This is a genomic window from Paucibacter sp. DJ2R-2 (genome assembly GCF_025717675.1).
Taxonomy (GTDB): Bacteria; Pseudomonadota; Gammaproteobacteria; order Burkholderiales; family Burkholderiaceae_C; genus Paucibacter_A.
Genome location: NZ_JAJIRT010000001.1, coordinates 1 through 229016 on the forward strand (window position 1 = coordinate 1; position 229016 = coordinate 229016).

General features: G+C 66.3%; 189 protein-coding genes, 2 tRNA genes and 2 pseudogenes (1 of these 193 running past the window's edge). 68 read left to right on the forward strand and 125 right to left on the reverse strand.

Annotation, left to right across the window (positions count from 1 at the left end):
* Window positions 1-143: 143 nt before the first annotated feature.
* The 6 genes from LNV28_RS00005 to LNV28_RS00030 all read right to left on the reverse strand — a co-directional run bounded on the left by LNV28_RS00005 (window position 144) and on the right by LNV28_RS00030 (window position 6406).
* Window positions 144-938, reverse strand: coding sequence for an enoyl-CoA hydratase (locus LNV28_RS00005; RefSeq protein ID WP_263517090.1), 795 nt, complete (start codon window positions 936-938; stop codon window positions 144-146).
* A 7-nt stretch (window positions 939-945) separates the two neighbouring features.
* Entirely contained in the window at window positions 946-2181 is a 1236-nt protein-coding gene (locus tag LNV28_RS00010) for a DUF3108 domain-containing protein (RefSeq protein WP_263517089.1), read from the reverse strand.
* Window positions 2166-3968, reverse strand: a complete 1803-nt coding sequence (locus LNV28_RS00015; RefSeq protein ID WP_263517088.1) for a M61 family metallopeptidase — start codon at window positions 3966-3968, stop codon at window positions 2166-2168. Before LNV28_RS00015 ends, LNV28_RS00010 begins: the two co-directional genes overlap by 16 nt.
* 4 nt (window positions 3969-3972) lie before the next feature.
* Complete coding sequence (locus LNV28_RS00020; RefSeq protein ID WP_263517087.1) at window positions 3973-4440, reverse strand: DUF3429 domain-containing protein; 468 nt, start codon at window positions 4438-4440, stop codon at window positions 3973-3975.
* A gap of 96 nt (window positions 4441-4536) precedes the next feature.
* Window positions 4537-5262: a DsbC family protein gene (locus tag LNV28_RS00025; RefSeq protein ID WP_263517086.1), complete on the reverse strand. Its 726-nt coding sequence runs from the start codon at window positions 5260-5262 to the stop codon at window positions 4537-4539.
* A 31-nt stretch (window positions 5263-5293) separates the two neighbouring features.
* Window positions 5294-6406, reverse strand: coding sequence for an FAD-dependent monooxygenase (locus LNV28_RS00030; RefSeq protein ID WP_263517085.1), 1113 nt, complete (start codon window positions 6404-6406; stop codon window positions 5294-5296).
* Window positions 6407-6613: 207 nt separating this feature from the next.
* Here LNV28_RS00030 and ychF point away from each other — a divergent pair, with 207 nt between their 5' ends.
* The 3 genes from ychF to rpoH all read left to right on the forward strand — a co-directional run bounded on the left by ychF (window position 6614) and on the right by rpoH (window position 9531).
* Window positions 6614-7705 carry a redox-regulated ATPase YchF gene (ychF, locus tag LNV28_RS00035; protein WP_263517084.1) on the forward strand — a complete coding sequence of 364 codons (1092 nt, stop codon included), beginning with the start codon at window positions 6614-6616 and terminating at the stop codon, window positions 7703-7705.
* Between the two features lie 238 nt (window positions 7706-7943).
* Window positions 7944-8450 carry a chemotaxis protein CheW gene (locus LNV28_RS00040; RefSeq protein ID WP_263517083.1) on the forward strand — a complete coding sequence of 169 codons (507 nt, stop codon included), beginning with the start codon at window positions 7944-7946 and terminating at the stop codon, window positions 8448-8450.
* Between the two features lie 160 nt (window positions 8451-8610).
* Window positions 8611-9531, forward strand: coding sequence for an RNA polymerase sigma factor RpoH (gene rpoH, locus LNV28_RS00045; RefSeq protein ID WP_263517082.1), 921 nt, complete (start codon window positions 8611-8613; stop codon window positions 9529-9531).
* A gap of 72 nt (window positions 9532-9603) precedes the next feature.
* Here the strand turns inward: rpoH and LNV28_RS00050 are convergent, their stop codons facing one another.
* The 5 genes from LNV28_RS00050 to LNV28_RS00070 are packed head-to-tail and all read right to left on the reverse strand — an operon-like array spanning window position 9604 to window position 13789.
* A complete protein-coding gene (locus LNV28_RS00050; protein WP_263517081.1) occupies window positions 9604-10224 on the reverse strand; it encodes an SCO family protein in 621 nt (206 codons plus the stop codon).
* Window positions 10225-10246: 22 nt separating this feature from the next.
* On the reverse strand, window positions 10247-11158 hold the full coding sequence (cyoE, locus tag LNV28_RS00055; RefSeq protein ID WP_263517080.1) for a heme o synthase: 912 nt from the start codon (window positions 11156-11158) through the stop codon (window positions 10247-10249).
* Window positions 11159-11164: 6 nt separating this feature from the next.
* Window positions 11165-12346, reverse strand: coding sequence for a COX15/CtaA family protein (locus LNV28_RS00060; RefSeq protein WP_263517079.1), 1182 nt, complete (start codon window positions 12344-12346; stop codon window positions 11165-11167).
* A 14-nt stretch (window positions 12347-12360) separates the two neighbouring features.
* Window positions 12361-13002 carry an SCO family protein gene (locus LNV28_RS00065; RefSeq protein WP_318013829.1) on the reverse strand — a complete coding sequence of 214 codons (642 nt, stop codon included), beginning with the start codon at window positions 13000-13002 and terminating at the stop codon, window positions 12361-12363.
* 22 nt (window positions 13003-13024) lie between these two features.
* Window positions 13025-13789, reverse strand: coding sequence for an SURF1 family protein (locus tag LNV28_RS00070; RefSeq protein WP_263517077.1), 765 nt, complete (start codon window positions 13787-13789; stop codon window positions 13025-13027).
* A 33-nt stretch (window positions 13790-13822) separates the two neighbouring features.
* Here LNV28_RS00070 and LNV28_RS00075 point away from each other — a divergent pair, with 33 nt between their 5' ends.
* Window positions 13823-14041 (forward strand): DUF2909 domain-containing protein, encoded by a 219-nt coding sequence (locus tag LNV28_RS00075; protein ID WP_263517076.1) that lies wholly within the window; start codon window positions 13823-13825, stop codon window positions 14039-14041.
* Window positions 14042-14139: 98 nt separating this feature from the next.
* On the opposite strand, the gene LNV28_RS00080 is transcribed toward LNV28_RS00075, so the two are convergent.
* The 7 genes from LNV28_RS00080 to LNV28_RS00110 form a co-directional block, all read right to left on the reverse strand.
* Window positions 14140-15024, reverse strand: a complete 885-nt coding sequence (locus tag LNV28_RS00080) for a cytochrome c oxidase subunit 3 (RefSeq protein WP_263517075.1) — start codon at window positions 15022-15024, stop codon at window positions 14140-14142.
* 58 nt (window positions 15025-15082) lie between these two features.
* On the reverse strand, window positions 15083-15325 hold the full coding sequence (locus LNV28_RS00085; protein WP_263517074.1) for a DUF2970 domain-containing protein: 243 nt from the start codon (window positions 15323-15325) through the stop codon (window positions 15083-15085).
* Window positions 15322-15945: a cytochrome c oxidase assembly protein gene (locus LNV28_RS00090; RefSeq protein ID WP_263517073.1), complete on the reverse strand. Its 624-nt coding sequence runs from the start codon at window positions 15943-15945 to the stop codon at window positions 15322-15324. Before LNV28_RS00090 ends, LNV28_RS00085 begins: the two co-directional genes overlap by 4 nt.
* Window positions 15946-15952: 7 nt before the next feature.
* Window positions 15953-16069, reverse strand: a complete 117-nt coding sequence (locus tag LNV28_RS00095) for a cytochrome oxidase small assembly protein (protein ID WP_263517072.1) — start codon at window positions 16067-16069, stop codon at window positions 15953-15955.
* A gap of 4 nt (window positions 16070-16073) precedes the next feature.
* The gene (ctaD, locus tag LNV28_RS00100) at window positions 16074-17702 is read right to left on the reverse strand and encodes a cytochrome c oxidase subunit I (protein WP_263517071.1); all 1629 of its coding nucleotides are present in this window, start codon (window positions 17700-17702) and stop codon (window positions 16074-16076) included.
* Window positions 17703-17740: 38 nt separating this feature from the next.
* The gene (coxB, locus tag LNV28_RS00105) at window positions 17741-18934 is read right to left on the reverse strand and encodes a cytochrome c oxidase subunit II (RefSeq protein WP_411969879.1); all 1194 of its coding nucleotides are present in this window, start codon (window positions 18932-18934) and stop codon (window positions 17741-17743) included.
* A gap of 215 nt (window positions 18935-19149) precedes the next feature.
* Window positions 19150-20082, reverse strand: a complete 933-nt coding sequence (locus LNV28_RS00110; protein WP_263568687.1) for a class I SAM-dependent methyltransferase — start codon at window positions 20080-20082, stop codon at window positions 19150-19152.
* Between the two features lie 35 nt (window positions 20083-20117).
* Between LNV28_RS00110 and LNV28_RS00115 the strand changes: the two genes are divergently transcribed.
* Together LNV28_RS00115 and LNV28_RS00120 are read left to right on the forward strand one after the other, a co-directional pair.
* Complete coding sequence (locus tag LNV28_RS00115) at window positions 20118-20873, forward strand: ComF family protein (protein WP_263517069.1); 756 nt, start codon at window positions 20118-20120, stop codon at window positions 20871-20873.
* A 51-nt stretch (window positions 20874-20924) separates the two neighbouring features.
* Window positions 20925-21398 (forward strand): tRNA (cytidine(34)-2'-O)-methyltransferase, encoded by a 474-nt coding sequence (locus LNV28_RS00120; protein WP_263517068.1) that lies wholly within the window; start codon window positions 20925-20927, stop codon window positions 21396-21398.
* Window positions 21399-21401: 3 nt separating this feature from the next.
* Here LNV28_RS00120 and LNV28_RS00125 read toward each other — a convergent pair whose 3' ends face one another.
* The 8 genes from LNV28_RS00125 to LNV28_RS00160 form a co-directional block, all read right to left on the reverse strand.
* Window positions 21402-22397, reverse strand: coding sequence for a Bug family tripartite tricarboxylate transporter substrate binding protein (locus tag LNV28_RS00125; RefSeq protein ID WP_263517067.1), 996 nt, complete (start codon window positions 22395-22397; stop codon window positions 21402-21404).
* 3 nt (window positions 22398-22400) lie between these two features.
* Window positions 22401-23429, reverse strand: coding sequence for an NAD(P)H-dependent glycerol-3-phosphate dehydrogenase (locus tag LNV28_RS00130; RefSeq protein ID WP_263517066.1), 1029 nt, complete (start codon window positions 23427-23429; stop codon window positions 22401-22403).
* A gap of 164 nt (window positions 23430-23593) precedes the next feature.
* Window positions 23594-24070 (reverse strand): protein-export chaperone SecB, encoded by a 477-nt coding sequence (gene secB, locus LNV28_RS00135; protein WP_263517065.1) that lies wholly within the window; start codon window positions 24068-24070, stop codon window positions 23594-23596.
* A 154-nt stretch (window positions 24071-24224) separates the two neighbouring features.
* Window positions 24225-24485 (reverse strand): glutaredoxin 3, encoded by a 261-nt coding sequence (gene grxC, locus LNV28_RS00140; protein ID WP_263517064.1) that lies wholly within the window; start codon window positions 24483-24485, stop codon window positions 24225-24227.
* 71 nt (window positions 24486-24556) lie between these two features.
* Window positions 24557-24967 (reverse strand): rhodanese-like domain-containing protein, encoded by a 411-nt coding sequence (locus LNV28_RS00145; protein ID WP_263517063.1) that lies wholly within the window; start codon window positions 24965-24967, stop codon window positions 24557-24559.
* Between the two features lie 128 nt (window positions 24968-25095).
* Window positions 25096-26610 (reverse strand): methyl-accepting chemotaxis protein, encoded by a 1515-nt coding sequence (locus LNV28_RS25035; protein ID WP_318013812.1) that lies wholly within the window; start codon window positions 26608-26610, stop codon window positions 25096-25098.
* 57 nt (window positions 26611-26667) lie between these two features.
* Window positions 26668-27099 (reverse strand): type 2 periplasmic-binding domain-containing protein, encoded by a 432-nt coding sequence (locus tag LNV28_RS00155; protein WP_263517062.1) that lies wholly within the window; start codon window positions 27097-27099, stop codon window positions 26668-26670.
* 11 nt (window positions 27100-27110) lie between these two features.
* Window positions 27111-28343: a porin gene (locus LNV28_RS00160; RefSeq protein ID WP_263517061.1), complete on the reverse strand. Its 1233-nt coding sequence runs from the start codon at window positions 28341-28343 to the stop codon at window positions 27111-27113.
* Window positions 28344-28539: 196 nt separating this feature from the next.
* On the opposite strand from LNV28_RS00160, the pseudogene LNV28_RS00165 reads away from it, so the two are divergent.
* A pseudogene (locus tag LNV28_RS00165) lies at window positions 28540-28964 on the forward strand (2,3-bisphosphoglycerate-dependent phosphoglycerate mutase); the annotation flags it as partial.
* A gap of 91 nt (window positions 28965-29055) precedes the next feature.
* Here the strand turns inward: LNV28_RS00165 and LNV28_RS00170 are convergent.
* The 10 genes from LNV28_RS00170 to LNV28_RS00215 all read right to left on the reverse strand — a co-directional run bounded on the left by LNV28_RS00170 (window position 29056) and on the right by LNV28_RS00215 (window position 38638).
* On the reverse strand, window positions 29056-30171 hold the full coding sequence (locus LNV28_RS00170) for an HD-GYP domain-containing protein (RefSeq protein WP_263517060.1): 1116 nt from the start codon (window positions 30169-30171) through the stop codon (window positions 29056-29058).
* A gap of 147 nt (window positions 30172-30318) precedes the next feature.
* Entirely contained in the window at window positions 30319-31470 is a 1152-nt protein-coding gene (locus LNV28_RS00175; protein WP_263517059.1) for an HD-GYP domain-containing protein, read from the reverse strand.
* A 75-nt stretch (window positions 31471-31545) separates the two neighbouring features.
* Window positions 31546-32445, reverse strand: a complete 900-nt coding sequence (locus LNV28_RS00180) for a ribose-phosphate diphosphokinase (protein ID WP_263517058.1) — start codon at window positions 32443-32445, stop codon at window positions 31546-31548.
* A gap of 20 nt (window positions 32446-32465) precedes the next feature.
* Window positions 32466-34070: a thymidine phosphorylase family protein gene (locus LNV28_RS00185; RefSeq protein WP_263517057.1), complete on the reverse strand. Its 1605-nt coding sequence runs from the start codon at window positions 34068-34070 to the stop codon at window positions 32466-32468.
* A 47-nt stretch (window positions 34071-34117) separates the two neighbouring features.
* Window positions 34118-34855 (reverse strand): lysophospholipid acyltransferase family protein, encoded by a 738-nt coding sequence (locus tag LNV28_RS00190; protein ID WP_263517056.1) that lies wholly within the window; start codon window positions 34853-34855, stop codon window positions 34118-34120.
* Window position 34856: 1 nt separating this feature from the next.
* Entirely contained in the window at window positions 34857-36170 is a 1314-nt protein-coding gene (locus LNV28_RS00195) for a dihydroorotase (protein WP_263517055.1), read from the reverse strand.
* The gene (locus tag LNV28_RS00200; protein ID WP_102767744.1) at window positions 36167-37129 is read right to left on the reverse strand and encodes an aspartate carbamoyltransferase catalytic subunit; all 963 of its coding nucleotides are present in this window, start codon (window positions 37127-37129) and stop codon (window positions 36167-36169) included. The genes LNV28_RS00195 and LNV28_RS00200 overlap by 4 nt, the downstream gene beginning before the upstream one ends.
* A 5-nt stretch (window positions 37130-37134) precedes the next feature.
* Window positions 37135-37635: a bifunctional pyr operon transcriptional regulator/uracil phosphoribosyltransferase PyrR gene (gene pyrR, locus LNV28_RS00205; protein WP_102767745.1), complete on the reverse strand. Its 501-nt coding sequence runs from the start codon at window positions 37633-37635 to the stop codon at window positions 37135-37137.
* Entirely contained in the window at window positions 37632-38063 is a 432-nt protein-coding gene (ruvX, locus tag LNV28_RS00210; RefSeq protein ID WP_263517054.1) for a Holliday junction resolvase RuvX, read from the reverse strand. The genes pyrR and ruvX overlap by 4 nt, the downstream gene beginning before the upstream one ends.
* Window positions 38060-38638, reverse strand: coding sequence for a YqgE/AlgH family protein (locus LNV28_RS00215; protein WP_263517053.1), 579 nt, complete (start codon window positions 38636-38638; stop codon window positions 38060-38062). Before LNV28_RS00215 ends, ruvX begins: the two co-directional genes overlap by 4 nt.
* 84 nt (window positions 38639-38722) lie before the next feature.
* Between LNV28_RS00215 and LNV28_RS00220 the strand changes: the two genes are divergently transcribed.
* The 4 genes from LNV28_RS00220 to LNV28_RS00235 all read left to right on the forward strand — a co-directional run bounded on the left by LNV28_RS00220 (window position 38723) and on the right by LNV28_RS00235 (window position 42011).
* Window positions 38723-40177: a cryptochrome/photolyase family protein gene (locus LNV28_RS00220; RefSeq protein WP_263517052.1), complete on the forward strand. Its 1455-nt coding sequence runs from the start codon at window positions 38723-38725 to the stop codon at window positions 40175-40177.
* 147 nt (window positions 40178-40324) lie between these two features.
* Complete coding sequence (locus LNV28_RS00225; protein WP_263517051.1) at window positions 40325-41371, forward strand: hypothetical protein; 1047 nt, start codon at window positions 40325-40327, stop codon at window positions 41369-41371.
* Between the two features lie 71 nt (window positions 41372-41442).
* On the forward strand, window positions 41443-41727 hold the full coding sequence (locus LNV28_RS00230; protein ID WP_263517050.1) for a DUF2164 domain-containing protein: 285 nt from the start codon (window positions 41443-41445) through the stop codon (window positions 41725-41727).
* Window positions 41724-42011, forward strand: a complete 288-nt coding sequence (locus LNV28_RS00235) for a hypothetical protein (protein WP_263517049.1) — start codon at window positions 41724-41726, stop codon at window positions 42009-42011. Before LNV28_RS00230 ends, LNV28_RS00235 begins: the two co-directional genes overlap by 4 nt.
* Window positions 42012-42022: 11 nt before the next feature.
* On the opposite strand, the gene LNV28_RS00240 is transcribed toward LNV28_RS00235, so the two are convergent.
* The 13 genes from LNV28_RS00240 to LNV28_RS00300 form a co-directional block, all read right to left on the reverse strand.
* The gene (locus tag LNV28_RS00240) at window positions 42023-43153 is read right to left on the reverse strand and encodes an alpha/beta hydrolase family protein (protein ID WP_263517048.1); all 1131 of its coding nucleotides are present in this window, start codon (window positions 43151-43153) and stop codon (window positions 42023-42025) included.
* Between the two features lie 40 nt (window positions 43154-43193).
* Complete coding sequence (locus tag LNV28_RS00245) at window positions 43194-46298, reverse strand: efflux RND transporter permease subunit (RefSeq protein ID WP_263517047.1); 3105 nt, start codon at window positions 46296-46298, stop codon at window positions 43194-43196.
* A 33-nt stretch (window positions 46299-46331) separates the two neighbouring features.
* The gene (locus LNV28_RS00250; RefSeq protein ID WP_263517046.1) at window positions 46332-47534 is read right to left on the reverse strand and encodes an efflux RND transporter periplasmic adaptor subunit; all 1203 of its coding nucleotides are present in this window, start codon (window positions 47532-47534) and stop codon (window positions 46332-46334) included.
* Window positions 47531-49003: an efflux transporter outer membrane subunit gene (locus tag LNV28_RS00255; RefSeq protein ID WP_263517045.1), complete on the reverse strand. Its 1473-nt coding sequence runs from the start codon at window positions 49001-49003 to the stop codon at window positions 47531-47533. Before LNV28_RS00255 ends, LNV28_RS00250 begins: the two co-directional genes overlap by 4 nt.
* A gap of 17 nt (window positions 49004-49020) precedes the next feature.
* The gene (locus LNV28_RS00260; protein WP_263517044.1) at window positions 49021-49740 is read right to left on the reverse strand and encodes a CerR family C-terminal domain-containing protein; all 720 of its coding nucleotides are present in this window, start codon (window positions 49738-49740) and stop codon (window positions 49021-49023) included.
* A gap of 397 nt (window positions 49741-50137) precedes the next feature.
* Window positions 50138-50719, reverse strand: a complete 582-nt coding sequence (locus LNV28_RS00265; protein WP_263517043.1) for a porin family protein — start codon at window positions 50717-50719, stop codon at window positions 50138-50140.
* Between the two features lie 241 nt (window positions 50720-50960).
* Window positions 50961-52058 (reverse strand): GGDEF domain-containing protein, encoded by a 1098-nt coding sequence (locus tag LNV28_RS00270; RefSeq protein ID WP_263517042.1) that lies wholly within the window; start codon window positions 52056-52058, stop codon window positions 50961-50963.
* A gap of 110 nt (window positions 52059-52168) precedes the next feature.
* Window positions 52169-58948: a hybrid sensor histidine kinase/response regulator gene (locus LNV28_RS00275; RefSeq protein ID WP_263517041.1), complete on the reverse strand. Its 6780-nt coding sequence runs from the start codon at window positions 58946-58948 to the stop codon at window positions 52169-52171.
* 15 nt (window positions 58949-58963) lie between these two features.
* Window positions 58964-61267 (reverse strand): methyl-accepting chemotaxis protein, encoded by a 2304-nt coding sequence (locus LNV28_RS00280; protein WP_263517040.1) that lies wholly within the window; start codon window positions 61265-61267, stop codon window positions 58964-58966.
* Between the two features lie 102 nt (window positions 61268-61369).
* Window positions 61370-61930, reverse strand: coding sequence for a chemotaxis protein CheW (locus LNV28_RS00285; protein WP_263517039.1), 561 nt, complete (start codon window positions 61928-61930; stop codon window positions 61370-61372).
* Between the two features lie 16 nt (window positions 61931-61946).
* Window positions 61947-62312, reverse strand: a complete 366-nt coding sequence (locus LNV28_RS00290; RefSeq protein ID WP_263517038.1) for a response regulator — start codon at window positions 62310-62312, stop codon at window positions 61947-61949.
* A 128-nt stretch (window positions 62313-62440) separates the two neighbouring features.
* Complete coding sequence (locus LNV28_RS00295) at window positions 62441-62854, reverse strand: response regulator (protein WP_318013813.1); 414 nt, start codon at window positions 62852-62854, stop codon at window positions 62441-62443.
* Between the two features lie 85 nt (window positions 62855-62939).
* On the reverse strand, window positions 62940-63092 hold the full coding sequence (locus LNV28_RS00300; RefSeq protein ID WP_263517171.1) for a rubredoxin: 153 nt from the start codon (window positions 63090-63092) through the stop codon (window positions 62940-62942).
* Between the two features lie 263 nt (window positions 63093-63355).
* Here LNV28_RS00300 and thiD point away from each other — a divergent pair, with 263 nt between their 5' ends.
* From thiD to LNV28_RS00325, 5 genes are all read left to right on the forward strand, one after another.
* Window positions 63356-64333 (forward strand): bifunctional hydroxymethylpyrimidine kinase/phosphomethylpyrimidine kinase, encoded by a 978-nt coding sequence (gene thiD, locus LNV28_RS00305; protein WP_263517037.1) that lies wholly within the window; start codon window positions 63356-63358, stop codon window positions 64331-64333.
* Between the two features lie 93 nt (window positions 64334-64426).
* Entirely contained in the window at window positions 64427-65713 is a 1287-nt protein-coding gene (gene hemL, locus LNV28_RS00310; protein ID WP_263517036.1) for a glutamate-1-semialdehyde 2,1-aminomutase, read from the forward strand.
* Between the two features lie 17 nt (window positions 65714-65730).
* Complete coding sequence (locus LNV28_RS00315; protein ID WP_263517035.1) at window positions 65731-66405, forward strand: HAD family hydrolase; 675 nt, start codon at window positions 65731-65733, stop codon at window positions 66403-66405.
* 47 nt (window positions 66406-66452) lie between these two features.
* Window positions 66453-67829: a UDP-N-acetylmuramate:L-alanyl-gamma-D-glutamyl-meso-diaminopimelate ligase gene (gene mpl / locus LNV28_RS00320; RefSeq protein ID WP_263517034.1), complete on the forward strand. Its 1377-nt coding sequence runs from the start codon at window positions 66453-66455 to the stop codon at window positions 67827-67829.
* Window positions 67830-67836: 7 nt separating this feature from the next.
* Window positions 67837-68286: a GNAT family N-acetyltransferase gene (locus LNV28_RS00325; RefSeq protein WP_263517033.1), complete on the forward strand. Its 450-nt coding sequence runs from the start codon at window positions 67837-67839 to the stop codon at window positions 68284-68286.
* Between the two features lie 2 nt (window positions 68287-68288).
* Here the strand turns inward: LNV28_RS00325 and LNV28_RS00330 are convergent, their stop codons facing one another.
* The 6 genes from LNV28_RS00330 to LNV28_RS00355 all read right to left on the reverse strand — a co-directional run bounded on the left by LNV28_RS00330 (window position 68289) and on the right by LNV28_RS00355 (window position 78805).
* Window positions 68289-69299 carry a transporter gene (locus LNV28_RS00330; RefSeq protein WP_263517032.1) on the reverse strand — a complete coding sequence of 337 codons (1011 nt, stop codon included), beginning with the start codon at window positions 69297-69299 and terminating at the stop codon, window positions 68289-68291.
* 439 nt (window positions 69300-69738) lie between these two features.
* On the reverse strand, window positions 69739-71781 hold the full coding sequence (locus LNV28_RS00335; protein WP_263517031.1) for a glycosyl hydrolase family 18 protein: 2043 nt from the start codon (window positions 71779-71781) through the stop codon (window positions 69739-69741).
* Window positions 71782-71815: 34 nt separating this feature from the next.
* Window positions 71816-74947 (reverse strand): chitinase C-terminal domain-containing protein, encoded by a 3132-nt coding sequence (locus tag LNV28_RS00340; protein WP_263517030.1) that lies wholly within the window; start codon window positions 74945-74947, stop codon window positions 71816-71818.
* Window positions 74948-75112: 165 nt separating this feature from the next.
* Complete coding sequence (locus LNV28_RS00345; RefSeq protein WP_263517029.1) at window positions 75113-76861, reverse strand: glycoside hydrolase family 19 protein; 1749 nt, start codon at window positions 76859-76861, stop codon at window positions 75113-75115.
* A gap of 476 nt (window positions 76862-77337) precedes the next feature.
* A complete protein-coding gene (locus LNV28_RS00350; protein ID WP_263568688.1) occupies window positions 77338-78300 on the reverse strand; it encodes a DUF2145 domain-containing protein in 963 nt (320 codons plus the stop codon).
* A gap of 7 nt (window positions 78301-78307) precedes the next feature.
* On the reverse strand, window positions 78308-78805 hold the full coding sequence (locus LNV28_RS00355) for a hypothetical protein (protein WP_263517027.1): 498 nt from the start codon (window positions 78803-78805) through the stop codon (window positions 78308-78310).
* A gap of 105 nt (window positions 78806-78910) precedes the next feature.
* Here LNV28_RS00355 and fabG point away from each other — a divergent pair, with 105 nt between their 5' ends.
* From fabG to LNV28_RS00370, 3 genes are all read left to right on the forward strand, one after another.
* Window positions 78911-79651 (forward strand): 3-oxoacyl-ACP reductase FabG, encoded by a 741-nt coding sequence (fabG, locus tag LNV28_RS00360; RefSeq protein WP_263517026.1) that lies wholly within the window; start codon window positions 78911-78913, stop codon window positions 79649-79651.
* Window positions 79648-80445, forward strand: a complete 798-nt coding sequence (locus LNV28_RS00365) for a hypothetical protein (RefSeq protein ID WP_263517025.1) — start codon at window positions 79648-79650, stop codon at window positions 80443-80445. The genes fabG and LNV28_RS00365 overlap by 4 nt, the downstream gene beginning before the upstream one ends.
* A 276-nt stretch (window positions 80446-80721) precedes the next feature.
* Window positions 80722-81111 carry a hypothetical protein gene (locus LNV28_RS00370; RefSeq protein WP_263517024.1) on the forward strand — a complete coding sequence of 130 codons (390 nt, stop codon included), beginning with the start codon at window positions 80722-80724 and terminating at the stop codon, window positions 81109-81111.
* 305 nt (window positions 81112-81416) lie between these two features.
* On the opposite strand, the gene LNV28_RS00375 is transcribed toward LNV28_RS00370, so the two are convergent.
* Window positions 81417-82031, reverse strand: a complete 615-nt coding sequence (locus LNV28_RS00375) for a hypothetical protein (RefSeq protein WP_263517023.1) — start codon at window positions 82029-82031, stop codon at window positions 81417-81419.
* A gap of 583 nt (window positions 82032-82614) precedes the next feature.
* Window positions 82615-84813, reverse strand: a complete 2199-nt coding sequence (locus LNV28_RS00380; RefSeq protein WP_263517022.1) for a prolyl oligopeptidase family serine peptidase — start codon at window positions 84811-84813, stop codon at window positions 82615-82617.
* Between the two features lie 205 nt (window positions 84814-85018).
* Between LNV28_RS00380 and LNV28_RS00385 the strand changes: the two genes are divergently transcribed.
* From LNV28_RS00385 to LNV28_RS00435, 11 genes are all read left to right on the forward strand, one after another.
* Window positions 85019-87091, forward strand: a complete 2073-nt coding sequence (locus LNV28_RS00385; RefSeq protein WP_263517170.1) for a ribonuclease catalytic domain-containing protein — start codon at window positions 85019-85021, stop codon at window positions 87089-87091.
* A 2-nt stretch (window positions 87092-87093) separates the two neighbouring features.
* Window positions 87094-87951, forward strand: a complete 858-nt coding sequence (locus LNV28_RS00390) for a TonB family protein (protein ID WP_263517021.1) — start codon at window positions 87094-87096, stop codon at window positions 87949-87951.
* Window positions 87948-88814 (forward strand): shikimate dehydrogenase, encoded by an 867-nt coding sequence (gene aroE, locus LNV28_RS00395; protein ID WP_263517020.1) that lies wholly within the window; start codon window positions 87948-87950, stop codon window positions 88812-88814. The genes LNV28_RS00390 and aroE overlap by 4 nt, the downstream gene beginning before the upstream one ends.
* On the forward strand, window positions 88811-89560 hold the full coding sequence (gene mtgA, locus LNV28_RS00400) for a monofunctional biosynthetic peptidoglycan transglycosylase (protein ID WP_263517019.1): 750 nt from the start codon (window positions 88811-88813) through the stop codon (window positions 89558-89560). The genes aroE and mtgA overlap by 4 nt, the downstream gene beginning before the upstream one ends.
* A gap of 6 nt (window positions 89561-89566) precedes the next feature.
* Complete coding sequence (locus LNV28_RS00405; protein ID WP_263517018.1) at window positions 89567-90196, forward strand: hypothetical protein; 630 nt, start codon at window positions 89567-89569, stop codon at window positions 90194-90196.
* The gene (locus LNV28_RS00410) at window positions 90193-90789 is read left to right on the forward strand and encodes a TlpA disulfide reductase family protein (RefSeq protein WP_263517017.1); all 597 of its coding nucleotides are present in this window, start codon (window positions 90193-90195) and stop codon (window positions 90787-90789) included. The genes LNV28_RS00405 and LNV28_RS00410 overlap by 4 nt, the downstream gene beginning before the upstream one ends.
* A 188-nt stretch (window positions 90790-90977) precedes the next feature.
* The gene (gene aroQ / locus LNV28_RS00415) at window positions 90978-91433 is read left to right on the forward strand and encodes a type II 3-dehydroquinate dehydratase (protein WP_263517016.1); all 456 of its coding nucleotides are present in this window, start codon (window positions 90978-90980) and stop codon (window positions 91431-91433) included.
* A 69-nt stretch (window positions 91434-91502) separates the two neighbouring features.
* A complete protein-coding gene (accB, locus tag LNV28_RS00420; protein WP_263517015.1) occupies window positions 91503-91964 on the forward strand; it encodes an acetyl-CoA carboxylase biotin carboxyl carrier protein in 462 nt (153 codons plus the stop codon).
* Between the two features lie 9 nt (window positions 91965-91973).
* Complete coding sequence (gene accC, locus LNV28_RS00425; protein ID WP_263517014.1) at window positions 91974-93323, forward strand: acetyl-CoA carboxylase biotin carboxylase subunit; 1350 nt, start codon at window positions 91974-91976, stop codon at window positions 93321-93323.
* Window positions 93324-93370: 47 nt separating this feature from the next.
* Window positions 93371-94270 (forward strand): 50S ribosomal protein L11 methyltransferase, encoded by a 900-nt coding sequence (gene prmA, locus LNV28_RS00430; protein WP_263517169.1) that lies wholly within the window; start codon window positions 93371-93373, stop codon window positions 94268-94270.
* A gap of 87 nt (window positions 94271-94357) precedes the next feature.
* Window positions 94358-95728, forward strand: a complete 1371-nt coding sequence (locus tag LNV28_RS00435; protein ID WP_263517013.1) for a zinc-ribbon and DUF3426 domain-containing protein — start codon at window positions 94358-94360, stop codon at window positions 95726-95728.
* A gap of 136 nt (window positions 95729-95864) precedes the next feature.
* Here the strand turns inward: LNV28_RS00435 and LNV28_RS00440 are convergent, their stop codons facing one another.
* The 7 genes from LNV28_RS00440 to LNV28_RS00470 all read right to left on the reverse strand — a co-directional run bounded on the left by LNV28_RS00440 (window position 95865) and on the right by LNV28_RS00470 (window position 106573).
* The gene (locus tag LNV28_RS00440; protein ID WP_263517012.1) at window positions 95865-96539 is read right to left on the reverse strand and encodes a histone H1; all 675 of its coding nucleotides are present in this window, start codon (window positions 96537-96539) and stop codon (window positions 95865-95867) included.
* A 233-nt stretch (window positions 96540-96772) separates the two neighbouring features.
* Window positions 96773-97984 carry a ribonucleotide-diphosphate reductase subunit beta gene (locus LNV28_RS00445; RefSeq protein WP_263517011.1) on the reverse strand — a complete coding sequence of 404 codons (1212 nt, stop codon included), beginning with the start codon at window positions 97982-97984 and terminating at the stop codon, window positions 96773-96775.
* 239 nt (window positions 97985-98223) lie between these two features.
* Window positions 98224-101130: a ribonucleoside-diphosphate reductase subunit alpha gene (locus LNV28_RS00450; protein ID WP_263517010.1), complete on the reverse strand. Its 2907-nt coding sequence runs from the start codon at window positions 101128-101130 to the stop codon at window positions 98224-98226.
* Window positions 101131-101923: 793 nt separating this feature from the next.
* Entirely contained in the window at window positions 101924-103504 is a 1581-nt protein-coding gene (locus tag LNV28_RS00455) for a sigma-54-dependent transcriptional regulator (protein WP_263517009.1), read from the reverse strand.
* Window positions 103505-103511: 7 nt separating this feature from the next.
* Window positions 103512-105440, reverse strand: coding sequence for a sensor histidine kinase (locus LNV28_RS00460; RefSeq protein ID WP_263517008.1), 1929 nt, complete (start codon window positions 105438-105440; stop codon window positions 103512-103514).
* On the reverse strand, window positions 105437-105682 hold the full coding sequence (locus LNV28_RS00465) for a PP0621 family protein (RefSeq protein WP_263517007.1): 246 nt from the start codon (window positions 105680-105682) through the stop codon (window positions 105437-105439). Before LNV28_RS00465 ends, LNV28_RS00460 begins: the two co-directional genes overlap by 4 nt.
* A gap of 18 nt (window positions 105683-105700) precedes the next feature.
* On the reverse strand, window positions 105701-106573 hold the full coding sequence (locus LNV28_RS00470) for a cytochrome C assembly family protein (RefSeq protein WP_263517006.1): 873 nt from the start codon (window positions 106571-106573) through the stop codon (window positions 105701-105703).
* Between the two features lie 50 nt (window positions 106574-106623).
* Between LNV28_RS00470 and ffh the strand changes: the two genes are divergently transcribed.
* On the forward strand, window positions 106624-108030 hold the full coding sequence (gene ffh, locus LNV28_RS00475) for a signal recognition particle protein (RefSeq protein WP_263517005.1): 1407 nt from the start codon (window positions 106624-106626) through the stop codon (window positions 108028-108030).
* A gap of 109 nt (window positions 108031-108139) precedes the next feature.
* Here ffh and ftsY read toward each other — a convergent pair whose 3' ends face one another.
* A complete protein-coding gene (gene ftsY / locus LNV28_RS00480; protein WP_263517004.1) occupies window positions 108140-109285 on the reverse strand; it encodes a signal recognition particle-docking protein FtsY in 1146 nt (381 codons plus the stop codon).
* Between the two features lie 280 nt (window positions 109286-109565).
* Between ftsY and LNV28_RS00485 the strand changes: the two genes are divergently transcribed.
* From LNV28_RS00485 to LNV28_RS00500, 3 genes are all read left to right on the forward strand, one after another.
* Window positions 109566-110471: a delta(1)-pyrroline-2-carboxylate reductase family protein gene (locus LNV28_RS00485; RefSeq protein ID WP_263517003.1), complete on the forward strand. Its 906-nt coding sequence runs from the start codon at window positions 109566-109568 to the stop codon at window positions 110469-110471.
* Between the two features lie 137 nt (window positions 110472-110608).
* A tRNA-Met gene (locus tag LNV28_RS00490) sits at window positions 110609-110685 on the forward strand.
* Between the two features lie 729 nt (window positions 110686-111414).
* The gene (locus LNV28_RS00500; protein ID WP_263517002.1) at window positions 111415-112314 is read left to right on the forward strand and encodes a plasmid recombination protein; all 900 of its coding nucleotides are present in this window, start codon (window positions 111415-111417) and stop codon (window positions 112312-112314) included.
* A gap of 3 nt (window positions 112315-112317) precedes the next feature.
* Here the strand turns inward: LNV28_RS00500 and LNV28_RS00505 are convergent, their stop codons facing one another.
* On the reverse strand, window positions 112318-112920 hold the full coding sequence (locus tag LNV28_RS00505; protein WP_263517001.1) for a hypothetical protein: 603 nt from the start codon (window positions 112918-112920) through the stop codon (window positions 112318-112320).
* 119 nt (window positions 112921-113039) lie between these two features.
* On the opposite strand from LNV28_RS00505, the gene LNV28_RS00510 reads away from it, so the two are divergent.
* Window positions 113040-113357 (forward strand): helix-turn-helix domain-containing protein, encoded by a 318-nt coding sequence (locus LNV28_RS00510; RefSeq protein ID WP_263517000.1) that lies wholly within the window; start codon window positions 113040-113042, stop codon window positions 113355-113357.
* Between the two features lie 637 nt (window positions 113358-113994).
* On the opposite strand, the gene LNV28_RS00515 is transcribed toward LNV28_RS00510, so the two are convergent.
* The 3 genes from LNV28_RS00515 to LNV28_RS00525 are packed head-to-tail and all read right to left on the reverse strand — an operon-like array spanning window position 113995 to window position 115080.
* Window positions 113995-114429: a hypothetical protein gene (locus LNV28_RS00515; protein WP_263516999.1), complete on the reverse strand. Its 435-nt coding sequence runs from the start codon at window positions 114427-114429 to the stop codon at window positions 113995-113997.
* A gap of 7 nt (window positions 114430-114436) precedes the next feature.
* Window positions 114437-114883 carry a DUF3293 domain-containing protein gene (locus LNV28_RS00520; RefSeq protein ID WP_263516998.1) on the reverse strand — a complete coding sequence of 149 codons (447 nt, stop codon included), beginning with the start codon at window positions 114881-114883 and terminating at the stop codon, window positions 114437-114439.
* Window positions 114880-115080, reverse strand: a complete 201-nt coding sequence (locus LNV28_RS00525) for a hypothetical protein (protein ID WP_263516997.1) — start codon at window positions 115078-115080, stop codon at window positions 114880-114882. The genes LNV28_RS00520 and LNV28_RS00525 overlap by 4 nt, the downstream gene beginning before the upstream one ends.
* A 607-nt stretch (window positions 115081-115687) precedes the next feature.
* Here LNV28_RS00525 and LNV28_RS00530 point away from each other — a divergent pair.
* The 6 genes from LNV28_RS00530 (at window position 115688) to LNV28_RS00555 (ending at window position 124638) form a co-directional block, all read left to right on the forward strand.
* Window positions 115688-117658: an ATP-dependent nuclease gene (locus LNV28_RS00530; RefSeq protein WP_263516996.1), complete on the forward strand. Its 1971-nt coding sequence runs from the start codon at window positions 115688-115690 to the stop codon at window positions 117656-117658.
* A 2-nt stretch (window positions 117659-117660) separates the two neighbouring features.
* A complete protein-coding gene (locus LNV28_RS00535; protein ID WP_263516995.1) occupies window positions 117661-119562 on the forward strand; it encodes a UvrD-helicase domain-containing protein in 1902 nt (633 codons plus the stop codon).
* Between the two features lie 27 nt (window positions 119563-119589).
* Window positions 119590-120804 (forward strand): ABC-three component system protein, encoded by a 1215-nt coding sequence (locus LNV28_RS00540; protein WP_263516994.1) that lies wholly within the window; start codon window positions 119590-119592, stop codon window positions 120802-120804.
* Window positions 120801-121316 carry a three component ABC system middle component gene (locus LNV28_RS00545; protein ID WP_263516993.1) on the forward strand — a complete coding sequence of 172 codons (516 nt, stop codon included), beginning with the start codon at window positions 120801-120803 and terminating at the stop codon, window positions 121314-121316. The genes LNV28_RS00540 and LNV28_RS00545 overlap by 4 nt, the downstream gene beginning before the upstream one ends.
* Window positions 121313-123259, forward strand: coding sequence for a DUF3732 domain-containing protein (locus LNV28_RS00550; protein WP_263516992.1), 1947 nt, complete (start codon window positions 121313-121315; stop codon window positions 123257-123259). Before LNV28_RS00545 ends, LNV28_RS00550 begins: the two co-directional genes overlap by 4 nt.
* Window positions 123260-124407: 1148 nt before the next feature.
* Entirely contained in the window at window positions 124408-124638 is a 231-nt protein-coding gene (locus tag LNV28_RS00555; protein ID WP_263516991.1) for a hypothetical protein, read from the forward strand.
* Between the two features lie 503 nt (window positions 124639-125141).
* Here LNV28_RS00555 and LNV28_RS00560 read toward each other — a convergent pair.
* The 7 genes from LNV28_RS00560 to LNV28_RS00590 all read right to left on the reverse strand — a co-directional run bounded on the left by LNV28_RS00560 (window position 125142) and on the right by LNV28_RS00590 (window position 136772).
* Window positions 125142-126587 (reverse strand): tyrosine-type recombinase/integrase, encoded by a 1446-nt coding sequence (locus LNV28_RS00560; protein WP_263516990.1) that lies wholly within the window; start codon window positions 126585-126587, stop codon window positions 125142-125144.
* Window positions 126588-126910: 323 nt separating this feature from the next.
* Window positions 126911-127753, reverse strand: a complete 843-nt coding sequence (locus tag LNV28_RS00565; protein ID WP_263516989.1) for a hypothetical protein — start codon at window positions 127751-127753, stop codon at window positions 126911-126913.
* A gap of 199 nt (window positions 127754-127952) precedes the next feature.
* On the reverse strand, window positions 127953-131186 hold the full coding sequence (locus tag LNV28_RS00570) for an efflux RND transporter permease subunit (protein WP_263516988.1): 3234 nt from the start codon (window positions 131184-131186) through the stop codon (window positions 127953-127955).
* A 32-nt stretch (window positions 131187-131218) separates the two neighbouring features.
* On the reverse strand, window positions 131219-132541 hold the full coding sequence (locus LNV28_RS00575; RefSeq protein WP_263516987.1) for an efflux RND transporter periplasmic adaptor subunit: 1323 nt from the start codon (window positions 132539-132541) through the stop codon (window positions 131219-131221).
* A complete protein-coding gene (locus LNV28_RS00580) occupies window positions 132538-133857 on the reverse strand; it encodes a TolC family protein (protein WP_263516986.1) in 1320 nt (439 codons plus the stop codon). Before LNV28_RS00580 ends, LNV28_RS00575 begins: the two co-directional genes overlap by 4 nt.
* Window positions 133858-134012: 155 nt before the next feature.
* A complete protein-coding gene (locus LNV28_RS00585) occupies window positions 134013-134387 on the reverse strand; it encodes a hypothetical protein (protein ID WP_263516985.1) in 375 nt (124 codons plus the stop codon).
* 72 nt (window positions 134388-134459) lie between these two features.
* A complete protein-coding gene (locus tag LNV28_RS00590; RefSeq protein ID WP_263516984.1) occupies window positions 134460-136772 on the reverse strand; it encodes a heavy metal translocating P-type ATPase in 2313 nt (770 codons plus the stop codon).
* A 94-nt stretch (window positions 136773-136866) separates the two neighbouring features.
* On the opposite strand from LNV28_RS00590, the gene LNV28_RS00595 reads away from it, so the two are divergent.
* The 4 genes from LNV28_RS00595 to arsH all read left to right on the forward strand — a co-directional run bounded on the left by LNV28_RS00595 (window position 136867) and on the right by arsH (window position 139285).
* The gene (locus LNV28_RS00595) at window positions 136867-137190 is read left to right on the forward strand and encodes an ArsR/SmtB family transcription factor (RefSeq protein ID WP_263516983.1); all 324 of its coding nucleotides are present in this window, start codon (window positions 136867-136869) and stop codon (window positions 137188-137190) included.
* Window positions 137191-137361: 171 nt separating this feature from the next.
* Entirely contained in the window at window positions 137362-137868 is a 507-nt protein-coding gene (locus LNV28_RS00600; RefSeq protein ID WP_263516982.1) for an arsenate reductase ArsC, read from the forward strand.
* 21 nt (window positions 137869-137889) lie between these two features.
* Entirely contained in the window at window positions 137890-138558 is a 669-nt protein-coding gene (locus LNV28_RS00605) for an aquaporin (RefSeq protein ID WP_263516981.1), read from the forward strand.
* Entirely contained in the window at window positions 138551-139285 is a 735-nt protein-coding gene (gene arsH, locus LNV28_RS00610) for an arsenical resistance protein ArsH (protein WP_263516980.1), read from the forward strand. The genes LNV28_RS00605 and arsH overlap by 8 nt, the downstream gene beginning before the upstream one ends.
* A gap of 34 nt (window positions 139286-139319) precedes the next feature.
* Here the strand turns inward: arsH and LNV28_RS00615 are convergent, their stop codons facing one another.
* Entirely contained in the window at window positions 139320-140207 is an 888-nt protein-coding gene (locus LNV28_RS00615) for a hypothetical protein (RefSeq protein WP_263516979.1), read from the reverse strand.
* Between the two features lie 222 nt (window positions 140208-140429).
* On the opposite strand from LNV28_RS00615, the gene LNV28_RS00620 reads away from it, so the two are divergent.
* From LNV28_RS00620 to miaB, 4 genes are all read left to right on the forward strand, one after another.
* Complete coding sequence (locus LNV28_RS00620) at window positions 140430-141623, forward strand: YybH family protein (RefSeq protein WP_263516978.1); 1194 nt, start codon at window positions 140430-140432, stop codon at window positions 141621-141623.
* Window positions 141624-141697: 74 nt separating this feature from the next.
* Window positions 141698-143053: a L,D-transpeptidase family protein gene (locus tag LNV28_RS00625; protein ID WP_263516977.1), complete on the forward strand. Its 1356-nt coding sequence runs from the start codon at window positions 141698-141700 to the stop codon at window positions 143051-143053.
* Window positions 143054-143179: 126 nt separating this feature from the next.
* The gene (locus LNV28_RS00630; RefSeq protein ID WP_263516976.1) at window positions 143180-143581 is read left to right on the forward strand and encodes a hypothetical protein; all 402 of its coding nucleotides are present in this window, start codon (window positions 143180-143182) and stop codon (window positions 143579-143581) included.
* Window positions 143582-143651: 70 nt separating this feature from the next.
* Window positions 143652-145016 carry a tRNA (N6-isopentenyl adenosine(37)-C2)-methylthiotransferase MiaB gene (gene miaB / locus LNV28_RS00635; protein WP_263516975.1) on the forward strand — a complete coding sequence of 455 codons (1365 nt, stop codon included), beginning with the start codon at window positions 143652-143654 and terminating at the stop codon, window positions 145014-145016.
* On the opposite strand, the gene LNV28_RS00640 is transcribed toward miaB, so the two are convergent.
* A complete protein-coding gene (locus LNV28_RS00640) occupies window positions 145000-145278 on the reverse strand; it encodes a hypothetical protein (protein ID WP_263516974.1) in 279 nt (92 codons plus the stop codon). The genes miaB and LNV28_RS00640 overlap by 17 nt on opposite strands.
* Window positions 145279-145403: 125 nt before the next feature.
* Here LNV28_RS00640 and hemA point away from each other — a divergent pair, with 125 nt between their 5' ends.
* The 6 genes from hemA to LNV28_RS00670 all read left to right on the forward strand — a co-directional run bounded on the left by hemA (window position 145404) and on the right by LNV28_RS00670 (window position 150379).
* Window positions 145404-146714 (forward strand): glutamyl-tRNA reductase, encoded by a 1311-nt coding sequence (gene hemA, locus LNV28_RS00645; RefSeq protein ID WP_263516973.1) that lies wholly within the window; start codon window positions 145404-145406, stop codon window positions 146712-146714.
* A gap of 79 nt (window positions 146715-146793) precedes the next feature.
* The gene (gene prfA / locus LNV28_RS00650; RefSeq protein ID WP_263516972.1) at window positions 146794-147879 is read left to right on the forward strand and encodes a peptide chain release factor 1; all 1086 of its coding nucleotides are present in this window, start codon (window positions 146794-146796) and stop codon (window positions 147877-147879) included.
* The gene (prmC, locus tag LNV28_RS00655; protein WP_263516971.1) at window positions 147876-148712 is read left to right on the forward strand and encodes a peptide chain release factor N(5)-glutamine methyltransferase; all 837 of its coding nucleotides are present in this window, start codon (window positions 147876-147878) and stop codon (window positions 148710-148712) included. The genes prfA and prmC overlap by 4 nt, the downstream gene beginning before the upstream one ends.
* 109 nt (window positions 148713-148821) lie before the next feature.
* Window positions 148822-149418 (forward strand): hypothetical protein, encoded by a 597-nt coding sequence (locus LNV28_RS00660; RefSeq protein WP_263516970.1) that lies wholly within the window; start codon window positions 148822-148824, stop codon window positions 149416-149418.
* Window positions 149419-149479: 61 nt separating this feature from the next.
* Complete coding sequence (gene grxD, locus LNV28_RS00665; protein ID WP_263516969.1) at window positions 149480-149791, forward strand: Grx4 family monothiol glutaredoxin; 312 nt, start codon at window positions 149480-149482, stop codon at window positions 149789-149791.
* An 18-nt stretch (window positions 149792-149809) separates the two neighbouring features.
* The gene (locus tag LNV28_RS00670; RefSeq protein ID WP_263516968.1) at window positions 149810-150379 is read left to right on the forward strand and encodes a UbiX family flavin prenyltransferase; all 570 of its coding nucleotides are present in this window, start codon (window positions 149810-149812) and stop codon (window positions 150377-150379) included.
* Window positions 150380-150390: 11 nt separating this feature from the next.
* Here LNV28_RS00670 and LNV28_RS00675 read toward each other — a convergent pair whose 3' ends face one another.
* Genes LNV28_RS00675 through LNV28_RS00685 form a run of 3 tightly spaced genes read right to left on the reverse strand, consistent with a single transcriptional unit; the run spans window position 150391 to window position 153972 of the window.
* A complete protein-coding gene (locus tag LNV28_RS00675; protein WP_263516967.1) occupies window positions 150391-151029 on the reverse strand; it encodes a lytic transglycosylase domain-containing protein in 639 nt (212 codons plus the stop codon).
* Window positions 151030-151063: 34 nt separating this feature from the next.
* Window positions 151064-152233: a DUF418 domain-containing protein gene (locus tag LNV28_RS00680; RefSeq protein ID WP_263516966.1), complete on the reverse strand. Its 1170-nt coding sequence runs from the start codon at window positions 152231-152233 to the stop codon at window positions 151064-151066.
* The gene (locus tag LNV28_RS00685; protein WP_263516965.1) at window positions 152230-153972 is read right to left on the reverse strand and encodes a proline--tRNA ligase; all 1743 of its coding nucleotides are present in this window, start codon (window positions 153970-153972) and stop codon (window positions 152230-152232) included. The genes LNV28_RS00680 and LNV28_RS00685 overlap by 4 nt, the downstream gene beginning before the upstream one ends.
* Before the next feature lie 164 nt (window positions 153973-154136).
* Between LNV28_RS00685 and LNV28_RS00690 the strand changes: the two genes are divergently transcribed.
* On the forward strand, window positions 154137-154736 hold the full coding sequence (locus LNV28_RS00690) for an RNA pyrophosphohydrolase (RefSeq protein ID WP_263516964.1): 600 nt from the start codon (window positions 154137-154139) through the stop codon (window positions 154734-154736).
* Between the two features lie 94 nt (window positions 154737-154830).
* On the opposite strand, the gene proB is transcribed toward LNV28_RS00690, so the two are convergent.
* The 4 genes from proB to rplU all read right to left on the reverse strand — a co-directional run bounded on the left by proB (window position 154831) and on the right by rplU (window position 157843).
* Window positions 154831-155949, reverse strand: coding sequence for a glutamate 5-kinase (gene proB, locus LNV28_RS00695; protein WP_263516963.1), 1119 nt, complete (start codon window positions 155947-155949; stop codon window positions 154831-154833).
* Window positions 155946-157046, reverse strand: a complete 1101-nt coding sequence (obgE, locus tag LNV28_RS00700; RefSeq protein ID WP_263516962.1) for a GTPase ObgE — start codon at window positions 157044-157046, stop codon at window positions 155946-155948. The genes proB and obgE overlap by 4 nt, the downstream gene beginning before the upstream one ends.
* A 178-nt stretch (window positions 157047-157224) precedes the next feature.
* Window positions 157225-157482, reverse strand: a complete 258-nt coding sequence (rpmA, locus tag LNV28_RS00705; protein WP_263516961.1) for a 50S ribosomal protein L27 — start codon at window positions 157480-157482, stop codon at window positions 157225-157227.
* A gap of 49 nt (window positions 157483-157531) precedes the next feature.
* The gene (rplU, locus tag LNV28_RS00710; RefSeq protein ID WP_263516960.1) at window positions 157532-157843 is read right to left on the reverse strand and encodes a 50S ribosomal protein L21; all 312 of its coding nucleotides are present in this window, start codon (window positions 157841-157843) and stop codon (window positions 157532-157534) included.
* Window positions 157844-158194: 351 nt separating this feature from the next.
* Here rplU and ispB point away from each other — a divergent pair, with 351 nt between their 5' ends.
* Both ispB and LNV28_RS00720 read left to right on the forward strand, forming a co-directional pair.
* A complete protein-coding gene (gene ispB, locus LNV28_RS00715) occupies window positions 158195-159124 on the forward strand; it encodes an octaprenyl diphosphate synthase (RefSeq protein ID WP_263517167.1) in 930 nt (309 codons plus the stop codon).
* 58 nt (window positions 159125-159182) lie between these two features.
* A tRNA-Pro gene (locus tag LNV28_RS00720) sits at window positions 159183-159259 on the forward strand.
* 178 nt (window positions 159260-159437) lie between these two features.
* Here LNV28_RS00720 and LNV28_RS00725 read toward each other — a convergent pair.
* The 6 genes from LNV28_RS00725 to LNV28_RS00750 all read right to left on the reverse strand — a co-directional run bounded on the left by LNV28_RS00725 (window position 159438) and on the right by LNV28_RS00750 (window position 173545).
* Entirely contained in the window at window positions 159438-162110 is a 2673-nt protein-coding gene (locus LNV28_RS00725; RefSeq protein WP_263516959.1) for an AAA family ATPase, read from the reverse strand.
* Complete coding sequence (locus LNV28_RS00730; RefSeq protein ID WP_263516958.1) at window positions 162107-163258, reverse strand: metallophosphoesterase family protein; 1152 nt, start codon at window positions 163256-163258, stop codon at window positions 162107-162109. The genes LNV28_RS00725 and LNV28_RS00730 overlap by 4 nt, the downstream gene beginning before the upstream one ends.
* A 36-nt stretch (window positions 163259-163294) precedes the next feature.
* Window positions 163295-165274 (reverse strand): exodeoxyribonuclease V subunit alpha, encoded by a 1980-nt coding sequence (gene recD / locus LNV28_RS00735; protein WP_411969882.1) that lies wholly within the window; start codon window positions 165272-165274, stop codon window positions 163295-163297.
* Entirely contained in the window at window positions 165271-169062 is a 3792-nt protein-coding gene (recB, locus tag LNV28_RS00740; protein ID WP_263516957.1) for an exodeoxyribonuclease V subunit beta, read from the reverse strand. The genes recD and recB overlap by 4 nt, the downstream gene beginning before the upstream one ends.
* On the reverse strand, window positions 169059-172697 hold the full coding sequence (recC, locus tag LNV28_RS00745) for an exodeoxyribonuclease V subunit gamma (protein ID WP_263516956.1): 3639 nt from the start codon (window positions 172695-172697) through the stop codon (window positions 169059-169061). Before recC ends, recB begins: the two co-directional genes overlap by 4 nt.
* Before the next feature lie 179 nt (window positions 172698-172876).
* Window positions 172877-173545, reverse strand: a complete 669-nt coding sequence (locus tag LNV28_RS00750) for an MlaC/ttg2D family ABC transporter substrate-binding protein (RefSeq protein WP_263516955.1) — start codon at window positions 173543-173545, stop codon at window positions 172877-172879.
* A 423-nt stretch (window positions 173546-173968) separates the two neighbouring features.
* On the opposite strand from LNV28_RS00750, the gene LNV28_RS00755 reads away from it, so the two are divergent.
* The gene (locus tag LNV28_RS00755; RefSeq protein WP_263516954.1) at window positions 173969-174583 is read left to right on the forward strand and encodes a PEP-CTERM sorting domain-containing protein; all 615 of its coding nucleotides are present in this window, start codon (window positions 173969-173971) and stop codon (window positions 174581-174583) included.
* A 21-nt stretch (window positions 174584-174604) separates the two neighbouring features.
* On the opposite strand, the gene LNV28_RS00760 is transcribed toward LNV28_RS00755, so the two are convergent.
* Window positions 174605-175246, reverse strand: coding sequence for an MBL fold metallo-hydrolase (locus LNV28_RS00760; RefSeq protein WP_263516953.1), 642 nt, complete (start codon window positions 175244-175246; stop codon window positions 174605-174607).
* Window positions 175247-175387: 141 nt separating this feature from the next.
* On the opposite strand from LNV28_RS00760, the gene LNV28_RS00765 reads away from it, so the two are divergent.
* The 3 genes from LNV28_RS00765 to LNV28_RS00775 all read left to right on the forward strand — a co-directional run bounded on the left by LNV28_RS00765 (window position 175388) and on the right by LNV28_RS00775 (window position 178178).
* Complete coding sequence (locus tag LNV28_RS00765) at window positions 175388-176257, forward strand: hypothetical protein (RefSeq protein ID WP_263516952.1); 870 nt, start codon at window positions 175388-175390, stop codon at window positions 176255-176257.
* Complete coding sequence (locus LNV28_RS00770; RefSeq protein WP_263516951.1) at window positions 176254-177222, forward strand: phosphotransferase family protein; 969 nt, start codon at window positions 176254-176256, stop codon at window positions 177220-177222. Before LNV28_RS00765 ends, LNV28_RS00770 begins: the two co-directional genes overlap by 4 nt.
* A 116-nt stretch (window positions 177223-177338) precedes the next feature.
* On the forward strand, window positions 177339-178178 hold the full coding sequence (locus tag LNV28_RS00775) for a hypothetical protein (protein ID WP_263516950.1): 840 nt from the start codon (window positions 177339-177341) through the stop codon (window positions 178176-178178).
* Between the two features lie 109 nt (window positions 178179-178287).
* Here LNV28_RS00775 and LNV28_RS00780 read toward each other — a convergent pair whose 3' ends face one another.
* Window positions 178288-178437: a hypothetical protein gene (locus LNV28_RS00780; RefSeq protein ID WP_263568763.1), complete on the reverse strand. Its 150-nt coding sequence runs from the start codon at window positions 178435-178437 to the stop codon at window positions 178288-178290.
* Window positions 178438-178459: 22 nt separating this feature from the next.
* On the opposite strand from LNV28_RS00780, the pseudogene LNV28_RS25130 reads away from it, so the two are divergent.
* A pseudogene (locus LNV28_RS25130) lies at window positions 178460-178663 on the forward strand (methyl-accepting chemotaxis protein); the annotation flags it as partial.
* 111 nt (window positions 178664-178774) lie between these two features.
* Here the strand turns inward: LNV28_RS25130 and LNV28_RS25040 are convergent.
* The 19 genes from LNV28_RS25040 to LNV28_RS00880 form a co-directional block, all read right to left on the reverse strand.
* Window positions 178775-181885 (reverse strand): DUF6519 domain-containing protein, encoded by a 3111-nt coding sequence (locus LNV28_RS25040; protein ID WP_263516948.1) that lies wholly within the window; start codon window positions 181883-181885, stop codon window positions 178775-178777.
* A 29-nt stretch (window positions 181886-181914) separates the two neighbouring features.
* Entirely contained in the window at window positions 181915-184017 is a 2103-nt protein-coding gene (locus LNV28_RS00795) for a hypothetical protein (protein WP_263516947.1), read from the reverse strand.
* Window positions 184014-186653, reverse strand: a complete 2640-nt coding sequence (locus LNV28_RS00800) for a putative baseplate assembly protein (RefSeq protein WP_263568689.1) — start codon at window positions 186651-186653, stop codon at window positions 184014-184016. The genes LNV28_RS00795 and LNV28_RS00800 overlap by 4 nt, the downstream gene beginning before the upstream one ends.
* A gap of 62 nt (window positions 186654-186715) precedes the next feature.
* The gene (locus tag LNV28_RS00805; RefSeq protein WP_263516945.1) at window positions 186716-189178 is read right to left on the reverse strand and encodes a putative baseplate assembly protein; all 2463 of its coding nucleotides are present in this window, start codon (window positions 189176-189178) and stop codon (window positions 186716-186718) included.
* Window positions 189175-189534: a GPW/gp25 family protein gene (locus LNV28_RS00810; RefSeq protein WP_263516944.1), complete on the reverse strand. Its 360-nt coding sequence runs from the start codon at window positions 189532-189534 to the stop codon at window positions 189175-189177. The genes LNV28_RS00805 and LNV28_RS00810 overlap by 4 nt, the downstream gene beginning before the upstream one ends.
* A 16-nt stretch (window positions 189535-189550) precedes the next feature.
* Entirely contained in the window at window positions 189551-189874 is a 324-nt protein-coding gene (locus LNV28_RS00815) for a PAAR-like protein (protein WP_102767924.1), read from the reverse strand.
* A 22-nt stretch (window positions 189875-189896) separates the two neighbouring features.
* The gene (locus tag LNV28_RS00820; RefSeq protein WP_263516943.1) at window positions 189897-190412 is read right to left on the reverse strand and encodes a phage baseplate assembly protein V; all 516 of its coding nucleotides are present in this window, start codon (window positions 190410-190412) and stop codon (window positions 189897-189899) included.
* Window positions 190409-191521, reverse strand: coding sequence for a hypothetical protein (locus LNV28_RS00825; protein ID WP_263516942.1), 1113 nt, complete (start codon window positions 191519-191521; stop codon window positions 190409-190411). The genes LNV28_RS00820 and LNV28_RS00825 overlap by 4 nt, the downstream gene beginning before the upstream one ends.
* A gap of 4 nt (window positions 191522-191525) precedes the next feature.
* On the reverse strand, window positions 191526-191870 hold the full coding sequence (locus tag LNV28_RS00830; RefSeq protein ID WP_263516941.1) for a LysM domain-containing protein: 345 nt from the start codon (window positions 191868-191870) through the stop codon (window positions 191526-191528).
* A 28-nt stretch (window positions 191871-191898) separates the two neighbouring features.
* On the reverse strand, window positions 191899-192555 hold the full coding sequence (locus LNV28_RS00835) for a hypothetical protein (RefSeq protein ID WP_263516940.1): 657 nt from the start codon (window positions 192553-192555) through the stop codon (window positions 191899-191901).
* Entirely contained in the window at window positions 192552-195965 is a 3414-nt protein-coding gene (locus LNV28_RS00840) for an eCIS core domain-containing protein (RefSeq protein ID WP_263516939.1), read from the reverse strand. The genes LNV28_RS00835 and LNV28_RS00840 overlap by 4 nt, the downstream gene beginning before the upstream one ends.
* On the reverse strand, window positions 195962-196279 hold the full coding sequence (locus LNV28_RS00845) for a hypothetical protein (RefSeq protein ID WP_263516938.1): 318 nt from the start codon (window positions 196277-196279) through the stop codon (window positions 195962-195964). Before LNV28_RS00845 ends, LNV28_RS00840 begins: the two co-directional genes overlap by 4 nt.
* Complete coding sequence (locus LNV28_RS00850; protein WP_263516937.1) at window positions 196276-198312, reverse strand: ATP-binding protein; 2037 nt, start codon at window positions 198310-198312, stop codon at window positions 196276-196278. Before LNV28_RS00850 ends, LNV28_RS00845 begins: the two co-directional genes overlap by 4 nt.
* 17 nt (window positions 198313-198329) lie before the next feature.
* Window positions 198330-199637 (reverse strand): Pvc16 family protein, encoded by a 1308-nt coding sequence (locus tag LNV28_RS00855; protein ID WP_263516936.1) that lies wholly within the window; start codon window positions 199635-199637, stop codon window positions 198330-198332.
* Window positions 199634-200527, reverse strand: coding sequence for a hypothetical protein (locus LNV28_RS00860; RefSeq protein WP_263516935.1), 894 nt, complete (start codon window positions 200525-200527; stop codon window positions 199634-199636). The genes LNV28_RS00855 and LNV28_RS00860 overlap by 4 nt, the downstream gene beginning before the upstream one ends.
* Window positions 200524-201270: a T4 family baseplate hub assembly chaperone gene (locus LNV28_RS00865; protein WP_263516934.1), complete on the reverse strand. Its 747-nt coding sequence runs from the start codon at window positions 201268-201270 to the stop codon at window positions 200524-200526. Before LNV28_RS00865 ends, LNV28_RS00860 begins: the two co-directional genes overlap by 4 nt.
* A 32-nt stretch (window positions 201271-201302) precedes the next feature.
* Window positions 201303-201827, reverse strand: coding sequence for a phage tail protein (locus tag LNV28_RS00870; protein WP_263516933.1), 525 nt, complete (start codon window positions 201825-201827; stop codon window positions 201303-201305).
* Window positions 201828-201843: 16 nt separating this feature from the next.
* On the reverse strand, window positions 201844-204129 hold the full coding sequence (locus LNV28_RS00875) for a phage tail sheath family protein (RefSeq protein ID WP_263516932.1): 2286 nt from the start codon (window positions 204127-204129) through the stop codon (window positions 201844-201846).
* A gap of 327 nt (window positions 204130-204456) precedes the next feature.
* Window positions 204457-205623: an acyltransferase family protein gene (locus LNV28_RS00880; RefSeq protein WP_263516931.1), complete on the reverse strand. Its 1167-nt coding sequence runs from the start codon at window positions 205621-205623 to the stop codon at window positions 204457-204459.
* 165 nt (window positions 205624-205788) lie between these two features.
* On the opposite strand from LNV28_RS00880, the gene LNV28_RS00885 reads away from it, so the two are divergent.
* Genes LNV28_RS00885 through LNV28_RS00895 form a run of 3 tightly spaced genes read left to right on the forward strand, consistent with a single transcriptional unit; the run spans window position 205789 to window position 207284 of the window.
* The gene (locus LNV28_RS00885; protein ID WP_171829091.1) at window positions 205789-206007 is read left to right on the forward strand and encodes a TOBE domain-containing protein; all 219 of its coding nucleotides are present in this window, start codon (window positions 205789-205791) and stop codon (window positions 206005-206007) included.
* Between the two features lie 25 nt (window positions 206008-206032).
* Window positions 206033-206626, forward strand: coding sequence for an RBBP9/YdeN family alpha/beta hydrolase (locus LNV28_RS00890; RefSeq protein ID WP_263516930.1), 594 nt, complete (start codon window positions 206033-206035; stop codon window positions 206624-206626).
* Window positions 206627-206675: 49 nt separating this feature from the next.
* Entirely contained in the window at window positions 206676-207284 is a 609-nt protein-coding gene (locus LNV28_RS00895) for a hypothetical protein (protein ID WP_263516929.1), read from the forward strand.
* A gap of 12 nt (window positions 207285-207296) precedes the next feature.
* Here the strand turns inward: LNV28_RS00895 and LNV28_RS00900 are convergent, their stop codons facing one another.
* Window positions 207297-208829 (reverse strand): methyl-accepting chemotaxis protein, encoded by a 1533-nt coding sequence (locus tag LNV28_RS00900; RefSeq protein ID WP_263516928.1) that lies wholly within the window; start codon window positions 208827-208829, stop codon window positions 207297-207299.
* A 476-nt stretch (window positions 208830-209305) separates the two neighbouring features.
* On the opposite strand from LNV28_RS00900, the gene LNV28_RS00905 reads away from it, so the two are divergent.
* Window positions 209306-211966: a diguanylate cyclase domain-containing protein gene (locus LNV28_RS00905; protein ID WP_263516927.1), complete on the forward strand. Its 2661-nt coding sequence runs from the start codon at window positions 209306-209308 to the stop codon at window positions 211964-211966.
* Window positions 211967-211985: 19 nt separating this feature from the next.
* Here LNV28_RS00905 and LNV28_RS00910 read toward each other — a convergent pair whose 3' ends face one another.
* From LNV28_RS00910 to LNV28_RS00925, 4 genes are all read right to left on the reverse strand, one after another.
* Window positions 211986-212516 (reverse strand): 3'-5' exonuclease, encoded by a 531-nt coding sequence (locus LNV28_RS00910; protein ID WP_263516926.1) that lies wholly within the window; start codon window positions 212514-212516, stop codon window positions 211986-211988.
* Window positions 212517-212545: 29 nt separating this feature from the next.
* Window positions 212546-213184, reverse strand: coding sequence for a hypothetical protein (locus LNV28_RS00915; RefSeq protein ID WP_263516925.1), 639 nt, complete (start codon window positions 213182-213184; stop codon window positions 212546-212548).
* A 117-nt stretch (window positions 213185-213301) separates the two neighbouring features.
* Complete coding sequence (locus LNV28_RS00920; protein ID WP_263516924.1) at window positions 213302-214015, reverse strand: response regulator; 714 nt, start codon at window positions 214013-214015, stop codon at window positions 213302-213304.
* Window positions 214015-215583 carry an ATP-binding protein gene (locus LNV28_RS00925; protein WP_263516923.1) on the reverse strand — a complete coding sequence of 523 codons (1569 nt, stop codon included), beginning with the start codon at window positions 215581-215583 and terminating at the stop codon, window positions 214015-214017. The genes LNV28_RS00920 and LNV28_RS00925 overlap by 1 nt, the downstream gene beginning before the upstream one ends.
* A 268-nt stretch (window positions 215584-215851) precedes the next feature.
* On the opposite strand from LNV28_RS00925, the gene LNV28_RS00930 reads away from it, so the two are divergent.
* Window positions 215852-217159, forward strand: a complete 1308-nt coding sequence (locus LNV28_RS00930) for a di-heme oxidoredictase family protein (RefSeq protein WP_263516922.1) — start codon at window positions 215852-215854, stop codon at window positions 217157-217159.
* Window positions 217160-217187: 28 nt separating this feature from the next.
* Here the strand turns inward: LNV28_RS00930 and LNV28_RS00935 are convergent, their stop codons facing one another.
* The 8 genes from LNV28_RS00935 to LNV28_RS00970 form a co-directional block, all read right to left on the reverse strand.
* Window positions 217188-219164 carry a hypothetical protein gene (locus tag LNV28_RS00935; RefSeq protein ID WP_263516921.1) on the reverse strand — a complete coding sequence of 659 codons (1977 nt, stop codon included), beginning with the start codon at window positions 219162-219164 and terminating at the stop codon, window positions 217188-217190.
* A 217-nt stretch (window positions 219165-219381) separates the two neighbouring features.
* On the reverse strand, window positions 219382-220617 hold the full coding sequence (locus LNV28_RS00940) for an ABC transporter permease (protein ID WP_263516920.1): 1236 nt from the start codon (window positions 220615-220617) through the stop codon (window positions 219382-219384).
* Window positions 220617-221375 (reverse strand): ABC transporter ATP-binding protein, encoded by a 759-nt coding sequence (locus tag LNV28_RS00945; RefSeq protein ID WP_263516919.1) that lies wholly within the window; start codon window positions 221373-221375, stop codon window positions 220617-220619. The genes LNV28_RS00940 and LNV28_RS00945 overlap by 1 nt, the downstream gene beginning before the upstream one ends.
* Window positions 221372-222754 (reverse strand): efflux RND transporter periplasmic adaptor subunit, encoded by a 1383-nt coding sequence (locus tag LNV28_RS00950; protein WP_263516918.1) that lies wholly within the window; start codon window positions 222752-222754, stop codon window positions 221372-221374. Before LNV28_RS00950 ends, LNV28_RS00945 begins: the two co-directional genes overlap by 4 nt.
* Entirely contained in the window at window positions 222751-224241 is a 1491-nt protein-coding gene (locus LNV28_RS00955) for an efflux transporter outer membrane subunit (protein WP_318013814.1), read from the reverse strand. Before LNV28_RS00955 ends, LNV28_RS00950 begins: the two co-directional genes overlap by 4 nt.
* 189 nt (window positions 224242-224430) lie before the next feature.
* On the reverse strand, window positions 224431-226641 hold the full coding sequence (locus tag LNV28_RS00960) for a xanthine dehydrogenase family protein molybdopterin-binding subunit (RefSeq protein ID WP_263516917.1): 2211 nt from the start codon (window positions 226639-226641) through the stop codon (window positions 224431-224433).
* Window positions 226642-226651: 10 nt separating this feature from the next.
* Window positions 226652-227092, reverse strand: a complete 441-nt coding sequence (locus LNV28_RS00965; protein WP_263516916.1) for a (2Fe-2S)-binding protein — start codon at window positions 227090-227092, stop codon at window positions 226652-226654.
* Window positions 227093-227243: 151 nt separating this feature from the next.
* On the reverse strand, window positions 227244-229016 hold the 3' portion of the coding sequence (locus LNV28_RS00970; RefSeq protein WP_263516915.1) for an adenosylcobalamin-dependent ribonucleoside-diphosphate reductase. The gene runs 1212 nt beyond the window's last position; the window shows 1773 of its 2985 coding nt (coding positions 1213-2985); its start codon lies beyond the right edge, outside the window; its stop codon occupies window positions 227244-227246.

Genomic DNA, 229016 nt, shown 5'->3' on the forward strand with positions numbered 1-229016 from the left:
CTCAGCCATCCCGCTTGTATCGCTGTCTGGCCTTCGCCAGCCACGGACTCCTTCCGGAGTCCGTGTGCGGGCTCAGCCATCCCGCTTGTATCGCTGTCTGGCCTTCGCCAGCCACGGACTCCTTCCGGAGTCCGTGTGCGGGCTCAGCGTTTGCCGTGGCGGAACTGGGGGGGGCGTTTGTTCAGGAATGCGTCCATGCCTTCGCGCTGATCGTCGGTGCCGAAAACCGCATGGAAGACGCGGCGCTCGGATGTGACGCCCTCCTTCAGGCCGCTCTCGAAACTGCGATTGACCAGCTCCTTGATCAGCTGAAGAGCCGGCGCGCTGAAGCCGTTGATGGTTTCCGCGGCAGCAAGCGTTTCCTCCATCAACTTGTCAGCCGGAACCACGCGCGAGACCAAGCCGCTGCGCTCGGCTTCGGCCGCGTCCATCATGCGGGCGGTCAAGAGTAGATCCATGGCCTTGGCCTTGCCGACAGCGCGCGGCAAGCGCTGGGTACCGCCGGCACCGGGCGTGACACCGAGCTTCACTTCTGGCTGGCCGAACTTGGCGGTGTCGGCGGCGATGATGAAATCGCACATCATGGCCAGCTCGCAACCGCCGCCCAATGCGAAGCCTGCCACGGCCGCGATCACCGGCTTCTTGACGCGCAGGATGTGCTCCCAATTGCGCGTGATCATGTCGGTACGCACGGCGCTCTGGAAGTCGTGCTGGGCCAAAGTCGGGATGTCGGCACCGGCGGCAAAAGCACGCTCGGAGCCCGTCAGCACGATGCAACCGATGCTGTCGTCAGCGTCGAAGGCCAGCAATGCCTCGCCGAGTTCATCGAACAAGGGGTCGCTCAGGGCGTTCAAGGCCTTGGGGCGGTTGAGGGTGATCAGGGCGGTCTTGCGCGGGCCCTCGCCGTGGACGGCGGTGATGATGCATTCGTAGCTCATGGCTGGGTCACTCCTTCAGGGAAGTTTGGGGGTTCGGGGCTTCGATCCTGGGCTTCACTATAGGCGGCACACCTGCAGGCGGTGCGGCCTGGGCTGGCGGCGCCTTGAGCATCAGGTCAATGAAGGTCTGCTCGTCCTGCCGGATGCGCAGGCGAACGGGGAGGTATTGCAGAGTCGGTGCAAGCCAGACCTCGGCCGTCAGGTCGCCACCGCCCGCCGTCACCGTCGGCTTCAGATGCCAGGTCTCCAAATCACCCATGGGCGTGGCCAGCGTTTCACGCCCCAGCACCTCGTAGCGCCAGCGGTACTGGCGGCGCGGCAAGGCCAGGGGCAGCTCCAGGATCAAACCTTCACGCAAAGTCTCGCGGCCGGTCAGGAACAGCCAGGTCAGCTGCACAAACTGGCTGGCCGCGTCCTGCATGCCCGGTGCGGACGCCTCGACCCGGCCATTGGCCAGGGTCAGCTGCTCGCCCTGGAACAGCACGCTGACACGCCGCCGGCTGCTGAACAACACGCGGGTGTCTTCGTCGTAACGTTGCGGCTCGATGCCCTGGGTCGTCAGGCGGCCGTCGCTGCTCATGCGGCGCGAAATCAGCGGTGCAAAGCTCGGACCCACCGAAACATCGAGGTGAACCTGGTAACGGCTGCCTTCACGGATCCACTCGACCTGGGCCTCGCCGGTGACGGCTCCGCGGTAATTGCCAGTCAGCTCGTAGCGCAGACGGGTCGAGGGCGGCCACTCGGGGCCGGGCGCAGCTGCCGTGTCTGAGTCCGGGACCGGGTCGGCAGAGGAGCTGGCCGCAGGCTGGCTCGGCATGACAGCTTCAGGCACGGTGGGCTCCGGCACGCGTTCCTGCACCGCTGGGGCTGGCGCGGGCGCACTGGCAGCAGGCTCGGCCGCCTCGGGCGCTTGCGGTGATTCGACAGCCGACGCCGAGCGGGCCGGACCGGGCGGACTGAGCGGCGGGGCCGCCGGCTCGCTACCACGCTGTCGTAGCGGCGCGGTCGGTGACGCAGGCGCCGGCCGGCTCTGCTGCAGCTCACGCACATAGCTGACGCTGAGCCGTGGCGGCATCTCGGCCAGCTCGCTCCAGCCCTGCCTCAGCTCGGACACCGCATCGCCGATGCAGGCATGCAAAACCAGCACCGGCAAGGCCAGGGCCAGCAGCAGCCAGGCACGGCGCCGCGCCTTGGCAGGCGCAGCTGGCGTGGTGGTGCCGAGGGGGCTCAGCCGGCCAACCATGCCCGGCGCAGGCTGAGTGCGCGCGCCGGCGCCTTGTCGGCCAGACAGAGTTGAACCGGCGTGCTGCTCGCCCCCACGGCCGCGCCGCCGGGGGCGGACGTCGCGGGCAAATCGGCCTGCAGCTCGACGATGCGCTGATCGCGCGCCACCAGCAGACGCAGCTGAAACTCGCCCGGTGCCAGGGTCAGCACCGCCTCATCGAGACGACGCAGGCGCCAACCATTGCAGGCCAGGACCTCATCGCCCGCGCACAAGCCGGCGGCCGACGCGGGCGAACCGGCAAGCACTTGCTTGATCAACAGGCTGCCGGCGCTGTCATTCAGGCGCAGGCCCAAGCGCTGCGCCAGCGACGCTTTGTCGGCGCGCAGCTGCACGCCCATGCGCTCGAACAAGGGCGGCAGCGGCAGGTCCTCGATCCCGTGGACCCACTCGCCCAGCTGCTGGGCCAAAGCCGGGCCACCGATCTCGGCCAGCAGGCCGAAGATATCAGCCTCGCTGATGCCGCCGCTGGCGCCCTCGCCCACAGCATGGCGCTGCCAAAGCCCACGCATCAGCTCGTCCAGGCTCGTCGCGGCCTCACCATCGGCATGGCGCAGGCGCAAGCTGAGGTCGAGCGCCAGCGCCAGCAAAGCGCCCTTGCCGTAGTAGCTGATGCTGCTGTTGGGTGAGTTCTCGTCCTGGCGGTAGTACTTGATCCAGGCGTCAAAGCTGGCCTGCGCCAGGCTTTGCACCTTGCGCCCGGGCGTCGCCAGCACACCGCTGAGCGTGCTCGAGAGCAGCTTCAGGTAGCGGGCCTCGTCGATCAGGCCGGCGCGAACCAGGATCAGCTCGTCGTAATAAGACGTGAAGCCTTCGAAAAACCACAGCAGCTCGGTGTAGTTTTCCTGGGCGTAATCCAGGCGAACATAGTTGGAGGGCTTCAGTCGCTTGACATTCCAGGTGTGGAAGTACTCGTGGCTGATCAAGCCCAGCAGGCGCACATAGCCATCGCTGCTTTCGCTCTGGCCCTGGCGCGGCAGATCGCGGCGCGGCGAGAGCAGGGCCGTGCTGGCTCGATGCTCCAGCCCGCCATAGCCCTCGTCCACGGTATTCAGAAAGAACACATAACGCTGGAAAGGAACGGGACTGCGCCGCTTGGCCGCTGCGCCATGCCAGAACTGGATTTGCGCCTCGCAGATGCGCTGTGTGTCGGCCAGCAAACGCTCGCCGTCAAAAGACGGCATGGCACCGCTGACCACCAGTTGGTGCTCGACACCGCCCGCCAGGAACTGGCCTTGCCAGAAATGGCCGAGCTCGAAGGGGTGGTCGAGAAGTTCGTCGTAATCGGCCGCCCGGTAGCTGCCGTCGGCCTGCTGCGGCATCGCCGTGGCCACCTGCCAGCCCTCGGGCAAACGTGCCAGCTCCAGCACATGAGGCTGGTCTTCGCGGCCATGAACACGCAGGCACAAGCTGCTGCCGTTGAAGAAGCCGCGTTGCGCGTCCAGGAAGGCGGCACGCACCGAGGGGTCAAACGCATAGACACGGTAGCGCAGCACCAGGGCACTGCGGCCGCTGCATGCGACGCGCCAGCTGGCCTTGTCCAACTGCTCCAACTCCAGCTGCCGGCTGCCCTGGCTGGCGCTCAAGCCACTCAGATGGCGGGCGAACTCGCGCAGCAGGTAACTGCCAGGAATCCAGGCCGGCAAGCTGATGTGCTGCTCGGCGGCAGGAGCGGCAATCGTCAGCGTCAGCTGGAAATGGTGATCGTGGGCCGAGTCGATCTCGACCCGGTAGCGAATATCGGCCACGCGCTCAGCTCCCCGCCGCAGCCAGGAAACAGCACAGGGCAGCGCCGGCGCTGAGCCGGAATCGCAGGGTCAGCCAGGCGGCCGCGCCGTAGAGCGGGTAGAGCCGGCGATCGACCAAGTAGCAAACAATCAGCATCACGCCCTGCAAGACCAGGCCGGCATAGGCCGGCATGACCACGGCCACCCAGGCGCCCAGCGAAGGCACGATGCCCCAGATGAAAGGCTGGGCTGTGGTCTCGGGCATGCGAAAGGCAAAGCCCCAGTAAATGCCGCCCAGAAATGAGATCACCAAGGCGGCATAGGCCGATGTGCCCAGGGTCACAAAGGCATGCGCCTCGAGATTGCGGTCACCGATCAACCAGATCAGCAGCGCGCCCAGGGCAAAAGGCAGCAAGCCAAGATGACCGAGCTTGAGCGCCATGGGATGGAGCGACAAGGGCGACGGCGGTGCGGCAGAAACGGCGGCGGACATGCGGTGATGCTCCGGTGCTGAACGGGACTGAGAAGGACAGAACAAGCCAACGGGCGCTCCGCCGGGGCCTTGTGCCCACGACCGTGCCCGCATCCATCAGGACTTGCTGGGCAGAGCTTGCAGGCGCTTTTCCAGCTGATCGGCACCCAGCGCACCCGGCACGCGGCTGCCATCTTCAAAGATGATGGCCGGTGTGCCGTTGATATGGTAGCGACGCATCATGGCGGCATTGCGTTCGACCGCGCTGTCATCGCAGGCGCCGGTCGGCTTGCTCGGTGCCTTGCCTTCCAGCATCCAGGCCTGCCAGCTGGCCGTGGCGTCCTTGGCGCACCAGATCGAGCGCGATTTCTCGGGAGAATCGCCGCCGAGAATCGGCACCAGGAAGGTGTAGACGGTGATGTCCTTGACTTCCTGCAGAGCGCGCTCGAAACGCTTGCAGTAGCCGCAATTGGGGTCGGCGAAGACCGCAATCTTGCGCTTGCCATTGCCGTTCTTCCAAACCACAGCGTCCTTCAGGGGCAGGCTGGCGAAGTCGATCTGGTTGATCTTGTTGACCCGCTCCTCGGTCAGGTTCTTGCGGGTGCGCAGGTCGATCAACTCGCCCTCGATCAGGTAGCTGCCGGTCGGATCGGTGTAGCGGATCTCATTGCCGATGCGCACTTCCCAAAGGCCGGCCATGGCGCTGGGGCGCACATCCTCGATCTTGGGCAAGCCGGCCAACTTCTCCGCCAGGCTCTTGCGGATGACGGCTTCATTGGCCTGAGCCAGCAGCGGCAGACTGAGGGCCAGACCGGCCAGGAACAAGGTCTTCGTGTTCAGCATGTGATTCAGACTCATAGGGAGGTTCGAGGTTTCAGGCGCCAAGCGCCCGTGCTGTCAACCAGCGCTTCAAGGGAGACACGGAATTCAAGGCATTCAAGCCACGGTTGCGCAGTTGACGCAGCGGCACGGCCTCGCTGGCGAAGACCCGCAGCAGGCCATCGGTCAACTCACCCATGGCCCAGGTGTCCAGCTGGCGTTCGCGCACATAGCGGCGCAGCAGCCGCTCGTCACCTAAAGGACGCCATGCTTCGCGCGCTGCCAGGACCCGGGTCAGTGCGGCCACATCAGCCAGGCCCAAGTTCAGACCCTGGCCGGCCAGGGGATGGACCAGGTGCGCCGCATCACCGAGCAGGACCCAGCCGGGGCCTTGCATGGGCTCGGCCCGCGCCAGGGCCAAGGGCCAGGCAGCGCGGCCACTGGCCAGGCTCAGGCGCCCGACGGAACCAGCGCAGACCTCGTTCAGGGCCGCTTCAAAAGCAAGAGCATCCAAGGCCAACATTTCGTCGGCCCGCACTTCAGGCAAGGACCACACCAGGCCATAGGAGGCCCCCGGCTCGGGCGCATCGATAGGCAGGAGGGCCAACACATCCGGTGACCGGAACCACTGCTGCGCTTGGCCCTGATGGGGCAGTGCGCTGCGCAGGCGCGCAGCAATGGCCCGCTGGCCGTAGCTCTTCACGTTGAAGCTCACACCGAGATCGGCACGTGCGGCCGAGGCACGACCTTCGCAGAGCGCCGTCAAGGCGGCCGGCACCGGTGCATCGACCACCTGCACATGGGGCGCGAAGCGCAAGGCGGTGGCCAGCTGTTGCTCCAGGGCCGCGGCGTCGACGATGAAGGCCAGCTCGGCGACTCCCTGGCTCCAAGCCGAAAATTCCAGGAGCGCGCCAGCGGCATCGCCGTGAATCTTCATGTCATAGACCGGGCTGATGGCCGCCGCTGGCAGCGAATCCCAGACCTTGAGCTTGCGCAACAAGGCCACCGACGCCGCGTTCAGCGCATAGCTGCGCAGGTCCTCACGCTGGCTTTCGCTGGCATCCACCGTACCCAGCAATGCCACGCGCAAGCCCTGGGCCCCGAGGGCCAGAGCCAGGCTGCGGCCGACACAGCCGCTGCCGCGCACCAGGACGTCATATGTTTGCATCGAGGCATTGTAGGCAGGCTCTGGGCCGCAGCGCGCCGGCCTCGGGCCGGCCCTGCGAGCCGTCGGGCCAAGGGCCGACGCCGTCATGGCCTAAAATCATGCCCAGCTTCGAGCCACCCGCCGCTGTCAGCCGACAGCCGGCTCCCAGACCGCCTTGTTCAGCGGCCGCTCTGCGGCCCTCCAACCCAGCTCCCCAGAAAGCCCTCCATGAGCCTCAAATGCGGCATCGTCGGCCTGCCCAATGTCGGCAAGTCCACCCTGTTCAATGCCTTGACCAAGGCCGGCATCGCCGCCGAGAACTACCCTTTCTGCACCATCGAGCCCAATGTCGGCGTGGTGGAACTGCCCGACCCGCGCTTGCAGGCTCTGGCCGAAATCGTCAAGCCGGAACGCGTGTTGCCGGCCGTGGTGGAGTTTGTGGACATCGCCGGCCTGGTCGCCGGCGCCTCCAAGGGCGAAGGCCTGGGCAACAAATTCCTCTCGCACATCCGCGAGACCGATGCCATCGTCAACGTGGTGCGCTGCTTTGAAGACGGCAATGTCGTTCACGTCAACGGCCGCGTGGACCCAATCTCTGACATCGAGGTGATCCAGACCGAACTCTGCCTGGCCGATATGGGCACGGTGGAAAAGAGCCTGCACCGCTACAACAAGGTGGCGCGTGCCGGTGACAAGGAGGCGATCGCCCTGGTCAAGGTGCTGGAGAAATGCGAAGCCGCGCTGAACGAAGCCAAGCCGGTGCGCACCATCGACTTCAGCAAGGAAGAGTTGGTGCTGCTCAAGCCCCTGTGCCTGATCACCGCCAAGCCGGCCATGTTCGTGGCCAATGTTTCGGAAGACGGCTTTGAGAACAACCCATTCCTGGATCGCCTGAAGGAATATGCCGCCGCCCAGAACGGCCCCGTGGTGGCCATCTGCGCCAAGACCGAGGCTGAACTGTCGGAAATGAGCGATGAAGACCGCGCCATGTTCTTGTCCGAGATGGGCCAGGACGAGCCGGGCCTGAACCGCCTGATCCGCGCGGGCTTCAGCCTGCTGGGCCTGCAGACCTACTTCACGGCTGGCGTCAAGGAAGTGCGCGCGTGGACCATCCATAAGGGCGACACCGGCCCGCAAGCCGCCGGCGTAATCCACACCGACTTCGAACGTGGCTACATCCGCGCCCAGACCATCGCCTATGAAGACTTCATCACCTACAAGGGTGAGCAAGGCGCCAAGGACGCCGGCAAGATGCGCGCCGAGGGCAAGGAATACGTGGTCAAAGACGGCGACGTGCTGAACTTCCTGTTCAACGTCTGATCGAACGGCAGCACACGCCGAACGCGGCCGATCTGGACCGCCCGCTCCGACAGGCCCCGCTATAGCGGGGCTTTTTTTCGTGCCTTCGCCGGCCGCTTTGGGCGACCATGGGGGAAATTACCCGGCCAGGCGGCGGCAGATCGATGGATGACGCGGCGCACAATGGCTGCAAAATGGCCTCACGAAGTTACCTTTGCCCGGCCCTCCCCGCCTCAACCGCAGACAAGCCCACCGATCCATGAGCTCTAACGAACTGGTTCCCGCCTCTGGCGCACAAGCCCTGCAGCCCACCGGCCAAACCCGGCATGACACCCAGCAATTCCTGACCTTCCGCATTGGCGGCGAGGAATACGGTATTGACATCCTGCGCGTGCAGGAAATCCGCTCCTATGAGCCACCCACGCGCGTCGCCCATTCGCCCAGCTTCATCAAGGGCGTGGTCAATCTGCGCGGCGTCATCGTGCCCATCGTCGACCTGCGCATGCGCCTGGGACAGACCGGCGAATACAACGCCTTCACCGTGGTGATCGTGCTCAATGTGGCGCAGCGCATCGTCGGCGTGGTGGTCGATTCAGTGTCGGATGTCTTGGAGCTGAAAGCCGAGGAGATCAAGCCCCGGCCCGAGGTGGCGGCCGCACTCGATGCCCGTTTCATCACAGGCCTGGGCAAGATCGGCGACCGCATGCTGATCCTGCTCGACATTGACACCATGGTCGTGAGCCCGGATTTCGGTCTGCTGGACTGAATTCCCCCCAAGCTTCTCGCATCAAGTTAGCGAGCACACTCGCTGAAAGCCTCGTGAATCGATAGTTTCTGGAATGGCCCCAGACGATTGGCACTCACTTCAAGGGAGTGCTAATATTGCCTCCAAGGAACCGAAGTGGTTCGGCTTGCGAAAGAAAGCGATGACTTTGTCTACACCCACTGCTTTGACGGTACGCGACCCTTGGGCGCTGGTGCCCTCTTTGGGCAATCTGGATGCATACATCTCCGCCGTCAACCGCCTGCCCCTGCTGACCCCGGAAGAGGAAAGCTCGGCTGCCCGCCGCCTGCGCGAAAGCGGAGACCTCGAGGCCGCAGGCCGCTTGGTGCTCTCGCACCTGCGCCTGGTGGTGTCGATCTCGCGCCAGTACATGGGCTATGGCCTGCCCCAGGGCGACCTGATCCAGGAAGGCAATGTCGGCCTGATGAAGGCCGTCAAGCGCTACGACCCTGACCAAGGCGTGCGTCTGGTCAGCTATGCCATGCACTGGATCAAGGCCGAGATTCACGAATACGTGCTGCGCAACTGGCGCATGGTCAAGGTCGCCACGACCAAGGCCCAGCGCAAGCTGTTCTTCAATCTGCGCTCGATGAAGCACAGCATGAAGGAAGACCAGGCCGACGACCAAACGCACCGCAACAGCCTCAGCGAAGCGCAGCTGGCCCATGTGGCCCGCGAGCTGAACGTCAAGCCGGAAGAAGTGCTGGAAATGGAAACCCGCATGTCCGGCGGCGATGTGGCGCTTGAGCCGCAAAGCGACGAGGACGGCGAGAGCTTTGCCCCCATCGCCTATCTGGCGGATGAAAGCCAGGAGCCGACCCGGGTGCTGGAAGCCCAGGCACGCGATGAGTTGGCTGGCGACGGCATCAGCCGTGCTCTGGAGGCGCTGGACGAGCGCAGCCGTCGCATCGTCGAGGAGCGCTGGCTCAAGGTCAATGACGACTCCTCGGGCGGCATGACCCTGCATGAGCTGGCGGCCGAATACGGCGTCAGCGCCGAACGGATTCGCCAGATTGAGGTGGCGGCCATGAAGAAGATGCGCAAGGCACTGACGCCGGCCTGATCGGGCATGGCACCTGCCAAAGCAAACGGCCCCTCGCGGGGCCGTTTTTCATGGTGAATCTGTCTGCGCGGATCAGCCCTTTTCAGCCAGCAGCATCTTGATGTCGTCGGTCAGAGCCTGTGCGCCCGAGCCATAGCGCGAGAACACCCGCACCCGTCCTTGGGTGTCAAAGATGAAGCTGGCGGCTGTGTGGTCCATGGTGTAAGTCTCGGCTGTCTTGCCTGGCACCTTGGCGAAGTAGACCTTGAACTCCTTGGCGGCAGCCTTGACCTGCTCCTCGCTGCCGCGCAAGGCCACGAAGCTGGGGTCGAAGCTGGCGAGATAAGCCTTCAACAAGGCGGCGGTGTCACGCTCGGGATCGACCGAGACGAAGATGCCCTGAACCCGATCGCCATCAGCGCCAAGTGAGCGTTTGACCTCAGCCAACTCGGCCATGGTGGTCGGGCAGACATCGGGGCATTGTGTGTAGCCGAAGAACACCACCAGCACCTTGCCCTTGAAGTCCGCCAGGCTGCGGTTGCGGCCATCCAGATCGGGCAGGTTCAGGCTGCGCGCATATTCGGCCCCAGTCAGGTCCACACCCTTGAACACCGGCTTGCTGCCGCCGCCCAAGCCCAGCTGATCGCAAGCCACCAGACTGCCCGCCAACAACGCGCCCGCAGACAGACGTAGCAAAGCGCGTTTGGAACACATCGGTTTCATCTCTCGGGTCCGTTCAAGGCAGCAGGTAGTGATCAAGCAAGAGCGCGGCGAACAACAGCGACAGATGCCAGATGGAAAAGCGGAAGGTGGCGCGCGCCAGTTCGTCGGAATACTCACGCCAGAGCTGCCAGGCGTAGGCGCAAAAACCCAGGCCCAGGGCCAGGGCGCTGATGAGATAGATCCAGCCGCTCATGCCGGTCAGGAAAGGCAAGAGCGTGGCCGCCAACAGGATCCAGGTGTAGAGAAAGATCTGCAGCCGCGTGTACTCACCGCCATGGGTGACAGGCAACATGGGCAGGCCGGACTTGCGGTAGTCCTCGACCCGGTAGAGCGCCAAGGCCCAGAAATGCGGTGGCGTCCAGAGGAAGATGATCAGGCACAGGATCAGGGCCTCGGGGCCCACTTCACCGCGCAGCGCGGCCCATCCCAGAACCGGCGGCATGGCGCCCGAAGCGCCACCAATGACGATGTTTTGCGGCGTCATCGGCTTGAGAATCACGGTATAGACCACCGCGTAGCCGACAAAGGTGGCAAAGGTCAGCCACATGGTCAGCGGATTGACCCAAAACCACAGAATGGCCGAGCCCAAGCCGCACAGCAGAGCAGAAAACGTCAAGGTCTGCACCCGACTCAATTGGCCCTTGGCCGTCGCACGCCAGGCGGTGCGCTTCATCTTGGCGTCGATCTGTTGCTCGATCAGGCAGTTGAAGGCGGCCGCTGCCCCGGCCACCAGCCAGATGCCGGCCGTGGCCGCAAGGATGCTGAGCCACTGGTCTGCGTTCGGCAGGCCGGGCACAGCCAGGGCCATGCCGATGACGGCACAGAACACGATCAGCTGAACCACCCGAGGCTTGGTCAGCTGGTAGAACTGTTGCCAACGCGAACTCGCGGGTCCGGGCACAGTGACGGAGGGAGTGGAAGACATAAGGGCTCAGGGTATCGAGATTCTTGAATCAAGGGCAGTTTGTTTGCTGGCGACCGCTGCAGAGCGCTCCGGCAGCCCTCGGCCCTGCTGCATCTGGGCCAGCAAAGAACCCAGCAGCAGCAAAAGCATGGCCGCGCCGCCGGTATGCGCCAGGGCGGCAACGATGGGCCAGTCCAGCACCACATTGGACATGCCGCTGATCAACTGCCAAGCCGCCACCAGCAGCAGCCGGCGCGGCCAGTGGCCGGCATCAGGGGAGGCGCGCAAACGCCAGACAAACAGCAGCAAAGCCGTGAAAACCACCAGGGCACCGAGGCGGTGGCTCATATGGATGGCGGTCAAAGCCTCGAACGGCAGCCAGCCACCGTCGGCACCGACACCCAGCTCGCGCCACAGGGTGAAGCCGTGGGTGAAATCCATGGCAGGCCACCATTGCCCGGCCTGGCAAGTCGGGAACTCGGAACAGGCGAGCACGGCGTAATTCGTGCTGACCCAGCCGCCCAGGCTGACCTGCATGACACTCAGCAGCAGCAAGCCCCAGCCCGCCCGGCGCAAGCCACGGCTCACGACCATGGGCTGCGGGCGGTAGCCCTGTGCCTGCCAGGCCAGCAAGACGAGCAGACCCAAGCCGCCCAGCAGGTGCAGGGTGACGATGGCCGGGAACAATTTCATGGTGACCGTCAGCTTGCCGAAGGCACCTTGCATGCAGACCCAGACCAAGGTCAGACTGGCCCAGCCCGGCGACACAGACACGCCCGCAGCCTGCCTGCGCTGCCGCCACCACTGACGCCAGCTCTGCACGCAGAGCACCAGAATCAGGAAGCCGACGCTGCTGGCCAGGTAGCGATGGATCATCTCGATCCAGGCCTTGCCATGGGTGACCGGGCCACTGGGCAAGGCGCTCTGGGCGGCATGGATCTCTTCGCGTGCACCCAGCGGACTGGCGCTGCCATAGCAGCCCGGCCAATCGGGGCAGCCCAGGCCCGAATCGGTCAGACGCGTGAAGGCCCCGAACAAGACCAAGTCAAAGGTCAGGAACAAGGTCAGCAGGGTCAGGGCACGCAGCCGTTCCTGCGGCGTGGCCGAACGCGAACGCAGATGCCACCAAAGCAGGGGTGCACAAGCCAGCAAGGCACCCAGGCCAGCCAGCTGCCACAAAGGGGAGAGATCAACCGATGCCGTCGTCATTGCGCGTCGCAGCCTCAGCGGCCCTCTTTGTCCCAACCCGCATTGGCCTTGAGCAGGCGATTCAAATCACCCTTGAGCTTGGACGGGTCGGGCTGAGGCGGCGCCCGCAGCATCCAGCGCCCCATCGGATCCACCAGGAAGACATGATCCTGCAAGGTCTGGCCCTCGGCCGGCTTGAGCCAGGCCTGCAACTCGGCGCGCGGCGCACGCAAGATGGTCACAGCCACACCCTGATTGAGCGCCTTCAGCAGCTCCGGTCGAGGGAGGGGCGAATCCTCAGGCAGCAGCCAGAGCTTGTCGACCTTGTCGCGCTCCTTGCCCAGCATCTCGCGCAACTGGCGCTGCAGGAAAAAACGGCGCTCGCAGGCTTCGTCGCAGCCGCCCTCCTGAACCAGGGTCAGCAGCCACTGGCCTTTCAGGCTGTCGGCGGCGACCGGCTTGCCCTGGAGATCCTGCAGATGCAGCGTGGCCGGCAAGTCGACCGTGGGCACGATCAGATCGGCATAGGCACGGCCACTCGGCTGCACCACATAGAAAGTGAAATAGGACGCCAGTACCGGCGCGGCACAGGCGGCCAGCACCATCAGCATGCGAAGCCGTCCGCCCCGCTTGTGCTGCGCCTCGGCCAGTCCCTGCGAGGTCGGCAGGCTGTGCACCGTCAAGGTCAAGCCTTCCGCCTCAGGAGCGAGCTTGGCTGCGGTGGGAGCGGATGCGGGGGCGGATTGTTTGGAACCAGACATAAAGACCCAGAAGCAGCGCGCAAAGCGCAAACCATTGAAAAGCGTAACCGTAGTGTTTCTGCAGACCGACATCTTGCGCGGGCCAGTCCCGCATCAAACCGTCAGCGGCCGGCCCGCTTGCGGCGGCATCGGGCAGTTGCAGCACGGTCAGGGGCAGCAATTCGCGGCCCAGGCTGCGCGCCAGCACTGCAGGGTCGAGATTCTGCCGGATCGACCCTTCGCTCGCCGCGCTGAACTCGTATGCACGCGAAGGCGCTGCGGTCAAACGCCCGAACAGCTCAATCTCGCCCTCAGGCGTTTGCACCAGCGGAAGCCGGCTGCGTTCGCGCGCGTCACGAGGGCCCCAGCCACGCTGGACCAGAATCAACTCGCTGCGGCCGCTGATCTGGAAAGGCGTCACGACAAAAAAGCCGACCCGCCCGTTCATCGGCCGGTTGTCCAGGAAGACGGTGTGCTCCGGCAGCCAATGTCCGCGCAGGCGCACGGTCCGGTGCAACTGCGCCTGCGCTTCCGGAGCCTTCATAGCCAAGTCCGCGCCCAGCAAGCTGGGCTGCTGGCCACGCGCCGCAACAGCCGCCTGCAAGGCCTTCTTCTCGGCCGCACGGTCCAGCTGCCACCAGCCCAGCCGGGCCGTCAGCGCCATGGCCAACAGAGTCAGCAGCGAGACAAGCAGACGCCGGTGGGCAGTGCTCAGGCGAGCCATCGCTTCCACCCTCCCGGCGCATAATCCCCGACCATGAAAACCATCGTCATCCTCGCCTTCATCGGCATCCTGGGCGCCCTGGCGGCGGCCGGCCTGTTCATGTTCAAGAACGGCAACCGCGAGCAGCGCGGACCGAATATGGCCCGAGCACTGGCACTGCGCGTGGGGCTTTCCGTGGCCCTGTTCCTCTTCATCCTGCTCAGCTATCTGATGGGCTGGATCGAGCCGACCGGTCTGCCGCTCCAGCGCTGACAGCGCCCCGCCCTGCCCTGCCCACAGTCTGAGCAGCACTGCTCAGAAAAAAAGCGCCGCGAATTGCGGCGCTTTTTTCTGGCCGGCTGGCAGGCCGATTACATCCAGTAGACGATGAAATACAGGCCCAACCAGACCACGTCCACGAAGTGCCAGTACCAGGCCGCGCCTTCGAAGCCGAAATGGCGGTCCTTGGTGAAGTGGCCCTTCTGCAGGCGCAGGGTGATGAAGAGCAACATCAACATGCCCACGAACACGTGGAAACCGTGGAAGCCGGTCAGCATGAAGAAGGTCGAGCCATAGACGCCGGAGCTGAGCTTGAGGTTCAGGTCACGGTAGGCGTGCATGTACTCGTAGCCTTGCACGCACAAGAAAACGATGCCCAGAATGACGGTCATCCACATGAAGGCGATGGTCTTGCCGCGATTGCCGGCGATCAGCGCATGGTGAGCGACGGTCAGTGTGACGCCCGAAGTCAGCAGCAGCGCGGTGTTGATGGTCGGCAGCGGCCAGGGGCCCATGGTCGAGAAGGGCTCCACCACACCGGCCGGCGATGCGGTCATGCCGGCGGCAACACTGGGCCACAGGGCCTTGAAATCGGGCCACAACAGTGCGTTCTCCAGGCTGCCCAGACTCGGCACGGCATGGACGCGAGCCCAGTACAGCGCACCGAAGAAGGCGGCGAAGAACATCACTTCCGAGAAGATGAACCAGCCCATGCTCCAGCGGAAGGACAGGTCGATGCGGTCGCTGTACAAGCCGCTTTCGCTTTCGCGGATGGCGTCGCCGAACCACTGCTTGAGCACCACGGCCCACCACAGCAAGCCGAAGATCAGCGAGTACTTGCCCCAGTCGTGATCGTTGATCCACTGGCCTGCGCCGAGGATCACGAAGAACAGGCCGATGGCCGCCATCACCGGATGGCGCGAGGGCCCTGGCACAAAGTAGTAAGGGGTCTTGCCCGTGGTAGTCGCTGCCGACATTTCTTTTCTCCTCGAACTAAATTCAGTCCTGCTGATGACGCTACAAAGCTTGCAAAACTCAAGCGCCGGCGACCCCGCTGCCGATGACCCATTGGACCAAGAGCACCAGCACCAGCACGAATAAAACGGCTCCGATCACCCCGGCAATGATCACATGCACGGGATTGAGCTGAGCCACATCTTTTTCATAATCGGCGCCGCGACGCACGCCGAAGAAGGACCAAGCGACCGCCCGCATCGTTTGCACAAACGACGCCGGGCGTGCGATGGCTTGCTTCAAATCTTCACCCGCCTGGCTCATGACCGGCCCTCTTTGCCCGGCACGCTGGACTGCAAGGCCTGCTGCTTACCTTTGCCCGCCACCTCGAAGAAGGTGTAGGACAGGGTGATGGTCTTGACGTCCTTGGGCAACTTGGGGTCGATCACAAAAGCCACCGGCCACTGCTTCTTTTCCCCTGGCTGCAGGGTGTACTCATTGAAGCAAAAGCACTCGAGCTTGTTGAAATGCGCTGTCGCCTGCTTGGGCGCATAACTCGGGATCGCCTGTGCAGACATGACGCGGTCCTGCACATTGCGGAACTCGTACATCACCGTGGTCAGTTCACCCGGGTGCACCACCGCATGAGTCACCGCGGGTTTGAACTCCCAGGGGCCACGCGCATTGGCATCGAACTCAATGGTGATCTTGCGGCTGTAGTCGATCTGGCCGTTCTTCACATCCTCGGCGCGCACCGCGTGCTGACGCTCACTGAGCGACAGCACATTGATGCCGAGGGCCGTGCAAATGGCGTTGTAGAGCGGCACCAGCGCATAGCCGAAGCCGAACATCATCGTCACCACCACCAGCAGCTTGCCGACCAGGTGCAGGTTGTCCCTGCGCAGGGCGGACGCCAAGGTCCAGGGCAGCTTGGGTTTGCTCATGAAAGGCTCAGAACCCCAGCAGGGCGATCTTGGTCACGAAGCCCAGTCCGAAGACCAGGGCAACCGTGAACAAGACCAGCGCCAGGCGCTTGTTGCTCTTGCGTTGCTCGGGTGTCTGACTCATGGCTTCAGGCAACGATCTTGGTGGCGCTGGCGTTCAGCTTGGGCGGCTCTTCGAAGGTGTGGAAGGGAGCCGGCGACGGCACTTCCCACTCCAGGCCTTCGGCAGCTTCCCAAGGACGCTGCGGAGCCTTTTCACCCTTGCCGCGCATCATCGGAATGACGACGAACAGGAAGAAATACACCTGCATCAGGCCGAAACCAAAGGCGCCGACCGAAGCGATGGCGTTGAAGTCGGTGAACTGCACCGGGTAGTCGGCGTAGCGACGCGGCATGCCGGCCAGACCCAAGAAGTGCATGGGGAAGAAAGTGATGTTGAAGGTGATCAGCGAGCCCCAGAAGTGGATCTTGCCGCGGGTTTCGCTGTACATCACGCCGGTCCACTTCGGGCCCCAGAAGTAAACACCAGCGAACAAAGCGTACAAGGAACCAGCCACCAGCACATAGTGGAAGTGAGCCACGACGTAGTAGGTGTCCTGCACCTGGATGTCGATCGGCGCCATGGCCAGGATCAGGCCCGTGAAGCCGCCCATGGTGAACACGAAGATGAAACCAACGGCCCACAACATGGGCACTTCAAAGGTCATCGAACCGCGCCACATCGTCGCCAGCCAGTTGAAGATCTTCACGCCCGTGGGCACAGCGATCAGCATGGTCGCGTACATGAAGAACAACTGGCCCGTCACCGGCATGCCGGTGGCGAACATATGGTGAGCCCAAACGATGAAGGACAGGATGGCAATCGAGGCGGTCGCATACACCATGGAGGCGTAGCCGAACAGCTTCTTGCGCGCGAAGGTCGGGACGATCTGGCTGACGATGCCGAAGGCCGGCAAGATCATGATGTAGACCTCGGGGTGGCCGAAGAACCAGAAGATGTGCTGGTACATCACCGGGTCGCCGCCGCCAGCGGGGTTGAAGAAGCTGGTACCGAAATGGCGGTCGGTCAGCGTCATGGTGATGGCGCCAGCCAGCACAGGCATGACGGCGATCAGCAGGTAGGCGGTGATCAGCCAAGTCCAGCAGAACATCGGCATCTTCATCAGCGTCATGCCAGGCGCGCGCATGTTCAAGATGGTGACGATGATGTTGATCGAACCCATGATGGACGAAGCGCCCAGGATGTGCATGGCGAAGATGCCAGCATCCATGGAGGGGCCCATCTGCAGGGTCAGAGGCGCATACAGCGTCCAGCCGGCTGCGGGTGCACCGCCGGGCATGAAGAAGGAAGCCACCAGCATGATGGCCGCAGGAATCATCAGCCAGAAGCTGAAGTTATTCATGCGCGCGAACGCCATGTCCGACGCACCAATCTGCAGCGGAATCATCCAGTTCGCGAAGCCCACAAAGGCCGGCATGATGGCGCCGAACACCATGATCAGGCCGTGCATGGTGGTGAACTGGTTGAACAGCTCCGGATTGAAGAACTGCAGACCCGGCTGGAACAACTCGGCGCGGATGCACAGCGCCAAGATGCCGCCGATCATCAGCATGGTGAACGAGAACAGCAGGTACAGGGTACCGATGTCCTTGTGATTGGTGGCGAAGACCCAACGACGCCAGCCCGTCGGGGCATGGTGATCGTGGTGGTCATGGTCATGAACGTCATGACCGTGGTGGTCAAGCACTGCACTCATCTTGTTTCCTTTATCAACGCTTGTCGACGTTCAGCCAATCACTTGCGCGCGGCCAGAACTTCAGCCGGTTGCACTGCCTGACCGGTCTTGTTGGACCAGCTGTTCTTGGTGTAGGTGATCACGGCAGCGATCTCGGTGTCGCTCAACTGCTTCCAAGCCGGCATGGTTCCGTTGTTCTGGCCATTCAGCAAAACCTTGACCTGAGCCAACTTGTCTTCCGACAGCACCACCGGCGAGCCGACCAAAGCCTTGATCGGGCCGGCGCCGGAACCGTCAGCCTTGTGGCAGGCCGCGCAGTTGGCGTTGTAGACCTTCTCGCCGCGCGCCACCAGGGCCGGCAATTCCCAAACCTTGCTCGGATCGTCAGCCTTGGCCGCCATTTCCTTCTTCTTGCCGTCCACCCACTTGGAGTAGTCCTCGGCCGACACCACCTTCACGTGGATGGGCATGTAGGCGTGTTCCTTGCCACACAACTCAGCGCACTGACCGTAGAAGTCACCGATCTTCTCTGCCTTGAACCAGGTGTCACGCACGAAACCGGGAATGGCATCTTGCTTGACGCCGAATGCCGGCACCATCCAGGCGTGGATCACGTCATTGGCGGTGGTGATGATGCGCACCTTCTTGTTGACGGGCACGACCAGCGGGTTGTCCACCTTGAGCAGGTAGTTGTCGCCTTCGGGCTTGCCTGCATCCGACATGGCGCGCTGCGCCGCATCCAGAGTGGCCAGGAAACCGATGCCCTCGCCTTCACCCTTCAGGTAGTCGTAACCCCATTTCCACTGGTAACCCGTGGCCTTGATGGTCAGGTCGGCATTGGTGGTGTCCTTCATGGCTACCACCACCTTGGTGGCCGGCAGAGCCATCAGGATGACGATGATGAAGGGCACGACGGTCCAGGCGATTTCAACTTTCACGCTCTCGTGGAAGTTGGCCGACACCGCACCCTTGGACTTGCGGTGCTTGAAGATGGAATAGAACATCACGCCGAACACAGCCACAAAAATGGCCAGGCAGATGATGAGCATGAAGTTATGCAGCCACATCTGGTCGGCCGCAATGCGGGTGACCGGAGGGTGCAGATTGAGCTGATTGACGGCGGGGCCACCCGGCAGATCTTGGACCGCCTGGGCCGCCAGGGCCGAATGGGCCGCCAGCGTCGCGCCGGCCGCCAGGGCCACCTGTGCCAAGCGGCGCGCGGCCTGATGCACTCGTGTGTTCATCATCATCATGGTCGTCACTCTTGTTTCAAATTCGTCTCATGAGAGCCCTGGCATGAACCCGCTTCACTGCCCGGCTTGCCCAACGATGCGACCACTACAGCGCTTGTTTTTGAGGCTTATCAAAGACGCTGGCAAGGCCTGACCCTAAAGTCACAGGGCATGCATTTTGGCTAAACGGCAATTTTAGCCTACGACTCCCCCCGCTCACTGTCTCTTTAGGCGCATCAAGCGCCGGATCGGCGCACCATCGCGCGCATCTGCTCCAAAGACAGGCTTGTTTCAGGGCTTACCCGCACCTTTGGCATTGCCTTGAAGGCATGGCCGTAGACAATTTCAAGGCTCAGATGCAGGCGGCCGTCAGGTCGGCGCAAGGTTTCCAAGGCCTCCAGCAGCTTGCGGTGCCAGGTCTTGCCTCGACAGCCCGCGAACCGATCCGGCGCGACATTGCCGCCAAGCAGGCGCAGATCCCTGAGTAAGTCCGCCGGCTGCGCCCAGGTCAGCTGAATGCGCTCCTGGTCCATGACTGGATCGGCAAAGCCGGCGGCGACCAGGAGATCACCGATATCGTGCATGTCCCACCAGTCCGGCCCCGGGCGACCCCAAGCCAGACGAGCGAACAAAGGCCGTAACTCGACCAGACTGTCGGGACCGAAGCAGGAAAACATCAGGAAGCCGTCGACCTGCAAAGCCGAATGCCAGGCCGCCAGCGTGGCCGGCGGATCCGGCATGGTGTGCAAGGCCAGATTGGCCCAGACCAACCCAAACTGACCGTGGCCGGCCAGTTCCTCTGGAGCCAGTACCTGCAAGGCGGGCGCACGGCCAAGCGCCGATTGCCACCATGAAGTCTTGTGCAGCGCGCGTGCGCGCAGCTGCAAGTCCAGCGTGGGCTCGACATCGGCATGTTCGGCCTGCGGATAAGCCAGACGCAAGGCCTCGCTGCCGCCACCGAGCAGACCCGACCATTGCAGAACTCGCGCCGGCTGCAGCTTGATGATGGCCAGCCGCTCGGCCATGCGCTTCGCCACCTCCAGGCTCAACCATGATGCCTGCCCATGCGCGGCCAAGCGCCGCGCATGCCGCTGCAGAGCGATGGGATCAAGTTGCTGGGGCCGCGGCAGCTGGGGCGCGGGGGACGCGTCGGTCCTAGGGGGAGACAAGGGTTCGGCCATGGGCCGGCAGTATATTGAGCGCCATGCTGACCCGGCGCCTCGCTCCCGTCAAACCCGCTTTTGTCGAGCGGGTGTTGATGCGCTGCCCGGGGCAATGCGCGGTCTGCCGGGCCTGGTCACGGCAGCAAGTCTGCAGCGAATGCTTACAGCGCTATGCCCGGCCGGTGCCACGTTGCTGGACCTGTGCGGCACGCTTGCCACCTGCCCTGGCCGGGCGCCGCGAGGCCAAATGTGGCAGTTGCTTGCGCGAAGCGCCACCCCTGGACCGCAGCATCGCCGCGCTCGACTACAGCTTCCCTTGGGACGGACTGCTCCAGCACTACAAGTTTCACCAGGCGATCGAACTGCGCGAAACTTTGCTGGATCGCCTGAACCAGGCCCTCAATATCGCCGAAGCGGAAGCACCGGACCTGCTGCTGCCCGTTCCATTGTCGCCACGCCGCCTGCGTGAGCGTGGCTATAACCAGAGCTTCGAACTGGCCCGGACCCTGGCTCGACGGCGCAAGCTGATCTGTGAACCCGAACTGCTGCTGCGCGTGCGCAGCACGGCACAGCAGGCCCAGCTACCTCTCAAGGAAAGGGGTCAGAATGTGAAGCAGGCCTTCGCCCTTGAGCCCGGGCGGATTGGCGAGCTGCGCGGCTGTCATGTCGTCGTGCTCGATGATGTCATGACCAGCGGCGCCACCCTGTTCGAAATCGCCCGGGTGCTGCGCCAAGCCGGCGCCCTCAATGTGCAGGCCTGGGTGGTCGCCCGCACGCCCGACACCGCGCTGGACTAAGCCCTGTCCTCCCCTCTTCTTTTTCGCTCGGCGCAAGCGCCGTACTCAGCCATGTTCCATATCGTTCTGGTCCAACCGGAAATCCCACCCAATACCGGCAACGTCATCCGTCTGGCCGCCAACACCGGCTGCAGCCTCCACCTGATCGAGCCCCTGGGCTTCTCCATGGAGGACCGCCTGCTGCAACGCGCCGGGCTCGACTATCACGAGTACACGGCCGTGCTGCGCCATCGCGACTGGGCCAGCTTCCTGGCCACTGCGCAACCAGCGCCGGAGCGCCTGTTCGCCTTCACCACCAAGGGCAGTCGCCCTTTGGCAGACATCCGCTGGCAAGCGGGTGACTTCCTGGTCTTCGGCTCGGAAACCGCGGGCCTGGCGCCCGAGCTGCGCGAACAGTTCCCCGAGCCACAACGGGTGCGACTGCCCATGCGCCCCGGGCAGCGCAGCCTCAACCTGAGCAATAGCGTGGCCGTGGCCGTGTTCGAGGCCTGGCGACAGAACGGCTACGAGGGCAGCGCTCCCTGAGGCTCAATCGCCGCGTACGCCTGCGGCCTTGATCACCTGAGCCCAGTGCTGGCGGTCGGAGCGCATCAGATTGAGCGCGCCTTCGGGCGCCGTACCCTGGGCACTGAAGTACAGGCCCAGAAGTTTGTTGCGGAAGGACTCGCTGCGACAGATGCGCAGCAACTCGGCCGACAGGCGCTCGACAACGGCATTCGGCGTGCGCGCCGGCGCCATCAAGGCCTGCCAGGAAATGGCCTCAAAGCCGGGGTAGCCCAGTTCGACCAAGGTCGGCAGCTCCGGCAATGACGCCACCCGCCCCAGGCTGCTGACGGCCAGCGCCTGCAGCTTGCCGGCACGCACCTGCGCCATGGCAAGACCTGGCACCATGAAGGCCGCCTGCAACTCGCCGCTGAGCAAGGCATTGAGCACCTGCGGAAAGCCAGCATAGGGCACATGGGTCATGGCCAAACCGCTGCGCGCCTTGAACGACTCCATGGCCAAGTGCGAGGCACTGCCATTGCCGACGCTGCCGTAATTCCAGGCGCCGCGCTGGGCTCGGGCCTGACGAACAAAATCAGCGCAATCGCGTGCGGCCACGCCGGCACCCAGCACCAGCATATTGGGTGAGCTGGCAACCAGGCCGATGGGCCGCAGATCGCGCAGCGGGTCGTACGGCAGCTTGGGGTTGAGCAGGGGCGCCGTGACCAGAGGCCCCTGGATGGTCAGCAGCAAGGTGTAGCCATCGGCTGCGGCCTGGGCGGCCAAGCCGGTACCGATATTGCCGCCGGCACCGGGTCGGTTGTCGATGAGCACGACTTGCCCAAGGGCCGCCGCCAGCGGCTCGGCCAGCCAGCGGGCCACCAGGTCGGGCGAGCTGCCGGCGGGAAAGGGCACGATGAGCTTGATCGGCCGGGCCGCTGGCCAGACCGGGTCAGCCGCCGAGGCGGCCTTTGAACCAAACAAGCTGGCTAAGGCCAGCAGCAAGCGTCGGCGCGAGTTGAGATTCAGGCTGGCGGCCATCGCTCAGTGCTCGGCCCTGGCCTCGCGGCCCATCAGCAGGTCCACCGCATCGACGGGACTCAGACGCCCTTCCAGAACCGCCACCACCGCCTCGGTGATGGGCATGTCCACACCCTTGGCGCGGGCGCGAGCCAGCACCGTTGGCGCGCTGTAAACACCCTCAGCCACATGCCCGAGATCACGCAGGATCTGCGCCAGCGGCAGGCCATCGGCCAACAGCAGGCCGACCCGGCGGTTGCGCGACAGATCGCCGGTGGCGGTGAGCACCAGATCACCCATGCCCGACAAGCCCATGAAGGTCTCGCCGCGCGCCCCCAGCGCCAAGCCCAGACGCAGCATTTCGGCCAGGCCACGGGTGATCAGGGCCGCGCGGGCATTGAGCCCGGGGGCATCGAGCAATTGGCCGCTCGCCTCGGCGCGCAAGCGCAGGCCATCAGCCGCACCGACGGCAATCGCCATCACGTTCTTGACCGCGCCGCCGACCTCGACGCCGACCGGATCGACCGAGGTGTAGACGCGCAGGCGCTCGCTGTGGAAGGCCGCGACAGCCGCCTGGGCCAGAGCCTCGTCCTCGCTGGCGGCCACCAGCGCGGTCGGCTGACCCGCCGCCACTTCCTGGGCAAAGCTGGGCCCGGACAGAATGCCGACGCGCAGGCGCGGCTGTACGGCGCGGGCAATCTCATGGCCGAGCAAACCGGTGCCGGCCTCAAACCCTTTGCACAGCCAGAGCACCTGAGCACCGTCGGGCAGCGAAGCCAGCATGGCGCGCAAGCCGGCCATGGGCGTGGCGACCACGACCAGCCCCGGCGCTTCGCCGTCGCAGGCGTGGGCCACGGCGCGCGCCAGATCGGCCTCCAATTGCAAGGCGTCCGGCAACCGAGTGTCCGGCAGATAGGCCCGGTTGCGGCGCTCGGCCTGCATGGCGGCCACGGCCGCCGCATCGCGCGCCCACAACACCACCTCATGACGGGCGGCGGCCTGCACCGCCAAAGCCGTGCCCCAGGCACCGGCACCAAGAATACTGATCTTCATGGCTGCAGCTTAATCCTCAAACATGCGTTCCACACCTACTGGTGGGTTCTGCTTGAACCATGCAAAACGCCCCCGACCGTCGAACAGCGGGGGCGTCGTGAATCAAAGGCAGTCGCCGCGGGCCACGGCCCCTGCGGGCGCACGGCCGAGCACCGGCCAGACGCTCAGTTCAGCGTCGGAGCCACGGCGGCATCGCCACCGGCGGCAGCGTCGCGCGCAGCCTGCTGAGCTTCGAACATGGCCTGGAAGTTGACTTCGGTCAGCAGCACCGGCGGGAAGCCAGCGCGGGTGCAGACGTCCGACACGACAGCGCGCAGATAGGGGTAAATCATCTGGGGGCAGACGATGCCCAGGATGCCTTCGGTCTGTTCCTGAGGCACATTGCGGATCTCGAAGATGCCGGCTTGCTTGGCCTCGATCAGGAACAAGGTCTTGTCGCCAACCTTGGTCGTGACGGTGGCAGTAACCGCCACCTCGAAGATGCCTTCAGCCACCGGCTCGGCAGCCAGGGCCAGGTTGATATCAACCTGGGGCTGGGTCTGCTCCAGCAGGATCTGCGGCGCGTGGGGCTGTTCCAGCGACAGATCCTTCAGGTACATGCGCTGAATCTGGAAGACGGGGGTGTTGTTCTCTTCGGCCATGATGGGTTTCCAAAAAAAGTAAAGGCCCGCCAGCGTCGGTGCTGCGGGCAGCGGCGCCGATTATGGCGCAGCGAATATTTCAGTCTGTGGGGGTCTGCCCGCTCTTGAAAAGCAGCGGTCGGGCGCCAAGCCCAATCCGCCCAGTGCGGTCCGCTCAGGCCGCTTGCAGCAAAACCTGCAAACCACCACGTTGGTCGAGCGCGATCAGATCATCGCAACCGCCGACATGGGTGCTGCCGATGAAGATCTGCGGCACGGTACGGCGACCGGTCAGGGCCACCATGGCGTCTCGCTCGGCCGGGTTCTGATCGATACGAATTTCCTCGATCTGCTCAACACCGCGCTGCTTGAGCAAAGCCTTGGCCCGCACGCAGTAGGGACAGACCAGGGTGGTGTACATCTTGACGTGGCTCATGGCCCATTCCTCGAAAAACTAGGGAAGCTGACTCGGCTCAGATACTTTGACCCGACTGCCGCACGCCAAACTCAGGCGGCCTTCTCGACCGGCAGATTCGCTTCACGCCAGGCGCTCAAGCCGCCGGCCAAAGGCTGTGCCTTTTCGTAGCCGAGCTTGCGCAACTGTGCCGCGGCACGGGCAGCGCGAGCACCGCTCTGGCAGACCACGACCAGGGGCAAGGTCTTGTTGCTGGGCAGGCTTTTGTGACCCTCCAGCGCCGCCAGAGGAACGTTGCGAGCACCGGCGACATGGCCGGCGGCGAATTCGGCCGGCTCGCAGACGTCGATCACCACCGCCTTCTCGCGGTTCAGCAAACGCACCGCCTCAGCCGTGTTGACGGCCGCACCTTGCGCGCCCTGAGCCACCGTGGGCCAGAGCAAAAGGCCGCCAGACGTCAGCGCGGCCAAGACCAAAATCCAGTTGTCGAGCAAGAAGTTCAAAGGGCTGCGTCCGTGAGGCGTCCGTGAAAAGAAGACCCTGATTATAGAAAGCCCGCCGGTGCTCAGCAGCGGCGGGCTTGAAGACCCTCGTGGGCCCGGGTTGGCGGCGAGTGCGCCGCCGGGCTCAATCAGCGCAGTTTGAAGGTCGCGACTGCGGCCTGCAGAGCCTGGGCTTGTTGCTCCAGGCTGCTGGCCGCCGCTGCGGCTTCTTCCACGAGCGCCGCATTTTGCTGCGTCATCTGGTCGAGCTGCACCACCGACTGGTTGACCAAGCCGATGCCTTGGCTTTGCTCACCCGAGGCGGCTGTGACCTCACCGATGATGTCCGACACCCGCTGCACGCTGGCCACGATCTCGGTCATGGTGGCACCGGCATCGCGCACCAAGCGGCTGCCCGACTCAACCCGGTCGACACTGGCGCCGATCAAGGACTTGATCTCCTTGGCCGCTTCGGCCGAGCGCTGCGCCAGGGAGCGCACTTCGCTGGCCACCACGGCAAAGCCACGGCCTTGCTCGCCGGCACGCGCCGCTTCCACGGCCGCATTCAGCGCCAGGATATTGGTCTGAAAGGCGATGCCATCGATGACGCCGATGATGTCGTTGATCTTCTTGGAGCTGGTGTTGATCTCTTCCATGGTGGAGACCACTTGGCTGACCACCTCACCACCCTTGCGTGCCACCGTGGCAGCGGAACCCGCCAGCTGGTTGGCCTGGGCGGCCGCATCGGCGCTCTGCCGCACGGTATCGGTCAGGGTCTGCATATTGCCCGAGGTCTGTTCCAGCGACGTCGCCTGCTTCTCGGTGCGCACCGAGAGGTCATGGTTGCCGACCGCGATTTCACGCGAGGCCACCGACATCGAGTCCGTGCCCATGCGCACATCGCTGACGATGGCGGCCAAGCCTTGCGACATGGCGCGCACGGCGTCCAGCAAGCTGCCCTCAGCACCAGGCGCCACCTGGATGTCTTGCGAGAGATCGCCATCGGCCATCTGACGCATCACATCGCGGGCGTACTCGGGCTCGCCGCCGAGCTGTCTCCAGACGCTGCCGATCACCAGGAAAGAACCGACACCAAGCGACACCACCACCACCAGACCGCTGACGAAGATGGCCAGCAAGCTGGCGGACACGCCGCCCTCGGCCTTGAGCAGCCCGCTGTCGAAGCCCTCGCTGGCTTCCACGCGCGCGGCCTTGACCTCAGTTTCCAGCGCCTTCAAGGCCGATTGCATCTTGGGAATCGCACCGGCTTGATCGCCTTGCTTGATACCCAGGAACAACTCCGCCGTGTCGACCGAGGCAGCAAAGTAGGCATCAAAGCCCTTCTTCAGCTTGGCACCCGTTTCGGCCTTGCCCTCAATCTTGGCAATCGCCGTCAGGAGCTTTTGGATGCTGGCCGCGCGTTCCTTGGCCTCGTCCAGACGCTTTTTCTCGCCTTCAGCCACGGCACTTTGAATGGTGGCGCCCAAGGCTTCCAGCTGGGCGGCCAGTTGCGTCGTCGCGTCAACATACGGGTAGTGCACACTGCCGACCGCATTGATGGCTGACGAGGTCCGGGCCGAGAAGGCCCAGACCACGGCGATGCCGATGGCGAAAATCAGTGCAGCAAACACAGGCAAGAGCCAGATTCTGGTCTTTACATTCATTCGAACCTCCAGTGCATGTGCGCCCAGCCCATCGGCGCACCAGGGTTGAGCGCGAAATCAGTCTACGCTCAAGACCACCTTGACGCTGCCGTCGACGGCGGATTTCTCGATGTAGCCAATCGCATCCGGATTGGCGGCGACGAACTTCTTCACTTCGGCAGCCGAAGCCAGTTCCTTAGGCGGCGTGGCCTTGCCAGAGAACACCAGGCGCGACCAGGCAGCCTTGACCTGCGGGGCCTGCTTGCCCGTGACTTTGCTGTAGAACTGGTCGCGTGTGGCGGCACTTTCCGGCAGGTCCACGGCAGCAGCAGCAGCGCCACTGGGCAAGGTATTGGATTTGCCGAGGAAGATGTTGGAGACTTGGTCGGCCGTCATGCTGGCGGCCGCGTTCTTTGGGTTGACGATCACGGCCACCTGGGCCTGAGCCAAGGGCAAAGCGCACAAGAGCATGAGAGCTGCGCAAGCCTGGAATTGCTTGAGTTTTTTCATGGTCGGCTCCTTCAGAACACCGTGTCCACAGCGATGCTGTAAACACTGGTTTTGCCGACCATCGTGCCGTTGGTCGGCACCAGGAACAGGCCTTGAGTCTTGGGCGAGATGCGTTCGAATTGCGCCTTGAAGGCGATGTTTCGATACGCATCCCAACGCAAACCAAGCGCCCCGGTCTTCTGGCCGATGGCCTGACCGGCCAGCACCAGATTGACACCCGCTTTCAGACCGGCCAGCTGCGGCGTCGGCGCCGGGATGTTGTTGACCGCATTGGCGTCGGCAACCTTGAGCTCGGACACCGTCACATAAGGCGTGAACTTGCCGAAGCGATGGCCCACGGTCAGGTACCAGCCGTTGGTGTCTGACACATAGGAGTCGGTGCGGCGCTGGGTGTACTCAAAATTGGCCAGCCAATCGCCTTGGTCGTAGCTGGCACCGATACCGGTGAAGGTGGCCTTCTTGTCGGTGCCGTCCAGCTGATTGCCCAGGGCTGCGAAAGCCGGGCTCAAGCCAGCCAGTGCCGGGTTGCGCAGTGCGCCGACGATGCCCGCCAAGGTGCTGCTGTGGACTGTCAACTTGCTGTCGACGTGGCCGAAGCGCAAGGTCAGGCCACCGTCGAGTTCGACCGTGGCGTTGATGCCTATGACCTTGTCCAGTTCAACTTTGTTGTTGGTGACATAGTTCGAGGACTTGCCGCCGTACAACTGAGCAGTCACGGTGGCCGAGCCGAGGGTGGTCTGGTAGCTCAGATCGGCACCATCAAAGTGGCTGACCGGCACTTGGCCATAGACATCCTGCGGGGGGCGCAGCCAAGTGTTGGCGAAGCCAACATCTCGGAAGTCCGATACAGCGAAGAAGGGGCCGCCCATACGGCCGAGTCGCAAGGCCAGATTCGGCGAGACTTGAGCCTTGACGAAGGCCCATTCCAGGCCCGGTGTGAACTTGCCCTTGCCGTCCTGCTTGGTCAGCACCTGCACGGTGCCGGAGAACATAGCGTTGGCGCGAGCAGTGACCTGCAGGCCCAGTTTGCTGTCCACTTCCCCGGTGGCCGATTTGTCGGCACCGCGCGGTTGGCCGTACAGAGCGTACTTGCCCTTGTCATTGCTGGTCTGAACCAGCCCCAAGGTACCAAAACCTGAGAATGAAAATGCCGAGTCGCCGGAGGCTTGCGCCGTGGCAGAACCCGCCCAAGTGAACATGGCCAAGGCCATGGGTGTCAGGAACAAGCTCGTTCCAATTCTCATGAATGTCTCCTTTTTGAACTGCTAAAAAAGCGTGACCGCACAAATGTGCGCCCAACGCCCCGCTCTGTACAGACGTTGTCGGCCCCGACGCCACAGACTTGAGTGCGAAACGCAAGCAAGCGTGAAACACGGCTTGCGATAGCAGGCCCGTGAAATCCGCCCGGCCCAAATCGGGCGGCCCTATCAAGCAAGGTCCATGTACAAACTCGTGCTCATTCGCCGTGGCGAATCCACCTGGAATCTCAAAAACCACTTCACCGACTGGACCGATATTGACCTGACCCCCACCGGCGTAAAGCAGGCCAAACCAGCCAACCGATAGTCCAAGAATGCCGGCCTGGACTTTGATATGGCTTACACCTCGATGCGCAAGCGTGCGGTTTGGACGCTTTGGCATTGTTTGGATCAAATCGGTTGCATTGGGTTGCCTGTTGTCCACAGCTGGCGCCTGAACAAGCGCCATGGCGGCTCGCTGCAAGGCCTGAGTAAGGCGGACATCGGCAAGCAGTACGGCGACGAGCAATGGCTCGTCTGAAGCCGCAGCGCCGCCACGCCAAGATGAGCCCCGAGGACATTCCGCCGACCGAATGTCTGAAGGACACCGTCGCCCGCGTCCTGCCGCTATCCGCTCGGCGATACCGAAGCTGCTGCCAAGGTTGCGGCAGCCTTGGCCAGCCAGGGCAAGGCCTGAGCCCAGAAGGGTCGACAACCCTCAGCTGATCAAGCCGTAAAGCCGCTCCAGCGGCACGCGGCTGACCAAGGACTTGTCGGCCTCCACCGCCGCGATGGCGAACTCAGCTTGCGCGCAATCGCGCTTGGGCGTCTGGGTCACCGGAAAGCCTTTGCGGTCGGTCAAGGCGGCCACCAGCGGTGTCGACATGCTGGCACCGCGGCGGATCACCACCGCGCGCTCGCCGCTGGCCAAGCTGACCACCTCGCCCGGTGGATAGATGCCCACTTCCTTGATCAGCGCTGCCACCAGCGGGCTGCCCGGCATCAAAGCGTAAGCCTGGCGCTCCGCCTCCTTGGCGCCCAGCGCCGGGCGCGACTCGCGCCGGCTGATTTTGGCCATGAACACGTCCATCAGGCGCAGCAACTCGGCCAGCTCGCAGACCTCGCTCAGGCCACGGGGGTAGCCCTGGCCGTCGGCATGCTCGTGATGCTCGCGCACCGCCTGCAGCCATTCTTCGTCCGTGACCCCAGCCTCGCGCAGCTGCGCCTCGGCCGTGTCGGGGTGGGCGCGCAGCTGGGCGCGCTGTTCTTCGGTCATGCGGCCATGCACGGCAAAGCGGCCTTGCAGATCGACGATGCTGAGGTTCATGGTCAAGGCCGCCTGCACCGCCGTGAGTTGGCGCGCCTCGCTCCAGCCCAGGCGCTGCGCCAGCAACTGCACGCCAGCGGCCACAAACACGGCATGTGTCAGACCATAACTACGCAGCTGATGGGACTCCTGCCGCGTGGCCTGGAACAAAGCAAGGTCGGGGTCGCGCTGCACCAACTTGATCAGCTCATGGGCCAGCTCTTCGCCGGCCGCCAGAAAGCCGGCCTCGACGCTGACATGCTTCAGCAGTACGTCGAGCGACCAAGGCAGCTGATTCCAGCGCGCGAACACGGTCGGCGTGGCCACCGCAACCTTGCGTCCGGCCGCCAGGGCCTTGATTTCCTCGACATCGGCATACATGCCACGGCCCAGCAGCATCTCCAGCTGCGCCTCGCTGCGCAGCACCTGACCACAAGCGAGCAAGAGACTGCCCAGCTCATCGCGCACATTGAAGGGCAAGGGCTCACCGATGGCGAGCTGCTTGGCGACCAGCTTCAGCAACTGCATGATGCGGACTCCGACGCGGTCGAGCGGCCCTAGGTCGGCTCGGCCTCAAGCTCCCTGTACCGGCCTCGTGGGCGAGGCGGCTTTTGTCGCACCAGTCTACGCCGCTCATCGCGGAGCAGCTAGCGCACAAGCAAGGAGCGACGCCCCTCAGTGCAGGGGGTTCAGCGCATCAAGGCCGTGCAGGCCATACAGCCCGTACAGGCGTTCGCTCGGAACACGTGCGAGCAAGCTCTTGTCCGCCACCACGGCGGCCACCGCATGCTCAGGCCGCGCGGTGTCGCGGCAGATGGGCTCGCTGCAGGCCTTGCCCTGTGCATCGACCAGGCTCATGACCAGCGGGCATTGCAGGCTGGCGCCGCGCCTCACCACCACGGCCAGCTCGCCGCTGGCCAGGCGCAGCAGTTCGCCGGGCGGATACATACCGAACTCCTTGATCAGGGCCGCGACCATGACATCGCCAGGCGCCATCTCATAGGTCTGGCGCGCAGCCAGCTTGATGTCCATGGCCGGGCGCTGGGTGCGGGCGCTGATCTTGGCCATGAAGACGTCGACCAGGCGCAAAAGCCGCGCCAGTTCTTCCACCTCGCTCAGTCCGCGCGGATAGCCCCGCCCACCGGGCTGCTCATGGTGCTGGGCCACGGCGGCCAGCCATTCCTCGTCGGCCGTGCCGGCCGCGCGCAGGCGCTTGGTAGCGTCCTCGGGGTGCCGGCGGATCAGCTCGCGCTGACTCTCGGTCAGGCGACCGCCGGCCATGGCGTAGCGGCCCTGCAATTCGATGATGCTGGCGTTCATGGTCAACGCCGCCTTGACAGCGCAGCGCTGCCGCTCCTCGGGCCAGCCCAGGCGCTGTGCCACCATCAGGCAGAGCGTGGCCACGTGCAGGGAATGCGTGAGGCCGTAGAGACGCAGCTGCTGGTTTTCCTGGCGCACCGACTGGTAAAGCGCGACATCGCCGTCCTGCCGTGCCAGAGTGATCACCTCGGTGGTCACCTCGTCGCAGTTGCTCAAAAAATGCTCGGCATCCGGCAGGGTCTTGAGCATCACGTCGAGCGACCAGACCGCCTGCTGCCAACGCGAGGCCAGCGAAGGGGCTTCGGTAGGTATCTCTTGACCGGCCTGCAGGGCACGCAGTTCCTGCACATCGGCATACATGCCGCGCTCCAGCAAGGACAGCAACTGGCCCTGGCTGTGCAGCTTCTGGCCACAGGCCAGCAAGAGACCGCCCGAGGCATCGCGCACATTGAAGGGCAAGGGCACGGCCACCTGGACCTGCTCGGCCACCAACTTCAGCAATTGCATCGCGCTCAGCCACTCCTCATGAAGAAGAAAGACAGTCGGGCCCGATCCTGCGGGCCAGCAGGACTCAGCTTCAGCTCACAACCAGCGCCTCAACACACCGGCCAGCAAGGGCACGATGCTGACCGCATTGCTGCCATGCGGCACGCTGTTGCTGCTCCAGACATGGCGCACGCCCGCCGCCTGCAGGGCCGGCAAGGCATCGCCGTTGAACAAGGCATGGGTCACGGCCACATCGACCGAGGCCGCGCCCCGGGCCAGCAGGCCTTGGGCCGCGCCGATCAAGGTACGGCCGGTCGAGGCCATATCGTCCAGCAACACAACGGCCCGGCCGCTCACCTCCAGCTGCGGCAAAGCCAGCTCGACCTGATGGTCGCCGTGGCGCACCTTGCGGCCGATCGCATGGTCCAAGCCCCCGGCGGCGGCGGCCTCGCTGACCCATTGCGCCGACTCTTCATCGGGCCCGATCAGCAGCGCGCCCGGCACATGCGCGGCAATCCAGGCACCCAGCACCGGCGCCACCGAAAGCGCAAAGCCGGCACCGGCCGGCATCACCTCATCGAGGCTGGCAATGCGGTGCAGATGCGGGTCCAGGGTGATCACATGGTTGAACTGCTGGGCCAGCAAGCGGGCGATGTGGCGCTGGCTGACGGCTTCGCCGGGCGTGAACTCCATGTCCTGGCGCATATAGGCCAGATAGGGTGAGACCAGCACCAGGCGGTCGGCGCCCAGCTCGCGCGCGGTCGGCGCAGCGATCAAGAGTTCGACCAATTTTTCATTGGGCTGCTGCAGGCCGCGCAAGAGGAAGACCGTGGGCGGCAAAGGCTTGGGCAAGACCAGGCGCAGCTCGCCATCCGGGAAACGGTGACGGCTGATGAAGGCCAGAGGCAGGCCCAAGGACTCGGCCAGCTCCTGCGCCAGCGGGCCCTCGTCTTCGAAGGCCAGCAGCAGAGCCCGGGAATGCAGAAGATCGCTCATAGATGGCGAAACACTTTCATTCAGATGGAAAACAAAGAGCCGCTGGCAAATTCATGAGGCAGCTGGTCGAGCCGGCCGATCTGACAGCCCGACCCTTTTTCGGCCAGCTCACGGGCAAACTGCAGATCGGCCTCGAATTGGGCGTGGATGCGATAGAGCGGCTCGCCGGCTTTCACCGGCTCGCCCAGGCGTTTGAGCAGCAGCAGGCCGGCGCCCGCCACCTGCGGCGCACCGGCCAGGCGCGCGACCCGGGCAATGCGCAAATTGTCGATGGCGATGATGTGGCCCTCATGGGGCGCCAGCACCTCAAAGCTGAGCGCGCCAACCCCAGGAGCTGCCACGCGCCGACCTTGGGCATCGATGATGGCATTCATCTGCGCCAGGGCACGGCCACTGTCCAGGATGTCGCGGGCGATCGCGTCGCCCTCACCGCCGCGCACATCGGGGTCGAACTCGATCATGCGCCCGGCCAAGCGCAAGGCCTTCTGCCGCAGGTCCTGCGGCGCGGCCGGGTCGCATTGCAGCACCTGCATCACATCCAGCGCCTCCAGCACCGGGCCGATGCCGCGGCCGATCGGCTGGCGGCCATCGCTGAGCACCACATCGATCTGCAGGCGCAAATGGCCGGCCACGTATTCGAACAACTTCTTCAGCCGTTGCGCCTCGACCATGGAGCGCACCTTGGCGCTCGGGCCCACCGGGATGTCCAGCACCAGATGGGTGGAGCCGGCTGCAATCTTCTTGGAAAGAATGGAGGCCACCATCTGCCCCGGCGAGTCGATGGACAGGGGCCGCTCCACCGAAATCAGGATGTCATCGGCCGGCGAGAGATCGGCCGTGCCGCCCCAGGCCAGGCAGGCGCGGGTGGCGCGCACGATCTCAACCATGCGCTCGAAGCCGAGTTCCACATTCGCCAGCACCTCCATGGTGTCGGCCGTACCCGAGGGCGAGGTGATGGCGCGCGAGCTGGTCTTCGGACAGAGCATGCCGTGGGCGGCGACGATGGGCACGACCAACATCGAGGTGCGGTTGCCCGGGATGCCGCCGATGCAGTGCTTGTCCACCACCGGGCCGGCGCCGACCTGGCCCTTCCAGTCCAGACGTCGGCCGACGGCGATCATGGCCTCGGTCAGGTGCAAGACCTCTTCGCGGTCCAGCTCATACTGCTTGGTAGCCACGACAAAAGCGGCCAGCTCGATCTTGGAGTAACGCGCTTGTGCCACGTCACGGATGATGGCGGCCAGATCCTGGCGGCCCAGGCGTTCGCCATCGATCTTGCGGTGCAAGGCGGCGATGGAGCCGGGTGGCTCGGCATGGGCAATCGTTGCCGCATGGCCATCGGCCACGCCCAGGCGGGCAAAGGCTTCTTCGCTCAAGCCCAGATCACAGGCGCTGACGATGCGCTCGTCGTCCACCACATTGAGCACGGCCAGGATGCTGCGCGGGCCCTGACCGTTGTTGGTATGGATCTCGACCTTGGACAGGGCCTGAAAACCGGCGGCACGAACCACCGGACAGTCTCGGTGCAGATAGGCCACGTTCTCGCGCCAGGTGTCGATGCCGACACGGCGGATGGACAGCGAGCTCTTGGGCAGCGAGCTCTTGGGAACCGGGGTCGCGCTCATTCGGACACTGTAACGGACGCGACCGCCATGCCCGCCGGGCACTTGTTTCAATTCGCAGCCAGGGCCTCGGCGATCTGCTCGCGCACATGCTCGGCCAGGGCGCGGCGGTCGGCGTGCGCGCTCTCCAAGGCCGGCAGGATCTGGATCTCAATGCCCACGCCGCGTGCCTTGAGCACGGTCCAGAGGCTGGCGATCATGGTCGTGTCGCCGATGAATCGGGCCGAGCTGCTGAAGCGCTCGCCCGGCTCATACCAGCGCAGCGCCAAAGGCTGGATCACCGTCTCGGTGGCGATGGCGGCCTGCAAGAGGTTGCCGTGGAAAGGCAGCAGCTCGGGGCCGGCCCCGGTCGTGCCCTCGGGAAACACAGCCACGGTGTCGCCGGCCTTGAGCGCATCGGCCATCTGGTGCACCACACGCAGCGCGTCACGCTTGCTGGTGCGTTCGATGAACAAGGTGCCCACGCCCGCCGTCAGCGCGCCCACCACCGGCCAATGCTTGACATCGGCCTTGGAGACAAAGCGTGCCTCGGGCAGCACCGCATGGACCGCGGCGATGTCCAGCCAGGACACATGGTTGGCAACGATCAGCTTGGCACCCGGCCGGGCCTGGCCCTTGAACTCCAGGCGCACGCCCATCAGCGCCAGCATCTTGCCGGACCACCAACGGATGCGGTGGTGGCGCTGCCCCAAGCTCAGGCTCGGGAACAGCAGCTTGATCATCAAGAGCCCGTGCAGCACATGCAGGACAAAGCGCAGCAAGCGCCAAGCAGCGAGCAGATTTCGCATCTCAGCGGGCAGCCTCAGCTTCGAAGGCCATATGGCCGGCCACCACCGTGTAGCGCACCTGAGCCGGCAGCTCGAAGCCGCTGATCTCGTAGGCAAACGGCGTGTGCTTGCCCTGGCTGCTCAGGCGCTCAGGCGTGACCGCCCAGCTGGCTGCCGGGTCGAAGACGCAGACATCGGCGACGCCGCCCTCGACCAGACGGCCGGCGCTGGCGCCCAGCGAACCCAGGGCGCTGCCCAGCACGCGCACCGGCGCGGCCGTGACCACGCCCAGGCTTTGCGCCATCGACAGGCCACTGTCCTGACCCCAGCGCAGCGCCAGGCTCAAGAGCAGCTCCAAGCCGGTGGCGCCGGGCGTGGCTTCGGCGAAGGGCACGTTCTTCTCGTCAGGGGCGACCGGCATGTGGTCGGACACCAGCGCGTCCAGTGTGCCGTCGGCCAGACCAGCGCGCAGGGCGTCGCGGTCGCGGCCCTGGCGCAGCGGCGGGTTCAGGCGCATGGCCGGGTTGAAGTAGCCGATGTCCACATCGCTGAGGTGCAGGGAGTTGATGGACACATCGGCCGTGAGCTTGAGGCCTTCCTGCTTGGCCGCACGCACCAGGGCCACGCCGGCAGCGCTGGAGATGCGGCACAGGTGGACGCGCGCGCCGGTCGAGCGCATCAGCTCGAAGATGGTGTGCAGTGCGACGGTCTCGGCCGTCACCGGCTCGCCGGACAAGCCCAGGCGGGTCGCCACGGCGCCGCTGGCGGCCACGCCGCCGGACAGGTAGGCATCGAGCGGGCGCAGCCAGACGGTGTAGTCATAGGTGGCCGCATACAGCAGGGCGCGGGCCAGCACCAGGGTGTCGCGAACGGGGCGGTCGGCCTGCGAGAAGCCGATGCAACCGGCCTCGGTCAGCTCGGCCATCTCGGTCAGCGACTCACCGCTCAAATGAGTCGTCAGCGCGCCCAGGGGGAACAGCCGGCAGCGGCTCAGCTTGCGGGCGCGGAACTTGAGCATCTCGACCAAGCCGGGCTCGTCCAGCACCGGGTCGGTGTCGGGCGGGCAGACCAGGCTGGTCACGCCGCCGGCGGCGGCCGCGGCCAGCTCGCTCTCGAGCATGCCTTCGTGTTCATGGCCGGGCTCGCGCAGGCGCGCCGCCAGGTCCACCAGGCCCGGCGCCACCACCAGGCCGCCGGCCTCGATGACGCGCTCGGCCGAAAACTCACCGACATCGCCGAGGCCGACGATGCGGCCGTTGGCGATGGCCAGGTCGCCGATGCGGTCCAGGCCGCTGGCCGGGTCGATCAGTCGACCGCCTTTGATCAAGATCTTCATGCTTCGTTTCCAGCGAGGATGGACATGACCGCCATGCGCACGGCGATGCCGAAGGTCACCTGCGGCAGGATCACGCTTTGCGCGCCATCGGCCACGGTGGAGGCGATTTCCACGCCCCGATTGATCGGGCCCGGGTGCATGACGATGGCATCAGGCTTGGCCAGGGCCAGCTTCTCGGGCGTCAGGCCGAAGTTCTTGAAGAACTCGCCGGCGCTGGGCAGCATGGCGCCGCTCATGCGCTCGTTCTGCAGGCGCAGCATGATGATGACGTCAGCGTCGCGCACGCCCTCGGCCATGTCGTGGCAGACGCGCACGCCCATGTCCTTGAGGTCGCCCGGCACCAGGGTCTTGGGGCCGACCGCGCGGATCTCGGGCACGCCCAGGATGTTCAGCGCATGGATGTCGGAGCGGGCCACGCGCGAATGCACGATGTCGCCGACGATGGCCACGGTCAGGTTGCGGAAGTCCTTCTTGAAGTGCCGGATCGTGTACATGTCCAGCAAGCCTTGCGTCGGGTGCGCGTGGCGCCCGTCACCGGCGTTGACCACATGCACATGGGGCGCGCAATGCTGGGCGATCAGATAAGGCGCGCCCGATTCGCTGTGGCGCACCACGAACATATCGGCATGCATGGCCGAGAGATTGGCCACGGTATCGAGCAGGGTCTCGCCCTTGGCGGTGCTGGAGCGGGCGATGTCGAGGTTCAGCACATCGGCCGACAAGCGCTTGGCCGCGATCTCGAAGGTGGTGCGGGTGCGGGTGCTATTCTCGAAGAACAGATTGAACACCGACTTGCCGCGCAACAGGGGCACCTTCTTGACCTCGCGGTCGTTGACCGAGAGAAAGGTGCCGGCCGTGTCCAGGATCTGGTGGATGATGGCCTGGGGCAGGCCTTCGATGGACAAGAGGTGAACCAGCTCACCGTGCTTGTTCAGCTGGGGGTTGCGTTTGGAGAGCATGGCGTTCAGCCTTCCTTGACATCAAAACTGAATCGGCCGTCCTCGCTCTTGGCCAGGCGCAGGCGCTGTTCGGCCGGCAGGTGCACGCGCGCGGCCGAGAAGGCCGGCTCGATCGGCAGCTGGCGTCCGCCACGGTCCACCAACACCGCCAGGGTGACGCTGGCCGGACGGCCGAAATCGAAGAGCTCGTTGATCACGGCGCGCGTGGTGCGGCCGGTATAGAGCACATCGTCGATCAGGACGATGTGGCGGCCTTCCACCTCGAAGGGCAGCTTGGTGTGGTCGGCCTTGGCCGACATGCCTTTGGAGCCGAAGTCATCGCGGTGCAGGGAGCTGGAGATCACGCCAGCCTGGCCGGCCAGGCCCAGATCACGCTGCAGCCGCTCGGCCAGCCAGGCGCCGCCCGACCAGATGCCCACCAGCGCCGCCTCGGGCTGCCAGAGTTTTTGCACGCCGCGCAGCAGATCGGCATAGATCGCCTCGGCATCCAGTAGCAAAGTGCTCATGTGTTCTCTCTGAAAAACTGTTCAAGAATCAGGGCGGCCGCGGCCGAATCGACATCGCGCGCGCCCTGGCTCTCGGCTTCGACGCTGGTGTAGCGCTCGTCCACCTCGAAGACGGGCAGGCGCAGGCGGCTCTTGAGTTGGCGGCCAAATTTGCGCGCGCGGGCGGTGATCTCGTGTTCTGCACCGTCGGGGTGGAAGGGCACGCCGATGACCAGGGCCTGGGGCTGCCACTCGCGCACCAGCTTCTCGATCGCCTGCATGCGAGCCTCGCCTTCGACGGCGATGTGGCGCAGCGGCTCGGCCTGGCCGGTGAAGCGGCTGCCATAGGCCACGCCGACGCGGCGGCTGCCGTAGTCAAAGGCCAGGGCCGTCTGCACGGCGGCGACGGCCGGTGCGGGAATGGGGGTCGCTGGGGCCGGCGCGGTCATGCGTGGCCGGCCTCTTGGCTCAGCATGCGCGGGTCCACGCCCAGCAGGCCAAGCGCGCGCTCGTAGCGCTGCTCCACCGGGGTGTCGAAGATGATGTTGGGTTCGGCGTCCACGGTCAGCCAGCCGTTGCGACCGATTTCTTCTTCCAGCTGGCCGGCGGCCCAGCCGCTGTAGCCCAGGGTGACCAGCACGCGGCGCGGGCCGGCGCCGTTGGACAAGGCCTCCAGCACATCGCGGCTGGTGGTCATCTCCAGGCCACCGGGCACGGCCAGGGTGGCGTTGTAGTGCTTGCCCTCGGCGTCCAGCGGCTCGTGCAACACGAAACCGCGCTCGGTCTGTACCGGGCCACCGTAGTAGACGGTGGAGGCGGCCAGCGCCTCGCTGGGGGGGCTCAGCTCGACTTTCTCGAACAGATGCCCCAGGGTCAGGGAGATGGGCTTGTTGATGACCAGGCCCAGCGCCCCTTTTTCATTGTGTTCACAGAGGTAGATGACGCTGCCCGCGAAGGCCTCGTCGGCCATGCCCGGCATGGCGATCAGGAACTGGTTGGCGAGGACGATCCGATCTTGAGGCATGCAGGCATTTTATTCGCGGGCGACACTATCGGGATGACGCGCTCAATAATTGCCTCCGATCTATGCGCTGCCCCTGCCGGCAGCATGCCGCGCGCCCTGGTCTGGTTCCGCCGTGACCTGCGCCTGGACGACCAAGCCGCCCTGTACCGGGCATTGCGGGCCGCGGACCAGGTCTTCTGCGTCTTCGTGCTGGACCGCGACATCCTCGACGCCCTGCCCCGCAGCGACCGCCGGGTCGATTTCATCCTGCGCAGCCTGGTCGAGCTGGACGCCAACCTGCGCACGCTCTGCCCCGGCGGCGGCCTGATCGTGCGCCACGGCCGGGCGGCCGAGGAGATCCCGCGCCTGGCGGCCGAGCTGGAAGTGCAGGCCGTGTTCTGCAACCACGACGACGAGCCCGCCGCCCTGGCCCGCGATGCCCAGGTCGCCGAGGCCCTGGCCAGCTTCAGCTGCCAACTGCGCAGCTTCAAGGACCATGTGGTGTTCGAGCGCAGCGAGGTGCTGACCGGCGCCGGCAAGCCCTACGGCGTGTTCACGCCCTACAAAAACGCCTGGCTGCGCCAGATCAACGACTTCTATCTGAGCAGCTACCCGGTGGCCCGCCACGCGGCGGCCCTGGCACCCACGGCCCTGGCCCGCGGCGTGCCCAGCCTGGCCGAGATCGGTTTTGAGCCCACGGACCTGAGCGCGCATTTGGGCGCCGGCGCTTCGGGCGCCGAGGCCTTGTTCGCGGAGTTTCTGGACCGCATGGACCAGTACGAGGCCTCGCGCAACTTCCCCGCGGTCAAGGGCCCCAGCTACCTGAGTCTGCACCTGCGCTTCGGCACCATCTCCATCCGGCGCCTGGCCCGCGAGGCCTGGCAGCGCGCCCAGGGCGGCGACCGTGGCGCCGAGGTCTGGCTCTCCGAGCTGATCTGGCGCGATTTCTACCACCAGGTCATGCATCACCACCCGCATGCCATGGTGCGTGCCTTCAGGCCCGAATACGACGCCATCCGCTGGGACAGTGGCCCGGCGGCCGATCACCTGTTCAATGCTTGGTGCGAGGGCCGGACCGGCTACCCCCTGGTCGATGCCGCCATGCTGCAGCTGAACCAGAGCGGCTATATGCACAACCGCCTGCGCATGGTGACGGCCTGCTTCCTGATCAAGGACTTGGGGCTTGCCTGGCGGCGCGGCGAGGCCTACTTCGCCGAGAAGCTGCTGGACTTTGACCTCGCGGCCAACAACGGCGGTTGGCAATGGGCATCCTCCAGCGGCTGCGACGCCCAGCCCTACTTCCGCATCTTCAACCCGGTCACGCAGAGCGAGAAGTTCGACCCCGAAGGCAAGTTCATCAAGCGCTACCTGCCCCAGCTGGCCAAGCTGCCGCCCAAGCTGATCCACGCGCCCTGGCTGGCCAAGCCGCTGGAGCTGGAGGCCTGCCGCGTGGTGCTGGGCCGCGACTACCCGACGCCCATCGTGCGCCACGACGAGGCGCGCGCGGCCACGCTGGCGCGCTATGCGGTGGTCAAATCGCGAGCCCTTCCAGAGACCTGATCGAGGAAGAAAACTCAGGCGCCCGTCACAACCAAGACCCGGCGACTTCATTCAGGTCAGCGTAGCTACCAAGTTATATGAAGACCCGAATTCGTTAGGATCGTGGCCTGCTTTGCAAATCCAGTGCAAGGTCAAGAAGGGCCGACTATGACAACAAACCTGCTGCTGCATCTGGTGATGTGGTTCACAACCATTGTGGGCCTCGGCATAGGAGCTCGCCTGTACCTGCTTAACAAGAGCCTAAAAGCCGAACAGGACCGAATGGTCCGCGAGCTCGCTATTCAGCCCGGGATCAGCTGGTACCGGATCAACATCAGTCGGCCCGAACATTTCAAGAAGCGACTCAAGCTGAGCCCTTTTGAAGGCAAAGGAATCCTGATCCGCTCGCCTCAAGGCTTGAGGTTGAGCGCTAGCTTCCCAGAGGAGGGCAAGTTCCAGGCACAGTGCGAGTTAGCGCGCATGCGCGTTCGCTGGCTGGGCAACGTCGGCATGGCCAGCGGCAATCTGCATTGGATCGGGCTTGATCTGGACGGCCAGAAGCTCGCCGTCTGCGCAGATACCGGATTGAATGCAGTGAGTTCAAGAGAGGCCACAGCAGACCTGATGCTCAGCCTGGCGCCACAACACCAACTCCCCGAAAGCGCCCGTCAGGATTTTGCGCTGGAGAAGAACCTGGCCTCCTTGATGGTCGCGTGCGCCAGCTTGGCTTTGATCATGGTTGCCTTGTTCGATGGCGCCATGTTCAACCCCTATGAGCTTCAACTCGCAAGCACGCCCCTCTTGTACTGGATCCCGTTCGTCGCGGTGCTGGCCTCGGGTTTGTATCCCATCCTGAAGGCCGCCAAGGTTCCGGCGCGAGAGTCTGTGACGCTCACAGTCTTGGCCGGCGCTGCACTGTGTCTGTGCTTCATACCCATCTGCAAGCGCCTCGACCAAGGACTCTCTGGAACAGGTGCGCAGATGTACCCCTTTGTTGTGAAATCAGTTGGTCTGCTGGAAGCCCAAGTTCCAGGGCCGCCGACCATGCGCTTCGTCAAGATGCCCGAGTACTGGGCGCAAGTCCCAGTTGGCAGCCACTACTCCCTGAGATTCGTGAATGGCCCGCTGGGCATGTGGCAGTTGGACCCTCGCGAACTCTACAGCGCCTACGAGGCATTCGAAAACGAACAAGCCGCAGCGAAGAAGGCGCCGTGAGTCTTGACCGGTGCGCTGGAGGGCGAAGCTGGCGACAATGGGCCGCCCCCGAACTAGCGACTGAACCCACGATGAGCATCGAGATCCCCAAAGCCGCCCGCGAGCAAGCGATTCGCTCGATCGAGCGCTACTTCGAGCACAACATGGACGAGCCCATCGGCAATATCGCTGCCGGCGGCCTGCTGGGCTTTTTCCTCGAAGAAATCGGACCCGTGATCTACAACCAGGCGGTGGCCGATGTGCAAGAGCGCATGCAGCAACGCGTGGCCGAGCTGGACATCGAAGTCCATGAGGACGAGTTCCAGTACTGGCGCAAGTACGAGAGCAAGGCCGGCGCGCGGAGCAAGAAGGCATGAACGGCCCGAGCGCACCGGCTGACGAAGGCGCAGACTTCAGCCCCGCCCCGACCCGCCCATTCGATCTGGGTTTCAGCCACCGTGAACGCAAGGACGGCAGCCTGGAAGTGCTGCACGGCGGCCGCCAGGCGGCCCTGCTGCGCGGCAACCGCGCCCTCGCCCTGCTGCACATCCTGAACACCGGCAGCTTCGAGCAAGGCCAGCAGGCCATGGCCAAGATCACCGGCAACTACAAGCGCGGCAACGAGGGCCAGGCCCGCCGCCACCCGCGCAACCAGGGCTGAAGCGCCGCGCCTCAGTTCACACCAGCCAGAGCCTGGGCGGGCCCAGCCGGCGCTTCCCAGCGCTGCAACATGCGGCCATAACGCTGCCGCCAAGGCTGCAAGCCTTGCGCCACCCCGCCGGTCGCAGGCTCGATCAAGGTCTGGCGCAGAAAAGCCAGGGCCAGTTCGCGTGTGGCCACCTTGACCTGCGGGTTCAATGCCAGTCCGCCAGTGCCAGCTCGGTCAGTGAAGATGCTGTGCGAGCCGCCTTCGAACACAGCCAAAGCCTTGCTCGGACCACCCATGGCTTCGAAGACCTTGATGCGGTCTTCGGCGGCCGAGTAGTAACCGGGCACCTGGATCACGTCCTGGGTGGCCGTGATGTGCAGAGTCGGAATGCGGATGTCCTGCAGGATGGGGGCCAGGTCGTTCTCGCCATAGAAAGGTGGCGCCGAGATCAGGATGGCCGCCTTGATGCGCGGCTCCAGCAAAGGCAAGACCTGACCCTGGCGCTGCACCCGGGCTCCGGCCAGCAGCATGGTGGTGTTGGCGCCGTAGGAATGACCGGCGGCGGCGATGCGCTGCAGGTCGATGCCCGCGCCCTGCTCGCTGGCCAGCAGCTGGTCCAGGGCGAAGCGAACATCGGCGACGCGGTTCAAGGCCTCGCTCTCCTTGGCTGCATCTTGCAAGCGCCCGACCAGGCTGAAGATACTGCCGGTCCACAGGCCGCGATCGCTGCCCACATGCTGGACATGCAGGCTGGCCAGGCCTTGAGAGGCCAGATAGGCGCCGAGATAGCTGTAGCCGCGGCGTGAGCCTCCAAGACCGTGCGAGAACAGCAGCAGAGGCAGGCCGCCCGCTGCCGCGGGTTCGGCCGGCAGATACAGGCGCGCTGGCACCGCGCGCTGGCGGCTCGCGTCCTGCCAATCGAAATCCAGTGATCGGTAGCGGCTGGCGGGGACGGTCAGCTCGGCGAAGTCGGGGGCCGAGGCAGCCTGAGGGGCGCTCGACGAACCCGTCTCAACGGCGATCTCTCCGACGCCAAAGGACTCGGGCTTGCAGCCCGCAAGGGCCGAGAGCGCCAAGGCCGCGCCCAGCCCCAGGGCCAGCCGGCGGCGCTGTTCATCGGCGAAGATCGGAGAGGAAGACTGGGTGTCTGGCATGGTCGGCATGCTCCTGCAGTTGGCGTTCAATCGTGCGATTTCAAGTCGGATCGACCGGCACCGGTGCTGCTGCTGCGCTGGCTGAAGGCTTGCGCCGCAGCAAGCGCGCGAACAGCTGGATCAGGTCATCCACATAGCTGAACACCACCGGAATCACCAGCAAGCTCAGGAAGGTGGAGGTGATCAGGCCGCCGATCACGACGATGGCCATGGGCGCGCGGAAGCTCGGGTCCACGCCCATGCCGATGGCGATGGGCAACATGCCCGCGCCCATGGCGATGGTGGTCATGACGATGGGACGGGCGCGCTTGTGGCAGGCGTCGAGGATGGCCTCGAAGCGCGGCATGCCGTAGTCGCGCCGGGCGATCACCACATAGTCCACCAGCAGGATGGAGTTCTTGGTGGCGATGCCCATCAGCATGATCAGGCCGATCATGGACGGCATGGACAACGCCGTGTGCGTGACGTAGAGCGCCAGGAAAGCGCCCGGAATCGACAAGACGAGCGCAGCCAGAATCGTCACCGGCTGGACAAAGTCCTTGAACAGCAGCACCAACACCACATAGATGCAGAGCACGCCGGTCAGCATGGCCAGGCCGAAGCTGGCGAACAGTTCACCCATGGCCTCGGCGTCGCCGACCGAGGTTTGCAGCACGCCGGGCGGCAGGTTCTTCAGGCTGGGCAGGGCCAGGGCCTTCTGCTCGGCCTCGCCCAGGGGCACGCCGTTCAACTCGATTTCGAAGTTGATATTGCGCATGCGGTCGTAACGGTCGATCTGGGCGGGGCCGCTGGCGATCTCCAGCGTGGCCACATTGCCCAGAGGCACAGGCCCATGCTTGCCCGGCACCGGCAGGCGCGAGAGCAAGGCCAGGTCGCTGCGCGCCTCGGCCGGCAGCTTGACGACGATGGGCACCTGGCGCTGGGCCAGATTGAGCTTGGCCAGGGCCTGGTCGTAGTCACCGGCGGTGGCGACACGCAAGGTGTCGGCAATCGCCTCGGCGCTAACACCTTGGTCCGCCGCGCGGGCAAAGTCGGGCCGCACGATCAGCTCGGGTCGCACCAGGCTGGACGTCGAGTTGACGGCGCCGATGCCCGGGATGCTGCGCAGCTCGCGCTCGACCAGCTGGGCATGCTCGCCCAAGACCCGGCCGTCTTCGCCGGCCAGCACCAGCACATACTTCTCGGACGAGCCGCCGAAGCCGACCTTGACGCGTGCACCGGGCAGCACCTCGAGCGCCTCGCGCAGCTGGGCCTCGATGGCCTGCTTGCTGAGGCCGGGGCGGTCCTTGCGCGGCGTCATATTGAGGGTCAGGGTGGCCTTGCGCACCTCGGCCACGCCACTGCCGGCAAAGGGGTCGCTGCCAGCATTGCCGCCGCCGATGGCGGTGTAAATCAGCTTGACCTGCTTGTTGGCCGCGACGATCTGGCGCGCCTGCTCGGCCATGCGCGTGGTCTGGGCCAGGGTGCTGCCGGGCGGCAGGGTCACGGTGACCTGGGTCTGGCTCAGGTCATCGGGCGGCAGGAAGCCGGTGGGCAGCAGGGTCACCAGGAACAGCGAGGCGCCGGTGAACACGGCCGTGGCGCCCAAGGTGAGCAGGCGATGGCGCAAGCACCAAGCGGCCCAGCCGGTGTAGACGGCCAGCCAGCGCGGCTCCGCATGGAGCTTGGTGCTGGGCTTGAGGATGTAGGCCGCCATCATGGGGGTCAGCATGCGCGCCACCACCAGGGAGGCGAAGACAGCAATCGCCGCCGTCCAGCCGAATTGCACAAAGAACTTGCCGGCAATGCCACTCATGAAAGCGGTGGGCAGGAAAACGGCGATCAGGGTGAAGGTGGTGGCGATCACGGCCAGGCCGATTTCATCGGCCGCTTCCATGGCCGCCTGGTAGGGCGTCTTGCCCATGGCCAGGTGGCGCATGATGTTCTCGATCTCGACGATGGCATCGTCCACCAAGATCCCCACCACCAGGGACAGAGACAAGAGCGTCACCGTGTTGACCGTGAAGCCCAGCCAGTACATCACCGCAAAGGCCGGAATCACCGACAAGGGCAAAGCCGTGGCCGCCACCAGGGTGGCGCGCCAATCGCGCAAGAAGAACCAGACCACGACGATGGCCAGCAGCGCGCCCTCGTAGAGCAGCACCATGGAACCGTCGTAGTTCTCCTGCACCGGCTCCACGAAGTTGAAGGCTTCGGCGAACTGAATTTCGGGGTGGGCCGCACGCAGCTCCTCCACCGCCTTGACCACGCCGGCCGCCACTTCGACCTCACCGGCACCGCGGGTGCGCGTGATTTCAAAACCGACCACCGGCCGGCCATCGAGCTGGGCCGCCGAGCGGCGCTCGGCCACCGTGTCCTGCACCGTGGCCACTTGGTCCAGACGCACGCGCCGGCCGTCGCCCAGCGTGATGTCCATGGCCGCCAGCTCCTGGGCCGTCTGCACGGTGGCCAAGGTGCGCACCGACTGCTCGACACCGCCAATATCGCTGCGGCCGCCCGAGGCCTCTTGCTGCACTTGGCGGAGCTGGCGCGAAACCTCGCTGGCCGTGGCATTCAGGGCTAGCAGGCGGGCTGGGTCCAGCTCGACCCGCACCTCGCGGCTGACGCCGCCGACGCGCGACACTGCGCCGACGCCGCGCACCGCCAGCATGCGCTTGGCCACTTGGTTGTCGACGAACCAGGACAAAGCCTCGTCGTCCATGCGCTCGGCCGCCACGGTGTAGACCAGGATGGGCGATCCGGTCAGTTCCATCTTGGAAATCACCGGGTCGCGCAGATCGGCCGGCAAATCCGAGCGCACGCGCGAGACCGCGTCGCGCACATCGTCCACCGCCTGCTGGGTCGGCTTCTCGAGCCGGAACTCGGTGCTGACCATGACCACGCCGTCCTGGATCGTGGTGTAGATGTGTTTCACGCCTTGCAGCGTGGCCAGCTGGTTCTCCAGCTTGCGCGCCACCTGCGATTCCAGCTGCGCCGGCGAGGCACCGGGCAGGCTGGCCGTCACGGTAACGGTGGGCAGGTCGATGTCGGGGAAGTTCTGGATCTTCATCCAGCGGAAGCCCAGCAGACCGGCCAGGGTCAGCATGATGAAGAGCAGGATGGCCGGAATCGGGTTGCGTATGGACGCGGAAGAAACGTTCAACATGGTGCTTAGGGTCCTGATCCTGTTGATACGGGCTTAAGGCTTGGCGGCCGGCGCCGACGCAGCCACCACGCGCACGCTGTCGCCATCACTGAGGAAGCTGACCCCGCTCTGCACCACGGCCGCGCCAGACTCCAGGCCGCCAAGCAGCTCAAGCCGATCGCCGACGCGGCGGCCGGTGCTGACCTTGACCTGCTGCACCTTCTGGTCCTTGCCCACTCGGAACACATAGCTGTTGCCATCGCGCAGCTGCACGGCAGATTGCGGCAGGCTCAGCGCCTGACCGCGGCCCAGCTGGATCTCGCCGCGCGCAAAACTGCCGGCGCGCAGCAGGGCAGCACCGGGGCCGCTCAGATCCACATAGACCAGGCCCATGCGAGTTTGCGCATCGACCGTGGGCGCCACCACCCGCACCTTGCCCGGCACTTTGCTGCCGTCGCCAGCTGCCAACTGCACCGTTTGGCCGGCGCGCACACGCACCAGATCGGCTGCAGGCAGCTCGGCCCGCCATTCCAGGCGGCCCTGGCGGATCAGATGAAACAGCTCCTGGCCCGGCTGCGCCACGCCACCCACCGTGGCCAGGCGGGCCGAGATGATGCCCTCGTCGGGCGCGGTGATGCGGGTCTGCGCCAGGCGCAGCTCGTCGCTGGCCACCCGGGCCTGGGCGGAATCGAGCCGGGCCTTGGCCGTTTGTTCGGCGGTCAGGTACTGGGCCAGTTGTTGGGCACTCAAGGCACCGCTACCACCGGCCTGCAAGGCACGAGCGCGCTCGGCATCGCCCTGGGCGCTGTGCAGCAAGGCCTGGGCTTCGGCCGCAGCGGCGCGGCTCTGGGCCAGCTCGGCGCGCACGGTGGCATCCGAGAGCTGGGCCAACAACTGGCCGCGCTTGACCCGGTCGCCCACCTGCACCTTCACGTCAGCCAGGCGCAGACCGGCGATCTCGGCGCCGATGATGGCCTCTTGCCAGGCGGTGACGCTGCCGTGGGCGCTCAGCGTTTGCTCCCATTCGGCGCTGCTGGCCTGGGTCAGCTGCACGGTCAGGGCCGGACGGGACTTGGCCGGCGCGCTGGCCACAGCATCGGCCGCCGAGGCCGGCTGAGCTTGCATCAAGCCCAGGCTCAGGATCAGGGCCAGCAAGGGGGCGAGGGAATGGGTAGAAGTGCTGCGGTTCATGAACAGTGGACTCGCGGACAAATAGGGGATGTTGGTGTTCTTGGACTTCAGGCGCGTGGGCTTCATGCAGCGCGCCCTTCTTCTTTCGTCTTCGGGTCGAGCGGCGCGGCCTGCCCGTTCCAGCCTGCACCGGTGGCACGGCACAAGGCGACCCAGGCACTCAGGCCCTCGCGCTGCAGCTGCACCAGTGCCGAATCGGCACCCAAGCTCAGGCGCCGGGCATCCTCCAACTCGGCCGCACTGGCCAGGCCCGCGCGCCAGCGCCGTTCGGTCGCCTGCAAGCTCTGCCGGTAGCCGGCCGCAGCACGCTCGGCCAAGGCTTCGCGAGCGCGTGCAGCGTCAAGGCGCACCAGGCCCTCTTCCACCTCGCGCACCGCTTGCAACACGCTCTGGCGATGGCCGGCCAAGGCCTCCTCATAGCGGGCCAGAGCGCCTTGCGCCTGTGCCCGGCGTGCGCCGCCATCGAACAAAGGCACATTCAAGCTGGGCCCGAAGGACCAGCCGCGGCCTTCATCGCTGCTGCCGCCTATACGCAAGTTGGCCAGCGAGATGCTGCCGCTGAGCTGCAGCTGCGGGTAACGCGCCGCTTCAGCGGCACCACGCTCGGCCCAGGCGGCCATGATCTGCTGCTGACTGGCTGCCAAATCAGGGCGGCGGGCCAGGGCCTCGGCCGGCACTGAAGCCACGGCCAGGCCCAAGCTGGCGATGGCTGGCAACTGCGCAGCGCCGGGCTGGAGGGACTGGCGTAAAGCGCCCTCCTCCATGGCCGTCAGTGCCACCAAGCCCTTGATCGCCAGATCGCACTCGGCCCGCTGGGCCAGGGCCAGATTGGCGGCATTGGCCGCTGCGGCCTGCAAGAGCGCCTCGTTGGCCGCCGACTCAAAGCCGACGCGCAAGCGCTCGGCTGCGAAGCGCGCCAGCTGCTCGGTCGCCGCTGCATCGGCCTGGGCGATCTGCGCCAAACGTTCGCAGCTGCGCAGGTTCAGATAGGCCTGGGCCACCTCGGCGGCCAAACTCAGGCGTGCGGCCTGCGCATCGAGCTCGCTGGCGTTCAGCCGCGCCTGGGCGGCCGAGGCTTGCTGGCGCACGCGAGCAAAGAGATCGATCTCCCAACTGCTGTCCAGGCTCAGCGAGGACAAAGTCTGGCTCGGGCTGCCGCTGGGTTGGGCGGGCCGGCTGCGTTGCACCATGCCGTTGGCATTGAGCTGCGGCAGCTGCGCACTGCCGGCCTGCTGCGACAAGGCCCGGGCCTGCTGCACGCGGGCCAGCACCTGCTGCAAGCTGGGGTTGGCGCTTTCCGCCTGGGCTTGCAATTGCAGCAGCAGCGGGTCGTTGAGGCGCTGCCAGACGGGCTGCCCGGGCTCTGTCGCAGGAGCTTCAGCTTGAGGTGCATGCCAGCGCGTGGCCGCGGGCGCCAGTTGCTGCGGCAGCTCGGTCGGAGGCGCCATGCTGCCGCAGGCGCTCAAGACTGCCAAGGCGCTCGTTGAAAGAGCCAGGCGCAGGCCGGGCATGACGGGGCTGTTGTTGGCTCTCATCCTCACCTTCATGTTTTTCATGTTTTGGGTGCTTTCTGGGTTCTCTTTGGCTTCACTGCGACAGCGGTGGCGGTCTTGGCCGCCGACTGGCGCAGCGCCCGTTCATGTTCAATCAAGGCCTCGCCATAACCCACCAGGCGACCCAGCACACGCTCGTACGCGCCGGGCCCGCGCACCAAGCCCGGCACCAAGGCTTCCATATGGTCGGCCGACATCCAATAGTCATGGGCCAGCGCAACCAAGCCGAAGGCCAGCTGATGGAGCTCGGTGTCCACTTCCGCCACCCCGCAGCGCTGCGCCAACATCTGCACCAGTTCCAAATGGCGCGGTGCGATGTACTCGGCACAAATATCCTGGTAGACCGCCGAGGGCTCGATCATTTCGCGCCCACACAGCCGCAAGAGGCTGGCCAGGGCCTCCTCTTCCAACTGCAAGGGCTGCAAAAAGGCGCCGTAAAAGCTCTCCAGCCACGGGCGCAGCGGCACGTTGGCATCGGCCTCGGGCATGCGGCCGATCACATCGGCCACGGGCCGCATCATCACCTCGCGGTACAGGCCCAGCTTGTCCCCGAAGTAATAGGCGATCAGGCCGATATTCGCCCCGGCCGCCTGAGCAATCTCCCGCGTGCTGGCCTTGTCAAAACCCTTGAGCGCAAAGATGCGACTGGCCTCGGTCAAGAGCCGCTCACGGCGGCCCGGCGTCTCATCGCCCGGAATTGTTTTGTTTTGCTTCGACATGGCGCGCATGATAGTCAAATTAATCAATCGTTTGATTAAACATTTCCGAATAGCGCCTGTGCGGAAATGAAGGACTGGGCTCGAACGACGCACATTTGTGCGAATGAAGCGCATCGGGCGGCTATCGGCACTGAGCCGTCGTTCGCGGAGAAGTTTCAGCACGCAGAGTTCGCAGAGGACCGCAGAGGACGCTGAGAACACAATCCTCGCTCTTCTTCTCTCTCTGCGACCTCTGCGAACCTCCGCGCACTCTGCGTTCGTATTCAAATCTCAGCGAACGACGGTTCTGTGCCGATTCCAGCCGGCCGCCCGAAAACCTTCAGCACAAAAAAACAGGCCCTCGCTTTCGCGAGGGCCTGCCCGACTCAGATGGACCTTAGGTTTGGGGTAGCTGGAATCAGAAGCTGTACTTGACGCCTGCCGTCCAGGTGTTCAAGTGCTCGCCGTAGGTGCTGACGACTGGCGCCTTGTTGTAGCGGGTCAGCTCGGTACGCAGCGACCAGTTTTTGTCCAAGGCGTACTCGGCTCCCAAGCCCAGCTTGAAACCGACACGATGACTGTCCTGGGCCTGGATGCCGCTGAACTTGCGGTCCAGGTGGCTGGCACCGAGGCGGCCGTAGACCGAGAACTTGTCGTTGACCGGCAGGCGGCCAATGGCGTCAAGCGAATAAGCGGTGGTCTTGGCTTCGCTGCTACCGATGCCATGGGTACCCAGGCGCTGCACACTCAGTTCGGTGGCGAAATGCGGGTTGAATTGGTAGCCGCCGCTGATGCCGTAGACCGTGCCGCGCTTGTCGATGGCGACTGCCGGGCTGGTCGGGCTGCTCAGATTGTTGCGCGACTGACCCAGATCGCCGCTGAGGTAGAAGCCCGAGTTGCTGCCCGGTGCAGCCATGGCGGCGCCGGTCGCTGTTCCCAGTGCGAGGGCCAAGGCAGAGATGGAAGCCAGGGCGATCTTGGAGTTCTTGTTCTTGTTCATGGTGGGTTCCTTTCGTTCAAGGCGGCCACTGAGGGCGCGCCATCACAGGGTTTCAACACTCGCTGCGAGTGGCGTTTGCCTCTCTCGCTGCGATGATTTCATTGTGTCGAAGCACCCTCGTCGCGTCAGTGCAGGCACGGTGTGTGCTGTGTGACGGCGTGTGACGGGCGGAAAGGAAAGGCAGGCTGAACCGGCCGGAACCAAGAGGAACGAGCGCGCCGGAGCTGCGCCTGGACCGAAGCTAGAACAACTCCATGTCGCTGAGCTGAGTCACTTCCCGCATCTGACCGGCAGAGACCAGGTCGGCGTGGTTGTGCACCTGGTTGCGGCCATTGTCTTTGGCGTGATACACGGCCTTGTCAGCGCGCTCGAAGGCAGCCGCCGGCGAGTCGCCAACACGCACCTGGGTGAAACCGATGCTGACCGTGATGCGGCCCACCTGAGGAAAGGCGTATTGCTCGGTGTTGTGACGCAGTCGCTCGAAGGCATGAGCCGCATCCACGCCCTCGTCGCAGCGCATCAGCACGACGAACTCCTCGCCGCCGAAACGATAGAGCAGGTCGTGGAAGCGGAAGCTGCTGCGCATCAGGCGCGACAGCAGCAGCAGCACTTCGTCCCCGATCAAATGGCCGAAACCATCGTTGACGGCCTTGAAATGATCGATGTCGATGACACCCAGGAAATACTGCGGGTGGATGTTCTCGTGGCGACGGTCGTTCTCACCCGCCTGCGGATCGGCCGCCACCACCTGCGCCAGCGTCGACAGCTCGCTCAAAGCCTTGAGAAAGCTCTCCTCGAAGGTCTTGCGGTTGAGCAGACCAGTCAGGGTGTCGCGCTCGCTGTAGTCGAGCAGACCTTGGAAGTTGTGATAGATCCGCAGCACGCTGCTGACCATGCGCTGCGACTTGCTCTTGAGGCGGCTGGCCGAGTGGATCTCCAGCACACCGATGACATCGCGCTCGGTGGCAATGGGAAAGAGATTGATCCAGTCCAACGCTGACTTCGGCGCCGGGCCCGCCTCGGCCTCATCGGCAAGCGGCTGCTGCTGCCATTGCAGCACCGTCCGACTGCGCATGCATTCCAGGCGCTGCGGAAAAGCGGCGGCCAGAGGCAGCCGATCGGGTTCCAGCCAGAGCGGGTCCGCGGTGGCCACGGCATCGTCGCCGCGCAAATGGGCGCGCGTCAGCCAACGCTCAGCCCCGGGCTCGCCGATATAGCGATAGATCGCCACCGAGCGCGGCTCCAGCAGATCACGCAGGGCCGACACCAGGGTCACGTCCATGACATCCCGGTCGCGGAAGCCGGTCAACTCGGCAAGATGATCAACGACTTCAGACATGGGTCAGGAAAGAACGCCTCGTTGAGCCAGGGCCGGCTCAGTGAACACAATGAAAAACGGCGGAGGCGGCTGCGGCGTGGCTCGAAGGCCACGGCACAGCCGCATTCAACTCACAAGGCTGCCGCTTCAGTGGCCTGAGCTTGTGCCGCAGTGTAGCGAGCGATCAGCTCCAGCAGATGGGCTTCGTCATAGGGCTTGCCGAGATAGTGGTTGGCACCCAGTTGCTCTGCATAGTCGCGGTGCTTCTGCGCGATGCGCGAGGTGATCATCACCACCGGCAGTTCGCGCAGACGGGCATCGGCTCGGATATTGCGCAGCAGGTCGAAACCGTCCATGCGCGGCATCTCGATGTCCGACAGCACCAGCACTGGAAGCTCGTCGCCGCCGAGTGCCTCCATCGCATCCAGCCCGTCCTTGGCCAGCTGCACCCGGTAGCCCTCGCGCTCCAGCAGACGCTGGGTGACGCGACGCACTGTCAGGGAGTCATCAACCACCAGCACCAACGGAGGCAGGTCTTCGCTCGATTCGGCCACCGGCTTCGGCGCACTGCCCTGCTCGGCCACACGCTGAGCGGCCTCACGGGCCTCCAGCAAGCGCTGCTGCGCCAGCGGACCGTACCAGGCTGCCAGAGCCACCGGGTTGTAGATCAGAGCCACATCGCCCGAGGCGAGCAAGCTGACGCCCGCCAAGCCAGGCACCCGGCTGAGCTGTGCACCGAGGTTCTTGACCACCACTTCCTGGTTGCCCATGACCTCGTCCACGTGCAGGGCCAGCGACTGCTGGGCACTGCGCATCAGCACGACCGGCAGGTACTTGCCCTGGCCATGGCCGCGCCCGGCCTGACCCAGCAGACCGCCGAGCCAGTAGAACGGCAGGCTCTGCCCACCATGCTGCAGATTGCCGGTGGCATAGGCTTCCTCCACCGCGGCGGCCGGCACCCGCTGCAGCGAGGCCATCAAACTGGCCGGCACCGCCACCACCTGGTCGCCGCTGCGCAGCAGCACGACCTGGGTCAGGGCCGTGGTCAAAGGCAGGCGCAGCGCGAAACTGGTGCCCTGCCCCGGCTTGGACTCGGTGGTGATGGAACCGCCCAAGGTGCTGACCTCGGCGCGCACCACATCCATGCCGACGCCACGCCCGCTCAGCTCGGTCACTTGCGTGGCCGTGGAGAAACCGGAGGTGAAGATCAGCTGCATCAGGGCCGCTTCCGACAGCGTTTCGCCGGGCTGAATCAGACCCAGCTGCTCACCGCGTTCGCGGATGCGTTTCAGATCCAGGCCGGCACCGTCATCGCTGAAGGTCAGCAGGACTTCATTGCTCTCCTGGCGCAGCTCCAGCCGGACCGTGCCCTGAACGGGCTTGCCCAGAGCCTGGCGCTGCTCGGGCGCTTCGATGCCATGGCTGATGCTGTTGCGCAGCAAATGCTCGAAGGGCCCGGCCATGCGTTCCAGGACGCTGCGGTCCAATTCGGTCTGGCCGCCGATGATCTCCAGCTGGGCTTGCCGGCCGGCATCGCGCGCCGCCTGGCGCACCACCCGGTGCATACGCTCGCCCAAGCTTTCGAACTCGATCAAACGGGTGCGCAGCAAATCGTCCTGCAGCTCACGCGTCAGGCGCGACTGAGCCGCCAACTCGTCTTCACCAAGCTGCACATTGCGCTGCAAGGCGCGCTGCACCGTGGCCACGTCACCGACCGACTCGGTCAGCATCTTGGTCAGTTCCTGGAAGCGGGTGTAGCGGTCGAACTCCAGCGGGTCGAAATCGCGCCCGGCCTTCTGATGCAGCTCCTGCTGCGTGCCCATCTGGGCCTCGGCCTGCAGTTCCAACTCGCGCAGCTGATTGCGCAGGCGCGCCAAGTTGTCGTCCAGATCGAGCAAGGATCCCTTCATCTGGGCCAGCTCGGACTCCAGACGCGCACGTCGGATGCTGACCTCACCGGCCTGGGCGGCCATGCGTTCGAGCAGGCTGCCGCGCACGCGCACCATGGCTTGCGGGCCGGTGCCGGGCAGTTCGATGGTGATGTCGTCGGGGCTGGCCTCACGCTCGCTGAAGCGCGACCAGTCGATCTGGCGCGGCGGCGCTGCCGCGGCCTGTTCCTCAAGCTGCTCGGCTGCCACATCGGCGCCGGGTTCGGCTGTAGCCAGGACCTCGAGCTCTGCTTCGACAGCGGCGGCATCGGCAACGGGCGCATCGCCGGACTCCAGCTCGGGCGCCAGCTCAGCCACCGGCAGCACCTCGGGCACCGGCACGGCCGCAGCGGGCACCAGCAGCGAGGCCAGCAAACGGTCCAGGCTGGCTTCCAGCGCATCGCCGCCATCCTGCAGGGCTTGCAGGCTTGCGCTGTCCGGCGGATCCATGGCAAGCGCCGCCTCGACGGCCGACTCCAACTCATGGGCCTGCTCGCCCAAACGCATGGCACCGGTCAGGCGAGCGCCGCCCTTGAAGGTGTGCAGGGCGCGCATGCAGGCATCGGGGGCGCTGCGATCTTGCGGCCGCAGCAACCAGTCGCGCAACGCGGCATGCAGCTGAGGCAGGAGCTCACGCGCTTCTTCCTCGAAGATCGGCAGCAGCACGGCGTCGATTTCGTCCGGCAGGCCGGGCTCGACTTCGTCTTGATCTGCCGTCGGTCGGTTCGGCGCAGGCTCAAGCGCTGCCGCCGTATAGGCCGGCAGATGAAGGTCCAGGGTGTCGTCCACCACCGTCGGCGTGGGACCGAGGTCGCCAGCGTCCAGAGTTTCCAGATCATCCAGGGCGTCGAAGCTGCCCAGCAGACTGCTGTCCACCTCGGGTTCGTAGGAGTGCAGACGCTCGACCAGCGAGGCGTCATGCGGGCGCAGGAAGCCGGCCGCGAACTGATGCAAGAGCTGGCGGATGTCTTCAGCCGCCCGCTCGAACAGCTGAGCATCGGCTTCGCTGAAGCGCTGGGCGCGCTGGGCGCGGCCCAAGGCATGCTCCAGGGCACGCGCCAGGGTCGACAAATCCTCATAGCCCACGGTGGCCGAATTGCCGGCCAGGGCGTGCGCCAGGGCCTCGCACTGCGCGGGCAGTGGCGGGTTCAGCTCCATCGCCCATTCCGCCAGGCCGGTGGCCAGGCGACGCGAGAGCTCATCGGCCTCGTTCAGGAAGATGTTGAACAGGGTGATGCCGATGCGCAAGGAACCGATGCGCTTGACGCCTTCGTCGCCCTCTTCAGCGCTGTCTTCGGCGCCTTCTTCGGCGCCTTCTTCGGCAGCTTCGCCCTCGCCGGCATCCACATCGCCACCCTGGCTGTCGCCAGAACTGACCAGGCTGAGATGAGGCACAGCCGGTGCTGCGACCGGCGGCTCAATCGCGCTCGCCAGGTCGGCAAGTGCTTCGGCCTCCGTCTCGGCGCCGTCCTCGGCTTCGGCCACCACTTCAGGTTCAGCCGGGGCAACAGATTCACCCACCAACTCGCCCAGATCGAGGTTCAACTCGAACTCGGGCAATTCAAAATCAGGCACGGCCTGGCTGACCGTCTCGGGCGCCGCTTCGGCAGCGTCCAAAGGCAGGTCCAGGGTCAGGGGCAGGTCGAGTGCATCCAGGGATGCAAACTCGCTGGCCGCAGCGTCCTCGGCCTCACTCGGCAATTCGCTGAGCACGGTCTCGGCGGCGGCAGGCAGCACATCGGTCGGCGCCTGGGCTTGGGCGGCTTCCAGCGCGCTGTCCGCGGCGGCTTCGCCCTCGCCCAGCAGATCCAGTTCCAGCAAGTCGGTCAGCACAGGCGGCTGCGCATCGGCCGCTGCACCGGTTTCCAGTTCGAGCATCAGCCCGGCATCGCCGAGCAGAGGCTCAGCCTCCACCAACTCCGGCCCAAGATCAGGCAGCAGCTCGGTGGCCAGTTCGGTCAAGAGCTCGGTATCCGGGCCTTCAGACAGCACCGTGGGCGCAGGCTCGATGGCCGTGGCCTGCCAGCTCGGCAACTCGACCAGCTCCTCCATGAACTCAGTCGGCGTCGGCTGGACCGCGGGCAACTCGTCCGACAGAGCCGGGAGTTCGAGGTCGAGTCCCAGATCCAAGTCGGCCAGATCCGGCGCCAACGGAACAACGGGCACTGCTGCCTCGTCGGTCAACAAGGGCGGTTCAGCCAGAGGCAACTCTGGCAGCGTCAGCTCGGGCAGCGCCAGCTCAGGCAGTTCCAAGACCTCTTCGGACAACTCCGGCAGCTCGACCGGCAGCTCCAGGTCTGCGCGCGGCTCAAGCAGTTCGGCCAGCTCCAGCGCCTCAGCTTGCGAGTCGATGGGTTCGGGCGCGGCTTCGGACTCAGGCTGCGCCTCCATGATGAGCTCGCCGCCCGGCTGTTCCGCCGAGGCATCGATCAAGGCAGGCACGGGCTCCGCTTCGGCTGCGGCTTCGACCGGCGCGGGCTCGAACAGCTCCTGAGCCGGCGCTTCAGCCAGAGGCTCGGCCGGCATTTCATCCGAAGCCAGCTGGCGACCCGGCCAGTCCAGCGCCAGCGCCTCGCCCTGCAGACGCAAGGCATCGGCACTGCGACGCAGCGGGTCGGGAATGAAGGCGCCACTCTGGCGGCCGGCGATCTGCTCGCACCACTGGCCGAGGTAGTCCAAGGCCTCGGCACTGAAGGCCAGCAATGGCGCATCGGCTTGCGGCGTGGCATCGGCCAGACGCGCATTGAAAAGCTGCTCGCAGGCCCAGGCACCCTCGCCATAGGCATCAAAGCCCACCATGCGAGAGCTGCCCTTGAGAGTGTGGAAGGCACGGCGCAAGACCGTCAGTTGCTCGCGATCGCTGCCATCTTCTTGCAAGGCGGCCAGGGCGGCGCGGGCATTACCCAGCACTTCGCCGGCTTCCTCGAGGAAGATCTCCTGCATCTCGGGGTCGTGCGCAAAGGCGGCCGGGGCCGGCTCGGCCGACTCGACCGAAGTCAGGGGCGCCTCGGCAGGCACAGTCGCGGGGGCAGGCGTTGCGAGCTCGGGCGCGCTGTCGAGCGCGAAGCTCAGCTCGGGCAGGCCCAGGTCGCCCAGGGCGACGGGCGCCTGGCTGACCAGGGTCTGCAAGGGCGCGGGTGCCGAGGGGCTGTCCAGGTCCAGGTGCATCAGGCCGTCCAGCGGCGCCGGGGCCGAAGCCACCATGGGCGGCAGCGGGCTGGCGTCGGCGCGGCGACCCATCACCGGGTTGAGGCGACCACTGGACTCCTCGAACACAAACATGCGCTTGGCCAGCTGCGGCTGCACACTCAGCATGTCGATCAGGAAACCCAGAGCGCCGAGGTTGTTGGCCAGGCGCTCGAACAGCTCGCGCGGACCGCCGCGCTCGGTGTCGACTTCGGTGTTGGCCAGCTCATCGACCTCGTCGCGCATGCGCAGGCAAGCCAAGGCCGCCTGGTCCAGGCCCAACACCGTCAGCACACCGCGCATGGCGGAGAGCTGGGCCGGCACCGGAATCAGCTTCTGACGTTGAGCCGGGTCACGGAAATACTCATCAGCCTGGCGCTCGATGTCCGACAGGCTGGCACGCAGCTCATGAACCACGCTGCCCAGGGTCTGGCGGTCGGAGACCCGGCGATACAGGTCCTCCATCCAAGCTTCCAGCGGCTGCGGTGCATCGCCATGGGCGACCGCATCGATGCGCTGGGCCAGGGCGCGCACGCGCTCGGCTTGCTCGGGCTGGTCGAAGGCCGCGTCATCGAGCGCCGCCTCCACATACAACATGCTGGTGGCCACTTCCATGGCCAGGGCCGGGCGCGGCGGCTGACCCGAGCGCAGGGTGGCAACCACCGCACGCTGCAGGGTTTGGCCCAGCACCTCGCCACTCGGGAACAAGCGCTGCAGCGATTCCGCCACGGCTGCGAATTGCTCGTCGAGGCCGGCCAGACGATGGCTGTCGCCCTCGGCGGCGCTGCCCCAGGACTCCTTGGCCACGCCGACGCGGCGGCGCGCCTGCGCCACCCAGGCCGGATCGATATGTCCCAGGGTCTGGTCTTCGTAATCGCCCCGGAATTCAGGGTTCAGGCCGAAAGCCCGGCGTACCGCGCTCAGGCGTGGTGCCATGCGTTCGTTCGCAGGGTCACGCGCCTGGGCGCAGAAGAACAACAGGTCTTGCGCCAGGCGCTCCTGCACCGCCGGGTCAACCTGACGACCCAGCTTCAGCTGGGACAGCAGGCGCGAGCCCAGGCGTTTGACGAAGGCATCGCCATCCAGCAAGCCCAAGGCCTGGGCTTGGAACTGCGCGGCAGCCAGTTGCCAGAGGGTCTTGCTGTGCGATTCGATCAGGCCCGCGGCCAGGCCGGCGCACAGGTCGCTCAAGCGGCCAGCAAAAGCCGGGCTGGGCGTGCGCATGTGCTTGAGCAGGGCCGCTTCAAACGGCGCGCGGCCGGTCTCCGGGGCCAGAGCCGGGCAGCCGGTTTCATCCGGCACATCGCGCCAGTGCCATTCGTACTGCCAGAGGTCGGCCGGGTGCACCCGCTCGGCGCCGATGAAGGTCTGCAGCTCGCGGTAGGCCGGGAACAGGCTCAGCGTCGATGCCTTGTTGCCGGCCAGCAGGCGGGCGATATAGCTGAGCAGGGCGAAATTGGCGCGCTCGATGGTCTCGACGCGGAAGGGGTCAACCAGATCGGTGCGCTCGGCCAGAAACTGCACCGCCTGTTCGGCGGCGCGCAGCACCGTGGCGCCGGCCGGCAAGCCGACCAGGGACAGCACGCCGGCCACCTGGTGCAACTGGGCTGCGGCGCCCAGCAAAGACTGGGAGCTGGAGCCGACTTCGGCACCCAAAACGCTGAACTTGCTGTCGCCATCGCGCAGCATGCGCCGCAGCGCCTTATGGACCGATTCAAGGGATCGGCGCAACTCCTCCTGCACCCACGCCAGGGGGCTGAGGTCGGGAGGAAACTCGGACTCGCGGAACTGATCCATGCCGGGCTCCGCCTCTTAGGCGACCTTGAACCGCGCCACCGACTGCTTCAAAGCCTCGGCCGAACGGGACAACTCGTGCACCATCTGTGCGGTCGAGCGCGTGCCTTCGCTGGTCTGTTCGGTCACGGCAAAAATGTGCTGGATGTTGGAGGCCACTTCATTGGCAGAGGCGGCTTCGCTGAGGGCCTGGGTCGAAATCTGGGCGATCAAGTCATCAAGGCGACGCGACACGCTGTCGATCTCTTCCAGCGCCTTGCCGGCCGCATCGGACAGTCGCGTACCCTGCACCACGCCGAGCGTCGAGCGCTCCATGGCGGCCACGGCATCATGGGTGTCGGTTTGAATGGTCTTGACCAGGGCGGCAATCCGGCGCGTCGCATCGCCCGAGCGTTCCGCCAGGCGCTGCACTTCTTCCGCCACCACCGAGAAGCCGCGACCGGCTTCACCGGCCGAGGCGGCCTGAATGGCCGCGTTCAGCGCCAGCACGTTGGTTTGTTCGGTAATGTCAGAGATCAGCTCGGTGATCTCACCAATTTCCTGCGAGGACTCGCCCAGGCGCTTGATGCGCTTGGAGGTTTCCTGGATGTGCTCGCGGATGGCATTCATACCGCTGATGTTGTTCTGCATGGCCTGCAGACCCGACTCGGCGGCCTGACGCGACTGGCGCGCCACTTCGGCCGTGGACTGAGCCTGGTTGGACACCTCATTGATGCGCTCGGCCATCTGCAGCACGGCCTCACCGGTGGAGCGGATCTCGTGCAGCTGTTCCTTGGACGCGGCCAGCAGGTCGGTCGAGGTCTGGTCGACCTGACCGGTGGTGTCGGTCACCCGGGCGGCCGTAGCCTGCACCTGGCCGACCAGGCTGCGCAGCTCTTCAACGGTGTAGTTCACCGAGTCGGCGATGGCGCCGGTGATGTCCTCGGTCACCGTGGCTTGTTGCGTCAAGTCACCTTCAGCGACCGACTGCAGTTCGTTCATCAAACGCAAAATCGCGGCCTGGTTGGCGTCGTTGACGCGCTTGGCTTCGCGCTCTTGCGCCTTGGCCTCGCCCTCCTGGGCCTCGGCCAACATGGCGCGCTGCTTCTGATCCGCCACATAGAGGCGCAGGAAACCGAGCGAACCGGCCACCAGGGCGCCCAGCGAGGCGATCATCAGCAGAGCCAACCACCAGCTCACGCCACCGGCCGACTCCAGCTCCAAGGCCAGGTCTTCCAGGCCCTTGCGCAGGGTTTCGCTGTCGCCCAAGATGCTCTTCTGGGCTTCGCGCGAAGCCACCAGGCCTTGCAGATTGCCCAGAATGGCGGAAGCTTGGGTGCGGGTCTGTTCATATTGCTTGAGCAAAGCGCCCAGGCGCTCGCGCAGCTGCGGGTCCTTGGCACTGGCCAAACGCAGCTCGGAGTTGCCGTTCAGCAGCGCTTCAGCAATCAGCTTGAAGGAGTTCAAGTCTTTGCCCAGCAGGAACACGGCCTCGGGGCTGACGCCGTCCTGGGTCAGGAACTCGTTGGCGCTCTTGCCGATACGCTGGGTCAACATCACCAACTGGCCGGCGGCGGAGATTTCAGCGGCCGAACCATTGCGCTGCAGCGACTCCGAGGCCACGGCCTCGGCGCTTTCCAGCAGATCGCTGGACTGGCGGTTGATGGCGCGCAGGGCCTGGCCGACTTCGGTCAGCACCTTTTCCTGCGCCTGCACCACCTTGGCATTCTTCTCAGCACGCTCCACCAGGGGCTGAACAATGTCCAGCACCGGTTGCACGTTGCCCGGGGCTGCGGCCAAGGGGCCGTCGCCGGTGCGCAAGTTGCCGACCACGCCGACCAGCACGCTGCCGCTCTCACGCAGCTCGGCAAACGCGCCTTGGTTACCCACCAGGGCGGTGGACACCGACTTGGCCATGCGCTGCGAGTGCATCAAGGCCTGACCGGCCGCGCGCACCTGGGCCGCACTGCGGCTGCCGCCCACCAGGCTCAAGCTGACCGTGATAGCCGTGCCGAGCAAGCCCACCGCGACCAGGGCGATCAGCACGGTCTGGCGGCGGTTCTCCGGCGGCTTGCTGTCCGACTGCTGCTCCGTCATTGGGCCGTCCAAGGCCGCGCTGGTGGTGGCAAAGGTGGCCGTGGTTTCACCAAACTCGGTGCCGCCTTGCTGCTCGGTGGGCAGGGCCTCGGAGATGATGGATGAGTTCGACAACTGGCCCGGGCCGGTGTGCGTCTGCGTGGAGACCAGCACCGCACCGGAGGGCACGGAATCCGCATGTGCGGCTTCCGCTTGGCCTTCGGTCTCGGTCTTGCCCAGGTTCTTGATCTTGTCCAGGAAGCTCATCTCACCCTCGTGAATTCGTTGAAAACCGGTCCTTCATGAACCAGTGTTGGCCGCGCCGCTAACTCTTGAGCCTAGCTGAATGCGCTCGGCTTGCTTATCAGATCAAACCACGACACGGAGAAACTGGTCGTGCTTGGCCAAGGCCTCGAGATCGAGCGTCTGCCAGCTTCGGCCGTCGGCGTCGAGCAGGCGGGGGCCGGCAAATCGAGGTCGCTGGCCGACTGTTTCGCTGTCGGCCGGATCGGGCTGCAGCTGCTCGTCACCGCGCAAGCCCAGCAGACGGTCCACCAACAAGGCGCAGTTGGTGTTGAGCTCGGCATTGAGCGACACCATGCGCACCTGGGCCAGGTCCTGGCGCGCCTCAAGGCGAGCCGCACCGGCCTCGCGCAAGCCCAGAAAAACCGCCAGATCGACGACCGTGAACAGGCCGCCGCGCAGATTGGCCACCCCGGCCAGCCAGGGCTGGGCATAGGGCAAGGCACGCATCGGCACCGGCGTGAAGATTTCCGCCGCCTGACGCAGGGACAGCAGCAGGCCTACCCCGGCGCATTCCACCGCCAGCCAGCTGGCGGCTTGGATCTCTTGGTCACGCGCCGCCTGCATGCGTTGCGCGAGGCGGGTCTGCAGTTCGCGCAGGGCCTGTTTGCTGGAGCTGCTACTCATGTCAGCGCTCGCATGTTCAGCCCAGGGCCTTGATCTTGGCGAGCAGGTCCTCGGCCTTGACCGGCTTGACCACGTAATCGCGCGCGCCCTGGCGCATGCCCCAGACGCGATCGGTTTCCTGGTTCTTGCTCGTGCACATGATCACCGGCACATGGGCAAAACGCTCATCGCGGGTGATGGTTCGGGTCAGCTGAAAGCCGTTCTGACCCGGCATCACCACGTCCATCAGGATCAGGTCCGGCGTCTCCTCGGCCAAGCGCTTGAGTGCCTCCTCGCCGTTTTCGGCGGTGCGCACCTGATAGCCACGCTTGACGAGCATCTCGCTCAGCACATGGAGCTCGGTCTTGGAATCATCGACCAACAGAATTTTTTGTATCGGCATTTGGCGTCCTCACGTCACCGCAGCGAGGCGATAAGCCCCGGCGACCGGACCGACCACAGGGTCGGCAAACAGAACCATCATCAACAACAACGTCAACAGCAACAACTTCCGGTGCCGCGGCCTGAGTTTCAGGCGCCGCGCCGGTGCGAAAGCACGGCTTTCAACAACTGATCTTTGGTGAATGGCTTGGTCAGATAGTCCTGCGAACCCACCATGCGGCCACGCGCCTTGTCAAACAAGCCATCTTTGGAGGACAGCATGATGACCGGCACGCCCGCGAACTGCGGGTTGCGCTTGATGATGGCGCAGGTCTGATAGCCGTCGAGACGCGGCATCAGGATGTCGCAGAACACCAAGTCGGGCTCGTAATCGCTGAGCTTGGCCAGGGCATCGAAACCATCCTCGGCCAACACCACCTCGTGGCCACCTTGTTTGAGGAAAATCTCGGCACTGCGCCGGATGGTGTTGCTGTCATCGATGACCAACACCTTGGCAGCGGCCGCCACGATGCCGCTTGCGCCTTCGGGAACTTGTACGTCCAAGCCTTATCTCCTCACAGCAGCACGCTCATGGCCGGACAGCCACGACTCACTGCAGACGGGTGGGACAGCGCTACAGTGCGCAGCGTCAGATGCGAACCATCTCGAAGTCTTCTTTGCGGGCGCCACACTCGGGGCAGGTCCAGTTCATGTCGACATTGGCCCACAGGGTACCCGGTGCAATACCGTGCTCGGGGTCACCTGCGGCTTCGTCGTAAATCCAGCCGCAGATCAGGCACATCCAGGTACTTGCTTCGCTCACGATGGGTATGGGTTTGCTATCTACAATGCGAAGATTGTAGCCACGCCGGCTTGCCCTACCGGGCCAGTGAATCGGCAAGGATGCAACAGCTGGATTCCCCCTGTCGCGCATGCTTTCAAAGCAGGGTACACCCGAGCGTCAGGAGCCTGTTTTGCAGTGCTTGAGCACCCGCCCTCGCCGCCTGCGGCCCGCCTTTTTTGCATTTGCTTGCAATTTCTATCCCCGAACCCGCGCCGCACATCATGAACAAGACCGAACTCCCCAGCAGTACCGATCCGACGGCCGCCCTCGACGAGCAGGAAGCCCAGGCCCCCGCCTGCGTGCTGAGCTTCAATGCCAGCGACGCCAGCGGCGCCGGTGGCCTGGCCGGTGACATCGCCACCATCGCGGCCATGGGTGCGCACTGCCTGCCGGTGGTCAGCGCCATCGTGCTGCGTGACACGGCCGAAGTCTTCGAACACCACACCCTGGACCCGGACACCATCGCGGAACAGGCCCGCTTGATCCTGGAAGATGTCCAGATCAGTGCCTGGAAGGTCGGCTTCCTGGGCAGCGCCGAGGGCGTCAGCGCGGTCGCGGAAGTGCTTTCGGACTACCCCGACGTGCCCCTGGTCGCCTACCTGCCCAATGTCGCCTGGCTCGACGAGGAGCAACAAGCAAGCTATCTGGACGCCTTCCGTGAGCTGGTGCTGCCGCAAACCCATGTGCTGGTCGGCAACCACAAGACCTTGAGTGATTTCCTGCTGCCCGACTGGGACGCCGACCGCCCAGCCTCGCCGCGCGAGCTGGCCGTGGCCGCCGGCCAGCATGGCACGGCCCATGTGCTGGTCACCGGCATTGCCCTGCCCAACCAGTTCGTCGACAACGTGCTGGCCACACCGGCCGGCCCGGTGACGGGCGAAAAGTTCGAGCGCTTCGAAGTCAACTTCGTCGGCGCCGGCGACACGCTCTCGGCCGGCTTGGCCGCCCTGCTCTCGGTCGGCGCCGAAATCCACTCCGCCGTGGGTGAGGCCCTGTCCTTCCTGGACCAGGCCCTGGACGGCGGCTTCCGCCCCGGCATGGGCAATGTCATTCCCGACCGCTTCTTCTGGGCCTTGCCGCCCAGCGAAGAGGAAGAGGCCGAAATGGCTGCCGAAGCGGCGGCCGCAGCGCAAGCGGGCGGCGTCACGGTGAAGCTGGATGAAGCGGCTCCGGGCCGCCCGCCGCGCCGCATGCATTGAGGCGGCGTGACCTGAGACCCCATTTGGCCCTGTTTGGCCCTTTTTAGGGGCCGCCATTTTTATCGGCCCACTGTCCGGGCCCGTCAATTCATCATGTCGAAGAACCAAGAACTGTTCGAACGCGCCCAGCGCGTCATCCCTGGCGGCGTCAATTCTCCGGTGCGCGCCTTCCGCGCGGTCGGCGGCACACCGCGCTTCATCACCCGCGGCGACGGCGCCTACATCGTTGACGCCGACGGCCAGCGCTATATCGACTACATCGGCTCCTGGGGTCCAATGATTCTGGGCCACGGCCACCCGGCCGTGCTGGAAGCCGTCACCAAAGCCGCGCGCGAAGGTTTCTCCTTCGGCGCGCCGACCGAGCGTGAGATCGAGCTGGCCGAAGAGATCCTGAAACTGGTGCCCAGCATGGAGCAGGTGCGCCTGGTGTCCTCGGGCACCGAGGCGACCATGAGCGCCATCCGCCTGGCGCGCGGCGCCACCGGCCGCAGCAAGTTCATCAAGTTCGAAGGCTGCTACCACGGCCACACCGATGCCCTGCTGGTCAAGGCCGGCTCGGGCCTGGCCACTTTTGGCCACCCGACCAGCGCCGGTGTGCCGGCCGAGGTGGCACAGCACACCTTGGTGCTGGAGTTCAACCACCTGGCCCAGCTGGAAGAAGCCTTTGCCCTGCATGGCAAGGAACTGGCCTGCGTGATCATCGAGCCGATCGCCGGCAATATGAATTTCGTGCGCACCCAGACGGCCTACATGAAGCGTCTGCGCGAGCTCTGCACCGAGCACGGCGCCCTGCTGGTGCTGGATGAGGTGATGACCGGCTTCCGCGTCGGTCTGCACAGCGCGCAAGGCCATTACGCCAGCCTGATCCCCGGCTTCAAGCCCGACATCAGCGTCTTTGGCAAGGTCATCGGCGGCGGCATGCCCCTGGCCGCCTTCGGCGCCAGCCGCGAGATCATGAAGCACCTGGCTCCGCTGGGCGGCGTCTACCAGGCCGGCACCCTGAGCGGCAACCCGGTGGCCACCGCCTGCGGCCTGGCCACGCTGCGCGAGATCCAAAAGCCCGGCTTCTTCGAAGACCTGTCGGCCAAGACACGTCGCCTGGTCAACGGCCTCGCAGCGGTCGCCAAGGACAACGGCGTGCCCTTCAGTGTCGATTGCCAAGGCGGCATGTTCGGCTTCTTCCTGATGGACCAGCTGCCGCAGGAGTACCAGACCGTGATGACCACTGACAAGGAGCGCTTCAACCGCTTCTTCCACGCCATGCTGGACGCCGGCGTCTACCTGGCCCCGGCGCTGTACGAAGCCGGCTTTGTCTCCGCCGCCCACAGCGAGGCCGACATCCAGGCGACGCTGGATGCCGCTCGCCACGCCCTGCGCTGATCTCAGCGACCCCAGTCATGCCGCACACCGGCCGCCGCTTCACCGCGGCCATCTTCGATATGGACGGTCTGCTGCTCGACTCCGAGCGGCCCATCCGTGACGCCTGGCTGCGCCAGAGTGCGGCTGTCGGCACGCCGCTCAGCGAGGCCGACTACCTGCTGACCGTGGGCATCAAGCGCCGCGACAGCCTGCGGGTGCTGGCCGACAAGCTGGGCTCGCATGCCCAAGCCGAGGCCATGTACGACGAGGTGGATCGCGAGGTCGAAGCGCAGTTCCAAGGCCAGGGCTTTGCCTTGCGCCCCGGTGCCCTGGCCTTGCTGCAGTCACTGCAAGCGCGCGGCGTACCTTGCGCAGTCGCCTCCTCCACCCGCCACACCGAGGTGCTGCGGCGCCTGGGCCTCGCGGGCCTGCTGAGCTTTTTCGGCCCCATCCACGGCGGTGACCAGGTCACGCGTGGCAAGCCGCACCCCGACCTGTTCGAGCTGGCCGCCCGCAGCCTGGGCCTGGCGCCCGAGCAGACCTTGGTGTTTGAAGACTCCAGCTATGGCGCGCAAGGCGCACTGGCAGCCGGGGCCGGGGTGGTGCTGGTGCCCGACCTCAAAGCCCCCGACCCGGCGATCGCGCCGCGCTGCCTCGTGCTGAATTCGCTCGAAGCCGCGCCGCGCCTGGCCGAACAGTGGTTCGCGGCCTGAGCCTGACCCATCCTGTTCCGTTCCGTTTCAGACGATTGACGACGACCATGCACATCCACATCCTCGGCATCTGCGGCACTTTCATGGGCGGCCTGGCCGCCCTGGCGCGCGAGGCGGGCCACCGCGTCACCGGCTGCGATGCCAATGTCTACCCGCCGATGAGCGATCAGCTGCAAGCCCTGGGCATTGAGCTGACCCAGGGCTTTGGCGCGGAACAGATGGCACTGCAACCCGATGTATTCGTGATCGGCAATGTGGTCACACGCGGCGAGAAGTTCCCGCTGATGGAGGCCATCCTCGACGCCGGCGCCGCCTACACCAGCGGCCCGCAATGGCTGGCCGAGCAGGTGCTGCAAGGCCGCCATGTGCTGGCCGTCGCCGGCACCCATGGCAAGACCAGCACCACCTCGATGCTGGCCTGGATCCTGGAACACGCCGGCCTGCAGCCGGGCTTTCTGGTCGGCGGTGTGCCGCAGAACTTTGGCGTGTCCGCCAAGCTCGGCACTGGTCCAGCCTTCGTCATTGAAGCCGATGAATACGACACCGCCTTCTTCGACAAGCGCAGCAAGTTCGTGCACTACCGCCCGCGCACGGCCGTGCTGAACAACCTCGAGTACGACCACGCCGACATCTTCCCCGACCTGGCTGCCATCGAGACGCAGTTCCACCACCTGGTGCGCACCGTGCCGGCCAGCGGCCGCATCGTACTCAACGCCCGCGAAGAGGCGCTGCAGCGCGTGCTCAGCCGCGGCTGCTGGAGCGAGGTACAGCGCTTCGGCGGGCGCAAGGAAGAAAGCGGCGCCCTGCGTGCACGCGGCGAACCGCAGGCGTTTGATGTGCTGCGCGGCAGCCTCAAGGTGGCGCGGGTCGAGTGGTCGCTGATCGGCGAGCACAACCAGCTCAACGCCCTGGCCGCCATCGCCGCCGCCGAGCACCTGGGCGTGACGCCCGAGCAGAGTGCCGCGGCCCTGGCCGAATTCAAGAATGTGCGCCGCCGCATGGAGCTGCGCGGCGAGGTCGCCGTTGCCGGGGGCAGCATCAAGGTCTACGACGATTTCGCTCACCACCCCACGGCCATCCGCACCACCGTGGACGGCCTGCGCCGCCGCATCGCGCCGGCCGAGCGCATCCTGGCCATCTTCGAGCCGCGCTCCAACACCATGAAGCTGGGCGCCATGAAGGCGCAGCTGCCCTGGGCACTGGAGGCTGCCGATCTGAGCTTCTGCCACCAGGATGGCCTGGGCTGGGACGCCGCCGAAGCTCTGGCACCGATGGGCGCCCAGGCCGTCGTGACGGCGAATATCGACGCATTGGTCACCGCCGTACTCAAAGCCGCCCGCCCGGGCGACCATTTGCTGTGCATGAGCAACGGCGGTTTCGGCGGCATCCACGACAAGCTGCTGGCGGCCCTGGCGCAGCGTTGAACTGAATATGCGGCTGCGCGCGGCCTGCAGCGCCGATGTGGACGCGATGTTCCACATCCGAGCGCGCACGCGGGACAACGCGATCTCGCCGCAACGACTGGCCGAACTGGGCATCACGCCCTCCACGCTGCGCGCGGCCTTCGATGTCGGCGCGGTCTGCGGCTGGCTGGCCGTCGATGGCGACGATCAGGCAATCGGCTTTTGCAATGTAGAGCCGGCCAGCGGCGAAGTGCTGGTGTTGGCCGTGCTGGCGGGCTGCGAAGGTCAAGGCCTTGGCCGCGACTTGCTGGCCGCCGCCGTGTCACATCTGCAATCAGTCGGCAGCCCGAGGCCCTGGCTGATGGCCGGCGTCGACCCGGCGCTGCGTTCGCATGGCTTCTACCGCGCCCAGGGCTGGCAACCCAGCGGTCGGCGCGATGGCCATGGTGACGAGGAGTTGTGCCTCGGCGCGGGCTGAATTCAATCGCGCTTGCGGAAGGCCCACCAGCCAGCCACGGCGGTGAACAGCAGCACCAGCACCGCCAGGATGGCGAAGCCATGCGGATCGTCGGACAGCGGCACGCCGCCCACGTTCATGCCGAACATGCCGGCCATGATGTTGATGGGCAGGGCCAGCACAGTCACCACGGTCAAGGTGAAGACACTGCGGTTGGTCTGTTCACCGACCTGAGCGGCCATTTCTTCTTGCAGCAGCTTGATGCGTTCCTGCAGCGCGGCCATATCGCGGATGACCAGAGAGAACTCCTCGGTGGCTTGGCGCAGCTCATCCAGGTCTTGCGGCACCACCCAGGGCGGCGGCAGGCGCAGCAGACGGAACAAGGCTCCCGGCTCGGGCGCCAGCAGGCGCTGCAGGCGCACCAGCACCCGACGCAACTGGCCCAGTTCGCTGCGTTTGGCCTGCAGGCGGCCTGCCAGCAAACTGTCTTCGATGCGGTCCACTTGCACGGTGGCATCGCGCACGATACGCACCAACACATCGCCCTGGTCGCGGAACAGGTGATTGAGCAGGGACACCGTGGAGTCGAAATGCGCACCCATCTTGACCGCCTCGCGCAAACGGTCGATGGAGCGCAGCGGATGGCTGCGCGCACTCACGGCCACCTGCGGGCTGACATTGACCCAGAGCGTGGCAATCTCGGATGGGTCGAAAGCAAACTCGTAGGCCACATCGTTGACCACGGCGATCAAGTGGTCGTCGGCATCCTCAATGCGAGTGGAGCGCGAGCCTTGACGCAGGGTTTCGAAGAATTCGGGTGGCAGGCTCAGATGCGACTGCATCCAAGCCTGGGCCGACGCGTCGGTGAGATTAAAATGCAGCCAGATGAACTCGAGGCTGCTCGCCCGCGCGGGGGCGTCTGCCAACCAGGCCAAGGCCTCGGCCAAGCTGAGCGGCCGGGCTGCCTGACCTGGCGCCAAGACGAACCCGCAAATCAGGGCACTGTCCTGATGCGCACCAAAACTGAAATTCATACCGCCTGCCCTCCCCTGGCTCCGCTGCGGGCGCGATTGTGCGTCATGGAGATGTCAGGGCTGCAGTGGCGGGTGTCGGCACTGACCCGTCGTTCGCGGAGAAGTTTCAGCACGCAGAGTTCGCAGAGGACCGCAGAGGACGCTGAGAACACAATCCTCGCTCTTCTTCTCTCTCTGCGACCTCTGCGAGCCTCCGCGCACTCTGCGTTCGTATTCAAATCTCAGCGAACGACGGTTCTGTGCCGATTGCCGCACCATGCACAACGATGGAATCTGCAAGCAACAAAAAGGCCAGCGGAGACGCTGGCCTTTGTTTCGATTGGATCGGATACCTAGCCGGAAGCAGCTGAGGGCTTTGTGGGGGCAGTGACCGAGCAGTGAGAAGCCACTGCCCCCGGCCCTTCCTCCGCCTCCGGATTTCTGTTCCTGATCGCTGGCCTTACTTCACGCCGTCGCTGACGGCCTTGAGCAGGGTCGAGTTGGCGTCGTCGCCGCTGAACTCCCAGAAGAAAGCGCCGCCGAGGTTCTTGCTCTTCAGGTAGTTCATCTTCTCGGTGATTTGCACCGGGGTGTCAAAGCTCCAGAAGGTGGTGCCGTTGAAGATCCACTGGGCGCGGGTCACCGGGTCGACGTAGCTGGGGTAGTTCAAGGTCTTGAGCACCTTGTAGTCCTCATTGCCCTTTTCATAGGTGGCAGGCGCCGGGATCGCGCCGCTCTGGTAGAGCCCGTTGTTGGTGTTGGGCACATTGGTCCAGCCGCGGCCGTAGAAGCCGATCCCCAGATTCAACTTCTTGGGCTGCACGCCGCGGTCCAGATAGGCCTGGATGGCATCCGCGGTGTTGTAGACCCGCGCATCACCGGTGGACGGATCCTTGGGCGAGCCGTACAGCGGCGCGTGGAAGTTGGTGGTGCTCTCCCAGCCGCCGTGGAAGTCGTAGGTCATCACATTGATGAAGTCCAGCGAGTTCTGGGCCACTTCCGGCTGGTATTCACGGATCTTGTCAATGCCGGCCGGCGCGGCCATGGTCAGCAGAAGGCCCGGGCGAACCGCATCGAGCTGCTTGCGGAATTCCGCCACCAGACCGTTGAAATTCTCCTTGTCCTCAGGCTTGCCGCAGGACAGGCCACAAGCCACCGGGTATTCCCAGTCGATGTCAATGCCATCGAACACGCCGGCTGCTGCGCCCGGGCCGCCCGCGTTTTCGGTCACCGGCAGGTCGCCCTTGATGTAGGCGTCGATGCAGGACTTGACGAAGGCCACACGGTTCTCGGGGCGAGCCGCGCTGGAGAAGCCACGCGAGTAGGTCCAGCCGCCCAGAGAGATCAGCACCTTGAGCTTGGGGTATTTGGCCTTGAGCTTCTTCATCTGGTTCCAGCTGCCGCGCAGCTTCTGGTCCCAGGTGTCGCCCACGCCGTCCACGCTCTGGTAGCCCTGGAAGGATTTGGTGTAGTCGGCAAACGCATCGCCGCCCACGCCCGTGCTTTCATTCACCGGCACGGTCAGGCCGACCTCGCACTTGTTGTTGCGCACATTGCCGAAGGCGTAGTTGATGTGCGTCAGGCGGGCACCAGCGCCCCCCTTGTCAATGTCCTTGACCAGATAGTTGCGGCCGTAGATGCCCCACTGGGCGAAGTAGCCCACCACGTTCTTGGCACCGGTGTTGGTGTCGGGCTTGGCCGTGCGCACCGAGATGGCCGGCGAAGCAGCCGAGGCACCGGCTTGATTGAGCGCCACCACGCTGAAGCTGTAGGCCGTGTCGGCGGCCAGGCCGGTCACGCTGGCGTTGGTGTTGGCGACTTGCGCGGCATGCGCGCTGCCCTGCAGCACGCGGTACTGAACGGTGCAGTTAGGCGCGGCAGCCACCGCCGACCACGTCAGATTGACGCTGTTGCTGGTTTGGCTCGGCGAAGCCAGGCCGGACGGCACCGCCGGCGGCGCGGCGCAAGCGCCGCTGGCCGTGCTGGTCAGCAGAGCGGCGCTTTGGGCCGAGGCATTGCCGGCCTTGTCACGGGCCCGCACGGTGTAGCTGTAGGCGGTGCCCGCGGCCAGGCCGGTGTCGGTGTGGGTGGCGGCCGTGGGTGAGGCCACCAGATTGCCCGCACGGTAGACGTCGTAGCCGGCCACGCCGCTGCCGGCGTCGGTCGAGGCGCTCCAGTTCAGCACGATGCTGCTGGTGGTCTGGCCGCTGGCCGTCAGGCCTGAGGGCACGGTGGGCGGCGTGGAATCGGCCGGGCCGCCGTCGCAATCACCGAGCGGCTTCCAGACATCCCATTGGCCGGCGTTGGTCGCCGGGGTCTGGTTCTGCGTCCACCACTTGGCCGAATAAGCCTTGTTGGTCTGTTGCACGATCTTGCCGCTGGTGTAGGCAGTCTGGGCGTTCCATTCGGCCACGCCGGTGCAGTTGTAGGCCATGGCCAGGGGGCTGGCCAGCCCGAAGGCCAGGGCCAGGGCGGCCGGGATCATCGTTTGTTGCAGTCTCATGTTGTCTTGCTCCGTCAATAGAGGTTGAGTGCGTTCACTTGCCTGCGGCCTTGGCGGCAGCGGCCTTGGCCAGGGCGGCGGCGCTCAGGTCCGCGCGCCGTGCCTCTTGCTTGAGGCTGTAGGACTTGCCACCGAAGCTGACCACCCAGTTGCTCGGCATGGGCATGGGCAGGTAGTAGTTCAGGGCGATGGTCACGCTCTGACCCGGGGCCAGGGTCTGCCAGGTCGGCAGCTTGAAGGCAGCGCGGTGCATGTCGTTCTTCAGGCCGCCGATGTTGTTGCCGGCCGGGTTGGCACCGCTCTGCACGATCTTCAGTCCGAAGCCGCTCTGGTCAGCCAGCGTCGCAGGAATGGCGGTCGGGACATCGAAGCTGAAGTCGGTGCCGCCCGGCAGGGTCTGCGTGCTGTTGTTGGTCAGGGTCAGCTTGGGGTTGATCGGGTAGTTGGCGTCACCCAGGGCGAAGCCGGCGATGCTGTAGCGGATGTCCAGGCTCTCGGTCGGCAGGGCCGTGGCGCTCAGGCGGTTGCCGTAAGGCGTGGCCGTCTTGAACTTGTTGTACAGCGCCTGGGTCAGGGTGCTGCCCATGAAGTACTCGGCCTTGGCGTTGTCGTAGGCGTAGTCACCCGCCAGTTCCCAGAACATCACACCGCCGATGCCGCGGTCAGCCACGTACTGCGCCTTCACGCCGATGCTCTGCTCGTCCTCCGTGGACAGGAAGACCCGTTTCTGGGCATTCCACAACCAGGGCGCGACCAGGGTGCCGTCGTAGTAACGGGTGTAGCTGCCGGTCAGCTGATCGGCCGGGTTGGTGGCCGGGTTCAGGCCGTAGGCGGCCAGATAGCTGCCGGGCTTGCCGGCGGCCAGGTTCATGGTGTGCCACAGGGGGTTGGAACCGGCCGGCACTTCCTTGCTGGAAACATCCAGGTCATGCCAGAGGTTGTCGATGCCGATGGCACCCGCACCGCACTTCTGCACCGTGCCGCCACCCGTTCCCGGCGGGCACTTGGTCTGGTCGGTCTGCGCGGCCGTGCCCCAGAGGCCGTTGGTGCCGCCCGTCACGTCCTTCCAGCCTCGGGTGTAGTAAGGCACACCGATGTTGATGCGGCCGGCCGGCAAGGCGCCGCGGAAGTAGTGATACGCCCAATCGGTGTTCAGGTAGCCGATGCGGCCGTACTGCGGCGCGGTGTAGTAGCTCCAGGCCTCCAGCTCCTTGTCCTTGCCGTCGTCATAGAGCGCAGCATTGGGGCCGACGAACTGGTTCCAGGCTCCGTGCAGGTCATAACTCATGATGTTGACGTAGTCCAGGTATTGGGTGACCTGATAGTTCTCCATGCCGCGCAGCAGGTAACCGGAGGCCGGGGCGGCCACGGTCAGCATGTAGTGGCGCTTGTCGGCCTGGCCGCCGGCGTCCAACTTGGCGCGCAAGGTTTGCATCAGCAGCACATAGTTCTTCACCAGGCTGGCGCGGCGCGCATTGGAGATGGCGAAGTCGTCCGGGTTGCCGGCGTCCTTCATGCTGGTGGCGTACTCGTAGTCGATGTCCACACCGTCAAAGCCGTACTGGCGCAGGAAGGCCAGGGCCGAGTCGGCAAAGGCATTGATGCCGGCCGTGTTGGCGCTGCCGTCGGCATTGGTGGTCATGGTGTAGAAGCCACCGCTGGCCACACGCTTGCCGCTGTCGTCGAAGTAGCCGCCGGTCTCGGCCCAGCCGCCCACGGACACCAGGGTCTTGACCTGCGGGAACTGCTTCTTGTACTTGCTCAGCAGGTTGAAGTGGCCCTTGTAGCTCAGCGTCGGGTCCATCTCAGCACCGGCCACTCCGGGCCAGGTGATGCCGGTGGCCGGGTTGTTCGGGTCGTTGACATTGCCGACCGAGAGCTTGTTGGCGCCGTCCACATGCGCGAAGGCGTAGTTGATATGGGTCAGCTGCGCCCAGGGGATGTTGCTGGCCAGGTAGGCGGGCTGGCCGTTCTTGCCGGTGCGCCAGCTGGTGAAGTAGCCGATGATGCGGCGCGGCTTGTCAGCGCCCATCTTTTCGCGGCCCTGCTCGTCGTAGACCTTGCAGTAGGCGGGCGAGGTACCTGGGCTGGTCAGCAAGCCTTCGGGACGGCAGCGTTCGTCGCCGGTGGCGGTGCCACTGACGGTGATGCGCACAGCCGGGCTGTCGGTGCTGGCGCCCTTGTCATCGGTGGCGCGCGCGACGACGTCGGCCACGCCAGCGCGTGCGGTCCAGGCCACGCTGAAGGGCGCCGTGCTGTCCTCAGCCACCAGGGCGCCGTTGATGTAGAAGGCCACCTTGGCCACCGTGCCGTCGCTGTCGGCAGCATTGGCGCTCAGGGTGACGCTGTCACCGGCACCGGGGGTGGCGCCGGCGGTCGGTGCGGTCAAGGCCACCGTGGGCGGCTTGTTGACCGGGCCAGCCGTCACGGTGACGGACTGGGTCTTGGTGTTGGTGGCGCCCTTGTTGTCGGTCACCGTCAGGCTGACGTTGTAGCTGCCGGCGGCCGAATAAGTGCGGCTGGCGGTGGCGCCGGTGGCGCTGCCACCATCGCCGAAGTTCCAGGCATAGCTGGCAATCGTGCCGTCCGGGTCGCTGGAGCCGCTGCCGTTGACACTCAGAGTCAGGCCACTGGCGCTGCTGGTGTAGGCGGCCACGGGCGGCTGGTTGGCCACGGTACCCACAGTCACCTGGCTGCTCTTGCTGCTGGTGGCGCCCTTGTCGTCGGTCACCGTCAAGGTGATGGTGTAGGTGCCCGCTGCGGCATAGCTGCGGCTGGCGGTGGCGCCGGTGGCCGTGCCACCATCACCAAAGGTCCAGGCATAGCTGACCACACGGCCATCGGCATCGGTCGAGCCGCTGCCGTTGACGCTGACGGACTGGCCGCTGACGCTGCTGGTGAAGGCAGCGACTGGCGGCTGGTTGACCACACCGTCGCAATCACCGAGCGGCTTCCAGACATCCCATTGGCCCGAGTTGGTGGCCGGGCTGTTGCCCTGGGTCCACCACTTGGCTTGGTAAGCCTTGTTGCTTTGCTTGGCGAGGCCGCCAGAGGTGTAGACGGCGCTGGCCGACCATTCGGTAAGGGCGGTGCAGTTGTACGCCAGCGCCGGTGTGGCGGCCATGGCGGCCATCAGCACGGTCAGGCTCGGTAGTGCGTGTTTCATGAATGGATCCTTGCTTGTCTCGGGGCTTGGTTCTCAGGGCGTCAAAGTGCGTCGCGCAATGCAGCCGCCCCACCCCTCGCTCGAACGAGGGCTGCAGGAACGGTCTTCAGGAGAGCGGCGGGCGCGGAGCGACGCGACTTGCCCGCCGGGGTTTTCAGTGCCGGCTCATGGCTTGATCACCACGTCAAAGTACTTCTCGACACAGCGCTGGTAGTCGCCGGCCTTGAGGGCAAAGTGGGCGGTCTGGTAGCCGACCAGCTTGCAGGCGAAGGCCTTGCCTTCGGGCAGGTCGGGGTAGTAGGCCCAGTCCTGGTCCCAGTAGATGTCCAGGGCGCCGGCACCACCGACCACAAACGGTTTCTGCGTGGCACAGCCCAACTCTTCATTGGCCGAGATGGGCACGCCGAGAGAGGCCGCATGCTGGCGGTAATAGGCGATGCGGTTGACCGACTGCGGCTTCTCGGTGATCTGGCCGCATTCGATACCGCCGTTGATCACATTGGTGGTGGCGCCGAAGCCAGGCTTGATGCCTTGCGCGGCATCGGTCGCGTTGGGCTTCCAGCTGCCGTCCACCACATGCAGCATGCTTGGCTTGGGCGAGGCCGGATAAACAAAGAAGAACACCGCCGAGGCCAGGTTCAGCCAGGTGTCGGCCACCTGCTCGGGGTTGTTCAGCAGCACCTTCACATCACCAAACATGGCGTCCGAGAATGGGCCGTAATTGAAGCTGTAGGACAGCTGCTTGGCGCCGCGGCCGAAGTACTGCTTGTAGCGGCCCTGCGCGTCTTTGCCGCAAGGCCAGACCTGACCCTGCCAGGTGCTGGGCAGGCATTCGTTGTTGTAAGGGCAGCCGTAGCTGCTCTCGCTGCAGCCCGACTCGCGCACGAAGTACAGGGCCTGGCGCCACTCAGGAATGGCGTTGTTGCGGTCATGCGCGCCGGTCTCCTGCGTGAAGTGGGCGAACATGGTGGCCAGGGTCTTGCGGCAGATGGCATCGGCATCGCGGCCATCGCTGTAGCTGCTGCACACGCCCGAGAACTTGGCCACGGCCTGCAGCAGGCCGGTGTAGGTGTAGCTGGCATTGCGCAGCGGGAACAGGAATTCCCACTGGCTGGCCGGCAGCAGGCGCTCCACCCGCTTGACGTTCTCGGGGTTGCCGGCCGCACCGGGCTTGACCGCGGTGACCACGGCGTTGTCCCGTGTCGCGACCGAAGCCTTGACCGAGGCGAACAGCGGCGTGCCGGTCAGCCGCGCTTCATTGGCCAGCACATCGGCCTGGCGCAAGATGTATTTGCCCGTGACCGGGTCCTTGACGACGGAAACCAGACTCACACTCAAGGCCTTGCTGCCGGTGGCACCCTTGTCATCGGTCACCGTCAAGGTGACCGGGTAGGTGCCGGTCTTGGCATAGGCATGGCTGATCTTGGCGCCTGTGCCGCTCGTGCCATCGCCGAAATCCCAGCGCCAGCTGGCCACCGTGCCGTCGGCATCGCTGGAGCTGCTGCCGTCGAAGCTGACGGTCAGGCGGTCCGCCGCCGAGCTGAAGTTGGCCAGCGGTGCCTTGTTGCCGCCCGTGCCTCCGCCGCCACCGCCATCGCAGGCGCCCAAGGGTTTCCAGACCGCCCAGCTGCCCGAATTGCTCGCCGGTGCCTGACCTTGCGTCCACCAGTTGGCCGAATAAGCCTGGCCGGCGTCCTGCACCTGCTTGCCCGCCGAGTAGGCCGTGGCCGAGGCCCAGACCGGCAAGGCGCTGCAGTTCACCGCCCAGGCGGGCGCCGCCACAGCCAGCAGCAAGGCCAAAGCCGCCCAGCGCTGGCCGCGCAGATGACGACCTGTAAGGCCTGACAGTAGGCCGAACGGCCGATTCGTGGAAACCTCGCGCGCTCCGGTGAGGCGCTCTTGGCCGCATGCCATGTGGGTTGCGATTTCAGGACTTCGGTTCATGAACAACTCCCATCTCTCACGCGCCAAAAGGCTGCAGCGCCGGTGTGATTCAAGCCCCAGAGCCCATGGCATCCGAGGCAACCGCTTCAAGACCAGAACATTGCTTTGGCCCATCAGTGGTATTTACTTTAGATACCAGTTTGTCGCAAAACATAGATGAAAACACCTAGTTGGCACGAAACATAGCGTAAACAGCAATACCAAACGCAGTCCAGTCCGCTTAGAGATGCGGAGTGGCGGAGCCTTGCCAACAGCCCCTGCCCAGCGTGCTTGTAGCGACAGGCCTGGAGCCCGAATTGGGCGCGATACGGTCAAGCTCGGGCGGGTTTTTGATACAAAAAGACAGGCAATCTCACCGTTAGCAAGACCTCCCGGTCCTGCATCTGCGCATCATGGGCGGCGCCAGTGCTCCGCTTCGACACCTGCCTCAAAGGCAGGCAACAGCCTCAGGCGCCCAGATCGATCACTTGATCGTCTTCGGCCGCCGCGCAATCGGCGGACAAGGGCAGCCAGCCGCGGCGCAAGACCACCTGCTGGCCACGCAAGCACAACTCAACACGCCGCGCCTCGGGCCAACGCTGGCGCACAAACTGCTCGATGGAATCCGGCATGCTGACCCGGTAACGCAGCTGCGCCAGGTCCTCGGCCGGGTGGTCATCGCTGTGCACCCAGGGAATCAAGGCGCCCGCCCACATCAGCGGCCGCCAGCCCAGCTCCACAGCCGTGGGCTGGTAGCCCTGGGCTTGCAGCCAGGCCTGGGCCTGGGCGCGCAGACCCGCTTGGTACACGCCCGCTTGGGCCTCGGCCGAGGGCTGCAAGCCGGCCCAGCCGGCGGCCAGCAGCTCGAGCAGCCACTGGTTGCAGTTCTGGTAACTCAGGCCGAAGGCGTAGGCGTTGGCGCTGTAGCGCGGTGCCAGCAGCTGCAAGGCGCGGCCGTCATCGGCCGCCAAAGCCTGCACCGGCGCCGCGGCCTCGGGCGGCAGCAAGAGCAGGGAGATGACGCTCAAATCCGGAGTCAGCGTGCCCAGCAGAAAGCCAGCCAGACCCTGGTCGAACAGGCGCGGTCGGTTCTCGTCGCAGGCGAAATAGAGCTGGCGCACCGACCAGGGCGTGTTGGGACTGGCCTTCAGGCTGATGCCGGCATGGGAATAGCGCAGGCCAAAACGCTGCAGATCCAGGCCAGCGCGGGCGACGATGGCCAGCTCCTGGCCCGAGGCTTCGAGCTGCTGCTTGACCACAGCGCTGAAGCGCAGCAAGCGGTCCTGCTGCGCCACGCTCATGGCCTCGGTGGTCTGCGAGCAATAGCGAAGGATGTCGGCGCGGCAAGGGGCTGCAGCCAGAGCGAGCGCCAGAGCCGAAGCCGAAGTCGCCAGCAAAGCCAGTGCACGCGGCCCGACCGACACCTTCACCCGCATCTCAAAGCGTCACAGCGCGCGAGGGCAACTCGCGATAGAAGGCGTCGTCCAGCACCAGGAAGAAGGCCTGCTGCGTGGCCTGACGCGAAAACTCCAGGCCATAGGACGTCGGCCGGGCGCTGACCCACTGGCCGTTCTCCAGGCCGGCGGCTGCCAGGGTCGTCTGCGGCAAGAACAGGAAGAACTGCTCGGCGCTCTGCCCATCGGCGGTCGCGTCCTTGGCCTGCAAGCTCAGGCGCATCTGGCCCGGGCGACCCGGGGCCTCGGCCACCTCGATGATCTTGTAGTCGCCGGCTGCCACCTTTTTGTCGCCGCTCGAGCTTTCGCTGGACTTCTGCACCGAGGTCGACAGGCTGCCGATCGAGGTGCCGACACTCTCGGAGGCCGAAGACGCCGACAGGCCTCCCGCCGAGGCGGGCGCCGTCAGGGCCACTGAGCCCAGCGCCAACAAAGCAGCCGCAGTGGCTCGGGCCGAAAGACGCAAGGAATGGTTGTGCATGAGGGGTCCGTCCGATTTAGAACAAGGATGCGTGATGTTAGCGGCTGGCTGAACCCTGCCCGGGCCTAGACTGCGCACTCTTCGCCCCACTTTCATCCAACACTCATGAAGCTGAAGAACAAGGTTTGCATCATCACCGGCGCCGCCCAAGGCATCGGCCTGGCCACCGCCCTGCGCTTTGCCCAAGAAGGCGCCATCGTCATCTGCGGCGACATCAAGCCCGAAGCCGTGAACGCCGCCGCCGACCAATGCCGCGCGCTCGGCGCCGAGGCCCTGGGCCTGGTGCTCAATGTCACCGACCGAGCCCAGGTGGACGCGGTGGTGGCCGAGGTGCTGGCCCGCTACAGCCGCATCGATGTGCTGGTCAACAACGCCGGCATCACCCGCGACGCGCGGCTGCAGAAGATGAGCCTGGAGCAGTTCGACCAAGTCATCGATGTCAATCTGCGCGGCGTCTTCCACTGCGCGCAAGCCGTGGCCGACACCATGGTGGCGCAGGGCGCCGGCGTGATCCTGAACGCCAGCTCGGTGGTCGGCATCTACGGCAATTTCGGCCAGACCAACTACGCGGCGGCCAAGTTCGGCGTGATCGGCTTCACCAAGACCTGGTCACGCGAGCTGGGGCCCAAGGGCGTGCGCGTCAATGCCGTGGCACCAGGCTTCATCGAAACGCCCATCCTGGCCACCATCCCCGAGAAGGTCATTACCGAGATGCAAGCCCATGTGCCGCTCAAGCGCCTGGGCAAGCCCGAGGAGATTGCCAGCGTGTACGCCTTCCTGGCCAGCGAGGACGCCAGCTACATCAATGGCGCGGTGATCGAGGTCTCTGGCGGTATGACGGTATGAGCGGCCGCGCCCTGGGCTCAGCGGCCGGTGCGCTCTTGGCGCTGGCCCTGAGCAGCCCATGGACTGCGGCGTGGGCCAATGAAGCCTCTGCCTTCAACTGCCATGCCAGCAGCGAGCAACTGCGCGCCTGGGCCGGCACCTGGGTGGAGCAAGGCTTTTTCACCAAGGCCGTGCAAAGCCGGCAGTGGTTCCACGAGGGCGCCCAGGACTCGACTGCGCCCTACACCGAGCTGAGCATCAGCGCCGATGGCCGCAAAGTCCGCTTAGGGTGGAACTGGCACGAGGGCGCCGGCGCGCGCGACGACCATCCCGAAGCCGACCCCAGCGGCATGGTGCCCCTGCCCTGCTTTGGCGACACCCGCGAGCCAGGCCAAGGGCCTGCAGCCGCGCGCCTGCTCGAGCTGCGCGATCCCCAGAGTGGTCGCCAGGCTTGGTATCAATACCTTGCCGGCCCGGGACAGAGCCCGCAGCGGGCCTACTTCAAGGCCATCTTCCAGGGCTGCTTTGCCAACGCGCAAGGCCAGCGCTGGTGCTTCGAGCCGAATGGCCAGCTGCGAATCGGGAATCAGGTGCTGCGCGCCGAGCTGATGCTGGACGGCATCGAACAGCCCAGCGGCGTCAGCGTGCTCAAGGTCCAGGGCCAATGCCTGTTCTGGCTCTTCAAACCCAATGCCGATGGCGGCTGGTCGGTGGAGCGGCGCGGCTGGGCCAGCGAGCCGGGCTACCGCGAGCCCAACTGGCTCAAGCCCTGGCACACTCTGCGGCCCGAAGCGCTCACGAAGCCAGCAGGCTGACACGGCTGACAAAGGCAAGAAGGCGACAAAGCGCTGCAGCTACTCGCACACCAGTGCGTTGACGAAATCTGCCGGGTGCTGAACACCGGTGCCCACCGATTTCGGCGAACTGAGCCGCGCTCGGCGAACGCCAGCCCCTGCGCATGGCGCTGAGCCTGGCACAGGAGAAAAAAGGCCGTGGTGGCCGACCCCAAGCTGCTGCTGGTGGCGATCTGCTGCCTGAGCCAGTGGACGACCGAGCAGATGCACCAGCATTAGCACCTCAGCGAGGCCGAGGTGACCCTGCACCTGGCCGAGCTGGACCGGCTGGACATCATCGAGCTCAAGCCCCTGAACCGCTACAAGCTGCGCGTGGCCAAGACCTTTCGCTGGCGCCCGCATGGGCCGGTGATGAACTTCTTCCGCGAGGAAGTGGCCGGAGATTTTTTCTCAGGCGGCTTCGACGGCGAGGCCGAGCTGCTCAGCCTGGTGCACGGCCGCCTGAGCCAGGCCAAGGCCCGCGAACTGGTCGAGCGCCTGCAACGCCTGGCCCACGATTTCGCTCGTCAGCACCTGCTGGACCAGAAACTGCCCGAGGCCGAGAAGCGCCAGTACACCTTGGTGATGGGCATGCGCTCCTGGTTGTTTGAGCACTTCAAGCATTTGCAGAGGGCAGGGCGGGGATAGGACGCCAACAAACCAAGGTTAAAGCGCGTTCCAGTTCCGCTGCGGCGGGTCGGCAGTGGCAGCGATTCGCGGAGCGAGCAGGTGACTCGGTTTGGCGGACGGCTGGCAAGCGTGTCGAACACGAAATGGAGCGAAGTCGCTCTCAGCCACTAGACGACACACCCCTTACGCCTGCGCGGCGCGAGGTGGTTCAACGCGGTTCAGTGAGTCCGCTCTTACCACCAACCTTCGCACCGCTGTCCCCATGCCCGGAAAGCGGTGTTTCAACGTTTTAGGGGAATAGCAAAATGCAGTTCGTCCGACAGTTAGCCATTCCTGTCATGCGCGAGGCGTGCATCTACAAGGTACTTGAGAAAATCAGAACCGTGCTGAGTGATGTCGTAGCTATCCCCATCAATTCGCACCAAGTTGATGTTCAGTAGGTAGCCAATCCACTGTTCAAAGGATCTGGTTGCATAGATTTCGGGAAATGCTAACTTTGCATCTGTGTATCTTGACACTGCTACTTGCTTTGGAAGACCTTGTTGAGTCCCAGATAGCTGCACTAGAAAGCTGACCTGACTACCAAAAATCACATGGGCGACCTTATAGAAGTCACTATCAACTCCAACTGAGGCCAGAGCGCGCATAAGAACAGCAATCCGCTCTGCATCGGTTTTGAAAGCGATCTCCCTTAACTTGCCGGAAATGAACTTCTCTCTTTCCAGTACAGCATTCGAAATCGGTTGCTTCATGAGATCGTCGAACGAGAGAGTGTCTCCTTTCGGTTTGGACTCAACCTGAGGTTGTTCGAACGAGATCCCCTCTTTGGTCGCTCGAGTGATTCGATCAATCTTCCGAACCAAAGGACCTCGGAATGCGCCGATCGCGACCAGCCCCAGAATAAGGCTGACGCCCGGCCAAACTAAAGCTTCGATCATGGTTCTCCGTTGATCTTGGATAACGTTGAAGGGAAAGGAAAACGCCTCAGCTGAGCCGCGAGCCGCGAGCCGCGACCGGAAAAGATAGACCGAGAATGACGTTGGGATGTGAAGAGAGTAGCCGTCGGGAGTCAGCTCAAAAGTAAGGCTAGGCGCTACTCTTTATTCTTTTCAATCCGTCTGCAATGCAGCTCATTTTGATGCTCCGGCGCTAAGTCTCTCGCATCAATGGCTTTGCAGGCTTGAATGACAGCGATGCAGTCCGGGCAGGTAATTTGACCTTGGCTTTCGACTATTCCTTTAGCGTCTGGATGGATCACCGTGCTGCAAAACGCAAACCCCTCATACCCGTAGCCGTGAGCGCGGATCCAGGTTGAGCCGTGAGCATTTGAGACGCGTTCAAGGAGAGTGTGAGCCATATGGCGCCCTATCAGTTAAGTGCGGATCGACATCGAATTCTGCCCAAATTCTGAGCAGTCGATTTCCTCGTGTGGCATGGACTTTCAAAGCTACAGAGCAGACAGGAGCGCCTGTGGCTCAAGACCGGTCCGCGTAAGCCAGCCGCAGCTCCCGCGCCCACCCCTCACCGCTTCGGCGCAAACCCCGCATCCCCGAACTGCCAGAGGAAGAAGCTCCACACATCGGCCGTTTCGTCCAGGCGCTGCGACACGCTCGAGCCCATGCCGTGGCCGCCTTCGAAGTCCACACGCAGCAGCGCGGGCTTGCTGGCGTAACGCTCGGGCTGGGCGGCTTGCAGGCGGGCGGCGAACTTGGCGGGGATCCAGGCTTCGACGCGGGGGTCGTTGGCGCCGGTGGTGACGATGACGGCCGGGTAGTTCACGCCGTCGCGCACGCGGTGCACGGGGCTGAGCGCATACATGCTCTTGAAATGCGCGGGGTTGGTCACCGTGCCGAACTCGGCGATATTGGGCGCGCCGTTGAGCGTGGTTTCCATGCGCAGCATGTCGGACAGGCTGACCGCGCTCTGCGCCGCGGCAAACAAGTCAGGCCGCTGGGTGATGGCGCCGCCGATGGTGATGCCGCCGGCGCTGCCGCCGGTGCCGGCCAGGGTGGCGGGTGAGGCGTACTTGTTGGCGATCAGGTATTCGGCGCAGGCGATGAAGTCCGAGACCGTGTTCTGCTTGGTCAGGATGTAGCCACCGCGGTGCCAGTCTTCGCCCAGCTCACCGCCGCCGCGCACATGGCAGATGGCCGAAACGCCGCCGCGCTCCAGCCAGGCCAGGCGGGTGGCGCCGAAGCGCGGCTCCTGGGTGATGCCATAAGCGCCGTAGCCGCTGAGGATGGTGGGGCGCTTGCCGTCGCGCGGCGGGCTCTTGGACGACAGAATCGACAGCGGCACCATCACGCCGTCATGGCTCTTGACCATGACGCGCTCGGCCTGGACGCCCGAGGTGTCCACGGCCACCGGCTTTTGCAGGTCCACGCGGCGCGCCGATGCGTCAGCGGCGCCGGGCTTCATCAAAACCAGGCTTTGCGGCGGCTGGGTCCAGCCCTCGTGCAGCACCAGCAGCTCGCCGCCGGGCAAGGGGCTGATCTCGCGCAGCGTGCCTTCAAAGGGCAGGGCCACGGTCGAGACGGCGAGCTTGCCCTTGCCGGGCTTTTTCTTCTCCACCCGCCAGAGCTTGCTCACGCCCGCATCCAGGGCCTTCACGTACACGGCATCGCCAGCCAGCTTGATGTCCTGCAGCACGCTCTCGCCCGCCGGCAGCAGGGGGCGGAAGAGCGTGGTGCGCAGGCGCAGGTCCAGCTGCAGCAGCTCGCGGCGCGAGGCTTTTTTCTGGCTCAGGGCATAGATCTGGTCGCCCGAGATCGTGGCCTCGGTGACCTTGTCTTCCGGGCGGATGATGCGGCGCCAGGCGGTGGCCGCGCCCTTCTTGAGCAGATCCTCGGCCGGCGCCACCCAGTAGGAGCGCTCGACCGCATCGCCATGCAGCACCTCGGCCAGGGCCCAGCGCGAGTCCTTACTCAGATAGACGTAGGGCAAGTCGGCCAGGGCGTGCTTCTCCTGGGCGTTCACCTCCCAGCCGAACAGGGGCGCGTCTTGCGCCGGATCGGCGCCGAGCTTGTGCAGGAAGACGGCGCTCTTGTTGTAGCGCTCTTCCGCCGGGTGGCGGTTGTAGGCGAAGCCGCTGCCGTCCTTGAACCAGGCCACGCCGAATTGGTTGAGGCCGGTGTGGGCGATGGCCTCGCTCAAGAACTTGCCGCTGGCCACATCGAACACGCGCAGCACGCTGTTCTCCGAGCCCCCGCTGGACAGGCCGATGGCCAGGCGCTTGCCGTCCGGCGAGGGCGTGTACCAGTCGATCGCATGCTTGCTAGGCTCGCCGGGGATGTTGTTGGGGTCCAGCAGCTCGCGCTCGGCGCCTTCCACGCCCGCACGCAGCCACAGCCGCGACTGGTTCTGGCCCGGCGCGCGCTTCATATAGAAGAGCTGGCCGGCCACGAGCTTGTAGCCGCCGGTGCTTTCGCCCGCATCGGCGAGCTGGCCCAGGCGCTCGCGCAAGGCGGCGCGGCCGGGCAGCTGGGCCAGGCTGGCCTTGGCGTAATCGGCCTGGGCGCGCAGCCAGGTCTGGAACTCGGCGGACTTCTGGTCCTCCATCCAGCGGTAGGGGTCGACCACGGCGGTGCCGTGATAGACATCGGTGACGGGTTTGAGCGGGGTGGCGGGGTAGGGTGAACTGGGGGCGGTCTGTGCGAACAGCGGAGCGGACAGCAGGCTAACGCTCAAGGCCAGTGCCAGGCGAGACGGGTTCAGTTTCATGTGCGGCATGCTCCAGTGGTGAATGACATCGGCGGCGCGGTGGCGCCCCGAGTAGAAAGACCTGCCAGCCGATGGGCCGGCGCTGCGAGGGGGTGGCGGCTTGAACCCTGAACTGCATCAAGACGGCGGCTCATCTTAATGATCGGCAAGGCGAAGCGCCCAAGCGGGCGAGGCAGTCGCTTTGATCAGCGACAATGCCGCCCATATGTTTGCCCTGTTCGATGACGCCGGAAAATTCCTCGCCGGCCGCGTGATGTCCGAAGCCGACAGTTCGATGCAAATCGAACTGGAGTCGGGTAAGCGCGTCAAAGTGAAGTCAGCCAATGTGCTGCTCAAGTTCGACAAGCCCGCCCCGGCGGAGTTGATCGCGGAAGGCCAGCGCCTGGCCCAGGAGATCGACCTGGACCTGGCCTGGGAGTTCGCACCCGACAGCGAGTTCGGCTTTGCCGATCTGGCGCGCGATTACTTCGACGCCAAAGCGGGCGTGACCCACCAGGCCGCCGCCCTGTTCCGCCTCTTCGAAGCGCCGCATTACTTCCGGCGCGCCGGCAAGGGCCAGTTCAAGAAGGCGGCCGAAGAGGTGGTCAAGGCCGCGCTGCTGGGCATCGAGCGCAAGCGCCAGCAGGCGCTGCAGATCGAAGCCTGGGCCGAGGAGCTGGCCGCCGGCCGCTGCCCGGACGCGATCCGCGATCAGATTTACAAGATCCTGTTCAAGCCCGACAAGAACGGCCCCGAGTACAAGGCCGTGGTCGAGGCCACGCGCCGCTCGCACAAGGCGCCGCTGGATCTGCTCAAGAGCGCCGGCGCCATCGCCAGCCCGTATCAGTTCCACTGGAAGCGTTTCCTGTTCGAAACCTTCCCCAAGGGCACAGGTTTCCCGACCCTGCAGGCGCCCGAGATCAAGGACGAGTTGCCGCTGTCGCCGGTGCAGGCCTTCTCGATCGACGACTCGGCCACCACCGAAATCGACGACGCGCTGTCGGTCCAGGGTCTGGGCACGGGCACCATCGTTTTTGGCGTGCACATTGCCGCGCCGGGCCTGGCCTTCCAGCCCGACTCGGCCGTGGACAAGGTGGCACGCGAGCGCCTGTCCACCGTCTACATGCCCGGCTGGAAGCTGACCATGCTGCCGGACGAGGTGGTGCAGGCCTACACCTTGATCGAAGGGCGCGACTGCCCGGCCGTTTCGCTCTACGTCACCATGGACGAGGCCACGCTGGCCGTGACCGGCAGCGAGACGAAGCTGGAGCGCGTGCCCATCAAAGCCAATCTGCGCCACGACAAGCTGGACGGCATCATCACCGCCGACACCTTGACCGGCGCCGCCCCGGCCGACTACGCCTTTGCGCCCGAGCTGGCTTTCACCTTCCGCCTGGCCAACCATCTGAAGGCACAGCGCGAGGTCGTGCGCGGCAAGCCTGAGAACTTCAACCGGCCGGACTACAACTTCCGCCTCGATTCGAACGGCGAGCGCGAGCCCAATGGCAGCGAGACCGTCAGCATCAGCACCCGCTTGCGCGGCTCGCCGCTGGACTTGATCGTGGCCGAGGCCATGATCCTGGCCAACTCGACCTGGGGCGGCTGGCTCAACGACATGGGCCTGCCCGGCATCTACCGCAGCCAAGCCAGCATGGCGCCCGGCGTCAAGGTGCGCATGGGCACGCGCGCCCTGCCCCACGCGGGCATGGGCGTGGCCCAGTACACCTGGGCGACCTCGCCGCTGCGCCGCTACGTCGACTTGGTCAACCAGTGGCAGATCATTGCCTGCGCCAAGAACGGCCGCACGGCCGCCCTGGTGGCACCGTTCAAGCCCAAGGACGCGCAGCTCTTCTCCATCATCTCGGGCTTCGACGCCGCCTACAGCGCCTACAACGGCTTCCAGAACGGCATCGAACGCTTCTGGACCTTGCGCTATCTGGTGCAGAACGAGATCACCGAGCTGACCGCCACCGTCATGAAGGACGGCCTGGTGCGCGCCGACGAGCTGCCTCTGGTCTTCAAGGCCCTGGGCTGCGAGCCGCTGCCGCGCGGCGCCCATGTTCGGGTGCGCATCACCGGCACCGATGAGATGACGCTGGATGTGCACGCCAGCTTGATCGAACGCCTGGAGGCCGAGGACGCTGGCGCCGCCGGCAGCGAGGACGCCGCCGAGAGCGAAGACGACGGCGAGGACGACGAGGTGCTGGAAGGCGGCGGGCCCCTGACCCTGGCGCTGGACATGAGCGCCGAAGGCGACGATGCCGCCGCCGCCGCGCCAACCGAGGCGGCTGCGAACTGACGATGCGGCGCGGCCCGTTCTCCACCCTGCAGATCGCGCTGCTCGTTTCGGCCGCTGTGCACGCCGGTCTGCTGGCTTTCCGCTGGGTGGACCCGGAGCGCTTCAATCGCCTGTTTGAGGAAACGCCGCTCGAGGTCGTGCTGGTCAACAGCCGCAGCACCGAGCCGCCGACCAAGGCGCAGGCCCTGGCCCAGGCGAATCTGGCCGGTGGCGGCCAGGCCGAGTCTGGCCGCGCCACCTCGCCCCTGCCTCCGTCCAAACTGCTGGAAGTGGGCGAGGCCAATGAGGTGCAGCATGCTCAGATCGCCGAGCTGCAGCAGCAGCAACAGCAACTGCTGAGCCGGGTGCGCCGCGAGCTGTCCATGCTGCCCCCGCCTGACCCAGAGCGCGACCGCGGCACGACCGAGGCGCGCGAGCAGGCCGAACGCCGCCGCCAACTGGTGCAGCTGCTGGCCGAGATCGAACGGCGGGTCAACGAAGAGAACGCCCGGCCGCGCAAACGCTATGTCAGCCCAGCCACGCGCGAAGTCGTCTACGCCCAGTATTACGACCTCTTGCGCCGCAAGGTCGAGGCCCGCGGCACGCGCGACTTCCCCACCTCCAAAGGCCGCAAGCTCTACGGCGAGCTGACCATGAACATCCATGTGGACCACCTCGGCCGCGTGATCGAGACCGACATCGTCGCCTCCTCGGGCAACAAGACACTGGACCGCCGCGCCGTGGCCATCGTGCGCGCGGCCAGCCCCTTCGGCAACTTCACCCAGGCCATGCGCAAGGGTGCGGAAGTGCTGGTGATCAGCTCGCGCTTCCGCTTCACCCGCGAAGACGGGCTGGAAACCACCTTGAGCCCGCAGCCATGAGCAGCCCTGAACCGGATCGTTATGCCGTCGCGGGCAACCCGGTCGCCCACAGCCGCTCGCCGGCCATCCACGCCCAGTTCGCCGCCCAAACCGGCGAAGCCCTGAGCTATGAGCGCCTGCTCTGCCCGCTGGACGACTTTGCCGCCACCGTTCAGGCCTTCGCCGCCAGCGGCGCCCGCGGTTGCAACATCACCGTGCCCTTCAAGTTCGAGGCTCACGCCCTGGCCGCGCGGCTCAGCGAACGCGCCCGTCTGGCCGGCGCGGTCAACACTTTGCGCTTCGACCGCGACGCGGACGGCCGGCCCGCCTGGTTGGGCGACAACACCGACGGCGCCGGTCTGGTGCGCGACATCGAGCACAACGCCGCGCGCAGCCTGGCCGGACAAACGGTCTTGCTGCTGGGCGCCGGCGGCGCCTCGGCCGGCGTGCTGGGCAGCCTGATCAGCGCCCGACCGGCCGCCATCACCGTGGCCAACCGCAGCGTGGACAAAGCCGCCGCCCTGGTCGCCCAGCATGCCGACTGGGCCGAACAGCATGGCGTGGCCCTGCAGGCCCGCAGCTTGCAAGACTGTGGCCAGGGCTTCCAGATCCTGATCAACGGCACCAGTGCCAGCCTGGCCGGCGCCGCCGTGCCGGTGGCGGACGGTGTGCTGGCACACGGCGCCTTGGCCCTGGACATGATGTACGGATCGGCGGCCGCGCCCTTTCTGGCCTGGGCGGCCGCCCAAGGCGCCGAGGGTCGCGACGGCCTGGGCATGCTGGTCGAGCAGGCGGCCGAAGCCTTTGCCCTGTGGCGCGGCAAGCGGCCGGACACCGGCCCGGTGCTGCAAGCGCTGCGCCAGGAACTGGCTTCAAAGCCATGAAGCCTTTGCGCTTCTTGACCCGGCTGGCCGCCCTGCTGCTGCTGGGCGCCCTGGCCTTGCAGCTTTACTTTGCCGGGCGCATCGCGCTGATGACTGTGCTGGCGCCGCAGTCCACCACATTCCAGCGCGCCGAGGCCTGGCGCATCCTCAGCGAGCAAGGCCGCCTGCCCTGGAGCCAGCAATGGGTGGATGGTGAGGCGCTCTCGCCTCAGCTGCGTCGCGCCGTAATCGCCAGCGAAGACGCCAGCTTTGCCGAGCACGGCGGCGTGGACTGGGACGCGCTTGAAAAAGCCTGGGAGCGTAACCAGCGTGCCCAGGCCAAGCTGGAAAAGAAGCTGGCCCAGGTCGGCCCGGCCGCCAAGACCGTGAAGCCGGCCAAGGTGGTCGGCGGCTCCACCATCACCCAGCAGCTGGCCAAAAACCTGTTTCTCAGCGGCGAGCGCAACTTCGTGCGCAAGGGCCAGGAGATCGTTATCACTTATATGTTGGAGGGGCTGTTGAGCAAGCAGCGCATCCTGGACATCTATCTGAACAATGTCGAATGGGGCGAAGGCCTGTTCGGCGCCCAAGCCGCTGCCCGCAACTATTTCCGGCTCGATGCCAGCCGGCTCAGTGCCAACCAGGCCGCCCGCTTGGCCGTGATGCTGCCGGCGCCCAAACGCTTCGAGAAGCGCCCGGCTTCACCTTATGTGCTGTCGCGCGCCGCGACCATCGAAGCACGCATGCCGGCGGTTGAGCTACCCTGAGCGGCGATGAACAGCGAATCCACCCTCAGCCAAGAAATCGCCGCCACGGCCGCCCGCCTGGTGGTGGAGGAAGGCATGGAATACGGCCCGGCCAAGCAGCGCGCGTTGAAGGTGCTGGGCCTGAGCCGCCATGGCCGTGCCGCCTTGCCCAGCAACGAAGAGTTGGAAGACGAGGTCCGCGAGTACCTGGCCATCTTCTGCGCCGACACCCAGCCAGCCGAGCTGCGCGCCTTGCGCGAGCTGGCCGCGCAGTGGATGGCGCGCCTGGCTGAGTTCCGCCCGCATCTCTGCGGCGCCGTCTGGCGCGGCACGGCCACGCGCCTGAACAACATCCACCTCCAGCTCTATTGCGACGACAGCAAGGCTGCCGAAATCGGCCTGATCAATCTGGGCGTGGACTACGAAGTCGGCGCCACCCACGATGCCCGCGGCCGCCAGATCGATGTGCTCTCGCTCGCCGCGCCCTGCCGGGCGCTGCAGGAGCAGGTCACGGTGCACCTGAGCATCCTGGACTTCGACGATTTGCGTGGCGCCCTCAAGCTGGACAGCCGGGGCCGCAGCGAGCGCGGCGACCTGGCAGCCCTGCAGCGCCTGCTGAACGAACCCACCGAACCTGAAAGCGACCGCCTCCCATGAGCAGCCAGACTCCTTCGCCCGAGCACGACACGCCGCCCGTCTCCAGCGGGCGCCGCTGGGCCTTGCGTGCTCTGGCCGGCGCCGCCGGTCTGGGCGGTCTCTACCTCGGCGTGCGCACAGCGCCTCAGGCGCCGGCCCCCGCTGCGGCCGTGCCAGCCGCTGCCCTGCCGCCGGCCGAGACCGAGCTCTGGGCCGCCAGTTTTGAGCGACCGGAGGGCGGTGATCTGCGCCTGGCCGACTACCGGGGCCAGCTTGTGCTCCTGAACTTCTGGGCCACCTGGTGCCCGCCCTGCGTCAAGGAACTGCCCGAGCTGGCCGAGTTCCAGCACGAGTTCAAGCCCAAGGGCTGGCAGGTGCTGGGCCTCGCCGTCGACGCACCCACGCCGGTGCGCGAGTTCCTCAAGAAGCTGCCCCTGGACTTCCCCCAGGGCATGGCCGGATTGACCGGCACCCAACTGGCCCGCACACTGGGCAACAACAACGGCGGCCTGCCCTTCAGCATCGCCTTGGGCCGCGACGGCCGCATCATCTGGCGCAAGACCGGCGCCACCAGCCTCAGCGAACTGCGCGAGCTGGCCGCAAAAACGGTCTGATTCGAAGTGCCGCCAAGGCTTCTCGCGGACGGCGGGCAGGACTCGGGCAAGCGTATTTGCGCAAAAGGGTCAAGCGATTTATTTCCGGCGAGCCGCCTTGATCGCCCCCTAAAACGCGTAAAGTCCGGCCTTCTTCGCTTCTAGTGTCCGGGCTCTAAATCTGAGTACGGTCCTCCAAGACCTTGCCGATGCAAATTCTCGTCATTCATGGCCCCAACCTCAACCTCCTCGGAACCCGGGAGCCAGGGGTGTATGGATCACAGACTTTGGCGCAAATTGACGCTGATTTGGCTGAGATGGCGACCAATGCCGGAGCTGAACTAAAATCCTTCCAGAGCAACCACGAAGGTGCACTGGTGGACCGGATTCAGGCCGCCGCGCAAGAAGGCTGCCGCTTCATCATCATCAACCCGGCTGCCTACACGCACACCAGCGTGGCCATCCGGGACGCTTTGGCCGCCGTGGCCCTGCCTTTCATCGAAGTCCATCTGTCCAACGTCCACAAGCGCGAAGCCTTCCGCCAGCACAGCTATTTTTCCGAGCTCGCGGTGGGCGTGATCTGCGGCCTGGGCGCCCAAGGTTACCGGCTGGCACTGAATTACGCACTGACGCAGTTGCAGACACAAGCGCAACAAAAGCAGTAGTCGAGGGTGGCGGCCCATCCGGCCGCCCTGTTTCACCAACAATAAATATCAATTCGCTGGAGAAATTCTATGGATCTGCGCAAGCTCAAGACCCTGATCGATTTGGTGTCCGAGTCGAACATCTCGGAACTCGAGATCACCGAAGCCGACGGCAAGGTCCGCATCGTCAAGTCGGATGGCTCGGTGGCCGTGCCCATGATGATGGCAGCACCCGCCGCCGCACCGGTCGCAGCCGCCGCACCCGTGGCTGCCGCAGCACCGGTGGTCGCAGCGCCTGTCGCAGCTCCGGCCGAAACCGGCCACATCGTCAAGTCGCCCATGGTCGGCACCTTCTACCGCGCCTCCGGCCCGAACGCCAAGCCCTTCGCTGAAGTCGGCCAGCAGATCAAGGAAGGCGAGGCGATCTGCATCATCGAAGCGATGAAGATCATGAACGAGATCGATGCGGACTTCAGCGGCACCATCACCAAGGTGCTGTGCGAAAACGGCCAGCCCGTCGAATTCGGTCAACCCTTGTTCGTCATCGAATAAGGACCTGCGATGTTCAAGAAGATTCTGATTGCCAACCGAGGCGAGATCGCCTTGCGGATTCAGCGCGCCTGCCGCGAGCTGGGCGTCAAGTCGGTGGTCGTCTACTCGGAAGCTGACCGCGACGCTAAATACGTGAAGCTGGCCGACGAGGCCGTCTGCATCGGCCCGGCCGCGTCCGCGCAAAGCTACCTCAGCATGCCGGCCATCATCGCCACGGCCGAGGTCACCGACGCCGAGGCCATCCACCCCGGCTACGGTTTCCTGAGTGAGAACGCCGACTTTGCCGAGCGTGTCGAGCGCAGCGGATTCACCTTCATCGGCCCGACGCCTGAATCCATCCGCATGATGGGCGACAAGGTCTCGGCCAAGCAGGCCATGATCCGCGCCGGCGTGCCCTGCGTGCCGGGCTCCGAAGGCGCCCTGCCCGAGGACCCGAAGGAGATCATCAAGATCGCCCGCTCGATCGGCTACCCGGTCATCATCAAGGCCGCTGGTGGCGGCGGTGGCCGCGGCATGCGTGTCGTGCACACCGAAGCTGCGCTGGTCAATGCCGTGCAGATGACGCGCACCGAAGCCGGTGCCGCCTTCGGCAACCCCCAGGTCTATATGGAGAAGTTCCTCGAGAACCCTCGCCATATCGAGATCCAGGTGCTGGCCGACGAGCACAAGAGCGCGGTCTGGCTGGGCGAGCGCGACTGTTCCATGCAGCGCCGCCATCAGAAGATCCTCGAAGAAGCACCGGCACCGGGCATCCCGCGCCGCATCATCGAAAAGATCGGTGACCGCTGCGCCGCCGCCTGCCGCAGGATGAACTACCGCGGTGCCGGTACCTTCGAGTTCCTGTACGAAAACGGCGAGTTCTATTTCATCGAAATGAACACCCGCGTGCAGGTGGAGCACCCGGTGACGGAACTGGTGACCGGCATCGACATCGTGCAGATGCAGATCAAGGTGGCGGCCGGCGAGAAGCTGCCCTTCACCCAGCGCAATATCACGATGCGCGGCCACGCCATCGAGTGCCGCATCAATGCCGAAGACCCGTTCAAGTTCACGCCCTCGCCGGGCCGCATCACCATGTGGCACGCACCGGGCGGCCCGGGTGTGCGCGTCGACTCGCATGTCTACACCAACTACGTCGTGCCGCCGCACTACGACTCGATGATCGGCAAGATCATCGTTCACGGCGACACCCGCGAGCAGGCCTTGGCCCGCATGCGCATCGCCCTGAGCGAGACCGTGGTCGAAGGCATCCTGACCAACATCCCGCTGCACCGCGAGCTGATGGTGGACGCCAAGTTCGTTGAAGGCGGCACCAACATCCATTACCTCGAAGGCTGGATGAGCCAACACAAGCGATGAGCGACACCACTGCACAAGACACGGCCGACGAGCCGAACCCGGCCACGCTGCACGAGCTGCTGCTGATCTGCGGCGAGGATGATGTCGAGACCGTCAGCGATGCGCTGATGGAGCTGGACGCGCTGGCGGTGTCGGTGGAAGACGCCGATGCCGACACCGACGCCGAGAAAGCACTGTTCGGCGAACCCGGCATGCCGGCGCCGCGCGGCGGCTGGCAGCGCTCGGTGGTCAAGGCCTTGTTCCCGGACGAGAACGAAGCCACCGAATGCGCCACCCTGATCCTGAGCCAGGATTGGGCGGCCGATGTCCATGTGCAGGCGATCCAGGCGGTGGCCGAGCAGGACTGGGTGCGCTTGACGCAGTCGCAATTCGCGCCGGTCGAGATCACGCCCGAGTTCTGGATCGTGCCGTCCTGGCATGAGGCTCCGGCCCAAGCCCAGCGCATCATGCGCCTGGATCCGGGCCTGGCCTTCGGCACCGGCACCCACCCGACCACGCGCATGTGCCTGCGCTGGATCGCCCGCCACGCCGAGCTCAGCCCGAGCTGGAGCCGCGTGCTCGACTACGGTTGCGGCTCCGGCATTCTGGCCATCGGCGCGGCTCTGCATGGCGCGCAGAACATCGACGCGGTCGACATCGACCCGGCGGCCATCACCGCCAGCCGGGACAATGCCAAGGCCAATCAGGTCACGCTGACCGCAGCTCTGCCAGACGCCGCGCAAGGCGAGTACCCGCTGGTCATGGCCAATATCCTGGCCACGCCGCTCAAGCTGCTGGCTCCGCTGCTGGCCGCCCATCTGGCCCCAGGTGCTCACCTGATTCTGGCCGGCATCCTGGCTCGCCAGGCCGAGGAACTGAAGGAAGCTTACGCCCCTTGGCTGAAGCTGGACGTCAGCGACGAGGAAGAGGGCTGGATCCTGATGACGGCACAGCGCCCTGCGGCTTGATTCGGGCATGGTGCGGAGCCCGAATTCGCGATCGAGTTCGGGCTTGCCTAGCCCTGAGCCTGGGCGGACTCATGGCATGATCACGCCATGAGTCTTGCCACCCGTTGCACCGCCTGCGGAACCATTTTCCGCGTCGTGGAAGACCAGCTCCGGGTCTCGGAAGGCTGGGTGCGTTGCGGCCGCTGCGCCGAAGTTTTCGACGCCCGCGAGCAGTTGTTCGACATCGACCTGGAAGCGCCGCCGCCCTGGCCACCCGTTCCCGCGCCGGCCGCCCTGGCCACCCCGGCCATGGACCTGGCCATGCGCGACGAGCGCCAGCTCGCGCCAGCGCCCGCCAAGGCCGTGGTCAAGGCCGCGCCCGAACCCGACTCGAACATCCGCCGGCCGCCGCCCGCTCCGAGCGAAGTCGACTTCGCCGCCGAACCCGAACACCCGCGCCATGAGCTGAGCGACCCAGGCAACCCGCGCATGGATTTCGGCGCGCACGACTCCATCGTCGCCGCCGCCATGGACTCGCGCCATGAGCCGCGCTGGATCGATGAGCCAGCGCCTGACGCCCCCCCGGCCGCCTCACCGCAGGATGCAGCACCGCCTTGGACCGAGCCTGAGATCGAACAGCAGATCGAGCAGGAAGTTCAGGAGGAGATGGCGCGTCTGCTCGCTGAGCAAGCGCAGGCCAAGCAGCGCGCCGAGATCGCGGCCGAGATCGAATCGGCGATGTTGGCGGAAAGCGAGCGCCAAGCCCAGCTGAACCGGGGCGCTGCAGCAGCCCATGAGCCGAAAGCATCGAATACCGTCGAGGAAGACGATCACGGCTTTCAGGCGACCACGTTGGGCGCCGGCGGCGAGTTGCTGGCCGAAGCCGAAGCAGCCGCGCAAGCGAATTCAGCGTCAGCTTCCGCAGCTGCAGTCGCCACTGGAACCCAAACGACCGGCTCAGCCGAGCTGCCCGAATTCCTCAGACCCACTCGCAGTCACGCGCTCTGGGGGCGACTCTGGGTGCGGCTGAGCCTGGGACTGCTCTGCGGCCTGGCCCTGGTGGCCCTGGGTGCGCAGGCGACTTGGCAGTTCCGTGATGCCTTGGTGGCCCGCTATCCGCAGCTGCGCCCCGACCTCCAAGCCTTCTGTGAGCTGGCTCGCTGCGAACTCAAGCCCTGGCAAAGACTGGAAAGTTTCAGCGTCGACAGCAGCGCGCTGAGCCAAGCCGGCTCAGGCCATCATTACAAGCTGGCCTTGAGCCTGCGCAACAAGAGCGAGTTCGAACTGGCCCTGCCCTGGGTCGAGCTGAGCCTGACCGACGCCAGCGGCCAATTGATCGCACGCCGGGCCCTGTCGCCCCAGGATTTCGGTCTGAGCAAGGACGCCTTGGCGGCCAGCAGTGAGCTGCCGGTGAACACCCTCCTGACCACCGGCGAGCGTGCCGTGAGCGGATACAGCGTGGAACTCTTCTACCCTTGAGCGGCCCGTTCGGCGCGGAACGGCCGCGGCCTGCAGCGCCACAACAAAAGCAAGAGGCGTAAAAAAACCCGGCCGAGGCCGGGTTCGAAGCGGGAAACCACAAGCCGGCGCAAGCCGACTGCGGTCACCCTGTTCCTCAGGGCTTGTTGCCTGTGGGGAAGGGCCATGCGGCTTGCGGGCTCAGCGCCGTCTTGGCTGCGGGAGCAGCAGCAGCGGGCTTGGCAGCAGCCTTCTTGGCAGCCGGCTTGGCGGCAGCGGCCTTCGGTGCAGCAGCCTTCGGAGCGGCGGCCTTGGGGGCAGCGGCAGCCTTCTTGACCGGCGGCTTGATCGGCGCAGCGGCCTTCTTCACCGGCGGCTTGATCGGCGCAGCAGCCTTCTTCACGGGCGGCTTGATCGGCGCAGCGGCCTTCTTGGCGGGTGCAGCGGCCTTCTTGGCAGGAGCTGCCGCCTTCTTGGCGGGTGCAGCGGCCTTCTTCGCCGGTGCAGCTGCCTTCTTGGCAGGAGCAGCAGCCTTCTTCGCCGGTGCAGCTGCCTTCTTGGCAGGAGCGGCAGCCTTCTTCGCCGGTGCAGCAGCCTTCTTGGCAGGAGCCGCGGCCTTCTTCGCCGGTGCAGCAGCCTTCTTGGCAGGAGCCGCGGCCTTCTTCGCCGGTGCAGCGGCCTTCTTGGCCGGAGCTGCAGCCTTCTTCGCCGGTGCGGCGGCCTTAGGCGCAGCAGCAGCCTTCTTTGCCGGTGCAGCAGCCTTCGGTGCAGCAGCAGCCTTCTTCGCCGGAGCGGCGGCCTTCTTGGCCGTAGCCTTCTTTGCAGTTGCCATTTCAGTTCTCCTTGATCAAGTGAAAAGAGCACTGCCTACAGTCAGCGAGGCCGCTGCAGCGCAGTTATTTACCGTCCAGATGTCACCCAGGAGGAGTGCTCCGGTACGGCAAATCGGGGTGCCGTTTGAGCGCACCGACCTCGGGCCGGTGACGCTGCAAATGGCGGTTACGAATGTCTCTGATCTCTCTCGATGAACTGCGATGGAGTGCGAAGGCCAGGGCCCGCGCGGCTTCAGTCCCAGCTCAGCGCACCACCGGTTTGATACTCGATGACACGAGTTTCGAAAAAGTTGCGTTCCTTCTTCAGGTCAATCATTTCGCTCATCCAGGGGAAGGGGTTCTCTTCATTCGGGAAGAGCTCCTCCAGACCGATCTGGGTGGCACGACGGTTGGCGATATAGCGCAGATAGCCCTTGAACATCGATGCGTTCAGGCCCAGCACGCCACGCGGCATGGTGTCTTCGGCGTAGGCGTACTCGAGCTCGACGGCCTTCATGAACAAGGCCTTGATCTCGGCCTTGAATTCGGCGGTCCAGAGCTGCGGGTTCTCAAGCTTGATCTGGTTGATCAGGTCGATGCCGAAGTTGCAGTGCATGGACTCGTCGCGCAGGATGTACTGGTACTGCTCGGCCGCACCGGTCATCTTGTTCTGCCGACCCATGGCCAAGATCTGGGTGAAGCCGACGTAGAAGAACAGACCTTCCATCAGGCAGGCGAACACGATCAGGCTCTTCAGCAGGGTCTGGTCGGTTTGCAGCGTGCCGGTGTGGAAGTTGGGGTCCATGATCGCGCCGATGAAGGGGATCAGGAACTCGTCCTTGTCGCGGATCGACTTGACTTCGTTGTAGGCGTTGAAGATCTCGGCCTCATCCAGACCCAGCGACTCGACGATGTACTGGTAGGCGTGGGTGTGGATGGCCTCTTCAAAGGCCTGGCGCAGCAGGAACTGGCGGCACTCAGGCGCCGTGATGTGGCGGTAGGTGCCCAGCACGATGTTGTTGGCGGCCAGCGAATCGGCGGTGACAAAGAAGCCGAGGTTGCGCTTGATGATGCGGCGCTCGTCTTCAGACAAGCCGTTCGGGCTCTTCCACAGCGCGATGTCGCGCGACATGTTCACTTCCTGCGGCATCCAGTGGTTGGCGCAGGTGGCCAGGTACTTCTCCCAGGCCCACTTGTACTTGAAGGGCACCAACTGGTTGACGTCGGTCTGGCCATTGATGATGCGTTTGTCGGCGGCCTTGACGCGGCGCTCGGCAGCCTGGGCCGGCGACGCAGCCAGCACGGCCGCGGCGGTGGCCGGTGAGGAGGGGGTTAGGCCAGTTGCCGGGGCGGCGCTGTTTGCAGCGCCGACGGAGGCATCAACACGCGCATTCGCAGCGGGGCTGGATGCGGCATTTGCAGTGGCTGAATCAGCAGGCTTCAGGTCTTCTTCCCAAACCAACATGGTGGACTTCCTATCGTGTCGAATTATCAGAGTGTTGTGTTCAAACACCAAGGACTTCTTGACATCAAGACGCCTTGCGCGTTGCTGGCCTGCATCGATTTCTGGAACAAATGCACACCGGGCGCTTCAACACATAACTTCAAATCTATGCATACAAATGGCCGGCGATATCGATGAACATTGACATCGCGGGCCACAGACAAAAAGAGGCGATTTGCGATCGCCTCTTTTTCATTCGCTTACTGGCAAGCTTCGCAATCGGGGTTGTCGATCGAGCAGAACTTCATGTCGGTGGCAGGAAGCTCGGGCTCGACGGCCACCGGAGCGGCAGCAACCGGTGCCGACACCATGCCGCCGGCGGCACCGGAGGACACCGCATTGAGCTGACCGGACTTGGTCACCGTGCTCTTCTCGGCGTGAGTCGCGCCCATGGTGCGGAGGTAGTAGGTGGTCTTCAAGCCGCGCAGCCAGGCCAGCTTGTAGGTCTCGTCGAGCTTCTTGCCCGAGGCGCCGGCCATATAGATGTTCAAGCTCTGCGCCTGGTCGATCCACTTCTGACGGCGCGCGGCGGCTTCCACCAACCACTGCGTTTCCACTTCGAAGGCGGTGGCGTAGAGGTTCTTCAGCTCTTCAGGCACGCGGTCGATGCGGCGCAGCGAACCGTCGAAGTGCTTCAGGTCCATGACCATCACGTCGTCCCACAGGCCCAGGGCCTTGAGGTCACGCACCAGTGCTTCGTTGATGACGGTGAACTCGCCCGACAGATTGGACTTGACCGAGAGGTTGCCGAAGCAAGGCTCGATCGACGCGTCCACGCCGATGATGTTGGAGATGGTCGCGGTCGGGGCGATGGCCACGCAGTTGCTGTTGCGCATGCCGTGGGTGGCGATGCGGGCACGCAGCGCGTCCCAGTCCATGCTGGTCGAGCGGTCGACTTCCACATAGCCGCCACGCGCTTCAGCCAGCAGCTCCAGCGAGTCGATCGGCAGGATGCCACGGTCCCACAGCGAGCCGCGGTAGGAGGAGTAGCGGCCGCGCTCTTCGGCCAGCTCGGTCGAAGCCTGGTAGGCGTAGTAGCAGATCGCTTCCATCGAACGGTCGGCGAACTCCACCGCTGCGTCGGAGGCGTACGGTGTGCGCAGCGCATAGAGCGCATCCTGGAAGCCCATCAGGCCCAGACCCACCGGACGGTGGCGCAGATTGGAGTCACGCGCCTTCTTGACCGCGTAGTAATTGATGTCGATGACGTTGTCGAGCATGCGCATGGCCGTCGAGATCGTCTTCTTCAGCTTGGCGTGATCCACGCCGCCGTCCTTCAAGTGCTGGACCAAGTTGACCGAACCCAAGTTGCAGACGGCGATTTCGCTGTCGTTGGTGTTCAGTGTGATCTCGGTGCAGAGGTTGCTCGAATGCACCACGCCGACATGCTGCTGGGGCGAGCGCACATTGCAGGCGTCCTTGAAGGTGATCCAGGGATGACCGGTCTCGAACAGCATGGACAACATGCGGCGCCACAGGTCCTTGGCCGGCAGACGCTTGAAGAGCTTGATCTCGCCACGGTCGGCCTTGGCCTCGTAGGCCACGTAGGCGGTCTCGAAGGCCTTGCCGAACAGATCGTGCAGGTCCGGGCAGGTCGAGGGGCTGAACAGGGTCCAGTCGCCACCATCCATGACACGGCGCATGAACAGATCGGGGATCCAGTTCGCGGTGTTCATGTCGTGGGTGCGGCGGCGGTCATCGCCGGTGTTCTTGCGCAGCTCCAGGAATTCTTCGATGTCCAGGTGCCAGCTTTCCAGGTAGGCGCAGACAGCGCCCTTGCGTTTGCCGCCTTGGTTCACGGCCACGGCCGTGTCATTGACCACCTTCAGGAAAGGCACAACGCCTTGCGACTTGCCGTTGGTGCCCTTGATGTGCGAGCCCAGGGCGCGCACCGGGGTCCAGTCATTGCCCAGGCCACCGGCGAACTTGGAGAGCAGCGCGTTCTCTTTCAGCGCCTCGTAGATGCCGTCCAGGTCGTCGGCCACCGTGGTCAGGTAGCAGCTCGACAGCTGCGAGCGGCGCGTGCCCGAGTTGAACAGGGTCGGGGTGCTGGACATGAAGTCGAAGCTCGACAGCACTTCGTAGAACTCGATGGCGCGGGCTTCGCGGTCGATCTCGTTCAGCGCCAGGCCCATGGCCACACGCATGAAGAAGGCCTGCGGCATTTCGATGCGCTTGTCTTCGATGTGCTGGAAATAGCGGTCATACAGGGTCTGCAGGCCCAGGTAGTCGAACTGCAGATCGCGCTCGGCCTTGAGCGCGGCGCCCAGGCGGGCCAGGTCGTACTGACCCAGGCGCTCGTCCAGCAACTCAGCGGCCACACCCTTCTTGATGTACTTGGGGAAGTACTCGGCGTAACGCTCTTGCATCTGTTCTTGGCTGATCTCGCCACCCACCACTTCGCGGCGGATCGTGTGCAGCAGCAGTCGTGCGGTGGCGCGGCTGTAGCCCGGGTCTTTTTCGATCAGGGTACGAGCAGCCAGGATGGAGGCCTTGTAGACCTCGTCGATCGGCACGCCGTCGTACAGATTGCGCTTGGTCTCGGCCAGGATGGGCTCGGGCTTCACGTCAGCGCCCAGATTGGCGCAGGCGGACACGATCAGGCTTTGCAGATGCGGCAGGTCCAGCGGCACGCGCTGGCCGTTGTCGATCACGGTCAAGGTGTTCTCGGCCGGCGGTGTGTCGACCACGCCCTGGCGCTGGCGCTCCTGGAAGCGGCGCTCGCGGTACAGCACATAGGCACGCGCCACTTCATGATGGCCGCCGCGCATCAGGCCCAGTTCCACCTGGTCCTGGATGTCTTCGATGTGGAAGGTGCCGCCGCTCGGACGCGAGCGCAACAGGGCACGCACCACCGCTTCGGTCAGGCCGTCCACCGTCTCACGCACGCTGGCCGAGGCCGCGCCGGTCGTGCCATGCACGGCCAGGAAGGCCTTCATCAGGGCCACGGCGATCTTGCTCGGCTCGAAGGCCACCACCGCGCCGTTGCGGCGCAGGATCTGGTAAGCCTGGAAGGCCGACTGGGCGGCCAGACTCAGTGTCGACGAGGCCAGGCGGCTGGCGCCTTCGGGGGCCGGGTTCACAGCGGGAGCGGCTTGTGTCTGCATGGATCTTCCTTGGGGTGTCACGTTTGATTCAAAAATACATGGCGATGCGGCGGCGTGCAGCGGGAGCCGTGAAGCTCCGTGCAGACACGCCGGACCGCATCGGGTCTGGCAATGGTTGTTGTTGGCTGAGGGCCGAGGCAGCTGCCCTGCAAAGCAAGGATGCCCGTCGGCCGAACGCTGCGAGGATGACGCCGAAGCCCGCGATCCATAGCGGGTGGCGCCTGCTCCTGCTTGGCTGCCGCAAGGCCTGAACCAGACCTTGAGCAGCCACCGAAGCCTCGACGGCGAACCGGGGTTTCTGCGCCCACCCGAGCTGCCCGAGGGCAACAAGCAGGCGATTCAGAGCACCGCAGCCAAGCGTGAAGGATACCATGACGGACACTATATCTGGGGGCGAGAAGCCCCTCAAGCACTACCAATAGCGTATCTATCCCGTTGACGGGCCGGTGCGAAGTGGCTATGCGATGGTGTCTTTGCCGACACGCAATCAAGGGCCGTACCCGCCCCCGCGAGGCCTCGTCGCGCGCCGACCCCGATGCCCAGGGGCCATGGGCGCGCAGACCCGCATGGCGCTTGGCTTGGCAGCCCGAATCGAGCGCCAAGCCGCGCCAATCCTGGCGGTGCCAGAGGCAGCATCAGCGATCAATTCGCGCGCAAAGGCGCTAGCTGGCGCTCAGCTCGGCGTAGCGCTTGGGTCCGCAGCCCTCAGCGCCACGCCAAGCAGGCTGCCACGCTTACGTTTTTTTACCTTGCCTGGCTGCGGCCGTCCGGCCTCAGACCCTGACTCTCCGAATCACTCGCCCGCCGTGATGCCCAGGCGCGCCATGCGATAGCGGATCTGGCGCAGGCTCAAGCCCAGGGAGGCGCCTGCCGCCGTGCGGTTGAAGCGGTGGCGGGCCAGCGCGCGCAAGAGGATGTCGCGCTCCACTTCGTCGAGGTAGAGGGCCAGGTCGGCGGGCAGTTCCGCAGTCGCCAAGTCTGAGGCGGACTCGGCCGCACCGAGTGCAGCCGGCGCAGCGCCCAAGGTCTCATCCAGAGCATCCAAGGCTGCCAGTTGGGAATCATCGAGCACCGCATCGGGCAAGCCCAGATCGCTGGCCGAGATCCACTCCCCACCCGACAGAGCCAGCGCCCGATGCAGGAGGTTCTCGAGTTCGCGCACATTGCCGGGAAAGGCATAGCGGGCGAGCAGGTCCAGTGCATCCGCAGTCAGGCGCGGCACCGGCGAGACACCGGCGTCGTGGGCAATGCGCGTCAACACCTGTTCGCCGATCTGCGCCACATCCTCGATGCGTTCGCGCAGCGGCGGCACGCGCAGCTGGATCACATTGAGGCGGTAGAACAAGTCCTGGCGGAAACGCCCGGCCGCCACCTCGGCACCCAAATCCTTGTGAGTGGCACTGAGGATGCGCACATTGACCGGCGCCTCCACCACGGCCCCCACAGGACGCACCGAGCGCTCCTGGATGGAGCGCAAAAGCTTGCTCTGCATGGCCAGGGGCAGATCACCGATTTCGTCAAGAAACAGGGTGCCGCCATCGGCCGCTTGGAAAAAGCCCTCGCGGTCTTCATGCGCGCCGGTAAAAGCGCCCTTGCGGTAACCGAAGAACTCGGCCTCCAGCAGCTGCTCGGGAATGGCGCCGCAGTTGACCGCCACAAAGCGCTGGCGCGCGCGTACGCCGCTGTCGTGGATGGCGCGGGCCACCAGCTCCTTGCCGGTGCCGGACTCGCCCTGCAAGAGCACCGGCGCCATGCTGCGGGAGACCTTGTCGATCAAGGCCCGCACCTCTTGCATGGCCGCTGACTGGCCGGCCAGTCGGTCCAGAGCCGAGCCGGCCGGGGCCGCGCGGCGCGGTGCGGCGGCAGCCTTGGTCGGCAACAGTGCGGGTGCAGCCGACGCGACGGCGGCCGGCGCCGATGGCAGCACGGGAGACGGCGCCGCTGCAGCTGGCGCAGCCTGGACCGCGCTCACCGCGGCCACACGCCCCAGAGCGGAAGCCACCACCAGGCGGAACTGGCGCAGGTCCACCGGCTTGGTCAGGTAGTCATAAGCCCCGGCCTTGAGCGCCTCGACGGCGTTCTCGGCCGAGCCATAGGCCGTGATCACCAGCGTCTTCTCGCCCCGCCCCTGCTGCTCCAACCAATGCAGCAGGTCCAGGCCGCTGCCATCGGGCAGGCGCATGTCGGTGATGACGGCGCTGTAGCTCTGGGCTTGCAGGCGCGCCAGTGCATCGGCCACGGTGCCGGCGGTCTCCAGCTCATAGCCTTCGCGCAAAAGCGTCAGCTCATAGAGCGTGCGCAAATCGGGTTCGTCATCGACCACCAGCAGCCGGTGCGTGGGGCCGATGGCGGCAGGTTGACTGCTGCTGCTCATGGGTGTCTCAGATCAGGTTGGCGGGGCTGCTGGCTGGCATCAAGCGCAGGCGCAGCACGAACTCGTTGCCGGGCAGCGCTTCGTCATGGCGGCGCTGGTAATCGATGCGGGCGCCGTAGCGCTCGCACAGCTCCCGGCAAATGTACAAGCCCAGGCCCGAACCCCGGCTGCGGGTCGAAAAGAAGGGTTCGAACAAGTGGCGCTCGACCTCGGGCGCGATCGGGCGACCGGCATTGAAGATGAGCAACCGTGCCCAGCCCGGGCCGGCCGCGGACGCTTCGCTGTCCAGATGCACCTGGACCGAGGCGGGCCCCGGGTCGGCATGGCGCAAGGCGTTGTCCAGCAGATTGACCAGCACGCGGCGCAGATGCTCGGGGTCGAAACTGACGATCAGCGGCTGCAAAGGCACGATGCAGCTGAGCGGATCCAGCGGCCCCGGTGCGAGCTGATTGGTCCGCGCCCAATCGAGACAGGTTTCGTTGACCAGGGTGCTGGCATCGACCGGCACCGGCGTGGGCACCGCGCCCGGCGCCACTTCGAGCACGTCCTCGACGATGCGCTTGAGGCGCTGCACATTGGACGCCACCATGCGCGTGAGCTGCTGGGCGCGCGGCTCGGCCAGGTCCTCGGCCAGCAAGGCATTGGCCTGGTCGATGGCGGCCAGCGGGTTGCGAATCTCATGCGCAATGCCGGCCGAGACCCGGCCCATGGCGGCCAGTTTTTCCTGCTGGCTGCGCGCCTGGACCTGGCGGTTGTCCTCGATCAGCAGCACGCACAAATCTTCCGTGGTGTTGGGCTCGCGGCGACGCGTGAAACGCATGCGCAGGCGCAGGCTGCGTTGCCAGCCACTGGCAAAGCTCAGGCTGATATCGCGCCCGAGCTCGGGCCAGTTGCCGGCCGTGAAGGCCTGCTCCACGGCGGCCTCGAGCGGCTGCCAGGCCGGCACGCCGCGCAGCTGGAACGGCGCCTTGCGCACCATGGCCGGCGCGCCTGGCACCCCCTGCGACGCCAGCGGCGCCGCATCGGCCAAGAGAATGCGGGCCGCCGGGTTGGCCGCCCGCACCCGGCCGCGCCGGTCCACCACCAGCACACCCTCTTGCATTTCGTCGATCACCAGGCGGTTCAGCTGCGCCTGCTGGCGCGCCAACTCCATGCTGCCGCGCGCTGCCCGTTCTTCGCGCGCCAAGCGGCTGGCCAACTCGCTGGCCAGCAGGCTGACGACAAAAAAGCCGCTGCCAACCAGGCCCGCCTGCGTCATGCGCAGGCCGACATCGGCGCCCTCCAGCACCGCCCAACCCGACACGGCCAGCATCAGCAAGGCCGCCACCGCGGCCGTGGCCAGAGCGAGCAGGCGCGGCGTCAAGACACCGGCCATCAGCACCGGCAGCACAAAGAGCGCCCCGTAATTGACGCCGGCCAAGCGATCGAAGGCATGCAGCAAGCCGAACAAGCCGAGGTCGAGGCCGATGCTGGCCCACCACTGCGGGCTGGACACGCGCGCGAGGCTGCGCGCCGTGGCCCCGCGCTGCAGGCGCGGCAAGAGCCAGAGCGCCAGCGCCTCGGCGGCATAGAGCAAGCACAGGCCCAAGGTCCAGCGCGGCGGCGGCGAGCCCAGGAAACCGGCGATCACCTGCGTGGCCACCAGGACCAGGCCCAGGGCCGCGCGAGCGGCGAGAAAGGCCCGGTACAGACGCCCGAAGGCATTGCCACCGGCCTGTGCCAGACGGCGCCCCTGCTGAAAAAAGAAATCCGGCGAATCACCGGCTGGCGCGCTCGCAGCCTCGGCCTGCAGTTCGTCGAAGCCTGACGCGCTGAAGCCGCTGGCGCTGCCCAGGCCACCGAAGCGCGACTCCGTGTCGGCATCGCCTTCGGCTGCAGCGGCCGTGGCCTCACTGCCCGGCCCGAACCAGGACTGGGCCGGCTCAGCCTTGTTCATCGCCCGCCGCCATGCTCCACCTCATAGCTGGCGCGATGCGCGGCGCTGCAGAACACCCCGCCCTGCCCCGGCAGCGCTTCATCACGCGGCAGATGCAGGCCGCAATGCGCACAGCTGAGCATGTCCTGGGGCGCTGAATCACGCGCTTTGCTGGCGGCAGGCGGCTGCGGCGGCCGCGCGCGCTTGAAACCCAGCACAAAGAACAACAAGGCCAGCAGGCCGATCAAGATCAGGTATTTCATGGCAGGCTCAGCAATCCATCACAGCGGCGGGCGCTGCAAAACAACTTCCAGCACAAAGCGCGAACCCGCATAGGACAGCAGCAAGAGCAGCGCGCCGAAGTAGAGCCAGCGGGTGGCGCGGCGGCCGCGCCAGCCAAAGATGCGGCGCCCAGTCAGCAAGCCGGTCAAAACCACCCAACCCAGCACGGCGAAAAGATTCTTGTGATCCCAGCGCCACTGCGGCGTGAACCACCAGCCCAGCAGCAAAGCGAGGGACAGCATGGTCACACCCGCGCCAACAAACTGAAAGGTGAGCCGCTCCAGGCGCAGCAGCGGCAGACCGGGGCTGGCTGACCGCGCACGGCCGACCGTGCCCGAACCGACCTGGCGCATCTGGCGCTCGGCCCGGTTCAAGAGGACCGCGTGCAGCACCGCCACACCGAATAAGCCATAAGAAGCCAGGCCCAGCACCCAATGCAAGGGCGCCCAAGGCGAGGCGGCTTGCGGCCGGCTCTCGCCCGGAAACACGAGTGCCAGCAGCACGGTCACCAGGGCCATCAGCGCCAGCACCCGGCGCGCACCCGGCAGCGGCAGCAGGCGGCTTTCCACCAAGTAGACCGCCAGCACCAGCCAGGCCGTCATCGACAGCGCCGGCGCAAAACCGAAGCGCGCGCCGGCCTGCGCCAGGCCCAGGCCCGAGATGTCCACCAACAAGGCCAAGAAATGGGCCGCGAAGGGCAACAAGAGGCCCAGATGCACGGGCCAGGCGGGCCGCTCTGCAGCCGGGCCACCTCCCTCAGCGGGGCGAGTTTCGCTGCGCCAGGCGGCCCAGGCATAGGCGGCCACGGCCAGTACGCTGAAGCCGGTCAGCAGGGCTTGGGCGGCCTCGGCAGAGACGAACGATAAAATCATCGCCACAGTGTACTTTTGCGCGCCGCCCCTCCGGTCCGGCGCCACCCCCGATGGCCTCCAATCTGACCGACCGCCTGAGCCAGCTCGTGAAAACGATGCGTGGCCAAGCCCGCATCACCGAAAGCAATGTTCAGGAGATGCTGCGCGAAGTGCGCATGGCCCTGCTGGAAGCCGACGTGGCCCTGCCCGTCGTGCGCGACTTCATTGCCCGGGTCAAGGAAAAAGCCCTGGGCGCCGAGGTGGTGGGCTCGCTCAACCCCGGCCAGGTGCTGGTGTCCATCGTCCACAAGGAACTCGCCGCCACCATGGGCGAGGGCATTTCCGACATCAATCTGGCCGCCCAGCCGCCCGCCGTCATCCTGATGGCCGGCCTGCAAGGCGCCGGCAAGACCACCACCACCGGCAAGCTGGCCAAGCACCTGATCGAGAAGCGCAAGAAGAAGGTGCTGACCGTCTCCGCCGACGTCTACCGCCCGGCCGCCATCGAGCAGCTCAAAACGGTCACCGGCCAGGCCGGCGCTGAATGGTTCGCCTCCAGCCCCGATCAAAAGCCGCACGACATCGCCCTGGCGGCTATTGACTACGCCAAGAAGCATTACTTCGATGTGCTGCTGGTCGACACCGCCGGCCGCCTGGCCATCGACGAAGCGCTGATGGCCGAGATCCGCGATCTGCACGCGGTGCTGAACCCGGTCGAAACCCTGTTCGTGGTCGATGCCATGCAGGGCCAGGACGCGATCAACACGGCCAAGGCCTTCAAGGAAGCCCTGCCCCTGACCGGCGTGATCTTGACCAAGCTGGACGGCGACTCGCGCGGCGGTGCCGCCCTGTCGGTGCGCCAGATCACCGGCGCACCGATCAAGTTCGCGGGTACGTCAGAGAAGCTCGACGGCCTGGAGGTCTTCGACGCCGAGCGTCATGCCGGCCGCGTGCTGGGCATGGGCGACATCGTCGCCCTGGTCGAGGAAGTGACCAAGGGCGTGGACGTGGCCGCCGCACAGAAGCTGGCCGACAAGCTCAAGACCGGCAGCGGCTTTGACCTCAACGACTTCCTGGCACAGATCTCGCAGATGAAGAAGATGGGCGGCCTCTCCGGCCTGATGGACAAGCTGCCCACCCAGATGACTGCCAAAGCCGGCCCGCAAGACATGGACCGCGCCGAGCGCGATATGAAGCGCATGGAAGGCATCCTCAACGCCATGACGGCCAAGGAACGCCGTCAGCCCAACTTGCTGATGGACGGCAAGAGCAAGGCCAGCCGCAAGCGCCGCATTGCCGCCGGCGCCGGCGTGCAGATCCAGGACGTCAACCGCCTGCTCAATCAGTTCGACCAGATGCAGGGCATGATGAAAAAGATGAGCGGCGGCGGCCTGATGAAGATGATGAAGAAGATGGGCGGCATGAAAGCCATGAAGGGCATGATGGGCGGCGGCGGCATGGGTGGCCTGGGCGGCTGAAGCCGCGCACTCGAGCGCTCCCCGCTCGCCCACAAAAAAGCCACCGCAATCCGGTGGCTTTTTTTCATAGCGCCCAGGCCGAGCCGTTCACCGATTCACGGCTCACCACTCACTCCAGCAAGGCCTGCGCAAACTCGCGCGCATTGAAGGTCTGCAAGTCTTCCAGCTTCTCGCCCACGCCGATGAAGTAGACCGGTATGGCCCGCTCGCGGGCGATGGCTGCCAGCACGCCACCCTTGGCCGTGCCGTCGAGCTTGGTGACGATCAAACCGGTCAGGCCCAGCGCGTCATCGAAGGACTTGACCTGGCTGAGCGCGTTCTGGCCGGTGTTGCCGTCCACCACCAACAACACCTCGTGCGGCGCGTCGGCCTGCGCCTTGGTGATCACGCGTTTGATCTTCTTCAGCTCTTCCATCAGATGCAGCTGCGTCGGCAGGCGGCCGGCCGTGTCGGCCAGCACCACATCGCAGCCGCGCGCGCGGCCGGCGCTGACCGCATCAAATGTGACCGAGGCCGGGTCACCGCCCTCCTGGCTGATGATCTGCACCTGGGTGCGGTCGGCCCAAACGGACAGCTGCTCGCGCGCCGCCGCGCGGAAGGTGTCGGCCGCGGCCAGCAGCACTTTCTGGTCGGCCTCGGCCAGATGGCGGGTCAGCTTGCCGATGCTGGTGGTCTTGCCGGCGCCGTTGACGCCCACCACCATCATCACCGTCGGGCTGTGCTGGCCCACGGCCAGGCTCTTCTCCAGGGGCTTGAGCAGTTCGGCCAAAGCTTCGACCAGCAGGCCACGCACCGCCTGAGGGTCGGTCGCCTTGGCTTCCTTGACGCGGCGCTTCAGGTCCGTCAACAAATACTCGGTCGCCTTGACGCCGGTGTCGGCCATCAGCAGCGCCTCTTCCAGCTCTTCGTACAGGGCATCGTCGATCTGGGTGCCAGTGAAGACCTGGGCGATGCTGGAACCGGTCTTGCGCAGGCCTTGGCGCAGCTTGTCGATCCAGCTGCGACGGGGCTCGGGTGCCGGGGCAGGCACCGGCGCGATCGGTGCCACAGGCATGGCGGGCGCGCTGACCGTCACAGGCTCGGCGCTCAGCACCGCGGCCTGCGCGGGCGCGGCCACAGGAGCCGGAGCCACCGGCACTGCGGCGACAACAGCCTCAGGCGGCGCCTGGGGCAGATCGACGCTGGCCACCGCGGGCGCCGGTACGGGCTCGGGCGCCGGGCTGCTGGAGAACTTTTTCTTGAAGAAGCTGAACATGGGCACTCTTGGCTGCGGCACTGCGGCAACTTCGTCATCGCGAAGCCGGGGCAGCGTCGGCGGGCAAGCGGGCCGGCGGTGCCGGCGCGTCGCTCAACCTTGTCATCGGGGTTCCGGATCGCAGCGCCGGGTTCAGCTCGACACCCACGCATGCGATCGCGCCCGAATCATAAACGGCGCCCCCTGGGCAGCCCGGCGACACCCAGAGCCGCCTCGGCGGTGGATACTCAAAGCCCGCTTCGCTTCAGGCCGTCGGCGACCCCGTCCGGCCCACGCAACGATGGACATTCTTGACGCCCAGGCCACGGCCGGCCTGCTGCCCTTCGACCGCCTGATTCCAGCCGTGGCCCAGGCCATGCGAGATTTGCGCGCCGGCACCATCCATGCGGCCACCCGCTCCGTCTTGCCCCTGCCCGAGGGCGGCAGCTATCTGGCCATGCCCTGCACCGATGCGCAGTACGCCATCACCAAGCTGGTCGCCGTCACCCCCGCCAACCGCGCCCTCGGCCAGCCCACCATCCAGGGTCGCCTGCTGGTCAGCAGCGCCAGCCACGGCGAACCACTGCTGGTGATGGACGGCTCGGTGGTCACGGCGCGCCGCACCGCAGCCGTCACCCTGCTCGGCATCGAAACCCTGCTGCAGCGCCCACCCGCGGTGTTGACCCTGGTCGGCACCGGCGAGCAGGCACGCAGCCACGCCTGGGCCATGAGCCAGCGCTGGCCCGGCGTGCAGCTGCGATGTGTGGGCCGCAACCGCGGCCAGGGCGAAGCCTTCGCCGCGCAGCTGAGCAAAGAAGGCCTGAGCGGCTTGCGCGGCATGGCTCTGGATCAAGCGCTGGAAGACTGCGAGGTCACCGTGGCCGCCACCACCAGCCTCAGCGCCGTGCTGCCCGCGCATGTGGCCGACCCCACCTTGATCGTCGGCATCGGCAGCTTCACGCCACAGATGGCCGAGCTGCCGGCCAGCGAAGTGCGCCGCCGCCAGGTCTGGGTCGACGACCTCGACGGCGCCCGCCATGAAGCCGGCGACCTGCTGCAAGCCGGCATCGACTGGACCCGCGTGCACAGCCTGGCCGAAGCGCTGCGTCATCCCGACCTGATTCGTGCGCCCCTGCTCTTCAAAACCGTCGGCCACGCGGCCTGGGACCTGGCAGCGGTGCGGGTCGCGCTGCAACCCAAGCCTTGACATGGGCGGACCTGCCGGAACCACGCGCGGCAACTCGCATCCACGGGCTCATCGCCCCGTCGAATTCAAATTTCCTGAGATTTTTTCAAAGAAGTCTTGCACGGCCGGAAAAACCGATGCTATAGTAGAGGGCTTGAGGCGCTTTAGCTCAGCCGGTTAGAGCGACGGAATCATAATCCGCAGGTCCGGGGTTCGAATCCCTGAAGCGCCACCAAATAAAGTCTATGTACATCAAGTACTTAGACGCAAAAGCCACCCTAGCGGTGGCTTTTTGCTTTCTGGCTTCGTCGCACGATGTAAGGGCGGATGTAAGACCATTTGGCGAATCCCGAGCCAGGGCTTCGGCAACCACGGTCAGGCCGCCAAGAACGAAGCAACACGCGCATTTTCGCCAACGCGCACTTTGCGCGTAGCTCGGTTGGATTGACGCTGCCGGCGCTCGACGCGCCGCTTTCCGGCGCGACCATCGATGGCTTTCCGCGCAATTCCCTATGCTCTGTATCGAGGTTGCGAAGCAGGCCCAGCGGCGCACTGAACGATGCGCCGCCCAACGAGGCATTGCAGCTGAACTTCCCGCGCGCAGAAGCACATCGCTGATTTTGCAATTGCCGGGACTCTTGCGGCCGGCATCTCGCTTTGATGCGATTCGCAAGAGTCCCCACAAAAAATGGAACCCGGCACATTACTGTTCAACACGGGCCCAATGCCCCGTGTCAAACAAATCAATGGCGCAAAAGACAAGACCGCTCATCACCCCGCTCGACCAAGAAGCCCGCTCCGCGCTGCCGACGGACGAGGCCGCGTACCACCTCAACAGGTCGCCGCAGACGCTACGCCTTTGGGCATGCAAGGACAACGGCCCACTCCGGCCATCCAGGATCAACGGCCGCTTGGTCTGGTCCGTCGACTTGATCCGCAGCCTGATCGCCGGAGTGACCTGCGCGTGAGTAGCGTTTTCCTCAAAGCCAAGACCATCAGCGGCACCGCAAGGCTGCTGTACGCGATCAAGCACAACCGCCGCCAGATCCCGGAGAAGGATGGCCGGCGACGTCGTATCGATCCGGACCTTGCGCATCTGAACGCGCACCTGACGGGCACGGCCGCTGCTAGCGAAGTAACGGCATACGCGCGGGCATGGCTTGAGGCCGCCGGCGTCGTTCCCCGAAAGAATGCAATCCTGTGCATCGAGTTCGTCATCAGCCTGCCCACTCGACACCACACCGAGCTGCGCCAGTTCTTCGCTGACGCTACCGCATGGCTTGGCCGTCGCTATGGAGGCGAGGGCAACATACTGAGCGCCGACATCCACTACGACGAGGCGAAGCGACACCTGCATGTCCTCGTCATGCCGCTCATCAATGGCAAGTTGAGCGGAAGTAAGGCCCTCGGTGGCCTGGCAGACCTGTTCCGCCTGCACCAGCAGTTCGGAGACGAGGTGGCCGCCAAGTACGGCCTAACCATGCTGGCAGGTCGCTTGTCCACCAAGGAGAAGGAATACCTCGCGGCTGCCGTCATCCGGCGGCTGCACGAACGGCACAGTCCACTTTTGCGCGACGAGACCTGGCCCTCGATCCGCGATGCGATCCACAGGGACCCTGTCCCCTTCGCGCACGACATCGACATGGGCGAAGTGGCTGGCCAGCCGCCGCCGAAGACCGCGCACTCCGGCGCTTCCGTACCCGCCGCAAAGAAGAATGGCGATGACAGAAGCCAAGATCAGCCGCGCCGCTATCGGCCTCCGGCCAGATCGCCCAAGAAGTCCTCGCTACAGCCGGCGCGCTCGGTTGCAGGCAAGGTTGCAAAAAGTTGCACCCGGCAAGGCATCCTGCAACCAGCTCCCTAGCGGCTATTCGCCCAGCAGCCTGCCGCAGACGACCATGTGATCAATAGCCATGACCATCGCGGCTCGGTACTTGTCGTTGGCGACCGAGTCGATGGCTGCGGCGATGCGCAGGGCCTCGCTGCTCAATCCTGACTCTTGCCCCATCTTCCCGGCGACGCGCGGAGCCGTGCGGGCCCGCGACGTGGACGCTCCCTTAGCGCTCTTTTGCGCAGTGCTGGCGGCCCCATTGAGTGCGGCGCGACGCAGCAGTTCCAGCCGCTCAACGATCAAGGTCCCCGCCATCTCGGACAGCGACCTCCTGTCGGCCGCCGCAGCGGCCTCCAACCACTCGAAATCCTCCTGTGAAATGCGGGTCGCAATGCGTGCGCGGCCCCCAGTCAAAGGAAGCGTCCCAGTGATCTCATTGACCACGGCATCGTCGAGCTTGGCCATGGCCGCCTTGATTTCGTTCAGTGAAGCCTCCTGACCAGCGCCGGCATCACGCTGGAGCAGCGTGCGAGCAATGTCTCCGACGGACCGCCTGCAAATGCGCACCAAGGCATGGACGATGGCTGCTTGCTGCGGCGGCATGTAGGCCGTAACGCGGCCCAGATTGATGTTGCTCATGTGCTCGGATGTTTCGACGTGATGTGTCGTGTGTGCAGATATGAGGTCATGCTACCAAAACGGTAGTACATCGAGGTGGTCTTATAGGAACGATCCTCGCCTTTGGGCGAGGTATTTGCATGTCGGTCATTGGGAGGCGGCTGAAGGCTGCGCGGCTACGCGCCGGGCTGTCTCAGGAAAGACTCGGCCTTGAAATCGGCCTCGAAGCGGAGTCAGCCAGCGCTCGGATGAATCGATACGAGACTGGCGCGAGGGTGCCCGCGCTCGAACTCATCGAGCGCGTGGCCTCCACACTCAATATGCCGGCGGCCTACTTTTACACCTCGGACGATTTGGTCGCAGAAATTCTCTGTGCGGTGCATGTGCTGCCAGTTATGGCACGGCAGGAAGTTTTGTCCGTCGCTTCAGGGCTGGCCGACATCGCCCGCCAGCAGTGACGTGCTTGGCTGGGAACAGCTGGCCAGAGCTTCGGTAAAGGCTCAGGGCGCTGTCCAAGTGCGTGGGTGCACGGCAAGGCTACTGTCAATGCCGGTTATTTCTTCCGAGACGCCAAGATCTCCTGCACCTGGCGATCCACTTCCTTGAAGTGCTGCCTCAGCGACTCGATCTCGGACGGACTCAGGCGGTTTGAAGCGAAAGAGCGGGCGGGCTTCGGACTCTGTGAAGTAGTCGAAGCCTCGGCCGGTCGCGGTGAGGTTGTGCTCTTTTGGATGGCCATGCTCGAATCAAAGTTCGCCCGGAATTTCCGGGCTCAGTTGAGTTTTAGTGCTGAACTACTTGCATGCTAGACCCGCAGCCGACAACACCCTGGCACCGCCTACATCGACGAGCCAGCCTGATTCGGGGGATCAAGAGTAAGAAACATATGCCAAGCCATCAGCCTATTCGGCCAAACGTGCGCTCGCCATCCTGAACATTGCAAGGTCCAGCGCGACTAGCGGCTTGAGGCGGCCCTCTTTCCCTTCAGCGGCAAGTATGTTTAGTCAATCTGCACTCCGAGGCATGAGGTCCGAGGCATGAGAAAAGGCAGGTGCGGGAGATCGAACAGCTCAATTGATTTCACATGACGGCGCATCAACTTCCGCGACTCGCAGAGACGCGCGTGCGCAGTTTGAAGCCAGTTTGCAGCGCAAGGCGACACAGCGCCCTGCGGTGTGATGGGTGCAGCCATGCAACCCAGGCTGGAGGCTCACCAAAGCGGGAACGATAGTGCTGCAACTGAGCCTGCCATCCCCAGCCGGTGGCCTGGGGAAAACGATGCGTGATGCTGCGGCCCGAGGGCAGCTCACACAGTTCAGAAAACTGACCTACCCACGGGTGCTCGCTAAGAATCTCAAGCACTTGGCCGCAGATTCCTGTCGCCGCTGGCCCGCCACCGGGCGCGACGAACTGCGAAGCTAGCCCGTCGGCGCAGGCCAGAAAGGCGCCCGGATCCTGGCCTAGATAGAAATCCAAAATCTGATCGCCCAGCGAATGAGCTGGCCCGGAATGAACAGTTTTGGCGTTCATGCGGCAATCAACGCAAGAGGACCAGTTTCGGCACTGCATCGGCACCGCTCCAGAGAATCGCGTTCTGCTCCAGGCGTTGGCCGAGCGCCTGGGCATCTTCCAGAGAAAGCCCGATGACGAGGTAGCTGGGTTCGCCAGGCCATTGGTTCGACGCATGCTGCCCGCAGCCCTCGACGAAATGAACGCCCCGCTCTTGCAGTTCCTGCGCAAGTGCGGCCTGGCGTTGCACATTCTCTTGCTCGCTCAGCGCCCGGCTATATGGGTTGAAGGCGGTGATGAAGGCACTGCCGCTGGCTCCATGCGAACGATGGATGGCTAGCAAAACGTCGTTGACCAAGTCGACCCTGAGTACGGTCGGTTGATCACCATAGACGTGAAAGTCGGTCTGCCGGTAGGCGAGGACCAGGTCCGGAGGGATGCACGTTGTCGACATCAGATCTTGTTCACAGCTCATGTGGCAAGCTCCCTGTTGATCAGGTCCCGCAAGTCGCGCAGCTGCGCGGCTGTAAACAGGCCCTGGAACTTCACCTGCTGTTCAGGACGCCGCGCCGTTGGCACATAGCTGATCAGTCGAAGGCTATGCCCGAATGGCGTCTTGGTGAGTTCCGCCCTCAGTTCAAAGGCAGATGTTGCTTGGATGATGGCCTGCATCTCATTTTCTCCACCCCCGCGTGCCGATATGAAGTCGGCAGCGAGGCGGGGAGCAGCTCGGCAGGCGACCTTTAGGCGTTGTTGACGCGGCGCCAAGTAGTGCTTAAAGCCCGCGACCGGCTGTTGCCGATGGGCCCAGTCTAGCGCTATGCGGTTTACTCGTCGAATACTCCCTGACGATTGCTCGCGCGCCCTGTAATCCACCTCGCATCGAATCGAAAGCACGGCGCCCAAAACAGGCCGTTGAGTCTGTCGGTGGAGGTTGGCATCACAGCTTTTGCTGCCAGTCGCGCAGATCAACTGGGACACCACTTTAGGCCAGATTCGGTCACATAGCCCCCCAGACTAAGCGGCAGCAATGTGAGCAAAGCCGAAGTTCAAACTTGAGGTCTGGATTCCGCAACGCAGCGGTTGCGGTCCTTCATGTCGGTGGGGCCTACGTCCGGTTTCTATCGCTTTGCGATCGCTGGGTACGCCAGATCTGATTGCGCCCAGGCGAACGCGCGCATTTACTTGCTAACATTGATTTGCGCCGGTAGGTGCATTGCGATGTCGACGGTAGATCTGGCGCGCATGAACAATAAATATCCACCAGGGAGCGGTGCCAATGCATATCGAAAGTGTCACCATCACCGGATTCCGGTGCTATGGCCCAGTCCCGACGGTCATTCATCTCAGCCCAGGCCTGACTGGGTTCGTCGGTGCCAATGCTTCCGGCAAGACTGCGGCACTCCAAGCCCTCATGCGCCTGTTCGGGGTAACCCGGGCACTCCGCACGGTCGTCCTCTCTGACTTCCATGTGCCACCCACCGAGACCGAGCGCCCCAAATCGCGGGCGCTGACCATCGATGTGCAGCTGAGTTTGCCGGAGCTGGCGGACGGTAGCGCTACCGCGACAACTGTGGCGCCCGTATTCCGTCATGTACGGGTGGAGCGGCCCGGTGGTAGTCCGCTGTGCCGGTTGCGGCTGCGCGCTCGCTGGGATGATGACGGTACGGCCGAAGGTACTGTCAGCCAAGAACTGAGCTGGATCGGGACTGCCGAGCCGATCGTCCGCGACGACCAGGCTTTCCCCGTGGCGCCCGCTGACCGTGGCTTGATCCAACTGTTCTACACACCGGCTAGCCGAGATGCAGCCACGCAGATCCGCGCCACGACAGGGGCTCTAGCCGCGCGTCTGCTCAGGGCGATCGAGTGGTCAGCAGGGACGCAGTCTGCGGTCAACGCTGCCACGGAACAGCTGATGACCGCGTTTGGCGGCGAGAAGGCCATCCAAGCGATCAGCCAGTCGCTGTCCCAGCGTTGGGACGCCCTGCACGAGGGCGACATCGACTGCGCGCCGGAGCTCAGCTTGACGAGCCGACGCTTCGAGGAAGTCATCGCACGCATCGGAGTAATGTTCAAGCGCGGCCCGGCAGGCCAGGACCGTGGGCTGGAGGCCTTGAGCGACGGGCAGCAGTCCCTCTTCTATTTTGCGCTGGCGGCGGCCGTGTTCGATGTGGAGCGGGCTGCGGTCTCAGGCCGGATCGAGGGGTTCAGATCCGAGGAACTCAGCGTGCCTGCCCTGACCCTCTTCGCCGTTGAGGAGCCGGAGAACCACGTGACTCCGTACTACCTCTCGCGGATCCTGAAGCAAATCCGCAGTCTCGTGGAGACCGGTGCCGGGCAGGCCTTCGTCAGCAGCCATGCGCCCTCGGTGCTCGGGCGCATCCCACCCGAGGATGTGCGCTATTGCCGACGCGATGCGGCCAGCGGAACATCGACCGTCCAGCCCATCCCGATGCCCGCCGGCAGCGTCGAGGCGATCAAGTTCGTCCGCAATGCCTTCCTGGCCTTCCCGGAGCTGTACTTCGCGCGTTTCGTTCTGCTGGTCGAAGGTGACTCCGAGCGCATCGTGCTGCCGAGGCTGGCCGAGGCCCTGGACCTCCTGGTCGATCCGTCCTTTGTGGCCATAGTGCCGCTCGGTGGTCGCCATGTGAACCACTTCTGGAGGCTGTTGAAGGGACTGGGCATTCCGTATGCCACTCTGCTCGACCTGGACCTGGGGCGCGACGGCGGTGGTTATGGCCGCGTCAAGAACGCGCTGCAGCAACTGCTTGCACTGGGAACCCCTCGGGAGCAGATCCTGGCCTTGTCTGACGACTCGATCCTGACCGACGAGAAACTGGCAACGATGGATACGTGGGCCAGCGCGAACCTCGAAAGCTGGCTCGACTCTCTGCAGCACTCGTCGTCGGTCTTCTTCTCTTGGCCCTTGGATCTCGATCTGGCCATGCTGCACGCCTTCCCGGCCGCATATGCAGCCACCATCGAAGGGGCGGGACCGCGCATGACCAACAAGGCCGCCGCCAGGGTGGTCCTGGGAACGTCGGGATCCGGCCTTGCCGGCTACACCGGCAACGCGCAGCCTTTCGGCGCTCACATGGCGGCCTATCGCTATCACTTCCTGACTCATAGCAAGCCCGCCACTCACCTGCGGGCCCTTACGCACATCGATTTGCCCGCGTTGCGTGTCGGCATGCCTCCGGTACTCAAGCGTGTGTTGCGGCACATCGCCGCCCAGGTGTCGCAGCTGTGAGCATGGCCTTGCCGCCGCGGCGCATCCCTTCGGCCGACTGGCTGCCGGTGGGCGTCGACAGCCTTGAGCCGAATGCGCTGACTGTGGTGCGGTCCAATGAGCACTGTTCGGTGCTTGCCGGACCGGGCGCGGGAAAAACGGAGTTGCTGGCGCAGCGGGCAGCCTTTCTCTTGCAGACGGGCGCCTCCCCCGCCCCGCAGCGCATCCTGGCGATCAGCTTCAAGCGCGACGCCGCGCGCAATCTGTCCCGCCGCGTGCGCCAGCGCTGCCACGCGGATCACGCGAGGCGCTTCGACTCCCTGACGTTCGACGCATTCGCCAAAAGCCTTGTCGATCGTTTCGGCCAAGCGCTGCCGGACGGCTGGCGGCCGACAGCAGACTACGGCATCCTGTTCCCGAAGAAGGCCTACTGGGTCGACTTCTTGCGACGTGCCGGGCTGGCGCAGGACAACCCGTTCGAAGCCGCTGCCGTTCAGACCATCCCGGCCACCGCGTTCGAGCGGCGCCATGTCCTGGACGAACCCCTGCCAGAAGCCGGCTGGCCCACCACCACGGCCGGCCGCTGGGCAGGTCAGCGCTTTTGGGATCAACAGTTGCGCAGCGCCGACCGCAGCTACCTGTCCTTCCCCATGCTCAGCCGGCTGGCCGAGCTCTTGATCCGCTTCAACACAGCGGTAGGCCATGCCCTGGCCCTGACCTATTCGCATGTGTTCATGGATGAATTCCAAGACACCACCCAGGCCCAGCTCGACCTGGTCCAGACCATCTTCCTCGGCACTCCGACGATCATGACGGCTGTGGGCGACAACAAGCAGCAGATCATGCGCTTCGCGCTCGCTATGGATGACCCATTCGCCGCCTTTGAGCGGTCCTTCGGCGCGAAACGCATCCCGCTGCTCAGCAACTACCGGTCATCACCCGAATTGGTCCGCATTCAGCACGTGCTGGCGCAGGCACTGGACGCGAATGCAGCGCGCCCCGAGTCCAAGGCCAAGGCAGCTATCTCAGACGCCTGCTGTTCCATCTGGGACTTCACCAGCACACGCGTGGAGGCCAGCACGCTCGCAGCCTACGTCGCAACGCAAATGCGAGAGCACGGCCTCCTGCCGACCGATTTCGTGCTGCTGGTCCGGCAGAAGGCCGAGGACTATGCCCAGGTGCTGACGCCCGCCTTTGCTGCAGCCGGCATCCCCGTCCGCAACGAAGCCGCTTATGTCGGCAGTCAGATGCTGCAGGAATTGCTGACGGAGCCGCTTTCGGAGTTGGTGCTCGTGATGCTGCGCCTGGCCTGCGCCGCACGCGGCGGATCGAGCTGGAGCGAGGCTCAGCATGCGTTGGCCGAGTTGCGCGGGATTGACCCCACCGATGATCGAGCCCGGCGCGCGCTGGCCCGCGATCTGGATGGCTTCGCAAGTGGTTTTGTCCGACAACATCCGCAGCCCCCAACCACCGAAGCGCAAGCCCGGTCCATGGTGCAGGTGGTGCTGACGTTCCTGGATCCCAATGCCCTGGTCGCCGCGCACGCGCCCTATGGCCAGGGAAACTGGTTCGCCGAGGTGGAGAGCAGCGTCGTGCTGCACCTGCTGGCTAGCGCCGCGCAAGCGCAGGACTGGCGAGCCGCACTGGACGCCTATGAGGGCGCCAACGCGCTCCCCCTCATGACCCTACACAAGAGCAAAGGCCTGGAGTACCACACCGTCATTTTCGTCGGGCTCGATGACGATGCCTGGTGGAGCTACACCCAGGACCCGGTCGACGCAACGGCCGGATTCTTTGTCGCATTCACCCGCGCCAAGCAGCGGGTGATCTTCACCTACTCGCCGGAGCGCGGCCAGCGAACGAAGGTCGCGCCGCTCTATGAATTGCTCGACAAGGCCGGCGTGCCGCGCATTGCAGTGGCGTAGCTCGAATTCAGGACCGGAGGCTTCACCATGATCCAGCCCAGCATCTCCACCTTCGGCGCCGCACCGTCGATGGTGGGCTACCTGTACCAGGTCCGGCTCGCCCTGCTGTGGGCAATCCGGCGCAGCCGTACCAGCGACTTCGTTGTCAGCCTGGAGACACTGGACGACGTGAGTTTCGAAGTCGGCGGAGAACCGCTGGCGGTGCTGCAGGCCAAACATTCGATGAAGGCGGCTGCGACCCTGACCGACCTGAGCGTTGAACTATGGAAGACGCTGCGCGTCTGGCTGGTGGGCCTGGCCAGCGGTGAAATTCCGCTTGGCACAGCGCGCTTCCTGATCACCACCGCTGCGGCCGCGCCCGGAAGCGCGTGTGCCGCCCTGGGTATCGACGGCCGCGACCGCGACGTGGCTGAGGCCGCTAAGCGACTCAAGCATGCAGCGACTAGTTCCACCAACAGCGAGCTCAAGCCGGCTTTCGAGGCCTACCTCGCACTGGATGAGGCTGAGCGCGAAGCCCTGCTGGCACAGGTCTACGTGATCCCGTCGCAGCCCGACGCCGTAGAGATCACAGTGCAGTTGCAGTCCGAGCTCTACCATGTCTCGCTGAACCATCAGGCGCTGTCGGTGCAGATGCTCGAAGGTTGGTGGTTCAAGCGGGTGCTGAATGAACTGGTGCACCCGGAGGGCGGGATCCCTCGCGCCGAGATCGACGCGCAGATCTCGGACATCCAGGAATCACTGAAACCCGACGCCCTGCCGATCGATGAAGACCTCGACGCGCTGATGGTCGCGCTGGAACAACTGCCTGAGTTCGCTGATCGCCCGTTCTACAAACAGGTCGAACTGGTCAGCGGTAGCCAGCTGCGCATCCGCAACGCGATCACCAGCTATCTGCAGGCCTTCCGGCAACGCTCTGCCTGGACCCGCCACGACCTGATGTTCGATGCCGATCTGGACAAGTACGACAAGCGCCTGCAGGCCGAATGGGAGCTGCAGTACGGCCAGGTCTGCGACGAGCTCGGCCCGGACGCTACCGATGCGGCAATGGCACAGGCGGGGCGCGCCCTCCTGAAGTGGGCAGAAGACGCCCCAATCTCCATCCGTTCGGGTGTTAATGTCCCTTGGGTGTGCCGCGGTTCGCTGCACATGCTCGCAGAGGACATGCGCGTGGGCTGGCATCCACAGTTTAAAAGCAGGCTGAAGGCCGTCCTTGACGCGGTCTCGCAGGGGAAGACGGCATGACGGCTTGGCAGGATCGCACCATCGAGCAGCGCAACCTGCTCAACCCGGCCTTCTGCGCTGTTGCGGTGTGGCATCTCGCGCGCGGCTACACCACCGAGGCAAAGGCGCTCAGCACAGGCCAAGCCGCGCTGCCGTTTGAGTTGGCATTCGTGGGCGCGAGCCTCGTCCTGCGTGGCCAGACGCGCGAGCAATTGCCCCGCACGATCACGAGTTCGCTGGCCACCTGGGTACACGATCACCCACTGGAGCGATCGGCCGTCGCCAAGGGCGTGGTCGTGTTGCGGCAGACAGTCCGCGAGGCCTTGCTGTTCGGCGCGCAGCACCAGATGCTCGTGCTGGATGGCCGCTGGATTGACGCCGGCGAATTGCAAGCCAAGAAGATCAAAACCTACCTGGGCGCATCGAGCACTGAGGTGAGGGACTGCATGCGCCAGGCCGTGTTCGTCGGTCGTTGGCTGTGCAAAGCGGGTGCGCCCCCAACCGTGTTGGCGCTATTGGGAGTTCAAGCATGATTCAGATTCGCGCAGTGGTGATCTATAGCCACGACGGACGCCACCGCGTGGTGCCCTTCGAACCAGGCCGCGTCAACATCATTTCCGGAGACTCCCGCACGGGCAAGTCGGCCATCCTGGGCATCATCGACTACTGCTTCGGGGCCAAGGAGATTGACGTGCCCGAGGGCAAGGTCCGCCGCAATGTGAACTGGTTTGCATTGCTGCTGCAGACACCGCGTGGTCAGGCCTTTGTGGCGCGCCAGCTGCCGACAGGGGACGGCAAGTCCAACGAGGCGGTCTACATTCAAACCGACACGGAGGTCGACATTCCTCCTGCATCGGCGCTGCGTCAGACGACCAACCGAGAAGGATTGCGTTCGCTGCTGGCCTCCTGGACCGGGTTGTCGGACTACCTGCACGAACCGCCGGCTGGGCAGACCCGCGACGCGCTGGCTGCCACCATCAGCCATGCGCTCACCTTCTGCTTCCAATCGCAGAATGAGATCGCGCAGCGCAAACACCTGTTCCATGGCTCCAGTGATCGATTCGTAGCGCAAGCGATCAAGGACACCCTGCCCTACTTCCTGGGCGCGGTCACCGACGACTACGTCGCCAATCAGCAGGAGCTCAAGCGCGTTCGCGCCGAGATCCGTCAGATCGACCGCCGGCTTGCGGAAGCCGCCGCGATCCGAGGCGATGGCGTGGGCCGCGCGGACACGCTGCTGGCAGAGGCCAAATCTGTGGGCATGAGCGAGCTTCCTGACAGCGCCCCCTGGCAGGAAAAGCTCGACACCCTCCGCCAGATTCAGAACAGGCAGGTGCCCTCCGCGGCGGCAGAGGTTGACGGCGACGGCGAGTTCCGCAGGCTTTCCACGGTGCGCAGTGAACTCGTGCAGGAGCAGCGCACCTTGCAGTCCACGCTTGAGCGTGCCCGCAGCTTCGAAGGCAGTTCCAAGGGCTTTTCGGTGGAAGCGCGAGAACACACAGCGCGCCTGCAAGCGGTGAGCGTCTTCGAGCATGACCAGCCAGGACATGCCTGCCCGTTGTGTCTGCAAGGGCTGCCCGAAGCCTCGCAGGTTCCGTCCATCGGCGACCTGCGGGCCGCCCAGGACTACATCGGCGAACGCAGTGGCGCGATGGATTCGGCGACCCCACGCATCGAGACCGCCATCCAGGATGTCGAGACCAAGCTCGCGGATGTGCGGCGCCGCCTGGAAGACAACCGCGTCCTTCTGACGGCGGTCAAGCGGGGCAACCAGCGTCTGCAACTGGCCTCGGACATGGAGGCGCGACGCGCCATGGTGCTCGGCCGGATCAGCCTGTACATGGAAAACATACCGCAAATGCCGGACCTCAGTGAGCAGCAGGAGCGACTGAAAGAACTGCGGCTGCAGGAGGGGCTGCTCGACGAGGCGGTCAGCACCGACACCATCCAGGTAAAGATGGAGTCCTGCTTGTCCAACGTCAACCAGCATCTGTGGAACTACGCCAAGCAGATCGACCTGGAGTATTCCGATACACCCTTGCGCCTGGACCCTCGCAACCTGACCATCGTGGCGGACACGCCGGAGCGGCCGGTGTCGATGCGTGAGATCGGCAGTGGCGAGAACCATGTCGGCTATCACATCGTGGCGCACCTGGCCCTGCACACCTGGTTCGCGAGCCGCGGTCGGCCGGTGCCATCTTTCCTGCTACTGGATCAGCTATCGCAGGCGCACTTCTCTCCGGACACGGTGCCAGGCGGGGGTGTGACGCAGGAGAAGATCGACGCCGATCGCAAGGCAGTAAAGCGCCTTTTCGGCCTGATCTTTGACGTGGTCGCCAGCCTGCAGGGCAAGTTTCAGGTGATCATCACGGATCACCCGGACTTTAGCGATGACATCCGCTTCCAAGCCTCATTGAGCGAGCGCTGGCGTGACGGACTCAAGTTGGTGCCCGAAGATTGGCCACGTGCCACCTGAGCGCCTTCGTGCTGGCGTCCATGCCTCTGGGTGCGAATGACCGCCAACGGCAGGAGCAGTCATTGGGGCGCTGACGCAGGACGACCGCAGTCGGCCTGCTGCCGAGGTTCAACCAACTTCAGCTTCGTACGCATCTCTGCCATCCATTCTCGGCGCCCGAGTTACCAGAACCGCCGAAAGCGGTCGTCCGGCGCCAACTTACTCAACTCCACCTAAGCCAAAGTTCAGAAGTACTCCACGCCAACGGAAGTTCATCGAGTGCCGGAGTGCCGGTCTGTCTGGACTCAAGTTGCGAGGGGCCGGGCTTGCCACGGCTAAAAGTACTCTCATGAATGCCTCATGCACTAGTCGTCGCCACCAATTCCCCCTGGACCTAACCTTCCCATAACGCCATAAACCACTCACAATAACTGCGCACATCCATGCACTGAGTCCATTTTCTTTGCCGCCCTAGGTCGACTGTTACGAAGGGCGATACGTCGCCCAGACACTGAATGACAATGCAGGACTCCGCGAAGGAAAAAATGTCTCAAGCCAGCGAATCGAGCGCGGACACGATGTCATCGCCGGACGTGCAGCAGCCGCCGCTTTGTCCGTCGAAAAGGATATCGGACTGGCTCCTCAGTCTGTCGCCGTCCGACTACGAGATGACGGTCAGGAAGCTCTCGGCACATGGGGGCGTTGGCAGCAGATCCCGGCCAAGGACACCCCCCGGCTGAGAGAACCTGACCGGCAGGCTGAACTACGTGAGAAACGTAGTGAATCCAAGCATCAATTCCGCGCCGCAACAGGCCGAGGCGTCGACTCCCTTACAGAGTCCGAAGCCCACCGGCTTGCCTGGTTCAAACCGCCTGAGTCCGTCCGAGATCGAATCGCTGCGGCAGCACTTCAAGCAGATGCGGGAACATTTGGACGCGACGGAGCCGTAACTGACGAGGACGGCGGCTCGGCCTTCTCCATGCCGCAGGGCGCGACCTGAGACTCTCCCGAGGCCTCGCGCCCGGACAAGGTGCCACGTCCTGCAAGACAATAGGGTGGCCCTCAAGCGCGTTGCCGGGGCCATCAAGGACTCCGGTCAGGCGCCGCCAGAAGTACAGCGCTACTGATTCAACAGAACCAAGAAGCACTGAGGGAACTTTGATCCAATCATGTCGACTCAAAACAGCAATGCTGCACCCCGCCCGGCCGAAAATTCGACGCCTTCTCATTGTCCGAATCTCGCCAGTTCTTCCAACTCAACCCGCCTGAGCCCGGCCGAGATCGAAGAGCTGCGGCAGCACTTTAAGGAGGTGGGACGCCAGGTACAAGAGATCCTGGCGTCTCGGGAGAAGTCACCAACCCTGAGCGGCGACAACAAAGCGGCACCGTCGTTGCGGTGATCAACCGCCGCACATCCGGACGAATGCGCGACGCGCATGCCGAGGCTTGCACGCAAGGCGGTCGATTAGATCTCCTCGGGCTCCAGGTTCTAGAAACCGCACACGCATGACATCGAACAGATGCCATTCCACGGCATCTCCGATTTCGGCAGGGGACTCTCCTGGGAGTCCCCGATGCGTCCCCGGGGACATTGCAATTGCCCCCACCATCAAAGGTTCATGGCCAGCTCGCAAGCAGCCACAGCCCTCACTGCAGGCCTGCAGCAGCCTCTGGCCTGCGGCCTCAATGCTTGTCCTCTGCACTAGCACTTCTAGTGCAGCAGGCATCACTAAAACGCGACCGTGCTTGCTGGAGTGCTCTGCAGTCTGACGCTTCGGCAAAGCGGTGTTTCGCCGGGGATTCGCCGGGGATTCGCCGGGGATTCCAGGGGGATTCCAGGGGGATTCCCAGGTGAGTCCCCTGGGACAGGCGGAAAAGCTGTCGTAGCGCGCTCAAAGCTACATCAGGAAACAGCAGACAGTTTCGGACGGGCCTGGGAACTGCCTGCGGCCTCGAAGGCAACGCCTGCCTGATCCAGGATCCACGCCTCGATACGCTCATGGTGAACTCGCAGCAGATCCAAGGGGCGGCGCTTGTAATGCTTCTCGGCCGTCGCGCTGGGCTTGTGGCCCTGGATCTGTGCGACGACGCCAGACGGGATATCCAACCACTCGGTGAGGCTCGAAAAACTGCGACGCAAACCGTGCAGGGTCAGACCTTCGAGCCCTGCGCCGGCAGCAGCACAGCGATGCGCGCTGCTGGGATCGGTTAGGTGCCCGGTTGCACTGGCTTGCACGAGGGCGCCTGTGGGTGCAGTCGAGCCCTTTCGAGAGTGCTTCGCCTGCCGCCGTCGAATGCTCTCCGGGTCCAGGCTGAGCGCCCTTGTACTCGCGAAAACCCACTCATTTCGGCGAGGCAGACCGGCGAGAAGATGAGCAACGTAGGGAGTGAGTGGAATCAAGCGCTCGCCTTCCACCTTGTCCCGGATGGCCAAACTCTTCCACTGCGTATTCACGTCCTGCCACTTCAAAGTCAACACTTCGCCCGGACGCGCGCCTGTCATCAGCAACACGCGCAGGTAGGCGCTGATGACGGGGTTCTTAACTTGCTCCACAGCGCTGAACCAGGCCGGAAGTTGCTCCCGCAATAGGGCGTCATCTTTCGCTGCCGGTTTGCCGAGCACTTCACGCGCCTTCTTTGTCTTCGCCGGATTGGCATTGACCAGCAAGCGCGAGTACTCGGAATGCTCGGCGCACCAATTCAAGAAAACTTTCATGCAGCGCCAGCAAAGGCGTGCGTAGGTCGGTCGAACTGCCGCGTGTTCTCCGGCCCATGCCTCCAACACAGCCGGCGTCAGTTCCCGGATCTGGAACGACATCAATTGGAAGATTGGACCAGGCAGTGTCTTCGGCTTGCTGCCGTCGGGAGCGAGTTTGACGCCGCGCTTGCTGACCTCTCCGCCTGCTTTGCTCATCTTCACGTGATCGGCAAAGTTGCGCTCGCCCCAAAAAGGCTTGCGGTCTTCAAGGTAAACCGCCCAAGCCTCGCCGACGGTGACGCTGGCCAGCTTCTCCGCCTCCACCTGCGCTGCCTCAGCCACCTTTCGGGCTTGTGTCGCCGCGATTGCACTGCGCTTGAGGTCACGTGGGTCTTTACCCTCGTCAATCATCCGCTGCAGTTCCCGCGCTTTGGCTTGTGCTTCAGGGATGCTCCAGGCATCAAGGCCGCCGATGGTCAGGCGCAGGTCCTTGCCTTGGTAGGTGCTTTGGAACACATAGGCTGGCTTTCCAGCCGGCGTGGACCGAACTCCGAGGCCAAGCACATTGGAATCCCATAGAAACGCCTGCTTTTTGTCGCCAGGACACTTGAACCCGTTGACCCTGCCGACCGTGAAAGACACCTTCGCCATGCTGACCTCTTCTTTGTCTTACACCGCCACCGATGTAAGGGCGGATGTAAGACTATTCTTTAAAAACAGGCGAACTTCCTTCAACGCCTCAAGGCAAACTTTATCACTAAGTTGTTGATTTTTATATGTTTAATCAATTCCGTTCAACACAAGCAAACATGCAATACAACGGAATCATAATCCGCAGGTCAGGGGTTCGAATCCCTGAAGCGCCACCAAAACATGAAAAGCCCGCAACCTAAAGGTTGCGGGCTTTTTTCTTTTCTGGCGCTCTGTGCTTCTCTGCAAGCACAGTGAAGCAGCAGAGGAAGACGAGGTATCTGTCAGGCGCGAGCCTCAGGCTGAGCCTCAAACGCCGCAAGCACCCGCTTGCGAACATCACGCCCAGCACCCCGCGACCAGACTAGGCTCAGGAGCATCCGGCCGACCAGCTTCAGCGCGAGCGCGAAGACCAGCCACAGAAACAGCACGAAGCCAAAGAGTGCAATGCCGTTGGCGGCCACCTTGCCTTTGCTGAGGTCGGCACCGGCATCCACCCATTGCCGAGTTTCGCGGACCAACTCGCTGCCGCCCGAGGCGGCCTGCTCCGTCAACGTGCCCGTCAACTCGGCGACAGGGATCACGCCGTTGGCATGCGCCATCAAATGATCAAGGGCCCGGCTCGCTTCGGGATGGGTGTGCTGATGCAGAAGGACCAAAGCACAAATCACGGCCAAGGCCAAGGTCACCCAATTGGTCAGCAGGCGATACCAGAGCGGGCGGCGCAGCAGGCCGGCGGACAGGGCCCAGCGCTGCCAGTCCGAAATCAAGGCATGGGTCTCGCCGCTGGCAAAGTTCTGAGCCAGCAAGGGGGCGCTCTTTTTCTTGCCGCCCGCTTTCGTGCCGCTGGCAATCCGCACACGCTGACCGGCGCGCACGGCCATGTCGACATCGGACAGACGGAAGGCGGTCTCCTTGCCGTCGTCGCTCTTGACCCAGAACTCCAGCTGCTCCGAGGTCGAACTGATGATTTGGGTGCTCGCGATTTGACCCGAGCCCTGGTTGATGTAACCGCCACCGCCGGAGCCTCGCACATGGGTCTCGCTCCATTTCTGCTGCGAGACCACCTCGCCCTCGACGACGTCCAGCCACATCTGGCCCGCCGGCATGGCCACCTCTTTGCGCATCACATCCGCCCCTTTCACTCTCGCTCTGTTTGTTCGCTGGGTCACTTGTTCCTGGCTTGGTGTGCCCGCTCATTCATCGCAGCCGCCGCCAGGCAGAGCGCAGCTTGCCCGTCGCAGCGCCACAACGCCATCACCCGAAGGGGCGGATTCGCCCCCGGCGGTGATGGCGGCGCAGAGCCTAGCGTTGCAACAGCACTGGCTAGGCGCTGAGGTCTGCGGCGCTTGCGCTCTGTTGTGATCCTTGCGCTTGCTGCCCTTCGTGCAAATTGGCGCCGTGCGCCGAGGCCTGGCCCGCTGCCCTGCGCCCATGCACCCACCGATACAGCACCGGCAGCACCAACAAGGTCAGCGCCGTCGAGGACAGAATGCCGCCGATCACCACCGTGGCCAGCGGGCGCTGGACCTCGGCACCGGTGCCCACGGCCAGGGCCATGGGCACGAAGCCGAGCGAGGCGACCAGGGCCGTCATCAGCACTGGACGCAGGCGGGTCAACGCGCCTTCGCGCACAGCTTCGTCGAGGCCCAGGCCCTGCTCTTCGCGCAGGCTGCGGATGTAGGCAATCATCACCAGGCCGTTGAGCACCGCCACCCCGGACAGGGCGATGAAGCCCACGCCGGCCGAGATGGACAGCGGGATGTCGCGCAGCCAGAGCGCTGCGATGCCGCCGCTCAACGCAAAGGGCACGCCGGTGAAGACCAGCAGGCCGTCCTTGAGGTCGCGGAACATGGCGAACAGCAGCAGCAAGACCAGGCTCAGGGCCAGGGGCACGACGAGTTTGAGGCGCTGGCTGGCGGACTGCAGCTGCTCGAAGGTGCCGCCCCACTGGGTCCAATAGCCCGGCGGGATCTTGACCTCGGCCTGCAGCAGGGCTTGCGCCTCGGCCACAAAGGAGCCGATGTCGCGTCCGCGCACATTGGCCGTCACGACCACGCGGCGTTTGCCTTGCTCGCGGCTGAGCTGGTTGGGGCCTGGCGCCATGTCGAACTGCGCCACCTCGCCGAGGGTCACGTAAGCAGGCGAAGCATTTCCACCCGTGGACGTGGGCATGGACGGCAGACGCAGCGGCAAACGCTTGAGCGCCTCCACATCGCTGCGCAAGGTCTCGGGCAGGCGCACGAGGATGTCGAAGCGGCGGTCGCCCTCGAACAAGGTGCCCGCCTCCTGGCCACCGATGGCAATCGCCGCCGTCTCCTGCACCTCGGCCACGCTCAGGCCCAGGCGGGCCAGCTTGGCGCGGTCCAGCTGCAGGCTGAGCATGGGCAGGCCGGTGGTCTGCTCGACCTTGACGTCGGCCGCACCAGGGATGCGCTGCAGCACCGCCGCGATGGCCTCGGCGCTGCGCTCCATCACCGCCATCTCGTCGCCAAACACCTTGACCGCCACATCGCTGCGCACGCCCGAGATCAGCTCGTTGAAGCGCATCTGGATGGGCTGGGTGAACTCGTAGTTCTGGCCCGGCACCTGGGCCACGGCCGCCTGCAGCGCGGCCACCAGGTCGGCCGTGGGCCGCTTGGGGTCGGGCCACTGGGCGCGCGGTCTGAGCATGACAAAGGTGTCGGCCACATTGGGCGGCATGGGATCGGTGGCGATCTCGGCCGTGCCCAGCTTGGCGTAGACGCGCTGCACCTCGGGGAAGGTCTGGATCACCCGCTCCAGCTCCGCCTGCATGGCCACCGATTGGCTCAGGCTGGTGCCCGGAATGCGCAAGGCATGCAGGGCGATATCGCCCTCGTCCAGGCTGGGTACGAACTCGCTGCCCATGCGGCTGAGCATCAGGCCGCTCAGGCTCACCGACACTGCCGCCAGCGCCAGCACCAGGGGCTTGTTCAGCAAGGCCCAGTCCAGGGCCGGCGCATAGCCGCGGCGGGCCCAGCCCATCAGGCGGTTTTCCTTTTCGGCCACGTGATCGCCGATGAACAAGGCCACGGCCGCCGGCACAAAAGTCAGCGACAGGATCATGGCGCCCGCCAGGGCCGCCACCACGGTGAAGGCCATGGGGTGGAACATCTTGCCCTCGACCCCGCTGAGGGCAAAGATCGGCAGGTAGACCACCATGATGATGAGCTGGCCGTAGAGCAGCGGCCGGCGCGCCTCACGCGCGGCGGCGAACACCTCGGCAAAGCGCTCGCTGCGACTGAGCGGCCGGCCGGCCAGGGCCTGGGCATGGGCCAGGCGGCGCACGCAGTTCTCGACGATGACCACGGCGCCGTCGATGATGATGCCGAAGTCCAGCGCGCCCAAGCTCATCAGATTGGCGCTGACGCGATTGGCCACCATGCCGCTGAACGTGAACAGCATGGCCAGCGGAATCACCGCCGCCGTGATCAGGGCCGCGCGCAAATTACCGAGGAAGAGAAAGAGCACCGCCACCACCAGCAGCGCACCCTCGAAGAGATTGCTCTTGACGGTGGCAATCGCCTTGTCGATCAGCACCGTGCGGTCGTACACCGTCTGCACGATCACGCCCTCGGGCAGGCTGCGGGCGATCTCTTTGAGCTTGAGGTCCACCGCGAGCGCGACCACGCGGCTGTTCTCGCCCATCAGCATGAAGACCGTGCCCAGCACCACCTCGCGGCCGTTCTCGGTGGCCGCGCCACTGCGCAGCTCCTGGCCCAGGCCCACCTCGGCCACATCGCGCACACGCAGCGGCAGGCCCTGACGGGTCTGGATCACCGTGTTGGCAATGTCCTCGATCGAGCCCAGTTGACCCGGCGCGCGGATCAAATACTGCTCGCCGCGCCGCTCGATATAGCCGGCGCCGACATTGCTGTTGTTGCGCTCCAGCGCCTGCACCAGCTCGGCCATGCTCAAGCCATGGGCCACCAGCTGCTCGGGCCGGGGCGCCACCAGGTACTCCTTGGCATGGCCGCCGATGGTGTTGATCTCGGTCACGCCGGGCACGGTGCGCAGCTGCGGCTTGACGATCCAGTCCTGGATCTCGCGCAGATCGCTGAGCGTGTAGGCCTGGCCATCGGGCCGGCGCGCCTCGGGCTTGGCCTCCACCGTCCACATATAGATCTCACCGAGGCCGGTGGCGATGGGCCCCAGCGCCGGCGCCAGGCCGGCCGGCAGCTGGCTGCGCGCCTGCTGGATGCGCTCGTTCACCAGCTGGCGGGCGAAGTAGATGTCGGTGCCGTCCTTGAACACCACGGTCACCTGAGACAAGCCGTAGCGCGAGAGCGAACGCGTCTGCTCCAGATTCGGCAGGCCCGCCATGGCCGTCTCGATGGGAAAGCTGACGCGCTGCTCGGATTCCAGCGGCGAGTAGCCGGGCGCCTCGGTGTTGATCTGCACCTGGACATTGGTGATGTCCGGCACGGCGTCGATGGGCAGGCGTTGCAGGCTGTACACGCCCCACAAAGCCATGGCCAGCACGCCCAGCATCACCGCCCAGCGCTGGGCGATGGCGGTTCGTATGAGTTTTTCAAACATGATGGTTTGCGTCCTCTCGCTTTTTTTCTTCTTCAGTGCGCGTGGGCTGCGGCCGACTTGCCCAGATCGGCCTTGACGACAAAGCTGTTGGCGGAGGCATAGCGCTCCCCGGCGCTCAGGCCTTGCAGCACCTCGGTGTGGCTGCCGTCGCTGCGGCCCAGGCGCACAGCGCGGGCGACCATGTGCTGGCCCTCGCGCACATAAACCTCGTCACGGCCTTCGCGGTTTTGCAAGGCCTCGTTGCGCACCGCCACCGGCACCGTCACTTCACCGGCTGCGCCCGTTTGGCCTGTTTGCAGCGCCACCGTCACCGGCTGGCCCGGCCGCCACTGGCCGCGCGGGTTGGGTAGCAGCAAGCGGGCCATGGCGCTGCGGCTTTGCTCGGCCACCGTGCTGCCGATATGGCTCAGCGTCAGCGCCGGCTCGCTGGCCGGCGCGCCCTGGATGCGGCCGCGGGCGCCGATCTGCAGTTGGCCCAGGGTCTGCACCGGCAGGCTCAGCTCCACCCACAGCGTGCCCAGATCGGCCAGCTGGAAGATGGGCGCATCGTCCTTGAGCACCTCGCCGACGCTGATCTTTTTCTCGACCACCACGCCGGCCATGGGCGCGCGGACCTCGTAGCGGGTCAGGCCCGCGGTGCCGCTGGCCGCCGCGCCGGCGCCCAGGGCTTGCAGCTTCTGGCGCGCGTTCTCGGCGGTGATCTCGGCCTCCTGGAAGGCCTGGCGGGCTTGGAGGTAGTCCTGCTCGGCGCTGATCTTTTCCTCCCAGAGCTTCTTCTCGCGCTCGTAGACGCCGCGCGCGAGAGCCAGGCGCTTTTGCGCCGCCAGCAGCTCGCTGCGCTGGTCGGCCAGGGCCTGGCTGGAGATGACGGCCAGCACCTGGCCGGCCTGCACCCGGTCACCGGCGCTGACGCGCACCGCCTCGACCTGGCCGGCCAGGCGTGGCGTCACCAGCACGCTGCGGTCCTGGTTCAGCTTGACCTCGCCCAGCAGCTCCAGGCTGCGGGCCAGGTTGGCCGGCCCGGCGGCTTCCAGGCGGATGGCCTGGCGCTGCAGCTGCTCGTCGCTGAGCTCGACGAACTCTTCGCCGCTGTCGGCGGAGCTGGCCGCCGTAGCAGGGGCCGAGGCGGCCACCACGGGCGGGGCCACCACAGACGGCGCTTCTTCGTGGGCCGCCTCGCCTTCGCCGTGCGCATGGGCGTCAGCCCCGGCCACGGCCGGCCCGCCGCGCAGGATGGCCCAGCCACCGGCCAGGCCCAGGGCCAGCACCACGGCCACGGCCAGGGCCTGCTTCTTGGGGCGTGCTGCCGGGCTGGGATTCGTAGGTTCAGTGTGGGTATTGCTCTTCATCATCATGATGTGGTGTCTTGTTGGGTGGTGGGCTGCACGGCGAAAGGCGGCAGCCCCAAAAGGCGGGCGATCTCGGCGGCGGCGCGCCAGGCTTCGGCGCTCTGGCGCAGGGCTTGCTGGCGCAGCTGGAACAGGCTGCGCTGGGCATCGAGCACGTCGATGAAGGCGAACTTGCCCAGCTCATAACCGCGCAGCGCGGTGTCAAACGCCGTCTGCGCCAGCGGCAGCTGCTGCTCGCGCAGGCTCAGCTGCTGCAGGCGGGTCTGGCGCAGACGCTCCTGGGCTTGCGCCAGGTCCAGGCGTAGGCGAGCTTGTGCGGCGGCCAGTTGCTCGCGCGCCTGCTCCTCGCGCTTCAGCGCTTCGAGCAAATTGCCCTCATTGCGATCGCGCAGCGGCAGAGGCAAAGACAGGCCGATCACGGCCATGCTTCGCCCCGTTTCTGCCTCACGCTTGGCGCCCAGGCTGACGGTCACATCGGGCACGCGCTTGGCGCGCTCACCGGCCGTCAGGGCCTGGCGGCGGGCGATGTCCAGGCGGGCCAGGCGCAGGGCTGGCGCTTCATCGAGCGCCGTGCTGCTGGGCGCGACTTCGGCGCTGCCGGGCGGCATTTGCTCGGCCTGGCCCTCGGCGCGATCGAAGCGGGCCTCGGCGCCGCCCCAAAGTGCAGCCAGGCGCTGGCGGGCGAGGCTCAGTTCACTGCGCGCCTGGGCCAGGTCCGCACGCGCGGCGCCGGCGGCGACCTGGGCCTTGTGCAGCTCCAGCGGCGCCACCTTGCCGGCCTGCAGGCGCAGCTGCACCGCCTGCACGCTGCGCTCGGCCAGCTGCATGGCCGATTCGCCAAGGCGCTGCTGTTCCTGCGACGCCAACAGTTCGAAGAAGGCCGAGCTGACGGCGGCCTGCAGCTCGGCCTGCCGCGCCTGCAAACCCACGGCCGCCTGCTCGCGGGCATGGGCGGCCGCGGCCACCCGGGCGGCGCGCTTGCCGCCCAGCTCCAAGGCCTGGCTCCACTGCACGGTGCTGCTGCGGCTGGCACGGCGCGTGTCTTCGATCAGCAGGCTGAGCTCGGGGTTGGGGCCCACGCCGGCTTGCTGCTCGGCCGCTTCCTGGGCCTGCAGCTCCAGGCGCGCAGCGGCCAGATCGGGGTTGTGGCTCAGGGCCAGGTTCAGGGCTTGCGGCAGGCTCAAACTTTCCGCGGGAACAGGCTCAGGCGTTTGCGCCCGCAAGCCCGGGCTCAGCAGCGCCAGGGCGCAGAGCCACAGCGCACTGGCGCGCGTCATCCGCACCGGCACCGGTACAAAGGAAATGAGAAAAGGGGTTCGCATCGAACACTCCGGTTTGTGTGGAAAAACAGCACATTCGGGTGGTCGGCGCAGCGTCCGGCGGGCCTGAAAAAGAAACGATCAGGCCGAACTCATCTCACACGGCCTGGCCGCGTGAGGACGAGCAAAAGGGAGGAGTAGCTTGGACGACGCGCCGCTCAGGCGCGCAGCCAGTTGGGGCGGTCGCGCCCCTCGGGAATGTGCGAGCGCGCAGCTGCGCAGCGCGGCAGCGGGCGCCGCTCGGCGCCGTCGGCCTGGGCACCTAGACCGTCGTCGGGCGACACGGCCAGCGGCGAATGGTTGCAATGGCAGTGACCGAGGGCGCAGACATCCTGAGCCCGGAGCTCGAGCGCATCACCGTCATCGCCGAGCACTTGAGGCTCACGCGGCTCGGCATGGGCCTGGCCTTGCAGATGGACGGCCGCCTCCAGCGCGCTGGCCTGGAACTCCTTGATGCAGCACAGCGCTGCCGCAGCCCAGCTGGACTGGGCCAGCATCAACAGTGCCAGCAGGGTGAGGAGAAGACGACGCATGGAGAGGGCTTGAACAAAAGCGGGCGCAGTATAGCCAGCGCGGCAGACGATCATGCGGGTAAACGCTGAATTTCAGCGGCGCGGGCTGCGCAACATACGCAGGCCGTTGAACACCACCAGCAAGCTGGCGCCCATATCGGCGAACACTGCCATCCACATGGTCGCGCTACCAAACAAGGCAGCCAGCAAAAAGGCGGCCTTGATGCCCAGCGCCAAGGCGATGTTTTGCCAGAGCACGGCGCGGGCGCGGCGCGAGAGCCGGATGGTCTCGGGCAGGCGCGACAGGTCGTCGTTCATCACCACCACATCGGCCGCCTCCATGGCCGTGTGCGTGCCGGCGCCGCCCATGGCAAAGCCGATGTCGGCGCGCGCCAGTGCAGGCGCGTCGTTGATGCCATCGCCGACCATGGCCGTGGGGCCCAGGCGGGCCTGCAGCTCGGTGATGGCGGCCAGCTTGTCCTCGGGCAGCAGGTTGGCGCGCAGCTCGGTGATGCCCAGCTGGGCCGCGATCGCCTGGGCGGTGCGCGGGTTGTCACCCGAGAGCATGACCGGGGTCAGGCCCAGACCGATCAGATCGGCCACGGCCTGCCGGCTGGAGGGCTTGACCGTATCGGCCACGGCGCACAAGGCCAGCACGCCGCCGACATCGGCCAGCAGGCTGACGCTGCGCCCGGCCTGCTCATGCACTGCCATCTGCGCCTCCAGTTCCGACGAGCATTGGCCGCGCTCTTCGATCCAGCGGTGATTGGCCAGCACCAGCGCCTGACCCTCGACCTGGCCGGCCACGCCGCGTCCCGCTTCGGCGCGAAAGCCCTGGACCTCGGGCGCCACAGCGACCGACAAGCCCTGGGCGATGGCCTTGGACACCGGGTGGTCCGAACGCGAGGCCAAGGCCTGGGCCCAGGCCTGCACGCGGGCCAGTTCGGCGCCGGGGCGCAGCAACTCAAAATGCGTCAGCACCGGCCGGCCTTCGGTCAGGGTGCCGGTCTTGTCGAGCGCCACGACCTTGAGCTTGCGGGCCTCTTCCAGATAGACCCCGCCCTTGATCAGGATGCCGCGACGCGCCGCCGCGGCCAGGCCGCTGACCACCGTCACCGGCGTCGAGATCACCAGGGCGCAGGGGCAGGCGATCACCAGCAGAACCAGGGCTTTGTAGACCGATTGCATCCAGGTCCAGCCGACCAGCCAGGGCATCAGCACCGCCACCGCCAGCGCCAGCACAAAGACCGCCGGGGTGTAGATGGCCGCAAAGCGATCGACAAAGCGCTGCGTCGGCGCGCGGCTGGACTGAGCCTCTTCCACCGCGTGGATGATGCGGGCCAGGGTGCTGTCGGCCGCCAGGGCCGTGACTTCAAATTCGAGCGCCGCGGTCTGGTTGATGGTGCCGGCGTAAAGCGCATCGCCCGCCCGCTTGTCCACCGGCAGGCTCTCGCCCGTGACCGGGGCCTGGTCCACTGCACTCTGGCCACGCAGGACGCGGCCGTCCAGAGGCACCCGCTCGCCCGGCTTCAGGCGCACGGTCGCGCCCAGGCCCACCTCGCCGCTGGGCAGGCGGCGCCATTGGCCATCGGCCTGCAGCACTTCGGCGTCCTCGGGCGCCAGCGCCAGCAGGCTTTGGATGGCATGACGCGCACGGTCCACGGCGCGCGCTTCGATCAGCTCGGCCAGGGCGTACAGCGCCATCACCATGGCCGCCTCGGGCCATCGGCCGATGACAAAAGCGCCGGTGACGGCCACGGCCATCAAGGCATTGATGTTGAGGCGGCCGACGCGCAGCGCCGCCAGGCCTTTCTTGTAGGTCTCCAGCCCGGCCAGGGCGATGGCCGCCAGGGCGAGGGCCATGGCGGCGATCTGGAAGGGAAGCGTGTCCGGCGCGAAAAAGGCCAAGGCTTCGGCGCCCAAGGCCGCCAGCAAGGAGGCGATCAGACGCGAGAGGCCGGCGCCCAACCCCGCGGGCGCTGCAGCGGCACCGCCCTGCTCAGCGTCCTGCGGCCAAGGTTGCGGCTCGTAGCCCAAGCGGCGAATGGCGGCCAGGGCCTGGGCCTGCACGGCCTCCGGCGCTTTCAGGGCCAGCTGGCGTTGGGGCACATCGAAGCGCAGCGCTTCGATGCCGGCGAGCGGCTCCAGCGCCGCGCGGATCTCGGCCTGCTCGACCGCGCAGTCCATGCTGGCGATGCGGTAGCGGGTGTAGCCGGCCAGCGCTGCGGGCGCGGCCGGCGGCAGCACCGGCTCGGCCGTCTCGCAGGCATGGCCACAGCAGTCGCCGTGGGCGGCCGGCGCGGCCGGGGCATGTGCGTGTGCATGAGCATGACCGTGCTCATGGCCATGGCTGTGGGCATGCCCATGAGAAGCGGAGCGGGAAGCAGAAGGGGCGCGTGTGTCCATGGCTTGCATTTGAAACCCTGGAGTGAGTCCAGAGTCAAGCGCATCGCTGGTTTTTACTTTTCGATATTTCCATAGATATGGAATAATAAATTCCATGCCTGAAGAACACGTCATCCGCGCCCTCGCCGCCCTGGCCCAAAGCCACCGCCTGCGCATCTTTCGCCTGCTGGTGGTGGCCGGTCAGGACGGCCTGACGCCCGGTGCACTGGCCGAAGCCCTGGGCCTGCCGGCGGCCACCCTGTCGTTTCACCTCAAGGAACTCAGCAACGCCGGCCTGCTCAGCCAGGAGCGCCTGGGCCGAAACCTGGTCTACCGCGCCGACTTTGCGCAGATGAACGGCCTGCTGGCCTACCTCGGCGAAAACTGCTGCCAGGGCCAGGACTGTTTGCAGCCCAAGCCGCTGGACTGCGGATGCTGAGTGGGGAAGGTGAACGAGTGAACAGGTGAACGGGTGAACTCAAGCCGCCCCCTCACGACTCACGACTCACGACTCACGACTCACGACTCACGACTCACGACTCACGACTCACGATTCACGATTCACGATTCACGATTCACCCATTCACCCATTCACCTGTTCAACCAAGCCATGACCACCCACGTCCTCATCCTCTGCACCCACAACTCCGCGCGCAGCGTGCTCAGCGAAGGCATGCTCAATCACTGGGCCCAAAAGCTCGGCCGGGATGTGCGCGCCCACAGTGCCGGCAGCGCGCCCAGCGGAAGGCTCAACCGCTTCGCGCTGGAAGCATTGACGAATGCCAGCGTCGATGTCGCGGGCTACCGCAGCAAGAGCTGGGACGAGTTCACGGGCCCGGAGGCGCCGCCGCTGTCCATCGTCATCACCGTCTGCGACAGCGCCGCGGCCGAAACCTGCCCGGTGTTTTTCTCCGGCAGCGAGCAGCCGCCGGTACAGGTGCATTGGGGCTACCCCGACCCGTCGAACGCCGAGGGCGGCGACGAGGGCAAGCGCCGCGCTTTCGAGCTGACCCGCCAGGCCATCGCCTACCGCATGCTGCAGCTGCTGGCCCTGCCGCTGGAGCGCCTGCGCAGCGCCGAGCTGGCCGCGGCACTGCAAACCATTGCGCGCAGCTGAGTTGACGGAGTCTGCTTCACCATGCACCACCGCTTGTCGTCTCAAAAGCTGCTGGCCGAAACCCTGGGCACGGCCTTGCTGTTGGCCATCGTCATCGGCTCCGGCATCATGGCCGAGCGCCTGGCCGGCGGCAATATCGCCCTCGCCCTGCTGGCCAACACGGCCGCCACTGTGGGCGGGCTTTATGTGCTGATCGAGGTTTTCGGCCCCATCAGCGGCGCCCATTTCAACCCCGCAGTGTCCCTGGTGATGGCCTGGCGCCGCGAGCTGCCCTGGTCCAGCGTGGCGCCCTTCATCGCCGCCCAGTTGCTGGGTGCGCTGCTGGGCGCCTGGGCGGCCCACGCGATGTTCGAGCTGCCTTTGCTGCAAACAGCGGCCAAGCTGCGCGCCGGTCCGGCGCAATGGCTGGCCGAAGGTATTGCCACCGCCGGCTTGCTGCTGGTGATCCTGCGCGCGCCGGCAGGCCGTGCCTCGTCCCTGGTGGCGGCCTATATCGGCGCGGCCTACTGGTTCACTGCCTCCACCTCCTTTGCCAATCCTGCCGCGGTGTTCGGCCGCATGTTCAGCGACAGCTTTGCCGGCATCGCCCCGGCCAGCGCGCCCGGCTTTGTGCTGGCCGAGCTCCTGGGCGCTGGGCTGGGCCTGGCGCTGCATCACGCCCTTTCACCTCGACCCACACGTCATGACTGACTCTCTTCACATCAAGCCAGAGGACTTCCCGGCCCTGGACACGGCGCTGTTCCAGCGCCCCAGCCTCGAAGCCTTGCGCCCCGCCAAGGTCAGCTCGCATGCGCCGCGCTTTTTGATGCTCTACGGCTCCCTGCGTGAGCGCTCCTTCAGCCGCCTGCTGGCCGAAGAAGCCGGGCGCCTGCTGCAAGCCATGGGCGGCGAGGTGCGCTTCTTCAACCCCAGCGGCCTGCCCTTGCCGGACGACAGCACGGACAGCCACCCCAAGGTGCAAGAGCTGCGCGAGCTGGTGCTGTGGAGCGAGGGCATGGTCTGGAGCAGCCCCGAGCGCCACGGCGCCATGACCGGCGTGATGAAGGCGCAGATCGACTGGATTCCTTTGACCAGCGGCGCCGTGCGCCCGACCCAGGGCAAGACCCTGGCGGTGATGCAGGTCAGCGGCGGCTCGCAGAGCTTCAATGCCGTGAACCAGCTGCGCGTGCTGGGCCGCTGGATGCGCATGCTGACCATCCCCAACCAGAGCTCGGTGGCCAAGGCTTTCCTCGAGTTTGACGAGCAGGGGCGAATGAAGCCCTCGGCTTACTACGACCGGGTCGTTGACGTCATGGAGGAACTGTTCAAGTTCACCTTGCTGACGCGCGACATCGGGCCCTGTTTGGTGGACCGCTACAGCGAACGCAAGGAAAGCGCTGAGGCCTTGTCGCGACGGGTCAATCAGGCCGCCTTGTAATAAAGCGGCCGGCGCCCGGAAGTCGATCGGCGATTCAGAGGGCGGCGCTCGTGCCGCTGCGCTGCCGCCTCAGCCACCACCAAGCCGCAGCGCCGAGTGCCGCCAAGGCGGCTATACCGAGGGCCCACCAGCCGGTTTGCGTGCCGGCACTGGCACGCCGCTGCTCGCGCGCCAGCAGCGCATCGCCGAGCTCGCTCATTTCCGCCTGCAAGGCCTTCTGCTCCGCCTGCAGTGCCACAAACTGGGCCTCGGCCTGCTTGATACGGTCGGGCCGCGGGCCTTCGACGCCGACGGTGGTGCTCGGCATGGCGCCGAGCGGACCGCCGACATCCAGAGCCATCAAGAGACGGATGCCCGCGAGCGGGGCATACCAATCCGCCGGGCTGCCGCTGGCTGAAGGTGAAACTGCAGCGCTGCGCTCAGCCAGGCCAGGGTCCAGGCGCAAGGCCGGGCCCTTGTGGCGCAGCACCACCGTCGGCGCTGGCACAGACTGAGGCTTGGTCTTGGCGAAGGCTGGCGCCGCGGGCGAAGCGGAAAGTTTGGCCGGCGCCGAAGCCGCAGACACCGACGCAGACGCAGACACAGCAGAGGGCAAGGACGGCTCCAGCATCAGGCTGAACTGCTGGCGCGGGCAACCCAAACTCAAGACCACCACCGGCTCAGCCACCGGCGCATGGGTCTGCACACGCATCAGGATGGCACCGCCGGCCGCCTGCCAGTCGATGCTGCGCATGAACTCGGCCGGCTTCAGCATGCGCTCACCCACGCTCACATCCACCTTGAAACAAGGGTCGCTCAAGGTCTTGCTGATCTTGTCGCCGGGCGCCAGCCGCAGGGCAATCTGCACCTGCAAAGGCTGATGCAAGGCGGACTGCAGACGCGGCAGGCTGATCTCAAGCGCTTGACTCGACGCGGCGGCCATGAGGCCAGCTGCCAGCCAGACCCGAGGGAGGAGATCACGGAAAGTGACGTTATGCAGCATGCGCACCAAGGCGATTCATGAGGGTGCCGGTAGCCCGGCTTGAACTGCCTGGGACTCTAGCATGCAAGGCCTGCAACACAGGGTAGTTCCGATGCTGCGCACACCAGCCGATGGCAGGGCAGCCCCACTACAATCGCCCGCAGTTCCCACTCGGCCGCGACCATGCTCTCCAAACTCCTGCCTGTGACACGCACCAAGTTTCGCCCGACCGTTCTGGCCAGCCTGCTGGCCCTGTCTCTAGGCCTGCTGAGCACCGGCCAGGCGCGCGCCGACGATGTGAGTGATGTCCAGGCCCTGCTGGCCGCAGGCAAGGCCGCTGAAGGCCTCAAGAAGGTCGAGCAGTTGCTGGCCGCCAAACCCGAAGACCCGCGCCTGCGCCTGCAGCGCGGCATTGCCTTGTCTCTGTTGAACCGCAATGCCGAGGCCATCGGCGTGTTCCAAAAGCTGATTGACAGCCACCCCGAGTTGCCCGGCCCCTACAACAACTTGGCCGTGCTCTACGGCAACCAGGGTGAGTACGAAAAAGCGCGCCAGGCGCTAGAACTGGCCATCCGCACCAATCCGGCCTACGCGACCGCCTTCCAAAATCTGGGTGACGTCTACGCCCGGCTGGCCGGCCAAGCCTACAAAAAGGCCCTGGCCCTGGACAAAAGCGACGGCGTGCTGCCGCTGAAGCTGGCGGTGGTGCAGAACATCTTTGAGACCAGCGTGGACCCGCGCAAGCCGGCGACTCCGGCAGCCAGCCCAGCGCCCGCGCCCTCGCCCGCCGCAGCCCCTGCCGCCCCCGTGGCAACGGCGCCGGCGCCGGCGACCAAGCCCACGCCAGCTCCGACTCCAGCGACGGCGACACCGGCACCCGCCCCCGTCGTAGCCGCTGCGCCCACGCCCGCGCCTGCACCAACGCCCAAGCCTGCGGCGGCGCCGATGCCGGCCCCAGCTCCTGCAGCCCTTGCAGCAGCACCGAGCCCCGCCCCGGTCGCCAAGGCCGAGCCAAGCAAGGCCGAGAGCAGCGCGGCGGCCGACCGCCAGGCGGTCGAGAACACATTGCAAGCCTGGGCCAAAGCCTGGAGCTCGCGTGATATGAGCGGCTATTACGCGGCCTATGTGCCCGAATTCAAGGGCAAATTGCCCAACCGCAAGGCCTGGGAACAAGAGCGTCGCGAACGCATCACCAGCAAAAAGAACATCAAGGTCAAGCTCAGCGACATCAAGATCAAGCTCCAGGGCGACAAAGCCACGGTCAGCCTGCGCCAGGACTACAGCTCCGACGCACTCAGTGTGAAGAGCAGCAAGAGCTTCACCTTGAGCAAGGGCCGCAGCGGCCGTTGGCAAATCGCCGACGAAACCAACCGCTGAACCGAAGCCGCACTGAGCTCAGAGCACTCACCACCAGCGCAAGTCACCGCCTTTTTCTGTTGTCCACTGTTTCCATGCCGGCCCCCAACTCCGATCTTGACCGTTTGACCGAGCGCCTGTCGGTACGGCGCCGCCGCAAAGAGCGCCGGCGGCAGCTGCTGATCGCCGGTCTGGCGACCACGCTGCTGAGCGTCATCGGTACGGTGGGCTTTGTCTCCGCCCGCGCCAAATTCAGCGCCGCCGACTCGCTGGACGGCAAGGTCAGCTCCAGCGCCGGGCATGGCCAGATCGGCCCAGATCTGCTGACGGCCCAGCTCGACGGAGACACGCCGGAAAGCCAGCTGATTCAGGTCTACCAGCTGCTGGCAAAAGGCGAAGAAGGCAGGGCCTTTGCCTTGGTCGAGCACCTGGTGCGCCGGCAACCCGATTTCGCTCTGGCCCAAATGGTCTACGGCAGCTTGCTGCTGGCGCGCAGCGGCCAGGGAGAAGCGCTGGAGCGCCAATTGGCAGCCAGCGGCAAAAAGCTCGACCCAGCCACGCTGCTGCGCACCGAGGCGCGCCTGCGCCTGGCCGCCCTGGTCGAGCGCCCGCCGCAAGACGCCCTGCCCGAGCAGATGTTCGGCCTGTCACCCAGCGTGCGCCACGCCATCATGGTGGACACCAGCCGCGCGCGCCTCTATCTGTTCGAGAACAGCGCCAACGGCGTGCGCCTGCTGCGCGACAGCTACATCTCGATTGGCAAGCTGGGCACCGGCAAGCTGGTCGAAGGCGACCAACGCACGCCACTGGGCACCTACTACGTCGGCCCGCGCCGCGATGAGGCCGCTTCGCGCTACGGCGCCGCCGCACTGCCCTTGAATTACCCGAACGAGATCGACCGCTTGGCCGGCCGCGGCGGCACCAGCATCTGGCTGCACGGCGAGCGCAGCGGCAACTACGCGCGCAGCCCGCAGTCCACCGACGGCTGCATCGTGCTCAGCAATGACGAGATGCGCCTGCTGGCCGAAACCGTGACGCCGCGCGAAACGCCGGTGCTGGTGATGGACAAAATCCGCTGGGTCAAAAAGAGCAGCGTCAGCAGCCCGCCTGCGCTGGATGCCGGCTTTGAGTCGGCCTTCGAGCAGTGGCAGCAGGCACGCCTGCGCCAGGACGCAGCCGCTTTGCGCCAGCTCTACGAGCCGGGGCTGCAGCGCGGCTCGGACAGCAGCAGCGACAAGCTGGCCAGCAATCTGGCCCGCATGGCCAAGCAGGAGTTGCCGCTGCAATCACTGGAGCGCCTGAGCGTGCTGCCGGGTCAGCATGCCGAGCCGGTGCTCATCGTCACCTACCGCGAACTCAGCGCCCAGGATGATCGCGCCCGCCTCAAGCGCCAGTACTGGCGCGCGCAGAACGGGCAATGGAAGATTTTCTTCGACGGCATCGTCGGTTGAAGCGGGCAAGAGGCCCGGCCCCTGCGCTGAACTAAAATACGCAACTGCGCCCTCATTCTTGATGGCGCCGCACCCCGGGCTGCGCTGACGCAGCCCTCCGATTCACGCAGCCCCTGGACAAATACCATGCAACGCTGTGTTCTCCGTGCTCTGCTGCTCGCAGCGGGTGCCAGTCTGGCGCTGAGCGCTCCTTTTGTTGCGCAAGCGCAAACCCACCGCCAGTTCAGCCCGCAAACCTTGCGCGGTGAGTTCTTGCTGGTGCAAACACCCGATGTGCTGCTCAACGGCAAGCCGAGCAAGCTTTCGCCCGGCACCCGCGTGTATGGCGACACCAACCTGCTGCAGCAACCGGCCAGCCTGGCGGGCCAAAAGCGGACCGTGCACTACACCGTGGCACCTGATGGCCAGATCCTCGATGTCTGGCTGCTGAACCCCGTCGAGCTGGCCAACAAGACCTGGCCCCGCACGCCGCTGGAAGCCGCCAGCTGGACCTTCGAGCCCGGCACGCAGACCTGGCTCATGCGCTGAGCGCCCGCAGCGTCCTTGCATCCGGCTGGCCGCGCGCGCCAGCCCACCCTCTTTTTTCCTGAGTCCCGCCATGAGCAGCAACACCCCGTCCCCCAAGAAAGTCTTCATCAAAACCTTCGGCTGCCAGATGAACGAGTACGACTCGGGCAAGATGGCCGATGTGCTGGGCGCCGCCCAGGGCTACGAGAAGACCGACGACGTCGAGCAGGCCGACCTGATCCTCTTCAACACCTGCTCGGTGCGCGAGAAGGCCCAAGAGAAGGTGTTCAGCGACCTGGGCCGCGTCAAGCACCTGAAGGAAAAAGGCGTGCTGATCGGTGTGGGCGGCTGCGTGGCCTCGCAAGAGGGTGCGGCCATCATCGAGCGCGCACCCTATGTGGATGTGGTCTTCGGCCCGCAGACCCTGCACCGCCTGCCGCAGATGCTGGCCGCGCGCCGCGAAGAGCGCCGCCCGCAGGTGGACATCAGCTTCCCCGAGATCGAGAAGTTCGACCACCTGCCGCCGGCCAAGGTCGAGGGCGCCTCGGCTTTCGTGTCCATCATGGAAGGCTGCTCCAAGTACTGCAGCTATTGCGTCGTGCCCTACACCCGCGGCGAAGAAGTCTCGCGCCCCTTTGACGATGTGCTGACCGAGATCGCCGGCCTGGCCGACCAGGGCGTGGTGGAGTTCAATCTGCTGGGCCAGAACGTCAATGCCTACCGCGGCAAGATGGGTGACACGAGTGAATTTGCCGACCTGGCCCTGCTGCTCGAGTACGCGGCCGAGATCCCCGGCATCGAACGCCTGCGCTTCACCACCAGCCACCCGAACGAGTTCAGCCAGCGCCTGATCGAGGCCTACGGCAAGGTGCCGCAGCTGGTCAACCACCTGCACCTGCCGGTCCAGCATGGCAGCGACCGCATCCTGATGGCCATGAAGCGCGGCTACACCGCCCTGGAGTTCAAGAGCACGATCAAGAAGCTGCGTGCCATCCGCCCGGACATCCGCATCGCCAGCGATTTCATCGTCGGCTTCCCCGGCGAGACCGAAGAAGACCATGCCAAGCTGATGAAGCTGGTGCACGACATCGGCTTCGACGCGTCCTTCAGCTTCATCTTCAGCCCACGCCCGGGCACGCCCGCCGCGGCGCTGGAAGACACCACGCCCTATGAAGTCAAAGTCAAGCGCCTGCAGGAACTGCAAGCGGTGATCGAGGCCAACACCCTGGCCATCAGCGAAACCATGGTCGGCACAACCCAGCGCATCCTCGTCACCGGCAATGCCCGCAAGGACGCCAGCGAGCTGATGGGCCGCACCGAGTGCAACCGCATCGTCAATTTCAAGGGTCAGCCGCGCTTGATGAATCAGCTGGTCGATGTGCGCATCACCCAGGCCTTTGCACACTCGCTGCGCGCCGAGGTGCTGACCTCGGAGACTGTCAGCGTCCCGGCCTGAAGCTCAATATGCATTGCGGCAGGCTGATGCCCAAGAGCATCAGCCCGTAGCCCAACATCTTGCCGTCCCGGCCCAGCAGCACCAGGGCCAGGATCAGGCCCGCGCTGCCGCCCCAGCCGCCCCAGACCGTCAGCCGCCGCCAGGCCAAGGCCTTGAGCTCGCGCCGCCACAACAGCTTGGCGCCGGCCGCCATCAGCGCCGCCACCGCCCAGGCGGGCAGGAAGAAATTGCTCAGGTGCCAGAAGGCGTCCAGGGGATTCAAGGTGGCGGTGCTCGCAAGCTGGCGGTTCGTCGGGACGGGGTTTGCTTGATGTGCATCAAGCTTTTCCGGCGCATCCATGGCCATGCAACCACAGGCGCCTCGTCAGTCAATTTTATAATCCACCCATGACGGTCTTCGCCCTCGGTCTGAACCACAACTCCGCGCCCCTGGATCTGCGCGGGCGTTTTGCGTTCTCGCTCGAGCAACTGGCCCCCACGCTGCTGCAGTTCCGCGAGCAACTGAACCAGGGCCACAAGGCCAGCAACGGGCAGGCCGAAGCCACCATCCTCTCCACCTGCAACCGCACCGAGATCTATGTCGCGGGCTCGGGCGCGGGCGTGCAGCCAGCCGTCGACTGGCTGGCCCAGGTCGGCGGTGTCAGCCCGGCCGCGCTGATGGACCATGCCTATGTGCGCGAGGGCAGCGCCGCGGCGCGCCATGCCTTCCGCGTCGCCAGCGGCCTCGATTCCATGGTGCTGGGCGAGCCGCAAATCCTCGGCCAGATGAAGCAGGCCGTGCGCGAGGCCACCGATGCCGGCACGGTGGGCACCACCTTGCACCAGCTCTTCCAGCGCAGCTTCTCAGTAGCCAAGGAGGTGCGCAGCTCGACCGAGATCGGCGCCCACTCCATCAGCATGGCGGCTGCCTCGGTGCGCCTGGCCGGCCAGCTGTTTGAAGACCTGAGCAAAATCCGCGTGCTCTTCGTCGGCGCGGGCGAAATGATCGAGCTGGTGGCCACCCATTTCGCCGCAAAGACGCCGCTGCACATGGCCGTGGCCAACCGTACGCTGGAGCGCGGCGAGAAGCTGGCCAGCCGTCTGGGCGCCGAGGCCGTGCGCCTGGCCGACCTGCCGCAGCGCCTGCATGAATTCGACGCGGTGATCTCCTGCACCGCCAGCAGCCTGCCCCTGATCGGCCTGGGCGCCGTCGAGCGGGCGCTGAAAGCACGCCGCCACCGCCCCATGTTCATGGTTGACCTGGCCGTACCGCGCGATATCGAACCCGAAGTCGCGCAGCTGGACGATGTCTACCTCTACACCGTTGACGAGCTCGCCACTCTGGTGCAGTCGGCCGGTGAAAAACGTCAGGCCGCGGTCGAGCAGGCGGAGGCCATCATCGAAACCGGTGTGCAGAGCTTTGTGCACTGGCTGGGCCAGCGTCACACCGTGCCCCTGATCCAGGCCCTCAATGCCCAGGCCGAGGACTGGCGCGAGCATGAGATGAGCCGCGCGCGCAAGCTGCTGGCCAAGGGAGCCGATGTCGACGAAGTCATGGAAGCCCTGGCCCGCGGCCTGACGCAAAAAATGCTGCACGGCGCCCTGGCCGAGCTGCACAGCGTCGACGGCGAGCAGCGCCTGCAGCTGGCACAAACCGTCTCGCGCCTGTTCCTGCGCAACAGCCCGCGCAGCCCGGAAAAATCGGCGTCCGAGAATTAGCGACCGAGCAGGTTTCGCCCCTGCCCTGCGGGCTTATGCCCCAGATCCGCTCGTTCTCTGTCTTTGCCGATTGCCTCCCATGAAAGACTCCCTGCGCCAGCAGTTCGACCGCCTTGCCTTCCGCCTCAGCGAGCTCGATTCGCTGCTGGCCGACGGCTCCCTGGCCGCCGACATGAAGCGTTACCGCGCCCTGACCAAGGAGCAGGCCGAGGCCGCCGAACTGGTCGGCCAGTACCGCCAGTACCTGCAGCGCGAGGCCGACTTGAACGAGGCCCGCAGCCTGCTGCAAGACCCCGAGATGGCCGAGATGGCACGCGAGGAGATCGCCGCGGCCGAGGCCGACATCACGCGCCTGCATGAATCACTGCAGCTGGCCCTGCTGCCGCGCGACCCCGATGACGAGCGCCCGGCCTTTCTGGAAATCCGCGCCGGTGCCGGTGGCGACGAGTCGGCACTCTTTGCCGGCGATCTGGCGCGCATGTACCTGCGCTATGCCGAACGCCAAGGCTGGCGCAGCGAGATCCTCTCGGCCAGCGAGTCCGACCTGGGCGGCTACAAGGAGCTGGTGGTGCGCATCGAGGGTGAGCGGGTCTACGGCCGGCTCAAGTTCGAATCGGGCGGCCATCGCGTGCAGCGCGTGCCGGCGACCGAATCACAGGGGCGCATCCACACCAGCGCCTGCACCGTGGCCGTGATGCCCGAGCCCGACGAGGCCGAGGAGGTGACGCTGAACCCGGCCGAGCTGCGCATCGACACCTTCCGCGCCAGCGGCGCCGGCGGCCAGCACGTCAACAAAACCGACTCGGCCATCCGCATCACCCACCTGCCCACCGGCCTGGTGGCCGAATGCCAGGATGACCGCAGCCAGCACCGCAACAAGGCCAAGGCCATGGCCGTGCTGGCCGCCCGCCTGCGCGACAAGGACAAGAACGAACGCGCCGCCAAGGAAGCCGCCACCCGCAAGGGCCTGATCGGTAGCGGCGATCGCAGTGACCGCATCCGCACCTACAACTTCCCACAAGGCCGGCTGACCGACCACCGCATCAACCTGACGCTGTACAAGCTCGGCGCCATCATGGACGGCGACCTCGACGATGTGGCCGCCGGCCTGCAAGCGGCCCAGGCGGCCGAACAACTGGCGCTGCTGGAGGAAGGCCGGGCATGAGCCTGAACCCGCCCCTTGACGTCAAAGCCGCCCTGGCCCTGGCACGCCAGTTGGGCCTGGAGCGCGGTGACGCCCAGACCTTGCTGGCCGAGCGCCTGCAGCAAAGCCGCGCATGGCTGATCAGCCATGACGACGAGGCCCTGAGCCCGGCCCTCGCCGCCCAGCTGGCGAGCGAAATGCAGCAGATGGCCGAGGGTCTGCCCCTGGCCTATGTGCTGGGCGAAAAGGAGTTCCACGGCCTGCGCCTGCGCCTGAGCCGCGACACCTTGATCCCGCGCGCCGACACCGAGACCCTGGTCGACTGGGCGCTGGAGCTGCTGCCCGGCCTGGGCGTGGCGCCACGCGTGGTGGACCTGGGCACGGGCAGCGGCGCCATCGCCTTGGCGATCAAGGCTGACCATCCCGCAGCCGAGCTCAGCGCCGTGGACCTGAGCGCCGGGGCGCTCGAGGTGGCGCGCGGCAATGCCGAGCGCCTGGGCCTGGCGGTGGAGTTTTTGCAGGGCAGCTGGTGGAACCCGCTGCGCGGCCGCAGCTTCGAGCTGATCGTCAGCAACCCGCCCTATATCGCCGGCCAGGACCCGCATTTGCCGGCTCTGCGCCACGAGCCGCTGAGCGCCCTCACCCCGGGCGGCGACGGCCTGAGCGACCTGATGGCCTTGATCGAAGGCGCACCGGCCCACCTGAGCGCCAGCGGCTGGCTGCTGCTGGAGCATGGCTACGACCAGGCCGAGCCCGTCGCCCTGGCGCTGCAAGACCGTGGCTTTGTCGATGTGGGCCTGCGCCACGACTTGGGTGGCCAGCCGCGCGTCAGCGGCGCACGCTGGCCTGGCTGATTCACGCAACACAAATTAGCAATTACCGGCGAATTGCTGGCAATTTGACGCGTGTGTTTTCCTGGCCAGGCAGTAGCATGGGTTCAACCCACTGTTTCAGGAGACTGCCATGACAAACGCCCGAACGGCCCTGTTTGCACCCCTGAAGCTGGCCTTGAGCCTGCTGGCCCTGTGCTGCGGCAGCGCTCAGGCACTGGATGGACTCGGTCTACAAGCGGATCAGACTCGCTGGCAGGCACGCGTGCAGTTGAGCAGCCTGGAAGGCCAAGGCGCACGCTTGCTCAGCGCCAACCTCCTGGGCGACTACTACCTGACCGGTTCCGGCCTGGGCGGTATTGCCGGCGGCCTGCGCGCCACCGGCGGCATGATGATGGGCTCGGCCAGCCTGGCCCAAAGCAGCGCCGGCCTCGCCTTGACACGCGATTTCCGACAGCGCCTGGCGGTCGGCCAGCGCAGCGTCAGCCTGCTGCGGCCTGACACGCAGCTGCTGGGCGACGCGGCGCCCTCCCTGAGCTATCTCGGCATCGGCTACAGCGGCCAGTCTTTGCGCGGCGGTTGGGGCTTCAGCGCCGACCTGGGTCTGATCGGCCCGCTGTCGCTGGGTGGCCTGCGCCTGGGCCTGAGCCGCAACACCGGCGCCGAAGAGTTGCTGCGGGATTTGCGCCTCAAACCCGTGCTGCAACTCGGGCTGTCCTACAGCTATTGAGTGCCCCGGCGCCGCCTGGTCGATAATTGCTCCAAGATTTTCACTTTGGGGCATGAAGACAATGAACGACGTTCAACAGCGCATCGACGATCTGGTCAAGAACAACCGTGTGGTGCTGTTCATGAAGGGCACGGCGCAATTCCCCATGTGCGGTTTCTCCGGCCGCGCCATCCAGATCCTGAAGGCCAGCGGTGCCAGCGATCTGAAAACCTTCAATGTGCTGGAGGACGAAGGCGTGCGCCAAGGCATCAAGGAATATGCCAATTGGCCGACCATCCCTCAGCTCTACATCAAGGGCGAGTTCGTCGGTGGCTCGGACATCATGATGGAGATGTACGAAGCCGGTGAGCTGCAAGAGCTGCTCAGCGCCTGATTCCCGGCCGCAGCCCGAATGACACAAAGACTGGTCGTCGGCGTCACCGGCGCCACTGGTGCGGCCTATGCGCTGCGGCTGCTGCGGCGTGGCCGCGAACTGGGCCTGGAAACGCATCTGATCGTCACGCCCTCGGGCGTACTCAATGCCCACCATGAGCTGGGCCTGGATCGCAAGGCCCTGGAGGCTGAGGCCTCCTACGCCCACGCGCCCGGCGATGTCGGCGCCTGTGTGGCCAGCGGCAGTTTCGCCACGGCGGCCATGGTGATCGCGCCTTGCTCCATGAAGACCCTGGCCTCGGTGGCCCATGGCTTCGGTGACAACCTGCTGACCCGGGCCGCCGATGTGACGCTGAAGGAGCGCCGCCGCCTGATCCTGATGGTGCGCGAAACGCCCTTCAACCTGGCCCATCTGCGCAATATGGTGGCCGCCACGGAAATGGGCGCCATCGTCTTTCCACCGCTGCCGGCCTTCTATCACCACCCGCAGAGCATCGCGGAGCTGGTCAACGAGAGTGCCGAACGGGTGCTGGAACTGGCCGGCGTGAGTGGCGCTGAACCCAAGCGCTGGTCCGGCCTGAAGGCCTGAGGGTCTGAGATTCAGACCTCGCCCGGCATCAACCACTGCCGGCGCGAGGCAAACACCGCCCGGGGATACTCGGGCTTGCCGCGGCTGCCGTTGTAGCGCCCCAGGGCCAGGTACATATCGCCCTGTTCGCGGTCCAGGTAGTGGCGCAGGATGACGCAGCCGAAGCGCAAATTGGTCTGCATATGGAAAAGCCGTGAGGCTTGGCCGTCACCGATCAGCTTGGCCCAGAAGGGCATGACCTGCATATAGCCGCGCGCGCCGGCCGTGCTGATGGCGTACTTGCGGAAGCCGCTCTCGACTTGCACCAAACCCAGCACCAGACTGGGCTCCAGACCGGCACGCTTGGATTCGTACCAGATCGTCTCGAGAAACTCGATCCGGGTCAGTGCCTCGCTCTTGCGATTCTTGAGCTTCTCACTCATGGCCCCCAACCAGCGCAGATAGGCCAGGCGAGCGTCGATTTGATCGAAGCGCGGCTTGGGTGGTGCGCTATTGGCCACCGAAGCCGACAGCGCCGAGCGCACGGCGTCGGCCAGCGGCTCCTCGACCTGAGCACCGGCGCTGGCCGGCCGTGGCAAGCACAGCAGCGCCCCCGCAGACAGCAGCAGGCTGCGTCGGCCGGGCGTCCAGGGTGTGCCAAGTGAATTCATGGTTCGCAAAATCGATGCAATCAGGTGGGTGAGATCAGGTGGAGCCCAGCCAGGCCTCCAAAGGCAGACGTCGCCGCGGCCCCAGGCCGCGGGCCAGTGCCAGCCAGAGCGCCCAGTACAGAAGGCTCGCAGCCGCCAGGGTCACCGTACCCAGCGGCAGGGCCAAGCCTGCGCCGCTCAAGCAGGCCAGACTCAGCAAGGAACTGCCCACATACATGCTCAGGGTGTGGCGCCCGGCCGGCGCCAGGGCAGTCAGCCAACCTTGGCCATGCACGAGCAACCAAGGTACCAGGCCGATCAACAAAAGCAGCGCCGCAATGAGAGAGAGAAGGCCGTAAACAGCGTCCTGCTGACGATCTTGATCAATCAAGACCCAGCACCAACCGGCACCCCAGACGGCATTGAGCAAGAGCCCAGGCACGAGCCAGCGTCGCGCCCACGCAGCCCACAGCGGGCGCCATCGCGCATGTGTGAAGAGGCGCAAACGCCCGGCCATCAGGCCCGCCGTCATCAAACCCAGAAACAAGGGCAGGCCTTGCACAACAACGCCCAGCTGCATCAGCAGATAGTGGCTGCCATTGAGCAACCACCAGCCAGACCAGGAATTGGGCGCGGCCAGGGAGCGTGGTGGCTCGGGTAAGAACAAGCTGCTGTCCGATATAAACCAGAGCAGGGTCAGCACCATGATCAGCAACGAAAGACTGGCCCACACCCACAAGCGCCGCCGCAACTGACGCAAACGCAGTGCCGGTGCACGGAGCATCAGCAGGCCGCTCAGGGCATAGGCGGTCAAGATGTCACCAGAATAGACCAGCACACCATGCAAAAACCCGAGCAGCAAGAGACGGCGCATGCGGCGACCGCGGCGCTGAGCGGGGTCTGACGCAACAGAGGCAGCAAGAGGGCGAGGACCTCGCTGGGTACGGAATGAAACGGCCTGGCTGTAGCCAAACAGAAAGATCAAGAGACACAAGCCCTTGCCCGCCAGCAGCGCCGCGATGAGGGCGAGCACGGCCTGGGCCGTACCCGAATCCGCCGGCTGTGGCGCCACCAAAGGGCCGCCGTCCGGCAGTGCGGCATAACCGACCCAGTTGATGGCAACAACGGGCAGCAGCGCCAGTGCCCGCAGGCCATCAATCGGCGCCTGACGCTGCTGCACCGGCACGCCCGGTGGCGGCGCGGCTTGCAGCGCCGCGACGGTCACGCCGTCTTGGGCTTGAGCAGGTCCAGCACCTCGGCCAGGCTCAGCTTGCGAGCCTCGGCATCACGGCGGCCCTGGTACTCAACCAGGCCTTCCTTGAGACCGCGGTCCGAGATCACCACACGGTGCGGCACGCCGACCAGCTCCCAGTCGGCAAACATGGCGCCGGGGCGCTCGCCGCGGTCGTCCAGCAGCACGTCCACGCCCATGGCTTGCAACTCGTCGTGCAGCTTGTGGGCCGCGGCCTTGACCTCTTCGCTGCGATCCATGCCAATCGGGCACACGACAACGCTGAACGGTGCGATGGCTTCCGGCCAGATGATGCCGCGCTCGTCATGGTTTTGCTCGATGGCGGCACCCAGGATGCGGGTCACGCCGATGCCGTAGCAGCCCATCACCATCAGCTGAGGCTTGCCGTTTTCATCCAAGTAAGTGGCCTTCATATCGGCCGAATACTTGGTACCCAGCAAGAAGACATGGCCGACCTCGATGCCGCGCTGGATGGCCAGCACGCCCTGGCCGTCCGGCGACGGGTCACCGGCGACGACGTTGCGGATGTCGGCGATCAGATCCGGCTCGGGCAGATCACGGCCCCAGTTGGCACCGGTGAAGTGGAAATCGGCCTCGTTGGCGCCACAGACGAAATCGCTCATCAAAGCGACCGTGCGGTCGGCCACCACCTTGACCGGCTTGAGCAGCTGGATCGGGCCGAGGTAGCCCGGCTTGCTGCCGAAATGAGCTTCGATCTCGCTGACGGTGGCGAAGCGGAAACCGGCCTTCAGGCCTTCGACCTTGCCGACCTTGACTTCGTTCATGTCGTGATCGCCGCGCAGCAGCAGCAGCCAGACCACGCTCTTGACCACTTCGCCATGCTCGTTCAGCTCGTCTGCCGCCAGCACGATGGACTTGACCGTCTGCGTCAGCGGCAGGCCGAGCAATGCAGCCACGTCCTCGCAGGTGCTCTTGCCCGGTGTCGCGGTCTTGAGCAGCGCTTGCGTCGCATCCCCGCGGGCCGGCAGCAAGGCCACACCCTCGGCCAGCTCAATATTGGCGGCGTAGTCGCTGCTCGGGCAGTAGACGATGGCATCTTCGCCGGTGTCGGCGATGACCTGGAATTCATGCGAGAGTTCGCCGCCAATGGCACCGGTGTCGGCCGCCACGGCACGGAACTGCAGGCCGAAGCGCTCGAAGATGCGCTGGTAGGCCGAGTACATGTTCTGGTAGCTGAGCGTGGCGGTGGCCACATCACGGTCGAAGGAGTAAGCGTCCTTCATGGTGAACTCGCGGCCGCGCATGATGCCGAAGCGCGGGCGGCGCTCGTCGCGGAACTTGGTCTGAATGTGGAAGAAGTTCTTGGGCAGCTGCTTGTAGCTGCGCAGCTCCTGGCGGGCGATGTCGGTCATCACCTCTTCGGACGTCGGCTGGATGATGAAATCGCGGCCGTGGCGGTCTTTGACGCGCATCAGCTCCGGGCCCATCTTGTCGAAGCGGCCGGTTTCTTGCCAAAGCTCGGCCGGCTGCACCACCGGCATCAACAGCTCCACCGCACCGGCGCGCACCATTTCCTCACGGATGATGCCCTCGACCTTGCGGATCACGCGCAAGCCCATGGGCATGTAGTTGTAAATGCCGGCGCCCAGGCGCTTGATCATGCCGGCGCGCATCATCAGCTTGTGGCTGACAACTTCCGCATCGGCAGGTGCTTCCTTGAGGGTGGAGACGAAAAACTGGCTGGCTTTCATGGCGGCGGCGGGGCTCGACCACGGGGGCCGAACCGGATTCAAAAGTGGAAGGGAGTGCGCGCTGACCGCGCTGATCGATTCGCAGCTGGCTTGCGGGTTAGACAGTGATGCCAAGGCGGCATCCCAATGCAATAATCAAACCAACTATAGATTCGAGGTTGATTATGCTCGACCGTGAAGGGTTCCGCCCCAACGTCGGCATCATCCTGCTCAACCACAGGAATGAAGTGTTCTGGGGCAAGCGCATTCGCACCCATTCCTGGCAGTTCCCGCAAGGGGGCATCAATTATGGCGAAACGCCTGAGCAGGCGATGTTCCGTGAGCTCCACGAGGAAGTGGGGCTTGTGCCCGACCATGTGCGCATCATTGCGCGCACCCGCGACTGGCTGCGCTATGAGGTGCCCGACCACTTCATACGACGTGACGCACGTGGGCATTACCGGGGCCAGAAGCAGATCTGGTTCCTGCTGCAGCTACTCGGCCGCGATTCGGACATGAATCTGCGCGCCACCAACCACCCGGAGTTCGACGCCTGGCGCTGGAACGACTACTGGGTGCCCCTGGATGCGGTGATCGAATTCAAGCGCGGCGTCTATGAAAACGCACTGACCGAACTCGCTCGCTACCTGCCGCGCATCAACCACCACAACCGCTATCTGCGCTCGGGCATGCGCCCGCAGCATGGGCGTGCCGAGCTGCAGCAGGGCGAGCCGCAACAGCATGAGACGGGCCAGGACGCTGGCAAGACTGCGGCACAGGAATAGACGCAAGTGCCTGCATAGTTTGGCGCTGAAATGACGAAAGCCTGCTCGACCTTGCGGTCGCAGCAGGCTTTTCTATTTCAGTACCGCAGGAGGGTCAGCGCAGCACCAGATTGTCGCGGTGGATCAATTCGGGCTCGGCTGCGTAGCCCAGGACACGGCCAATCTCGGCCGAAGGCTTGCGGGCGATCAGGCGGGCTTCAGCACTGGAGTAATTGCTCAAGCCGCGCGCCAGTTCTCGACCCTCGGGGTCTCGCACCGCAATCACATCGCCGCGGTGGAACTCGCCCTGCACTTCCATCACACCGATCGGCAGCAAGCTCTTGCCCTCGCCCTGGAGCTTGAGCACAGCACCCGCATCGACCGAAACCGCGCCGCGCAGCTGCAGATGGTCCACCATCCATTGCTTGCGCGCCGCCAGCTTGGGCAGGCTGGCCAGCAAAGCCGTGCCAATGGCCTCACCAGCGGCCAGGCGCAGCAAGACATCGGGCTCGCGGCCCCAGGCAATCACGGTGTTGGCGCCACTGCCAGCCGCACGCTTGGCAGCCAGGATCTTGGTGATCATGCCGCCACGGCCCAGCGATGAACCAGCACCGCCGGCCATCTGCTCCAGCTCCGGTGTGCCCGCCACCGCCTCGGCAATGAACTGCGCGTTCGGATCGCGGCGCGGGTCGGCGGAGTACAAGCCTTTTTGATCGGTCAAGATGACCAGCGCATCGGCTTCGATCAGATTGGCCACCAGGGCGCCCAAAGTGTCGTTGTCGCCGAACTTGATCTCGTCGTTGACGACCGTGTCGTTCTCGTTGATGACCGGCAGCACACGGTGCTGCAGCAGGGTCAACAAAGTGGAACGGGCATTGAGGTAGCGCTCACGGTCGGCCAGATCAGCATGGGTCAGCAAGACCTGGGCGCTGCCCATGCCATGCTCGCGCAGCTTGCTCTCGTACATCTGGACCAAGCCCATCTGACCGACAGCCGCCGCCGCTTGCAACTCATGCAGTTCGGTGGGCCGGGTGGTCCAGCCCAGGCGCTTCATGCCCTCAGCAATGGCGCCGCTGGACACCATGACCACCTCGCGCCCTTCGGCCGCCAAGGCAGCCAGCTGCCGGCACCAATTGCCGATGGCCTCGGCGTCGACGCCACGGCCTTCATTGGTCACCAGACTGGAGCCGACCTTGACGACGATGCGGCGCGCGCCCGCAAGCGCGCGGCTCATGCTTTCGCGTCCGCTGCGTCTGCTTCGTCAGCCTCGCTGGCCGGCTTGCCATCCGGGAAGCGCGGGTCCACTTCCACATGCACCTTGTGTGCCGTGGCCACATGGTCGTAGATGGCGTGAATCAGGGGCTGGCAGCCTTCGCGGGTCAGGGCCGAGATCTCGAAGACCGGGCCCTTCCACTTGTAGCGCTTGACGAAATCCTTGACGCGCTTGGCGCGCTCGTCCTCGGGCACCATGTCCAGCTTGTTCAGCACCAACCAGCGCGGCTTGTCATGCAGCTCCTGGTCGTACTTCTTGAGCTCATTGACGATGGCTTTCGCCTCGGCCACCGGGTCCACGGCCGGATCAAACGGCGCCAGGTCGACCACATGCAGCAGCAAACGCGTGCGCTGGAGATGGCGCAGGAACTGATGGCCCAGGCCGGCACCTTCGGCCGCGCCCTCGATCAGACCCGGGATGTCGGCGACCACAAAACTCTTCTCCGGCGCGACACGCACCACGCCGAGATTGGGATGCAGAGTTGTGAAGGGATAGTCGGCGATCTTGGGGCGGGCATTGGACACAGCCGTGATCAGCGTCGACTTGCCCGCATTGGGCTGGCCGAGCAGGCCGACATCGGCCAGCACGCGCAGTTCCAACTTGACCTTCTTGGCCTCGCCGGGCCAGCCGGGCGTCTTCTGACGCGGGGCGCGGTTGGTGCTGGTCTTGAAATGCAGATTGCCGAAGCCGCCATCGCCGCCCTTGGCGAGCAAGATCTTCTCGCCGGGCTCGAGCAACTCGGCAATCACGGTGTCGGTTTCGAGATCGCGCACGATGGTGCCGACCGGCATGCGGAGGATCACATCGTCGGAGGCGGCGCCGTAGCAGTCGGAGCCACGGCCGGCTTCACCGTTGCGAGCCTCATGGCGGCGCGCATAGCGGTAATCGATCAGGGTGTTGAGATTGCTGTCAGCGACCGCGAACACGCTGCCGCCACGGCCGCCGTCGCCGCCGTCCGGGCCGCCGAAGGGAATGAATTTCTCACGGCGAAAACTCGCACAGCCGGCGCCACCATTGCCGGCCACGATATCGATGGTGGCTTCGTCTATGAACTTCATAAGCTTGTCGCTTGCTCCGTGCCTTTTGAGGCGATGGTAAGGCAATGCGGCTGAAAACCCGACATTGCAAATGCAGCCTCAAAAAGCAAAAGCCCCGGCAAGCCGGGGCTTTGTGCGTCGGGTGGCCGGCTGCTGCCCTCCACCCGCGCTGTGCTTCGATGTGTTCGTTAAGAAACGATCAGACCGGAGTCACGAACACCGTCTGGCGGCTCTTTTCACCCTTGATGGCGAACGACACTTGGCCGTCGACCAGTGCAAACAGCGTGTGGTCCTTGCCGATACCGACATTGGTGCCGGGATGGAACTTGGTACCGCGCTGACGCACGATGATGGAACCTGCAGAGATGGTCTGGCCGCCGTAGGCCTTCACACCGAGCATCTTGGGTTTGGAGTCGCGGCCGTTTCGTGTTGAACCGCCGCCCTTTTTCTGTGCCATGGATTAGCTCCTTGAACTGTTGGCGAAGAAGTTAGCGTTTGACCGCCGCTCAGCCGTTCACCGCGCTGATTTGCAGCTCGGTGTAGGTCTGGCGATGGCCTTGACTCTTCTTGTAATGCTTACGACGACGCAGCTTGAAGATGCGCACTTTGTCGTGCTTACCGTGAGCCACAACCGTGGCAGTGATGCTAGCGCCAGCAACCAAGGGAGTGCCAACCTTCAGTTCAGCGCCGTTGCCGACAGCCAAAACTTGGTCGATCACAATCTCTTGGCCAACATCCGCAGCAATCTGTTCTATCTTGATCTTTTCGCCAGCCGCAACTTTGTATTGCTTGCCGCCGGTTTTTATGACCGCGTACATATCAGCCCTTTCAATTAAACCACCTGCACTATCGGAGCAGCATCCGATCACCCGGAACCGCTCTTTCGGCTTTCGCCCGTACAGGCCTAACTCTGCAGCATGAACTGCGCAGAGCCCGCGAGTGTAGCACGGGGCAGCGAACCCCACAAGCCGGGCTTCACCGCTGTCCCCTCCCAGCCGCGCCGCGGCCGGAGGGCGCGCTGGCCGCGCGCCGCTTGAGGCGAGCAGTGCGACGCTGTTCCTATAATCACAGCTTCGCCAAATTGAGAGCCGAGAGTGCACGCTGCGCCTGCTTCGTCCCCCTCCCCCAAGCCCGTGCTGAGCGAGGCCCTTGCCACGCTGAACGCCGAGATGCTCGAAGTCGACGCCGTCATCGGCCGCCGGCTTGGCTCTGACGTCGCGCTGATCAACCAGATTGCGGGCTATATCGTTCACGCCGGTGGCAAGCGCATCCGCCCCAAGCTGGTGCTGCTGTTCGCCAACGCCCTGGGCTACGACAAGCCGGAGCGCTTTGAGCTGGCCGCCGTGATCGAGTTCATTCACACCGCCACGCTGCTGCATGACGATGTCGTCGATGAATCCTCGCTGCGCCGCGGCAAACAAACTGCCAATGCCCTGTTCGGCAACGCCGCCAGCGTGCTGGTGGGCGATTTCCTTTACTCGCGCGCCTTCCAGATGATGGTGTCGGTGAACCGCATGCGCGTGCTGGAAGTGCTGGCGGAGGCGACCAATGTGATTGCCGAGGGTGAAGTGCTGCAGCTGATGAACATGCACGACCCGGACATCACGGTCGACAGCTATCTGCGCGTGATCCGCTACAAGACCGCCAAGCTCTTTGAAGCCAGCGCCCGCCTTGGCGCCGTGCTGGCCGACGCCTCATCCGAAGTGGAAGAAGCCTGCGCCGGCTACGGCCGCGCCTTGGGCACCGCCTTCCAGCTGATCGACGATGTGCTCGATTACGAGGGCGACAGCCAGGCTCTGGGCAAGAACGTCGGCGATGACCTGCGTGAAGGCAAGACCACCCTGCCCCTGCTGATCGCCATGGAGCGCGGCAGCCCGGAGCAACGCACCCTGATCCGCCATGCCATCGAGCACGGCGAGCTGGAGCGCCTGAGCGAGATCGTGGAAATCGTCCGCACAACCGGTGCGTTAGAGGCCACGCGCGAAGCCGCCCGCGCCGAAGCGAAACTGGCCCGCGACTGCCTGAATTTGCTGCCCGCTAGCAAGTGGCAAGAATCTCTGCTAGAATTTGCGGCTCAGTCGGTTGAGCGGTCCTTTTAAACCCCGTTTAAAAAGCACCTGCGCAGAGCGGCAGAATGAACAAGTCAGAAAAACAAATCGGGGTGTAGCTTAGCCTGGTAGAGCGCTACGTTCGGGACGTAGAGGCCGGAGGTTCGAATCCTCTCACCCCGACCAGTTATTTTCTTGTTCAAACCCCTGCGATGAGGCAGATCGGTTCCGCGAAACCCGCAGCCCTCCAAGCCACACACATCCAACGCTGCATTCGCAGCGTTTTTTGTTTCTGGCTCCCCTTTTCTGCTTCTGCTGCAGCACAGCGGCCCTGGCGCAGCGATCACGCCCAGGCCGCTGGCGATCAGCGCAGGCTGCGCTGGGCGACGCCGAGATCGCGCCAGTCCTCGGGATGGCAGGTGAAGAGCAGCAGCTGGTGGCGCTGCGCGGCGTCGAAGATCACGCGCTTCATCTGCGCCAGGCGCTGCGCATCGCTGTGCACCAAGGCGTCGTCGAGGATGAGCAGCGTTGGCCGGCCGGCTTCCTGCAAGAGGTCGGCATAGGCAAAGCGGCTGATCAGGCCCAGCTGCTCGCGAGCGCCGAAGCTCAGTGCTTCGAAATCTCCGATCTCCACGCCGCGCTGGAGCAAGCTCGGCGTCAAGGCCTCATCCACATCGAGCCGGGAATCCGGGAACAGCAGCTGCACATAACGCTGCAAATGCTGCTGCAGCGGTGCTTGCAGGCGGGCCAGGCTGGCCTGTCGTTTGCCGTCAAGCTTGCGGCAGAGCAGATCGAGTGCAGCGGCGCGCAGCCGCAGCTCATGCCAGCGGCGCTGGGCACGCGCCAGATCCCCGGCGCTTTGCTCGCGCTGCTCGTCCAAGCCCTGCGCGCCGGCCTGCAGCAGACTCTGCTCGATCAGCTGGATCTGCACCGCAAGCTCCTGATGGGCCTGCTGCAGTTGCTGAACGCTGCGCTGCAGGCGCGCGATGTCTTGCTGGACGATGTCCGGCCGCGCGCGGTCCAGGCTGACTTGCAAAGCTTCAATGCGTGCGGTCAGGGCCGCCAACTCAGTCTCACCGGCCAACCACTGCTGCTGATGCTCGCGCTGCCGCTCCATCCGTCCTGGCTCAGCCAGCTGGGCCTGGGCCAGCTCCAATTCGCGCTGAGCTTGAAGCTGCTGGGCCTCGACCGCGCTGTGCGCCTGCTCCAGGCGACCAAGCTGCTGGCGGGCCGCATCTTCCAGACGCTGGGCCGCGTCGAGCGCAGATTCAGCCTCAGCCAAGCTGAGGGCCGTCGTCGCTTCACCGGCGGCCTGGTGCGCCAGCGCATCCTGCAAAACCAAGAGCCGAGCCTGCAGATCTGCCTGCTCCTGCTGCAGCCGTGCCAGGCCCTGAGGCGCGCTCAAGGCCAGAGCCTGCTCGGCCAGCTTGAGCTGGGCCAAGGCTTCCTGCTGAGCGGCATACCGACTCTCGGCCTCGGCCAGGTCATGCACACCCAAACGCTCCATCGCCGCGGCATGCCCTACCCGCGCCTCGCTCCAGCGAGCCTCCAGACCGTCCAGATCCTGGCCGCCCGGCGTGATGCGCAAGCGGCCCAGGCCCGGAAGCTCGAGCACCCCTGGCGCGGCCAGCAAGACCTGACCCTGGCCCTCCAGTGATTCCGCCTCGGTCTGCCCCTCCTGGCGCAAACGCAGCTGCTGGCCCGCATCCAGCTTGAACTCCAGCCTGGTGGCCAAGGCCTGGCGCTGCAAACTCAGCTCGCGCAGACGCTGATCCAGCTTGCGCAAGGTATCCAGGTCGGTCTTGGTGAGCGGCCGCTGCTGCGCCTGCGGCGCACGCAGCGCAGCCACGCGCTGCTGGGCGGCCTCGGCGTGTTGCAAGGCCTCGATCGAGCGGGCTTGCTGATGCTGCGCTGCTTCCAGCTGCTGCCGGGTCTGGCGCGCGATTTCGGCCTGCCGCGCATGTTGCAACTGGACCTGGGCCTGGCGCACCTGGGCGCTGCTGTGCTTGAACTGCTCGCGCGCCGGGGCCAGACTAGCCTGCGCTCGCAGCAGCTGTTCGCTGGCCTGAGCCAAGGCCTGCTCGCGCTGGGTGGCAGCCCGTTCCTGTTCGGCAAAAGCCTTCAGCTGCCGCTGCAGCAGTTGCTGCTGATTCTGAAGCTGGCTCAGGCGCTGGCGGGCCTCGCCCAGCTGCTGCTCGCTCTGCTGCAAAGCGGTCTGCGCCTGCTGGGCCTGCAGCAACTGCTGTTGCAGCTGCTCCCAGGGCCGCTCCTGCTCATCGCGCTGGTGCTGGCTGCGCAAGTGGGCCAGGCGGTCCACATCCTCGCGGTAACGGGCGATCTGCAGGTCCAGGTCCTGCAGCGATTGTTGCAAGGCCTGCACCCGCTGGGCGGCCTGCTCCAGCTCAGCGCGAGGCTTGCCGGTGGCCGTGAGCAGCTCGCCGCGCTGGGCGCGCAGCTCGCTGAGCAGCGCATCGCCGCCGCTGGCCGCGACCTGGGCGGCTGCGCCCTGCCCCAGGCGCTCGGCCTGGCTTTGCAAGGCGCCGTGCAGGTGTTCGCGGGCATGCTGGGCCGCCTCGCGCAGGTCCTGGCCCGTGCCCTGCTCCACCCAGAGCAGACCCGGTATGCCCCAATGCTCGGTCTTGCTGGCGCCGCGGCTGGCGAAGCCGTAACCAAAGAGCTGGGCCAGATGGTCCTCGGCCTCGGCGCCCTCCAGGCCCCGAGCATCGATGCGCAAGTCGCAGCGCGGCCGTTTGCCAAAACTCTTGGCCAGACGGTACTGGTGGCCGTCAAAAGCAAAGTCCAGCTCCACGCTGGGCGCGGCGCTGCTGTCGCCCCAGGGCAGCAGATCGCCCACGGCCGAAGAGCGGTGCCGCTCAAAAAACGCGGCACGGATGGCGCGCACCAAGCTGCTCTTGCCCGCCTCGTTCGGGCCGCAAAAGATGTTGAGGCCGGGCTGCAGGTTCGCCAGCTCGAATCCTTGCCGGAACTGCCGCAGCTGCTCGACGCGCAGGCGGCTCAGTTGCAGAGGCGCGCTCATGCCGACAACTCCGTGCGGCGCTGGGCCAGAGCAGCAGTCAGCAAGGCCAGGGCCTCGCGGGCGATCTCGGCCTCGCCAGGTTCCTCCGAGGTCGAAGCCGTGCCGGCAGTTCCCAGCTCGCGCAGCTCCGCAATGACCTCGGCCAGATAGCCATCGGCCTGCAGGGCGGCGATGTCCTCGTCGGTTGGCGCCAGGCTCAGGGCCGAGGCCTCCACGCTCAGGTGACGCAGGCGCCCGCGCAAGACGGCCAGTGCGGCGTTCAAGCGCTGATGCAGGTCCAGCGCCAGCTGTCCTTCGAGCTGCAAGCTCAACACGGTCTGGGCCGGCAAGGCCTCCAGGCGCTGCAGCAAGCCGTCCAGATCGCTGGCCACGCGCAGGCTGGCGGACAGCTCCAGCCAGTCGAACTGCGCCGTGCGCAGCGCCTGCACGCGCGGCTCTGCACCGGGCGCGTCGATCTCCACCAGCAAGGCTTGCCCCGAATCATTGGCCTTGAACCGATCGGGCTCGGGTGTGCCGCTGTACCAGCAGCGGGCCTCGATGCGCTTGCCGCCATGCCAGTCGCCCAGGGCCAGGTAGTCCAGGCGCGCACGCGCTGCGCGGTCCGGCGCGATCGGGTTGGTCGCGTCGACCATGGACTCGGCCAGGATGCCTTGCACGCTGCCATGCGCCAGGCCCAGGCGCAGCCAGCCCGCCGGTGTTTCGGCCGCGTCGAACCAGGCCGTGCTGTCCCCGTAAGTGTGGCGTTGGCTCAGCGGTGCCGGCAGGATGGCCGTGCGGCAGGCCTCCAGCAGCAAGGGCTCAGGCCGCAGGGCCAGATGCACATGGGCAGGCACCGCGCCCAGGCGCTGCGCGCGCGTCCACACGCTCTCGGCCAGAGCCGCATCGTGGTTGCCCGAGATCAGCACCCAAGGCCCGCTGAAGCCCGCCATGGCATTGAACATGCGGCGAATCGTGCGCTCCGACACCGTCTGCGCATCGAACACATCGCCAGCCACCAGCACCGCATCGACCTCATGCGTACAGGCCAATGCGGCCAGCCGCTCCACGGCCGCCAAGCGCGCCTCGGCCAGGGGCAAGGCATCCTCGGGATCGAAGCTGCTGAACAAGCGACCGATCTGCCAATCGGCGGTGTGCAGGAATCTGGGCATGGGCTGCAGGCGTGAAAAAATTTCAGTGAGGAAGACTCAAACAGCCAGCAAGTCCAACAGGCCACTGGCCCGCCGGGTGCGCTGGCGCAAGGCCTGGTGGAAGGTGTGGGCCTGGGGGCTGACCAGGGTGAAGAACTTTCGGGCGCGGGTGATGCCGGTGTAGACCAGCTCGCGGCTCAGATGGCTGCCGCCTTGCTCTGGCAGCACCAGCACCGTGTGCTCGAACTCCGAGCCCTGGGATTTGTGCACCGTCATTGCAAACGCCGTTTCCACATCGTTGAGCCGGCTCACGCCCACCGAGCGCAGCTGTGGGCCGTCGAGAAAGTAGGCACGCAGGGGGATCAGGCCCTGGGCATCGAGCAGCTTGTGCGGCTTGAGCGCGATGCCGATGTCGCCGTTGAACACACCGACGCTGGGGTCGTTGCGCGTGACCATAATGGGCCGGCCCTCGTACCACTCGCCGCGCCGGCTGAGCAGGCCCGCCTCGGCCAAGGCCCGCTCCACCGCCAGATTGATCCCCTCGGTGCCCCAGACGCCGGCCCGCACGGCGCAGAGCAGGCGAAAGCGCTCGAACTCGCCCAGCACCCGTCGCGCCCAGTCCTCAAAGGCCAGCAGGCCGGCTTCCGCCGGCGGGCGCTGGCGCAAGGCCCGCAAATACGAGGCATAGCCGCCCGGCGCACCGGGCCGCCCCTGCAGGGCCAGGCGCAAGACTTCAGCCGGCTCGGGCGCGGGCAGCTGCAGCAAGGCCTGATCTTCTGCTTGCGCCATCAAGCCTTGAGCCGCAGCCACATCGCCGCGGTTGACCGCCAAGGCCAGCTGGCCGATCGGCCCACCAAAACGCCGGCTTTCGCGCAGCATCACCGTGGCCTGGGCCAGGGCTTGAGGTTGCTCGGCCTGCAAGTAGTCGGCCGGCAAGACCTGACCCGTGGCCGCCTGCGCAAAAGCCGCGGTGGCCGCGCTGTAGCCGCCACGCTCGGCCTCGCGGCAGAGATCCCCCAGCACCGCGCCGGCCTCCACCGAGGCGAGCTGGTCCTTGTCGCCCAAGAGGATCAGGCGCGCGCCGGGCGGCAGGGCCTCCAGCAAGGCTGCCATCATCTCCAGATGGACCATGGACGCCTCGTCCACGATCAGCACATCCAGCTCCAGCGGATGGGCCGCATCGGCGCGGAAAGCGCGCGTGTCCGGCCGTGCGCCGAGCAAGGCATGCAGGGTGCGCGCGGGGCCGATGTGGGAGGCCAGCTCGCGCAGATCGAAGTCCGGCGCCAGCGCCTCGGCCAGGCCTTGCAGGGCCGATTCGATGGACTGCTTGAGCCGCGCTGCCGCCTTGCCCGTGGGCGCAGCCAGGGCCACGCGCAAGGTCTGGCGCTGCGGGTGGACGGCGAACAGCAGTGCGAGCAGGCGCGCGGCCGTGTAGGTCTTGCCCGTGCCCGGGCCGCCGGTGATGACGGCCAGGCGGCTGCGCAAGGCCACGGCACAGGCCAGCTGCTGCCAGTCCAGGCCCGCAGCCGGTGTGGGGAACAAGCGCCCCAGCCAGGCGCGCAGCGCCGCCGTGTCGAGCCGCTCGGTCGCCGATACGCGCGCCAACACCTGGCTGGCCACACGCTGCTCATACTGCCAGTAACGGCGCAGATAGAGGCGCTGGCCATGCAGCACCAGCGGGCTGTGGCTGTCGGGCGCGCCGGGCTGCCAGACCAGGGGGCTGGCCGCCAAACGCTGCGTCCACTCGCCCGGGGTTTTCGGGAGATCCAGCTCCGCCAGCCGCTGCGCCGGCTCGGCGCCCCAGCCCAGCAGATCGGGCGCATCCTCGCAGAGCTGCGCCAGGGGCAGGCAGGCATGGCCGCGCCCCTCCAGATGGCTGAGCAAGGCCACGGCCAGCAAGACGGCCGCATCGGCCTGCGGGTCCAGCTCGTGCATGAAGCCGGCCAGGGCGGCGTCCAGGCGACGCAGCCACTTGTGCTGCACCCAGGATTTCAATTCCTGCTGCAGCTCGGAAGGCGTCATCGGGTCTCTGTTCATGCCCCTTCCTCTTGTTCTTCTTGATGCTGGGTATCGATCAAGCCCTCCAGCCCCTCCAGCAGCGCCAGAGGTGGCCGAACCCACAGGCAGCCCGCCTCGGGCCCGTCCATGCCGCGCATGAAGAGGTAAAGCGCGCCGCCCAGGTGCTGGGCCGGGTCGTAATGCTCGCCCAGGCGCTGGCGCAGCAGGCGGTGCAGGGCCAGCAGATAGAGGGCGGCCTGCACGTCATAACGGTGTTCGGCCATGGCGGCCTCCAAGGCCTCGTGGTCGTAATCGGCATCACGCTCGCCCAGGGCGTTGGATTTGTAGTCCAGCACCCAGAAACGCCCGCCCTGCTCGAACACCAAGTCGGCAAAGCCCATCATCAAACCCTGCAGCGCCCGCTCGGGCAGGGCCGGGCGCGGCCGGCCGCCGAGCAGATGCTGGCGGCAGAGCGCGTCGATGGACTGCGAGCTCAGCCCGCTGCTGGGGAACCAGAATTCCATTTCCGGCAGCAGCGCGTCCAGGCGCGCGAGCGAGGCGCCCTCGCTCAGCGGCGGCAGCGGCGTTTGCAGCAGGCGATTCAACCAGCTCAAGACCTCGTCCGACCAGTTGCCCCAGCCCTGGCGCTCGCAGCGCGCCCGCAGCTGGGCTTGCAGGGCCGGAGACTCGGCCACGGCAAAGCCCTCGCCGGCCAGCCATTCAAGCTGATCGTGCAGGAAATTGCCGGCAAAGGCGCCGCGCGGAAAGCGGTGCCAGGCGGGCAGCACACTGACACTGCTCGCGGCTTGGCTCTCCAAGGGCGCCTGCGCCGCCAGGGCCGCAGCCTCGGGGTCGGCCAGGCGGTCTTCGTCGTCGCGCGCGGCGGCGTCGCTGATCAGGCGGCCGGCCTCCAGGGCCGGTGCCTTGGCGCTACTGAGCGCGCGCACCAGGGCCGAGAAGCTGCTGACCGTCCAACGGCGCTCGAACTGGGCCTCGTACACCTCGGCCTCGCGCAGCGGCGGCGCCGACTCGCGCGCTTGCAGCGCGCTGCAGGGCCAGTCCGGGCGGTAGATCAGGCGATTCAAATGAATGCCCGCCGGGTCGCCTGCGGCCAGATCCGCGGCCGAGGTCCAGAGCTCCTCCGGTGTCTGCGGCACACCGCCACCGAGCACATAGCCCAGGGCGCTGCGGTGCGCCTGGCAATCCTCGCTCTGACCCACCTTCAGGGCCGAGACGCCCAGCCACAGGGCATGGCGGGCGCGGGTCAGGGCCACGTAGAACAGGCGCAGGTCCTCGCGCTGGCGCTCCAGATCGGCGGCGGCGATCTGCTCGGCATCGGGCTCCAGATGCAGCTGCTGCTCCAGCTTGACATAGCGCGCGCGGCGCTTGTCCACGGCGCGGAAGCTGGCGGCAAAGGGCAGGAAGACCAGCGGGTACTCCAGGCCCTTGGATTTGTGCACCGTCACCACCTTGACCAGATCGGCATCGCTCTCGAGGCGCACGATCTGCTCCTCGCCGCCTGTGCTGCCGGGCTCGGCGATCTGGGCCGCCAGCCAGCGGATCAGGGCCTGCTCGCCGTCCAGCTGGCTGCTGGCCGCCTGCAAGAGCTCGGCCAGGTGCAGCACGTTCGTCAGGCGGCGCTCACCGCTGACCTGCAGCGTCAGGCCCGCAGCCAGCCAGCGGCTGGGCAGCTGCAGGCGGTGCAGGGTCTGGCGCAACATGCTCAAGACGCCCTGCTGCTGCCAGACACTGTGCAAGGCCTTGAGCTGCTCGCTGCGCAGATCAAAGGCTTCGTCGTCGCGGGCCAGTTCCGCCAGCTCGGCCAGGCTCAGGCCCAGGGTGGGGCTGGCCAGGGCGGCGCGCACCAGGCGGGCATCGAGCGGCGAGGCCACGGCACGCAGCCAGGCCAGCAGGTCGCGGGCCTCATCGCTGGCGAAGACCGAGTCCTTGTCCGACAGGTAGACCGAAGCCAGGCCACGCCGCCGCATGGCCTCACGCACGGCCGAGGCCTCGCGGGCATTGCGCACCAGCACGGCGATGTCGGCCGGGCGCAGGCGCTGGAAGCTGCCCTGGGTTTCGTTGCGGAAACCGGCCTGCTCATCGTTGAGCAAGCTCACAATCGTCTCGGCGCAGACCTCAGAAAAACGCTGCAAGCTGGCGCGGCCGTCCTGCAGATCCTGGTCCAGCCACAGCTGCAGTGCCGGCACGGCACCGCGGCTGCAGACGAAGACCTCGGCCCTGCCACGCGCCGCCACCGGCTGAAACGGCAAGGGGCTGGCCTGCCCCGCGCTGCCCAGCAAGAAGGCGCCGGCGTCAAAGGCCTCGGCCCGCTCGAAGACAGTGTTGACCGCCTGCACCAGCGCCTGCGTCGAGCGGTGGTTGGTGCCCAGCAGGAAATGCCGGCCCTCGGTCTGGCGGCGCACGTTCAGATAACTGTAAATATCGGCGCCACGGAAACCGTAGATCGATTGCTTGGGGTCACCGATCAGCAAGAGCGTGCTGTCGCGCGCGTTGTCGGCGATGCGGTAGAGCCGGTCGAAGATCCGGGTCTGCAGCGGCGAGGTGTCCTGGAACTCATCAATCAAGGCCACCGGGTACTGGGCCCGCATGCGCTCGCGCAGGCGGCGCGCATGTTCGCCATGCCGCGCTTCATCGAGCGCCTCGTCCAGGCGCTGCAGCATGTCGGCAAACCCGAAGCTACCGTCCTGGCGCTTGAGCTCGGCCAGGCGCTCGCGGATGTGCAGGGCCGCATGCAAGCGCAGCGGTGCGCTGGCCGAGGGCAAGGAGGCCAGGCCGGCGAGCAACTCTTCGAAGGCGGCGAACTCGGGCGGCCAGTCGGGCTCGGCAGCATCGGGCTTGAGCGCTTCTTTCATGCCGCGGAGCGGCAAGCGCTTGAGGGCCGAATCGCTGAGTTCCAGCGTCTCCTGCTCCGGGTCGAGCGCCCATTCGGCCAGGGTTTTCAGCCAGGCGGTGTAATGCCGCGTCGCCAGCTTGCGCTTGTCGAAGGCACATTGCTTGGGCGCCAGCTGCGCGTCGATCCAGCGCTGCATGGCCTCGGCGCGGTCGGCCCAGCCGTCCTTCAACAAGGCCAGCGCTTCCCTTCGACGGGCCTGCAGCTGCTCGATCAGGCCGCCCAGCGAGCCCGGCAGCGCCTGCTCAAAACCGGCGCCCTCACTCGCCTGGTCCAAATCCTGGGCCATCAAGGCCTGCGCATCGGCGCCGAGCGCTGCCACGCCGGGCCAGACCTCGAACACGGCATCCAGCTGTTCGCCGGCCAGCGGGTAGACCTGCTGGCGCCAGTAGTCCTGAGTGGCGCCGTCCAGCAGCAGGCGCTCGTTGGCCACCAGCTCTTCGTCGAAGAGGCAGCCGCTGTCGAAGGCATGCTCGCGCAGCATGCGCTGGCACCAGGCGTCGATGGTGTGCACGGCCGCTTCGTCCATGCCCTCGGCCGCGGCGGCCAGGCGCCAGGCGGCAGCGCGGCGGCCGGGGCCTTCGGGGTAGGCCTCGAGCAGCGCTTGCAGCAGCCCATCGGGGGCGGCCAACTCGCCGCGGAACACACGCGCCGCTTCCAGCAAGCGGGCGCGGATGCGGTCGGACAGCTCGCGCGTGGCTGCGCGGGTGAATGTCATCACCAGGATCTCGGCCGGCAGCAGCGGCCGCTCAAAAGCCGCCTCCTCGCCGCCATGGCCCAGCACCAGGCGCAGATAGAGGGCCGCAATCGTCCAGGTCTTGCCGGTGCCGGCGCTGGCCTCGATCAGGCGGCTGCCCCAGAGCGGGAAGCTCAGGGGGTCGAGGGGAATGCCCGGAGTGTTCACGGTCTCGCTCATGGCTGGGCCTCCAGGTTCGACACATCGCCCTGCACGGCTTCATGCAGCTGCATCACCACGCCTTGCTCGGCCCAAGCGCGCAGCGGGCCGAAGAGACGCTGGGCCAGATCGACAAAGCGGCCGTCGGCGCTGAGTGCGGCGTAGCTGGGGTAGACGCGGGTGAGGCTCATCTCCTCGCCCTCGCCCGGCATGGCCTGGCGCCCCGCCGAGGCAAAGCCGCCGCCCTCGAAGACCTCGACCGGCTTGCCTTTTTCGGTATCGAGAAAAGCCAGCGCGGTCTTGGGCGCCAGCGGCAGCGGTTCTTGCGTGCCTTGCTGCCACAGCGCGATCAGATCGGCCAGCAGGGGCTGCGCCTCCTCCCGGCTCAGCGGCTGCAGCTGCAGCCAGGCATCACGCCCGACCAGCACGCCGGGCACGGTGTCGAAACCGCAGCTGCTGGCCGCCAGCATGCGCACCCAGGGGGCGATCAGTCGCTCCATGCGCAGCGCCGGCGGCTTGCCTTTGGCTGCGGCCTTGCCGCACAGGCGGCTGGGCAGCAGCTGCAGCCAGACGCGCTCGGCAAACAGGCCTTCGCCGGCCTGCTGCAGCCCGTCGAGCCAATCGTCCAGCGGGCCCAGGCGCAGCGGGGCCTTGGGCGCGGCATCGGGGTAGTCGGCCTGCAGGCGCAGCCAGCGGTCCAGCATGGGCAGGAGTTCCTCGGCCAGGCGTTGCTCCTCACGCCGGCCCAGCTCGGCCATGGGCAGGCGGCCGGCGCGCTGCAGGCGGGCAGCCTGCAGGCGGATCAGCTCGGCCAGATCGCCCTGATTGAGCGGCGGCGCGGCGCTTTGCAGGCGCTGCTCCTGGGCATTGAGCACCTGATCCAGCAGACCGGCCAGCAGGCTGTGGTCTTGCAAGCCATCGAGCGCGAAGGCCTCGGCGTCCTCGCCGGCCTCGTCTTCCGCATCCTCGAAGTGCACATTGAGCCGGCGGCGAAAGAACTCGCGCACCGGGTTGCGCAGAAAGGCGACCAGGGTGGCGAGCTTGAGCGGCGCTTGTTCCTCCTCGGCCGCAGCATCCATGCCGACGGGCTCGCCGCTCACCGGCTCCGCTTGCAGATGCGCATCGCGCCACTCGCGGGCATGCGTGAAGCGGCGCGGATCGGCCGGCTGCTCGAAATAGCGGCGGCTGAAGGGCTGCAGCGGGTGCTCGGTGCTGAGCGCCTCGGGCAAGCCCTGACCCCAGCCGGCGGCCAGGTAGTCGCGCAGCTGCGAGACCAGCACCGAAGGCGGCTGCTCGCTGTTGTCGCGCGCGCTGCGGCCGCTCCAGCTGATGTAGAGCTGGCGCCGCGCCGAAAGAACGGCCTCCAGCAGCAGCTGGCGGTCGTCCAGCCGGCGTGAGCGGTCGCCCGGGCGCAGCTGGCCGGGCAGGCCCATCAAATCGAAATCGCTGCGGGTGCTGCGGCGCGGGTAGTCGCCATCGTTCATGCCCAGCAGGCAGACCACTTCAAAGGGCACGGCGCGCATGGGCATCAAGGTGCAGAAGGTGACGCCGCCGGCGCGGAAGCGCTTGCTCAGGCCCGGCTCGTCCACCCCGTCCAGCCAGGCTTCGCGGGCCACGGCCAGGTCCACCGGCTGATCCACAAAACCAGCCGCCTCGCAGGCCTCCAGCCAGGCAGAGAGGCCGGCGTTCAGCGCCGCCAGGCTCAGGCGTTCGCGCTCGTCGCTGGCTTCGAAGAAAGTCTCCAGCAAGGCGCGGCCGCGTGCCGCCCACTCGGCCGGCGTGGCCAGGCTGGCGCTCTGCGCCTGCCAGTCCAGCAAGGCGCCGAGCAGATCGGCGAGCGAACCGGCCAGATGCGCCTCCAGCCCGCCGATCTCACCGTAGGGCTCGATGCCCTGGAAGGCTTCGCCCTGGCCGCTGGCAAAGCCCAGCAGCATGCGGCGCAGGCCAAAGGCCCAGCTGTTCTGCTCGCCACAGGCCGCCAGGCCCAGGCTGGCGCGCTGCTCGGCGTTCAGGCCCCAGCGGATGCCGGCGCCGCTGATCCACTGCGCCAGGCGCGGCAGATCGGCCGGCTCCAGGCCGAAGCGCAGGGCCAGGCCCGGCACATCGAGCAGATCGCGCAGCTCGCTGGCGGTGCAGCGCGCTTGCGGCAGTCGCAGCAGCCACTCCAGCGCCACCATCAGCGGGTTGTTGCCGCGCTCGCTCAAGTCGGCAATGTCAAAAGGAATGTGGCGCGCATCGCTGCGCGCGTACTGGCCAAAGACCGAGCGGATGGCCGGCGCAAAACCCTCGACATCGGGCAGCATGACGACGATGTCGCGCGGCTGCAGCTTCGCCACCCCCGGCGATGGCGGCGCGGCCAGCAGGCTCAAGAGCTGGTCGTGCAGGATCTCGACCTCGCGCTGGGCGCCGTGGGCGATGTGGAAGACGATGGAGCGGTCTTGCAGCAAGGCCGGCTCGGGCGCGCTGCGGCCGTAGCCGGCATGCTCGGCCAGGGGCACCAGGTCGCGGATGCGGGCCTGCACCTGCTGCAGCAGGCTGCCGCCCTCGCCTTCGGCGGCACCCTCATCGAACAGGTCGATCTTGGCCGCAGGGAAGCGGGCCTGGGTCTGGGCCGCGTCGTCAAAGGCATCGAGCGCGCGCACGAAATCGCGGCCCTGGCGGCCCCAGGCGGCCAGCAAGGGGTGGGCATGGGCATGCATCTCCTCCAGCGGCAGCTCGGCCAGATCGCGGCCCTGGCGCAGGGGCTGGCGGCGGCGCTGCTGAAGCAGTTGCTGACGCAGCAGCTCGCGGCCGTCGATGATGTCGGCCCAGTGGTAGCGGCAGGGGTTGGGCAGGGCCAGGATGACCTGGCAATGGCGCGCCAGCGCGGCCAAGGCCTGCAGGGTCTGCTGCGGCACATGGGTCATGCCGAACAGCACCAGGCGGCGCGGCAGGCCGCGCGGCGGCTGGCGCTCATCCAGCAAGGCCTGCATGAAGCGCTGGTGCAGCACCGGCCGCGTGCCGGCCCGCTCGGCCGCCGAGAGCGGCTGCAGCAAGGCACGCCAGAGCCAGGCCTGCCAGCGTTGATCGGGCGCCAGCGGCGGGGCCTGGCGCAAGTCCAGCTGTTCGCCCGCCGGGGCCAGCTGGGCGGGCAGCACATCGTGGCCGAGGCCCCAAGCGTCCAGCCAGTCGCTGCGGTAGATCTGGTACTGGTCGTACAGATCAGCCAGGCGCTGGGCCAGCTGCAGGCGCCGGTCCAGGCCACCGCGCTGCAGAAAATCAGCCAGCGGCGCGTAAACCTCGGCCGCCTCTGGATCGCTTGCCGCTGATTCCAGCAGTTCGGGCAGCAAGCGCATCAGCCGCCAGGTCAGCGGCAGCTTGTCCAGCGGCGACTGCGGCGGCACCGTCTCGCGGCCCAGCAGCTGGCGGTAGCTGCGCCACATGAAGCGGGCGGGAAGCTCCACCCGAGTGGCGGCGCAAATGCCGCGCTGACTGGCCAGCTGCATCTTCAGCCACTCGGCCACGCCATTGCTCTGCACCAGCAGCACCTCCTCTTCCAGCGGGCGCAAGGGGCTGCGGCGCAGCCACTCGAACACCGCATCGCCCAGCAGCTCGGCACGGTTGCCGTGCAGGACCAGCAGGCCGGGGGTGATGTCGGTGGATGGGAGTGCGCTCATGGAAGGGATGGGGTCTTGTTCTGGCCGAAGGTCGGCGTTCCTCGCGCCGGGCCAAATTCAAGCACAGAACTGAAGCGTCCCTCGGAAATAGACAAGGGCGGCACGAGGCCGCCCTTGTATCCCACAGCGCCTCAGGCGCTGCAACATCGCTCGCCTCACGCGCTGCGATGTCGCTCGCTTCAGGCCTTGGCCGGCAGCGGCTTCTTGTTTTTCTCAGCCAGCATCTTGATCAAGCCATCGATGCCGTTGGCGCCGACTTCCTGCGCAAAGGGGTTGCGGTAGGTCTGCACCATGGAGGCACCGAGCACATTGAAGTCCCAGATCTTCCAGATGCCGGCTTCCGACTTCTCCAGGCTGTAATTCAGCTGCAACGGCTCGCCCTTACCGACGATCTGGGTCTTGATCTCGACGTGGCCGCCATCGGCCGCGCCCGGGCGCAACGGCAGCTGGCGGATGGTCTGGTCCTTGAACTGCGAGAGCGCGCCGGCATAGACGCGCAGGAGCAAGCCTTTGAACTCGGTCTTCAAGCGCTCACGCTGCTCGGGCGTGGCCTGATTCCAGTGTCGGCCCACAGCGCTTTTCGTGGTCTTGTCGAAATCGACATGGGGCATGATCTTCTCGTCGACCAGCTGGACGATGCGCTGCAGGTCGCCGGCCTGAATCGCCTTGTCTGCCTTGATGGCCTCCACGGTTTCCTGCGACAGCTGACGAATCAAGGTGTCGGGCGCGCTGGCATCAGCGGCCAAAGACAAGCCCGGGTTGATGGCCATCAGTGCCAGCAAGCCCGAGGCCAAGGCGGCGCGGCCGCGGCGGGCCAAGCTGGAGGTGGAGGGGGATGCGTCTTTCATGGCGAACCGTTTCCTTCTGGTGCGCCCGGGCAAAGGCCCCGGCGGTGTCGAAACGGCAGCGGCCCTGCCCTTTGCAGGCGCCAGCCGACTCGGCGGACGGCCGATTCTGAAAGCAAGGCGCCAAAAACAACAGCACAGCAAAGGCAGTGCCGCGCGGCGCGCTCCTGAGCAGCGCGAGGCGCCCCCTCAAGAAGCTGCCAGGGTCAGGTCATGCCTGACTTCGAAGCCGGACGGCAAGCCAGACAGTCCCATTGTGCTCTTACGAGCAAAGTCTGCGCTCCAGATCAGCCCGCTCTGGTGTGCGACAGCCGCGTCACAAAACGTCGTGACATGTCGCACACAGCGCGCCGGATGTCTTTGACACTGCAGTCCTGGGCAGCCAAGCCTCCCCTCTCTTTTTTGATCCTCGACCAGGAACATGCCATGACATCCAAACTTCATGCCCTCTGTGGCGCCGCACTGCTGGCACTGGCCCCACTGGCCCAGGCCGATCTCGTCAGCTGGAGTTTCCAAGGCCAGCTCATTGGCGTGGGAAGCACGTCAAGCCACCAGCTGGGCGACGGCTTTCAGGCGGTGGTGAACTTCGACACGGCAGCCAAGGAACTGACGCCCGTCAATCCCAACCGGCATTCGCTCGACATTTCAGCCCTGACGATCCGCTACCAGATCGGCACAGACAGCTGGCAGCAGCTGGACGCCAGCGCCGGGGGCTTGATCTATGTGCGCGACAACCAGCTCAACCCCCCGGACCCCACGGGGCCGCTGGTGGACGGCCTGACATTTCAGCTCGGTTCCGTCTCGCTGATCCTGCGCTGGAGTGACTTGAATGCCATTGACTACAGCCAGGGCCTCTTGCCCAGCACGCCGCCAGCGCTGAACCAGGTGGTGGCTCAGCAATTTCAGGACAACGGCCAAGGCCTGATTGGACGGATTGACACCGTCAGCGCGGTTCCCGAGCCCGAGTCTTATCTGATGTTGCTGGTGGGCCTGGGCTTGATCGGCGCCCTGACGAAGCGCCGCGCCCAGCAGCCGGGCTGAGAGCCTGGAGAGGCGCCGCGTTCAGCGATCCCGCACATGGGGATTGCTGCGCCGCTCGGCGCCAAAGCTGCTCTCCGGGCCGTGGCCGGGGATGAACACCGTCTCGTCGCCCATGGGCCAGAGCCGCTCGCGAATCGAGGCCAGCAGCGTGGCATGGTCGCCGCCAGGAAAATCAGTGCGGCCGATGCTGCCGGCGAACAGCACATCGCCTACGAAAGCACGCGCAATCGCCGGCGAATGAAACACCACATGCCCAGGCGTGTGGCCGGGGCAGTGACGCACATTCAAGGTCTGGCGGCCAATCTGCACGGTGTCGCCATCGGCCAGCCAGCGCGTCGGCGCGAAGGGCTCCGCGGCTGGGAAGCCGAACATCTGACTTTGCTGCGGCAGGCCATCGATCCAGAACTGATCGCCCGGGTGCGGGCCGATGATGGGCAGCTGCAGCTCTCGCGCCAGTTGCCCGGTGCCGCCGGCATGGTCGATATGGGCATGGGTCAACCAGATAGCCTTGAGCGTGAGGCCCTGCTGCTGCACCGCCGCAAGAATGCGCGGCAGGTCGCCGCCGGGGTCGATCACCGCCGCGTCCATCGTCTCATCACACCAGACCAGGGAACAGTTCTGCTGGAAAGCGGTCACGGGGATGGTTTGGTAGCGCAGGGTCATGGTGAAGGAGGCTGAGAACACAGTTTCGAATTTGCGGACGGATTATCGAAGTCTTGGGGCTCGGGTCGGCCCGCAGGAGGACAAAGAATCGAAGCCAGCTCTAGCACTCGGTGAATCCGGGATTTCGATGAGAGCACAGGGGTGGAAAAAGTCTGGCCCTCGATGTTCCCCAGTTTTCACAAGCTCAGATTTGAATTGCAGCATCAACGCCAAGAAGGCGGCAACAGGCTGAACAGAGTCACTCGCTATCTGCTCGTCATGGACTCAGGCGGAACGACCGCCCGATACACTGGCCCGGTGAATCCCAACGAATCCAATCCTCGCGTTTCGAGAGCCTTTCCAGAGGTCCGTCGTCTGCTGGAAGCTTGGAATGGCTTCCCAGTGCTGAGGGAAGTGATGCGTTTGCACGGCGACCTGGGCGTCCATGTAGCCGGAGGGGTGGTGCGAAACGTATTGATGGGTCGCGAGGCCGTGAGTAAGGACTGGGACTTGTTCCTGTCTGGTCCGTCCGTCGGTGCAGCCATCGAGTGTTTCAACCGTGGAGGCAAGCTGTCCACCACGCCGTATGGAGCGCCTCGCTGGGCGCCTTATGACGAAGCAGCCGGGTACGCCGATCTGATGCCGATTGCCGGATTCATACCTGGCCTGTGGCCGTGCGAGGACATCGTGGACGTGTTGAATCAGTTCGACTTCACCGCGAACGCCGTGGCGTTCGACCTTCGCACCGGCCAAGCATTCGACCCGCAGAACGGCGCCCGTGACGCGGCGCGTCGGGTCATGAGGATGATTCGCTTTGACTATCCGGACGGCCCATATGCGGCCGGCGCCAACTTGGACCGGAACGTCGTGCTTTGGTTTCGTATCGTGCACTATGCCAGCCGCCTAGGCTTGACGATCGAGCCGCTCACCCGGAACTGGCTCCTAGCGCGCGGCGATCAGCGCCATCATGCTGAAGCGTTTGAGCGTGAGTTCTTTACGCCCGATTTGCATGCCTGGAAGACTCTGTCATGACTGAGCAGGCCTTCGACACCGCACCGCCGGGCCTCACCGATGCCGCAGCGGCCATCGCGGGAGAACTGACGGGGTCCCGCGTTTTGAAGTCTGAGCGCGTGCTTGCAGGAATGATGACGTTCAAATGCCGCGTCATGACGGCGGGCGGCCATGACGTCATGGTGCGCTTCTACCCGCCGGGCCGAACCAGTCTTGTTCACCAAGAGCCCGACCTGCTCAGGCTTTGCTCTGATTTGGGTATGCCTGTCCCGCGGCCAATAGGTGATTCCAGGACCGGTCCGCCGGCGCCTCTTGCTTACGTCGCTTACCCTCGCATCGCCGGTGTCACGCTAGCACAGAGGCTCCCTCACCTTGACGAACGGCAGCGGCGACTTCTGGCCGAGGATTTGGCACGGCACCTCGCGGGACTGCAGCAGCTTGGATTCAGCGGCGCTGGCGAGCTGATTTCGGCAACTGAAGCGCTTGACGAAGAGTGGGGCGTATTCGTTGACCGTTGTATGCATCAAGGCTTGGACGCCGTCCGTGAGCACAGCCTACTATCGCCACAGCTGATCGGCGCGCTGGAGAGTGTGGTGCTGCCCGGAGCCCCCGAGCCTGCCGTCGTAACGGGACGTTTGGTCTGGGGCGACATCAACTTCGAGAACGTGCTCGTTGCTGACAATGCAACCGTCGCGGCACTCATCGACTTTGAGGGATGTCTGAGTGGCGACCCCCTGGCAACCTTGGGATACTGTCAAGCGGTCCATGGGCCGAGCCCCTTCTTCAGGCTTCTGCTGGACGCTTCACCGGGAGCCGAGCCCGGGCGGCAACGTGCCGGCATTGCCTGGTATGCCGTTCTCCGCGCTATGCGTTTGGCTCGGTATGCTCACCTTGCCTTGCCGACTGGCCGCCCGAGGGACCCGCTGATTCGGATCCTGCCCGGGCTGGAGGAGGCTGTGTCGATACTGCAGGCTGCGCGCCCCTAGCGTCCGAACGGGAGAAGATCCATATGACCACGCCATCGCCAGCCGCAGCAGATGCTTCGGCGCCAGTACCTGAGTCACCCCCTGCTCAGGCGGGCGGAGCCCCCCTACCGCCCCCGTTGAATCTTGCAACTACGTCGCAAAAGATTTGGCTGTGCGCCATTCTCACTTTGCTGTCCTTCGTGGTTCTGTGGTGTACCTATCGCGCTATCCGGCAGACCAACGAAGCGGCCTCGACAGAGCATGGGGTGAGCTGGACGATGCCATCTGGCGTGAGCTTACGTGCGGGGCCAGCAAACCTCCGCTACGACCCGGAGCAAAAGCTGCTTCTGCATCGCGGCCCCTTGGACGCAGCGGAGCAACTGCGCCTCCGCGACCTGCTGGAGATCGATGCACCGGCACACGCAGCCGCCATCCCGCCTGCTCCTGCGGCGCCGGCCGCGTCGGGCCGCACTGCCCGCGCGGGTGTGGCGCCAGCTTCGGGCACCGCCCACGCTGTGCAGGCCGGAGCAGCCTCTTCCGCGAGCGCACCTACGTCCGCAGCCATAAGTAGCGACGTGACCAAGTCCTACCATGCCGCCATCAACTCACTTGCGTACAAGGCGCAAGAGTCGCAGGCTGAGCAGATGCAACTGCTGATTTGGCTCGGCATGCTGGGCGGGATGTTGGGCGCGATGCTGCGTTCCTTTGTCGACTTCGTGGGCAATGCCTGCTACAAGCGCGAGCTCGACTTGGTGCAATGGTGGCCGTTGTATGCAACGCGCCCGGTGGTCGGCGCGATCTTGGGGCTGCTGCTTGTGGTGATGTTTAAAGCCAAGCTGATTTCCGGCGCCGACACACAGATCGTCAACGACTCGTACTGGTGGCTTGGCATGACGGCGTTGGGCGGGTTCAGCACCATTGACGTGACGGCCAGACTGCGCCAAGCCGCAAAAGCCCTCTTTGGCGGCAACAACTAAGGAGCTCGGCCCAGCCCTGGCGGGCGGCGGTCCACCAAGCTGACTCGCAGGGAGAACCGCCCGCCAAGCCCCGAGCAAGCAGGGCCTGGCGCACTCACTGCACCGTCATTTAGGTCAACTGCGCCTTGCGACGGCCCAGCTCAAAGGTCCATAGGTGGCTGACACTGAAATTGCGCGCATTGGCGATGGCCACCACACCGCCGTTCGCAGCCAGGGTCAAGCCTTCGATGCTGGGGTTGTCGCGGTCAGCTCCACGCAAGAACTGCTCAAGCAGCTGCGAAATGGCCCGCAGCCTGCAGCAGAAGGCGGCCTCGGTGGAGCAGCGCTCCGGCACGGTCACGCAAAGCGCCAAGACTGCTCGCCAAACCAATATCCTGGCCCTTTACGCCGCGGGGAAAGCCGAAAGAGCGGGCGAGGACGGGCGCCGCTGTGCCGCCGTGACCGCCGAGGTTCGCAATCTGGGCCAGGCTTCGCAGGCGCAGAACCGGGACATCGTGCACTTCAAGTCGGCCGCGGCCGAGTTGGACAAAAAGCACGCAGCGGAACGCCGCCCTGGTCGAGCCATCAGCCGCTGCGGCCGAGAGCCAGAGCCAGACTCAGACCTGGGCGAGGTTCAGCAGGCCATTGCCGAACTGATCCGGCGAATGACCACAGACCAAGAGCTGAGATTCTTGGTGGGAGAAATTGCCCAGGTACTTGCCCTGCTTCGCGATGGCCTGGCCGACCTGGCCCTTGATCTCGAAGGAGGTGCTGCTGAGGCTGAGCTCATGAGCCAGCAGATCCAGGGTCAGGGCGCTAGCGACGTTGGCGTCGGCCACCAGGCTGCGGTACAGGCCATCCAGCGCGCCGCCATTCTTGACCAGCGTGTCAATGCGCTCGGCAACTTCATCGCCCAGGCGCACACCGCGCAGGCGGTTGTTGCGCAAGCGCAAGCGGCCGTTGCCCGGTACCAGGCTGACCCGCCCGGGCTTCAGAGCCTCGCTCAGCCTCTTCAGCAAATCCCTCGGTAGCTGGGGCTGGCTGGCATGGCCGTACAGAGCCAGTTGGCCGTGGAAAAGGTTGTCGGCGAGCAGGGCGTCCGCGCGCGCATCGGCCAGGGTCAGGGCCGAACCGCCCTGGCTCAACAGCACGCCGACACGCCAGCGCTCCAGCGTGGCGAGCAACTGCCGAGCCGGCGCCTCGTCTTGCATGTCGATGCCGAACTGCTGCAGCGCCTCTCGCTCCTCAGGCCCCAGTTCCAGGGCGCCGGTGTCGGCCTTGCGCAGGTAGTTGCTGATCTGGGCGCCCAGGCTCTTACGCTGGGCGGCAGTGAACTGGGCAAAAGCCTCGGCCACACGCCCATCGAGCGGCTCAAACACCCGCCCTTCCTTGACCTCGAAGCTGGACTGCAGGGGTTTGAAGTCGGGCAGCAGCTCAAACACCTGCTTCAGATGCGCGGGCAGGTCCTCGCCCGTGTAGCCCTTGATGCGGCAGGCGCTGATCTCCAGCGCGCTGGCCCCGGCGATTTGCAGCAGGCTCAGCCCCTTGGGCGTGAAGCCGCTCAGGCCCAGGCGGCTCAAGCGCACCTGGGTGCAGCCTTCGATGCGCAGCGAAGCCCAGCTCTCGCTCCAGATTACTTCGAACTGATCCAACTCCACGGATTCGAAATCAAAGAGATTGAATTCCTGCTCCTGCACATGAATGCGGCTGGCCAGGCCGGCGCCATGCACATGCAGGCGCGTACCGCTGGGCGCTTGCACATCGAGGCCGTCTTTGAGGTGGTGCTCACCGGGCAGCAGGCAGAGCACGATGTCGCGCTGCTTCTCATTGATGAGCCGCACGATGGCCTCGTCGAGCGTGGCGAAATCACCGCCCTCGCCCACCGTCCTGCTGCAGCCGCCGCCATGGCCGCGCTTGCACAAGGCATCGAGCGCCTCCTGCACCGTGTGGATCTGGGCCGCCTTGGCCTCGGCGCAGTTGCTGGGGTCGTAGGCCACCTGGGCGGCAGTGAGCAGGCTGGCGTTGAAATGGATGCGATTGAACTTGCCCGCTGCCGGTGCGCCGGCCTCCAGCAGCTCGGCGCTGCAGGTCTGCGACAGCACCGTGGGCGAGAGCGACCAGCTCAGGCTGGCCAAACCGTCCGCCCCTGTATCCACCTCGGCCACCAGGCCTGCGCCGGGCAGCTGACCGTGGCTGGCGGTGAAACGCACCCGCGCCCCGGCCACCGGAAACTGGCCGTTGAACACCGCCACCTCCAGCGGCTGCGGCAAGGGCACGGGCGCCGGCGCGATCGGGTTGGGCGCGATCTGCTGGCCATCACCGCCCACGTAGACGAGGTTGCGCAGCTCGCTCAAGCTGGGGAAGAGCTGGCGGCAATCATGCAGGCGCGTCCATTGATTGCCCTGGTAGCGCAGCACGGCCAGACGCGCAAAGGCGCGCAGCACGCCCAGCGGCGCGAGGAAGCGGGGCTTGTCGGCGCTGTCCAGCGGCCACTCGATGTCGGCCGTGGCCGTGCGGGCCGGGATTTGCCAAAAGTCGCCGACGCGGTAGCGGCCGGGCGCGAACTTGAGCTCCACCCCGTCTTCCAGCTCGACCCAACCGGTGTTGGTGTTGGGCGCTGCGGGGTTGATCTGGCCCCAGCCTTCCCAACGCCGCACGCGCGGGTTGACGCTGAACAAGCCCTTGTCCAGCGGCCCGGTCTTGCTGCTGAGGTCGACCGTCACCACCGTGCCCGCGGTCTTGAGCACCTGCACCAAGGTGCCGGGTTGGCCGGTCTGCTCGTGCAGCTCGCTGTAGAACTCGATCCAGCTGCCGGCCTGGATGGACAGGCTGGCGTCGCGCCCCAGGCTGGCCACCTCGAACTCATTGGCCGTGGGCTCACCCAGCCAATGCGTCACGCGGGTGGCAATGCTGCCGTTGTCGCGCGACCATTTGAAACGCGGCTTGCCCGAGATGCTGCCGTCGTCGTGGATCTCGACGCGGTAGAGCTGGTTCTCCAGGCGCCGGTAGCCGGCCTCGGGGGTCAGCAGGCAGGGGTCTTTGGGCGGCACCGTGGGTTCGGCGCGCGCGGCCATGCGGCCATCGGGCGCCTGGCTGAAGCTGGCCCAGGGCTCGACGCTCAGGCAGCTCAGCGGCGTGCTGGCATCGCCGGCGCGCAAGAGCTTGATCTGCCAAACCAGCTGGTCGCGCGTGCTGGTATCGGGTAGGCCCAGGGCCACCTCGCGGATGTGCGGTGCCTCCAGAGGCGTGATGTGGCGCAGCCAGGCCTCGATATAGCCGATGTAGACGCCCTCGCTCGGCGCGGCCGCAGCACCGGTCGCGTTGTAGACACGGATCTGGCTCAGCGGCATGGCCTGGGCCGGCGGCAGAGCCAGCAAGCTCTGGCCAGCCGGCTGTGCGGGCAACACCGGAGAAATGGCGCCCGCCAGGCCCGGCTGGGTGATCAGGGTCTGGCCGGTTGCGGCCTCGCAGAGCAGGCCCTGCACATAGCAGCGGCCGGCGCTGATGCTGATGTTCTCGCCCGCGCCGGTGAGCAAAAAGCCGGCGGCATCCAGCGGCACGGCCGCGCCTGCGCCGAGACTGTCCACGGTCTCGGTTTCGATGCGGCGGTTGAGGATGTCCTGCTGCTCATTCCACTCGGCATCCAGCTGCACCCGCCCCTGCTGCATGCGCACCGCGCGGTAGTGCTGGTCGGGCCGGTCGGTCGATCGGGTCAGGTCGGCTTTCATGGTGGTGTCCCGTGATGGTTCGCTTCAGATCAATTGACAAAAATCAGCCCGGCTTCGAGGCCGAAACGCAGGTATTCATCGAGGGCCTGGCGCAGATTGGCCTCGCGCTGCGGCTCTTGCAGCAGGTTCCAGACGCCCATCTCGCCGCCGTCCTCGGCACCGCGGCGGATCTCGGGCGCGCAGCTCAGGCGCAGCTGGGCATAGGCGGCATGGCCGTGGCACAGCGAGCTGAAGCTGGGCGTGATGCGCAGCAGCTCGCCCTTCTTTTGCGCCGGCGACAAGCCCTGCAGCGCCAGCTCGGGCTGGCAGCGGTAGCGCCGCGGTGTGAGGGCATCAATGGGCAGATAGCAAAAGCGCACACAGCCCTGCTGGCGCCGCTCGATCTCGACCGGGCCGTTGAACAGGCTGTTACCCGCCTCCAGCTGGCCGGCGCTGCAGGCGCCCAGCACGGTGCTGCGATCGATCTCGAGCGCGGTGTCGGGCAGGGCCAGGGCTTGCGGGTCGATTGGCGCCGGCTGCGCGGCCACATCGGCATCGATGATGGAGGCACTCAGACTCACGCCGCCGAGAGCCTTGGCCGCTTGAATCGGGCCGCAGACGCTGTGGCTCAGGCGGATCTGCAGCTCAGGCCCGTTGCCGCTGTGGCGGATGCCGCCGCGGCTGGGCCGCAGGCTGCAGTGGCGCACATCGAGCGCGCGCAGGGCGCCCTGCAGCTGCAGCGCGCCATCGATCCACAGGCCCGAGAAGCCAAAGCGCGTGCTGCTGTTGCCACGCAACGTCCAGCTGCCCAGCAGCACTGGGCGGCGCTGGTTCACCGCCTCGATCAGCAACTCGCTGTCGGGCAGGTTGAGGTTGGGGCTGAGCTGCTCAGTGGCATCGCTGTCGATGCGGATCAGGGTGCGCTGGCCGGCCTGCACCTGGGCCAGGGCAGCGGCCAGGCTCGGTTGATCCAGGGGCACACGGATCAGGCGCGCACCCTCAGCCGAGAACAGGCCTTGCGTGGCCTCGTCCTCGGCCCGGGCCGGGCGGCGGTCGTAGGGGCCACCGCCGATGTCGCCCGGGAATCCGTAGGCATAGGCCACCTCGACCCGGCCCACCGCCTGACCGGCTGGCAAGGCGATGCGCCCCAGCACCGGGTCAAAGCCCACGCAGCCGGCCGGCGGGCGGCGCCACTGCGGCGGCGCCAGGCCCGGCACCGTGCCCAGATGGCAGACGCGTAAGGCCGTCTCGGCCACCTCCACCCCATCGAGCCAGATGCGCAGTACCGGCCCACCGGACTCCTGCGAAAAATAACGCCGCTGCGGCTCACGGCCCTGGGGCAGGTCGGCCTGGATGGCGCTCAGCTCCTCGTGCAGGGCACGGCGCGACAGCGGCTCCGGCACATGGATGGGCTGGGCCAGATCGCTGATCTGCGCCTCGGTGCGCGGGCGGTTGAAGAGCCAGGATTCGCCGGCCGGCGCCGCTTCGCCGACATCGCGGCCCAGCGGGTCGAAGCTGAAAAAACCCGCCACGCTGCCCACCGCCGCCGCCGTGCCCCGCTGCACGGCATAGGCCTGCAGGCGCCAGATGTGCAGGCCGATGTGCGGGATGTTGTAGCGCCCGGCCGGCAGGGCCCGCACCTCGGCCGTGTGGGCGCTGGTGTCGAAGGCGCCGTCCACACGCTCCAGGGCCAGGGCCTGGCGCAGATCGGGCGTGCGAACACTGAAGGCCCGCACATGGTTGAGATGCTGGGTCCAGCCCAGCTGCTGGAAATACTCGACCGCATGGGCGCGCCATCCGGTGGTGTCCTGGGCCAGTTGCTCCAGCACCGGCAGCGTGCCCTTGCGCCGCCGTAGGGCCAGGGTGTTGGCCACATGGGCGCGCTGACCAAAAGCCTGAGTGCCCGTGACCGAATACAGTCCGCGCACACCGAGCAAGTCACCGATGTAGGAGATCAGCCAGTCCTCACAGGTCTCGATGAACCAGTTGTCGTAGAGCTGGGAGATGTCCTCATCGAGCAGCTGCCCCTGGCTGGCCAGCACCTCCAGCAAGGCACGCAGCGGGCCGCCCAGCTCGGCATCGCGGGTTTGATAAAAGGCCGGCAGCCGGCTGAACAGAAAGTCGACATCCAGGGTCTTGCTGGGGCTTGTCATGAGCTCAACTCCGTCAGGCGCACATCGGCCAGATCGATCAGCAGCAGCTGGGCCGGCAGGATCTGCGCGCCCTGCCAGCGGGCGCCGCGTGCGCGCAGCCGGCCATCGGGCCCGGCCACCGAGCTGCCGGGCTGGGCACGCAGACGGTCCAGGTCCACCCGCTCGACGCCGGGCACGCGCTGCATCACGCTCAGGACCTCGCTGCCGGCCAGCGACTGGCCATAGCCACGCTGCTGAAAGCCAAAGGCCTCGGCCAGGGCCTGGCGCAGGGCCGGGAACACCGTCTCGGCCGCATAGGCCGGCTGCAGACGTACCCCTGCGCTGAGGCCAAAACGCAGCAGCTCGCCGGTGGCCACGCGCAGCGCCTGGTGGGCCGGCCGCACCTGGTCGATGGCGGCCAGCAGATGGGCGTAGAGCGCTGAGCTGGGGGCAATGTCGGCGCCGTCCAGGCCGACCACGGTCAGGTGCACCAGACGCTGCTCGCCGTCCCAGAGCCAGACCGCCTGGGCCTTGCCAATGCCGGCGAAGGCCGCGGCGAAATCTTCGAAATCACGCAGGGAGACGATGCGGTCGAGGGCCAGCACGGTCAGCGGCGCATTGCGGCGCGCATCCTCCAGGCGCTCGGGGTCGGCGCCGCCCGCGGCCGCCACCGGGTTGCTGACCTCCTTCACACCCAGCGGCCGCTCCAGCAGCAGGCTGATCTGCCCGGCTGGCAGATTGCCCTCGTTGCCGATGCCCACCCGGTAGCGCGCCTGCACATTCATGCTGCCGCTGGGCAGGCGCCGGCCATGCTGGCCATCGCCGAAGATCACGCTGACCGTGCCGTCATCGGCGCGGCGCAGCAGGTAGCGGCTGTCCTGCGGGCCCATCTCGCTGATGCGGGCGGCCTCCTGCCAGCGCACGCCGTCCACGCGCAGCTCCAGCGTCGATTCGGTGCCCGAGGGTGTGGCGGCGGAGATGTAGGTCAGCGGCTTTTGCTGCAAGTTGAAGCGCTGGAAAGCGGCGTTGCCGCGGCCGCTGCCCAGCACCTCGGCCTGCACCTTCATCTGCCGGCTGTCGCCATGGCTGGCGGCCACCACATTGGCATTGATGCGCAGGGTCAAAGGCAGGTAGTCATGCACCAGATCGCTGGCCAGCAACAGGCGGCTGCGGCCCTCGATCAGGTCCTGGCGCTGCAACTGCACCACCTCACTGACCCGCTCCAGATGGCCGAGCAGGCGATCGCCATTGCTGAAGCTGAAGACGGCGCTGCGCTCGTCGCGCGACAGTTCGACCGCGGCCAGGTGCTCGCCTGCGCCAAGGCGACGGCGCAGCACGCGATTCTCGTCGCGCTCAGCCAGCACATGGCCGCTGAACGCCAGCCAGCGCCCGGGCTCCAGCTCGGGCTCGGCCCCGGCCAGGCTCAGCTCATGGCCGCTGATGAAGCCCGAGCGCGGCCGCTGCGCCCAGGCCAGCTCCACCGATTCGCCCCAGACGCTGGTCTTGCGAAGCACGGCATCGAATTTTTCCGGCAGATTATGGCCACTGAGTCGCAGGCGCGTGCTCTTGCCGGCCAGGCCAAACTTGGCGATGGCATCTTCGCGCGCATCCGTCACCTCGTAGACCTCGTCGTGATCGGGCTGTGAGAGCACCACCCAGCTTCCCTTGGTGAAGCGTGGATAGCTGGCGTCCAAATTGATATCGCCCGCCGTGCCAGAGACACCGGCAATCGTGAAGTCTGGCCATTGGCGCGTCGTTGTGATGTTGACGCTGGTGTCCAACTCGTTGTCCTTGCCCAAAAAGGCCGCCCGCAAGCTGCGCGGCATGGCCCGCCAATCGGCCGCCGCATGGCCGAACAAGGCCGCCTTGCTGCGCAAGGCATAACAGCGAGGCTGCACGCGCGCGGGGTGGACCGTGGGCGAGTGGTTGCCCAGCGGCCGGTCCAGGGTGACCACGGTGTAACCGCCCTGCGGATCGACACCGGGGCTTTCGGGCGCCACCAGCTGCACACGGGCGACGCGGCGGAAGTCCCAGTTCTCGTTGTCGGGCTGCAGGCGGCGCTCCTCACCGATGATGAGCAGGGCATCGCCCGGCGCCAGGCGCGTGGACTGGCCGGCCAGGTACAAGGTGGTGCCGCCCCAGTGCGGCGGCACGGCCTCCATGCTCAGCACCGGCATGGCGTTCCAGGCCGCGCGGGCCTGCAGCGGCGCCAGGGTCTCGAAGACCTGGGGCTTCTCGTCCTGGGCCGGAATGCTCTGGGTCTTGCTGCCGGCGTCGATACGCGCCTGCAGCGGCGCGCCGGGCGAGGTCTCTAGATTGAAGGCCAGATAGGTGGAGGCCGCCACGCCGGGGCGCAGCTCGTAGCCGATGGCACGGGCCAGCTCCAGCACCGAGCGGCGCTCGGTGGCGGTGCGCAGAAAACCTTCGTTGAGCAGGCGCTCCTGGTAGAAGCTCAGCACATCGAGCACGCCGGCCCAGGCGTCCAGCAGGGCCAGGGCCGGGTCGCTGCGCTCGCGCGTGCTCAGGGCTTGCAGGGCCGGCGCCTGGGACAGCAGGGCCAGCTGGCTTTCCATGAAACGCGCCTGGCTGCCGACCCGGGCCGAGAGGCTGCGCTGGCCCGGCGGGTTGATGGCATCCACCGGCGTCAGCACCGACACGCCGGCGCAGCAGCCGCATTGCGCATCTGCGCCTGCGGGATTGGAAGTCGACGATGGGGGGCTCACAAACCACCTCGCATGCTCAGCCGCAGCCGGCCGTTCTCAGGGAAATTGGGGTCGTTGTCCAGGCGCAGCACTTCCAGGCTGGCCGCGAGGATCACGCCCGCGGCCCGCTCGCCCTGGGCCGTGCGGCCCCAGCGCTGGAAGCGCAGCACCTCGACCGAAGCCACCCCCACCAGGGACTGCGCCGCCTCGACCAGGGCCGAGAGCGCCAGGCTGCCGCCGAAGCTGAAGTGATCGGGGTGGAAAAAGGCCGGCTGGCCCTGGGCATCCAGGCCATTGGACAGGCGCGCCAGCAGGCTTTGCTCCACCGCCGCAGCCATGAAGCCGGGCCGCACACAGACCGCCAGCTCAATGTCCAGCGGCACATAGGCCGGCTCCTGCAGTTCCATGTCGTAGCCGGCCAGGCGGTAGCGGTCGAGATGGGCCAGCATCTCGGCGCGGAAGGCGGCATCGAGAGGCAATCCGCCGCGCCGGTCAATGCTGACGAAGACGGTGTACCAGCTGCCGGTCCAGCGCAGGCGGGCGGCGGCGCGCTGCACCTGCGGGTGGCGCTCGGCCATGCGGGCGTAATCGTCTTCGGTGACGGCGCGCTCCTGGCTGCGGAAGGACTCGGGCGCGAACAGGCGCACGGTGTCGGCGCTCTCGGGATCGCAGCCGCCCTGGGCTGAGAGGGGATTGCGCACGCGCAGCACAAAGGGCCGGATCAGGGGCTCGTCGCAGACCAGGCGGACGATGCTGTCGGGCCCGACATTGCCGGCCGCGCCGCCGCCCTGGCGGTAACTGGCCAGCAGGCGCGCGCCGGGCTCGGGCCGGCGGCCGAACTGGTTGTCGCCGAAGCGCAGGCTGGCGCGACCATCGGCCTCGGTTTCCAGCACGAACTCCTGCGCAAAGCGGTCGCTGGCCAGCAGATCGCGGCGTGGCGTCCAGCGGCTGGCACCGAGCAGAATCTGGTCGCCGAACTGGGCCGGGTCGTCCAGCTCCAGGTGCATATCGGCGGGCACAGCCAGACGGGGATCCTGGCGCAGAGCGCGTGCGGCCGACCAAGCCTGGGCCTGGTCGTGGCTGTAGGGCTCGGCGAAGGCGATGCCGGGCTCCTGCAGCCGAGGCCGATAGGGGCGCGCCGAACGACCCGGGCGATCAACCGGGGCTTCGGGCGGCAGCAGGCTTTCAGCACGCCGGCTCAGGCCCTGATCGGCCAGCAGCACATTGCCGCGCATCACCGAGATGGCGCGCCGCACCAGGCTGCCGCCTTCCTCGAACTCGGCGCTGACGCACAAGGGAAACGGCAGGGCATCGTCCTCATGCCAGCGCAGCAGCAGCAGATCGGTGCCGGTCAGTTCGTCGCGGGCGGGCTCCACGGCCAGCAGGCGCAGGGCGTGGCGGTGGCTGCGTTCGCGGTCGGCCTCGCGGCCGGTGCTGGCACTTCGGATCTCCTCGGCGATCAGCACCTGACCCGGCAGCAAGGCCAGCACCGGGCTGTTGACCACGGCCGCGCTGGTGGCGCCGCGCGGCAGGCAGTACCGCAGCTCACCCCAATCGTGCAGGGCGATGCGGTTGTGGGCCGAATGCAGGCTCAGGGCATGCAGGGTTTCGAACACCAGGCTGCCGTCCTCGGGCAGCCGGGCCAGTTCCTCGCTGCGCAGCACCGGAGCATCCGGGTCGCCGCCACGGGTCAGCAGCATGCTGCGCGCGGGCAGGCTGCGGCCATCGGCCTGGGGCGAGACCTCCACGCAGACAAAAGCGCGGCTGTTGCAGCCCTCGTGTACGGCGTAGTCCAGCAAACGTGCATGGCGGCGCAGCGAGACACGCCGGCGCGCCGTGCCCAGATAGGCCTCAGTGGCCACCGCGTCCTGACGGTAGCTGAGCAAATCGCCGACATGGGCCAGCATCTCGACCAGGGTGCTGGAAAAATCGGCCGGGTGGGCGTCCTGCCCGCCGGGGATCAGCTGGCCCATGCGGTCCAGCATCAGGCGGCGGAAGCTGGCGTAGTCCTTGGCCAGGTAATCGAGCAAGGGTTCGGGAAGGCTTGCTGGCGGGCAATGGTGCTGGGTCTCGCAATCGAAATCCGAAGGGCATTGCGCCTTGAAACTGAAGCGAATACTGGCCAGCACGGGGTCGATGCCGGCGGGCGAGAACTCGGGCGCGGCCGGGTCGATCAGCTGCAGCTCGTACCAGGAGAAATCCCCGGCCTGGTCCACCGTCAGGGTCAGCACCTTGCCGCTGGCCTGGGCCGTCAGCACATGTACGCCTTGGATGCGAACGCCGCCGACGATGCGGCAATGCGCGGCGCTCAGACCGCTGACCGGGAACACGAAGAAGAGCTTGAGCGTGCGCTGGTCCTTGGTGACGACTTCCAGGTAATCGATGCCGTTGAGAGCCGGCGGCAGGGACTGCTCACGCAGCAGCTGCAGCCGGCGCGGGTTCTCGCTGCGGGCCTGTCGGCGTTGGCTGCTGCCCGTCATGGCATGGCCCTCGAGAAGTTGGCCAGCTGGCGCTCGCGGTCACGGCGCACGATGTACTGCACGCTGACCTTCAGGCGCTCATCGACATGCTCAATCTGCACGCCCTCGACCTCGATCAGCTCGCCCAGCCACTGCTGCAGCGAGCCTTGCACCGTGGACTGCAGGGCGGCGGCCAGGGCATCGCTGTTGGGCGCGAACACCAGCTGCAGCAGGCCGCAGCCAAAATCGGGCCGGTTGACGCGCTCGCCCGGCTGGGTGAAGAGCACCTGCTCGATCATCTGGCGGATACGGGCATCGGCCTCGCGCTCGGCGCTGCGGCCTCGGCTGTCGATGCGGTAGGGGAACTCGAGGGCCATCGCTGCCAATCCTCACTCAGAGTGCCGACGCGCGCAGCTGCGTCATGGCGATGATCAAGGGCGTGCCCGTGGGCGCGCAGACAGAGCTGCTGGACTGCAGCACCAGCGGCTGGCCGCCGGCCAGCACCCGCGTGCTGCCGGTGAGCCACTGGCCGGTGACGCAAGGGCCGTTTCCGGCAGTCGGTGGCGGCATGGAGCAGCCGGCCACCAGATAGGGCGCGGCGATGGTGACCACCGGTTGGCCCGAGACCAGCACGCGCGGAAAGGGCACGCTGGGATTGGCCTGGCCGCCGTGCGAGCACAGCACGGTGGCGCCGACATGAACGATGAAGCCTGGCATGGTAGGTGGGTTCCTGCTGCGCTCAGATCACCGTCAAGGCGCCGGCGTTGATATTGACGCTGGGGCCGTTGAGCATGATGGTGGCGCCCTGGCCGTTGCTGATGGTGATGCCGATCTCGTTGATCGAGATCAGGGCGCCCGCGGTGGTCTTGAGCAGGATGCCGCCGGCCGGGCCGGGCAGGTCGGAAATCATCAAGGCGTTCTGGTTGCCGGTCTGCAGCACGATGCTGGGCGAGACCGGCAGGCCGGCCAGGGCCAAGGCCGGCACATCGGCCGCACTGCCCCAGAAGCCTCCGACCCAGATCGGGTGGTCCGGGTCGCCCTGCTCGAACTCCACCCAGACGCCGGCGCCGATCTGCGGCAGGCAGAACAGCCCGGCCTGCTTGCCGGTGAAGGGCACGCAGGCCATGGCCCAGCTGGACAAGCCCAGGCCCATGACATCGGGCACCTGCACCTGCAAGCGGCCCATCTGCATGGGGTCGATGTTGTTGAGCACCACACCGCGGTACTTGCCGTAGTACTTGCCTTCGCTGCTCATGGGGGCACCATCGGGAGGGTTGAGATGAGTCCGTTGCGGCTCAAGGTGAAGTTCTGCTTGAACTCGCCAGGCTTGAAGTTGCTGGTGACCGACTTGACGTAGTACATGCCGTCGAAGGCCACGCCGGCGCCGCGCACGCCGACCAGCTCGCGCGCGCGCAGCACCGTGCCATAGCGCAGCACATCGACGGAGCCCGTGGCCTGCACCACATCGGCCGAGCCGGCCGCCGCCGCCATGCCCTTGGACAGCGCGGCCATGGGCGAGAGCTTGGCCGTGTCGCTCATCAGATTGATGGACTTGGGCAGGGACTGCAGCAGGCCCAGGGGCGGGTTGAGCAGGCTGACATCGGGAATCGGCAGCGGGATCGGGAACTTGGTCAGCGAGTTCTGGATGAAGACCACCGGCATGGCCTTCTTGGCATGGTCGATGCTGAAGCTCAGCGACTCGACATTGCTGTGCGCATCCATGCCCAGATTGAGCGCCGGCTGGGGCAGGCCGATCTTGATCTCCGGGCCCCAATAGGCGATGTTCATGCCGGGCGCCGGGCCGGGCACGATGTAGAAGACATGGCCGGCATCCTTGGCCAGTTTTTCAAGATAGGCCAGGTCGGTGCCCTGGTGGGTGGGGATCTTCTCCACCGGCACCGGCACATCGTTGAAGACCTGGGGGATGACCAGGGGCACCATGCCGAACATGGCGTACTTGGCCACGATCAGGGCCACGCGGGCCTCGGCCGGCATGGCGGGGTAAGGCAGGCCGTTGAACTGCTGCTGGTCCATGGCCACCGACAGGTCTTCACCGGTGATGGTCAGGGTGCTGACGCCGGGCTCGTTGGAGCCGCTGATCTCCTGCTTGGTGATCAGCCCGTCCATCAGCACGCGCGGCAGGCTGTTGATGGTCAGCACGATCAGCACCCGCAGCCAGGGCACCTGGCCACCGGCCAGCACCAGCAAGGTGTGCAGGGGGGAACGGCTTTCGATGGCAAAGCTGATCTGGAAGCCGCTTCGCGAACCGGCCGCCGAAGTCACCTGGAAGCTCTGCAAAGCCTCCATCACCGGCTGCGGCACGGGCACCGGCACCGCCGGCCCGACCAGCAGGGTGACATGCATGCCTTTAAGCACCGCCCGCCCCTCCCCAGCCACCCGAGCCGCCACCCATGCCCTCGGGCAGGGTCAGGCGGATGCGGCGGCCGATCTCTTCCAGATCGCGCGCATCGAGATCGCCGTTGGCATCGGGCAAACGCCAGAACTGCTCGGGGTCGCCCAGCACGGCGGCGGCCATGCGGTCGATGTGATCGCCCTCCACCACCCGGTACTCCTGAAAGCTGACAAAGCGCGCCGGGTCGGGCACAAAGCGGCGCCGCAGATAGACCACGGTGCGGCCGTCGGCCTCGGTCCACTCGGCGGTTTCGATACCGTGGTAGCGGCTGTTGGGCGGGTAGCGTTGGTCGGTGCTCATGGTGTGCTTCTCGGTGGGGGCGCTGGTCTCAGAACAAGGCGTTCAGGCCCAGGCTGGCCAGCGAGGCGCTGGAGGCCTTGCGGGCCAGGCGCTCGCGACCCTGGTGGTAGACCATGTAGAGGTGGCCGGCTTTGCTGCCAAAACCCAGGTCGTTGATGTTGAGCACCCGCATGCCCAGCGAGACGCGCGCACGGATGGGGTTGAGCTGGGCGTCGAAGGCCTCCTCGACGATGGAGAAATCGGTGATGCGCACCGGCACGACCCGCTCCTTGCTCCACACAAACAGCGGCAGCGGCGCCTCCACCGGCGCGATCTCCAGCGTGCCCACGCTGGCCAGGGCGTTGTTGCGAATCAGGGTGCCGCTGTCGGGGTAGACCATCACCTCCAGCGCGGCCAGCTGGGCATGCAGGCCCACCTCGACCACGGCGGCATGCTGGTCGGGCGCGGCCAGCTGGTCGGTAGCGTCGATGTCGGCGTCGAGCTTGAGGGTCTCGATCGGCGGGCCTTTGAGCCGCAGCGGCTGGCTCAGCGTCGTGCTGCTGCCGGCGCCCTGGGGCGTCAGCGAACGGGTCAGCAGATCGGGGTTGTACTGCAGGGCGATCACGCGCTGCACCGCACCGCTGGAGGGGTCGATCAAGATGATGCCGCCCTTGAGCAGCTTGGGCGAGCGGGTCAGGCCGGTCACTTTTCCTTCTCCTCGCTGCTGGCGGCGCCGAACAAATTGCCCAGCATCTTTTGCGTGTCAAGCTTGAACTCGGCGGGCTCGGGTTGGATGTCCGAGAGCTTGGGCATGCGAAAGCCCTCGACGCTGTCGTAATGCAGGGGCATGCGCACACCCAGGCTCAGGCCGGTGTCGAACTTGGTCTCCTTGAGCGTCCAGACCTTTTCGGTGCTGACCTTGAAGACCGAGACGCCGGCCTCGGCAAACACCTTGGCCTTGAGCGCAGCGCCGAGCTCGATGCTGCCGCCGATGTAGGCGCTGGCATCGACGCTGAAACGGTCCTTGGCGTAGGTGATCTCGCCGCCCAGCTCGGCCTTGCCTTTCAGACCCGCTCGCGCCTCCACGCTGAGCCCGCCACCGACCTTGCCGATGAAGGCATCGAGCACCACATTGGCGCCCACCGTGCCGGTGATGCCGCCACCGGCCGGGATGCTGGCTTTGGCCTTCATGCTGAAAGAGAAGTCCGGGTCGGGCTCGAAGGGGCTGAACTTGACCGTGGCCTTGATGCCGGTGAGCACGCCCGGACCGACGTAGTAGTAATAGCCAAGGCCGCCGTAGAGCTCGACCTTGAGGCCGATGGGGCCGATGGACGCGCCGGGAATGGGGATGCTGCCCGAGGCGCTGAACAGGCTTTTGGGCGTCTCGTCCTTGGGGAAGCGCGGGAACAGGGTGATGTCGGGGAAGCTCAGCTCGCCGTCAAAGGTGATCTTCTGCTTCTCGTCGATGATGATGGCGGCCGAGGCCACCATGTCCTTCTTGATCTCGTAGCTGAGCTTGCCGCTGCCGGTGAGGGTCTGGTTGGGGTGGAGCTTGACGTCGATGGAACCCTTGGCCCGGCCCTTGTCGATCTTGATATTGCCATCGCCGTAGACCTTTTCCTTGCCGCCCTGGTTTTCGTAGGTGGCATTGACGTTGCCGTCCAGCCCGGCGAAGGCGATCCCAGTGCTGCCGGTGGCGCGGAACAGATCGCCATCGACCGAGAGCTTGGCGTCGATGGGCTTCAGGTACTTGCTCTTGGTCTCGATGCGGCCGCGGCCCGAGTAGCTGAAGCGGTTGTTGGCGTACTTGACCTCGAGCGCGGCCGGGTTCTTGCCCGGCAGCTCCAGATCGACCCGGCCGTTGGCATCGAGCTTGCCGTTTTTCAGGCTGACATCGACCGCACCGCCGGTGACAAAAGGCAGCTTGAGCTTGCTGGCCTCGACCTTGGCGCCGCCGCTCCACTGCCCGGCTTGGTAAAGCAACTCGCCCTTGGCCTCGTCGACGCCAGGGATGTAGACGAAGAGATCGCCTTTGAGCACCAGACCCTGGTCGTTGGCACTGGCCGTCAGCCTCACATCGGCCACCTTCTTGGCCCCGCCAAACTCGAACCCCAGCGTGCCCACCGGCTTGAAGGCCGGCGCCAGTTCCATCATCACGCTGGCCTCGGTGACCTTCATGCCCGGGAACGGCGGCTTGATGGTCTTGGGATCAAGCGCCTTGCCCATGCGGAAGCCTTGGGGGTCCAGCACCACATCGAGCGTGGGCAGCAGGGGCAGCGAGGGCTTGATGGTGCCTGCGGCCGTCACGCCCGAAGCGTCCATGCTCAGGGTGGTGAAGGTGATGGGGCTGAGCTTGGCGAACTCGGCCTTGATGGGCGCTGGCAGCTTGCCTGAATGGGGTTTGACCACACCGTCCGGGCCGATGGCCAGGGTCACGACCGTGCTCTTGGTCCCCGCCTTGGCACCAATGGCAGCATCGTCCAAGGTGGCCTTGAGCTTGTCATGGCCCTTGCCCTTGGGGTCGCGCTCGTAGCTGATGAGGGTCATGCCCTTGACGCTGCTGGCGATGGCGGCATTGACGCCGGTCAGTGGGATGGACTTGCTCTTGTCCGCCGGCAGCTTGAGTGTGAAGGGCTTGCCCAGCACGCTCACTTCGACATCGACCGAGGGCTTGTCGGTGGCGGCCGTGACGGCCGGATCGACAAAGCGTTGCGAAAGCTGGCAGCAGATGCCGCAGGTCGGCGAGCCCTGCATCAGCACGCCGCCAAAGGTCAGCGACACCCGCTTGGGCCGCTTGCCCCCGAGCGCGTCCTTGGCATCGGCAAAAGCCTGTTCGGCCAGCTGGCGCAGTTGCTGCTGGATCAGGCCGCCGCTGGAGGCGTTGTCCACCTTGTCGATGACCTGCAAATTGCTGCCGGCGTTCGTGCCACCGACCTGCAGCTCCTGCATATGGTCAAGCTCGCAGGTCGGGCCGATGGGCGGCTTGGGGAATTGCTTTTCGCCGCCGACCTCGGCCCAGCGCGCATGGGCTTTCTTGTCAAGCTTGTGGCCCACGGTCTCCAGCCAGGAGCGCTGCAGTTTCTCCGTCGGATCGCGGGCCTCGTTCTTGCCGGCCTTGTTCTGGGTCGGCACCGGAGCGCCCGACCAGTCGAACGCCGCATGAAGTGCGCTGGAGTTCTTCTTGCAATAGTCCAGGGCCTTCTGGCCTTTTTGCGGCGGCAAGACCAGGGTGTCCACCTTGTAGGTCGCCTCGGTCTTGTCCACCGTGCCGGTGGCCTGCTCGGGCACCGCCGTCCCCGTCAGTGTGAACTTGCGGTTGTAGGTCGTGGTTTCGTAGCCGGCCTGAAAGCTGGGCGGCTTGGCCTTGCCCGCGTCCTCATCCTTGCCGTCCTCGGGCTTGGCGGAGGGTGTTCCATTGCCCTTGCGCGACAGGCGCGGCCCTGTGCGGCTCAGGTTCTGGCTCAGGCTCGCCCCCTCCACTGGCCCGCCGCGTACCACCCGGTCGGCCGTCTGGTCGGCTTCCATTTCCAGGCGGCGGTAGTCGGGCCCATGGTCGGCCAGATTGCTGATGCCGCTGCGCTGCAGGCCCTGCTGCTGCACCGTGTGGGCCAACTCATGGGCCAGCAGATGGCGGCCCGGCTCGCTGTGCGGCTGGTAGGCGCCGTCGCCGAAGACGATGTGCTGGCCGACGGTGTAGGCCTGGGCATCGACATCGCGGGCCGAAGCGGCCGCCGCGCTGTCGTCGTGCACACGCACGGCCGAGAAGTCGCTGCCGGGGCCGAAGCGCGATTCCATGAAGCCGCGTGTGTCGGCATCCAGCGGCCGGCCGGTGCGGGCCAGGGTGTCGTTGACCGAGCCGGGCCAGGCGGCCTCATCATGGCTGCTGACCGGTGCTGTCGATTTGGGCGTGCTGCTGTAGCGCTGCAGCAAGGCCTTGGCCGCGCAGCTTTCGCATTCACCGCCGGCGCCGGCGCCGCTGCCGCAGGCGCAGCGCCGTTGCAAGAGCGGGCGGACCGCCGTCTCTTTGCCGCGCCCGTTTTTGTCACCCCGCGCCGGGAGCGTGCCGCGCTCGCCTGCGGGGCTGGCTGCGAGCATGGCGCTGCTGCTACTGCTCATCGCGGCAGCCCCTGGATCAGGGCTCGCGCCAGTCGCTGGCCGGTGCGCTCAGGCGACTCAGCGGCCGAGCGGCGGAAGCGCGGAATGCGCAGCAGATCGGCCTGCAAGCTCTGTTGTGTGGCCAGCTGCGAGGCCTGCTGGGCCAGCAGGCGGCCCAGCTCCTGCTCGAAGGCACCGGCCAGGCGCGCGCCCTCACGCGCGGTGTAGCCCGGCAAGGCGAGGCTGCCGATGTGCAGCTGCACCCGAGGCGCCGGGGCAGCGCTGCTCCGCGGCACAGCCTGAACCGGGGTGGCCGCTGCGGCGGGCTTGTTCACAGCCAATCTCCCACATCGGCGGCGGGCAAGGGCCGCTCCAGCTTGGCGAACTCGGCCGCGGCGGCCTCGCGCAAATGGCGCATGGTGATGACCGAGTCCTCATCGGCCGCCAGAAACGCGGCATTGAGCGCCAGATTGCGGATGTGGCCGCCCGAGAGCGAGAGCCGCATCAGCTTGCCGATGTCGATGGCCCCGAGCGGCGCGGCGGCCGGGAAAGCGCGCTCCCAGATTGCTGCACGGGCCGCCTCGTCCGGGAAGGGGAACTGGACGATGAAGCGGATGCGGCGCTGGAACGCCGGGTCAATGGCCTGCTTGAGATTGGTGGTCAGGATGGCCAGTCCGCGGTAGCTCTCGACCCGCTGCAGCAGATAGCTGACCTCGATATTGGCGTAACGGTCGTGGCTGTCCTTGACCTCGCTGCGCTTGCCGAACAAAGCGTCGGCCTCGTCGAACAAGAGGATGGCGCCGCTGGCTTCGGCGGCGGCAAAGACGCGGGCGAGGTTCTTCTCGGTCTCGCCGATGTACTTGCTGACCAGGCTGGCCAGGTCGATGCGGTAGAGATCGAGCTGCAGCTCGCGCGCCAGCACCTCGGCGGCCAGGGTCTTGCCCGTGCCGCTGCCGCCGCTGAACAGGGCGCTCAGGCCCAGGCCGCGGCTGCTGCGCTCGGCAAAGCCCCAGCTCTGATAGACCCGGTGGCGCTGGCGCAGCTGCGCGGCCATGCTGCGCAGGCTGTGCAGGGCCGGCTCGGGCAGCACCAGATCGGCCCATTGCGCGCGCGCCTCGATGCGCTGGGCCAGGCCGTCCAAGCCTCCCGCTCCAGCGCCCTGCCCCGCGCGTGCCAAGGGCCGCAACAGCTCGCTCGCGGCCTCGCGTGCCGCCTCACGCGCTGCCTGCCACAGACGCCCGGCCCGCGCATGCTCGTCCTCGCCCGCGTGATCGTCCAGCGAAGCGCGCCACTGCCGCGCCAGCAGCTGCACCTGGGTCTGAGACAGCTGAAACTGTTCGGCCAGGGCCGGCAGCTGCTTCTGCACAGCGGGGCTCAAGTCTGCGCCCAGGCTGTCCTGCCACAGCGCCAGGCGGCGCGATGTGCTGAGCTCGCTGCTCGGCAACAGGCGCTGGGCCCGGCGCAAGGGCAGGCGTGCAGCCTCGCTGCGGGCGCAGAGCAAGACCAAGCTGGGCAGGCCGTCGAGCCAGGCGGCCAGCTGCTGGGCTGGAGCGCGGGCAGCATCGGCGCCCTCCTCCCAGGCATCCAGATCCACCCAGAGCAGGCCGCGGTGCAAGAGCGCCTCGCGCGCCCAGAGCCGGGTCACGGCCTCGCGCTCGGCGGGCGGCGGCAGCTCTTGCAGGCGGTAGAGGCTCAGGCCCATGCGCTGCGCCAAATTCTGGGCCAGCACCTCGGCATCACGGCCGCAGTAGCGGGCGATCGGGGTGTGCAGCAGCGAGGGAGCCTCCTCCCAGGCGGAGGCCAGCGCCGCCAGACCTGCGTCGTCCTGCGCTCCCAGATCGGCCACCGGCCGCAGGCCCTGCCGCTGCAGCCAAGGCACCAGTCGCGGGTCCGGGTAGCGGACGCCGGCCAGGGCATGCAGCACGGTCTCGTCCACCGCCCAACGCGCGTCGAGCGGCCCCAAGCCACCGACCAGCTCGATCAGCTGCCAGCGGCGCAGCGGGGCAACCGGGGTCAGTGCCTCCCAGCGCGATTCGGCCAGCAAAGCCAGGGCCAGGCGGCTGTTCATCCAGGGCTGGCCGGCCCCGCCCTCCGCTCCAAGCCCCTGGGCCTGCGCCAGCAGCGGGCCGATGCGGGCATCGAGCTGCGGCGCCACGGCCAGCAGCAAAGCATCGCGCTCAAACGGACTCAGGCCCAGGCTTTGTGCCAGCTGGCCCAGGGCCGGCGGCACCTGCTCGCCCGACAGCAAGGGCATGGGCTGGCCCGGCGCTTGCTGCAGATGTTGTTCGATGCGCGCCAGGGCCTGGCTCAGCACACGGGCATTGCGCGCCTGCTCGCGGTGGCTGCTGCTGCCGGTTTGCGAACTCATTGGAGCCCCGGCGGCATTCACAGCAACAACTCCGGGCCGGCGAAGCGGCCATCGGCCGCCACCGTCAGCGAGCTGACGCCGGCATCGACCTGAAGCCGCGCGAGATAGCGGCCAGGCAGCACATGCTGGAAAAGAATGCGGAGTAGGCCAATGCTGGTGGCCGGCGCGACGACTCCATTGCCCTCGGGCGCATCGAAGCTGTAGGCGCGGGCCGGCCGGTCGGCAGGTGGGTTTTTCTCGTTGAGCAGAAGGCGCACCCGCTGGCGCGCGCCGACCGGTGGCGTCACCGTGGCGCTGATGCGGCCCTTGGCATAGGCCTGCCCGTCAATCACGTCCTGGCCAGCGCCTGGTTCCAGCGCAAACGCCGCTTGCGGATGCAGCACCAGGGCGCCGAGATTGGACTCCACCACCCCATGCGGCTGCGGTGGCGAACCCATCAGATGGGCATGGCAGACCTGCACACTGCACAGGCCGACACGCAACTCCAGTGCGGGGCTGAGCTGCAGGCGAATCTCTTCGTCGCTGACCGAGAGCAGGCTGGCCGGCGGCAGCGACACACCGTTGAGCTTGAGCGTCAGCTGCGGCGACTTGAGCAGTGCGCCGCTGATGCGCACGATGCTGCTGGGCAGGATGGGCGAGCCCGCCGGCCCTTCGGCTTCCACCCGATCGATGCGGGGGCTGCGCAAGGTCAGCACATGAACCTGGCGGCTGCTCACCGGCAGCGGTGTGCGCACACTGCGCGGCGTCTGCGTCAACAGCACGCTGACCGAATAGGCCGCACTCGGCCGCGCCGGCAGCTGGATCGCCCCCCAGAGCCGCGAGACCTCGTCCATGCCCAAATTCATGGCCGTGATGCGCAGCTGCTCCAACTGATCGGCCAAGCCGGCGAACTCCAGCTGCTTGGGAAGATTGGGTTTGTTGGCTTCGGGCTTGAGCGCGCGGCGGATGGCCTCGCGCCCCAGGGCCGGCGTGTCGTGCAGGATCTGCATGGCCGCACCGAGCAGGATCTCGGCCTGGAAATCCTGCAGGCCATAGGCCACCAGCAGGTAGTGCAAATCCAGGGCCAGGGCCGGGTTGGCGCTGCGCTCGCCGCGCGCATCGCGGCTGGGCAGATCGAGATTGGCCCAGCCGGTGTTGCGGGTCTGGTTGTAGAGCACGATGTTCAGCGAAGGCAGGTCCGCCTGAGCCTGCGCCCGCTCGGGCGGCAAGCAGGTCACGGCCGGGCTGGCGCCCAGCACATCATCCAGCTTCAAGGCCACAAAGCCCTCGCTGACCAGCTGCTGCAAAACCGCCGAGGTGGCGGCCAGACCCAGGGCTGAAGTCATGTACGCCGCCGTTCTGCCAGGTAAGACTCCAGCGACTGCGGCGCGCGCGGCTGCGTCTGGTTCGGCTGTTGAATGGCCGCAGGCGCTGGTGCGCCCGCGGGCAGGACCTCAATGCGGCCGATATGGATCTCGATCTGCGGCGCCGGGGCTTGGGCGTGCAAGGCTTGCGCCGCAGCTGCGGGCTCGCGACGCTCGACGGGCGGCGGCAGCGCTGCGCCATGCGGGACGCTCATCGCATCCAGCGGCTGGAGATTCAAGGATTCCACAGACGGCCGGGCAAGCCCGCGCCGAGCCGACTGGTCTTCTTTCGCCGCAGGCTCAGACCGATCCAGCTCGGCCATATCCGGCAAGCGCGATGGCAACGCCGTTTGAGGCCAGCGAACAGGCGATTCGGCCTGTGGCGCGGCAAGCTCCAACGCGGCGTCGCGGCCATGCAATCCTTCGAGCGCGGGCCGACGGCCTGCCATGGGCTCGGCGGCCTCGGCCGGGCGAGTCTCCTGCGGCCAGGACAGCGCGGCCTCGGCGTTCAGGCGCTTCTGCGCCAGGGCTGCGAAGGCCGGCGCAGACGCAGCGCGCAGCGCCCTGTCCAGCTCGCCCGGCGCTTCAGCGTGGACGGCCGACGTCGATACGCCCAAGGATGCCTGCGTCACAGGGCCTAGCGGGCGGGGCGCAGCTTCGCCGCTCCCGCGCTGCGGGACCTGGCCGCGCCCCACGGTTCCCAGGCCATCGTCCGCGCCGGACTCAGCCAGTGCCGCTGGCTCTGCCCCCGAACGCACAGGCCCGGTCGCTCCCACATCCTCAAAACGCGAGGCTAGACGCGGCTGCAGGCTGGGCGCCTGCACGGCCTTGCGCGCCAGCGCGGCGAAGAAGTCCGGCGCCACGCCACTCATGCCAGCACCCGCTCAAGATAGCGCGCCCGGCGGCTGGGGCTGAGGGCCAGCACCTGGGCCTCGCTCCAGCCATAGGCCCGCGCCAGCAGATGCACCTGATCGAGGCAGCGCTCGGACCAACTCGCCAGGGCGCCGAGCAGATAGCTCGCAATGTCGAAGCCCTCGCTCCAGTCATGCTGGCAAGCGGGGCATTGCAGGGCCAACTCGGTGTGGGCCTGCGGGTCGGCAGCGCTCAGGGCTGCGCTCAGGGTCTGCAAGGCGCTGTCACTCAGGGCGACAAGCGCATCGTCGCCGGCGCGGGCCTCGGCTCGCGAATCCACCGCTTGCAGGCAGCGCGACATCAGCAGCGCGCGCGCCTGGCCCTCCTCCGCCAGCTGGGCCGCGGCCCACAGATCTCGACTGTCGGGCAGGCGGCAGCGCAAGGTCCGTCCGTCGAGTTCCAGCGTCAGCTCCTCGGCGCTGGTTTGCGGCTGAATCGGCATCATCAAATCGGGCACCTGCAAGGCCAGCTCCAGGCGCTCGCCGCAGCGCGGGCATTCGGCCAGCAGCTCCAGCTGCGGGCCAAACAAGGCCTGCTGCAGCTCCAGCAGCTGGCGGTCGCGTTGGCCCAGGGGCAGGCTCGCGGCCCAACCGGGCTCGGCCTGCCAGACCCCGTCCAGCAGCGCGCAGGCGCGCAGCGGCGGCGGCAGGCTGCGGCTGCTGTCGAGCAGGTCCAGCCAGTCGGCGGAGCTCAAGGTGCTCATGGTTCAAAGGCCGGTCGGGACGCCGTGCGTTCTCAGCTCGGCTCGGTGAAGCTGACCTCGCTGGGTTCGATCACCTCGTAGTCGCGCTCCCAGCCCTCGTTCTCCAGCTTGAGGCGGGCAATGGCCACGGCGTTGGCGTTCGCGTCCAGGTCCGGCAGGGCCTGGAACTCGCTGACCCAGGCGCGGAAGACCTTGTAGGCCAGCACCAGCTGGCCGGTCTCGTTGTAAAGCTCGATGATCAGGTCCTTGCGGAAGTCCTTGAGCGAGACCTCGGCGCCCAAGCCGGAGCCGTAGTTCCAGACCTTGTTGGCCCATTTCTCGAACTCGGTGTCGTGGGTGACACCGCGCTCCAGGGTGATGGCATCGAACTCGGTGCGGCCGGGCGATTTGCGGCTGCTGCTTTGGTCGCCGCCCTCGCGGTGCTTGACCACCTCGGTCGTTCGCTTGAGCGCGGAAACCTTGCTGACGCCGGCGACATAACGTCCATCCCACTTGACGCGGAACTTGAAGTTTTTGTAGGGATCGAAACGCTGGGCGTTGACGGTGAACTGGGCCATGACGCGACTCCTTGACTCAAACCTGGATCTGACCAGCCAGCTGCTGGATGCGGATGACGACGAACTCCGCCGGCTTCAGCGGCGCGAAGGCGACGAGGATGTTGACGACACCGCGGTTGATGTCGTCTTGGGTGGTGGTCTCACGGTCACACTTGACGAGGTAGGCTTCCTTGGCGCTCTTGCCCTGGAAAGCGCCGAGCCGGAACAGGCTGTTCATGAAGGCGCCTAGATTGAGCCGGATCTGCGCCCAGAGCGGCTCGTCATTGGGCTCGAACACCACCCACTGGGTGCCGCGGTAGAGGCTTTCTTCGAGGAACAGGGCCAGGCGGCGCACCGGCACGTATTTGTATTCCGAGCTCATCTGATCGGCCCCGCGCAGGGTGCGCGCGCCCCAAGACACGGCGCCATAGACCGGCAGCACACGCAGGCAGTTGACGCCCAGGGGGTTGAGCGCGCCGCACTCGCCATCGGTCAGGGTGTAGGCGGTCTTCTGCACACCGCTGAGCGTGGCCTCGGTGCCGGCCGGCGCCTTCCAGACGCCACGTTCGGCATCGGTTCGGGCAAACAAGCCAGCCACCGTGCCGCTGGGCGGGGTCAGGCGCAGCCTGCCATTGCGCAGCGGGTCGGCGATGTAGATCCAAGGGTAGTAAACCGCCGCATGGTCGGACTTGGGCAGGCCGGTGCCGTTGACCGCCTCGACCATCTGGGCCGGGTTCTGGGCTGTGGGCGGCGCATCGATCACGAAGAAGGCACGGCGCTCCTCGCAGTAGGCGGCCGCGTCGGCCAGCACGCCGGGCTCGGTCACGCCGGGCAGGCTGAGCAGGGTGAACAGGTCCACCTCTTCCAGCGCATAAATGCCCTGGCGCTGCGCGCGGTCGGCGATGAAGGTGGGGTAGACATCGGCCTCGGCATAGGGTGTCTCGGTGCCGCCGGCCAGGTAGAGATTGCCGGGCTGGGTGCTGGTGGCACCGGCCAGCAGATGCAGCTCGCTGGCGATGCTCTTGGCCGGGGCGGCGCTGACGGCGATGCTGCTGCCGGCACCGAGCGAACCGGTGGCCAGCACCAGGCTGCTGCCACTGACCTTGACCGTGAAATCGCGGTAGCTCGGCTGGCCGGGCTTGAGCGCTCGCACCGCCGCTTGGAGGCGCGCCGCCACATCGTCGAGCTTGGCAGCCAGATCAGCGCCTGCGGCGGCGGCGCTGCCGATGTCAACCACATCAGGGCCGTAGCCATCGAGGCTGATGCGCAGCGCGCTGTGCGTGGCATCCGGCAGGGTGTTGAGGTCATTGGCCGCAAACACAGCACTGCTCAGCGTGGCCGGGTCGGGCACGGGTGCCGGGCGGATGGCCGCCACCGCGTCCACCTCCAGGCCGCCCGAGGCGGCGCCCAGCTTGAGCACACCGCTGGCGTTGTTCTTCTGGCCGGCCAGCACCCGCAGCTGCGAGAACTCGCCGCCTTGACCCGAGCTCATCAAGATCTGCTGCGTGCCCGGCGGGCGGGCACAGGTGAACAGGTCGTAGGCCTGCTGGCTGTTGGACTGGGCGCGCACCTGGAGCTGGATGGCGGCGCACAAGCTGTCCAGCCTTTGCGTGGCCGTGCCGCCGCCGATGTCCGCCGGCAGAGCGATCAAGACCTTGACCGGCGGCAGGCCGTTGACTGCGACGCGGAACTCGTTGTGGTTGGCATCCAGCAGGGTGGCCACATCGACCAGCGGCAGGCTTCGCGAAGTGCCGGCCGGCAAGGCGGCCAGCGCGGCCTTGCTGACCAGGCGGCTGAGCTTGACCAGCTGCGAGCTGGCGTTGACCAGATCCAGCACGTAGCGCGCATCGGCGGAGTTCATCGAGACATTGGCATAGCTCTCGACCGCTCCGTCTTCCGCGCGAAACAGCGAGAGGTTGAAGCTGCTGCCCGGGTTGGCGCTCTGGTGATCGACGCGGACCTCGATGCCATTGCCCGAAGCGCCCGCGTCCAGCGCCGAGAGCTTGAGCACATCGGCGGCGGCGGCATTGCGCAGGCTGCGCTCGGCTGTGCTGGCGTCCTTGACCAGACGGATGGCATAGGCCTCGGTGCCGCCGTTCTGGAAGTACTGGCGCACGGCATAGCCCAGCTCGGAGTCGAGGGCCAGACCACCGAAACGGCGCTCGTAGTCCGAGAAGCTGAACAGGCGCACGGCCTTGCCGATCGGCCCCCGGGGCGCGGAGCCGGCAAAGGCAGCAATGGCTGTGGCCACGCCGCTGATGGTGCGCACCCCGCTGGGCAGCTCCTCGATGTAGACGCCGGGATAGTTCAGTTGCGCAGGCATGATGGAAAACTCCTTCTGGCGCCGTTTCGACAAAGCGCACGGCGCGACGCTCGGGACTCGATCCGCCCACCGCAGCTTCCGGCTGCGGCGGCACGCTGCCTGTTGCGGCCGGGCACGGCTACATCAGGCCCGCGCAGCCTATGGGGGGGCCCGAGCGAGCACCATCATTCATTTTGATGATGCGCGGGTGCCCGGACTGGCGGGTGAGGCCAGGCGTTTTCCTTGCCAATCGCGGCCAAGCCCCGCCAGCACTGGGCAAAGCGGCGCCGACCCCGGCGCTGAAAGCGCTGCCGGGAAGGGCATTGAAGTTCTAGGGGGAGGGGTGGCTTAGCGCGATGTCACGGCCACAGATGGCGGCTGCACATGGGAAGAAGCACGGCCGGGCCAGCGATCGCGCCAGCGCAAGCCAGGCCGCTCCACCGCGTAGTGCAGGGCCGCGCCGAACAGCAGGATCACGGCCACATAGGCCGCAAACTGCAGTGCCGCCAGCTCCGGCAGCCAGGGCAGCAGCCAGGTCTGCACCGCATGCAAAGCCAGCTTGTGGCTCAGGTAGAGGCTGTAGGAAATGGCAGCGATCCAGGCGACGCCGGGCAGGCGCCAGCGGCCGATCAGGCTGTGCGGCGATGCGCCGGCCAGCACCAGCAGGCCGGCCGCCGCCGCCAGCACGGGCCAGCCCAGGGTGTTGGCCAGCAAGCCGGTGCGCGCGCGGAACAGCCACCAGGCCAGGCCGAGCACCAGCAGGCCCAGCGCCAGCACGGCATTGGCATGGTGCTGCGCCCAGGCCCACCAGCGCGGGCGGTGAACCTGCGCCACGGCCAGCAGCACGCCCACCAGAAGCGCGTCCAGCCGCGACCAGGTCGGGTAGTAGAGCGCCTCGATGAACCAGGGCCGGTCGGGCTGCAGCGCGGTGTAGTGCTGCCAGATCGCGCCGCGCAAGGCCACGCCGCCCAGCACCAAGGCCGCGAACAGCGCCAGCAGTTGCCAACTCTTGACGCGCCCACTCAGGCCCAGGGCCAGCAGCGGAAACAGCAGATAGAAATGTTCCTCCACGCACAGCGACCAGGCATGCGAGAAAGCCGGATTGCGGGCGTAGTCGACCAGCAGATTGAAGCTGAAGCTGAGGAACTTCCAGGCCGACTCCAGATTTGGATGCTCGCGCAGCACCGGAAACGCCAGGTAAACGGCCAGCACGGTGAGATAGGCCGGCAGGATGCGCCAGGCGCGCCGGACATAGAAGCCGGCCAGGGAAAAGTGCGCGGGCGCCTCTTGCAGCTGGCGCAACAGGGGCGCGCCGATCAAGAAACCGCTGAGCACAAAGAAGACATCGACGCCGACCCAGCCGAAGCGGGCCAGGCCGTCCCAGTCTGGCCCGACGCCGCCGACCCACACGGAATGGAACAGCATGACCCAGGCGATGGCCAGGGCTCGCAAGAGGTCGAGGCCAGGCAGGCGGGGCGTGCTTGGTGGAGAAACAGCAGCAGCGGCAAGATTCATGGGCGGCGATTGTGCCGTGGGCCCCGCGCCGCTCTGCCGCGCTTCGGCCCATATCTGACCAGCGCATGTGCTCCCGCGCATCCCTTCCTTCCCCGCCTGGCCCTGCCCTCCTAAGCTGAAGGCTCACCAAGACACTCAAAGCCCACGGGCAAGGAAGCAAGAGCCATGAGCATCACCGCCATCAATGTACGCAACCAGTTTCGCGGCACCATCCAAGAGATCATCGAAGGCCCGGTGGTGTCCGAGGTCGACGTGATCACGCCCTCGGGCGCCCTGGTCACCTCGGTCATCACCACGCGCTCGGTCAAAGATCTGGGCTTGGTGGTCGGGCGCGAGGTGGTGGCCCTGGTCAAGTCGACCGAGGTCTCGATCGCCACGCTCTGAACGCCACACCACTTGCAATCCCGCCATGGCCACCACCTACCGCCCGCCGCGCCTGCTCATCATTCCCGGCCTGCATGACAGCGGCCCGGCCCATTGGCAAAGCTGGCTGCAAAGCCAGTTCCGCGATGCGCGTCGGGTGCAGCAGCGCGACTTCAGCCAGACAGAGTTGCAGCGCTGGGCCGATCGCATCGCCAGCACGGTGGACCACGCGGGACCGGGCGAATGGTTGGCCGTGGCGCACAGCTTCGGCACCCTGGCCCTGGCCCGCTACCTCGATGAACACGCGGACACACCGATTCGCCAGGCCTTGCTGGTGGCGCCGGCTGAGCCCGACAAGTTCGGTCTGGCCGAGCTGCTACCGCAGCAGCGCCTGCGCATACCCTGCACCTTGATCGCCAGCCAGAACGACCCCTGGATGACGCCGCACAGCGCCCAGCGCTGGGCGCGCCGCTGGGGCGCCAGCTACAGCAATCTGGGCCGGGTTGGCCACATCAACAGCGAATCCGGCTTCGGCCCCTTCCCCTTGGCCAAACGCTGGGTCGAGGTGGCCTTGGCGCGAGCGGCGCGTGAACAGCGCCCGCTGCATGCCAGCTTCCAGGAGTGGTCGTTCGCGATCTGAATCACGCGACCTCATCCATCCCTCAAGAATTCACAGCAAGAGAGCCCCCATGCGTTTGTACGCCCACGACAGCAGCCTGCTGTGCAGCCCATCGCTCTGGCATGCACCCGAAACCCTGGCCCAGATCGGCGCCCTGCTGGCGCCGCTGCAGCTCAGCGTTGGCCATCTGGTGCTCTACCCGGCCCGCTCGGGCCGCCCGGCAGGCCCGGTCTACGAGACCGAGCTGGCGGCCCTGCACCGGCGTTTCAAGCTAGACCAGGCCGAACGGCGCCACGCCAGCCGGCGCGAGCTGCCACAGACGCGCACACCGACTCTGGCCGCTTCAGGCAGCGAGTTTCTGCTGCTGATGGAGGGTCAGGTCACGCTGCTGCTGCAAGGCCGCGATCAGCGCTGGACCTTGCAGCTCGATGCCGGCGATTGGGCCTATGTGCCGGCCCGCCTCTTGCTTCGCCTGCAGGCACGGCCTAGCTTGAATGGCGCCGATCGGGTCGACCTGCTGCACTGGCGCGAGGCCGCTGCTCAGATGCCGTCGCTCGCGCCCGATCTGCGCCCCTCGCTGGGGGCGGGCCCCGCCAACTGGCTGCCGCTGCGCCGGCCGCAACCGGTGGCCTGGCCTGCAGCCCAGGTCAGATCAGCCGCCACGGCCCTCACGGCCTGAAGGCGGTAAGGCTCAGCTCGGCAAGCGGAAGGCCGCCACGGCACGGACCAGCTGTTGGGCCTGCTGGCTCAGGCTGTCGGCCGCAGCGGCGCTCTGCTCGACCAAGGCCGCGTTCTGCTGCGTGGCCTGGTCCATGTGCGCGACCGCCTGGCCGACCTCGCGCACGCCGGCGCTCTGCTCGCCCGAGGCGCGGCTGATCTCGGCCACCACGGCACTGACACGGCCGATGGCGCCGACGATTTCGTCCATGGTCTGGCCGGTCTGGTTCACCAGGCCCGTGCCCTGCTCGACCTGGTTGACACTGGCGTCGATCAGGTCCTTGATCTCGCGCGCCGCCGCGGCGCTGCGCTGCGCCAGGCCGCGCACCTCGCTCGCCACCACGGCAAAACCACGCCCCTGCTCGCCCGCGCGGGCCGCTTCCACCGCGGCATTGAGGGCCAGGATATTGGTCTGGAAAGCGATGTCATCGATGACGCCAATGATGTCGGCGATCTTGCGCGAGCTGCTGTTGATGCCGCCCATGGTGGCGATCACCCGGCCCATCATCTCACCGCCATTGCGGGCCACGCTGGAGGCCTGCTCGGCCAGGCCGCGCGCCTGCTCGGCGCTCTCGGCGTTGTTGCGCACATTGGCATCCAGCTCGGCCATGGTCGAGGTGGTGCGCTGCAAGGCATTGGCCTGCTGTTCGGTGCGGTCCGACAGGTCCTGGTTGCCATGGGCAATCTCGGTGCTGGCACTGGCCACCTCGTCGGCATTGCGCTTGACCTCGCGGACGATGCCGGCAAAGCTGGACTGCATCTCGGCCAAGGCCTGCAACAGCTGCTGGGTCTCCAGATTGCCTTCGAGCTGGATGCGGTTGCCAAGCTCACCGTGGGCCAGGCTTTGCGCCACGCTCAAAGCCTGGCTCATGGGCCGGCTGAGCTGGCGCGCCAGCCACAGCGAGGCCAGCGTCATCAGCACCGCGGCCGCCAGCAAGGCTGAGGCCATGGCATAACGTGTGGTCTGCACACCTTGGGCAGCCGCTTCGTTGAGGCGGGCATTGTCGTTCTCGATGGCGTCCGACAGCCGGGCCATCTCGCGCTCCAACTCCGTGAAGGCGGTCTGCAAGACCGGGCCGCTCTTGCGGGCCGCATCGGCGTCGCTGCGGGCGGCCTGGATCATGGTGCGGGCCGATTCGAGATAGCGCTGCACCAAGGGCCTCACAGCCTGCAGAGCCTGGCGAACCGGGACACTCAAACGGGCCGCTTCCAGGGTGGCCAGACTGTGCTCAAAGGTCTTGGCATGTTCCTGCAAGCCTTGCTCGGCTTCGGCAATGCGCTCGGGCGCCTGCTCCAAAGCGCCCAGCAGGGCCAGCTGGGCATCGCCACGGATGGCGTCGTGCATCATGTCGGCCTCCTGGCTGGCTTGCAGGGTGGCGCTTGCGTGCAAGGCCTCGTCGAGATGAGCACTCAGATGGTTGGCCGAGACCAGACCGATACCGCCGGTCAGCATGGCCAGCAAGGTGCCCGCCAGACCCAGCGCCATGACTTGATTGCGCAGTTTCATTGCCACACTCCCTGATACAGGGCTTGAATATCGGGCCAAGGGCCGGGCAGGGCAAGCGCCGCGAGCGGACTCAGGGGGCGGCGTCGCGGGCTTTGAGCCGCAGAAGCAACAGAAGCTGTGGCTGAAGCGCGCTTGACGGGGCCGCCCAGGCGCAGCACGCCATGGATATCGGCGAATAGACCCGGCGGCGGATGGTCCCAGCGGCGGCGTCCGGCCGTTGAAGTGCACCCCGGACGGGACCTGCGCACGTGCTAATCTGAAGCCTGAACTGCTGGCCCGAGGCCTCGCCCCCGCCCCACTTTCTGGGTCGCCTTCAGCTGGATCCTCTGAACCATGTCTCTGCCCCTTGTTTCGCCACCACTGCTTGCAAGCTCCCGTTCTGGCCGGGAGCACATGTGCGCAGAAAGGTCGCTCGCACGGGGCCGCTTGGCGGCCATGCACCCGAGCCCCGCGCCAATGATGGTAGGCCCGCGCTGATGGACAGCCGGAGTGACGCTGCCGGCAGCACGCGCACGCCAGCCGTCCTGGCCCGCTTGCTGGCGCTCGGCCCCTTTGCCGCCATCGGCCTGGTGCTGACCCTGCTCTGGGGCTTTGTCGTTTGGTTCACCTTGTTCTACCCGGCCCAGCTGGCGCAGGACCAGCGGGCCGAACTGAGCAGCAGCACCGAGGCCGCCGCCGCCCAGACCGAGGCCGTGTTCCGCGATGCCGAGCGCAGCTTGCGCTCGATCGACCTCTGGCTGCTGACGCGCGGCCAGCGCGAACCCCTGGCCGATGCCTCGCTGGCTCAACTGGCCGATATGTTGCGGGAGACCTCGCGCGGCATCATCGATGTACTGCTGGTCGACAGCGCAGGCCGGGCCTTCCGTCTGCCTGCCATCAGCGGCCAGGCGGTGGCCGAGCTGGCGGACCTGCCCGAGTTCGGCCAGCTGCGCGCCGGTTCCGGTACGGGCCGGCCCTTGCTCGGCCTGCCGCTGCAGCTGCGTCACAACGGCCCGCCCCAGCTGCCCTTGCTGATGCGCCTGAGCGCGCCGACGGACCAGCTGCAGATGGCGGTGGCCCTGATCGACCTGCCTCGACTGCAACGCCTGCACCAGTACTTTGCCCAAGGCCCGGCCGCCGCCGTGACCCTGCTGCGTCAGGACGGCGTGGCCCTGAGCCGCCTGCCCGAGCTGCCCGGCTTTGTCGGCCGCGATGTCTTTGCCGAGCACCCCGAGCGGCGCGCCGAATTCGCCGCGCGCGAGGGCTTCTTCAGCACCACCGGCAAGGTCTCGGACGGCGTGCCGCGCCACGGTGCTTTCCGCACCCTCGACGTCTTCGGCCTGCAGCTGCTGATCTCCCAGAGCGACAACGCCGCGCTGGCGCGCCACCGCGTCGAGCGCCTGGTGGTGCTCAGCTTCAGCGTGCTGGTCAGCCTGGTCGCCCTGGCCCTGACCTGGCAGCTGGCGCGCATGCAAAAGCGCCTGCGCCTCGATGAAGCGGCCCAGCGCGCGGCCAGCGACGCCTCGCCCCTGGGCCTGTTCCGCTGCGATGCCTCGGGCCGCATGGTCTATGGCAACCCGACCTACTTGAACCTGCAAGGCCTGCGCGAGGACCAGCTGGCCTGGGGCTGGCTGGACCTGATGCCGGCCGAGCGGCGCGAAAGCTTGCGCGCCAATTGGGTGGCGCTGATCCGCGCCGGCGAGCGGCTCAAGGTCTTCAGCCGCATCACCTTGCCCGACGGTAGCCGCCACCTGCTGGCGGTGCGGACTGCGCCGCTCTGGCTCGATGGCCGCATTCAAGGCCAGGTCGGCACGGTCGAGGACATCAGCGAGCAGGCCGAGCAGCAGCGTGCCGCGCGCACCTTGAGCGCCATCTTCGCGCTGACGCCCGACTATGTCTGCCAGCTCGACCAGAACCACCGCCTGCTCTATATGAACCCGGCCGCGCGTCGGCGCCTGGGCGTGCCCCTGGACAGCGACCTCAGCGACACCGCCTACAGCGACTTCTTCGCACCCGGTGGCGCCGAGCGCTACCGCGAGGAGATCCTGCCCGCCGTGCTGGCCCAGGGCCAGTGGCAGGGCCGAGGCACGGTGCTGGACGCGCAGCGCCAGCCCGTGCCCTGCGAGGCCACCGTGCTGCTGCATCGCAAGGCCAATGGCGCGACCGAGACCATCTCGGTGATCCTGCGCGACATCTCGGCGGACCTGCAAACGCAGCGCGAACGCCAGCGCACCGAGGCCATGATGCGGGCGATCGCCCAGACCTCGCAGGCCATGATCTCGGTCCTGGATCTGGAGGGCCGCTTCCTGTTCTTCAACCATGCCTTCGAGAAGCGCTACAACGTGCGCCGCGAGGCTTGGCTGGGCCGCCCGCTCGTCGAACTGCTGGGCGCCGAGGAGTATCAGGCGCGCGAGGCGGCCATCGCGCGCGCGCTCTCCGGTGTGGCCACGCAGCTGGAGCGCGTCTACGACCGCAGCAGCGCGCCCGTCGAAGGCCCGCGCGGCAGCGCCGATGCCCTGGCCCTGGTGCTCTCGCTCAGTTACGCGCCGCTGCGCAGCGAGAGCGAGGCCATCGAGGGCGTGATCTGCATTGCCGTGGACGTGACCGAGGCGCGGCGCGAGGAACAGCGCCTGCGCGATGCCTCGCAGACCTGCCCGCTGACGCAGCTGCTCAACCGCCGCGGCTTCAACAAGAAAGCACAGGACTTGTTCGACGCCGCTCAGTCACAAGCCTCAGCCGGGGGAGGCCATGCCGCCCTGCTCTATCTGGACCTGGACCGCTTCAAGCCCGTCAACGACCAGCATGGCCACCCGGTCGGAGACGCCTTGCTCAAGGCCGTGGCCGGACGCCTGCGCCATGTCCTGCGGCCGCAGGATCTGGTGGCCCGCCTCGGCGGGGACGAATTCGCGGTGCTGCTGCCCGGCTTGCAGCATCCCGGCGCAGCGCGCACGGTGGCGGAGAAAATCATCCAGGCCATCGGCACACCCTTCCGCATCGAGCAGCTGGAGCTGCACATCGGCATCAGCGTGGGCTATTGCGTGCGGCCCAACCACCAGCTCCATATGGAGCCCATGGTGGCCGAGGCCGACGCCAAGCTCTATGAAGCCAAGCGAGCCGGTCGCAGCTGCGCGCGCGGCAATCTGGACGAAACAGCCTGAGGCCAGGCGGTCCGGCGGCTCAGCTGCCAGGTCGGGTCTTGAGGCGCAGCCAGGCCGTCTGCAAGACACGGGCGTCGCTGCTGGCGCGGTGGCGCACCAATTGCAACTCGTCCCGCACCTGCTCGCGCACCACATGCCAGCAAGCCGCCTCGGCATCGCTGAGCAGGCAGCGCAAATCCTGCAGATGGAAGGCCGGCACCATGTCGACGCTGTCGAACAAGCGCGCCAGCCAGGGGTAGTCATGGGCCCAGGCGTCGCAGTAGACGGTCTGGCCGGCCAGTCGCTGATTGATTTGAGCAGCCACCCAGGCCGGCGGCTTGCCATGCTGACGCAGGATGTCGCGGCTGATGCCATGCACGCGTTCGGCGGCCAGGTCCCAGTGCTGCCAATCGGGCTCGGGCTGGATCAGGGAGCAGAACACCGCACCAGCAGACTCGACGAAACCGACCTCGATCGGATAGCTGCCGCGGCCAAAACCCGAGGCCTCGACATCGAGGATGGCGGGGGGGCGCAGGGCCAGGTCGCTGGGGCTGTTCAAGACCGCGGTCATGCGGAAGTGTAGGCCGCCTCAGGCCAAAGTCAGGCAGGGTTGTCGAGCAGCTGTTCACGCTCGAACAGCTCGACCGCCGCCCGCCCGACCTGCTGGGTGTCGTAGAAGGCATAGGCGCTGACGGCCGCCGCGCCCAGCACCGGCACCCAGCGCGACACGGTCTTTTGCAGCAGCTTCTCACCGAGCTTGGCGCCGATCTGGCCCGCCACGCGCTGCAACAAGGCAGTGGTCGCGGGCCGCACCAGCAGGCGCTCGCCAACGCGCACGGCCAGGTCGCGCACCGCCTGCGCCGCCGTGTGGCGGAACAGGCAATACAGCATCTGCGCCTGGCCCAGCTCGGCCGAGCGGCCGTAGAGCGCGGCAATGTCGGCCACCAACTGCGACTGGATGCGCCAGACCGCCAGCATCTCGGGCAGCACCGTCAGCCAGCCCAAGGGACCGGGCGGCAGGGCCAGCGAGCCGGCCGCGAGCGCTGCCTTGGCAGCCGCCTCGCCCGCGAGCTGACGTGCGCGCTCGGCCGGCCGCGCGCAAGGCAGGGCCTTGGACTCCGGCGGGCTCGCCACCAGCGTCAACAAGGTCTGGGACAAGCGCTCCGCCAGCGCTGGCGGCTGCGCCGGCAACTGCTGCAGCGGGTACTCGGCCGCGGCGTCCTCAGAGGGGGTTTTCATGCCATCGCCTCGGGGCCTTGTTCATGGGCAGGACTCCAATTCAACGAGCCTCCAGCTCGGGTTCTGGCTTGCAGCGTACCTCAGTTGGTCCGCCCATGCGCCCACGCGAGCGGTCGCTCAGGTCGGCGGGTCGAAGCGGTAGCCGACCCCGTAGACCGAGGCGATGCACTCGCAGCCCGGCTGCGCCGCGGCGATCTTGCGGCGCAGGTTCTTGACATGGCTGTCGATGGCACGGTCGCTGACATCGCGCAGCTCGCTGTGCACGGTGTCGAGCAGCTGGGCGCGGCTGAAGACCCGGCCGGGCCGGCTCAGCAGCAGGCGCAGCATGCGGAACTCCAGGGGCGTCAGCGCCAGCCATTGCCCACCCCAGGCGATGCGCTGGGCCGCCTCGTCGACCTGCCAGAGCACAGGCGCTGCCGAGGCAGCAGCGGGCCGGCGGCGCTCCTGCGCACGCAGCTGGGCGCGAACCCGGGCCACCAGCTCGCGCGGGCTGAAGGGCTTGCAGATGTAGTCATCGGCCCCGCCGTCCAGGCCTTGCAGCCGGTCCTGCTCGGAGACGCGGGCGGTCAGCATCAAGATGGGCATGGCGCTGAACTCGCGCACCGCGCGGCACAGGCTCAACCCGTCCAGGCCGGGCAACATCAGGTCCAGCACCAGGGCGTCCGGCGGGTCCCGGCGGATCGCAGCCAGGGCCTGTTCGCCATCGGCCAGGCTGTCGGCAGCAAAGCCATCGGCGCGCAGATAGTCGAGCAGCAGCTGGGCGATCTTGTGCTCGTCCTCGACCACCAGGACCCGCTGTGGCGGCAGCAAGGCCTTTACGTTCTGCTCCATCAAGGGTGCTCCTGCGGCGCGCGCCTGGGCAGGCTCAAGGTCACCTGCAAGCCGCCCAGCGAAGACGCACCTGCGCTGAGGCGGCCGCCATGGGCCTGGGCGATCGCGGCACAGATGGCCAGGCCCAGGCCGCTGCCACCGAGATGCCGGCTGCGTGCCGCATCGGCCCGGTACAGAGGCTCGAACAAGCGCCCGACATCGGCTGCGGCCACGCCAGGCGCGCTGTCGTCGACGGTCAGCAAAAGCTGCTCACCCTGCAACGACAGGTCCAACACGATGCGCCCAGGGGCATCGGTGTAGCGCAAGCTGTTTTCCAGCAGATTGCCCAGCAGCTGCTCGATGCGCACCGGGTCCCAGAACACCGGCACCGGCCCCGAGGGCCAGGTCTTGCCGGGCTGCAAATCCAGGCCGGCCGCCGCCGCCCTGGGGGCATAGCGTTGCAGCAAGCGCTGCAGCAAAACCTGGGCATCGCTGTCGACCCGGCGGCAGGGCAAGGCGCCCAGGTCGGCCATGGCCAGCAGATGAAGGTCGTCGACCAAGCTGGCCAGCTGCAGCACCTCCTCGCGTAGCGATTGCAGCGCCGTCGTGGACAGGGGGCGAACGCCGTCAATCAGCGCTTCGATCTCGCCGCGCAGCACGCTCAGCGGCGTGCGCAGCTCATGCGAGATGTCGGCGATCCAGCGCCGCCGCGTGCCCTCCAAGGCTTGCAGTCCGGCCGCCATGCGGTTGATATTGCGCAGCACATCGCCGATCTCGTCGCTGCGCCCCGGGTCGGGCAGACGCACGGACAGCTCACCCTGGGCGATGCGTGCGGTGGCGTCCTGCACGGCCAGCAAGGCCTGCGACCAGCGGCGCGTCAGCCACCAGGCGCCAAGCAGGGCCAGCCCCAGCATCAGCACGGCCACGACCGCAATGCCCTGGTACTGCCGGCGCAGGAACAGGGCGTCCACGGAATCGGGCAGGGGCTTGGGCAAGCGCAGGCGCAACCAGGCCACGGGCACCCGCTCAGCGCCGGCGGCCGGGCCATAGACCGCTCGCTCCACCATCCTGTCGCCAGGGCCACGCTCGAGCGCCCATGGCGGGCGAGCGCCACGCCGCCCTTCGGCCTGGGGCCGGCCCAGCAGCAACTCCCCTTGCAAGCTGTACAAGCCGACCCGGCCGCCGAAGCCGTCCTCCGCCGGCGGTGGTGGTGGAGGCGGGCCTTCACGCTCGCGCAGCCGGCGCCAGGGCGGCGGCGGCGGCTCGCCCGCCAGGGCCGGGGGCAAGCCCGGCTGCATGGGCAGCGCCCGTCCGCCTGGGTTCAAGCCTTCGCGCCGCGCCAGTTCGTCGAGCAGGCCGCGCAGCGTGACCCGGCTGCGCAAGAAGCCGTCGAGGCCGGCACCGTCCTGCTGCAGCAAGTCGGACGTCAGCTCGGCCAGTCGTTCCAGGCGGTCAACCTCGCGCGCTTGCAGATAGTCATTGAAACCGCGGCTGAGGTTCCAGGCCATCACGCCGCCCATGCCCAGCACGGTCAGGCTGACCACGGCCAGCAGGAGCAGGGACAAGCTGTGAACCAGACGCAAGCGCATGAATTGCCAGACCTCGGAAGTGAACCCGCAGTGGACCCGACGATTGTGTGCCGAGTGTGGAGGCGCGCGCGGCCCCGGCCGGCGTGAACGATCTCACGCGCAGCGCCGCGGCCGGGCCGCCCTCGCCCGCCCAGGCCCGGCAAGGCCATGCGCTCTCCACATTGCCTCCACAGTCGGCCGCCAAGCTCTGTGCCATGCCCTTGGACGCCGGTCCAAGCCCTTGTCAACTCAAGCGTCCCTTGCGGACTCAGGCCAGGAGTCGATTCCCATGAAACCAGTTGTTCTTGCCAAGAAGAGTCACTCGCCCCTGCTGCGCTTCAGCGCGCTCGGCTCTGCCCTCGCCCTCTTGCTAGCCGGTGGCGGCGCCGGCATGGCCGTGCTGGGCAGCAGCAAAGCATCGGCCCAGGCGGCCGCGGTGCCGGGGCAGCGCCCCAAGCTGCCGCCGCCGCCCGCCGCCCCCTCGCGCCCCGCGCCGCCGCCCAGCCCCATGGGCGAGCCGCTGGCCGGCCTCGATGCCGCCAGCCTGGCCGCCTTCAATGAAGGTCGCAGCGAGTTCCTAGCTCAGGAAACACCGGCCGGCGGCCTGGGGCCGATCTTCAACGACCGCTCCTGTGCCGCCTGCCATTCGGCCGGTGGCGTGGGTGGCGGCAGCCGCCGCAGCGTCACCCGCTTCGGCCGTTTGCTGGACGGCCAGTTCGACGCCATGGCCGCCCAAGGCGGCAGCCTCTTGCAGGCGCGCGCCATCGATCCGGCCGCACTGGAGCATGTGCCCGCCGAGGCCAGCATCGTCGCCCAGCGCATCACCACGCCCTTGTTCGGCGCCGGCCTGATCGAAGCGATTACGGACGACACCATCGTCCAGGGCGCCTTGCGCAGCAAGCTCGACGGCGTGCGCGGCACGGTGGCCTGGATCATCGACCCGGCCAGCGGCACGCGGCGGGTCGGCCGCTTTGGCTGGAAAGCCCAGCATGCCAGCCTGCTGGGTTTCTCGGCCGACGCGTACCTGAATGAAATGGGCATCACCAACCGCCTGTTCCGCCAGGAAAACGCGCCCAACGGCAACACGGCCCTGCTGGCCCGCTTCGACCGCGTGGCCGATATCGAGGACCAGCCCGACCCCTTGAGCGGCCGCGCGGACATCGACCGGGCCGCGGACTTCATGCGCCTGCTGGCCGCACCGGCCGCCCTGCGGCCAAGCGCCCAGACCCTGGCCGGCGCCCGCCTGTTTGATCGCAGCGGCTGTACCGCCTGCCACACGCCCAGCCTGAACACCGGCGCCAGCCCCTGGCCCGCGCTGGCCTTCAAGAACGTGCCGCTGTACTCGGACCTGCTCCTGCACGATATGGGCAGCCTCGGCGATGGCATTGCACAAGATGCGGCTGGCCGGCGCGACATGCGGACCGCGCCACTCTGGGGCCTGCGCGTGCGCGAGCGTCTCTTGCACGACGGCCGTGCGGCCACGCCGCGCGAGGCGGTGCTGGCCCATGAGGGCGAGGCAGCACCAGCGCGCCAACGCTTCCAAGCCATGAACGCCGCCGAGCAGCAAGCCATGCTGGACTTCCTGCGCTCACTCTGAGCGCAGGACCGAGCACGCCGGGGGCCGCTCAGGCCCCGGCGCGCTTGAAGGCCAGGGCGGCGTCGGTGCTCAGATGGCGCAAGATGCCCTGCTCGCGCGTACCCCAGGCCTGGCCGGCGGCCAGCTCCAGGACCAGCACGGCCGGGTTGGCGTCGTCACCAACCATGGGCGCGAACACCCGGCAGCGGCCCGACTCGCCCAAGGGCAGCTGGCGCTCGGTCCAGTCGCGGCTGCACGCAGCCACCGGGCTGTCGGCGTCGCTGACCGCGATCTTGAAAGCCAGGCCCTCATGCTCGCCCTTGGATGACTCGCCCATCACCAGGGTCTGGCCGCTGGCATCGCGGCGGTAGACAGCCAACAACTCGGCGCCCAGCACCGAGCGCAGCTCGCGGCCAAGCACGGTGAAGATCAGGCCCGGGCTGCGCTGGCGGGAGATCTCGCGGCCCAGCACCACCAGCTGCTGCAGCTGCTCATGGGCCGCCTGCAGCTTGCTCAGGCGCTCTTCCTTGGCCTGGGCCTGCTGGCGCGCATGCTGGCGCTCGTTGCGCGCCACCTCGACTTGCTGGCGGGCGTGCTTGGACGCCGTGGACCAGCTGGCCTGGCGGGCGGCGGCGGCACGCCGGGCCATGGCATAGGCTTCCTGCGGCTGACCGGCGCGATCGAAAGCCTCGGCGGCGGCGTCGAGCAGCTCGGGTTTGGGCTGGTAGCCCTCCAGGGCCTGAGCCTGCTCCAGGGCCAGCTTCAGCCCCTCAAGCACCACGGCCGGTGCGGCACCGCTGCGCCGCTCGATCTCGGCCAGGATGGCGCGCAGCTCGACCAGATCGGCGCGCTGCTTCTGCGCCGTGATCACCGCCACGGCCTCCAGCGCCACCGTGCGCGCCTCGTCCAGACGGCCCAGATACATCAGGGCCCGGGCGCGTCCGAGCACAACGCCGGTGCGCATATCGGATGAATGGGCATGGCTTTCGCGCTCGCCGAGCAGCTCGAAATGCTTGAGTGCTTCCGCGTAATGGCCATGGTCCAGCTCGGCCTGGCCGAGATAGTCCAGCGCCATCATGGCGGTGCGGCTTTGCGGGTGCTGGACCAGGGTCTGCAGGCATTCGCGCAGCAGCTCGCGCGCCGACTCGGTCTGGCCGACACGGCGCAAGGCCTCGCCGGTCTGCGCCAGGCACAGGCCGATGGCGCCCGGCCAACGAACGCGTCGCGCCACCGCCAGGCCCTTTTTCAGCCAGACCAAGGCGGTCTCATAGTCGGAGATGCTGGTGAAGGAATAGCCCAGATTGGAAGCCGCCGAGATGGCCCGCCGCACCTGGCCGGACTCCAGGCTGGCCTCGTAGCTGCGTTCGAGAAAGCGCGCGGCCTCGACATAGTCGGAGGCCAGGCCATGTTCGAGCGCGCGGTAGTCGTCCAAGGCTGCCGAGCACATGCGGGACAGACCCTCGCCGCTCAGCGGCAGTTGCTCGGACCAGGCGGCCCGGGCCAGTTCGAAATCGCGAAACAGATCGGCGCGCGCGAGGTTGGCGCGGTAGTAGAGCTGGCGCTCGGCGTCCTGGGCCTGGTCGGCCCAGTCCATGGCGTTTTGCAAAGCATCGCGCTGGCGGTCGACGTCGCCGCGGTCGGCGTGGACGGCGGCCTGCAGGCCTTGCAGATCGGCCTGGGCGCTCGGGTTGGGAAAGGCGTCGAACTCCGCCTGGGCGCTGGCGATGTGTTGCTGGGCTTCGTCGAGGCGCAGCATCAGCGCCGCCACCTCGGCCTGCACCAGGTACAGGCGCCCGCGCATGGCGGCCAGGGCGGCCGGGTCCATGAAGGCGGTCTGCTCCTCGGCCTCGCCAAGCTCCTTCAGCAAGGCGCTGGCCAGGCTTTGCGCACGCGGGCTGTTGAGCTGGCGCAAGCCCCAGGCCACCTCCAGCCGCGAGTTCCAGTCCGAGCTATCGCTCAGCTGCTGGGCCGCTGCCTGCACCTCGCGTTCGAGGGGAAACAAGACCAGCTCATGTGCAAATGCCATCCAGGCCTCCACGGATTGCCGTGACTCAGATGGCAAACAGCCTAAACGCTTGTGGCTGGCAGTGAAACCCGGAAAAGCCGGGGGTTCGGGGAGGTGAATGGTGAGTGGTGAACAGGTGAACGGGTGAACAAGTGAACAAGTGAACAAGCGGCCACTTTCGATTCACGATTCACGATTCACCCATTCACCCATTCACCTGTTCACCCCCTCACCGACCTCACTCATGCCTCAAAGCCTCGATCGGATCCATGCGCGCGGCACGGCGGGCCGGGAAGTAGCCGAAGAGCACGCCGATGCCGGCCGAGAACAGCAGGGCCAGCAGGTTGATGGCGGGGTCGAACTGATAGGGCACGGCCATCAGGCGCGCGAGGCCGTAAGAAGCACCGGTGGCGATCAACACGCCGATCAAGCCGCCCAGAGCCGAGAGCACCACCGCCTCGATCAAAAACTGCAACAGCACCTCGCGCTCGAGCGCGCCGACGGCCAGGCGCAGGCCGATCTCGCGTGTGCGCTCGGTGACGCTGACCAGCATGATGTTCATGATGCCGATGCCGCCCACCAGCAGGCTGACCGCCGCTACCGCGCCGAGCAGGCGGGTCAGCACACCCATGGTGCTGGACAAGGTGTCGGCCAGCTGCTGGGTGTCAAAGATATTGAAGTTGTCGTCCTCGCTGTCGGCGAGCTGGCGGCGCTCGCGCATCAGCTGGCGCAGGCTGGCTTTCAGCGGCCCGCTGTCGCTCCCCTCCTCCATGGCCACCAGCAGATTGCTGACCTTGCGGCTGCCGGTGACGCGGCGCTGCAAGGTGTGCAGGGGCAGCAGCACCAGATCGTCCTGGTCGCCCATGCCGCCCTGGCCCTTGGCGACCAGGATGCCGACCACCTCGCAGCTGAACTGCCGGACCCGCAGCGCCTGGCCCAGGCCGGTCTGGCCGGGCGTGCCACCGAACAGCTCACGCCGCACCGTCTCGCCGATGATGCAAACGGCCGAGCCGGCCAGCTGTTCCTCCTCCTCGAAGCGCCGGCCGCTGGCCAGCAGCCAGTTGCCGGTGTCGAACCAGCTGTTGCTGCTGCCGGTGGCATTGCTGGCCCAGTTGCGGCCGTTCGCCACCAGGGTGACCGAGGCGCGGCTCTGCGGCGCCACCGCCGCCACGCCGCCGATCTGCGCTTCAATCGCCGCCGCATCGGCCTCGCTGAACTGGGGCACGCCGCCGCGCGGGCCGCTCCCCCCTCCTCCGCCGCCACCGCCACCCATCCGTTGACCCGGGCTCAGCATGAGCAGATTGCTGCCCAGGCTGGTGATCTGGGCCTCGATGGCCTGGGTGGCGCCATTGCCCAGGGTCACCATGGTGATGACGGCGCTGACGCCGATGACGATGCCCAGAATCGTCAAAAAAGAGCGCAGCAGATTGCGCCGCACCGAGCGCAGCGCCAGCAAGAGCACGCTGAGCAGCATCAGGCGGCCTCGGCTTCGGTCTTGGCCTGCGGCAGCACGGTGGGCGTGAGATTGGCTGCATCGTTGGCGATGCGGCCGTCGAGAAACTGCACCATTCGCCGCGCATAGGCCGCCATATCGGGCTCGTGCGTGACCATGAGCACGGTGATGCCCTGCTCGCGGTTCAGGGCCAGCAGCAAGGCCATGATCTCGTGGCTGCGCTGGCTGTCGAGGTTGCCCGTCGGCTCATCAGCCAGCAGCACGGCCGGCTCGGTGACGATGGCGCGCGCGATCGCCACGCGCTGCTGCTGGCCGCCCGAGAGCTCGGCCGGCGTGTGGCGCTCCCAGCCGCCCAGGCCCACCGACTGCAGCGCCCGCAGGGCCGCCGTGCGCCGCGCAGCGGCCGCGTCGCCGCGGTAGAGCAAGGGCAGCTCCACGTTCTCCAGCGCCGAGGTGCGCGCCAGCAGATTGAAGCCTTGGAAGACAAAGCCGAGATAGCGCCGCCGCAAACGCGCACGCTGGTCGCGGCTGAGCGCCTCGACATGAGCACCGCGGAACAGATACTGGCCGGCGCTGGGTGTGTCCAGGCAGCCGAGGATGTTCATGGCCGTGGACTTGCCGGAGCCGCTGGGGCCCATGATGGCGACGAACTCGCCAGCCTCGATGCGCAGATCGATGCCCTTGAGCGCCAGCAGTTCGCTGGCTCCGCTGCCGTAGCGCCGGCTGATGCCCTGCAGCTGGATCAGGGGGACTGCGGGCCGGGCGGGGTCGGCCGTCATGAGCCGGCCTGGCTGGATTTTTTCTGGTCAGTGATGACACGCATGCCGGCTCTGAGCTCGCCGCCGATGATCTCGGTCATGCGGCCATCGCTGATGCCGGGCAGCACCGCCACGGCCTGCGGCACGCCCCTGCCCTCCTTCCCTTGCTGCCCGGGTTCGGTGGCGCCGGGCAGCACCCAGACCTGGCGTGCCGTGGCCGTGCTGGCACCGGCCGCCGCCTGCCGGCGCGTGCCGCCGCGCGGCATGCTGGGCAGCAGTCGGCTGGCGACGCTCTTGCCGCTGGCCGCCGCATCACCGGCCGCGCTGGGCGTGAAACGCAGGGCCGCATTGGGCACCAGCAGTACATCGTGGCGCTGCGTGGCGGTGATGGTGGCGCTGGCCGTCATGCCCGGGCGCAGGCTGAGCTCGCGGTTGTCGACATCGAGGTAGCTCAGGTAGGTGACCACGTTGTCGGTGATGGTGGAGCCGAAGCCAAGCCGGGTGATGCGGGCCGGGAACTTGCGCGCCGGGTAGGCGCTGACGGTGAAGCTGGCGGCCTGCCCGAGCTGCACCGCGCCGACATCGGCTTCGTCCACATAGACCCAGAGGCGCAGCCGACTCAGGTCCTCGGCGATCACGAACAGGGTCACCGCCTGCAGCGAAGCCGCGACCGCATTGCCGGGCTCGACGCTGCGGCTCAGCACCATGCCATCGGCCGGCGAGCTGATGGAGGCCTTGGAAAGATTGATGCGGTCGGTGGCCAGCGCGGCACGGGCATCGTCGACCCCGGCGCGCGCGCTGGCGACATCGGCCCGCGCCCGGGCCAGGCCGGCGCGGGCGGCGTCCAGCTCTGTCTTGGCCGGCACCTTGCCGCCGGACAGACGCGCAACCTCCTCCAGCCGCGCCAGCGTGGCCGTGGCCTGGTCTTGCGTGGCCGCCACTTGGTCCAATCGGGCGGCCGCCGCCTGCAAGGCCGCTTGCGAGCGTTGAATCTGGCCGCGCAGCTTGGCCGTGTCCAGCTCGACCAGGACTTGGCCTTTCTTCACCCGGTCGTTCACATCCACCAGCACCCGCAGCACCGTGCCCGAGAGCTCGCTGCCGATATTGATGGCCCGGGTCGGCTGCAAGCTGCCATTGGCGCTGACCGTGAGACTCAGGTCACCGCGCGCCGCCAGCTGGGTCACATAGACCGGTGCCGCCTGAGCGGCCCGGCTGGCCAGCCACCACCACAAGCCGAGGGCCAGCAGCGCCAGCAGCAGGCCCGTGCCCCAGAACAACGGCCGTCGGTACCAGACGCGCGCGGCCGGCTCGGCCAGCAGCTCGCTCAGATCGGCAGCCTCTGCGGACCTGGGACTGGGCGGCGGCACGGCCACGGCTGTCGGGCTCGGGCTCTCACTCATGGCTGCTGGCCGGCCTGCGGCTCGCGCCAGCCGCCGCCCAGGGCCCGGATCAGGCGCAGCTGGTCGGCGCTGACATCGGCGCCCGCACTGGCCAGGCCGTCCTGGCTGGCAAGCTGGCTGCGCTGGGTTTCCAGCACGGCCTGGAAGTCCACCAGGCCGCTGCGGTAGCGCTGCTGGGCCAGGTTCGCCGCCAGCACGGCTGCCGCGCTGGCCTGCTGCAGGCTGGCCACGCGCTGTCGGTCGCCGTGCAAGGCCACCAACGCATCCTCCACCTCCTGCAACGCCAAGAGCACGGCCGCCCGGTACTGCTGCTGCGCCTGAAGTAAGCCGGCCTGCTGCAGGCTGACTTCCGCGCGCGCCGCGCCGCCGTCCAAGACAGGCAGGGCAATGCCGGCCAGCAAGCTGCCGAGCACGGCGCTGCTGCGGCCCAACCCGCTCAGGCCGGCGGCACTCAAGCCCAAAGATCCGCTGATGGAAAAACTCGGCCAGCGCTGCAGCGCCTCGGCCCGATCCAACTGAGCGAGAGCGGCGGCGATGCGGTACTCGGCGGCGCGAACATCGGCGCGCTGGCGCAGGGTCTCGGCCGGGATGCGAGCGTTCAGCGCGCCGGCCTGGGCCGCTGGGTTCAGTTGCGGCAGGGCCCCGGCTGGGGCCAAGGTCTGCAGCAGCTCGGCCGGCGGCCGGCCGCTGAGCACGGCCAGGGCATGGCTGGCGCGGGTGATGCTGGTGCGCAAACTCGGCAGCAGCGCGGCCGTCTGCGCCGCAGCCGTGCGCGCCTGCGCAGCCTCCTGGCTGCTGAGCAAGCCGGCCTGCTCGCGCCAATCGGTGATCTCCAACGTCTCCCGCTGGTTGGCGAGGTTGTCATCGGCGATGCGCAAGCGCGCCTGAGCCGCGCGCAGCAGCACATAGTTCAAGCCCACTTCGGTGCTCAGCTGCAGCTGCACAGCGCCCAAGCTGGCCGCACTGGCCAGGGCCGTGGCGTCGGCGGCTTGCACCGCGCTGCGTGTGGCACCAAAAACATCGGGCTGCCAGCGCCCGTCCAGGCCCAGCTGCAGGCGCTGACCAGTGCTCACGCCCCCGGCGCGGCCACGCTGCTCCGAAGCGGAAGCGTCCAGCTGGGGCCATAGTGCGGCGGCCGCCAGATCCCGCTGCGCCTGCGCTTGCAGCACGGCCGCACGGGCGCCATGGATGCTGGTGTTGGCGGCCAGGGCCTGCAAGATCAATTCGTTCAGCAGGGGGTCGGCAAACGGGAACCACCAGATCGAGCTGGCCGGGTCGGCAGGCCATGCGGGACCAGCACCTTCGTCATCGTTCAGCATCGCCGACCATTGGCTTGGCAACTCGAGCGGCGCTTGGCCGGGTGTCTCTAAGGCAGTCGGACCGGGCGTGGCGCACGCTTGCAGAAGCAGCACAGACAGCACGCACGAACCCAAGGCCGAGCTACGGGCTCGACACCAAGGACTTCGAATCATGTGGAGGGCGCTCATGGCGGCAAGGAATGCATGCTGCAGTCTCTGCAGCCACGCCGCCTTGGTCTGTTCTCCAGCGCACCATTCAGACTCGCTGCACGCCTGAACCGGCCCCTATCGCGGCCTCACTAGAGGTGTTCGGCCGCCCCACCGTTCGGCCATGAGCGCATCGCCCAGAGAGCGTTCAAACCGAGGGCCGTCGAACACTCAATCACCCATGGTCGCGTTCGGCTGCAAGGGCAAAGAACGCAGGCGCTGGCCGCTAAGCCGGAACCAGGCATTGAGCAGGGCCGGCGCAAAGGTCGGCACGCCCAGCTCACCGACGCCACCCAGCGGCGTGCTGCGACTGCTCGGCGGCGAGGGCATGATGATGACCTTGACCTGAGGCATTTCACGCAGGCGGATCATGCGGCTGTTGTTGAAATTCTTGACCTGTGCCGCGCCATTGCTGAAGGTCTGACGACCATAAAAGCTGGCATTCAGGGCATGGACGACACCGCCGATCAGCTGCGCCTCGATCGAACCGGGGTTGACCGCCACGCCGCAATCGATCGCCACCCAGACCCGGGTGACATGCGGCAGACCGCCGACATTGCTGACCTCCACCACCTGGGACACGATGCTGTTGAAGGCCGTGCCGATGGCTAACCCGAATGCCCGGCCGCTGGCCGCCCCAGCACTCCAGCCGGCAGCGTTGGCACCAGCCTCCAGCACCGCGATCCAGCGCGGGTCGGTGAGCTGGGCACGGCGGAACTGGTAGGGGTCTTGCTTGGCGGCCACCGCCAACTCATCGATCATGGACTCCACTGCGAAGGTGTTGATCGAGGCCCCGACCGAACGCCAGAAGCCCACCGGCACCGGGGCCGTGTGGCTGACCCATTCGGTCAGCCGGGCACTGAAGTTGTAGGGCAGGCCTTGCGAGGCTTCATAACCCTGAGAATCGCCGGTCGGGCCCAGGTTCGCACCGCGCTGCCCGAGGATGGAAGGCGAGACGTTGCGGTAGCTCCAGGCGGTCGGCAGATTGCGGCTGTCCAGGCCGGCGCGCACCCGGACCAAGGCCATGGGCCGGTATTGGTCATGCGTGAAGTCTTCTTCGCGTGGCCACATCAGCTTGACCGGCTTGTTCAGGGCCATGCCCACCTGCACCGCCTGGCTGATGAAGTCGAGTTCGGCCTTGCGGCCGAGACCGCCGCCCAGATAGGTCGTGTGTATCGTGACCTTGTCGGCCGGCAGGCCGGTCAAGCTCATCACCAAGGTCAGCGCCGACTTGGCCGATTGCGTCGGCGCCCAGACATCGCAACGCTGGCCGGCCACATGGTCGACCGTGCAGTTCAGCACTTCGAGGCAGGCGTGGGCCACGTAGGGCAAGCTGTAAGTCGCCTCCAGCAGCTTGCGCGAATTGCTCAGGGCTGTGCTCACATCGGCCGTGCTGCGTTCCACCGTGTAGAGCGTGCCGGGCGGATTGGCCGCCCCGGCCACATAGGGGGTGGCACTGCTCATCAGGGCTTGGGCGTCGGCCATGAACTGGGCACTGTTGAGCTGGGCGGCATGGGCCGGCAGCGTCCACTTGGGCGAGAGACGACGCGCCGACTGCCAGGCATCCCAGGTGGTCGGGCCGACCACGGCCAAGGCGTTGACGTTGCCCACGGCCTCGAGGCCACGGCCGGTGCCGGCCATCACCCGGGTGCTCACCAGGGCGAGCGCGCCGGACGGCAGCGCCGGTGTGGCCGAGAGCGTGCCGCCCAGGCTGGGGCAATGCTTGATGACGGCGTAGACCATGCCGGGCAAACGAACATCGAGGCCGTAGATGGCGCTGCCATCGACCTTGAAGGGAATGTCCTGGCGCGGCAGGCTTTTGCCGATACAGCGGAACTGGCTGTCCGGCACCAGGGCCGCAGCACTCGGCGGCGGCAACAAGGCCGCGGCCGCAGCAAGCTGGCCATAGCTCAAGCTCTGGCCGCTGGGCAGGTGAGTGACCAGCGCATTGCTGACACTGTAGTTGCCACGCACGGGGTCGCCGACGCGGGCCATGGCCGCGGCCACCAGCATCTCGCGCGCGCTGGCGCCCGCGTCGCGCAACTTCCAGAAATTGCCACGGGTCACACCGGAGCCCACGGTGTTGATGGCGCTGCCAACGGGCGCTGGCGTCGCCAGGCTCGGTGCGCCCTGAACCAGGCGGACGACGCTGGGGTCGACCATCAGGTCTTCGCACAGCACCTGGGCCAGGCCGGCGAACGAGCCCTGGCCCATGTCCGACGCGCCGATGCTCAGTTGAATGCTGTTGTCGCTGCCGATGCTCAGCCAGCCGGTCACCGCCGGGGCGCCCGCCGCTTGCGCGCGGCCGGCCGGAAGCACAAAGGCCAAGGTGAGGCTGGACGCCCCGGCCATGAATTGGCGCCGATCGAGGGATGCACTCATGATCAGCTCCTTAAAGGCCGGACACAGCGGTCTTGATGCGCTGATAGGTGCCGCAGACGCAGAGGTTGTTGACCTCGTTGGCGATCTCGCTGCCGTGGTGGCCCTTGGCCATCGCACCGGCGACCGACATCAGCATGCCGGACTGGCAGTAGCCGCATTGCGGCACCTGATGCAGGATCCAGGCCTTCTGTGCCGGATGGCTGCGATCGGCGGACAGGCCTTCGATCGTCGTGATGGCCTTGCCGGCGGCGGAGGACACGTCCATATCGCAGGACTTGGTCGGTTCGCCATTGACCCAGACGGTGCAAGCGCCGCAGATCTCGATGCCGCAGCCGTATTTCGTGCCAGTGAGGCCGATCACATCGCGCAGCACCCAGAGCAGGGGCATCGAGGAAGAACTGACCGTGACGGGGTAGTCGCGGCCATTGACCTTGAGTGTGTAGCTCGGCATCTTTACTGCTCCTGATGGCGCCAACGATGCGTGCAATGTAGGCCGCGAAAACGGCCTGTGTTGTACGAATTTGTAAGCACCGGGCAGCGAAAAGCGCCGGCTTGGCCCGGGCCTTGACTCAAGTCAAGACCAGGGCCAATCGGGTCTCAATTCAGCCGCATTGACCCACATAGCCACAGGCCGTGCAGAAGTCGCAACCGTCCTTGTGGATCATGGTTCGGTTGCCGCATTCCGGGCAGGGCTTGCCGGCTTGGGCCTGCAGCGCGACACCGGGCGCGGTGCGCGTCGCCTGAGGCGCTTGCAGCAAGCCCATCTCGACCAGGGGCAGGCCTTGCTCGTCGAGCACGCCCAGCATGGCGTAGCGGTGGATGATCAAGCGCGCCACATAGGCCACGGTCGAGGGCCAGATCTGCTGGCGCCGCTCACCCGAGAGGTTAGGCACCGGCGCCATGAAGTGGCCCAGCGGTTCGCCGACATTGAGCAGCTTGCGCAGCTTCATGCCGATCCAGGCCGGGTCCATCACACGCATGTCCAGGCTCAGCAGACGGGCCATGCCGTCCAGGGCCTTGGGGTAGTTGCCCGAGAAGCCCATGGCGCAGGGCCGGGTGACGAAGCCACCGTCCGGCGTGGGCAGGCTGACCTCTTTCAGGGTCAAAGTGAATTGCTCGTTGGTGGCCGGGTTGTCCACGTCCACCGCCCAGGCCAAAGTGCCCATGGTGCTGGTGCGCGGCTCCTCGCGGCTGAACATGGCATCGATCACCGGCGTGGCGCCGCCCTCGGCCAGGGCGCCGAGCTGCTCGCAACGCCAACGGATCACCGCAGCCGTGGCCGCCACGACGCCAGGGAAGAGGCGCTGCTCGCCGCCCGGTGGCATGGCCATTTCGAAGGAACGCTCCTCGGCCACCGTGGCCAGGGCATCGAGCTTGAGGCGCAGCCAGGCCGCATCGTTGCTGCGCAGGTCCATGGACAAGGTCTTGGCCACGGCCGACAAACCGCGCGGCTGCTCGGCACCGTTGACCCAGACCTCAAACGGCAAGTTCTTGCCGAACAGGCCGGCATCGGGCCCCTCGGCCGGCAGCTCGCCGACGAAGAGCGCAAAGTCGCCATGCGGGTGGCGGATCATATAGCTCCAGGCGGGATTGCCGTTAGGCAGCTCGGGCCGGCTGGGCCAGCGCAGCGAGGCCAGCACCGCATTGGGCAGGCGCGCGACCAGCATGCGCTGGTTGCTGCCGTCCGAGGCCACCGGCTTGAGCGGCTCGGGCGCGGTGACCGCGGCGGCCGGCGCCGGCTGGGTCGCTTCGACGCTGAGCACCGAGCCGAGCACGCTATTGGGCCGGTAGGTAGCCAGGCCTTTGAGGCCACTCTTCCAGGCCTGCGTGTACAGATCCTGGAAATCGGCATAGGGATAGTCGGCCGGCACATTGACGGTCTTGGAGATCGAGGTGTCCACGAATGGCGCGACCGCAGCCACCATGGACGCATGGTCGGACGCCGACAGCTCCAGCGCGGTCACAAAGGCCTTGGACAAGGGCGCGTCGGTGCCGAACATATGGCGGAAGAGGCGCCAGGCATGGTCCTCGACCGCGTACTCCTTGTAGCTGCCGTCGGCCATGCGCTTCTTGCGGGTGTAGCTCCAGCTGAAGGCGGGCTCGATACCGTTGGAGGCGTTGTCGGCAAAGGCCAGGCTGATGGTGCCGGTGGGCGCGATCGACAGCAGGTGCGAGTTGCGCAGGCCCTGGGCGCGAATCTTGTCCTTCAGGCCTTGCGGCAGGCGCGAGGCGAAGTTGCCGCCCGAGAGGTACAGGTCGGCGTTGAAAAGCGGGAAGGCGCCGCGCTCCAGCGCCAGATCGGCCGAGGCCTCGTAGGCCGCGTCGCGCATCAGGGCGCTGATCTCGCTGGCCATGGCGCGTGCGGCCTCGCTGTC

Coding starts and splice junctions, on each gene's coding strand:
- LNV28_RS00005 (WP_263517090.1), bottom strand. CDS start 938: ATGAGCTACGAATGCATCATCACCGCCGTCCACGGCGAGGGCCCGCGC.
- LNV28_RS00010 (WP_263517089.1), bottom strand. CDS start 2,181: ATGGTTGGCCGGCTGAGCCCCCTCGGCACCACCACGCCAGCTGCGCCT.
- LNV28_RS00020 (WP_263517087.1), bottom strand. CDS start 4,440: ATGTCCGCCGCCGTTTCTGCCGCACCGCCGTCGCCCTTGTCGCTCCAT.
- LNV28_RS00025 (WP_263517086.1), bottom strand. CDS start 5,262: ATGCTGAACACGAAGACCTTGTTCCTGGCCGGTCTGGCCCTCAGTCTG.
- LNV28_RS00030 (WP_263517085.1), bottom strand. CDS start 6,406: ATGCAAACATATGACGTCCTGGTGCGCGGCAGCGGCTGTGTCGGCCGC.
- ychF (WP_263517084.1), top strand. CDS start 6,614: ATGAGCCTCAAATGCGGCATCGTCGGCCTGCCCAATGTCGGCAAGTCC.
- LNV28_RS00040 (WP_263517083.1), top strand. CDS start 7,944: ATGAGCTCTAACGAACTGGTTCCCGCCTCTGGCGCACAAGCCCTGCAG.
- rpoH (WP_263517082.1), top strand. CDS start 8,611: ATGACTTTGTCTACACCCACTGCTTTGACGGTACGCGACCCTTGGGCG.
- LNV28_RS00050 (WP_263517081.1), bottom strand. CDS start 10,224: ATGTGTTCCAAACGCGCTTTGCTACGTCTGTCTGCGGGCGCGTTGTTG.
- cyoE (WP_263517080.1), bottom strand. CDS start 11,158: ATGTCTTCCACTCCCTCCGTCACTGTGCCCGGACCCGCGAGTTCGCGT.
- LNV28_RS00060 (WP_263517079.1), bottom strand. CDS start 12,346: ATGACGACGGCATCGGTTGATCTCTCCCCTTTGTGGCAGCTGGCTGGC.
- LNV28_RS00070 (WP_263517077.1), bottom strand. CDS start 13,789: ATGGCTCGCCTGAGCACTGCCCACCGGCGTCTGCTTGTCTCGCTGCTG.
- LNV28_RS00075 (WP_263517076.1), top strand. CDS start 13,823: ATGAAAACCATCGTCATCCTCGCCTTCATCGGCATCCTGGGCGCCCTG.
- LNV28_RS00080 (WP_263517075.1), bottom strand. CDS start 15,024: ATGTCGGCAGCGACTACCACGGGCAAGACCCCTTACTACTTTGTGCCA.
- LNV28_RS00085 (WP_263517074.1), bottom strand. CDS start 15,325: ATGAGCCAGGCGGGTGAAGATTTGAAGCAAGCCATCGCACGCCCGGCG.
- LNV28_RS00090 (WP_263517073.1), bottom strand. CDS start 15,945: ATGAGCAAACCCAAGCTGCCCTGGACCTTGGCGTCCGCCCTGCGCAGG.
- LNV28_RS00095 (WP_263517072.1), bottom strand. CDS start 16,069: ATGAGTCAGACACCCGAGCAACGCAAGAGCAACAAGCGCCTGGCGCTG.
- ctaD (WP_263517071.1), bottom strand. CDS start 17,702: ATGAGTGCAGTGCTTGACCACCACGGTCATGACGTTCATGACCATGAC.
- coxB (WP_411969879.1), bottom strand. CDS start 18,934: ATGATGATGATGAACACACGAGTGCATCAGGCCGCGCGCCGCTTGGCA.
- LNV28_RS00115 (WP_263517069.1), top strand. CDS start 20,118: ATGCTGACCCGGCGCCTCGCTCCCGTCAAACCCGCTTTTGTCGAGCGG.
- LNV28_RS00120 (WP_263517068.1), top strand. CDS start 20,925: ATGTTCCATATCGTTCTGGTCCAACCGGAAATCCCACCCAATACCGGC.
- LNV28_RS00125 (WP_263517067.1), bottom strand. CDS start 22,397: ATGGCCGCCAGCCTGAATCTCAACTCGCGCCGACGCTTGCTGCTGGCC.
- LNV28_RS00130 (WP_263517066.1), bottom strand. CDS start 23,429: ATGAAGATCAGTATTCTTGGTGCCGGTGCCTGGGGCACGGCTTTGGCG.
- secB (WP_263517065.1), bottom strand. CDS start 24,070: ATGGCCGAAGAGAACAACACCCCCGTCTTCCAGATTCAGCGCATGTAC.
- grxC (WP_263517064.1), bottom strand. CDS start 24,485: ATGAGCCACGTCAAGATGTACACCACCCTGGTCTGTCCCTACTGCGTG.
- LNV28_RS25035 (WP_318013812.1), bottom strand. CDS start 26,610: ATGAATGTAAAGACCAGAATCTGGCTCTTGCCTGTGTTTGCTGCACTG.
- LNV28_RS00155 (WP_263517062.1), bottom strand. CDS start 27,099: ATGAAAAAACTCAAGCAATTCCAGGCTTGCGCAGCTCTCATGCTCTTG.
- LNV28_RS00160 (WP_263517061.1), bottom strand. CDS start 28,343: ATGAGAATTGGAACGAGCTTGTTCCTGACACCCATGGCCTTGGCCATG.
- LNV28_RS00170 (WP_263517060.1), bottom strand. CDS start 30,171: ATGCAGTTGCTGAAGCTGGTCGCCAAGCAGCTCGCCATCGGTGAGCCC.
- LNV28_RS00175 (WP_263517059.1), bottom strand. CDS start 31,470: ATGCAATTGCTGAAGTTGGTGGCCGAGCAGGTCCAGGTGGCCGTGCCC.
- LNV28_RS00180 (WP_263517058.1), bottom strand. CDS start 32,445: ATGAGCGATCTTCTGCATTCCCGGGCTCTGCTGCTGGCCTTCGAAGAC.
- LNV28_RS00185 (WP_263517057.1), bottom strand. CDS start 34,070: ATGAGCGCGACCCCGGTTCCCAAGAGCTCGCTGCCCAAGAGCTCGCTG.
- LNV28_RS00190 (WP_263517056.1), bottom strand. CDS start 34,855: ATGCGAAATCTGCTCGCTGCTTGGCGCTTGCTGCGCTTTGTCCTGCAT.
- LNV28_RS00195 (WP_263517055.1), bottom strand. CDS start 36,170: ATGAAGATCTTGATCAAAGGCGGTCGACTGATCGACCCGGCCAGCGGC.
- LNV28_RS00200 (WP_102767744.1), bottom strand. CDS start 37,129: ATGCTCTCCAAACGCAACCCCCAGCTGAACAAGCACGGTGAGCTGGTT.
- pyrR (WP_102767745.1), bottom strand. CDS start 37,635: ATGAGCACTTTGCTACTGGATGCCGAGGCGATCTATGCCGATCTGCTG.
- ruvX (WP_263517054.1), bottom strand. CDS start 38,063: ATGACCGCGCCGGCCCCAGCGACCCCCATTCCCGCACCGGCCGTCGCC.
- LNV28_RS00215 (WP_263517053.1), bottom strand. CDS start 38,638: ATGCCTCAAGATCGGATCGTCCTCGCCAACCAGTTCCTGATCGCCATG.
- LNV28_RS00220 (WP_263517052.1), top strand. CDS start 38,723: ATGCCGCGCGCCCTGGTCTGGTTCCGCCGTGACCTGCGCCTGGACGAC.
- LNV28_RS00225 (WP_263517051.1), top strand. CDS start 40,325: ATGACAACAAACCTGCTGCTGCATCTGGTGATGTGGTTCACAACCATT.
- LNV28_RS00230 (WP_263517050.1), top strand. CDS start 41,443: ATGAGCATCGAGATCCCCAAAGCCGCCCGCGAGCAAGCGATTCGCTCG.
- LNV28_RS00235 (WP_263517049.1), top strand. CDS start 41,724: ATGAACGGCCCGAGCGCACCGGCTGACGAAGGCGCAGACTTCAGCCCC.
- LNV28_RS00240 (WP_263517048.1), bottom strand. CDS start 43,153: ATGCCAGACACCCAGTCTTCCTCTCCGATCTTCGCCGATGAACAGCGC.
- LNV28_RS00245 (WP_263517047.1), bottom strand. CDS start 46,298: ATGTTGAACGTTTCTTCCGCGTCCATACGCAACCCGATTCCGGCCATC.
- LNV28_RS00250 (WP_263517046.1), bottom strand. CDS start 47,534: ATGAAGCCCACGCGCCTGAAGTCCAAGAACACCAACATCCCCTATTTG.
- LNV28_RS00255 (WP_263517045.1), bottom strand. CDS start 49,003: ATGAGAGCCAACAACAGCCCCGTCATGCCCGGCCTGCGCCTGGCTCTT.
- LNV28_RS00260 (WP_263517044.1), bottom strand. CDS start 49,740: ATGTCGAAGCAAAACAAAACAATTCCGGGCGATGAGACGCCGGGCCGC.
- LNV28_RS00265 (WP_263517043.1), bottom strand. CDS start 50,719: ATGAACAAGAACAAGAACTCCAAGATCGCCCTGGCTTCCATCTCTGCC.
- LNV28_RS00270 (WP_263517042.1), bottom strand. CDS start 52,058: ATGTCTGAAGTCGTTGATCATCTTGCCGAGTTGACCGGCTTCCGCGAC.
- LNV28_RS00275 (WP_263517041.1), bottom strand. CDS start 58,948: ATGGATCAGTTCCGCGAGTCCGAGTTTCCTCCCGACCTCAGCCCCCTG.
- LNV28_RS00280 (WP_263517040.1), bottom strand. CDS start 61,267: ATGAGCTTCCTGGACAAGATCAAGAACCTGGGCAAGACCGAGACCGAA.
- LNV28_RS00285 (WP_263517039.1), bottom strand. CDS start 61,930: ATGAGTAGCAGCTCCAGCAAACAGGCCCTGCGCGAACTGCAGACCCGC.
- LNV28_RS00290 (WP_263517038.1), bottom strand. CDS start 62,312: ATGCCGATACAAAAAATTCTGTTGGTCGATGATTCCAAGACCGAGCTC.
- LNV28_RS00300 (WP_263517171.1), bottom strand. CDS start 63,092: ATGTGCCTGATCTGCGGCTGGATTTACGACGAAGCCGCAGGTGACCCC.
- thiD (WP_263517037.1), top strand. CDS start 63,356: ATGAACAAGACCGAACTCCCCAGCAGTACCGATCCGACGGCCGCCCTC.
- hemL (WP_263517036.1), top strand. CDS start 64,427: ATGTCGAAGAACCAAGAACTGTTCGAACGCGCCCAGCGCGTCATCCCT.
- LNV28_RS00315 (WP_263517035.1), top strand. CDS start 65,731: ATGCCGCACACCGGCCGCCGCTTCACCGCGGCCATCTTCGATATGGAC.
- mpl (WP_263517034.1), top strand. CDS start 66,453: ATGCACATCCACATCCTCGGCATCTGCGGCACTTTCATGGGCGGCCTG.
- LNV28_RS00325 (WP_263517033.1), top strand. CDS start 67,837: ATGCGGCTGCGCGCGGCCTGCAGCGCCGATGTGGACGCGATGTTCCAC.
- LNV28_RS00330 (WP_263517032.1), bottom strand. CDS start 69,299: ATGAATTTCAGTTTTGGTGCGCATCAGGACAGTGCCCTGATTTGCGGG.
- LNV28_RS00335 (WP_263517031.1), bottom strand. CDS start 71,781: ATGAGACTGCAACAAACGATGATCCCGGCCGCCCTGGCCCTGGCCTTC.
- LNV28_RS00340 (WP_263517030.1), bottom strand. CDS start 74,947: ATGAAACACGCACTACCGAGCCTGACCGTGCTGATGGCCGCCATGGCC.
- LNV28_RS00345 (WP_263517029.1), bottom strand. CDS start 76,861: ATGGCATGCGGCCAAGAGCGCCTCACCGGAGCGCGCGAGGTTTCCACG.
- LNV28_RS00355 (WP_263517027.1), bottom strand. CDS start 78,805: ATGCACAACCATTCCTTGCGTCTTTCGGCCCGAGCCACTGCGGCTGCT.
- fabG (WP_263517026.1), top strand. CDS start 78,911: ATGAAGCTGAAGAACAAGGTTTGCATCATCACCGGCGCCGCCCAAGGC.
- LNV28_RS00365 (WP_263517025.1), top strand. CDS start 79,648: ATGAGCGGCCGCGCCCTGGGCTCAGCGGCCGGTGCGCTCTTGGCGCTG.
- LNV28_RS00375 (WP_263517023.1), bottom strand. CDS start 82,031: ATGATCGAAGCTTTAGTTTGGCCGGGCGTCAGCCTTATTCTGGGGCTG.
- LNV28_RS00380 (WP_263517022.1), bottom strand. CDS start 84,813: ATGAAACTGAACCCGTCTCGCCTGGCACTGGCCTTGAGCGTTAGCCTG.
- LNV28_RS00385 (WP_263517170.1), top strand. CDS start 85,019: ATGTTTGCCCTGTTCGATGACGCCGGAAAATTCCTCGCCGGCCGCGTG.
- LNV28_RS00390 (WP_263517021.1), top strand. CDS start 87,094: ATGCGGCGCGGCCCGTTCTCCACCCTGCAGATCGCGCTGCTCGTTTCG.
- aroE (WP_263517020.1), top strand. CDS start 87,948: ATGAGCAGCCCTGAACCGGATCGTTATGCCGTCGCGGGCAACCCGGTC.
- mtgA (WP_263517019.1), top strand. CDS start 88,811: ATGAAGCCTTTGCGCTTCTTGACCCGGCTGGCCGCCCTGCTGCTGCTG.
- LNV28_RS00405 (WP_263517018.1), top strand. CDS start 89,567: ATGAACAGCGAATCCACCCTCAGCCAAGAAATCGCCGCCACGGCCGCC.
- LNV28_RS00410 (WP_263517017.1), top strand. CDS start 90,193: ATGAGCAGCCAGACTCCTTCGCCCGAGCACGACACGCCGCCCGTCTCC.
- aroQ (WP_263517016.1), top strand. CDS start 90,978: ATGCAAATTCTCGTCATTCATGGCCCCAACCTCAACCTCCTCGGAACC.
- accB (WP_263517015.1), top strand. CDS start 91,503: ATGGATCTGCGCAAGCTCAAGACCCTGATCGATTTGGTGTCCGAGTCG.
- accC (WP_263517014.1), top strand. CDS start 91,974: ATGTTCAAGAAGATTCTGATTGCCAACCGAGGCGAGATCGCCTTGCGG.
- LNV28_RS00435 (WP_263517013.1), top strand. CDS start 94,358: ATGAGTCTTGCCACCCGTTGCACCGCCTGCGGAACCATTTTCCGCGTC.
- LNV28_RS00440 (WP_263517012.1), bottom strand. CDS start 96,539: ATGGCAACTGCAAAGAAGGCTACGGCCAAGAAGGCCGCCGCTCCGGCG.
- LNV28_RS00445 (WP_263517011.1), bottom strand. CDS start 97,984: ATGTTGGTTTGGGAAGAAGACCTGAAGCCTGCTGATTCAGCCACTGCA.
- LNV28_RS00450 (WP_263517010.1), bottom strand. CDS start 101,130: ATGCAGACACAAGCCGCTCCCGCTGTGAACCCGGCCCCCGAAGGCGCC.
- LNV28_RS00455 (WP_263517009.1), bottom strand. CDS start 103,504: ATGAGCAGCAGCAGTCAACCTGCCGCCATCGGCCCCACGCACCGGCTG.
- LNV28_RS00460 (WP_263517008.1), bottom strand. CDS start 105,440: ATGAACAAGGCTGAGCCGGCCCAGTCCTGGTTCGGGCCGGGCAGTGAG.
- LNV28_RS00465 (WP_263517007.1), bottom strand. CDS start 105,682: ATGAAATACCTGATCTTGATCGGCCTGCTGGCCTTGTTGTTCTTTGTG.
- LNV28_RS00470 (WP_263517006.1), bottom strand. CDS start 106,573: ATGATTTTATCGTTCGTCTCTGCCGAGGCCGCCCAAGCCCTGCTGACC.
- ffh (WP_263517005.1), top strand. CDS start 106,624: ATGGCCTCCAATCTGACCGACCGCCTGAGCCAGCTCGTGAAAACGATG.
- ftsY (WP_263517004.1), bottom strand. CDS start 109,285: ATGTTCAGCTTCTTCAAGAAAAAGTTCTCCAGCAGCCCGGCGCCCGAG.
- LNV28_RS00485 (WP_263517003.1), top strand. CDS start 109,566: ATGGACATTCTTGACGCCCAGGCCACGGCCGGCCTGCTGCCCTTCGAC.
- LNV28_RS00505 (WP_263517001.1), bottom strand. CDS start 112,920: ATGAGCAACATCAATCTGGGCCGCGTTACGGCCTACATGCCGCCGCAG.
- LNV28_RS00510 (WP_263517000.1), top strand. CDS start 113,040: ATGTCGGTCATTGGGAGGCGGCTGAAGGCTGCGCGGCTACGCGCCGGG.
- LNV28_RS00515 (WP_263516999.1), bottom strand. CDS start 114,429: ATGAACGCCAAAACTGTTCATTCCGGGCCAGCTCATTCGCTGGGCGAT.
- LNV28_RS00520 (WP_263516998.1), bottom strand. CDS start 114,883: ATGAGCTGTGAACAAGATCTGATGTCGACAACGTGCATCCCTCCGGAC.
- LNV28_RS00525 (WP_263516997.1), bottom strand. CDS start 115,080: ATGCAGGCCATCATCCAAGCAACATCTGCCTTTGAACTGAGGGCGGAA.
- LNV28_RS00530 (WP_263516996.1), top strand. CDS start 115,688: ATGCATATCGAAAGTGTCACCATCACCGGATTCCGGTGCTATGGCCCA.
- LNV28_RS00535 (WP_263516995.1), top strand. CDS start 117,661: ATGGCCTTGCCGCCGCGGCGCATCCCTTCGGCCGACTGGCTGCCGGTG.
- LNV28_RS00540 (WP_263516994.1), top strand. CDS start 119,590: ATGATCCAGCCCAGCATCTCCACCTTCGGCGCCGCACCGTCGATGGTG.
- LNV28_RS00545 (WP_263516993.1), top strand. CDS start 120,801: ATGACGGCTTGGCAGGATCGCACCATCGAGCAGCGCAACCTGCTCAAC.
- LNV28_RS00550 (WP_263516992.1), top strand. CDS start 121,313: ATGATTCAGATTCGCGCAGTGGTGATCTATAGCCACGACGGACGCCAC.
- LNV28_RS00555 (WP_263516991.1), top strand. CDS start 124,408: ATGTCGACTCAAAACAGCAATGCTGCACCCCGCCCGGCCGAAAATTCG.
- LNV28_RS00560 (WP_263516990.1), bottom strand. CDS start 126,587: ATGGCGAAGGTGTCTTTCACGGTCGGCAGGGTCAACGGGTTCAAGTGT.
- LNV28_RS00565 (WP_263516989.1), bottom strand. CDS start 127,753: ATGCGCAAAGAGGTGGCCATGCCGGCGGGCCAGATGTGGCTGGACGTC.
- LNV28_RS00570 (WP_263516988.1), bottom strand. CDS start 131,186: ATGTTTGAAAAACTCATACGAACCGCCATCGCCCAGCGCTGGGCGGTG.
- LNV28_RS00575 (WP_263516987.1), bottom strand. CDS start 132,541: ATGATGATGAAGAGCAATACCCACACTGAACCTACGAATCCCAGCCCG.
- LNV28_RS00580 (WP_263516986.1), bottom strand. CDS start 133,857: ATGCGAACCCCTTTTCTCATTTCCTTTGTACCGGTGCCGGTGCGGATG.
- LNV28_RS00585 (WP_263516985.1), bottom strand. CDS start 134,387: ATGCGTCGTCTTCTCCTCACCCTGCTGGCACTGTTGATGCTGGCCCAG.
- LNV28_RS00590 (WP_263516984.1), bottom strand. CDS start 136,772: ATGGACACACGCGCCCCTTCTGCTTCCCGCTCCGCTTCTCATGGGCAT.
- LNV28_RS00595 (WP_263516983.1), top strand. CDS start 136,867: ATGCCTGAAGAACACGTCATCCGCGCCCTCGCCGCCCTGGCCCAAAGC.
- LNV28_RS00600 (WP_263516982.1), top strand. CDS start 137,362: ATGACCACCCACGTCCTCATCCTCTGCACCCACAACTCCGCGCGCAGC.
- LNV28_RS00605 (WP_263516981.1), top strand. CDS start 137,890: ATGCACCACCGCTTGTCGTCTCAAAAGCTGCTGGCCGAAACCCTGGGC.
- arsH (WP_263516980.1), top strand. CDS start 138,551: ATGACTGACTCTCTTCACATCAAGCCAGAGGACTTCCCGGCCCTGGAC.
- LNV28_RS00615 (WP_263516979.1), bottom strand. CDS start 140,207: ATGGCCGCCGCGTCGAGTCAAGCGCTTGAGATCAGCCTGCCGCGTCTG.
- LNV28_RS00620 (WP_263516978.1), top strand. CDS start 140,430: ATGCTCTCCAAACTCCTGCCTGTGACACGCACCAAGTTTCGCCCGACC.
- LNV28_RS00625 (WP_263516977.1), top strand. CDS start 141,698: ATGCCGGCCCCCAACTCCGATCTTGACCGTTTGACCGAGCGCCTGTCG.
- LNV28_RS00630 (WP_263516976.1), top strand. CDS start 143,180: ATGCAACGCTGTGTTCTCCGTGCTCTGCTGCTCGCAGCGGGTGCCAGT.
- miaB (WP_263516975.1), top strand. CDS start 143,652: ATGAGCAGCAACACCCCGTCCCCCAAGAAAGTCTTCATCAAAACCTTC.
- hemA (WP_263516973.1), top strand. CDS start 145,404: ATGACGGTCTTCGCCCTCGGTCTGAACCACAACTCCGCGCCCCTGGAT.
- prfA (WP_263516972.1), top strand. CDS start 146,794: ATGAAAGACTCCCTGCGCCAGCAGTTCGACCGCCTTGCCTTCCGCCTC.
- prmC (WP_263516971.1), top strand. CDS start 147,876: ATGAGCCTGAACCCGCCCCTTGACGTCAAAGCCGCCCTGGCCCTGGCA.
- LNV28_RS00660 (WP_263516970.1), top strand. CDS start 148,822: ATGACAAACGCCCGAACGGCCCTGTTTGCACCCCTGAAGCTGGCCTTG.
- grxD (WP_263516969.1), top strand. CDS start 149,480: ATGAACGACGTTCAACAGCGCATCGACGATCTGGTCAAGAACAACCGT.
- LNV28_RS00670 (WP_263516968.1), top strand. CDS start 149,810: ATGACACAAAGACTGGTCGTCGGCGTCACCGGCGCCACTGGTGCGGCC.
- LNV28_RS00675 (WP_263516967.1), bottom strand. CDS start 151,029: ATGAATTCACTTGGCACACCCTGGACGCCCGGCCGACGCAGCCTGCTG.
- LNV28_RS00685 (WP_263516965.1), bottom strand. CDS start 153,972: ATGAAAGCCAGCCAGTTTTTCGTCTCCACCCTCAAGGAAGCACCTGCC.
- LNV28_RS00690 (WP_263516964.1), top strand. CDS start 154,137: ATGCTCGACCGTGAAGGGTTCCGCCCCAACGTCGGCATCATCCTGCTC.
- proB (WP_263516963.1), bottom strand. CDS start 155,949: ATGAGCCGCGCGCTTGCGGGCGCGCGCCGCATCGTCGTCAAGGTCGGC.
- obgE (WP_263516962.1), bottom strand. CDS start 157,046: ATGAAGTTCATAGACGAAGCCACCATCGATATCGTGGCCGGCAATGGT.
- rpmA (WP_263516961.1), bottom strand. CDS start 157,482: ATGGCACAGAAAAAGGGCGGCGGTTCAACACGAAACGGCCGCGACTCC.
- rplU (WP_263516960.1), bottom strand. CDS start 157,843: ATGTACGCGGTCATAAAAACCGGCGGCAAGCAATACAAAGTTGCGGCT.
- ispB (WP_263517167.1), top strand. CDS start 158,195: ATGCTCGAAGTCGACGCCGTCATCGGCCGCCGGCTTGGCTCTGACGTC.
- LNV28_RS00725 (WP_263516959.1), bottom strand. CDS start 162,110: ATGAGCGCGCCTCTGCAACTGAGCCGCCTGCGCGTCGAGCAGCTGCGG.
- LNV28_RS00730 (WP_263516958.1), bottom strand. CDS start 163,258: ATGCCCAGATTCCTGCACACCGCCGATTGGCAGATCGGTCGCTTGTTC.
- recD (WP_411969882.1), bottom strand. CDS start 165,274: ATGAACAGAGACCCGATGACGCCTTCCGAGCTGCAGCAGGAATTGAAA.
- recB (WP_263516957.1), bottom strand. CDS start 169,062: ATGAGCGAGACCGTGAACACTCCGGGCATTCCCCTCGACCCCCTGAGC.
- recC (WP_263516956.1), bottom strand. CDS start 172,697: ATGAGCGCACTCCCATCCACCGACATCACCCCCGGCCTGCTGGTCCTG.
- LNV28_RS00750 (WP_263516955.1), bottom strand. CDS start 173,545: ATGAAAGACGCATCCCCCTCCACCTCCAGCTTGGCCCGCCGCGGCCGC.
- LNV28_RS00755 (WP_263516954.1), top strand. CDS start 173,969: ATGACATCCAAACTTCATGCCCTCTGTGGCGCCGCACTGCTGGCACTG.
- LNV28_RS00760 (WP_263516953.1), bottom strand. CDS start 175,246: ATGACCCTGCGCTACCAAACCATCCCCGTGACCGCTTTCCAGCAGAAC.
- LNV28_RS00770 (WP_263516951.1), top strand. CDS start 176,254: ATGACTGAGCAGGCCTTCGACACCGCACCGCCGGGCCTCACCGATGCC.
- LNV28_RS25040 (WP_263516948.1), bottom strand. CDS start 181,885: ATGAAAGCCGACCTGACCCGATCGACCGACCGGCCCGACCAGCACTAC.
- LNV28_RS00795 (WP_263516947.1), bottom strand. CDS start 184,017: ATGACAAGCCCCAGCAAGACCCTGGATGTCGACTTTCTGTTCAGCCGG.
- LNV28_RS00805 (WP_263516945.1), bottom strand. CDS start 189,178: ATGACGGGCAGCAGCCAACGCCGACAGGCCCGCAGCGAGAACCCGCGC.
- LNV28_RS00810 (WP_263516944.1), bottom strand. CDS start 189,534: ATGGCCCTCGAGTTCCCCTACCGCATCGACAGCCGAGGCCGCAGCGCC.
- LNV28_RS00815 (WP_102767924.1), bottom strand. CDS start 189,874: ATGCCAGGCTTCATCGTTCATGTCGGCGCCACCGTGCTGTGCTCGCAC.
- LNV28_RS00820 (WP_263516943.1), bottom strand. CDS start 190,412: ATGAGCAGCGAAGGCAAGTACTACGGCAAGTACCGCGGTGTGGTGCTC.
- LNV28_RS00825 (WP_263516942.1), bottom strand. CDS start 191,521: ATGCATGTCACCCTGCTGGTCGGGCCGGCGGTGCCGGTGCCCGTGCCG.
- LNV28_RS00830 (WP_263516941.1), bottom strand. CDS start 191,870: ATGAGCACCGACCAACGCTACCCGCCCAACAGCCGCTACCACGGTATC.
- LNV28_RS00840 (WP_263516939.1), bottom strand. CDS start 195,965: ATGAGCAGTAGCAGCAGCGCCATGCTCGCAGCCAGCCCCGCAGGCGAG.
- LNV28_RS00850 (WP_263516937.1), bottom strand. CDS start 198,312: ATGAGTTCGCAAACCGGCAGCAGCAGCCACCGCGAGCAGGCGCGCAAT.
- LNV28_RS00855 (WP_263516936.1), bottom strand. CDS start 199,637: ATGACTTCAGCCCTGGGTCTGGCCGCCACCTCGGCGGTTTTGCAGCAG.
- LNV28_RS00860 (WP_263516935.1), bottom strand. CDS start 200,527: ATGAGTGGCGTGGCGCCGGACTTCTTCGCCGCGCTGGCGCGCAAGGCC.
- LNV28_RS00865 (WP_263516934.1), bottom strand. CDS start 201,270: ATGAGCACCTTGAGCTCCGCCGACTGGCTGGACCTGCTCGACAGCAGC.
- LNV28_RS00870 (WP_263516933.1), bottom strand. CDS start 201,827: ATGGCCCAGTTCACCGTCAACGCCCAGCGTTTCGATCCCTACAAAAAC.
- LNV28_RS00875 (WP_263516932.1), bottom strand. CDS start 204,129: ATGCCTGCGCAACTGAACTATCCCGGCGTCTACATCGAGGAGCTGCCC.
- LNV28_RS00880 (WP_263516931.1), bottom strand. CDS start 205,623: ATGAATCTTGCCGCTGCTGCTGTTTCTCCACCAAGCACGCCCCGCCTG.
- LNV28_RS00885 (WP_171829091.1), top strand. CDS start 205,789: ATGAGCATCACCGCCATCAATGTACGCAACCAGTTTCGCGGCACCATC.
- LNV28_RS00890 (WP_263516930.1), top strand. CDS start 206,033: ATGGCCACCACCTACCGCCCGCCGCGCCTGCTCATCATTCCCGGCCTG.
- LNV28_RS00895 (WP_263516929.1), top strand. CDS start 206,676: ATGCGTTTGTACGCCCACGACAGCAGCCTGCTGTGCAGCCCATCGCTC.
- LNV28_RS00900 (WP_263516928.1), bottom strand. CDS start 208,829: ATGAAACTGCGCAATCAAGTCATGGCGCTGGGTCTGGCGGGCACCTTG.
- LNV28_RS00905 (WP_263516927.1), top strand. CDS start 209,306: ATGGACAGCCGGAGTGACGCTGCCGGCAGCACGCGCACGCCAGCCGTC.
- LNV28_RS00910 (WP_263516926.1), bottom strand. CDS start 212,516: ATGACCGCGGTCTTGAACAGCCCCAGCGACCTGGCCCTGCGCCCCCCC.
- LNV28_RS00915 (WP_263516925.1), bottom strand. CDS start 213,184: ATGAAAACCCCCTCTGAGGACGCCGCGGCCGAGTACCCGCTGCAGCAG.
- LNV28_RS00920 (WP_263516924.1), bottom strand. CDS start 214,015: ATGGAGCAGAACGTAAAGGCCTTGCTGCCGCCACAGCGGGTCCTGGTG.
- LNV28_RS00925 (WP_263516923.1), bottom strand. CDS start 215,583: ATGCGCTTGCGTCTGGTTCACAGCTTGTCCCTGCTCCTGCTGGCCGTG.
- LNV28_RS00930 (WP_263516922.1), top strand. CDS start 215,852: ATGAAACCAGTTGTTCTTGCCAAGAAGAGTCACTCGCCCCTGCTGCGC.
- LNV28_RS00935 (WP_263516921.1), bottom strand. CDS start 219,164: ATGGCATTTGCACATGAGCTGGTCTTGTTTCCCCTCGAACGCGAGGTG.
- LNV28_RS00940 (WP_263516920.1), bottom strand. CDS start 220,617: ATGCTGCTCAGCGTGCTCTTGCTGGCGCTGCGCTCGGTGCGGCGCAAT.
- LNV28_RS00945 (WP_263516919.1), bottom strand. CDS start 221,375: ATGACGGCCGACCCCGCCCGGCCCGCAGTCCCCCTGATCCAGCTGCAG.
- LNV28_RS00950 (WP_263516918.1), bottom strand. CDS start 222,754: ATGAGTGAGAGCCCGAGCCCGACAGCCGTGGCCGTGCCGCCGCCCAGT.
- LNV28_RS00955 (WP_318013814.1), bottom strand. CDS start 224,241: ATGAGCGCCCTCCACATGATTCGAAGTCCTTGGTGTCGAGCCCGTAGC.
- LNV28_RS00960 (WP_263516917.1), bottom strand. CDS start 226,641: ATGAGTGCATCCCTCGATCGGCGCCAATTCATGGCCGGGGCGTCCAGC.
- LNV28_RS00965 (WP_263516916.1), bottom strand. CDS start 227,092: ATGCCGAGCTACACACTCAAGGTCAATGGCCGCGACTACCCCGTCACG.